The 222876-nt window shown below is 66.5% G+C and carries 207 protein-coding genes, 1 tRNA gene and 1 other RNA gene (2 of these 209 running past the window's edge); 126 read left to right on the forward strand and 83 right to left on the reverse strand.

Annotated elements, in window-relative coordinates; genetic code table 11:
* A protein-coding gene (gene panD, locus AC5P56_RS11810) for an aspartate 1-decarboxylase (protein WP_014646751.1) crosses the window boundary here: on the forward strand, positions 1-196 show its 3' portion. Its footprint begins 185 nt before the window's first position; only the last 196 of its 381 coding nucleotides appear in the window; its start codon lies off the left edge, out of view; it ends in the stop codon at positions 194-196.
* Entirely contained in the window at positions 193-1707 is a 1515-nt protein-coding gene (gene pgi / locus AC5P56_RS11815) for a glucose-6-phosphate isomerase (RefSeq protein WP_049442316.1), read from the forward strand. Before panD ends, pgi begins: the two co-directional genes overlap by 4 nt.
* Before the next feature lie 198 nt (positions 1708-1905).
* Here the strand turns inward: pgi and AC5P56_RS11820 are convergent, their stop codons facing one another.
* Both AC5P56_RS11820 and AC5P56_RS11825 read right to left on the reverse strand, forming a co-directional pair.
* Complete coding sequence (locus AC5P56_RS11820) at positions 1906-2475, reverse strand: response regulator transcription factor (protein ID WP_012510702.1); 570 nt, start codon at positions 2473-2475, stop codon at positions 1906-1908.
* On the reverse strand, positions 2472-3698 hold the full coding sequence (locus AC5P56_RS11825; protein WP_032960817.1) for an ATP-binding protein: 1227 nt from the start codon (positions 3696-3698) through the stop codon (positions 2472-2474). Before AC5P56_RS11825 ends, AC5P56_RS11820 begins: the two co-directional genes overlap by 4 nt.
* A 114-nt stretch (positions 3699-3812) precedes the next feature.
* Between AC5P56_RS11825 and ispG the strand changes: the two genes are divergently transcribed.
* The 3 genes from ispG (at position 3813) to AC5P56_RS11840 (ending at position 6657) form a co-directional block, all read left to right on the forward strand.
* Entirely contained in the window at positions 3813-5078 is a 1266-nt protein-coding gene (gene ispG, locus AC5P56_RS11830; protein WP_041863307.1) for a flavodoxin-dependent (E)-4-hydroxy-3-methylbut-2-enyl-diphosphate synthase, read from the forward strand.
* A complete protein-coding gene (locus AC5P56_RS11835) occupies positions 5059-5808 on the forward strand; it encodes a phosphatase PAP2 family protein (protein WP_495231670.1) in 750 nt (249 codons plus the stop codon). The genes ispG and AC5P56_RS11835 overlap by 20 nt, the downstream gene beginning before the upstream one ends.
* Before the next feature lie 201 nt (positions 5809-6009).
* The gene (locus AC5P56_RS11840; RefSeq protein WP_005416124.1) at positions 6010-6657 is read left to right on the forward strand and encodes a response regulator; all 648 of its coding nucleotides are present in this window, start codon (positions 6010-6012) and stop codon (positions 6655-6657) included.
* A 159-nt stretch (positions 6658-6816) separates the two neighbouring features.
* Here the strand turns inward: AC5P56_RS11840 and AC5P56_RS11845 are convergent, their stop codons facing one another.
* From AC5P56_RS11845 to zwf, 5 genes are all read right to left on the reverse strand, one after another.
* Positions 6817-7476 carry a bifunctional 4-hydroxy-2-oxoglutarate aldolase/2-dehydro-3-deoxy-phosphogluconate aldolase gene (locus tag AC5P56_RS11845; protein WP_014646757.1) on the reverse strand — a complete coding sequence of 220 codons (660 nt, stop codon included), beginning with the start codon at positions 7474-7476 and terminating at the stop codon, positions 6817-6819.
* A gap of 116 nt (positions 7477-7592) precedes the next feature.
* On the reverse strand, positions 7593-9509 hold the full coding sequence (gene edd, locus AC5P56_RS11850) for a phosphogluconate dehydratase (protein WP_495231671.1): 1917 nt from the start codon (positions 9507-9509) through the stop codon (positions 7593-7595).
* A 58-nt stretch (positions 9510-9567) separates the two neighbouring features.
* Entirely contained in the window at positions 9568-10293 is a 726-nt protein-coding gene (pgl, locus tag AC5P56_RS11855; RefSeq protein ID WP_014646759.1) for a 6-phosphogluconolactonase, read from the reverse strand.
* On the reverse strand, positions 10290-11297 hold the full coding sequence (gene glk / locus AC5P56_RS11860; RefSeq protein ID WP_014646760.1) for a glucokinase: 1008 nt from the start codon (positions 11295-11297) through the stop codon (positions 10290-10292). Before glk ends, pgl begins: the two co-directional genes overlap by 4 nt.
* On the reverse strand, positions 11294-12730 hold the full coding sequence (zwf, locus tag AC5P56_RS11865; RefSeq protein ID WP_495231672.1) for a glucose-6-phosphate dehydrogenase: 1437 nt from the start codon (positions 12728-12730) through the stop codon (positions 11294-11296). Before zwf ends, glk begins: the two co-directional genes overlap by 4 nt.
* A 352-nt stretch (positions 12731-13082) precedes the next feature.
* On the opposite strand from zwf, the gene AC5P56_RS11870 reads away from it, so the two are divergent.
* On the forward strand, positions 13083-14165 hold the full coding sequence (locus AC5P56_RS11870; RefSeq protein WP_014646762.1) for an ABC transporter ATP-binding protein: 1083 nt from the start codon (positions 13083-13085) through the stop codon (positions 14163-14165).
* 103 nt (positions 14166-14268) lie between these two features.
* Here the strand turns inward: AC5P56_RS11870 and ygfZ are convergent, their stop codons facing one another.
* Positions 14269-15144, reverse strand: a complete 876-nt coding sequence (gene ygfZ, locus AC5P56_RS11875) for a CAF17-like 4Fe-4S cluster assembly/insertion protein YgfZ (RefSeq protein ID WP_046429944.1) — start codon at positions 15142-15144, stop codon at positions 14269-14271.
* Positions 15145-15183: 39 nt separating this feature from the next.
* On the opposite strand from ygfZ, the gene AC5P56_RS11880 reads away from it, so the two are divergent.
* The 10 genes from AC5P56_RS11880 (at position 15184) to AC5P56_RS11925 (ending at position 22135) form a co-directional block, all read left to right on the forward strand.
* The gene (locus AC5P56_RS11880) at positions 15184-15354 is read left to right on the forward strand and encodes a DUF1674 domain-containing protein (protein ID WP_005409075.1); all 171 of its coding nucleotides are present in this window, start codon (positions 15184-15186) and stop codon (positions 15352-15354) included.
* Between the two features lie 56 nt (positions 15355-15410).
* Entirely contained in the window at positions 15411-15803 is a 393-nt protein-coding gene (sdhC, locus tag AC5P56_RS11885; protein WP_024958620.1) for a succinate dehydrogenase, cytochrome b556 subunit, read from the forward strand.
* Positions 15800-16186, forward strand: a complete 387-nt coding sequence (gene sdhD, locus AC5P56_RS11890; protein WP_005409077.1) for a succinate dehydrogenase, hydrophobic membrane anchor protein — start codon at positions 15800-15802, stop codon at positions 16184-16186. The genes sdhC and sdhD overlap by 4 nt, the downstream gene beginning before the upstream one ends.
* A gap of 31 nt (positions 16187-16217) precedes the next feature.
* Positions 16218-18008 (forward strand): succinate dehydrogenase flavoprotein subunit, encoded by a 1791-nt coding sequence (gene sdhA / locus AC5P56_RS11895; RefSeq protein WP_014646765.1) that lies wholly within the window; start codon positions 16218-16220, stop codon positions 18006-18008.
* A gap of 66 nt (positions 18009-18074) precedes the next feature.
* Positions 18075-18860, forward strand: a complete 786-nt coding sequence (locus AC5P56_RS11900) for a succinate dehydrogenase iron-sulfur subunit (RefSeq protein ID WP_005409079.1) — start codon at positions 18075-18077, stop codon at positions 18858-18860.
* 98 nt (positions 18861-18958) lie between these two features.
* Positions 18959-19207 carry an FAD assembly factor SdhE gene (locus AC5P56_RS11905; RefSeq protein WP_005409080.1) on the forward strand — a complete coding sequence of 83 codons (249 nt, stop codon included), beginning with the start codon at positions 18959-18961 and terminating at the stop codon, positions 19205-19207.
* Positions 19158-19607 carry a hypothetical protein gene (locus tag AC5P56_RS11910; RefSeq protein ID WP_495231673.1) on the forward strand — a complete coding sequence of 150 codons (450 nt, stop codon included), beginning with the start codon at positions 19158-19160 and terminating at the stop codon, positions 19605-19607. The genes AC5P56_RS11905 and AC5P56_RS11910 overlap by 50 nt, the downstream gene beginning before the upstream one ends.
* Positions 19608-19630: 23 nt before the next feature.
* Positions 19631-20872: a lipoprotein-releasing ABC transporter permease subunit gene (locus AC5P56_RS11915; protein WP_032958619.1), complete on the forward strand. Its 1242-nt coding sequence runs from the start codon at positions 19631-19633 to the stop codon at positions 20870-20872.
* Positions 20865-21578, forward strand: a complete 714-nt coding sequence (lolD, locus tag AC5P56_RS11920; protein ID WP_014036806.1) for a lipoprotein-releasing ABC transporter ATP-binding protein LolD — start codon at positions 20865-20867, stop codon at positions 21576-21578. Before AC5P56_RS11915 ends, lolD begins: the two co-directional genes overlap by 8 nt.
* 107 nt (positions 21579-21685) lie before the next feature.
* On the forward strand, positions 21686-22135 hold the full coding sequence (locus AC5P56_RS11925; RefSeq protein ID WP_495228226.1) for a DUF6491 family protein: 450 nt from the start codon (positions 21686-21688) through the stop codon (positions 22133-22135).
* A 74-nt stretch (positions 22136-22209) separates the two neighbouring features.
* On the opposite strand, the gene AC5P56_RS11930 is transcribed toward AC5P56_RS11925, so the two are convergent.
* The 3 genes from AC5P56_RS11930 to ftsY form a co-directional block, all read right to left on the reverse strand.
* Positions 22210-22479: an oxidative damage protection protein gene (locus AC5P56_RS11930; protein WP_004153160.1), complete on the reverse strand. Its 270-nt coding sequence runs from the start codon at positions 22477-22479 to the stop codon at positions 22210-22212.
* Between the two features lie 5 nt (positions 22480-22484).
* Positions 22485-23609 (reverse strand): A/G-specific adenine glycosylase, encoded by a 1125-nt coding sequence (mutY, locus tag AC5P56_RS11935; protein WP_495228224.1) that lies wholly within the window; start codon positions 23607-23609, stop codon positions 22485-22487.
* Between the two features lie 82 nt (positions 23610-23691).
* Positions 23692-25023 (reverse strand): signal recognition particle-docking protein FtsY, encoded by a 1332-nt coding sequence (gene ftsY / locus AC5P56_RS11940; protein ID WP_495231674.1) that lies wholly within the window; start codon positions 25021-25023, stop codon positions 23692-23694.
* Between the two features lie 129 nt (positions 25024-25152).
* On the opposite strand from ftsY, the gene AC5P56_RS11945 reads away from it, so the two are divergent.
* Entirely contained in the window at positions 25153-25452 is a 300-nt protein-coding gene (locus tag AC5P56_RS11945; RefSeq protein WP_014646771.1) for a hypothetical protein, read from the forward strand.
* Between the two features lie 216 nt (positions 25453-25668).
* On the opposite strand, the gene htpG is transcribed toward AC5P56_RS11945, so the two are convergent.
* On the reverse strand, positions 25669-27558 hold the full coding sequence (htpG, locus tag AC5P56_RS11950; RefSeq protein WP_046429950.1) for a molecular chaperone HtpG: 1890 nt from the start codon (positions 27556-27558) through the stop codon (positions 25669-25671).
* 730 nt (positions 27559-28288) lie between these two features.
* Here htpG and rsmD point away from each other — a divergent pair.
* From rsmD to AC5P56_RS11980, 6 genes are all read left to right on the forward strand, one after another.
* A complete protein-coding gene (gene rsmD, locus AC5P56_RS11955; RefSeq protein WP_014646773.1) occupies positions 28289-28867 on the forward strand; it encodes a 16S rRNA (guanine(966)-N(2))-methyltransferase RsmD in 579 nt (192 codons plus the stop codon).
* Positions 28868-28893: 26 nt separating this feature from the next.
* Positions 28894-29403: a pantetheine-phosphate adenylyltransferase gene (coaD, locus tag AC5P56_RS11960; protein WP_014036814.1), complete on the forward strand. Its 510-nt coding sequence runs from the start codon at positions 28894-28896 to the stop codon at positions 29401-29403.
* A gap of 60 nt (positions 29404-29463) precedes the next feature.
* Positions 29464-29955, forward strand: coding sequence for a hypothetical protein (locus AC5P56_RS11965; protein ID WP_005409092.1), 492 nt, complete (start codon positions 29464-29466; stop codon positions 29953-29955).
* Positions 29956-30087: 132 nt separating this feature from the next.
* Positions 30088-30369 (forward strand): YfhL family 4Fe-4S dicluster ferredoxin, encoded by a 282-nt coding sequence (locus tag AC5P56_RS11970; RefSeq protein WP_004153175.1) that lies wholly within the window; start codon positions 30088-30090, stop codon positions 30367-30369.
* Positions 30366-32096 (forward strand): gamma-glutamyltransferase, encoded by a 1731-nt coding sequence (gene ggt / locus AC5P56_RS11975; protein WP_014646774.1) that lies wholly within the window; start codon positions 30366-30368, stop codon positions 32094-32096. The genes AC5P56_RS11970 and ggt overlap by 4 nt, the downstream gene beginning before the upstream one ends.
* A 120-nt stretch (positions 32097-32216) precedes the next feature.
* Positions 32217-33104, forward strand: a complete 888-nt coding sequence (locus AC5P56_RS11980) for an MBL fold metallo-hydrolase (protein WP_019338337.1) — start codon at positions 32217-32219, stop codon at positions 33102-33104.
* Positions 33105-33189: 85 nt separating this feature from the next.
* Here AC5P56_RS11980 and AC5P56_RS11985 read toward each other — a convergent pair whose 3' ends face one another.
* Complete coding sequence (locus tag AC5P56_RS11985; RefSeq protein ID WP_046430010.1) at positions 33190-33483, reverse strand: PsiF family protein; 294 nt, start codon at positions 33481-33483, stop codon at positions 33190-33192.
* Between the two features lie 57 nt (positions 33484-33540).
* On the opposite strand from AC5P56_RS11985, the gene AC5P56_RS11990 reads away from it, so the two are divergent.
* Positions 33541-33966, forward strand: coding sequence for an ArsR/SmtB family transcription factor (locus tag AC5P56_RS11990; RefSeq protein WP_229653747.1), 426 nt, complete (start codon positions 33541-33543; stop codon positions 33964-33966).
* Positions 33947-34426, forward strand: a complete 480-nt coding sequence (locus AC5P56_RS11995; protein WP_014646778.1) for an SRPBCC family protein — start codon at positions 33947-33949, stop codon at positions 34424-34426. The genes AC5P56_RS11990 and AC5P56_RS11995 overlap by 20 nt, the downstream gene beginning before the upstream one ends.
* Positions 34427-34540: 114 nt before the next feature.
* On the opposite strand, the gene upp is transcribed toward AC5P56_RS11995, so the two are convergent.
* Entirely contained in the window at positions 34541-35173 is a 633-nt protein-coding gene (upp, locus tag AC5P56_RS12000; protein WP_005409099.1) for a uracil phosphoribosyltransferase, read from the reverse strand.
* A 217-nt stretch (positions 35174-35390) separates the two neighbouring features.
* On the opposite strand from upp, the gene AC5P56_RS12005 reads away from it, so the two are divergent.
* The 6 genes from AC5P56_RS12005 (at position 35391) to AC5P56_RS12030 (ending at position 43349) form a co-directional block, all read left to right on the forward strand.
* Entirely contained in the window at positions 35391-37904 is a 2514-nt protein-coding gene (locus tag AC5P56_RS12005; RefSeq protein ID WP_495231728.1) for a TonB-dependent receptor, read from the forward strand.
* A complete protein-coding gene (locus tag AC5P56_RS12010) occupies positions 37904-39019 on the forward strand; it encodes an NHL repeat-containing protein (protein WP_049439193.1) in 1116 nt (371 codons plus the stop codon). The genes AC5P56_RS12005 and AC5P56_RS12010 overlap by 1 nt, the downstream gene beginning before the upstream one ends.
* On the forward strand, positions 39016-40383 hold the full coding sequence (locus AC5P56_RS12015; RefSeq protein WP_053496001.1) for a purple acid phosphatase family protein: 1368 nt from the start codon (positions 39016-39018) through the stop codon (positions 40381-40383). Before AC5P56_RS12010 ends, AC5P56_RS12015 begins: the two co-directional genes overlap by 4 nt.
* A gap of 10 nt (positions 40384-40393) precedes the next feature.
* Positions 40394-41008, forward strand: coding sequence for an inorganic diphosphatase (locus AC5P56_RS12020; RefSeq protein ID WP_014646782.1), 615 nt, complete (start codon positions 40394-40396; stop codon positions 41006-41008).
* 89 nt (positions 41009-41097) lie between these two features.
* On the forward strand, positions 41098-42513 hold the full coding sequence (locus tag AC5P56_RS12025; protein ID WP_032959146.1) for a cryptochrome/photolyase family protein: 1416 nt from the start codon (positions 41098-41100) through the stop codon (positions 42511-42513).
* Between the two features lie 140 nt (positions 42514-42653).
* On the forward strand, positions 42654-43349 hold the full coding sequence (locus AC5P56_RS12030; protein ID WP_014646784.1) for a YiaD family glycine zipper/OmpA-like lipoprotein: 696 nt from the start codon (positions 42654-42656) through the stop codon (positions 43347-43349).
* Positions 43350-43747: 398 nt separating this feature from the next.
* Here the strand turns inward: AC5P56_RS12030 and AC5P56_RS12035 are convergent, their stop codons facing one another.
* Positions 43748-44779 (reverse strand): LysR family transcriptional regulator, encoded by a 1032-nt coding sequence (locus AC5P56_RS12035; protein ID WP_032959145.1) that lies wholly within the window; start codon positions 44777-44779, stop codon positions 43748-43750.
* Between the two features lie 147 nt (positions 44780-44926).
* Here AC5P56_RS12035 and AC5P56_RS12040 point away from each other — a divergent pair, with 147 nt between their 5' ends.
* The 6 genes from AC5P56_RS12040 to AC5P56_RS12065 all read left to right on the forward strand — a co-directional run bounded on the left by AC5P56_RS12040 (position 44927) and on the right by AC5P56_RS12065 (position 52751).
* A complete protein-coding gene (locus AC5P56_RS12040) occupies positions 44927-45154 on the forward strand; it encodes a hypothetical protein (RefSeq protein ID WP_041863314.1) in 228 nt (75 codons plus the stop codon).
* Positions 45151-45921 carry an SDR family NAD(P)-dependent oxidoreductase gene (locus tag AC5P56_RS12045; protein WP_014646786.1) on the forward strand — a complete coding sequence of 257 codons (771 nt, stop codon included), beginning with the start codon at positions 45151-45153 and terminating at the stop codon, positions 45919-45921. The genes AC5P56_RS12040 and AC5P56_RS12045 overlap by 4 nt, the downstream gene beginning before the upstream one ends.
* A gap of 91 nt (positions 45922-46012) precedes the next feature.
* A complete protein-coding gene (locus AC5P56_RS12050; RefSeq protein WP_014646787.1) occupies positions 46013-47236 on the forward strand; it encodes an efflux RND transporter periplasmic adaptor subunit in 1224 nt (407 codons plus the stop codon).
* A 127-nt stretch (positions 47237-47363) separates the two neighbouring features.
* Positions 47364-50534, forward strand: coding sequence for an efflux RND transporter permease subunit (locus tag AC5P56_RS12055; RefSeq protein WP_014646788.1), 3171 nt, complete (start codon positions 47364-47366; stop codon positions 50532-50534).
* 64 nt (positions 50535-50598) lie between these two features.
* Positions 50599-51336, forward strand: a complete 738-nt coding sequence (locus tag AC5P56_RS12060; protein WP_049439198.1) for an SDR family oxidoreductase — start codon at positions 50599-50601, stop codon at positions 51334-51336.
* A complete protein-coding gene (locus AC5P56_RS12065; protein ID WP_014646790.1) occupies positions 51330-52751 on the forward strand; it encodes an efflux transporter outer membrane subunit in 1422 nt (473 codons plus the stop codon). Before AC5P56_RS12060 ends, AC5P56_RS12065 begins: the two co-directional genes overlap by 7 nt.
* Positions 52752-52792: 41 nt before the next feature.
* Here the strand turns inward: AC5P56_RS12065 and AC5P56_RS12070 are convergent, their stop codons facing one another.
* A complete protein-coding gene (locus AC5P56_RS12070; RefSeq protein WP_014646791.1) occupies positions 52793-53170 on the reverse strand; it encodes a VOC family protein in 378 nt (125 codons plus the stop codon).
* A 140-nt stretch (positions 53171-53310) separates the two neighbouring features.
* On the opposite strand from AC5P56_RS12070, the gene AC5P56_RS12075 reads away from it, so the two are divergent.
* The gene (locus tag AC5P56_RS12075) at positions 53311-53574 is read left to right on the forward strand and encodes a hypothetical protein (RefSeq protein WP_032959134.1); all 264 of its coding nucleotides are present in this window, start codon (positions 53311-53313) and stop codon (positions 53572-53574) included.
* 19 nt (positions 53575-53593) lie between these two features.
* Here the strand turns inward: AC5P56_RS12075 and AC5P56_RS12080 are convergent, their stop codons facing one another.
* On the reverse strand, positions 53594-54451 hold the full coding sequence (locus AC5P56_RS12080) for an endonuclease/exonuclease/phosphatase family protein (protein WP_032959133.1): 858 nt from the start codon (positions 54449-54451) through the stop codon (positions 53594-53596).
* A 401-nt stretch (positions 54452-54852) separates the two neighbouring features.
* Here AC5P56_RS12080 and AC5P56_RS12085 point away from each other — a divergent pair, with 401 nt between their 5' ends.
* Positions 54853-56079: a cytochrome P450 gene (locus tag AC5P56_RS12085; protein WP_495231675.1), complete on the forward strand. Its 1227-nt coding sequence runs from the start codon at positions 54853-54855 to the stop codon at positions 56077-56079.
* 20 nt (positions 56080-56099) lie between these two features.
* On the opposite strand, the gene AC5P56_RS12090 is transcribed toward AC5P56_RS12085, so the two are convergent.
* Together AC5P56_RS12090 and hchA are read right to left on the reverse strand one after the other, a co-directional pair.
* Entirely contained in the window at positions 56100-56804 is a 705-nt protein-coding gene (locus AC5P56_RS12090; protein WP_134967005.1) for a PA1136 family autoinducer-binding transcriptional regulator, read from the reverse strand.
* 4 nt (positions 56805-56808) lie between these two features.
* Positions 56809-57681, reverse strand: coding sequence for a glyoxalase III HchA (gene hchA / locus AC5P56_RS12095; protein WP_495231676.1), 873 nt, complete (start codon positions 57679-57681; stop codon positions 56809-56811).
* 379 nt (positions 57682-58060) lie between these two features.
* On the opposite strand from hchA, the gene AC5P56_RS12100 reads away from it, so the two are divergent.
* A complete protein-coding gene (locus AC5P56_RS12100; RefSeq protein ID WP_495231677.1) occupies positions 58061-59284 on the forward strand; it encodes a cytochrome P450 in 1224 nt (407 codons plus the stop codon).
* An 18-nt stretch (positions 59285-59302) separates the two neighbouring features.
* On the opposite strand, the gene AC5P56_RS12105 is transcribed toward AC5P56_RS12100, so the two are convergent.
* Positions 59303-61324 carry an esterase/lipase family protein gene (locus tag AC5P56_RS12105; protein WP_346601466.1) on the reverse strand — a complete coding sequence of 674 codons (2022 nt, stop codon included), beginning with the start codon at positions 61322-61324 and terminating at the stop codon, positions 59303-59305.
* 146 nt (positions 61325-61470) lie between these two features.
* Here AC5P56_RS12105 and AC5P56_RS12110 point away from each other — a divergent pair, with 146 nt between their 5' ends.
* Positions 61471-61932 carry a methyltransferase family protein gene (locus AC5P56_RS12110; protein WP_049420521.1) on the forward strand — a complete coding sequence of 154 codons (462 nt, stop codon included), beginning with the start codon at positions 61471-61473 and terminating at the stop codon, positions 61930-61932.
* A gap of 14 nt (positions 61933-61946) precedes the next feature.
* On the opposite strand, the gene AC5P56_RS12115 is transcribed toward AC5P56_RS12110, so the two are convergent.
* Positions 61947-62432 carry a hypothetical protein gene (locus tag AC5P56_RS12115; RefSeq protein ID WP_069117187.1) on the reverse strand — a complete coding sequence of 162 codons (486 nt, stop codon included), beginning with the start codon at positions 62430-62432 and terminating at the stop codon, positions 61947-61949.
* Positions 62433-62594: 162 nt separating this feature from the next.
* Positions 62595-62948: a transfer-messenger RNA gene (gene ssrA, locus AC5P56_RS12120) on the reverse strand.
* Between the two features lie 220 nt (positions 62949-63168).
* Between ssrA and AC5P56_RS12125 the strand changes: the two genes are divergently transcribed.
* Positions 63169-63741: a hypothetical protein gene (locus AC5P56_RS12125; RefSeq protein ID WP_180835871.1), complete on the forward strand. Its 573-nt coding sequence runs from the start codon at positions 63169-63171 to the stop codon at positions 63739-63741.
* A gap of 26 nt (positions 63742-63767) precedes the next feature.
* Here AC5P56_RS12125 and AC5P56_RS12130 read toward each other — a convergent pair whose 3' ends face one another.
* Positions 63768-64199 (reverse strand): GNAT family N-acetyltransferase, encoded by a 432-nt coding sequence (locus tag AC5P56_RS12130; protein WP_495231678.1) that lies wholly within the window; start codon positions 64197-64199, stop codon positions 63768-63770.
* Positions 64196-64699 carry an SsrA-binding protein SmpB gene (smpB, locus tag AC5P56_RS12135; RefSeq protein WP_005409231.1) on the reverse strand — a complete coding sequence of 168 codons (504 nt, stop codon included), beginning with the start codon at positions 64697-64699 and terminating at the stop codon, positions 64196-64198. The genes AC5P56_RS12130 and smpB overlap by 4 nt, the downstream gene beginning before the upstream one ends.
* Positions 64700-64756: 57 nt before the next feature.
* On the opposite strand from smpB, the gene AC5P56_RS12140 reads away from it, so the two are divergent.
* The gene (locus tag AC5P56_RS12140) at positions 64757-65182 is read left to right on the forward strand and encodes a type II toxin-antitoxin system RatA family toxin (RefSeq protein WP_032959119.1); all 426 of its coding nucleotides are present in this window, start codon (positions 64757-64759) and stop codon (positions 65180-65182) included.
* A gap of 3 nt (positions 65183-65185) precedes the next feature.
* Positions 65186-65443: an RnfH family protein gene (locus tag AC5P56_RS12145; protein ID WP_014646806.1), complete on the forward strand. Its 258-nt coding sequence runs from the start codon at positions 65186-65188 to the stop codon at positions 65441-65443.
* A gap of 33 nt (positions 65444-65476) precedes the next feature.
* Here AC5P56_RS12145 and AC5P56_RS12150 read toward each other — a convergent pair whose 3' ends face one another.
* Positions 65477-65869: an outer membrane protein assembly factor BamE gene (locus AC5P56_RS12150; RefSeq protein ID WP_014036847.1), complete on the reverse strand. Its 393-nt coding sequence runs from the start codon at positions 65867-65869 to the stop codon at positions 65477-65479.
* Between the two features lie 103 nt (positions 65870-65972).
* On the opposite strand from AC5P56_RS12150, the gene fur reads away from it, so the two are divergent.
* Entirely contained in the window at positions 65973-66389 is a 417-nt protein-coding gene (gene fur, locus AC5P56_RS12155; protein ID WP_014646807.1) for a ferric iron uptake transcriptional regulator, read from the forward strand.
* A gap of 63 nt (positions 66390-66452) precedes the next feature.
* Here fur and AC5P56_RS12160 read toward each other — a convergent pair whose 3' ends face one another.
* Positions 66453-67760, reverse strand: coding sequence for an SGNH/GDSL hydrolase family protein (locus tag AC5P56_RS12160; RefSeq protein ID WP_495231679.1), 1308 nt, complete (start codon positions 67758-67760; stop codon positions 66453-66455).
* Positions 67761-67857: 97 nt separating this feature from the next.
* On the opposite strand from AC5P56_RS12160, the gene AC5P56_RS12165 reads away from it, so the two are divergent.
* Positions 67858-68775: a LysR family transcriptional regulator gene (locus tag AC5P56_RS12165; protein ID WP_032959114.1), complete on the forward strand. Its 918-nt coding sequence runs from the start codon at positions 67858-67860 to the stop codon at positions 68773-68775.
* Between the two features lie 110 nt (positions 68776-68885).
* Here the strand turns inward: AC5P56_RS12165 and recN are convergent, their stop codons facing one another.
* The gene (gene recN / locus AC5P56_RS12170; RefSeq protein WP_111206254.1) at positions 68886-70547 is read right to left on the reverse strand and encodes a DNA repair protein RecN; all 1662 of its coding nucleotides are present in this window, start codon (positions 70545-70547) and stop codon (positions 68886-68888) included.
* Between the two features lie 115 nt (positions 70548-70662).
* Between recN and hrcA the strand changes: the two genes are divergently transcribed.
* The 4 genes from hrcA (at position 70663) to dnaJ (ending at position 75690) form a co-directional block, all read left to right on the forward strand.
* The gene (gene hrcA, locus AC5P56_RS12175) at positions 70663-71727 is read left to right on the forward strand and encodes a heat-inducible transcriptional repressor HrcA (protein ID WP_053495149.1); all 1065 of its coding nucleotides are present in this window, start codon (positions 70663-70665) and stop codon (positions 71725-71727) included.
* Positions 71728-71790: 63 nt separating this feature from the next.
* Positions 71791-72306 (forward strand): nucleotide exchange factor GrpE, encoded by a 516-nt coding sequence (gene grpE, locus AC5P56_RS12180; protein WP_014646812.1) that lies wholly within the window; start codon positions 71791-71793, stop codon positions 72304-72306.
* Positions 72307-72488: 182 nt separating this feature from the next.
* On the forward strand, positions 72489-74411 hold the full coding sequence (gene dnaK / locus AC5P56_RS12185) for a molecular chaperone DnaK (RefSeq protein WP_032959111.1): 1923 nt from the start codon (positions 72489-72491) through the stop codon (positions 74409-74411).
* Positions 74412-74565: 154 nt separating this feature from the next.
* Complete coding sequence (gene dnaJ / locus AC5P56_RS12190; RefSeq protein ID WP_014036853.1) at positions 74566-75690, forward strand: molecular chaperone DnaJ; 1125 nt, start codon at positions 74566-74568, stop codon at positions 75688-75690.
* Between the two features lie 60 nt (positions 75691-75750).
* On the opposite strand, the gene AC5P56_RS12195 is transcribed toward dnaJ, so the two are convergent.
* Positions 75751-76548, reverse strand: a complete 798-nt coding sequence (locus tag AC5P56_RS12195; RefSeq protein WP_014646814.1) for an AraC family transcriptional regulator — start codon at positions 76546-76548, stop codon at positions 75751-75753.
* 72 nt (positions 76549-76620) lie between these two features.
* On the opposite strand from AC5P56_RS12195, the gene AC5P56_RS12200 reads away from it, so the two are divergent.
* The 3 genes from AC5P56_RS12200 (at position 76621) to AC5P56_RS12210 (ending at position 80458) form a co-directional block, all read left to right on the forward strand.
* Positions 76621-77820: an MFS transporter gene (locus AC5P56_RS12200; protein ID WP_495231680.1), complete on the forward strand. Its 1200-nt coding sequence runs from the start codon at positions 76621-76623 to the stop codon at positions 77818-77820.
* A 608-nt stretch (positions 77821-78428) separates the two neighbouring features.
* On the forward strand, positions 78429-79337 hold the full coding sequence (gene pdxY / locus AC5P56_RS12205; protein ID WP_495231681.1) for a pyridoxal kinase: 909 nt from the start codon (positions 78429-78431) through the stop codon (positions 79335-79337).
* A complete protein-coding gene (locus tag AC5P56_RS12210) occupies positions 79334-80458 on the forward strand; it encodes a prephenate dehydrogenase (RefSeq protein ID WP_032960565.1) in 1125 nt (374 codons plus the stop codon). Before pdxY ends, AC5P56_RS12210 begins: the two co-directional genes overlap by 4 nt.
* Positions 80459-80677: 219 nt before the next feature.
* Here the strand turns inward: AC5P56_RS12210 and AC5P56_RS12215 are convergent, their stop codons facing one another.
* The 5 genes from AC5P56_RS12215 to AC5P56_RS12235 form a co-directional block, all read right to left on the reverse strand.
* Entirely contained in the window at positions 80678-80872 is a 195-nt protein-coding gene (locus AC5P56_RS12215; protein WP_014646818.1) for a hypothetical protein, read from the reverse strand.
* Positions 80873-80942: 70 nt separating this feature from the next.
* Positions 80943-82715 carry an ABC transporter transmembrane domain-containing protein gene (locus AC5P56_RS12220; protein WP_032960563.1) on the reverse strand — a complete coding sequence of 591 codons (1773 nt, stop codon included), beginning with the start codon at positions 82713-82715 and terminating at the stop codon, positions 80943-80945.
* Complete coding sequence (locus tag AC5P56_RS12225; protein WP_032960562.1) at positions 82708-83304, reverse strand: IMPACT family protein; 597 nt, start codon at positions 83302-83304, stop codon at positions 82708-82710. The genes AC5P56_RS12220 and AC5P56_RS12225 overlap by 8 nt, the downstream gene beginning before the upstream one ends.
* A 40-nt stretch (positions 83305-83344) precedes the next feature.
* Positions 83345-84343 carry a hypothetical protein gene (locus AC5P56_RS12230; RefSeq protein ID WP_414612145.1) on the reverse strand — a complete coding sequence of 333 codons (999 nt, stop codon included), beginning with the start codon at positions 84341-84343 and terminating at the stop codon, positions 83345-83347.
* The gene (locus AC5P56_RS12235) at positions 84340-84858 is read right to left on the reverse strand and encodes an RNA polymerase sigma factor (protein WP_229653773.1); all 519 of its coding nucleotides are present in this window, start codon (positions 84856-84858) and stop codon (positions 84340-84342) included. The genes AC5P56_RS12230 and AC5P56_RS12235 overlap by 4 nt, the downstream gene beginning before the upstream one ends.
* A gap of 244 nt (positions 84859-85102) precedes the next feature.
* Here AC5P56_RS12235 and AC5P56_RS12240 point away from each other — a divergent pair, with 244 nt between their 5' ends.
* Positions 85103-87943 (forward strand): bifunctional diguanylate cyclase/phosphodiesterase, encoded by a 2841-nt coding sequence (locus AC5P56_RS12240; protein WP_495231682.1) that lies wholly within the window; start codon positions 85103-85105, stop codon positions 87941-87943.
* A gap of 19 nt (positions 87944-87962) precedes the next feature.
* On the opposite strand, the gene AC5P56_RS12245 is transcribed toward AC5P56_RS12240, so the two are convergent.
* Together AC5P56_RS12245 and AC5P56_RS12250 are read right to left on the reverse strand one after the other, a co-directional pair.
* A complete protein-coding gene (locus AC5P56_RS12245) occupies positions 87963-88556 on the reverse strand; it encodes an LOG family protein (protein WP_014036864.1) in 594 nt (197 codons plus the stop codon).
* Between the two features lie 193 nt (positions 88557-88749).
* The gene (locus AC5P56_RS12250) at positions 88750-90246 is read right to left on the reverse strand and encodes an aminotransferase class III-fold pyridoxal phosphate-dependent enzyme (protein ID WP_049408221.1); all 1497 of its coding nucleotides are present in this window, start codon (positions 90244-90246) and stop codon (positions 88750-88752) included.
* Between the two features lie 209 nt (positions 90247-90455).
* Here AC5P56_RS12250 and queA point away from each other — a divergent pair, with 209 nt between their 5' ends.
* The 6 genes from queA (at position 90456) to fabV (ending at position 98115) form a co-directional block, all read left to right on the forward strand.
* Positions 90456-91523 (forward strand): tRNA preQ1(34) S-adenosylmethionine ribosyltransferase-isomerase QueA, encoded by a 1068-nt coding sequence (gene queA, locus AC5P56_RS12255; protein ID WP_495231683.1) that lies wholly within the window; start codon positions 90456-90458, stop codon positions 91521-91523.
* A gap of 98 nt (positions 91524-91621) precedes the next feature.
* Positions 91622-92752 (forward strand): tRNA guanosine(34) transglycosylase Tgt, encoded by a 1131-nt coding sequence (tgt, locus tag AC5P56_RS12260; protein ID WP_014646826.1) that lies wholly within the window; start codon positions 91622-91624, stop codon positions 92750-92752.
* Between the two features lie 133 nt (positions 92753-92885).
* Positions 92886-93230, forward strand: coding sequence for a preprotein translocase subunit YajC (gene yajC / locus AC5P56_RS12265; RefSeq protein ID WP_014036867.1), 345 nt, complete (start codon positions 92886-92888; stop codon positions 93228-93230).
* A 61-nt stretch (positions 93231-93291) separates the two neighbouring features.
* Entirely contained in the window at positions 93292-95148 is a 1857-nt protein-coding gene (secD, locus tag AC5P56_RS12270; protein ID WP_014646827.1) for a protein translocase subunit SecD, read from the forward strand.
* Positions 95149-95164: 16 nt separating this feature from the next.
* Positions 95165-96145: a protein translocase subunit SecF gene (gene secF, locus AC5P56_RS12275; protein ID WP_014646828.1), complete on the forward strand. Its 981-nt coding sequence runs from the start codon at positions 95165-95167 to the stop codon at positions 96143-96145.
* 710 nt (positions 96146-96855) lie between these two features.
* Positions 96856-98115: an enoyl-ACP reductase FabV gene (gene fabV, locus AC5P56_RS12280; protein ID WP_041863324.1), complete on the forward strand. Its 1260-nt coding sequence runs from the start codon at positions 96856-96858 to the stop codon at positions 98113-98115.
* Between the two features lie 114 nt (positions 98116-98229).
* Here fabV and AC5P56_RS12285 read toward each other — a convergent pair whose 3' ends face one another.
* The 3 genes from AC5P56_RS12285 to AC5P56_RS12295 all read right to left on the reverse strand — a co-directional run bounded on the left by AC5P56_RS12285 (position 98230) and on the right by AC5P56_RS12295 (position 102120).
* Positions 98230-100299, reverse strand: a complete 2070-nt coding sequence (locus AC5P56_RS12285; protein WP_111205985.1) for an EAL domain-containing response regulator — start codon at positions 100297-100299, stop codon at positions 98230-98232.
* Between the two features lie 91 nt (positions 100300-100390).
* Entirely contained in the window at positions 100391-101575 is a 1185-nt protein-coding gene (locus tag AC5P56_RS12290) for a BaiN/RdsA family NAD(P)/FAD-dependent oxidoreductase (RefSeq protein ID WP_032960467.1), read from the reverse strand.
* A complete protein-coding gene (locus AC5P56_RS12295) occupies positions 101572-102120 on the reverse strand; it encodes a YaeQ family protein (protein ID WP_049441891.1) in 549 nt (182 codons plus the stop codon). The genes AC5P56_RS12290 and AC5P56_RS12295 overlap by 4 nt, the downstream gene beginning before the upstream one ends.
* Before the next feature lie 124 nt (positions 102121-102244).
* On the opposite strand from AC5P56_RS12295, the gene AC5P56_RS12300 reads away from it, so the two are divergent.
* A complete protein-coding gene (locus AC5P56_RS12300) occupies positions 102245-103114 on the forward strand; it encodes a pseudouridine synthase (RefSeq protein WP_014646833.1) in 870 nt (289 codons plus the stop codon).
* Positions 103115-103127: 13 nt separating this feature from the next.
* On the opposite strand, the gene AC5P56_RS12305 is transcribed toward AC5P56_RS12300, so the two are convergent.
* Positions 103128-103616 carry a YaiI/YqxD family protein gene (locus tag AC5P56_RS12305; protein WP_111205979.1) on the reverse strand — a complete coding sequence of 163 codons (489 nt, stop codon included), beginning with the start codon at positions 103614-103616 and terminating at the stop codon, positions 103128-103130.
* 303 nt (positions 103617-103919) lie between these two features.
* On the opposite strand from AC5P56_RS12305, the gene AC5P56_RS12310 reads away from it, so the two are divergent.
* From AC5P56_RS12310 to AC5P56_RS12325, 4 genes are all read left to right on the forward strand, one after another.
* On the forward strand, positions 103920-104129 hold the full coding sequence (locus AC5P56_RS12310; RefSeq protein WP_005416210.1) for a cold-shock protein: 210 nt from the start codon (positions 103920-103922) through the stop codon (positions 104127-104129).
* Between the two features lie 188 nt (positions 104130-104317).
* Positions 104318-105007, forward strand: coding sequence for a glutathione S-transferase family protein (locus AC5P56_RS12315; protein WP_111205980.1), 690 nt, complete (start codon positions 104318-104320; stop codon positions 105005-105007).
* Between the two features lie 32 nt (positions 105008-105039).
* A complete protein-coding gene (locus AC5P56_RS12320) occupies positions 105040-106605 on the forward strand; it encodes a protein adenylyltransferase SelO (RefSeq protein WP_495231684.1) in 1566 nt (521 codons plus the stop codon).
* Between the two features lie 596 nt (positions 106606-107201).
* Entirely contained in the window at positions 107202-107738 is a 537-nt protein-coding gene (locus AC5P56_RS12325; protein WP_014646837.1) for an adenine phosphoribosyltransferase, read from the forward strand.
* Positions 107739-107912: 174 nt separating this feature from the next.
* Here AC5P56_RS12325 and dbpA read toward each other — a convergent pair whose 3' ends face one another.
* Positions 107913-109289: an ATP-dependent RNA helicase DbpA gene (gene dbpA, locus AC5P56_RS12330; protein ID WP_014646838.1), complete on the reverse strand. Its 1377-nt coding sequence runs from the start codon at positions 109287-109289 to the stop codon at positions 107913-107915.
* Between the two features lie 184 nt (positions 109290-109473).
* A complete protein-coding gene (locus AC5P56_RS12335; RefSeq protein ID WP_032960449.1) occupies positions 109474-110553 on the reverse strand; it encodes a YeiH family protein in 1080 nt (359 codons plus the stop codon).
* Between the two features lie 101 nt (positions 110554-110654).
* Here AC5P56_RS12335 and AC5P56_RS12340 point away from each other — a divergent pair, with 101 nt between their 5' ends.
* Both AC5P56_RS12340 and AC5P56_RS12345 read left to right on the forward strand, forming a co-directional pair.
* On the forward strand, positions 110655-111530 hold the full coding sequence (locus AC5P56_RS12340; protein WP_014646840.1) for a LysR substrate-binding domain-containing protein: 876 nt from the start codon (positions 110655-110657) through the stop codon (positions 111528-111530).
* Positions 111531-111886: 356 nt separating this feature from the next.
* Positions 111887-113770 carry an ATP-binding cassette domain-containing protein gene (locus AC5P56_RS12345; protein ID WP_014646841.1) on the forward strand — a complete coding sequence of 628 codons (1884 nt, stop codon included), beginning with the start codon at positions 111887-111889 and terminating at the stop codon, positions 113768-113770.
* 154 nt (positions 113771-113924) lie between these two features.
* Here the strand turns inward: AC5P56_RS12345 and AC5P56_RS12350 are convergent, their stop codons facing one another.
* Positions 113925-114386 carry a c-type cytochrome gene (locus tag AC5P56_RS12350; protein WP_005416218.1) on the reverse strand — a complete coding sequence of 154 codons (462 nt, stop codon included), beginning with the start codon at positions 114384-114386 and terminating at the stop codon, positions 113925-113927.
* Positions 114387-114395: 9 nt separating this feature from the next.
* A complete protein-coding gene (locus tag AC5P56_RS12355; RefSeq protein ID WP_014646842.1) occupies positions 114396-114785 on the reverse strand; it encodes a c-type cytochrome in 390 nt (129 codons plus the stop codon).
* A gap of 205 nt (positions 114786-114990) precedes the next feature.
* Between AC5P56_RS12355 and AC5P56_RS12360 the strand changes: the two genes are divergently transcribed.
* The 3 genes from AC5P56_RS12360 to AC5P56_RS12370 are packed head-to-tail and all read left to right on the forward strand — an operon-like array spanning position 114991 to position 122737.
* Positions 114991-116136, forward strand: a complete 1146-nt coding sequence (locus tag AC5P56_RS12360; RefSeq protein ID WP_014036886.1) for an efflux RND transporter periplasmic adaptor subunit — start codon at positions 114991-114993, stop codon at positions 116134-116136.
* Positions 116133-119654 (forward strand): efflux RND transporter permease subunit, encoded by a 3522-nt coding sequence (locus AC5P56_RS12365; RefSeq protein WP_495202515.1) that lies wholly within the window; start codon positions 116133-116135, stop codon positions 119652-119654. The genes AC5P56_RS12360 and AC5P56_RS12365 overlap by 4 nt, the downstream gene beginning before the upstream one ends.
* Complete coding sequence (locus AC5P56_RS12370; RefSeq protein WP_134808770.1) at positions 119651-122737, forward strand: efflux RND transporter permease subunit; 3087 nt, start codon at positions 119651-119653, stop codon at positions 122735-122737. The genes AC5P56_RS12365 and AC5P56_RS12370 overlap by 4 nt, the downstream gene beginning before the upstream one ends.
* Before the next feature lie 135 nt (positions 122738-122872).
* Here AC5P56_RS12370 and AC5P56_RS12375 read toward each other — a convergent pair whose 3' ends face one another.
* The 6 genes from AC5P56_RS12375 to ykgO all read right to left on the reverse strand — a co-directional run bounded on the left by AC5P56_RS12375 (position 122873) and on the right by ykgO (position 127368).
* On the reverse strand, positions 122873-124093 hold the full coding sequence (locus AC5P56_RS12375) for a TraB/GumN family protein (protein ID WP_495231685.1): 1221 nt from the start codon (positions 124091-124093) through the stop codon (positions 122873-122875).
* 4 nt (positions 124094-124097) lie between these two features.
* Positions 124098-124628, reverse strand: coding sequence for a GNAT family N-acetyltransferase (locus AC5P56_RS12380; protein WP_049404550.1), 531 nt, complete (start codon positions 124626-124628; stop codon positions 124098-124100).
* A gap of 14 nt (positions 124629-124642) precedes the next feature.
* On the reverse strand, positions 124643-125530 hold the full coding sequence (locus tag AC5P56_RS12385) for a carbon-nitrogen hydrolase (protein WP_008267821.1): 888 nt from the start codon (positions 125528-125530) through the stop codon (positions 124643-124645).
* Between the two features lie 160 nt (positions 125531-125690).
* Positions 125691-126728 carry an agmatine deiminase family protein gene (locus AC5P56_RS12390; RefSeq protein ID WP_032960746.1) on the reverse strand — a complete coding sequence of 346 codons (1038 nt, stop codon included), beginning with the start codon at positions 126726-126728 and terminating at the stop codon, positions 125691-125693.
* Between the two features lie 39 nt (positions 126729-126767).
* Positions 126768-127067: a hypothetical protein gene (locus AC5P56_RS12395; RefSeq protein ID WP_227837998.1), complete on the reverse strand. Its 300-nt coding sequence runs from the start codon at positions 127065-127067 to the stop codon at positions 126768-126770.
* Between the two features lie 175 nt (positions 127068-127242).
* Complete coding sequence (ykgO, locus tag AC5P56_RS12400; RefSeq protein WP_005409283.1) at positions 127243-127368, reverse strand: type B 50S ribosomal protein L36; 126 nt, start codon at positions 127366-127368, stop codon at positions 127243-127245.
* Positions 127369-127565: 197 nt separating this feature from the next.
* Between ykgO and cmk the strand changes: the two genes are divergently transcribed.
* The 8 genes from cmk to galU all read left to right on the forward strand — a co-directional run bounded on the left by cmk (position 127566) and on the right by galU (position 135852).
* Positions 127566-128243, forward strand: coding sequence for a (d)CMP kinase (gene cmk, locus AC5P56_RS12405; protein WP_014036894.1), 678 nt, complete (start codon positions 127566-127568; stop codon positions 128241-128243).
* 198 nt (positions 128244-128441) lie between these two features.
* Positions 128442-130127 carry a 30S ribosomal protein S1 gene (gene rpsA, locus AC5P56_RS12410; RefSeq protein ID WP_005416230.1) on the forward strand — a complete coding sequence of 562 codons (1686 nt, stop codon included), beginning with the start codon at positions 128442-128444 and terminating at the stop codon, positions 130125-130127.
* 87 nt (positions 130128-130214) lie between these two features.
* Positions 130215-130520, forward strand: a complete 306-nt coding sequence (locus tag AC5P56_RS12415; protein WP_005409286.1) for an integration host factor subunit beta — start codon at positions 130215-130217, stop codon at positions 130518-130520.
* A 77-nt stretch (positions 130521-130597) separates the two neighbouring features.
* Complete coding sequence (locus tag AC5P56_RS12420; protein ID WP_014646849.1) at positions 130598-130882, forward strand: LapA family protein; 285 nt, start codon at positions 130598-130600, stop codon at positions 130880-130882.
* Between the two features lie 6 nt (positions 130883-130888).
* The gene (lapB, locus tag AC5P56_RS12425) at positions 130889-132067 is read left to right on the forward strand and encodes a lipopolysaccharide assembly protein LapB (RefSeq protein ID WP_014646850.1); all 1179 of its coding nucleotides are present in this window, start codon (positions 130889-130891) and stop codon (positions 132065-132067) included.
* Positions 132068-132070: 3 nt separating this feature from the next.
* Positions 132071-133060, forward strand: a complete 990-nt coding sequence (locus AC5P56_RS12430) for an MraY family glycosyltransferase (protein WP_126411976.1) — start codon at positions 132071-132073, stop codon at positions 133058-133060.
* A gap of 3 nt (positions 133061-133063) precedes the next feature.
* Positions 133064-134977 carry a polysaccharide biosynthesis protein gene (locus tag AC5P56_RS12435; protein ID WP_014646852.1) on the forward strand — a complete coding sequence of 638 codons (1914 nt, stop codon included), beginning with the start codon at positions 133064-133066 and terminating at the stop codon, positions 134975-134977.
* Entirely contained in the window at positions 134974-135852 is an 879-nt protein-coding gene (gene galU, locus AC5P56_RS12440) for a UTP--glucose-1-phosphate uridylyltransferase GalU (RefSeq protein WP_032960751.1), read from the forward strand. Before AC5P56_RS12435 ends, galU begins: the two co-directional genes overlap by 4 nt.
* Positions 135853-136327: 475 nt before the next feature.
* On the opposite strand, the gene AC5P56_RS12445 is transcribed toward galU, so the two are convergent.
* From AC5P56_RS12445 to AC5P56_RS12455, 3 genes are all read right to left on the reverse strand, one after another.
* Positions 136328-137536 carry an acetyl-CoA C-acyltransferase gene (locus tag AC5P56_RS12445; protein WP_019661304.1) on the reverse strand — a complete coding sequence of 403 codons (1209 nt, stop codon included), beginning with the start codon at positions 137534-137536 and terminating at the stop codon, positions 136328-136330.
* Positions 137537-137610: 74 nt separating this feature from the next.
* Positions 137611-139983: a 3-hydroxyacyl-CoA dehydrogenase/enoyl-CoA hydratase family protein gene (locus AC5P56_RS12450; RefSeq protein ID WP_133934445.1), complete on the reverse strand. Its 2373-nt coding sequence runs from the start codon at positions 139981-139983 to the stop codon at positions 137611-137613.
* Positions 139984-140022: 39 nt separating this feature from the next.
* Positions 140023-140676 (reverse strand): TetR/AcrR family transcriptional regulator, encoded by a 654-nt coding sequence (locus tag AC5P56_RS12455; protein ID WP_014646856.1) that lies wholly within the window; start codon positions 140674-140676, stop codon positions 140023-140025.
* A gap of 361 nt (positions 140677-141037) precedes the next feature.
* On the opposite strand from AC5P56_RS12455, the gene ndk reads away from it, so the two are divergent.
* From ndk to AC5P56_RS12540, 17 genes are all read left to right on the forward strand, one after another.
* Positions 141038-141463: a nucleoside-diphosphate kinase gene (gene ndk, locus AC5P56_RS12460; protein ID WP_005409295.1), complete on the forward strand. Its 426-nt coding sequence runs from the start codon at positions 141038-141040 to the stop codon at positions 141461-141463.
* A 10-nt stretch (positions 141464-141473) separates the two neighbouring features.
* Positions 141474-142679, forward strand: coding sequence for a dual-specificity RNA methyltransferase RlmN (gene rlmN / locus AC5P56_RS12465; RefSeq protein WP_005409296.1), 1206 nt, complete (start codon positions 141474-141476; stop codon positions 142677-142679).
* Positions 142666-143451, forward strand: a complete 786-nt coding sequence (gene pilW, locus AC5P56_RS12470; protein ID WP_049440715.1) for a type IV pilus biogenesis/stability protein PilW — start codon at positions 142666-142668, stop codon at positions 143449-143451. The genes rlmN and pilW overlap by 14 nt, the downstream gene beginning before the upstream one ends.
* An 18-nt stretch (positions 143452-143469) precedes the next feature.
* Entirely contained in the window at positions 143470-144342 is an 873-nt protein-coding gene (locus AC5P56_RS12475) for a RodZ domain-containing protein (protein ID WP_227864447.1), read from the forward strand.
* Between the two features lie 64 nt (positions 144343-144406).
* Positions 144407-145045 carry a YfgM family protein gene (locus AC5P56_RS12480; protein WP_014646859.1) on the forward strand — a complete coding sequence of 213 codons (639 nt, stop codon included), beginning with the start codon at positions 144407-144409 and terminating at the stop codon, positions 145043-145045.
* Positions 145045-146253: an outer membrane protein assembly factor BamB gene (gene bamB, locus AC5P56_RS12485; RefSeq protein WP_126411981.1), complete on the forward strand. Its 1209-nt coding sequence runs from the start codon at positions 145045-145047 to the stop codon at positions 146251-146253. Before AC5P56_RS12480 ends, bamB begins: the two co-directional genes overlap by 1 nt.
* Positions 146254-146270: 17 nt before the next feature.
* Entirely contained in the window at positions 146271-147668 is a 1398-nt protein-coding gene (der, locus tag AC5P56_RS12490; RefSeq protein ID WP_014646861.1) for a ribosome biogenesis GTPase Der, read from the forward strand.
* Between the two features lie 202 nt (positions 147669-147870).
* Positions 147871-149007 carry a molybdopterin-synthase adenylyltransferase MoeB gene (moeB, locus tag AC5P56_RS12495; RefSeq protein WP_495231686.1) on the forward strand — a complete coding sequence of 379 codons (1137 nt, stop codon included), beginning with the start codon at positions 147871-147873 and terminating at the stop codon, positions 149005-149007.
* A 297-nt stretch (positions 149008-149304) separates the two neighbouring features.
* On the forward strand, positions 149305-151137 hold the full coding sequence (locus tag AC5P56_RS12500; RefSeq protein WP_069117135.1) for a monovalent cation:proton antiporter-2 (CPA2) family protein: 1833 nt from the start codon (positions 149305-149307) through the stop codon (positions 151135-151137).
* A 177-nt stretch (positions 151138-151314) separates the two neighbouring features.
* Positions 151315-152193 carry a bifunctional methylenetetrahydrofolate dehydrogenase/methenyltetrahydrofolate cyclohydrolase FolD gene (folD, locus tag AC5P56_RS12505; protein WP_049402332.1) on the forward strand — a complete coding sequence of 293 codons (879 nt, stop codon included), beginning with the start codon at positions 151315-151317 and terminating at the stop codon, positions 152191-152193.
* A gap of 233 nt (positions 152194-152426) precedes the next feature.
* Positions 152427-153884 carry an IMP dehydrogenase gene (gene guaB, locus AC5P56_RS12510; RefSeq protein WP_005416248.1) on the forward strand — a complete coding sequence of 486 codons (1458 nt, stop codon included), beginning with the start codon at positions 152427-152429 and terminating at the stop codon, positions 153882-153884.
* 107 nt (positions 153885-153991) lie between these two features.
* On the forward strand, positions 153992-154471 hold the full coding sequence (locus AC5P56_RS12515) for a hypothetical protein (protein WP_099487872.1): 480 nt from the start codon (positions 153992-153994) through the stop codon (positions 154469-154471).
* Positions 154468-156033, forward strand: a complete 1566-nt coding sequence (guaA, locus tag AC5P56_RS12520) for a glutamine-hydrolyzing GMP synthase (protein ID WP_142234605.1) — start codon at positions 154468-154470, stop codon at positions 156031-156033. Before AC5P56_RS12515 ends, guaA begins: the two co-directional genes overlap by 4 nt.
* A 214-nt stretch (positions 156034-156247) precedes the next feature.
* A complete protein-coding gene (locus AC5P56_RS12525) occupies positions 156248-156724 on the forward strand; it encodes a hypothetical protein (RefSeq protein ID WP_180886837.1) in 477 nt (158 codons plus the stop codon).
* A gap of 131 nt (positions 156725-156855) precedes the next feature.
* The gene (locus tag AC5P56_RS12530; protein WP_032958139.1) at positions 156856-157287 is read left to right on the forward strand and encodes a hypothetical protein; all 432 of its coding nucleotides are present in this window, start codon (positions 156856-156858) and stop codon (positions 157285-157287) included.
* Positions 157288-157362: 75 nt separating this feature from the next.
* On the forward strand, positions 157363-158226 hold the full coding sequence (locus tag AC5P56_RS12535) for a hypothetical protein (protein ID WP_050483506.1): 864 nt from the start codon (positions 157363-157365) through the stop codon (positions 158224-158226).
* A gap of 824 nt (positions 158227-159050) precedes the next feature.
* A complete protein-coding gene (locus tag AC5P56_RS12540; RefSeq protein WP_262217214.1) occupies positions 159051-159800 on the forward strand; it encodes a hypothetical protein in 750 nt (249 codons plus the stop codon).
* A 225-nt stretch (positions 159801-160025) separates the two neighbouring features.
* On the opposite strand, the gene AC5P56_RS12545 is transcribed toward AC5P56_RS12540, so the two are convergent.
* The 3 genes from AC5P56_RS12545 to AC5P56_RS12555 form a co-directional block, all read right to left on the reverse strand.
* The gene (locus tag AC5P56_RS12545; RefSeq protein WP_180886835.1) at positions 160026-161198 is read right to left on the reverse strand and encodes a PIN domain-containing protein; all 1173 of its coding nucleotides are present in this window, start codon (positions 161196-161198) and stop codon (positions 160026-160028) included.
* 262 nt (positions 161199-161460) lie between these two features.
* On the reverse strand, positions 161461-161817 hold the full coding sequence (locus AC5P56_RS12550; RefSeq protein ID WP_495231687.1) for a hypothetical protein: 357 nt from the start codon (positions 161815-161817) through the stop codon (positions 161461-161463).
* A gap of 541 nt (positions 161818-162358) precedes the next feature.
* Entirely contained in the window at positions 162359-163276 is a 918-nt protein-coding gene (locus AC5P56_RS12555) for a LysR family transcriptional regulator (protein WP_495231688.1), read from the reverse strand.
* 97 nt (positions 163277-163373) lie between these two features.
* On the opposite strand from AC5P56_RS12555, the gene AC5P56_RS12560 reads away from it, so the two are divergent.
* Entirely contained in the window at positions 163374-164213 is an 840-nt protein-coding gene (locus tag AC5P56_RS12560; RefSeq protein WP_495231689.1) for a type 1 glutamine amidotransferase domain-containing protein, read from the forward strand.
* Between the two features lie 97 nt (positions 164214-164310).
* Here the strand turns inward: AC5P56_RS12560 and AC5P56_RS12565 are convergent, their stop codons facing one another.
* Positions 164311-164886 (reverse strand): 5' nucleotidase, NT5C type, encoded by a 576-nt coding sequence (locus AC5P56_RS12565; RefSeq protein WP_495231690.1) that lies wholly within the window; start codon positions 164884-164886, stop codon positions 164311-164313.
* Positions 164887-165493: 607 nt separating this feature from the next.
* On the opposite strand from AC5P56_RS12565, the gene AC5P56_RS12570 reads away from it, so the two are divergent.
* From AC5P56_RS12570 to AC5P56_RS12585, 4 genes are all read left to right on the forward strand, one after another.
* On the forward strand, positions 165494-166225 hold the full coding sequence (locus AC5P56_RS12570; RefSeq protein WP_495231691.1) for a hypothetical protein: 732 nt from the start codon (positions 165494-165496) through the stop codon (positions 166223-166225).
* A 79-nt stretch (positions 166226-166304) separates the two neighbouring features.
* Positions 166305-166784 (forward strand): hypothetical protein, encoded by a 480-nt coding sequence (locus AC5P56_RS12575; RefSeq protein ID WP_239510519.1) that lies wholly within the window; start codon positions 166305-166307, stop codon positions 166782-166784.
* Between the two features lie 310 nt (positions 166785-167094).
* The gene (locus tag AC5P56_RS12580; protein ID WP_041863344.1) at positions 167095-167640 is read left to right on the forward strand and encodes a hypothetical protein; all 546 of its coding nucleotides are present in this window, start codon (positions 167095-167097) and stop codon (positions 167638-167640) included.
* A gap of 501 nt (positions 167641-168141) precedes the next feature.
* Positions 168142-168924, forward strand: coding sequence for a 3-hydroxybutyrate dehydrogenase (locus AC5P56_RS12585; protein WP_495231692.1), 783 nt, complete (start codon positions 168142-168144; stop codon positions 168922-168924).
* Here AC5P56_RS12585 and AC5P56_RS12590 read toward each other — a convergent pair.
* Both AC5P56_RS12590 and AC5P56_RS12595 read right to left on the reverse strand, forming a co-directional pair.
* Positions 168921-169685, reverse strand: coding sequence for a COG4705 family protein (locus AC5P56_RS12590; protein WP_032958119.1), 765 nt, complete (start codon positions 169683-169685; stop codon positions 168921-168923). The genes AC5P56_RS12585 and AC5P56_RS12590 overlap by 4 nt on opposite strands.
* 97 nt (positions 169686-169782) lie before the next feature.
* Positions 169783-170160, reverse strand: coding sequence for a DUF4180 domain-containing protein (locus AC5P56_RS12595; protein WP_262224669.1), 378 nt, complete (start codon positions 170158-170160; stop codon positions 169783-169785).
* Between the two features lie 180 nt (positions 170161-170340).
* Between AC5P56_RS12595 and AC5P56_RS12600 the strand changes: the two genes are divergently transcribed.
* The gene (locus tag AC5P56_RS12600) at positions 170341-171591 is read left to right on the forward strand and encodes an alpha/beta hydrolase family protein (RefSeq protein WP_495231729.1); all 1251 of its coding nucleotides are present in this window, start codon (positions 170341-170343) and stop codon (positions 171589-171591) included.
* Between the two features lie 54 nt (positions 171592-171645).
* Here the strand turns inward: AC5P56_RS12600 and AC5P56_RS12605 are convergent, their stop codons facing one another.
* The 4 genes from AC5P56_RS12605 to AC5P56_RS12620 form a co-directional block, all read right to left on the reverse strand.
* Entirely contained in the window at positions 171646-172104 is a 459-nt protein-coding gene (locus AC5P56_RS12605) for an SRPBCC family protein (RefSeq protein WP_495231693.1), read from the reverse strand.
* Between the two features lie 2 nt (positions 172105-172106).
* Positions 172107-172439, reverse strand: coding sequence for an ArsR/SmtB family transcription factor (locus AC5P56_RS12610; RefSeq protein ID WP_495231694.1), 333 nt, complete (start codon positions 172437-172439; stop codon positions 172107-172109).
* A 10-nt stretch (positions 172440-172449) separates the two neighbouring features.
* Positions 172450-172905, reverse strand: a complete 456-nt coding sequence (locus tag AC5P56_RS12615; protein ID WP_445391581.1) for an SRPBCC family protein — start codon at positions 172903-172905, stop codon at positions 172450-172452.
* A 184-nt stretch (positions 172906-173089) separates the two neighbouring features.
* Positions 173090-173545: a MarR family winged helix-turn-helix transcriptional regulator gene (locus AC5P56_RS12620; RefSeq protein WP_069117088.1), complete on the reverse strand. Its 456-nt coding sequence runs from the start codon at positions 173543-173545 to the stop codon at positions 173090-173092.
* Between the two features lie 80 nt (positions 173546-173625).
* Here AC5P56_RS12620 and AC5P56_RS12625 point away from each other — a divergent pair, with 80 nt between their 5' ends.
* From AC5P56_RS12625 to AC5P56_RS12635, 3 genes are all read left to right on the forward strand, one after another.
* On the forward strand, positions 173626-174720 hold the full coding sequence (locus AC5P56_RS12625) for an FAD-dependent oxidoreductase (RefSeq protein ID WP_495231695.1): 1095 nt from the start codon (positions 173626-173628) through the stop codon (positions 174718-174720).
* 200 nt (positions 174721-174920) lie between these two features.
* Positions 174921-175445: a GNAT family N-acetyltransferase gene (locus AC5P56_RS12630; protein WP_495231696.1), complete on the forward strand. Its 525-nt coding sequence runs from the start codon at positions 174921-174923 to the stop codon at positions 175443-175445.
* A 141-nt stretch (positions 175446-175586) separates the two neighbouring features.
* Entirely contained in the window at positions 175587-177356 is a 1770-nt protein-coding gene (locus tag AC5P56_RS12635; protein ID WP_495231697.1) for an oleate hydratase, read from the forward strand.
* A 47-nt stretch (positions 177357-177403) separates the two neighbouring features.
* Here AC5P56_RS12635 and AC5P56_RS12640 read toward each other — a convergent pair whose 3' ends face one another.
* A complete protein-coding gene (locus AC5P56_RS12640; RefSeq protein ID WP_495231698.1) occupies positions 177404-178243 on the reverse strand; it encodes an oxidoreductase in 840 nt (279 codons plus the stop codon).
* A 108-nt stretch (positions 178244-178351) separates the two neighbouring features.
* Here AC5P56_RS12640 and AC5P56_RS12645 point away from each other — a divergent pair, with 108 nt between their 5' ends.
* The 3 genes from AC5P56_RS12645 (at position 178352) to AC5P56_RS12655 (ending at position 180600) form a co-directional block, all read left to right on the forward strand.
* Positions 178352-179296 (forward strand): AraC family transcriptional regulator N-terminal domain-containing protein, encoded by a 945-nt coding sequence (locus tag AC5P56_RS12645; RefSeq protein ID WP_164110218.1) that lies wholly within the window; start codon positions 178352-178354, stop codon positions 179294-179296.
* Between the two features lie 123 nt (positions 179297-179419).
* The gene (locus AC5P56_RS12650; RefSeq protein WP_046430255.1) at positions 179420-180007 is read left to right on the forward strand and encodes a TetR/AcrR family transcriptional regulator; all 588 of its coding nucleotides are present in this window, start codon (positions 179420-179422) and stop codon (positions 180005-180007) included.
* Between the two features lie 92 nt (positions 180008-180099).
* Positions 180100-180600: a hypothetical protein gene (locus AC5P56_RS12655; protein WP_401734001.1), complete on the forward strand. Its 501-nt coding sequence runs from the start codon at positions 180100-180102 to the stop codon at positions 180598-180600.
* Positions 180601-180611: 11 nt separating this feature from the next.
* Here AC5P56_RS12655 and AC5P56_RS12660 read toward each other — a convergent pair whose 3' ends face one another.
* From AC5P56_RS12660 to ftrA, 3 genes are all read right to left on the reverse strand, one after another.
* Entirely contained in the window at positions 180612-181079 is a 468-nt protein-coding gene (locus AC5P56_RS12660) for a chemotaxis protein CheW (RefSeq protein ID WP_053494833.1), read from the reverse strand.
* Positions 181080-181186: 107 nt separating this feature from the next.
* Complete coding sequence (locus tag AC5P56_RS12665; protein WP_197601515.1) at positions 181187-181621, reverse strand: BLUF domain-containing protein; 435 nt, start codon at positions 181619-181621, stop codon at positions 181187-181189.
* Between the two features lie 94 nt (positions 181622-181715).
* Positions 181716-182717 carry a transcriptional regulator FtrA gene (gene ftrA, locus AC5P56_RS12670; RefSeq protein WP_142234625.1) on the reverse strand — a complete coding sequence of 334 codons (1002 nt, stop codon included), beginning with the start codon at positions 182715-182717 and terminating at the stop codon, positions 181716-181718.
* A 330-nt stretch (positions 182718-183047) separates the two neighbouring features.
* On the opposite strand from ftrA, the gene AC5P56_RS12675 reads away from it, so the two are divergent.
* The 9 genes from AC5P56_RS12675 (at position 183048) to AC5P56_RS12715 (ending at position 193697) form a co-directional block, all read left to right on the forward strand.
* The gene (locus AC5P56_RS12675) at positions 183048-185615 is read left to right on the forward strand and encodes a TonB-dependent receptor plug domain-containing protein (RefSeq protein WP_495231699.1); all 2568 of its coding nucleotides are present in this window, start codon (positions 183048-183050) and stop codon (positions 185613-185615) included.
* Positions 185616-185732: 117 nt separating this feature from the next.
* Complete coding sequence (msuE, locus tag AC5P56_RS12680; protein ID WP_032960012.1) at positions 185733-186314, forward strand: FMN reductase; 582 nt, start codon at positions 185733-185735, stop codon at positions 186312-186314.
* A 157-nt stretch (positions 186315-186471) separates the two neighbouring features.
* Positions 186472-186834: a DUF3088 family protein gene (locus AC5P56_RS12685; RefSeq protein ID WP_032960011.1), complete on the forward strand. Its 363-nt coding sequence runs from the start codon at positions 186472-186474 to the stop codon at positions 186832-186834.
* Positions 186835-186848: 14 nt separating this feature from the next.
* Positions 186849-187826 (forward strand): MsnO8 family LLM class oxidoreductase, encoded by a 978-nt coding sequence (locus AC5P56_RS12690; protein ID WP_495231700.1) that lies wholly within the window; start codon positions 186849-186851, stop codon positions 187824-187826.
* 18 nt (positions 187827-187844) lie between these two features.
* Entirely contained in the window at positions 187845-189188 is a 1344-nt protein-coding gene (locus AC5P56_RS12695; RefSeq protein WP_241886727.1) for an LLM class flavin-dependent oxidoreductase, read from the forward strand.
* Positions 189189-189192: 4 nt separating this feature from the next.
* Positions 189193-190413: a M20 aminoacylase family protein gene (locus AC5P56_RS12700; RefSeq protein ID WP_495231701.1), complete on the forward strand. Its 1221-nt coding sequence runs from the start codon at positions 189193-189195 to the stop codon at positions 190411-190413.
* Positions 190410-190961 carry a GNAT family N-acetyltransferase gene (locus AC5P56_RS12705; protein ID WP_046430282.1) on the forward strand — a complete coding sequence of 184 codons (552 nt, stop codon included), beginning with the start codon at positions 190410-190412 and terminating at the stop codon, positions 190959-190961. Before AC5P56_RS12700 ends, AC5P56_RS12705 begins: the two co-directional genes overlap by 4 nt.
* On the forward strand, positions 190958-192703 hold the full coding sequence (locus AC5P56_RS12710) for an amino acid ABC transporter permease/ATP-binding protein (RefSeq protein ID WP_288496650.1): 1746 nt from the start codon (positions 190958-190960) through the stop codon (positions 192701-192703). Before AC5P56_RS12705 ends, AC5P56_RS12710 begins: the two co-directional genes overlap by 4 nt.
* Before the next feature lie 16 nt (positions 192704-192719).
* Positions 192720-193697: an ABC transporter substrate-binding protein gene (locus tag AC5P56_RS12715; RefSeq protein WP_111206783.1), complete on the forward strand. Its 978-nt coding sequence runs from the start codon at positions 192720-192722 to the stop codon at positions 193695-193697.
* A gap of 81 nt (positions 193698-193778) precedes the next feature.
* On the opposite strand, the gene AC5P56_RS12720 is transcribed toward AC5P56_RS12715, so the two are convergent.
* Both AC5P56_RS12720 and AC5P56_RS12725 read right to left on the reverse strand, forming a co-directional pair.
* Positions 193779-196898 carry a galactose-binding domain-containing protein gene (locus AC5P56_RS12720; protein ID WP_495231702.1) on the reverse strand — a complete coding sequence of 1040 codons (3120 nt, stop codon included), beginning with the start codon at positions 196896-196898 and terminating at the stop codon, positions 193779-193781.
* Positions 196899-197064: 166 nt separating this feature from the next.
* Positions 197065-198141: an MBL fold metallo-hydrolase gene (locus AC5P56_RS12725; RefSeq protein ID WP_495231703.1), complete on the reverse strand. Its 1077-nt coding sequence runs from the start codon at positions 198139-198141 to the stop codon at positions 197065-197067.
* A 104-nt stretch (positions 198142-198245) separates the two neighbouring features.
* On the opposite strand from AC5P56_RS12725, the gene AC5P56_RS12730 reads away from it, so the two are divergent.
* Positions 198246-198857, forward strand: coding sequence for a TetR/AcrR family transcriptional regulator (locus tag AC5P56_RS12730; RefSeq protein ID WP_014646907.1), 612 nt, complete (start codon positions 198246-198248; stop codon positions 198855-198857).
* Here AC5P56_RS12730 and AC5P56_RS12735 read toward each other — a convergent pair.
* From AC5P56_RS12735 to AC5P56_RS12750, 4 genes are all read right to left on the reverse strand, one after another.
* Positions 198854-200800, reverse strand: a complete 1947-nt coding sequence (locus tag AC5P56_RS12735; RefSeq protein ID WP_495231704.1) for an EAL domain-containing protein — start codon at positions 200798-200800, stop codon at positions 198854-198856. The genes AC5P56_RS12730 and AC5P56_RS12735 overlap by 4 nt on opposite strands.
* A 94-nt stretch (positions 200801-200894) precedes the next feature.
* On the reverse strand, positions 200895-201611 hold the full coding sequence (locus AC5P56_RS12740; RefSeq protein ID WP_495231705.1) for an SDR family NAD(P)-dependent oxidoreductase: 717 nt from the start codon (positions 201609-201611) through the stop codon (positions 200895-200897).
* A 28-nt stretch (positions 201612-201639) separates the two neighbouring features.
* Positions 201640-202368 (reverse strand): GNAT family N-acetyltransferase, encoded by a 729-nt coding sequence (locus AC5P56_RS12745; protein ID WP_495231706.1) that lies wholly within the window; start codon positions 202366-202368, stop codon positions 201640-201642.
* A gap of 14 nt (positions 202369-202382) precedes the next feature.
* Positions 202383-203048 carry a metalloregulator ArsR/SmtB family transcription factor gene (locus tag AC5P56_RS12750; RefSeq protein WP_241886730.1) on the reverse strand — a complete coding sequence of 222 codons (666 nt, stop codon included), beginning with the start codon at positions 203046-203048 and terminating at the stop codon, positions 202383-202385.
* 55 nt (positions 203049-203103) lie between these two features.
* On the opposite strand from AC5P56_RS12750, the gene AC5P56_RS12755 reads away from it, so the two are divergent.
* The 5 genes from AC5P56_RS12755 (at position 203104) to AC5P56_RS12775 (ending at position 207276) form a co-directional block, all read left to right on the forward strand.
* Entirely contained in the window at positions 203104-203610 is a 507-nt protein-coding gene (locus tag AC5P56_RS12755) for a DUF2938 domain-containing protein (protein ID WP_495231707.1), read from the forward strand.
* Between the two features lie 40 nt (positions 203611-203650).
* Positions 203651-204454 (forward strand): APH(3')-II family aminoglycoside O-phosphotransferase, encoded by an 804-nt coding sequence (locus AC5P56_RS12760; protein ID WP_197561182.1) that lies wholly within the window; start codon positions 203651-203653, stop codon positions 204452-204454.
* A gap of 96 nt (positions 204455-204550) precedes the next feature.
* Complete coding sequence (locus tag AC5P56_RS12765) at positions 204551-205141, forward strand: TetR/AcrR family transcriptional regulator (RefSeq protein WP_049440788.1); 591 nt, start codon at positions 204551-204553, stop codon at positions 205139-205141.
* Complete coding sequence (locus AC5P56_RS12770) at positions 205138-206172, forward strand: DUF418 domain-containing protein (protein ID WP_495231708.1); 1035 nt, start codon at positions 205138-205140, stop codon at positions 206170-206172. The genes AC5P56_RS12765 and AC5P56_RS12770 overlap by 4 nt, the downstream gene beginning before the upstream one ends.
* 99 nt (positions 206173-206271) lie before the next feature.
* Positions 206272-207276: a phosphotransferase gene (locus AC5P56_RS12775; protein WP_495231709.1), complete on the forward strand. Its 1005-nt coding sequence runs from the start codon at positions 206272-206274 to the stop codon at positions 207274-207276.
* Positions 207277-207385: 109 nt separating this feature from the next.
* Here AC5P56_RS12775 and AC5P56_RS12780 read toward each other — a convergent pair whose 3' ends face one another.
* The 7 genes from AC5P56_RS12780 to amaB all read right to left on the reverse strand — a co-directional run bounded on the left by AC5P56_RS12780 (position 207386) and on the right by amaB (position 214050).
* A complete protein-coding gene (locus AC5P56_RS12780; RefSeq protein WP_049406338.1) occupies positions 207386-208273 on the reverse strand; it encodes a DMT family transporter in 888 nt (295 codons plus the stop codon).
* A gap of 32 nt (positions 208274-208305) precedes the next feature.
* On the reverse strand, positions 208306-209367 hold the full coding sequence (gene murB, locus AC5P56_RS12785; RefSeq protein WP_069117045.1) for a UDP-N-acetylmuramate dehydrogenase: 1062 nt from the start codon (positions 209365-209367) through the stop codon (positions 208306-208308).
* Between the two features lie 8 nt (positions 209368-209375).
* Entirely contained in the window at positions 209376-210431 is a 1056-nt protein-coding gene (locus tag AC5P56_RS12790; RefSeq protein ID WP_014646919.1) for a quinone-dependent dihydroorotate dehydrogenase, read from the reverse strand.
* 8 nt (positions 210432-210439) lie between these two features.
* Positions 210440-211210, reverse strand: a complete 771-nt coding sequence (locus AC5P56_RS12795; RefSeq protein WP_014646920.1) for a class I SAM-dependent methyltransferase — start codon at positions 211208-211210, stop codon at positions 210440-210442.
* 4 nt (positions 211211-211214) lie between these two features.
* A complete protein-coding gene (locus tag AC5P56_RS12800) occupies positions 211215-211499 on the reverse strand; it encodes a DUF4190 domain-containing protein (protein ID WP_014646921.1) in 285 nt (94 codons plus the stop codon).
* 179 nt (positions 211500-211678) lie between these two features.
* Positions 211679-212518: an SDR family NAD(P)-dependent oxidoreductase gene (locus tag AC5P56_RS12805; protein ID WP_041863358.1), complete on the reverse strand. Its 840-nt coding sequence runs from the start codon at positions 212516-212518 to the stop codon at positions 211679-211681.
* Positions 212518-214050, reverse strand: coding sequence for an L-piperidine-6-carboxylate dehydrogenase (gene amaB / locus AC5P56_RS12810; protein ID WP_014646923.1), 1533 nt, complete (start codon positions 214048-214050; stop codon positions 212518-212520). Before amaB ends, AC5P56_RS12805 begins: the two co-directional genes overlap by 1 nt.
* Positions 214051-214233: 183 nt before the next feature.
* Between amaB and AC5P56_RS12815 the strand changes: the two genes are divergently transcribed.
* A tRNA-Arg gene (locus tag AC5P56_RS12815) sits at positions 214234-214310 on the forward strand.
* A 550-nt stretch (positions 214311-214860) separates the two neighbouring features.
* On the opposite strand, the gene AC5P56_RS12820 is transcribed toward AC5P56_RS12815, so the two are convergent.
* Entirely contained in the window at positions 214861-215760 is a 900-nt protein-coding gene (locus tag AC5P56_RS12820; RefSeq protein ID WP_495231710.1) for a hypothetical protein, read from the reverse strand.
* A 662-nt stretch (positions 215761-216422) separates the two neighbouring features.
* Here AC5P56_RS12820 and AC5P56_RS12825 point away from each other — a divergent pair.
* Complete coding sequence (locus AC5P56_RS12825) at positions 216423-216887, forward strand: GNAT family N-acetyltransferase (protein ID WP_197561178.1); 465 nt, start codon at positions 216423-216425, stop codon at positions 216885-216887.
* A 7-nt stretch (positions 216888-216894) separates the two neighbouring features.
* Here AC5P56_RS12825 and AC5P56_RS12830 read toward each other — a convergent pair whose 3' ends face one another.
* On the reverse strand, positions 216895-217455 hold the full coding sequence (locus tag AC5P56_RS12830; RefSeq protein ID WP_478406460.1) for a GNAT family N-acetyltransferase: 561 nt from the start codon (positions 217453-217455) through the stop codon (positions 216895-216897).
* Positions 217456-217602: 147 nt separating this feature from the next.
* On the opposite strand from AC5P56_RS12830, the gene AC5P56_RS12835 reads away from it, so the two are divergent.
* Complete coding sequence (locus AC5P56_RS12835) at positions 217603-218496, forward strand: helix-turn-helix domain-containing protein (protein ID WP_495231711.1); 894 nt, start codon at positions 217603-217605, stop codon at positions 218494-218496.
* 85 nt (positions 218497-218581) lie between these two features.
* Here the strand turns inward: AC5P56_RS12835 and AC5P56_RS12840 are convergent, their stop codons facing one another.
* Both AC5P56_RS12840 and AC5P56_RS12845 read right to left on the reverse strand, forming a co-directional pair.
* Positions 218582-218941 (reverse strand): response regulator, encoded by a 360-nt coding sequence (locus AC5P56_RS12840; protein ID WP_014646927.1) that lies wholly within the window; start codon positions 218939-218941, stop codon positions 218582-218584.
* Positions 218931-220094 (reverse strand): two-component system sensor histidine kinase NtrB, encoded by a 1164-nt coding sequence (locus AC5P56_RS12845; RefSeq protein ID WP_401730139.1) that lies wholly within the window; start codon positions 220092-220094, stop codon positions 218931-218933. The genes AC5P56_RS12840 and AC5P56_RS12845 overlap by 11 nt, the downstream gene beginning before the upstream one ends.
* Before the next feature lie 151 nt (positions 220095-220245).
* On the opposite strand from AC5P56_RS12845, the gene AC5P56_RS12850 reads away from it, so the two are divergent.
* On the forward strand, positions 220246-222876 hold the 5' portion of the coding sequence (locus tag AC5P56_RS12850) for a response regulator (protein ID WP_049440809.1). It continues 483 nt past the right edge of the window; 2631 of the gene's 3114 nt are visible here — the first part of the coding sequence; its start codon is at positions 220246-220248; the stop codon falls past the right edge of the window.

The following is a 222876-nucleotide window of genomic DNA, read 5'->3' on the forward strand; positions in this document are numbered from 1 at the left end:
CGAAGCCGGCAGCGGCGTTGTCTCGCTCAACGGTGGCGCCGCGCGCCACGTGCAGGTCGGTGACATCATCATCATCGCCGCGTTCGCCAGCATGACCGAGCAGGAAGCTGACAGCTTCAGGCCGAAGCTGGTGTACGTTGATGGCAACAACCAGATCACCCACACCAACGACACGATCCCGACCCAGGCCGCATGACAACGAACAACGGATTCGACTCGCTGCATTCCCACGCCCAGCGCCTGAAGGGCGCAAGCATTCCCAGCCTGCTCGCCGCCGAACCCGGCCGTGTACAGGAGCTGGCGCTGCGGGTCGGTCCGTTGTACGTCAATTTCGCCCGGCAGAAATACGATGCCGCGGCGTTGCAGGCGCTGTTGGCGCTGGCTGCCGAGCGTGATGTCGGTGGTGCCATCACGCGCCTGTTCCGCGGCGAACAGGTCAACCTGACCGAAGGGCGCGCCGCGCTGCATACCGCGCTGCGCGGCGATGTGGTCGATGCGCCGGTGGCGGCCGAGGCCTATGCCACCGCGCGCGCGATCCGCCAGCGCATGGGCGTGCTGGTGCGCGCGCTGGAAGACAGTGGCGTGACCGATGTGGTCAGCGTCGGCATCGGTGGTTCCGACCTTGGCCCGCGCCTGGTCGCCGACGCGCTGCGTCCGGTCAGCGGTGCGCGCCTGCGCGTGCATTTCGTTTCGAACGTGGACGGCGCCGCCATGCAGCGCACGCTGGCCACGCTGGATCCGGCCAAGACCGCCGGCATCCTCATCTCCAAGACCTTCGGTACGCAGGAAACGCTGCTCAACGGCCAGATCCTGCACGACTGGCTGGGCGGCAGCGAGCGCCTGTATGCAGTCAGCGCCAATCCGGATCGCGCCGCCAAGGCCTTCGCGATCGCCGCCGATCGCGTACTGCCGATGTGGGACTGGGTGGGTGGCCGCTATTCGCTGTGGTCGGCGGTCGGTTTCCCGATCGCGTTGGCGATCGGCTTCGAGCGCTTTGAGCAGCTGCTGGAAGGCGCCGCACAGATGGATGCGCATGCGCTGGATGCACCGCTGGAGCGCAACCTGCCGGTGCTGCATGGCCTGACCGACATCTGGAACCGCAACCTGCTGGGCCATGCCACGCATGCGGTGATGACCTACGACCAGCGTCTGGCGCTGCTGCCGGCCTACCTGCAGCAGCTGGTGATGGAAAGCCTGGGCAAGCGCGTGCAGCGTGATGGTGCGCCGGTCACCACCGACACCGTGCCGGTGTGGTGGGGTGGGGCAGGCACCGATGTGCAGCACAGCTTCTTCCAGGCGCTGCACCAGGGCACCAGCGTCGTTCCGGCCGACTTCATCGGCTGTGTGCACAACGATGATCCCTACACGATCAATCACCAGGCCCTGCTGGCCAACCTGTTGGCACAGACCGAGGCGCTGGCCAATGGCCAGAGCAGCGACGATCCGCACCGTGATTACCCGGGCGGGCGGCCGAGCACGCTGATCCTGCTCGACGCGCTCACGCCGCAGGCACTGGGTGCGCTGATCGCCATGTACGAACACGCCGTGTACGTGCAGTCGGTGATCTGGAACATCAACGCGTTCGACCAGTTCGGTGTCGAGCTCGGCAAGCAACTGGCCAGTGGCCTGCTGCCGGCGCTGCAGGGCGAGGATGTGGCGGTTGCCGATCCGATGACCCGCGAGATCCTGGCGCAGCTGAAGCGCTGATGCTCTGGTAGTGCCGGCCGCTGGCCGGCATCCAGGTGATGCTTCAATCGTTCATGAGGTTGCCGGCCAGCGGCCGGCACTACCGCAGCAGATGGGTTGCCGGCCAGCGGCCGGCACTACCGCAGCGGATGGGTTGCCGGCCAGCGGCCGGCACTACCGCAGCGGATGGGTTGCCGGCCACCGGCCGGCACTACCGCGTCACCGGCTCGGGTCGCGCTCCGGGCTTGGCCGCTTGGCCAGTTTGCGCTGCAGCGAGCGCCGGTGCATGCCGAGCAGGCGCGCGGCCGCTGACACATTGCCGCCGGTCTCGTGCATCGCCTGCTGGATGTGTTCCCACTGCAGGCGGCTGATCGGCGTCATCGCATCGGGCACTTCCATTTCGCCATCGTCGGCCGGGCCGTCGTCTTCCTCGCCGAGGGCGCGCAGGATCATCGGCACCGTGGCCGGCTTGGGCAGGTAATCGTCTGCACCTAGCTTGATCGCCTCCACCGCGGTGGCGATGCTGGCGTAGCCGGTCACCAGCAGGATCCGCATGTCCGCGCGCAGCGCGCGCAGCGGCTGGATCAGTGCCAGGCCGGAATCGCTGCCCAGCTTCAGGTCGATCAGCGCGAACGCCGGTGGATGCTGCCGGGCCAGCGCCAGCGCACTGGCGGCATCCTGTGCGGTCTGCGTTTCAAGCCCCTTGCGGGCCAGGCTGCGTTGCAGGGTACGCAGGTACAGCTCGTCGTCGTCGACCAGCAGGCCCAGGGTGGAATGGTGAAGGCTCATGGGGTGTCCTCGCGTGGGGCCAGCGGCAGGCGGAAGCCGACGCGGCTGCCGGCCCCCTGGGCCGGGCGCATCCACATCTCGCCGTCGAGGCGTTCGATGGTGGCATGGGACAGGGCCAGGCCGACGCCCATGCCCTCGCTCTTGCTGCTGCCGAACAGCTTGCCCGGCAGCACGGCGGCACGGGCGTCGAAGCCATGGCCGTAGTCGCGGACTTCGCCGATCAGGTCGTCGCCTTCGATGCGCAGGTCCAGGTCCACGCGTGGCCGGCCGGCTTTCTCGCCGGCATCGGCGGCGTTGTTGAGCAGGACCATCAGCAGATGGCCTACGCCCGGGTCCAGCGGCAGCCGCAGCGGCGCATCATCGTTGCGGTGCAGGTCGATGGTCGGCCGCACCAGGCGCCATTGCTCAAGCACCTGCTGTGCGCTGGAATGGCTGCGGCCCGGTGCGTCGGCCGAGGCCGGAGCAGCCAGCGCCAGCACGCGCTCCCGGCACTGCACCAGCAGCTCGCGCAGGGTTTCCATGTCCTCGCGCACTTCCGGCTCTTCGCTGCGCTCGGCCACATCGTCGGCGAGCAGGGTCATGGTCGCCAGCGGCGTGTTCAGTTCATGCGCCACCGAGGCGGCATGCGTGGCCAGCGCGACGATGCCCTCGTTGCGGGCGAAGCGCTCGCGCAGTGCCGACAGTTCCAGTTCGCGCTCCCGCAGGGCCAGCGCCAGCCGGGTGGAGAAGGCCAGTACCACCGCGGCGGAGATCAGGAAGTTGGCGACCACGCCCCAGCGATTCAGGTCCTGCGCGCGGAAATAACCGTCCGGCAATGGCTGGCCGAAGATGCCGCTGGCGGCGTAGCCGAGCAGGCAGGCCAGTGCGACCGCCAGTGCCCAGCGCAGGGGCAGGGCGAACGCGGCCAGCGCGATCAGGATCAGGAACAGCGAGCTGAACGGGTTGGCCATGCCGCCGCTCCAGCCGACCATCCAGGTCAGGATGATCACGTCCACCAGGATGTGGCCGAACGCGGTCAGCGGTGCGGTGTCAGCCGCGTCCGGACGCAACTGGGTATAGATGTTGAACAGGGCCAGCACCGCCACGCCGGCCCATAGCGGCAGCTGCGGCAACGGCAGGCCCAGCACCCAGGTGGCAACCAGGATGGTGGCGGCCTGGCCGCCTACGGCAAGCCAGCGCAGGCTGCACAGGGTACGGAGAAACGGGGCGTCGGGACCGGTCATTCACGCTCATCGTATGCGTTCACGGGCGGCTGTGCCTGCGACAATCGGCCGCAGCCGTGCCACCGGCTGAATGCGAGTCACCCGGAATGCGGGGGCGGGCGGTAGAATGCGCCCATGCACGACGCCGTCACCCGCCCGACTCCTCCCTCCGATGCCACCTCCTGGCCCCGCCGCCAGACCCATGCCGTGCAGATCGGCGGGGTCACCGTAGGCGGAGGCAAGCCGGTCGTGGTGCAGTCGATGACCAACACCGACACGTCCGACGTGGCCTCCAGCGTGAAGCAGGTGGCCGAGCTGTGGCGGGCCGGTTCGGAAATGGTGCGTTTGACCGTCAATACCGTGGAAGCCGCTGCGGCGATCCCGCGCATCGTCGACAAGCTGGCGATGATGGGCATCGACGTGCCGCTGATCGGTGATTTCCACTACAACGGCCACCAGCTGCTGACCGCCGAGCCGGCATGTGCCGAAGCGCTGGCCAAGTACCGCATCAATCCGGGCAACGTCGGCTTCGGCAAGAAGAAGGATCTGCAGTTCGCTCAGTTGATCGAGTTCGCGATCCGCTACAACAAGCCGGTGCGCATCGGTGCCAACTGGGGCTCGCTGGACCAGGCCCTGGCGGCGAAGTTGATGGACGAGAACAACCTGCGCGAGCAGCCCTGGGATGCCGGTCGCGTGCTGCGCGAGGCGCTGATCCGTTCGGCGCTGGATTCGGCCGAGCAGGCGGTGGAGCTCGGCCTGCCGCGCGATCGCATCGTGCTGTCGGCCAAGGTCAGTGGCGTGCAGGAGCTGATCGCGGTGTACCGCGACCTGGCCCAGCGCTCCGATTTTGCCCTGCACCTGGGCCTGACCGAGGCCGGTATCGGCAGCAAGGGCATCGTCGCCTCGTCGGCGGCGTTGGGCGTGCTGCTGCAGGAAGGCATCGGTGACACCATCCGCATCTCGCTGACCCCGGAACCGGGCCAGTCGCGCACGCAGGAAGTGATCGTCGCCCAGGAACTGCTGCAGACCACCGGCCAGCGTGCCTTCACGCCGCTGGTCACGGCTTGTCCGGGCTGCGGCCGCACCACCTCCGAGTTCTTCCAGGAACTGGCCAAGGTGGTGCAGAACCACGTGCGCGAGAAGATGCCGCTGTGGAAGATCCACCATCCGGGTGCGGAGAACATGACCCTGGCGGTGATGGGCTGCATCGTCAATGGGCCGGGTGAGTCGCGGCACGCCAACATCGGTATTTCCCTGCCGGGCACCGGTGAAACCCCGGCCGCGCCCGTGTTCGTCGATGGCGAGAAGAAGGTGACCCTGCGTGGCGAGAACATCGCCCAGGAGTTCGTCGCCCTGATCGACGATTACGTCGAACACAAATATGTCCGAAGCGCCGGATAAGCCTGCGATCCTCGCTGCGCCGGAGTCCGCCTCCGGTTTCCGCCACTGGATGGCCCGCAATGCCTGGCGCCTGGTGCTGCTGTTCGGTGGCGTGCTGCTGCCGTTGGCGGGTTTCGTCGCGCTGGCCGACGAAGTGCACGAGTTTGAATCGTTCCATTTCGATGCGCCGCTGCTGTGGCAGATGCATGGCCTGCACTCACCGCTGCTGGACCGCTTCTTCGTGCTCATTTCCAGGCTGGGCTACGAATGGTTCCTGATTCCCGCCGACGTGCTGATCATCGGCGTGCTGCTGGGCTACCGGCGTTGGCGTGAGGCCACGTTCGTGGCGGTCAGCTTCGTCGGCTCGGCGCTGCTGAACATGGGCAGCAAGCATTTCTTCCAGCGCCAGCGCCCCAGCCTGTGGGAATCGATCGCGCCGGAATCGACGTTCAGCTTTCCCAGCGGCCACGCGATGGGCTCGATGACCCTGGCCGTGACCCTGGTGCTGCTGGCCTGGAACACCCGCTGGCGCTGGCCGGTGCTGCTGCTGGCGCCCTCGTTCAGCCTGCTGGTCAGCGTCTCCCGGGTCTATCTGGGCGTGCATTACCCCTCCGATATCCTGGCCGGATGGTGTGCCGCGCTGGTTTGGGTGGTAGGGTGCTATCTGGTCATGTTCAGTCGCCGGCATCCTTGGCGACGTCAGGATTCGCCGCCAGCGACGGCCAGCGAAGCATCATCACAGGGGGATTGACGTGGATGGCCCCTCCGGGGCGTCTACGTAATAGATCAGTTGTTTCGTTGCAGCAGGTTCTGCAAGACAGGGGGCAAGCACAACGCGCGGTACTGTGATGCGCAAGGCAGAATGCCCGGGTCGCATCTCGAACGCGCTTGCAGGGGTATCGGCGCCCTGCCTAGCTTGACCTGCAATGGCCGCATTCGAAGAGGTACGTGAATGACGATTCGAGTCTACCTGGTGGATGACCACGCACTGGTCCGCACCGGGATGAAGATGATCCTGTCGGGGGAGACCGACATCGAGGTGGTGGGCGAAGCCGAGACCGGCGAAGATGCGCTGCGCGACGTCCGCCAGCTGCTGCCGGACGTGGTGCTGTGCGACCTGCACCTGCCCGGCGTGAGTGGCATGGAGGTGACCGAGCGCATCGTCCGCAGCCATCGCAACACCCGCGTGGTGATCGTGTCGGTGCTGGAAGACGGTCCGCTGCCGAAGCGCTTGCTGGAAGCCGGGGCTGCGGGCTATATCGGCAAGGGCTGCGATGCACAGGAGCTGCTGCGTGCGGTGCGCGATGTGGCCATGGGCCGTCGCTACCTGGGCACCAGCATCGCGCAGAACCTGGCCTTGTCGACCGTTGAAGGCAACGGCTCTCCATTCGACAGCCTGTCGCCGCGCGAGCTGGAAGTGGCGTTGCTGCTGACCCAGGGCCTGCGCCAGGAAGACATCGCGCGGCGCCTGAGCCTGAGTGCGAAGACGGTGAACACGCACAAGGCGCGGCTGTTCGAGAAGATGGGGATCCACGACAACATCGCGCTGGCGCGCATGGCCAGCCAGTACGGGCTGGTGGATCCGGCACGGCCGCTGTAAGGGATTCGGCCAACGGCTGAGCCCTCCGCAGGGCCACCGACAGGTTCCGTGCGCCGTCACTGCCGATAGAGGAAATGTAGAGCCGAGCCTATGCTCGGCTGCTTTCCGGCCTGCGGGCGCGGAGCCGAGCATGGGCTCGGCTCTACAGCTGTGTCGGGCTCAGTGGCCGCGTACGCGCTTGATGATCTTCGCGGCGTCGGCGGCGCTGGCGCGCACCTTGTCCCACTGACCGTCGGCGATCCAGCTGCCCGGCACCATCCACGAACCGCCGATGCAGACCACGTTCTTCTGCTCGAGGTACTCGGCGGCGGTGTTTTCGGTGATGCCGCCGGTCGGGCACAGCTTGAGGTCGGCAACCGGGCCGGCCAGACCCTTGATCATCGCCAGCCCCCCCACGGCGGTGGCAGGGAACAGCTTGCACACGCGGAAGCCGCGCGCATACAGCGACAGCAGTTCGGTCGGCGTGGCCGCACCCGGCACTACCGGCAGCGGTGCCGCCGCCAGCGCATCGGCCAGCGCCGGTGGCGTACCCGGGGTCACCAGGAAGTCCGCGCCCGCATCGATCGACTGCTGCATCTGCTCCACGGTCAGCACCGTGCCGGCGCCCACCACCACGTCCGGCAGCTCGCGCTTGAGCATCGCCAATGCTTCCATCGCCACTGGCGTACGCAGCGTCAACTCGATCGCCGGCAGGCCACCTTCCAGCAACGCCGCACTGACCGCACGCGCCTGGTCCAGCGTATGAATCGTCACCACCGGCAGGATGCCCGCCGCACGCAACAGCTCCGCCGCCTTCACCTGATGTTGTTCGATACCCATGCTTTTGCCCTTGCCTTTGCTCTTCTTGATTCAGTGGCCGCAGCGCAAATGACGCGCCGGGAATTGTCCAGGGCGCTCTACTGCCCAGGCCGGGAAGCCTGCCGCGGCTTTTCGCTTCAGGCGTCTTTTGCCTCATGCGGCGCCGCCGCCGCTGCGGCATCGTGCCCCAGCTCGTACTCCGCGTCGTATTCCCACGGCCCGCCATCGGCCGCCGCCGGCCCGCACGAAATCGAAATCGCACCCTGATCGGCCGGCCCCACCACGCGTCGGTTGATCGCGAACAGGTTGCGGCCCAGGTCATGCGCGGCAGGCGCCGTGTTCGGGGCCAGCGGACGCGCGGCCCACTCGGCCGCGTCCACCAGCACTTCCAGCGTGCCGGCCTCACCATCGAGGCGGATCATGTCGCCTTCGCGGACCTTGGCCAGCGGACCACCGCGTGCCGCTTCCGGCGTCACATGGATCGCCGCCGGAATCTTGCCCGAGGCACCGGACAGGCGGCCGTCGGTGACCAGTGCCACGCGCCGGCCCTGGTTCTGCAGCAGCCCCAGCAGCGGCGCCAGCGAATGCAGTTCCGGCATGCCGTTGGCACGCGGGCCCTGGTAACGCACCACCGCCACGAAGTGCTCGGGCAGCAGGCCGCCGGCATGCAGCTTGTTCAGCACCTGCGGCGCATCGACAACCACGGCCGGTGCTTCGATCGTGCGGTACTGCGGCTTCACCGCCGACAGCTTGATCAGCGACTTGCCCAGGTTGCCGCGCAGCAGGCGCAGGCCGCCCTGGTGCTCGAACGGATTGTCGACGCCACGCACCACTTCGTCATCGGCGCTGTGTTGCAGGCCCGGCAGGTAGACCAGCTGGCCGTCGCGCAGCTGCGGTTCGCGCGCGTAGTCGGCCATGCCGCCGCGCGCCACGCTGACCAGATCGCCGTGCATCAGGCCCGCCTTGATCAGCTCGCCGAACACGAACGCCGGGCCGCCAGCGGCCGCGAAGCGGTTCACGTCGGCCTCGCCGTTCGGATAGACGCGGGCCAGCAGCGGAATCAGCTGCGACAGTTCGTCGAAGTCGTCCCAGGTCAGCACGATGCCGGCCGCACGCGCCACCGCGATCCAGTGGATGGTGTGGTTGGTCGAACCGCCGGTGGCCATCAGCGCGATGACCGCGTTGATGATCGCGCGCTCGTCGATGATCCGGCCCAGCGGACGGAAGTCGTCGCCCAGTGCGGTGATGTCCAGTGCACGTCCGGTCGCTTCGCGGGTCAGCGCGTCGCGCAGCGGCGTGCCCGGATTGACGAACGACGCGCCCGGCAGCTGCACGCCCATCGCTTCCAGCAGCACCTGGTTGGAATTGGCGGTGCCGTAGAAGGTGCAGGTGCCGGCGCCGTGGTATGAGGCGGACTCGGCTTCCAGCAGCTCTTCGCGGGTGGCTTCGCCGGCGGCGTAGCGCTCGCGCACTTCCGCCTTCTGCTTGTTGGGGATGCCCGGGGTCATCGGGCCGGCCGGCACGAACACCGCCGGCAGGTGGCCGAAGGCCAGCGCGCCGATCAGCAGGCCCGGCACGATCTTGTCGCACACGCCGAGGTAGACGGTGGTATCGAACATGTCATGGCTGAGGCCGATCGCAGTGGCCTGGGCGATCACATCGCGCGAGAACAGCGACAGTTCCATGCCGCCGCGGCCCTGGGTGACGCCGTCGCACATCGCCGGCACGCCGCCGGCCACCTGTGCCGTAGCACCCAGCTCGCGGGCGATCTCGCGGATCTGCTCGGGGTAGGTCTCGAACGGCTGGTGCGCCGAGAGCATGTCGTTGTAGGCGGTGATGATGCCCAGGTTCGGCGTCACGCCGCCGCGCAGGCGGCTCTTGTCGGTACCGCCACAGGCGGCGAATCCATGGGCGAGGTTGCCGCAGCTCAGGCGGCTGCGGAACGGGCCTTCGCGCAGGGAGGCGTCGATCGCGGCCAGGTAGGCGGCACGCGAGGCGGCGCTGCGGCGGATGACACGCTCAGTGATGGCTTGCAGTTGCGGATGGAGGCTCATTGGCTACCGGCGTTCAAGGTGGCGAGAGGCAAGCGGCGGCAGGGCGCCGCCGCCGACATCAATCAGCCCAGTGGACGCGCAGGCGCGCGCCTTCCAGGTTGATCGCGTTGAGGATCGGATACTGCTGGGCGTCGTTGCTGTCCAACGCTTGGCGCAGCACCTGCAGCTTCTGCTTGCCGCGCAGCAGCAGCAGGCGCTGTCGGCATTGGCGCAGCCCATGCGGGGTCAGCGTGATGCGCAGCGGCCACTGGTTCGCGCCCGGGCAGCCGGTGGCATCCAGCGCGGCATAGGGCAGGGTGCTTTCCAGTGCGCGGGCGAGGTCCTTCGAGCCCGGGAACAGCGAGGCGGTGTGGCCGTCGTTGCCCATGCCCAGTGCAACCAGGCTCGGCGGCTGGCTGTGCTGTGCCTGCAGGTTGGCGGTGTACACGCATTCGGGCAGGGGCTTGCCGATCCGCACCAGTGGATCGAAATGCGCACCCTCGGCGCGTTTCAGCAGGTGCTCGCGCACCAGCCAGGCATTGCTGTCGCGATCCTGCGGCGACAGCCAGCGCTCGTCGGCCAGGCTCACTTCCACCCGGTCCCAGTGCACGTCCAACTCGGCCAGCGCCTGGTAGACCGGCGCCGGTGTGGTGCCGCCAGACAGCAGGATGCGGGCGCGGCCCACTTCGTTGATGTCGTGGTTGAGGGTGTGCGCCATCTCGGCGGCAACGGCTTCGATCCAGCCATCGGCATCGCCATGGTTGATGAACTCGATGCGGTCGTCGTGGAAGGTGGTGGGGCTCATGCGGCAACTCCAGGTGCGTCACGTTCGGCGTCGGCGGCATAGGCGGCGGCGCCCAGCAGTCCTGCGTGGGGATGCATCACCGCCAACGAGGGCACGCGCGCCATGATGGAAGAGAACCGGCCCTTGTGCTCGAAGCGCTGGCGGAAACCGGAGTGCTGCAGCGAATCGAGCATCTTCGGGGTCAGCCCGCCGGTCAGGAACACGCCGTCCCAGGCGCCCTGGGTCAGCACCAGATCGCCAGCAATGGCGCCGAACACGGCGCAGAACACATCCACGGTGCGCATCGCCTGCGGATCGCCGTGCAGGGCGCGGGCGGTCACGTCCACCGGCTGCAGCTGGCCCGGATCGATGCCGGCCATCTCGCACACGGCGCGATGGATGTTGACCAGGCCGGGGCCGCAGATCAGGCGCTCGTTGGAGACGCGGCCGAACTGCTCGGACAGGATCTCCAGGATGCGGATCTCTTCCGGGGTTCCCGGCGGGAAGCTGACATGGCCGCCTTCGGTTTCCAGCGGATAGCAACGGCCGTGGCGCATGATCAGGCCGCCGACGCCGAGACCGGTACCGGGCCCGATCACCGCGTAGTTGCGTGGCTGGCCGGGCTTGCCCGGTACCCAGGCAGCCCCGCCGACCTGGACCACGTCATCGGGCTGAAGCAGCGAAATCGCCATCGCCTGCGCGGCGAAGTCGTTGATCAGGTGCAGTTCGTCGAACCCGAGCATGGCAGCGGTGCGGCTGCGCGAGATCACCCATGGATGGTTGGTGATGCGTGCTTCATCACCATCCACGCGACCGGCCACGGCGAACACGCCGCGGCTTGCCGTGGCGCCGATCTGTTCGAGATGGTGGCGCGCGGCATCACCCAGCGACGGGAACTCCGCCACCGCGTACTCGCGGATGCTGTCCTTCTGCAGCGGTGCGTCCAGCGAGGTGTCGGCCAGGGCGAAGCGCGCGTTGGTGCCACCGATGTCGGCGACCAGCACTGGCTGCGAGCTGGCACTCATGCCGACGCTCCGCTGTCGGGCGCGTCCAGGTCCTGCGGCAGGAACCCGCCCGCATTGCCCGGGCCCCATTGGCCGGCGGGGTAGGGCTCCAGCGGCAGCTTGGCGTCCTTCCAGGCGTCGGCGACGCTGTCGATCCAGGCCCAGGCCGCACGCACTTCGTCATCGCGCACGAACAGCGTGTGGTTGCCGTTGAAGGCATCCAGGAACAAGCGTTCGTAAGCGATACGGCGGTGCAGGCCGGTCGGCACCGACAGTTCCAGCTCCAGCGGATGCAGCTCCAGCGCGCCCCATTCCGGGCCTGCCAGGCTGCTCATCAGGCCCAGTTCGATGTTTTCCTGCGGCTGCAGCTGGAACACCAGGCGGTTCGGTGCGGCCTGCGCGCGCTGCGGGCGCTCGAACAGCCAGTGGGTGACCGGCTTCAGCGTTACCACCACGCGGGTGGTGCGCTCGGGCAGGCGCTTGCCGGTGACCAGGTGGAACGGCACGCCGCTCCAGCGCCAGTTGTCGATATGCGCGGTGACACCGGCGAAGGTTTCCACGTCGCTGCCTTCCGGCGGCTGGTAGGCCTGTGCCGGCTGGCCATTGATGGTGCCGAAGGTGTAGCGGCCACGGATGCTGTCACGCGCGGCGTGCTTGGCATCGAGCGGGCGCAGGGCGCGCAGCACCTTGACCTTCTCGTCGCGGATGCGATCGGCTTCCAGCGATGCCGGCGGTTCCATCGCCACCATGCACAGCAGCTGCAGGATGTGGCTCTGCACCATGTCGCGCAGCGCGCCGGAGCGGGCGTAATAGGCATCGCGGCCATCCACGCCTTCGCTTTCGGCCACCAGGATGTGCACCGATTCGATGTAGTTGCGGTTCCACACCGCTTCCAGCAGCGTGTTGCCGAAGCGCAGTGCGATCAGGTTCTGCACCGCGGCCTTGCCCAGGTAGTGGTCGAGGCGGAACACGCGGTCCTCGTCGATCCACTGGCCGATGGTGCTGATGATTTCCTCGGCGCTCTCGCTGTCGCTGCCGATCGGCTTTTCCAGCATCAGGCGTGCCGGCGCGGCGAGGGCGCCGCCCTTGGCCAGGCCTTCGCAGGTGGAGATGTACAGGCCCGGCGGGATGGCGAGGTAGCTGACGCACTTGCGGTGCACGAGGTCGGCGACCGCGGCGGCAACCGAGTCGACGTCGCGCAGGTCCACAGAGCGGTAGTCGATGCGGCGCAGCAGGGCGCTGATGTCGTCCTGCGTGGCCATCGGCATGGCCTGCTGCAGGCGCGGCCGCAGGATGTCATGGAAGGCTTCGGTGTCATGCCCGGACAGGGCCAGCGCACGGATGCGGAAGTCCTCCGGCAGCAGGCCGTCGCCAAGCAGGCGAAGCAGCGAAGGGAACAGGTAGCGCTGGGCCAGATCACCTGTGGCACCGAACAGGAAGAGGGTGTCGTGCATCGCTCGAGTTTCAGATCCGGGTGACATCGTTGTCAATCGCTTCATGGCTGGGTTCGGGGGACATCCGCGCAACTGCCTGTCCGAGGTTCGTCAGGGGCGTTCTCCGGGGTGCCGGAAGACCGTTCCATTCGAAACCACTGCCTCGGCGGAACCTTCGTTCAACCGCCGACGCAGATCGGTGCGCACCGATCATCGGATAGTGCCACGTGAAAACGTTTACATGGCAGAATGGGCAACTGTATTCGATTGCAGTGCTCGCCGTCATGCGGCAAGCGCGCAATCATCACTGCCATCGGGAGGGCCGAGGCAGTCCCAAAAGACAGCCCGGCTTCGGGCGGACCGGATAGGTGATATGGCAAAAGTGCAGTTGCAGGGTGTGCGCAAGGTCTATGACAACGGCCAGGTCGCGGTGAAGGACGCCAGCTTCGAGGTCGCCGATGGCGAGCTGATGGTGCTGGTCGGCCCGTCCGGCTGTGGCAAGTCGACCCTGCTGCGGATGGTGGCTGGCCTGGAGGAGATCAGCGGCGGCACGCTGACCATCGGTGATCGCGTGGTCAACGACGTGGCGCCGAAGGATCGCGACATCGCGATGGTGTTCCAGAGTTATGCGCTGTACCCGCACATGACCGTGGCCGAGAACCTGGCCTTTGGCCTGAAGCTGCGCGGTCACGACAAGGCGACCATCGACAAGCGCATCGCCGAGGCGGCGCAGACGCTGGGCCTGACCGAGATGATGGACAAGCTGCCCAAGGCGATGTCCGGTGGCCAGCGCCAGCGTGTCGCGCTGGGCCGTGCGCTGGTGCGCGAGCCGGCGGTGTTCCTGCTCGACGAACCGCTGTCCAACCTGGATGCCAAGCTGCGCCACAGCGTGCGTACCGAGATCGCGCAGCTGCACCGCAAGCTGGGCACCACCATGATCTACGTGACGCACGACCAGGTCGAAGCGATGACCCTGGGCCAGCGCATCGTGGTGCTGAAGGATGGCGTCATCCAGCAGATCGATACGCCGATGGCGCTGTACGATCGCCCCGCCAACCTGTTCGTGGCCGGCTTCCTCGGCAGCCCGGCGATGAACGTGCTGCGCGGTACGCTGCAGGGCGATGCCGGTGGCGTGACCGTGGTCGATGGTGAGTGGCGTGCACCGCTGGGCCAGGCCACCATCGATCCGGCCTGGCTGCAGAAGCCGATCGCGGTGGGCGTGCGTCCGGAGCACCTGCAGCCGGCGGCCGCCGACGATGCGCATGCGTTCGTCGCACGCATTGAAGGCATCGAACCGGTCGGTAACGAGATCTTCGTCAACCTGAGCAGTGGCCAGCACGCGCTGACCATGCGCGTGGCGCCGCAGGCGCTGCCCGAGGTGGGCGAGCAGATCCGCGTGGCGATCCATCCGCAGGGCCTGCATTTCTTCAACCCGGAAACCGGCGCGCGCCTGTAAGGAGTAGTGCCGGCCGCTGGCCGGCAACCTCAACCCTGCATGGTTGCCGGCCAGCGGCCGGCACTACCATTCCTGCACCCACCCGTGCAGGTCCCCGCCTGCTTCAGCGGGCCAGGCCATCCAGCAACGGCACGCGCTGCGCAATGGCATCGCCCACCTGCAGATCAGCGTCGCTGGCCTCCAGTGGCAGTACCGCCAGTGCCAGGTCGCCGGCCACGCTGGCAATCGTGCCCAGCCCCGCGCCATCCTGCTGCACGCCATCGCCGGCCTGTGCCGGTGCTGCGGTATGCAGCAACTGCACCGCACGCTTGGCCTTGCCGAGGAAGTGGGTGCGGGCGACGATTTCCTGGCCGGGATAGCAGCCCTTCTTCACGCTGTAGCCGTTCAGGCGGTCCAGGCCCAGCTGTTGGGGGGTCCACACTTCGCGCTGGCCTTCTTCCAGCCGCGGCAGGCCGTAGCGCAGGTCGGCCTGGCGCCAGGCCAGGGCGAAAGCGGCCTCATCGGCTTCATTGCCGGCAGCGAACGCGTCGGCGCTGCCAATGCGCAGGGTGCGCGGCAGGGCATCGCTGCCCAGGTCCAGCTCCCAGCCGTCGCCTGCGGTCTGCGCAATCGCCGCGCCGCTGGCGGCCTCGGGCGCGGTGAACGCGCCAGCCGCCGCCAGATCGCTGCGCACCTGCACCTTCACCTTGCGGCGGAACACGAAGCGCTGCAGTTGCGACGCAATCGCATCGGCATCGCCGTCAGCCAGCACCAGCATCACGTGGTCGTCGGCCAGCCGAAGCAGCTGGAACACCGCCAGGGTACGGCCCTTGGCGCTCAGCCAGGCACTCCACTGCCAGTGCTGCAGGGGCAGGGCGGTGACATCGCTGCTGAACTGGGCGTGGGCAAAGACAGCCGCATCCGGGCCCTGCAGGCTCAGCAGCTGGTGGCCGGGCAGGCGCGGATATCCGACGAAAGCAGGGGGCAGGTTGTCAGGCACGTGAACGAGGTCTAAAATTTGTGCGTTGCGAGACCGAACATGATAGGCCAAACAACCCCCACTCCCGACGACGAATCTGAAGCCCCGCTGGTCCCCGCGGCACCCGTGCCCGTGGAACAGGAAAAAGCGGAAGAATTCGGCGGCCGCGGCGGACTTGATCCGGTGCGGTATGGCGATTGGGAGAAAAACGGACGCTGCATCGATTTCTGATCAGCATTGAGCCAACGCGGCCGTGTGCCGCCCAGCCGAGACAACGAGCCCAGCGAATGGCGACCAGACAACGCCCACTTTCCCCGCACCTTCAGGTGTATCGCTGGCAGATTCAGATGGCCACCTCGATCCTGCATCGAGCCACTGGCGTCTTTCTGTCTGTTGGTGCCCTCATCATCGCCGCCGGCCTGCTGGCCCTGATGATGGGGCCCGAGTCCTGGAACTGCTTCACCGGCCATGCCGGGGCCTGGTATGGCCGCGTGTTCCTGTTCGCGTGGACATGGTCGTTCGCCTATCACCTGTGCAATGGCATCCGCCACGTCGTGCAGGACTTCGCCATCGGCTTCAGCATCCCCGCCTTCATCCGCAGCAGCTGGCTGTCGGTCATCGGCAGCCTGGTGATCACCCTGCTGGTGTGGGCCTATGTGATGTTCGGAGGTGCCGCGTGAGCAAGTTCCGTACCCCGTTGAAGAACGTGCGCGGCCTTGGCTCGGCCAAGACCGGCACCGAGCACTTCGTGCACCAGCGCCTGACCGCCGCCGCACTGGTGGTGCTGGGCATCTGGTTCCTGGTCTTCGTGCTGGGCCTGCTGGGCTCGGACTACGCCACCGCCGCCGCCGCCGTGGCCAAGCCGTGGAACGCGGTGCCGCTGATCGGCCTGCTGATCGCCATGTTCTGGCACGCGCAGCTCGGCATGCAGGTCGTGCTGGAAGACTACATCCACGAATCGCTGCTGGCCCTGGTGCTGCAGACCGCGGTGAAGTTCGTCGCCGTGCTCGGCATGATCGTCAGTGTGTTTGCGGTGGGCCGCATCGCCCTCGGCGTTGCCTGAGCCCAGGCACCTACACAGGAATCCAGATTAGATGTCCGCTTACAAGATCACCGAACACAAGTACGACATGGTCGTGGTCGGCGCCGGCGGTGCCGGCCTGCGCGCCACGTTCGGCCTGGCCGCCAAGGGCCTGCAGACCGTGTGCCTGACCAAGGTCTTCCCGACCCGTTCTCACACCGTTGCCGCCCAGGGCGGTATCTCGGCCGCGCTCGGCAACATGGGCGAGGACGACTGGCGCTACCACTTCTTCGACACCATCAAGGGGTCGGACTGGCTGGGCGACCAGGACGCCATCGAGTACATGTGCCGTGAGGCCATCCCGGCCATCATCGAGCTCGAACATTACGGCGTGCCGTTCTCGCGCACCGCCGAAGGCAAGATCTACCAGCGTCCGTTCGGTGGCATGACCACCAAGTATGGCGAAGGCCCGGCGGCGCAGCGTACCTGCGCGGCGGCCGACCGTACCGGCCACGCGATGCTGCACACGCTGTACCAGCAGTCGCTGAAGCACGACGCGCGCTTCATGATCGAGTACTTCGCGCTCGACCTGATCTTCGACGAGGAAGGCGCCTGCCGCGGCGTGCTGGCCCTGGACATGTCCGACGGCACCCTGCACCTGTTCCGCGCCCAGGGCGTGGTACTGGCCACCGGCGGCTACGGCCGTGCCTACTTCAGCGCCACCTCGGCGCACACCTGCACCGGCGACGGTGGCGGCCTGGCCATGCGTGCCGGCATCGCCATGCAGGACATGGAGTTCGTGCAGTTCCACCCGACCGGCATCTACGGCGCCGGCTGCCTGATCACCGAGGGTGTCCGCGGTGAAGGTGGCATCCTGCGCAACAGCAGCGGCGAGCGCTTCATGGAGCGTTACGCGCCGCACTACAAGGACCTGGCCTCGCGCGACGTGGTCAGCCGTTCGATGACCATCGAGATCCGCGAAGGCCGCGGCGTCGGCGAGCACAAGGACCACATCCTGCTCGACCTGACCCACCTCGGCCCGGGCGTGATCGACGAGAAGCTGCCGGGCATCGCCGAGAGCGCCCGCATCTTCGCCGGCGTCGACGTACACAAGCAGCCGATTCCGGTCATCCCGACCGTGCACTACAACATGGGCGGCATCCCGACCAATTACCACGGCGAAGTGGTGCAGAAGGTCGGCGACAACGACAACGCGGTAGTGCCGGGCCTGTACGCCATCGGCGAAGCGGCCTGCGTGTCCGTGCACGGCGCCAACCGCCTGGGCTCGAACTCGCTGCTGGACCTGGTGGTGTTCGGCCGTGCCGTGGCCAACCGCTGTGCCGAGACCATCAAGCCGGGCGCTGCGCACAAGCCGCTGCCGGCCGATGCCTGCGACAAGGCGCTGGGCCTGCTGGACAAGCTGCGCCACGCCAACGGCGATACCCCGACCTCGGTCATCCGCGATCGCATGCAGCGCACCATGCAGGCCGACGCGGCGGTCTTCCGCACCAGCCAGACGCTGAAGGAAGGCTGCGAGAAGATGGACAAGATCTTCGACTCGTTCCAGGACGTGAAGGTCTCCGACCGTTCGCTGGTGTGGAACTCGGACCTGATCGAGACCTACGAGCTGAACAACCTGCTGCTCAATGCGGTGGCGACGATCAACTCGGCCGAACAGCGCAAGGAAAGCCGCGGCGCGCATGCGCACGAGGACTTCCCGGACCGCGACGACGTCAACTGGCAGAAGCACACCCTGGTCAGCGTCGACGAGAAGGGCAAGTGCAGCTTCGACTACCGTCCGGTGCACATGTACACGTTGACCGACGACGTGTCCGTGGTGCCGCCGAAGCCGCGCGTGTACTGATCCGACCCCGCCTACCATGCAATCCGCGCCCACGGGCGCGGGCCGCCTGAGCCAACGAGAGCAGCCATGGCCGAGTTTTCACTCCCCAAGAATTCCAAGATCACGAAGGGCAAGCACTTCCCCGTCAAGAACGGCGGCAAGAACGTGCGCACCTTCAAGATCTACCGCTGGAGTCCGGACGACGACAGCAACCCGCGCACCGATACCTATGAAGTCGATCTGGACGCTTGTGGCCCGATGGTCCTGGACGCCCTGATCAAGATCAAGAACGAGATCGACCCGACCCTGACCTTCCGCCGCTCGTGCCGCGAAGGTATCTGTGGTTCGTGCGCCATGAACATCGACGGCACCAACACCCTGGCCTGCACCCGAGCCATCTCGGACTGCGGCAAGAAGGAAGTGCCGATCTACCCGCTGCCGCACATGAACGTGGTCAAGGACCTGGTTCCGGACCTGACCCACTTCTACGCGCAGTACGCGTCGATCAAGCCGTGGATCCGTACCCAGACCCCGGCACCGCCGGACCGCGAGCGCCTGCAGTCGCCGGAAGACCGCAAGAAGCTGGACGGCCTGTACGAGTGCATCCTGTGCGCCTGCTGCTCGACCAGTTGCCCGAGCTACTGGTGGAACGGCGAGCGTTACCTGGGCCCGGCGATCCTGCTGCAGGCTTACCGCTGGATCATCGACTCGCGCGATGAGGACACCGGTGCGCGCCTGGATGATCTGGAAGATCCGTTCAAGCTGTACCGCTGCCACACCATCATGAACTGCGCCCGGACCTGCCCGAAGGGCCTGAACCCGGCGCTGGCGATCGCCGAGATCAAGAAGCTGATGATGGAACGCCGCGCCTGATCAGGCCCGGCTGTACCGGGTAGAGCCACGCCACGCGTGGCTGTGCCACCCCAGTAGAGCCACGCCATGCGTGGCTTTGCTGTATCTGGAGAAGCACGATGGAAGAAGATGTTCTGCTGAAGAAGCTGCGCTGGCGCTGCCGCCGCGGCATGCGTGAGCTGGACCAGCTGTTCGGCCGCTACCTGGACCACGAGTGGAGCACTGCGCCGACCGAAGAGCGCGAGGTTTTCCTGTTCCTGCTCGACTGCGAGGACGATAAGTTGTGGCGCTGGTTCATGGGCTACGAGGCCTGCCCGCATGCGCACGCGATCCCCCTCATGCAGAAGATCCTCGCCCTCAAGCCTTGAGTGGCGCCCCTCGCGGCTGCAGGCCGCCGCCCAACTGGCGGTGCTGCTGGCTGCGCCGTGGCTGCTGCGCGCATCGGATCTGCCTTCACGGCTGCTGATGCCCGCAGTGGTGCTGGCCTGGTGCGTGGGCCTGGCCGAGCTGGCCTGGTGCCAGCGCAGGCCGCGCGTGCAGGTGCTTCTGCCGCCGCTTCCCGAGCCGATTCGGGTGGCCGGGCAGGACGTCGAGGCACCCCGGCTGGTGGTGCGCGGGCCGTGGCTGCTGTTGCGTTGGCATCAGGACCGGCGCCGCCAGCGCCTGCTGTTCTGGCCGGATGTGCTCGATTCCGGGCAGCGACGTGAACTGCGACTGGCCGTGGCCGCACGCGCCGTTTCCCGTCAGCCCCGGACGATGGCACCATAAGCTGAATTGACCGGCGTGCCTGCATGTTCAAACCCATTCCCGTGGCCATTGGCCTGCGCTACCTGCGCGCCAAGCGCCGCAACGGCTTCATCTCCTTCATCTCGATGGCATCGATCCTGGGCATCGCGCTCGGCGTTACGGTGCTGATCACCACGTTGGCGGTGATGAGCGGATTCCAGAAGGAAATCCGCAGCCGCCTGCTGCAGATGACCGCGCACACCACCATCAGCCGCGACGGCGAGCCGATGCCGGACTGGATGCGCGTGGTCGACGTGGCCCGCAAGGATCCGCGCGTGGCCGGTGCCGCGCCGTACATCGAGATCCAGTCGATGATCAGCGGCCCGCGCGTGCAGGGTGCGATCATCCAGGGCATCGATCCGGCGCTGGAGCCGAAGGTATCGGTGATCGACAAGAAGGTCACCAAGGGCAGCTATGCCAGCCTGACGCCGGGCAGCTTCAACCTGCTGCTGGGCAAGGAACTGGCGATCTGGCTCGGCGTCGACGTCGGTGACCAGGTGCTGGTGACCTTCGCCGAAGTGCAGGGCACGCCTGCCGGTGCCGTGCCGCGGATGAAACGCTTCACCGTCAGTGGCATCTTCGAGGCCGGCTACAACGAGGTCGACCGGGGTGTCGGCTTCGCCAACATGCAGGACCTGGAGCGCGTGCTGCGCAGCGACGGTGCCACCGGCGTGCGGTTGAAACTGCACGACATGGATCGCTCGCTGGAAGTGGGCGTGGACCTGGCGCAGAGCCTGGGTGGTGCCTACCGCGTGAGTGACTGGACCCAGCAGAACGCCAACCTCTACCACTCGCTGCGCATGGAGAAGGTGGTGATGGGCATCCTGCTGTCGCTGATCATCGCCATGGGTGCGTTCAACCTGGTGTCCTCGCAGGTGATGCTGGTGACCGACAAGCAGGCCGACATCGCCATCCTGCGCACCCTCGGCCTGACCCCGGGCGGGGTGATGCAGGTGTTCATGGTGCAGGGTTCGCTGATCGGCATCTTCGGCACGCTGGCCGGCCTGATCGGCGGCATCACCCTGACCCTCAACCTGGAACGCATCCTGGGCGCCATCGAAAGCGTGTTCAACGTCAAGCTGCTGCCGGAGGATGTCTACTACATCACCGGCCTGCCGACCGACATGCAGACCGGCGACGTGGTGGCGATCACCGTGGTCGCGCTGCTGATGAGCTTCCTGGCCACCCTGTATCCCGCCTGGCGGGCAGCACGCACCCAGCCGGCGGAGGCCCTGCGTTATGAATAAGGTCTTCAACCGCGGCGATGAAGTGATCCGCGCCGAAGCACTGGGCAAGACCTACGCCGAAGGGCGCATGCAGACCCCGGTGTTCGATGGACTGGACCTGACCGTGACCGCCGGCGAAACCGTGGCGATCATCGGTGCCTCCGGTGCCGGCAAGAGCACGCTGCTGCACCTGCTGGGCGGGTTGGATATTCCGACCGCAGGCGAGGTCTACGTGACCGGCCAGCGCATGTCCGCGCTGTCGGACACCGCGCGTGGCCTGCTGCGCAACCAGGCGCTGGGCTTCGTCTACCAGTTCCACCACCTGTTGCCTGAGTTCACCGCGCTGGAAAACGTGATGATGCCGGTGCTGCTGGCCGGCACTGCCGTGGCCGAAGCGAGCAGCCGGGCCACCACGCTGCTGGAAGCGGTCGGCCTCGGACATCGCCTGGACCACAAGCCGGGCGAGCTGTCCGGCGGCGAACGCCAACGTGCCGCGGTGGCACGTGCGCTGGTCAATCATCCGGCCTGCGTGCTCGGTGACGAGCCGACCGGCAACCTGGATGACCGCACCGCGGGCACCGTGTTCGAGCTGATGCTGGAACTCAACCGCGCGCGTCATACCAGCCTGGTGCTGGTTACCCACGACCGCAGCCTGGCGCGGCGCCTGGACCGGGTGCTGGAGCTGCGCGAAGGGCGCCTGCACGCACTGGCCCACGCCGACGTCTGAGCGGCCGGCAACGGCCGCCTCCCGGCGCCTGAACGGGTTTACCTGCCCTCGCGCCGGTCGCACATCGGCCGGCGCATGATCGCAGCAGGTTCCCCGAGGAGATCGCCATGAAGACCCCGATCCTGATCGCCGGACTCTGCCTGGCGCTGGCCGCCTGCGCGACCAGCGGCCGGCTCAGCAGTACCGAGAAACTGGATCTGTACCGCGCCCACGCCGGCGCGCCGCAGAACGACATGCAGTTCTTCGGCAGCCTCAATGGCTGGACCGAACTGGGTGACAGCGCGCTGGCGGTGTGGACCCGGCCGAGCGAGGCTTACCTGCTGGAACTGAGTGGTCCGTGCCCGGACCTGTCGTACGCCACCGCCATCGGGTTGACCAGCAGCATGGGCCGCGTGTCATCGCGTTTCGACAAGGTGCTGGTGCGCGACCCGACCGGTGGCCCGCGCATGCCGTGCTTCATCAACAGCATCCGCAAGCTGGACGTGAAGGCACTGCGTGCCTCCGAGCAGGAGCTGCGCCAGGCGCAGGTGCAGGAGCGCGAGGAAAATACGAAATAGCGCGGTAGTGCCGGCCGCTGGCCGGCAACCTGGCATCTGCGCGATGCCGGCCAGCGGCCGGCACTACCTTTGGGTCAGGCTTCCGGGGTGAAGCCGGCAGGCTTTTCCGCGTCCTTCTCGAACAGGAACTTGACCAGTTCGCCCTCAAGGAATGCGCGATGCTCCGGGGTGCGCGGCGACAGGCGGTTTTCGTTGATCAGCATGGTCTGGTGCGCGAGCCACGCGGCCCAGGCCTGCTTGCCGATGTTGTTGAAGATGCGCTGGCCCAGTTCGCCGGGGTAGGGCACGAAGTCCAGGCCCTCGGCATCGCGTTGTTCGTACTGGCAGAAGACGGTTCGGGACATGGCACTCACTCGTGGTTGCGGGGTTTCTTGGAATTTCGTTTCGGCGCCTTGGTCGTGGCGCCGTCGAGCAGCTTGCGGATCGGCGCTGGCAGGCCCAGCGCGGGCAGCTCGTCGTTGGCGACCCAGCGCAGCGTGGGTTCTTCCACGCGCAGGCCGTGCACCTGCCGCGACAGTACCTGCAGGTGCAGCTTGTAGTGGCTGAAGGTGTGCTTCAACACCGGCAGTTCCTCGGCGTCTTCCAGCGAACCTTCGACGTGCGCGTCGAACCAGTCCTGCAGTACGCTGCCGGCATCGGCCTGCGGCAGCGTCCACAGCTGCGCCCAGATGCCGGTGTCCGGCCGCTTCTGCAGCAGCACGCGCTGCTGGGCATCGCGCAGCAGCAGGGCCACGGCTTCGCGCTCGGGCAGGGTCCTGCTGGGCTTGGGCGTGGGCAGTTCGGCGGTACGGCCTTCGCGGCGCGCCGCGCACGCGTCCTGCAGCGGGCAGATCACGCAGGCTGGCTTGGCGCGGCTGCACACCGTCGCACCCAGGTCCATCTGTGCCTGGGTGTAATCAGCCATTCGCCCGGCCGGCACCTGCGCCACGTGCGCCTCGGCAATCGACCACAACTGTTTCTCGATGGCCGGCAGGCCGGGAAAGCCGTCGATGCCGTGGTAACGGCTGAGCACGCGCTTGACGTTGCCATCGAGGATCGCGAACGGATCGTTCCAGGCCTGGCTGAGGATCGCACCTGCGGTGCTGCGGCCGATGCCGGGCAGGGCATGCAAGGGATCGAAATCGCGCGGCAGGTCGCCGTCGTGCAGTTCCACGCAGCGCTTCGCGGCGGCATGCAGGTTGCGTGCGCGGGCGTAGTAGCCGAGCCCGGCCCACTGCGCCATCACCGCGTCATTGCTGGCGGCGGCGAGGTCGGGCAGCGTCGGGAAATGCTGCAGGAACCGCTGGAAGTACGGGATGACCGTGGCTACCTGGGTCTGCTGCAGCATGATTTCCGACAGCCAGACCCGATAGGGGCTGCGTGGGTGCTGCCAGGGCAGGTCGTGGCGACCATGGTCGTCGAACCAGTGCAGCAGGCGGGCGACGAAACCGTCCCGTTCTGCAGTTTCGGCGCTGGCGTGCGGCTGGCGGGGCATTGGAGTTCCAGAGAGGCAGCCACCCGTGGGGTGGCTCTACCAGGCTGCGGTAGAGCCACGCCATGCGTGGCTGCGCGGTGTATCAGGCGCCCAGCGCTTCGGGCAGCAGGGCGTCGACGAACGCTTCCGGATCGAACACGCGCAGGTCTTCCGGGCGCTCGCCGATACCGGCAAAGCGGATCGGGATGCCGAACTCGCGGGCCAGCGCGAACACCACGCCGCCCTTGGCAGTGCCGTCCAGCTTGGTCACCACCAGGCCGGTCACGTTCACTGCGGCATTGAACTGGCGCAACTGCGACAGCGCGTTCTGGCCGGTGGTGCCGTCGATCACCATCAGCACTTCGTGCGGGGCGGTGGGGTCGATCTTGCCGAGCACGCGGCGGATCTTGCCCAGCTCGTTCATCAGGCCGGACTGGGTGTGCAGGCGGCCGGCGGTATCGGCGATCAGCACCGAGATGCCGCGGGCCTTGCCGGCCTGCAGCGCGTCGAATGCCACGGAAGCGGCATCGGCGTTCTGCCCCTGCGCGACCACGGCTACGCCGTTGCGCTCGCCCCAGGCCTGCAACTGGGCCACGGCGGCGGCGCGGAAGGTATCGCCGGCAGCCAGCATCAGGCTGTGGCCGTCGTCCTTGAAGCGCTTGGCCAGCTTGCCGATGGTGGTGGTCTTGCCGACGCCGTTGACGCCGACGGTGAGCACCACGAAGGGCTTGGCGTTGCGATCGATCACCAGCGGCTTGGCCACCGGCTGCAGGATCGCGATCAGCTCGGCGCGCAACGCGGCCAGCAGCGCATTGGCGTCGGCGAACTCGCGCGACTTCATGCGCTTGCGCAGGCCCTCGACCAGATCGGTGGTGGCGCCCACGCCGACGTCGGCGGTGATCAGTGCGGTTTCCAGCTCGTCCAGCAGATCGTCGTCGAGCTTGGGGTTGCGCGAGAACAGTCCACCGAAGCTGCGCGCGATGACGCTGTTGCGCAGGCGTTCGCGCCAGCCGGGCTTGCCGGCAGGCGCCGGAACGGCATCGATCGAGGCGGCGGCAGGCAGGTCGTCGGTGACCGGTGCCGGGGTGGGCTGAGGCAGTGGTGCGGGTGCCGGTTCGATGGCCGGGGCCGCCACCGGGGCGACGTCGATCCGGGCGGCCGATTGCGGAGCGCTCGGAGCGGGAACGACCGGAGCCGGAACCACCGGAGCCGGAACCACCGGGGTGGGCTCGAAAGCGACCGGAACGACGGCTGCCGGCGGCGGCTCGGCCGGCGCAGGCGCGGCCGGTACGGCTACCGGTGCTGGCTCTTTGTCCTCGACCGGCGCGGCCGACGGGAACGCCGCCGCCAGCTCTTCAGCCGAGTAGTGCTGGGTCTTGGGTGCCTCCGCTGCGGGGGCATCCTGGGGCTTCTTGCGGCGGAAAAAACTGAGCATTGGCAAAAGGCGCTGAAATCAGGGGGATATGCTACCACTCGGGCCTGTCGGGCCGATGTGGACTCAAGGTCGCGGCCCGCCGGCCGTTAACCGGTCCGGAGGGCTGCGTCGTGCGGCCCGGAGACCGCCATGGACAACGTGATGGGAATTGCCCTCGGCGGGATGCGTGCGTCCCAGCAGGGCGTGCAGGTGGCTGCGCACAACGTGGCCAACCTGGCGACCCCGGATGCCCAGCGCCTGCAGCTGCAGCGCAGTGCTGCCGGGCAGGGTGGGGTGCAGGCCGCGGTGATTCCCGTCGGCGCCGATGCCGGCGCGCCGCTGGGTGACCTGCTGGCCGCGAAAGCCGAGGTGGTGGCCTTCGCCGCCAATGCCGCGGTGATCCGCCGCCAGGACCAGATGCTGGGTTCGCTGCTGGATCGCGACGCCTGAACCCCTTCGGCAGGCGCCAACCGCCGCCCCTGGTGGGTGCCAACCTTGGTTGGCACTCTCCACCCGCGCCGGTAGGTGCCAACCTTGGCTGGCACGCTCGATCCGCCCCGGTAGGTGCCAACCTTGGTTGGCACGCTTTTGGGGCGCCAACCAAGGTCGGCCTCTACCAGAGCACCGCCGGGTAAGCCGGGCCATGCCCGGCGACCACCCTGTCGATCAGGCCGACAGCTCCAGCAGCAGCTTGTTCAGCCTCGCCACGTAGGCACCCGGGTCCTTCAGGCTGTCACCGGCGGCCAGCGCGGCCTGGTCGAACAGCACCCGGCCGAGGTCGTCGAAACGCGCGCCATCGGCTTCGGCATCCAGCTTGGCAATCAGTGGGTGGCCCGGGTTGATTTCCAGCACCGGCTTGCTGTCCGGCACCTTCTGCCCGCTGGCTTCCAGGATCTGGCGCATCTGCAGGCCCAGGTCCTGTTCGCCGATGGCCAGTACCGCCGGCGAATCGGTCAGGCGGTGTGACACGCGCACTTCGGCCACGTCATCGCCCAGCACGGTCTTCAGGCGCTCGACCAGGCCCTGCTTGTCCTTCGCCGCGGCTTCCTGTTCCTGCTTGTCCGCTTCGGTTTCCAGCGCGCCCAGGTCGAGATCGCCACGAGCGATGTCGACGAAGCCCTTGCCGTCGAAATCGGTCAGGTAGCCCATCAGCCACTCGTCGATGCGGTCGGTCAGCAGCAGCACTTCCACGCCCTTCTTGCGGAACACTTCCAGGTGGGGGCTGTTGCGCACCTGGCTGTAGCTCTCGCCGGTCAGGTAGTAGATCTTGTCCTGGCCTTCGGTCATGCGGCCGAGGTAATCGGCCAGCGACACCGTCTGCGCATCGCTGTCGCCGCGGGTGGAGGCGAAGCGCAGCAGCCCGGCCACCTTCTCGCGGTTGTTGTAGTCCTCGGCCGGGCCTTCCTTCAGCACTTGGCCGAATTCCTTCCAGAACGTGGCGTATTGCTCCGGCTTGTCGGCGGCCAGCTTGTCCAGCATGTCCAGCGAGCGTTTGGTCAGCGCCGCCTTCATCGAATCGATGACCGGGCCGGACTGCAGGATCTCGCGCGAGACGTTCAGCGACAGGTCGTTGGAGTCGACCACGCCCTTGATGAAGCGCAGGTACAGCGGCAGGAACTGCTCGGCCTGGTCCATCACGAACACGCGCTGCACATAGAGCTTCAGGCCCTTGGGCGCATCGCGGTGGTACAGGTCGAACGGCGCGCGGCCGGGCACGTAAAGCAGCGAGGTGTACTCCAGCTTGCCTTCGACCTTGTTGTGGCTCCACGCCAGCGGATCGCTGTGGTCGTGCGCCACGTGCTTGTAGAACTCGGTGTACTCGGCGTCGCCGATCTCGGTGCGCGGACGGGTCCACAGCGCGCTGGCGCGGTTGACGGTCTCCCACTCGACGGTGGCGCCTTCCTCGCCTTCCTTCGGCATCTGGATCGGCAGGCCGATGTGGTCCGAATACTTCTTGAGGATGCTGCGCAGGCGCCAGCCGTCGGCGAAATCATGCTCGCCATCCTTCAGATGCAGGACGATGCGGGTGCCGCGCTCGGCCTTGTCGACAGTGGCGACGTTGAAATCGCCTTCGCCGCGCGAGGTCCAGCGCACGCCTTCACCTGCGGCCAGGCCGGCGCGGCGCGAGGTCACTTCGACCTCGTCGGCAACGATGAAGGCGCTGTAGAAGCCGACGCCGAACTGGCCGATCAGCTGCGAATCCTTCTTCTGGTCGCCGGACAGCTGGCGCAGGAAATCGCCGGTGCCGGACTTGGCGATCGTGCCGAGATGGGCAATCGCCTCGGCGCGACTCATGCCGATGCCGTTGTCTTCGATGGTGATGGTGTGGGCGGCGGGGTCGAAGCTGACGCGCACGCGCAGTTCGCTGTCGCCTTCCAGCAGGGCCGGCTGGGTCAGGGCCTCGAAGCGCAGCTTGTCGGCGGCGTCGGCGGCGTTGGAGACCAGCTCGCGCAGGAAGATCTCCTTGTTCGAGTACAGCGAGTGGATCATCAGCTGCAGCAGCTGCTTGACTTCGGTCTGGAAGCCAAGGGTTTCGGTCTGGGTGGTCTCGGTCATCGATAGGGCTCCATGTGCAATGCCGCGCCAGCGCGTGCGGCCTCGCCAAGGGGTATGGCTGATTGTCCCGAAATCAAGGGGTTGGTCGGCCGGGCGGCGCCCGGCACCTGCAGAGGCCGAAGCAACAGCAACAGCAACAGCAACAGCAACAGCGGGCTATCTGTGGGATGGCGGGGCGGTGTGGGTTGGGTTGGCAGGACACGCCGTAAACCCCCCTCCGGCGGCCGGCCCAGCCGCTGGCGGCTGTGCGTTCGGGCGCTTGCGAAGCAGTGCTTCGCAAGCAAAGCGCCCTCACCCATGGGGGCTCGATGGCGCCATCCATGGCGCCAACGGTCCTGCCACCCCACACCGCCCCGCCTCTGACAGGTTCACTCGGCTGTTGGTGGGTGTCGACCTTGGTCGACACATCTGTCAGACATCGAAATAAATCTGGGGTCAGATCCGTTTTCTGCAGGAAAACGGATCTGACCCCAAGAGCCGTTCCGACAGATCGCAGGAAACTGTCGAAGGCGGGGTGGGTCCGGTTGAGGGGGCGTGAGCCGCATGGATGCGGCGACCGAGCTTACATGGACGTACTTGCAGCGTCCCCCTCAACCGGACCCACCCCGCCATCCCACGGGGATGCCCGCTGTTGCTGTTGCTTCGGCTTCTGCGGGTGCCGGGCGCCGCCCGGCCGAACTACAATCCCGCTCATGCTGAATTTCTCGAATTCCTCCCGCCGGGGGCGCCGATGAGCGGCCGCGGTGGCAATGACGGCCAGGTCCGCATCATCGGCGGGCGCTGGCGCAATACCCGGCTGCCGGTGCCGACCCTGCCGGGCCTTCGCCCCAGCAGCGACCGCGTGCGCGAGACCCTGTTCAACTGGCTGATGCCCAAGCTCGGCGGGGCCCGCGTGCTGGACCTGTTCGCTGGCAGTGGCGCGCTGGGCCTGGAGGCGGTCTCGCGTGGCGCTGCCCACGCCACCCTGGTCGAGCGCGATGCGCAGCTGGGACGCAACCTGACCGCCGCCGTCGCCAGGCTGCAGGCCAGCGACCAGATCACCGTCGTGCAGGCCGATGCCCTGCGCTGGCTGCAAGGGGCGCAGGCGCAGCAGGCCGACCTGGTCTTCATCGACCCGCCGTTTGCCGATGGCCTGTGGCAGGACGTGCTGGCCCAGCTGCCGCGGCACCTGGCCGCCGACGCCTGGCTGTACCTGGAATCGCCGGCCGGCCACGTGCCGGTGCTGCCGCCGGACTGGCTGCTGCACCGCGAGGGTGGCACCCGCGAGGTGCGCTTTGCCCTGTACCGCCGTGCCACTGCTACACTTTGACCTCATCTGAACATCTGCATCCGCCCATGACCGTGGCCAATCGCCGCATTGCCGTCTACCCCGGCACGTTCGACCCCATCACCAACGGTCATATCGACCTTGTGAGCCGGGCCGCGCCGCTGTTCGAAAAGGTCGTGGTCGGCGTGGCGCAGAGCCCGTCCAAGGGCCCGGCGCTGCCGCTGGAGCAGCGCGTGCAGCTGGCGCGTGGCGCGCTGGCCCACCACGGCAACGTCGAGGTCATCGGCTTCGATACCCTGCTGGCCCATTTCGTACGTTCGGTGCAGGGCGGGGTGCTGCTGCGCGGCCTGCGCGCGGTGTCCGACTTCGAGTACGAATTCCAGATGGCCAGCATGAACCGCCACCTGATCCCCGAGGTCGAGACCCTGTTCCTGACCCCGGCCGAGCAGCACAGCTTCATTTCGTCCTCGCTGGTCCGCGAGATCGCGCGCCTGGGCGGCGACGTGTCCGGTTTCGTGCCGGCCGCGGTGCTCGAAGCCCTGCGCAAGGTCCGCGAAGCGAAGTCGGCACAGTCGTAAGCCCCGCTGTACCCGCACCCCATTACGTACACCACCACGCACCATTCCGGGAGGAAACCCATGAACACCACCATGCGCGCGATGCTGATCGCTTCGTTGGCTCTGGCATTCACCGCCTGCAAGAAGGAAGAGGCCGCTCCGGTCGACGAGGCCAAGCAGGCCCTGGTCGCCCCGGCCAAGGACGACGATGCAGGCTGGAAGAAGTACCTGCAGGAAGTGGCGATCCAGAACATGGGCAACATCACCAACAGCCCGTTCCTGTACTACCTCTCGCCGGAATCGGACCCGGACTTCCAGGCCAAGTACGAGCGCCAGACCGAAAGCGCGACCCAGGCCGTGGCCCGTGGCGTGCAGCCGGGCAACATGCTGGCCTTCGGTTCGTCGGCCTCGGGCAAGATGGCGGACATGATCCAGGCCGTGTTCAAGGACGTGTCGCCGGATTCGATGAAGGGCGTGCGCGTCGTCTTCATCGGCCAGTCGGCCGACAACGCCCGCGTGCAGGCTGCGATCCAGCCGACCGGTGCCGAGTACATTTTCGTCGAAGCCAAGTAATACCGAGCCATGGCGGCCATGCTCCGGCATGGCCCGGGCGGCATCCTGCAAGGGCGCCGCTGATGACCTGACCGGCCCGCGCGCCCGCGCTGGCCGGTCCTTTGTCCCAGGGCGCGGGCGAGGAGTATCGCCGTGTCGCTGAAAATCAACGAGCTCTGCGTCAACTGCGACGTATGCGAGCCGGCCTGCCCCAACCAGGCCATTGCGATGGGTGAAACCATCTACGTGATCGACCCTGCGCGCTGCACCGAATGCGTGGGTCATTTCGACGAGCCACAGTGCGTGGTCGTCTGCCCGGTCGAGTGCATCGACCCGGACCCGGAGATCGTGGAAACGGAAGACCAGCTGCTGGCCAAGCTGCGCCAGCTGCAGCACGATCACCCCGAACTCTACGCGGAGCCCCCATCCGAATGAAGACGCTGATCGTCCGCCCCCTGTTGCTGCTCGGCCTGCTGCTGAGCCCCATGGCCTGGGCTGACAGCCCGGCCCGTGCCGATCGCCCTGATGGCGCGGCCATTGCCAGCGGCCACGCACTGGCCACCCAGGCCGGCATCGACATCCTGGCGCAGGGCGGCAACGCCTTCGACGCTGCAGTGGCGGTGTCGTCCACGCTGGCGGTGGTCGAGCCGATCAGTTCCGGGTTGGGCGGCGGCGGCTTCTTCCTGCTGCACGACGCGGCCACCGGCAAGGATGTGATGCTGGATGCGCGCGAGACCGCCCCGGCTGCGGCGACCCCGCAGGCCTTCCTCGACAAGCAGGGCAACCTGGACCGTGATCGTTCGGTCAACGGTGCCTGGTCGGCGGGTATTCCCGGCCTGCCCGCAGCGCTGGTCGAGCTGTCGGCCAAGCACGGCAAGCTGCCGTTGTCGGCCTCGCTGCAGCCGGCGATCCGCATCGCGCGCGAAGGTTTCCCGGTGTACGACCGCATGGCCAAGGGCTACGCGTCGCGGCGTGAAGTGATGGAGCGCTATCCCGGCACGCGCGAGGTCTACCTGCGCAATGGCAAGCCGATCGCCAGCGGCGACCTGTTCAAGCAGCCGGAACTGGCGCAGACGCTGGAGCGCCTGGCCGCGGGTGGCTTTGATGGCTTCTACAAGGGCCAGACCGGAAAGCTGTTGCTGGCGGGCGTGAAGCAGGCTGGCGGCAAGTGGACCGCTGAAGAACTGGCCGGTTACCGCGTCAAGCAGCGCGAGCCGATCGTGTTCAACTACAACGGCTGGAAGATCACCACCGCGCCGCCGCCGTCGTCCGGTGGCATCGCGCTGGCGAGCATGCTGCAGATCCTGGAAGGCTGGGACATCAGGAAGATGGACCCGGCCCACCGCACCCACCTGGTGGTGGAGTCGATGCGCCGCGCCTACCGCGACCGCACCTTCTTCCTCGGCGATCCGGACTTCGTGCAGATCCCGCAGAAAGTGCTGACCAGCAAGGATTACGCGCAGGGCCTGCGGGCGACCATCCATCCGGAGAAGGCCACGCCCAGCGACCTGCTGTCGGGCAATCCGACGCCGCTGGAAGACGACGAGACCACGCACTTCTCGATCATCGACCGCGACGGCAACCGCGTCGGCGCCACCCAGACCGTCAACCTGCTGTATGGCTCGGGGCTGATTCCCAAGGGCACCGGCGTGCTGCTGAACAACGAGATGGACGACTTCGCGCTGAAGCCGGGCACGCCCAATGCGTTCGGCGTGATGGGCTATGAGGCCAATGCGCCGAAGGCCGGCAAGCGCATGCTCAGCTCGATGACGCCGACCTTCATGGAGAACGCCGACAAGGTCGTGGTGCTGGGCACCCCGGGTGGCAGCCGCATCATCACCATGGTGCTGCTGGGCATCCTCGGCTACGACGACGGCCTGGATGCACAGCAGGTTGCCGCGCTGCCGCGCTACCACCACCAGTGGCTGCCGGACCTGATCGAAGCCGAGGACGATGCGTTCGACGCGGCGACGGTGAAGCAGTTGCAGGCGATGGGCCACAAGATCGACCTGCCGGGTGACGTCGCCGCAGGCGGCCGCGGTTCCAGTCACGTGTGGGGCAACCTGCAGACCGTGGAATGGGACCGCAAGGCGAACAAGCTGTTCGGCGGCAGCGACCCCCGCAACCCGGTGGGCAGCGCCCAGGTCGTGCCGGCACGCTGATCCGGTAGCGCCGGCTGCTGGCCGGCAATCCGGCAGATTACCGAAACCCCGCCTTTGCCGGCGGGGTTTTCTGTTTCCTTTCTAGCGATTATTTAACGGGCTGGCGCCGATAATCGACGCATGAAACTCTGGTCTATTCGTGGAAACTCGCAGCGCCTCGATGGCGGTGCGATGTTCGGCAACGCACCGCGTGCGTTGTGGGAAAAATGGGCGGCACCGGACGAGCTCAATCGCATCGAGCTGGCCTGCCGCGCACTGCTTGCCAGTCCGCTGGAAGGCAAGACCGTGCTGTTTGAAACCGGTATCGGGGCGTTCTTCGATCCGCGCATGCGCGAGCGCTACGGCGTGCAGGAAAGCCAGCACGTACTGATCGATTCGTTGCGCGAAGCCGGCTTCGAGCACGAGGATATCGATGTGGTGGTGCTCAGCCACCTGCATTTCGATCATGCTGGCGGCCTGCTGGCGGCATGGAGCGAAGGGCGTGAACCCGAGTTGCTGTTCCCCAACGCGACCTACGTGGTCGGTGCGCAGCATTGGCAGCGCGCCGTGCAGCCGCATCCGCGCGACCGTGCCAGCTTCATTCCGGAACTGCCGGGCCTGCTGCAGGCCAGTGGCCGGCTGGAAGTGGTGGACGGGGAGTACTCGAAGGCACTTGGCCGCAGCGTGCGCTTCAGCTACAGCGACGGGCATACGCCGGGACTGATGCTGGCCGAGATCGTCGGTCACGCGCATGCCGGCGAAAGTGCGCATGGTGGCGTGGTGTTCTGTGCCGACCTGATCCCGGGGCGCTCATGGGTACACGTGCCGATCACCATGGGCTACGACCGCAACGCCGAGCTGCTGATCGACGAGAAGCGGCAGTTCCTTGAAGACAAGCTGGCGCGCAACGTGCGGCTGTTCTTCACCCACGACCCGCAGGTGGCGCTGGCGCAGCTGGGCCGTGATGACAAGGGACGTTTCGTGACCCTGCACGAACAGGGCGAGCTGAAGGCGCGCGCCCTGGGGTAATGAAAAGGCCGGGCAATGCCCGGCCTTTCACTGACGGTGGCAGATCCACGCCATGCGTGGATGGCGTTCGATCCGGACGCGACGATTACGACGACTTCAGGCAGCTGCTCATGAAGGTCTTGCGCGCATCACCGGCCAGCTTCTTCGCGCCCGCGTCAGCGTTGCACTTGCGCATCCGTTCCTGCTGCGGATTGACCGCCTTGGTCTCGGCGGCGTGGCCGCTGAGGCAGGAGCTCTGCGCGGTCTTGTAGGCATCACCCTTCAAGCCCTTGTTCTTGGCCGAGCATTCGGCCATGCGCTGCTGCTGCGGGGTGGTGGCGTTGGCAGCCAGGGGCAGGCCGACCAGCAGGACGGCGGCCAGCAGGAAAGAGGCTTTCATCGGGAGCTCCAAGGGTGGCGGGTGCGCGGAGCATTCGCTTCAGGCCGGCAAGGCCACGTGAAGAATCACGCCAGTGCCGCGCCTGCTTGCGGCAACGTTCAGACCGGCGTATTACTTAGCTATATGGGTAAGTATTATCCTGCCATTGAAGATGTCTTCCAGGCACTGGCCGACCCGACCCGTTGCGCGATCGTAGCGGCGCTGGGGCAGGGGCCGCGCACGGTGTCGATGCTGGCCGAACCCTTCGAGATGGCCTTGCCCTCGCTGATGAAACACCTGGCCGTGCTGGAGCGCAGCGGCGTGGTGCGCAGCCACAAGCAGGGGCGCACACGCACCTGCGAACTGGTGCCGGCGCGGCTGGGCCAGGCCGAACAATGGCTCGCAGAACAGCGTGCGGCTTGGGAAGCGCGTTCCGACCGCATGGTCGATTTCGTCGAAACCCTTCACCGACAGGAGCAGGCCCATGGCCGTAGACGCAGGTAACAACCCCGACACCGATCTGGTGATCTGCCGTGTGCTGAACGCACCGCGCGCCGCCTTGTGGCGGGCGTGGACCGACCCGGAACTGCTGCGCCAGTGGTGGTGCCCGAAGCCGTGGACCACCGAGGTACGCGCATTCGACCTGCGCCCCGGCGGGGCCTTCCACACCTTCATGCAGGGTCCCGATGGCGGCAGCAGTGACAATCCGGGCAGTTTCCTGGAGATCGTGCCGCAGCAGCGCCTGGTGTTCACCTCGATGCTGGGTGCGGGCTGGCGACCGCAGTCACCCTGGCTGGGCTTTACCGCCGTGATCACGATGGAGGACGAGGGGCAGGGCTGCCGCTACACCGCGCGGGTGATGCACCCGGACAAGGCGCTGCGTGACCAGCATGAGCAGCTGGGCTTCTTCGACGGCTGGAACACCGCCATCGACCAGCTGGAAGCCTTCGCCGCCGGGCTGTAGGCCGGAATGCGGGGTGGTGGGGTCAGGGCCCTTTCTGCGAAAGGGGTCCGACCCCCGCGATGTTGGGGTCGGATCCCTTTCGCTGTGAAAGGGCTCTGACCCCGGTTCACCGGATCAACCGACGCGGGTACCGAAGATGCGGTCGCCGGCGTCGCCCAGGCCCGGCAGGATGTAGCCCTTGTCGTTGAGCTGGGCATCGATGGCTGCGGTGTAGATCTCCACGTCCGGGTGCACGGCCTTGACCGCTTCGATGCCTTCCGGCGCGGCCACCAGGAAGATGCCCTTGATGCGGCGGGCACCGGCACGCTTGAGCATGTCGATGGTGGCGATCAGGGTGCCGCCGGTGGCCAGCATCGGGTCCAGGATCAGCGCGTCGCGCTCTTCCAGGCGGCCGGTCAGGCGCTCGAAGTAGGGCACCGGCTGCAGGGTTTCCTCGTCGCGCTGCAGGCCGACCACGCTGACACGGGCCGCCGGGATCAGCGACAGCACGCCGCTGAGCATGCCCAGGCCGGCACGCAGGATCGGCACCACGGTGATCTTGGCGCCGGCAATACGCTGCACCGTCACCGGGCCGGCCCAGCCGGGCAGGGTGTGCGGCTCGGTGTCCAGGTCGGCGGTGGCCTCGTAGGCCAGCAGCGTACCCAGCTCGTTGGCCAGTTCGCGGAAATCCTTGGTGCTGAGCGCAGCGTTGCGCATCAGGCCGATCTTGTGCTGCACCAGCGGGTGGCGCACTTCGACGATCTTCATGGTCGGGAAGGGGGAAAAGGAGAGAGGAGGCCATTTTGCCGGATTGGCGTGTCGAACCCCAAACCGGGCCTGGATCTGATGTACATGAAATGTGCAGGCGCATGTCACGGCCATGCAACCTTGCGGACATACCGTGCAGACCCATTCTTAACAGGAGTGGGGATTCCCAGTGCATATCAAGACTCCGTTGGCCGTTGCCATCACCCTGACCCTGGCGATGGGGGCCGCGGCACCGCTGCAGGCTGCCGGGCAACAGGCGGTAGCCGCTACCGGCGCCGTGGCGGCCGACGCGGTCGACCTGGACCGTATCGAAGTGCGCGCCCAGCTCGAATCGCAGATCCGCGCGGTCGACCTCAAGCGCAGCAGCGACGCCATCGAGGACGCGGTGTCCTCCGATGCCCTGGGCCAGTATCCGGACAAGAACGTGGCCGAATCACTGCAGCGCCTGCCGGGCGTCAGCGTGACCCGCGACCAGGGCGAAGGCCGCTTCGTGGTCATTCGCGGCCTGGATGCCAATCTCAACAGCGTCAGCGTGGATGGCATCGCCATCGGTACGCCGGAAGATTCCAGCCGCGCCGCGCCGCTGGACGTGATCCCATCGGACTCCACCGAGCGCCTGCGCGTGGTCAAGTCGCCGACCCCGGACATGCCCGGTGATGCCATCGGCGGCGCCGTGCTGGTGGAATCGGCGTCGGCCTTCGACCGCGACGGCCGCAGCCTGCGCGGCAAGATCGAGGGCAGCCACCAGCAGCTGTCCGGCGAGACCAGCCCCAAGGCCGCCTTCAACTACAGCGAAGTGTTCAACGACACGTTCGGCGTGGCGCTGGGCGTGAACTACCAGAAGCGGAAGTTCGAGTCGGACAACACCGAAGTGGAATATGACGGCGAGGACGATGTCGCCCCCGGTGACGTGACCGCGATCAACCTGCAGCACCGCAAGTACGAGATCGAGCGCAAGCGCATCGGTGCCAACCTCAACCTCGACTGGCGCCCCAACGAAGACAGCACGTACTACCTGCGCACGCTGTACAGCCAGTTCGACGATGCGGAGACCCGCCAGCGCGTGATCTTCAACTTCGACGACGCGAAGATGGTCAAGACCGGCACCGACCAGTACCGGCTCGATGGCATGCCGAAGGACTCGATCGACAAGCGCATGCGCTACCGCACCAAGAAGGAGAACACCTTTGCGGCCAGTCTTGGTGGCGAGAACAAGCTGACCAACGCCGTGGTCGATTACCGGATCGGCTACACCCGTACCGAAGAGCGCGTGAACGACGAGATGGAGGCGCGCTTCAAGCTCAACGGCAAGGCCTTCAATGGCACCCTGGACCAGAGCAGCCGCCTGCCCAGCTACAGCTTCGATAACCCGCAGTGGCTGGACAACGGCAACTACGCGTTCGACCGCGTCGTGCTTTCGCCCAAGCAGGTGAACGACAAGGAACACAGCGCGCAGGTCAACGTGCGCTTCGACGGCGACAGCAGCAGCATCAAGTTCGGCCTGCTCGGCCGCTGGCGCGACCGCGACGTGAATGTCGATGAGCGCGAACTGCGCGTCGGCCCGAAGGTGGTGCTGTCGAGCTGGACCACCTCTTCGCCGGAGCATCGCCACGGCAACATGGGGGATGGCATGGACTCGGCTGCGATGCGCGCGTTCTGGGCCGCCAATGGTGGCCAGTACAGCGCCCGCCCGCAGGATGTCGGCGGCAATGCGATGACGTCGCTGGAAGAGGATTACGTGGCCAGCGAGGACATCTTCGCCAGCTATGCCATGGGTACCTGGGATGTGGGCGCGCTGCGCATCATCGGCGGCGTGCGCGTGGAGAACACCCGCTTCAAGGCAGTCGGCAACCAGGTGGACGTGGCCGCCAACGGCCGCAGCTTCACCGTCACCCCGCGCGTGGCCAACAGCAGCTACACCAACGTGCTGCCGGGCCTGCATCTGCGCTATGACGCGGCCGATGACTGGGTGCTGCGCGCCTCGGCCAACAAGACCGTATCGCGCCCGTCCTTCGGCGACGTCTCGCCGCGCGTGGGTTACAGCCGCGGTGACGAGGAAGTGCGCCTGGGCAACCCGGAACTGGATCCGTACGAGTCGAAGAACATCGACCTGTCGGTGGAGAAGTACATCGGCAGCAGCGGCATCGTTTCGCTGGGCCTGTTCCACAAGTCGATCGATGGCTACATCGTGGAGACCGTGCGGACCAATGATCCGGCCTACGGCGGATTCGACGTGACCCAGCCGATCAATGGTCGCAAGGCCACCGTGCGTGGCGCGGAATTCAACTGGCAGCAGCAGCTGGCCTTCCTGCCGGAGGGCCTGGATGGCCTGCTGGTCGGTGCCAGTGGCACCTGGCTGGACACCACGTTCGATGCCGGCATCAAGGGACGTGAGGGCGAGGACTTCACCCTGCCGCGCGCTTCCAAGCATGTCTACAGCGCACACATCGGCTATGAAAAGTACGGTGTAAGCACGCGTCTGGCGGCCGTGTACCGCAGCGAGTATCTGGACAGCATCGGCAAGGGACGTGCATTCGACATCTACGTGGCACCCAACACCCAGCTCGATTTCTCGCTGGACTACAAGTTCACCCCGCGCGTGAGCATGTACTTCGAAGCGCAGAACCTGCTGGACAAGCCGCTGGAGCTGTACCAGGGCACCCGCTCGCGCACCCTGCAGATGGAAGAGTACGGCCGCACCTATGCGCTGGGCCTGAAGGTGGCGCTGTGATGGGGCGTGGCGTCACTGTCCTGGCCGCCGCGCTGGCGGCTACGCTGGTCGCCGGCTGCACGCCGGCCACCGGCAACGATCCGGTTGCGGGAGCGGCCGCGCCGGCCGCCAGTGGCGAGCGCGTGGTGAGCACCATCGCCGAAGCGTTCCTGTCACCGATGACCCCGGCCGACAACATCGACTCGCCGGCGGCCTGGCGCGCGCCGGACGGCGCGCTGTGGCTGATCGCCACCGCCAAGGCCACCGACAAGCTGGTGGTCTACGACGGCAGCACCGGCCAGCACCTGCGTGACGTCGGCAGCAGCGGCACCGCACCGGGGCAGTTCGACCGCCCAAACGGCATCGCGGTGACCGACGACCTGCTGTGGATCGTCGAGCGCGACAATCACCGCGTGCAGGTGCTGAGCCTGCCGGACTTCGCGCCGCTGGCGACCTTCGCTGCGGACGACCTGCGCAAGCCGTACGGTCTGTGGGTCGACCGCCGTGCCGATGGCTACAGCGTCTACGTCACCGATTCCTGGGACAACGGCGAGGATGCGCAGGGGCGTGACATCCTGCCGCCGCTGGCCGAGCTGGACAAGCGCGTGCGCCAGTACCATGTGACCCGCGACGGCGCGAAGGTCGAGGCGAAGCTGGTGGCCAGCATCGGCGATACCACCGAGGCCGGTGCACTGCGCGTGGTCGAGTCGATCTGGGGCGACCCCGAGAACGACCGGCTGCTGATTGCCGAAGAGGACGAGCGCTACGCCAGCGAGTTCAAGGTCTACACCCTGGCGGGCCGCTTCACTGGCACCACCTTTGGCCGCGACGTGTTCAAGGCCCAGGCCGAAGGCGTGACCCTGCGCACCTGCGGCAAGGACGGCTGGTGGATCACCACCGAACAGGGCAAGCAGCGCAGCGTGTTCCACCTGTTCGACCGGCACACGCTGAAGCCGGTCGGCGCGTTCCAGGGCAATACCGTGGCCAACACCGATGGCATCTGGATGATGCAGCAGCCCAGCGCGCGCTTCCCACACGGTGCGCTGTATGCAGTACATGACGACCAGGGCGTGGTGGCCTTCGACTGGGAGAGCATCGCCAAGCAGCTGGCGTTGCCGCTGGAGTGTGGCGCATGAGCGGGCAGTGCGTAATGCGCGCGCTGGCGCTGGGCCTGCTGCTGGCGCTGCCGTCGCTGTCGTTCGCGGCGGCCGAACCGAATACCCAGGTGCCGGCAGGTAGCCGCCACTACGCGGCGACGACGGTGCCGGACCGCATCGTCGCCTCGCCGGCGGTTGATTCCAGCCATGGGTTCGCCGTGGCCTGGCGTACCGACGACAGCGTGCAGGCGCCGCTGCTGGAAATCGCGCTGGCCGCAGATTCGCCGGCCATTGAAGGCATCCGCCAGGTGCGTGCGACGACCCGCGCGCTGCAGACCGAGAACGGTCTGTCGCACCACCATCGGGCAGATATCGATGGCCTGCAGCCGGATACCCAGTACGTCTACCGTGTGCAGGGCAATGGCAGCTGGAGCGCCTGGAACCAGCTGCGCACGCTGGCCAGCGCCGATCAGCCGCTGACCCTGCTGTACTTCGGCGATACCCAGAACAAGAACGTCAGCCATGTCAGCCGCGTGGTGCGTGCCGCGCAGAAGGCTGCGCCGCAGGCGCGCATGAGTCTGTTTGCCGGTGACCTGGTCAGCGGAGGCGACAACATGGATGACAGCGAGTGGGGTGAGTGGTTCGCTGCGACCAGTTGGCTGGCGCAGGAAACGCTGGTGGCGCCGGCCATCGGCAACCACGAGTACTTCGAGGAATTCGAGGACACCCCGCAGGAGCGCCGCGTGCTGGGCCGCCACTGGCCGGTGACGTTCGCGCTGCCGGGCAATGGTGCCACCGCCGCGCAGCAGACCAGCTACTGGTTCGATGCGCAGGGCGTGCGCGTGGCCGTGGTCGATGGCACATCGGCACTCGACCTCGGCACCGCCAAGGCGCAGGCACAGTGGCTGGACAAGGTGCTGACCGGCAATCGGCAGGCGTGGACCATCGTGCTGCTGCACCAGCCGTTCTACTCGCCGCGCGAAGGGCGCGAGAACGCCGCGTTGCGTGACGTGCTGCTGCCGGTGGTACGCCGCCACAACGTAGATCTGGTGCTGCAGGGCCATGACCACACCTATGGCCGCCGTGGCGAAGGGCAGGCCGCGACGCCGCAGTATGTGGTGACCGTGGCCGGACCGAAGCAGTACCGCCTTTCCGACGAAGCGCGCAGGACGATGGACCCGGTGGCCGAGGACACCCAGCTGTTCCAGGTGCTGAACATCGACCCGCAGCACCTGCGCTATGAAGCACGCACCGTGACCGGCCGTCTTTACGATGCCTTCGAATTGCGTCGTGATGCCAAGGGTGGAAAGCAGCGCACGGAGTTGACCGAAGGCCGCATCACGCCACGCGACTGCCCGCGTGCGCAGACCGCCAAGGGTCGCGCCGACCGCTGCTGGGAATGAGGAGACGCCGATGACCACACCCCGCCGCATCATTCCATTGGCTGCCATCGGCGCGTCCCTGCTGTTGCTGGCCAGTGCGGTAACCGCCGCCGATACCGTGCTGCATCCCTTCCTGGTCGCCCAGCCGGCGCAGGCCCCGCAGGAAGTGAACTTGGCGGTGGAGATCCCGGCCGGCAGCTTCACCAAGTACGAGATCAAGGAAGACGGGCTGGTGCACGTGGACCGCTTCCAGTCGATGCCGGTCGCCTATCCGGCCAACTACGGCTCGATGCCGCGCACCCTGGCCGGCGACAACGATCCGCTGGATGCGCTGGTGTTGACCCGCGAACCGCTGCATCCGGGCGTGATCGTGCGTTTCCGGCCGATCGGTTACCTGAAGATGATCGATGGCGGCGAGCACGACGAGAAGATCATCGGGGTGCCGACCGACAAGGTCGACCCGACCTACGCCAGTATCCGCGACCTGGCGGACCTGCCGGAGGCCGAACGGCAGCGGATCGAAGCATTCTTCCGCGTCTACAAGGACCTGCCGGCCGGGCGCAACCCGGTGCAGCTAAATGGCTGGGGCAACGCCGCCGAGGCACGGTCAGTGATCCGCGAGGCCATGCAGCGGTTCAAGCGCTAGAACCCCGCCGTGGGTGGGTGGCCGGACGCGCGCATCACCTTCACCGCCCCTGGCTATCATGTCCGCCTTCCACAACGAAGGCGGTGCATGTGTCGGTAGCGTTGGTATGGTTCCGCCGTGATCTGCGGCTGCAGGACAATCCGGCCCTGCAGGCCGCGCTGGATGCGGGTCACGACGTGGTGCCGGTCTATCTCCACGCGCCGCACGAGGAAGGCGAGTGGGTGCCTGGCGCGGCCTCCGATGCGTGGCGCCACCGTTCACTGGGTGCCTTGGACGCCGACCTGCGCACGCGCGGTTCATCGCTGGTGCTGCGTAGTGGTGACAGCCTGCCGGCCCTGCAGTTGCTGATCGGGCAGACCGGCGCCGAGGCGGTGTACTGGAACCGCAAGTACGAGCCGGCCACCCAGGCACGCGACGCCACCATCAAACGCACGCTGCGCGAGCAGGGCATCGACGCACAGAGCTGCAATGGCAGCCTGTTGTTCGAGCCCTGGGACATCGCGACACAGCAGGGTCAGCCGTACAAGGTGTTCACTCCGTACTGGCGCAACGTACTCAGTCATTGGCGCCTGCCGACGCTGAGTGCCGCGCCGAAGGCACTGACCGCGCACTCGGTCGACGGCCTCGCATTGGACGAGCTGCGGCTGGCGCCCACGCTGGACTGGGATTCCGGCTTCTGGGAGCACTGGCAGCCGGGCGAGGCCGGCGCGCTGGAGGCGTTGTCCGTGTTCGAGGACGGCGCGTTGCGCGGTTACCGCGAGCAGCGTGACCTGCCGGACCGGGTCGGCACCTCGCGGCTGTCGCCGCATCTGCATTTCGGCGAGATCGCACCGTGGCGCATCGCGCATGCGCTGGAGAGATTGCGCAGTGCCGGCACTGATGCCGACATCGACGGCTATCTGCGCCAACTGGGTTGGCGCGATTTCGCCTACCACCTGTTGCATCACTTCCCGAAGACGCCGACCGACAACCTCAATCCGCGTTTCGACCGCTTCCCTTGGGCCACGCCCACTGCAGCGCAACTGCATGACTGGCAGCGCGGCAACACCGGCGTGCCGATCGTCGATGCGGGCCTGCGCGAGCTGTGGCACACCGGTTACATGCACAACCGGGTACGGATGATTGTTGCCAGCTACCTGTGCAAGCACCTGCGTGCGCACTGGCTGCAGGGCGCGCGCTGGTTCTGGGACACCCTGGTCGATGCCGACCTGGCCAACAACACGATGGGCTGGCAGTGGGTGGCAGGCACCGGCGCCGACGCGGCCCCGTACTTCCGGGTGTTCAACCCGGTCACCCAGGCGGAGAAGTTCGACCCGCAGGCGCGCTACATCAGCCGCTGGGTGCCCGAACTGGCGGCGCTGCCGGTGAAAGCGCGCTTCGCGCCGTGGCAGCATCCGCTGCTGCTGGCGGCGCATGCCCCGGGCTATCCGCGTACGCCGCTGGTGGATCTGGCCGCCGGCCGCGATGCTGCGCTGGCCGCCTACCGGCAGACGGGGGCTGGGTAAAGCGCGGGCTGAGCGTTCCAGTCAGTTAGCTGAACGCGGCCCTGTTGCCGCGACCGATCATCATCCCGACATCGCATCGGGCTGTTTATTCTCTCTGCGCCCGTAAGCCGCCGACCCGACCGGAAAACAAGGAGAACCACATGATCCGCAACACCACCCGCAACGTCGCACTGGCCCTGATGAGTGCGGCCGTCCTGTCGGCCTGCGCCACCGGCGGCTCCTATGTGCAGAGCGACCAGTACGGCAACCCGACCGAACAGCAGAACCGTACCGGCCGCAACGCGCTGATCGGTACCGCCATCGGTGTGGCTGCCGGCCTGCTGACCGGTGACAGCGCCACCGAGCGGCGCCAGCACGCGCTGATCGGTGCCGGTATCGGTGCGCTCAGCGGCGCCGCCGTCGGCCAGTACCAGGATCGCCAGGAACGCGCGCTGCGCGAGCGCACCGCCAACACCGGCATCGATGTGCAGCGCCAGGGCGACAACATCATGCTGAACCTGCCGGATGGCATCACCTTCGACTTCGGCAAGGCCACCCTGAAGCCGCAGTTCTACGGCTCGCTCAACGGTGTGGCCGGTACGCTGCGCGAGTACAACCAGACCATGATCGAAGTGGTGGGCCACACCGACAGCATCGGCAGCGACGCGGTCAACAACCGCCTGTCGAAGGAACGCGCCGATTCGGTGGCGCAGTACCTGATCGGCCAAGGCGTGCAGAGCGTGCGCATCGAAACGCTGGGGGCCGGCAAGTCGTATCCGATTGCCGACAACAGCACCGATGCCGGCCGTGCCAAGAACCGCCGCGTCGAGATCCGCGTGATTCCGCTCAAGCAATAACGCGTAGCGTTGTTGCTGTTCCGGCCTGGCCGGAACGAAAATGCCGCCCTTGCAGGCGGCATTTTCTGTAGGTGCCGAGCTTGCTCGGCACGCCGATAGCGCTTCCGGTTGCGGCTTCTCCGAACGGCGCCGACCAAGGTCGGCATCTACCGAGAGCCACGCAGCCGGAACGAAAATGCCGCCCTTGCAGGCGGCATTTTTGTGGGTGCCGAGCTTGCTCGGCACACCGACAGCGTTCCCGTTCGCGGCTTCTCCGAACGGCCCCGACCAAGGTCGGCATCTACCGGACGCCCGGCGCAGCCGGAAGGAAATGCCGCAACTCATCTCCTGGTAGATGCCGACCTTGGTCGGCGCCGTTCCAACCGCAGTCGAGCATGGCTCGACTCTACAGAAGCCGGTTACACCGCCGAGGCGGCGACCTTCTCCAGGATGCGCTTGCCGCTGCTCTCCAACGCCGCGTCTTCCTGGGCCTTCTGCTGCTGTGCCAGCTTCGCACCCGGGCACTGCGCCAGCATGTAGTTGGCGTCGAAGTTGAGCTTTTCCACCAGGAAATCGACGAACGCCCGCACCTTCGGCGAGACCAGGCGGCCACCGGCGAACACGGCGTTGAAGTCCACTTCCGGGCCGGTCCAGCCGGCCAGCACGCGCCGTACCATGCCGGACTCGACGAACGGCTTGGCCATCACATCACCGGTCAGCAGCAGGCCTTCGCCACACACCAGTGCACCATTAAGCGCAGACATGTCGTTGGCGGTCATCAGCGGGGTGACCGGGAAGTCACGCAGCTCGCCGCCGTTCTCGCCCAGCTGCCAGGTGAAGCGCGGTGAATTGCCAGTGTGATACGGCTTGCGCATCGCCAGGATGCGATGGAACTGCAGTTCTTCCGGATGCAGCGGCTCACCATAGCGCTCGATGTAGGCCGGGCTGGCGAACACCTGCGTGCGCAGGCTGCCCAGCTTGCGCGCGACCAGGTTGGAATCGGGCAGGGCGCCCACACGCAGCGCCAGATCCGCTTCGCCGGCAATCAGGTCCAGCTTCTCGTTGCCCATGTGCATGTCCAGGCGGATTTCCGGATACTGCGCATGGAACTGGCCCAGCAGCGGGGCGATCCAGGTGATGCCGATCGAATAGGGCACGGTGAAGCGCAGCCAGCCGCGCGGGCCGGACTGCAACTGGCTCACCGCGCTTTCGGCTTCTTCCAGCTCGCGCGCGATGCGCTGGCAATGCTCGTGGTAGATCGAGCCGGCTTCGGTCAGGCCGAGGCGGCGGGTGGTCCGGTGCAGCAGCCGCGCGCCCAGGCGCGTTTCCAGCTCCTGCACTTTGCGGCTGACCGTGGTCTTGGGCAGGCCGAGCGATTTGGCAGCGGCAATGAAACTGCCTTGCTCGACCACCTTGACGAAGATCAGCGTCTCGTTGAGATCGTGGGACATGGTCGGGGATCCTGGACGTCGGGGATGGGCCAATCGTGACAGAACGATTGGACCGGGAGCGGGATGATTATTCCCCTTAATCAGGACTAATCAAGTAAAGGTTTGAGGTCTATCGTGGCGCCATTCGTGAAATGGAGCCCCCTCGCCATGAGCCTGCGCAACATTCTTGCCCGCTTCCGGCATGTCGGCCAGAACACCCTGGACCTGGCGATGACCGTCGAAGCCCGTCCGAGTTCCTTGGTACACAAGGACTTTCGTGAGTTTACCGCGCCCATGCGTCAGCAGCGTGGCGGTGCCATCCGCCTGGCCCCGCACAAGGGTGACCGGCTGCGCCGGATCGGGACTATCCCGGATTTGGGAGGAAATGTCCCGTGAATGGGATACTGACGCCCGAAGTCCTGGTCCTCGGCGGCACCGGTGCCGTCGGCCAGGGCGTGGTCGGCGCATTGCTGGAAGCCGGCAGCCCGGTGCTGGTGGTTGGCCGCGACCCGGGTCGGCTGGCGGCGCTGCATGAGCAGTTCGCCGACGAGCCCGGCCTGGAGACGCTGCTGGGCTCGCTCAGCGATGACGGCTCGGCACGTGCCTTGGCCGAACGCATCGCGCAGCGCCCGCGTCCGCTGGCGGCGGTCATCGCCGCAATGGGTGGCCCCTACCGTCGCGGCCGGGTGACCGACCGCAATGGCGATGAGCTGTTGGGGGCGATGCAGGCCGACCTGATGCCGCACGTGCACGCGGTGCGTCACCTGCTGCCACTGCTGCAGGACAACGTGCATGCACGCCGCTACGTGATGATCGGCAGCCCCGCCAACGCCAAGCCCTGGGCGGGCTACGGCGAGACCTCGATCACCACCGCCGCGCTGCGCATGTACGCGCAGGTGGTGCACCAGGAAGCGCAGGCACTGGGTGTGCGCGCGCAGATGCTGGAAGTCTGCAGTCCGGTGTGCACCCCGGCCAACGCGGCCAATGCGTGCATCGAGTGGCCAAGCTCGTTGCTGGTCGGTCGTCGTGTGGTCTCCCTGCTGGACGGCTGCCGCGACAACCGCGCCATCGTCCGCTGCGACAGCAGCGATGCCGAACTGCCGCGCGGCCTGCTGCACCTGGATGTCCCTCCACTGTGGCGCGATACCGCGGGCATCGCTTGACCTCGACCATGGTTGAGGTCGCAGTATGCGCCGCCGATTTTTGCAACACGTTCTCATATAGCTGTACCACCCCTCCGTACGGATGCATGCCATGACTTCCCCCAATACCACCCCACATCGTTTCGGCCATCGCATCGCGATGGTCGGCGTGTCGATCCTCGCCGCGGCCGTGCTTGCGGCCTGCAGCGGCGGCCATGCCGAAGAGGCCGGTGCTCCGCCGCCGCCGCAGGTCAGCGCCGCGCCGGTGCTGGTCAAGCAGGTCAGCCAGTGGGACGAGTTCAGCGGCCGCGTCGAAGCGGTGCAGAGCGTTGAACTGCGCCCGCGCGTGTCCGGCTACATCGACAAGGTCAACTACGTCGAAGGCCAGGAAGTGAAGAAGGGCGAAGTGCTCTTCACCATCGACGCGCGCAGCTACCAGGCCGAGTACGATCGCGCGGCCGCCGAGCTGGCCCGCGCCCGCACCCAGGCCACGCTGGCCCGCAGCGAGTCCGAGCGTGCCAAGCGGCTGTCCGAGCAGCAGGCGATCTCCACCGAGACCGCCGAGCAGCGCCGCGCGGCTGCCGACCAGTCCGGCGCCGCCGTGCAGGCCGCGCAGGCGGCGCTGGATGCAGCCCGCCTCAACCTGGAGTTCACCAAGGTGCGTGCACCGATCGATGGCCGTGCCGGCCGCGCGATGGTCACCGCCGGCAACCTGGTCACCGCAGGCGACAGCGCCAGCGTGCTGACCACGCTGGTCTCGCTGGATACCGTGTTCGTCTACTTCGATGCCGACGAAAGCACCTTCCTGCGCTATGCACAGATGGCACGCAAGGGCGAGCGCCCCAGCGAGCGTGACAGCGCGCTGCCGGTGAAGGTCGGCCTGTCCGGCGAAGAGGGCTACCCGCATGCGGGCAAGGTCGACTTCCTCGACAACCAGGTGGCCCGCAGCACCGGCACCATCCGCGTCCGTGCGCTGCTGGACAACGCCGACCGCCAGTTCACGCCGGGCCTGTTCGCCCGCGTGCAGCTGCTTGGCAGCGGCCAGTTCCAGGCCATGCTGATCGATGACAAGGCCGTGCTGACCGACCAGGACCGCAAGTACGTCTACGTGGTAGACAAGGATGGCAAGGCCCAGCGCCGCGACATCCAGCTCGGCCGCACCGCCGACGGCCTGCGCATTGTCGAGCACGGCCTTGCCGCCGGCGACAAGGTGATCATCGACGGCGTGCAGAAGGTCTTCATGCCGGGCATGCCGGTGCAGGCCAAGGCCGTGGCGATGCAGCCGCAGGCTGCGCCGGCACCGGGCCGCGATGCCACCGCCGCCCTGAACCACTGATCCGCCGGCTCCTGATCCGCGTCCCCGCTTAGCTGCCGGCGCCAGCGGCAGCCTTCCCTGCCTTCGTCATCCCGGCGAGGGGCAGGGTGGCTGTTGCCCGCCGGACGCCTTTCCCAGGAATTCCTCCATGGACTTTTCCCGTTTCTTCATCGACAGGCCGATCTTCGCGGCGGTGCTGTCGATCGTGATCTTCGCCGCAGGCCTGATCACGATTCCAATCCTGCCGATCAGCGAGTACCCCGAAGTGGTGCCGCCGTCGGTGGTCGTGCGCACGGTGTATCCGGGCGCCAACCCCAAGGTCATTGCCGAGACCGTCGCCACGCCGCTTGAAGAAGCGATCAACGGCGTCGAAGGCATGATGTACCTGAAGTCGGTTGCCGGCTCGGACGGCGTGCTGCAGATGACCGTCACCTTCCGCCCCGGTACCGATCCGGACGCGGCGGCGGTGAAGGTGCAGAACCGCGTGGCGCAGGCGCAGGCGCGCCTGCCCGAGGACGTGCGCCGGCAGGGCGTGACTACGCAGAAGCAGTCGCCAACCTTCCTGATGGTGGTGCACCTGACCTCGCCGCAAGGCAAGTACGACACCCTGTACCTGCGCAACTACGCCCGCCTGCACGTCAAGGATGCGCTGGCGCGTATTCCGGGCGTGGGTGACGCGCAGATCTTCGGTGGCGGCGACTACGCCATGCGTGCCTGGCTGGACCCGGACAAGGTGGCTTCGCGTGGCCTGACCGCCAGCGACGTGGTGCGTGCCATGCGCGAGCAGAACGTGCAGGTTTCGGCGGGCCAGCTCGGCGCCGAACCGTTGCCGAACAGCCAGTTCCTGACCCTGATCAACGCCCAGGGCCGCCTGAAGAGCGAAAAGGAATTCGGCGACATCGTGCTCAAGAGCGGCACCGATGGCGAGATCGTGCGCCTGGCCGACGTGGCCCGCCTTGAACTGGGTGCCGGTGACTACACCCTGCGCTCGCAGCTGGATGGCAAGAACGCGGTCGGTATCGGTATCTTCCAGTCGCCCGGTGCGAATGCGCTGGAGATTCGTGACCAGGTCATCTCGACGATGGACGAGATGCAGAAGACCATGCCGGCCGACGTGAAGTACGAAGCGGTGTATGACACCACCATCTTCGTGCGCGACTCGATCAAGGCCGTGGTCTCCACGCTGCTGGAAGCCATCGCCCTGGTGGTGCTGGTGGTGATCCTGTTCCTGCAGACCTGGCGTGCCTCGATCATCCCGTTGATCGCGGTGCCGGTGTCGGTGGTGGGTACCTTCGCCGCGCTGTACCTGCTGGGCTTCTCGATCAACACGCTGAGCCTGTTCGGCCTGGTGCTGGCGATCGGCATCGTGGTCGACGACGCGATCGTGGTGGTGGAGAACGTCGAGCGCAACATCGAGGAAGGCCTGTCACCCACCGCTGCGGCCCACCAGGCCATGCGTGAAGTGTCCGGCCCGATCGTGGCGATCGCGCTGGTGCTGTGTGCCGTGTTTGTGCCGATGGCCTTCCTGTCCGGCGTCACCGGCCAGTTCTACAAGCAGTTCGCAGTCACCATCGCCATCTCCACGGTGATCTCGGCGATCAACTCGCTGACCCTGTCGCCGGCCCTGGCCGCGCGTCTGCTGAAAGCCCATGGTGCTCCGAAGGATGCGCCGAGCCGCCTGATCGACCGCCTGTTCGGCTGGGTGTTCCGTCCGTTCAACCGCTTCTTCAAGTCCAGCTCGGAGAAGTACGAGCGTGGCGTGGCCCGCATCCTCGGCCGTCGTGGCGCGGTGTTCGTGGTCTACGCGATCCTGCTGGTCGGTACCGGCGTGATCTTCAAGCTGGTGCCGCCGGGCTTCATCCCGACCCAGGACAAGCTGTACCTGATCGCCGGTGTAAAGCTGCCGGAAGGTTCGTCGATCGCGCGCACCGATGAAATGCTGCGCAAGGTCGCCAAGATCGCCCAGGAAACCGATGGCGTGGCCCACACCATCTCGTTCCCGGGTCTGAACGCGCTGCAGTTCACCAACACGCCGAACACCGGTGTGGCGTTCATCCCGCTCAAGCCGTTCGCCGAGCGCCATGGCCGCACCGCCGCACAGATCAATGCCGAGATCAACCAGAAGATCGCCGGCCTGCAGGAAGGCTTCGCGTTCGCGATGATGCCGCCGCCGATCCTCGGCCTGGGCAACGGCAACGGCTACCAGATGTTCATCGAGGACCGTGGCAACCTGGGTTACGGCGCGCTGCAGAATGCGGTGCAGGCAATGCAGGGCACCGTTGCGCAGACGCCGGGCATGGCCTTCCCGATCAGCAGCTACCAGGCCAACGTGCCGCAGCTGGATGCCGAAGTGGACCGCGTCAAGGCCAAGGCGCAGGGCGTGCAGCTCACCGAGCTGTTCGACACCCTGCAGACCTACCTCGGTTCGGCCTACGTCAACGACTTCAACCAGTTCGGCCGTACCTGGCAGGTGATCGCCCAGGCCGACGGTCCGTTCCGCGAGACGGTCGAGGACATCGGCAAGCTGCGTACCCGCAACGACCGCGGCGAAATGGTGCCGATCGGTTCGATGGTCACCATCAAGCAGACCTTCGGCCCGGACCCGGTGCTGCGCTTCAATGGCTATCCGGCAGCAGACCTGGCCGGTGAGGCTGACCCGCGCCTGCTGTCGTCGGCCGAGGCGATGAACAAGCTGACCGAGATCGCCGGCAAGGTGCTGCCGGTGGGCATGACCACCGAATGGACCGACCTGAGCTACCAGCAGGCGACCCAGGGCAAGGCGGCCTTCATCGTGTTCCCGGTGGCGATCATGCTGGCCTTCCTGGTGTTGGCCGCGCTGTACGAGAGCTGGTCGCTGCCGCTGGCGGTGATCCTGATCGTGCCGATGACCCTGCTGTCCGCGCTGTTCGGCGTGTGGCTGACCGGTGGCGACAACAACGTGTTCGTGCAGGTCGGCCTGGTGGTGCTGATGGGCCTGGCGTGCAAGAACGCGATCCTGATCGTCGAATTCGCCAGAGAGCTGGAGATGGGCGGCAAGGGCATCGTTGAAGCCGCGCTGGAAGCCTGCCGCCTGCGTCTGCGCCCGATCGTGATGACCTCCATCGCCTTCATCGCCGGTACCGTGCCGCTGGTGCTGTCGCACGGCGCGGGTGCCGAGGTGCGCTCGGTGACCGGTATCACCGTGTTCGCCGGCATGCTGGGCGTGACCCTGTTCGGCCTGTTCCTCACCCCGGTGTTCTACGTGGCCCTGCGCAAGTTCGTCACCCGCAACGGCGGTGGCCAGCTGGTGCAGCACGGCGAGCCGACCATCCACCACTGACATGGAACCCCGTCGCCGCCGGTCACTGGCCGGCGGCGGCTTTCCACCCACAAGGCATGCATCCATGAATACCCATCAGAACAAGATCGCGCTGGTCACCGGCGCCACCCGTGGCATCGGCCTGGAAACCGTGCGCCAGCTGGCCCAGGCAGGTGTGCATACGCTGCTGGCCGGTCGCAAGCGCGATACGGCGGTGGAGCTGGCACTGAAGCTGCAGGCTGAAGGCCTGCCGGTCGAAGCCCTGCAACTGGACGTGACCGACGCGGCCAGCATCGCCGAAGCGGTCGAGCAGGTGCGCCAGCGTCACGGCCGCCTCGACATCCTGGTCAACAATGCCGGCATCATGATCGAGAACCCGGCGCAGGCGCCGTCGGAGCAGTCGCTCGACACCTGGAAGCGTACCTTCGACACCAACGTGTATGCGCTGGTCGCAGTAACCCAGGCATTCCTGCCGCTGGTCAAGCAGGCCAAGTCCGGGCGCATCGTCAACGTGTCGAGCATGCTCGGCTCGCAGACCCTGCACGCGGATCCCTCATCGGGCATCTACCACTTCAAGATTCCCGCCTACAACGCGTCCAAGGCCGCGGTGAACAGTTGGACCCTGAGCCTGGCCTACGAGCTGCGCAACACCCCGATCAAGGTCAATACCGTGCATCCGGGTTACGTGAAGACCGACATGAACGGCGGCAACGGCGAAATCGAAATCGCCGAAGGCGCGCGCTCCAGCGTGCAGATGGCGCTGATCGGCGAATCCGGTGCCAGCGGCAGCTTCACCTACCTGGGCGAGGTGCTGCCATGGTGATCCGCACGTTGGCGATGGCCGTCTCCAGCCTGGTGCTGGCAGGCTGTGTCAGCGTCGGCCCGAACTACAAGGCCCCGGTGCAGGAACCGGTGGTCCTGCAGAGCGCACAGCAGCCGGTCTTCAGCACCGTTTCGCCGGTGGCCAGCTGGTGGGCGCAGTTCGATGATCCGGTGCTGGAACAGCTGGTGCATGGCGCCCTGTCGGACAACCTGGACCTGCGCGTGGCCGTGGCCCGCGTCAGCCAGGCCCGCGCGGTGTTCGTCGAAAGCCGTTTCGACCAGGCGCCGCACATCACCGCTGGCGGCAGCTACGACCGCCGCAAGCAACCCGATCCGCAGCTGGGTGGGCAGCGGGTGTTCAGTGAAAGCTACCAGCTCGGCTTCGACGCCGGCTGGGAGCTGGATCTGTTCGGCCGCAAGCGCCGTGCCGCTGAGGCCGCACGCGCCGACCTCGGTGCCGAGCAGGCCAACCTGGCCGATGCGCAGGTACTGGTCGCCGCCGAAGTGGCACGCAATTACTTCGAGCTGCGCGGAACGCAGAAGCGCATCGCGGTGGCCCAGCACACGCTGGAAAACCTGCGCGATACGCAGAAGCTGACCGAGGCGCGCTGGGAACTGGGCGCGGGAAGCGAGCTGGATGTGCAGAGCAGCCGCGCCCGCCTGAAGGCGATCGAGGCCGACATCCCGTTGCTGGAAGTGGCCGAGGCGCAGTCGCGCAACCGGCTGGCCGTGCTGCTCGGCCAGCGCCCGGAAGTGCTGACCGACATGCTCGCGCCGCACGACGTGCCGGCCTTCGCCAAGGCGCTGCCGCTGGGCGATACCCGCGAACTGCTGCGCCAGCGCGCCGACGTGCGCGTGGCCGAGCGTCGCCTGGCCGCTGCGACCGCACGCGTGGGCGTGGCCACCGCGGACCTGTTCCCGCGGTTGTCGCTGTCCGGCTTCGTCGGGTTCCTCGGCGGCGATGCCAGTGGCCTGGTCAATGGCAACAACAAGGCCTGGTCGCTGACCCCGTCGCTGAGCTGGGCAGCATTCGACTTCGGTACCGTGCGTGCACGCCTGCGTGCCAGCAAGGCTGAAGCCGAAGGCGTGGCCGCGCAGTACGAGCAGGCCGTGCTGCTGGCGCTGGAAGATACCGAGAACGCGCTGACCCGCTATTCCAAGCAGCAGGCACGGCTGGCGATCGTGGTCGAGCAGGCACAGGCCGCACGGCGTGCCGAATCACTGGCACAGATCCGCTATCGCGAAGGCTCGGAAGACTTCCTGACCCTGCTGGATGCGCAGCGCACGCAGTTGGCGGCCGATGACGCCCTGGCGGCGGCCGAGTCCGAAGTCAATGTCAGCGTGGTGGGCGTGTACAAGGCGCTGGGCGGCTGGGGGCAATCACCGCAGCAACCGAGCGTGGCGCAGGTGCAGTAACCGCAGGGGACGGAGGCAGTGGCTTCCGTCCCCTCCTGCTTTCAGGGCCACTGATTGGCCGGCACCTCGCGCTCGCGCATGCGCACGATGCAGAAGCGATGGCCGGTCGGTGCTTCCATCACCCACCAGCGTTTGACGAAGCCTATCCGGCGCGCGCCGAGCTTCTCCAGGCGGTCGGCCTCGGCATCGATGTCGTCGCTCTCGATGTCCAGGTGCACCCGTGACGGGTGATCGACCCGCTGGACTTCCACGTTCAAGCCCGCCGGTGCACCCAGCAGGTCGGCATACTCGGCGCCCCCTTCGACACGCGCCGCCTGTGCCTGCAGGCCGAGCGCGGCGGCCCAGAAGCCGGCACCTGCGTCGGCGGGAAGGTCCTGGCAGTCGATGATGAATCCAGCCAGCCGGCTCTGGTGGGCCATGTCCTGCTCCGCAGTTCGGGGGAGGAGGCAGGGTAACGCGATGCGTTCCGCGTACATCTTCACCTTCGTGACGTTTCTGACTCTGCCGGAATGCCGGCCCGACGTGTAACAAGTGGGTCAGGCACTCGGGAGGACAGGCGATGGCGGATGGAAGGCGGGATACCCAACGGATGTTGTTCGGCGATCCGGGTCCACCCGGTGCGGGTCTGTCAGTGGCGGTCGTGGTGCTGCTGGTGCTGGCGACGATGGCGGCGGCGGTCGGTTTCCTGCGCCTGCAGGATTCGATGTTGGGGCTGGGCCTGATTGGCGTGGCCGTGTTCCTGGCGATCGGGGCCCGCATCTGCCAGGCGCGCGACCAGCATCAGGCGCTGTATCGCCTGCTGTCGCGGCAGCCACCGCCGTAGCGGCGGCTGCCGTGGCTGCTCAGTGCCTGGGCCAGTCCAGTTCGACCACCAGCGGGAAATGATCCGAAGGCAGCACGCCACCGATGCGGCGGTCATCGGTCAGGAAGCTGCGCGCATGGAAGCCGCGCACCAGGACCCAGTCCAGCTGCACGGTGGCCTTGCCGGTGAAATCGTGGAAGGTCAGCCGCGGGCCCTGCGGAGCCTTCACCTGGGTACGGGTGTCCTGCAGCACGCGGGTGAATGCCTTGTAGGTGTCGCCGCCGGGTTCGCTGTTGAAGTCGCCGGTCAGCACGACGGGCAGATCGGCCGGCAGGTTGGCTACGCGCTTGCCGATCAGTTCGGCACCCTTGACCCGCCGCGGCTCGTCTTCGTCGCGGTAGGGCAGGTGGGTGTTCATGAAGTAGAAGCGGCGGCCGTCGTCGATGCGGCGGAACAGCGCCCAGGTGACCATGCGTGGATACAGGTTGCCCCAGGTGATGCTGCCGGGCACATCGGGCGTATCGGACAACCAGAAGTTGCCTGATTCCTCGATCGCCAGCACCTTGCTGTCGTAGAACACGCCCATGTGCTCGTCGCCGCTGCCGCCGCGGCGGCCCTCGCCGAACCAGCGGTAGCCGGGGAGGTGTCCTGCCAGGTACTCGGCCTGCTCCTGCACCAGTTCCTGGGTGCCGATCACCGCCGGGTGCGCATCGAGGATGACCTTCACCATCGCGTCGCGACGGTCGGGCCAGCGCTTGCCCGGCTCGGTATCGGCCGGGGTGCGCACATTGAACGACATCACCTTCAACGGCGCGGGGGCTGCGGCCCAGGCGCTGGTCGCAGGCAGGGCAAGCGCCAGCAGCGCAGACAGTACAGGGCGACGGAAACGCGACAACATCGTGGAATCCCTCCATTCCATGAAAACGGTTTCTTGGAGCATCGCACGGATTGCCTGTTCATGGCTGTGCGCGCGCTGGCGGTATCCGCCGGTCGCCGCGGCGTATTCAGCAGGGCCTTTGACAGCGCATTGACCCGCCCGCGCGGGCCTGCGTGCTAGAACGGCGCTGCCGGCCACTGAACCCGGCACCGCAGCAACCATCAACGGAACCACAAGGAGCTGTGCCATGACACGATTGATTCGCGCCCTGCAGGTGTCGCTGAACCTGCGTTCGGACAATTCCACGCAGTGCATCCGTTCCAAGTATCGCTACTGGAATATCTTCTGACCGGAAGGACTCCACGTATACGATGACATCGCCAGGGAGGGTCGATGATCTTCCCTGGCATTGGAGGCAGGGCATGGATGAGCGTGCAGCGGATGCGGAAGTGGTTTCCATCGACGACCTGCTCGAACGCGTGCGTCGCGAAGGGCCGGTACTGCGCTTCAACAATGATGTCGTCGGCATCTTTGATCCGGCCCTGGCGGTCAGGATCGACAAGGCCAACACCGACCAGCACACCGTACCGGATTCACTGATTGATTTTCTCGGGCTGCGCAGTGGCAGGGACCCTGTTGCGTGGCGCGAGGTGCGGGCGTTGCTGAGCGAGCAGGCCGGGCGGCTGGCCAGTCCCGGCCACATGCGCGACCTCTACACGCGCATGCACGGCTTCCTTGCCCAGCGCGCGGACAGGCCGCATGACCTCAGCGAACTGAGCTGGTGGACGATCTCGCAGTCGCTGTTGCCGATGCTGATCGACGGCCTCAGTCGATCCGACGTCGATGCGCTCATCGGTGAGCAGAAGACCCGATACAACGCCATCGTGCTGCAGAACTTCTCGTTCTGGCGGCGGATCATCGACTTCCATCTTTCCCGCCGCGCGGCGCGCACGGTGTCGCGGCACATCCGGCGTCGTGCGCGCCAGACCGTGCCACGCGAGGACTTCCTGCAATCCCTGCTGCCGCTGGTGCAGCGGGTCGGGGTGGACCGCGTGGCCTATCTGGTGTCGATGGTGCTGGCCGGCATGTCGGGCCTGCCGGGCATCACGGCGGCCAGCCTGCTGTACGCGATGCATCGATTTCCGCACTGGCAGGCGCGCATCCGCGAGGAAACCTCGGCGCTGAGCCTGGAGCAGTTGTATGCGCTGCCGATCAAGTCGCTGCCGTGCACGTCGCGTTTCGTCAAGGAAACCCTGCGGCTGTGGCCGGGACTGTTCGCGCTGCATCGTCCGGCCTCGCATGATATCGACATCGAGGGCGTGTGCATCCGCAAGGGCGGGGCATACGAGTTGTCGTCCTACTTCCAGCATCATTCGCCGGAGTACTGGCAGAACCCGGACAGCTTCGATCCTGATCGCTGGTTGCCGGAGCGACGCCAGGCCAACAAGGGCGCCTACGTGCCCTTCGGATTTTCCTCGCGGGCCTGCATCGGCAGTGCGGTCGGCCACGCGCAGCTGCTGCTGTTCTGCGCATTGGTGACCCGCGATTTCGAGTTTACGGTACAGGATGAGCCCACACCGTGGATGCAGCTGGAAGGCTTTGCCATTCCGGTCGATTTCATCGGTACGCTGACGCCGCGGCACGCCTGACAGCATCTGTACTGCCTGGCTCAGTCTTCAATCTCGCCACGGCGGCCTGCCGCGCGCACCGCCTGCGCGGTGGTGGCCACGCCGAGCCGTTGTCGCGCTCGCCGCAGGTGGTTCTCCACCGTGCGTGCAGACAGCCCCAGCGTGGCCGCGATCTCCGCCTGGCGCCGTCCAGCAGCGACCCAGCGCAGCACCTCGCGTTCGCGTGCGCTCAACGCGCCTGCGCGAACATCCGCGGGCGCCTCGGCGAACTGGCGCGCCGCACGGAAGGCTGACGTTCCGACCATTTCCAGCAGCAGGCGCGCGCTGGCGGATGCATCAATCGAGGTGCCGGCGAAACTGACCGCACCCTCCAGGCCGGTCGGGCCGAACACCGGCACCTGCAACCCATGCAGGCCATCGCCGCGCGGCTGCTTCACCACCTGATAGCGTTCGCCGCGCACGCCCTGGCGCTTGCTCCAGAAGAACGGCGCATTGCCGTCCAGTACATGGCGGTTGACCGGGCAGGCATGCAGGTAGCGGGCAAGTCCGGTATCGCTGCCGTCGCCGAACCAGTCACCCTCGATCCAGTACACGCGCTGCGCGTCGCGTTCCAGCCCGGTCCCGGTGGCAAACACCAGCAGTCGATCGTAGCCCAGGGGTGAGGCGGCGGCGCGCAGCACGCCGCCCACCGCGGGCAGTGACCGCGCCTGTTCCAGTTCCAGCAGCGCGGGCACCAGCGCAGGCATTAGCTCAGCGCCCCGCCAGTGCATCGAGCAGCGTACGCGCGGCCAGCTTGCCCAACGCGTTGCCGGCCAGCGGACTGTCGCCGGTCAGCAGCAGGCGATCCTGCAGCACGCTGCCATCGATGCCCTCATTGACGATCTGCACGCCCTGCTGCGCCAGGCGTTCACCGAAGAACCAACGCAGCTGCCCCGGCATGTAGCCGATCTCCGGTGTCTGCCGGTCCATTGCGTCGGGGAAGGCGCAGATGCGGTAACCACGGAACAGCGAGCCACCGTCGGCTTCGTCGACGCCCGCCGCCAGCAGCGCCGCCGGGCCATGGCAGAGCGTGATGATGTGGCGCTGCCCGGCCATGGCCCACTGCAGCGTGGCCTTCACCGCCGCGCTCCCGGGCAGGCCGATCAGTGCGCCGTGGCCACCGGGAATGAAGATGGCGGCATAGTCCGAATCGGCTCCCAGGCCGGCCACCACCTCATCCAGCTGCAACGGCTGGCGGAAGCGCGCCTCATAGCGTTCGTACAGGGCACCGATCTCGCGGTCCTCGCGCGGGAAGGCCCACCACTCGAACTTCACGGCGTTGCCGGACAGCGTCGCCACGTCGATGTCGAAGCCGGCCTTGTCCAGGTGGTACATCGGCAGCAGGGTTTCCACCGGGTGGTTGCCGGTGGAGAACAGGTGGCCATTGGCGGTCGGCAGATAACGCTCGTCGGCGGCGATCATCAGCACCTTCCAGCGGCCATCGCGGCGTGCATCCGGATAGTCGGCCCCGGACAGGTCGCTCTGGGGCGAGGTGAACTGCGACAGCGAGTACGGCGACGGGAAGAAGGCATCGCGCTCGGCCGGATCGGGGGTGGGCTGGCGGCTGGGCTCTTGCGTGTTCATGCGGACCTCCGTTGGGGGAAAGTGAGCCCAGCATAGGAGGCCGCGTGCGCAGGCGCGATGAGGGATTCCCCTCAATGGACCACCACCCGGATGCTGCATCGCGCCACCGGCCCGGTTGGACAGCGGGATTATGTCGTGTTATCTAGCCGGTGCCGGGATAATCCCGGCATAACCACACAGCAAGCAAAGGAATGAAAATGAAAAGATTCGCCCGAGCATTGCGCGTCACTCTGAATATCCATCCGAACGAGAAGAGCAGTGTGTGGAATACCTGGCCGCTCTGGGTCGAGTTCTGATCCTGCGGGGCAACCCCGCGATTGAGCGGTAGCAAGACGAAGGGACTCGTCTTTCGAGTCCCTTCCTGCCGGAGACGCACTGCATGCAAGGGATGTCGAATGAAGGCAGCGCCATTGCTGCCGAGCGCCTGGCTGCGCGCGTGGAGCGCGAAGGACCGGTGCTGAAACTGGAAACCGGCGGTATCGGGGTGTTCTGCCCAGAACTGGCCGGCAAGGTCGACAAGGAGAATTCCGAGCACCTGTTCGTGGTCGAGTCGCTGGCCGACCTGTTCCGCCGGCACGAACGCGTGCGCTGGACCGAAGTGCGCAGCCTGATCGCGACCCGCAGTGCTGAGCTTACCGGAGCGCAGACCCTGGAGGCGCTGCAGTCGCGCATGCGGCAGGCGTTGGACGCACTGTGCGGGCGCGAGCTGGATGCCACGCCAGCCGTGTGGAAGGTGATGGCGCATCCGCTGGTGCCACTGGTGATCGACGGGCTCGACGCGCGCGGTACCGCGGCCATCGAACGCGCCCTGCATCTGCGCTACACCACCCAGGTCGAGCAGGTCATCCATCGGCGTCATCTGCTGCGCAACTTCCTCATCGGTCGTGGCGAATCGCGGGCGATCGCCGCCGAACTCAGGCGCCGGGTCCGCAGCGGACGTTCGCCGCTGGACTACGCGCAGTCATTGTTGACCCTTCGCGAGCGCATCGGCCTGGACAAGGTCACCTACCTGGTCACCGTGCAGCTGATCGCCATTTCCGGGGTGCCCGGCATGATGGCCGCCTGCCTGCTGCTGGCGATGCAGATGCATCCACACTGGCGCCAGCGCATCGAGGAGGAATTCGCGCCGCTCTCGGATGCGGAGATCCATGCGCTGCCGATGGCCAGGATTCCCTGCACGATGCGCTTCCTGAAGGAAGTGATGCGGCTGTATTCCACACCCTTCAACAACCGTCGGGTGGCCGCCTGCGATCTGCAGGTGGAAGGGCAGGCCATCGCCGAGGGCACGGTGTTCGAGCTGAGCTCGTTCATCCAGCATCGCTCGGCGAAATACTGGGATGACCCGCTGCTGTTCGATCCCGATCGCTGGCTGCCCGAAAGGCGCAAGCGCACCGCCGGCATCTATGTGCCTTATGGCTTCCCCACGCGCTCGTGCGTGGGATCGGCGGTGGGCAACGCGCAACTGGTACTGCTGTGTGCGCTGCTGGCGCGCGAATTCCGTTTCACCCCCAGCGCCGACTACCGGCCCGAGGTGCGCATGGAAGGCTTCGCGATTCCCGCGGCGCTGCACGGCACGTTCTCGCGCCATACGGCCGGTGCCTGATCTGCAGGGGCGGGCGGCTTACTTTGCCGTACGCCCGTGTTCCTGCATGTCCTCATGCAGGATCCGCCGCAGCTCGACGATGGCCGGCGTGGCTTCCTGCACGCTGTGACCGGACACGATCACCTTCTCCGAAACGGCGTGTGGCAGGTGCGAGCTCCAATAGGGCACCAGCCCGTCATCGGTTTTTTCCAGTGGGCCATCGGCCTTGGCGCGGGCGATGATCGAGTGGTAGTGCACCTTCGGTGACATCGGCAGGTCGGCCACGGCGCGGACGAACGGGTCGTCCTTGTCCAGGTTCTGGATGCTGTTCATCTGGTAGCCGTGCTTGCCATCGTTGCGATCGATCTGGCCGTCGTTGGCCAGCGTCGCCACGTCCTCCAGCACGGTCAGCGGCAGCCGTACCAGGCGGCCGATCCAGCGGCCGAGGCGGGTACCGGCCACGTCGGTGCCGCGATGCGGTGTGGCGATGAACACCACCCGCGATACTTCCGGTTCCGGCAGGAAGGTCAGTACCGGCGCGCCCTTGGTGCGCAGCAGCTCGCGCTGGGCGGGCGTCATCTGCGCGGTGGCCAGCAGGGTGTCGACCAGGTGGTCGCCGGAGGAAGAGACCATCAACCGCGCGATCACCCCGCCCATGCTGTGCCCGACCAGCACCATGTCATGCGAGGCCTGCGCCTTGCCGCTGGGGTCGAAGTGCTTGAGCACTTCGGCCAGCGTGTGGCGTATCGCATCGTGGCTCATCGCGATGGGCATGTTGGTCGGGTAGTAGAACTGCCAGACCTGGAAGTCCTGGCGGATCTCGTCGTCGCGCATCAGTTCGTTGGCCACGTTCACCCAGGCCTCGGGACTGCTGGCCAGGCCATGGATCATCAACAGCACGCGGCGGTTCGGGTCGTAGGGCTGCATCATGTACAGATGCGGCGCGTCGATGCCGCCCTTGCCACCAAACAGCGAGCGCAGCGACTGGTGGCTGAAGTTGGAGCGCGCCAGCCACAGTGCGTAGCCCGCAGTGAAGTTGGCCGCCAACGGCACCTGCTGGCCGTGCAGGGTTACTTCCGAGACCTGGTAGGGATCGTGGATCTCCAGTTCCGGCTCGTCGTCGTGCAGCACTTCCCACAGGTTCTTTCCCGAGAAGCGCAGCAGCACCGTCATCGAAGGCGAGGGCATCTCGCTCCAGCTCTGCGCGGCCGGGGTGCTTGCCTGCGCGGCGGGCGTCGCTGCCGAAGGCGGGGTGGCCGTGCTGCCAGCCGGATCGTCCATCACCGCCACCAGCTCGGCACCGAAGCCATCGCGGCGATGCACGCTGCGCAGCGTACCGGTGAACGACAGCGAGGCCGCCGGTACCAGCTCGGTGGGGGTGCGCGTGTCCAGCGGCGATGCTTCGCCCGAAGGGGCCAGCACGAAGGTCCAGCGGCCCAGCTGGAAATGGCTGGCCTGGCTGTGCACGCGCCCGGTGGCGTACGCGTTGTACAGCTGCACCGAGGCTTCCTGCACAGCCAGGTTGTAGTAGTCGCGCACCTGGGTCTGGCGGTCCTCGAAACCACGCTGGTTGGCGGTGCGCTCGGTGAAGAACAGATAGGCATAGGCCTGGCGCGCGACCTGCATCCACGCATCGAGGCGCGGCTGGAAGTCGGCATCCAGTTCGGTGATCGCGGTCTTGGCGCGGCCGGATGCCGAGTACTCGCGCTTCGGTGCCGGCAGGGTCATCGCATGCTGCAGCCACAACTCGGCCAGGCTGGAGCGCTTGTCTTCCTCGCGCACCACGATGCTGCTTTCCATGGCCTCGATGCAGGGCAGGCCGGGCTTGGCACAGACGCCCTCATCGAGCCCGGCCACGCGCAGGGTCTCGGTGGTCGCCGCGCTGAGCTTGCCGGAGGTGAGGATGTCACCGCGCTTGAGCGCGATGTACTGGCCGGGCGTGACCGAGGCGACCTGCACCGACGGTCCGAACTGGCGCAGCGTCGCGCAGCCCCCCAGGGTGAGCAGCACGGTGATGATGAGGGTCGTGCGGCCGATGAAGCCCATGCCCGTGGTAGCCATACGATGCTCCTGCGCGGTGGCGTCACTCTAGCGGCCGGCCTGTCAAAGCGGAATAGACCGAACGGTCGGTTTGGGCCTGGCCGCCGTGGGCGATTCAGCCATTCCCGTGTGACACTGCGGCGAATGGAAGGGACACGGTGATCGCGATGGCCTGGCTGGAAACCCGCATTCCCCCGCCCGTGGTGATGCTGCTGTGCGCCGCTGCGGGCTTTGCAGCACGCTGGCTGTGGCCCGGTTTCCACCTTCGGGTGCCGGTGCCGGTTCTGCTCGCAGGCGTGACGGTGACGCTGGGTGTCGTGCTCAATCTGCTGCCCAAGCTGTCTTTCCAGCGCGCCGGTACCACCGTCAATCCTCTGCGACCTTCGGCGTCGAGCGCGCTGGTTACCAGCGGAATCTACCGCCGCACGCGCAATCCGATGTATCTGGGCCAGGCGTTGGTCCTGCTTGGCGCCATGGTGTACCTGCAGAACCTGATCGCGCTGCTGGTGGTGCCGCTGTTCCTGGTGTACATCACCCGGCTGCAGATCCTGCCGGAGGAGCGGGCACTGATGGCCCGCTTTCCCGAGGCGTACGCGCAATACCGTCATCGCGTGCCGCGCTGGCTGTAGCGTCGGCTACGCCATCAGCGGCTGATCTGGCACTTCACCGCAGCCGAATAGCCCTCGTAGTCGTCGCCCGCGATCACGTGCAGGGTGTGGCGCTTGTCGATGCGCTTCACGTACGACGGCTCTTCGGTGTTGGCATGCTCGTTGACCTCGGTCACCGACCAGGCCTTGGCCAGGCGCTTGGAATCGACGCCGTTCAAGTACACGAAGAGGCTCTTCTCGCCTTCGGCCACGTTTACATCGGCACTGGTGACCGTGCCGCCAAACAGCGCGACCGGCTTGTCCTCCGGCTCGAAGGTGCCGCCCGGTTTCTTGGCCAGGCCGGCGGCCTGCAGCGCATCGATGGCGTCGGCCGCACTGAAGTTCGAGCCGGCCTTGCAGGCCAGCAGCGCTTCCAGCGTGGCGGTGCCGGGGGGCGCGATGGCCGGCGCCGCAGCGAGCGAGGCTGAGGCTGAGGCGAGGGTGGTGAGGAGCAGGACGAGCGTGGTTGTGGCGGTTTTCATTGCAGATCCTTCTGGCGGCAGCAGGCCGGGGCAATGCAGCGATGGAGCGAACGCTCCATCCCGATTATGCCCCACGCTTCCCGCACGACGAGCAGGCACAAAAAAGCCGGAACCCCCTCGACGGGAGATCCGGCTTCTTGCGGCCTCGACAGGCCATACAGATGGTGGAGGTGGGCGGAATTGAACCGCCGTCCGAAGGCACTCCATCCCCAGCACTACATGCTTAGCTCACCGTTGGATCTCGTCCCCGAACAGCACGGTGCGCAAAGCGCATCCGGGAACCAGCCTGTTGTGTTCTAGTGCCGGACTGACAGGCAGCCATCCAGCGCGATTCCATGATAGTGACTCTACACCGCGAGCATGGACACAAGCGGTTTCGAGGCTTAGGCCTTAAGCGGCCAGAGCGTAGTTGTCGTCGTTGGCAACTAGAGTTTTGCAGCTGGATTTACGAGGAAAGCTACCCCCTCGGCATGCGCCAGGCGACTTCACAACCCCCGTCGAAACCAATGCACCCCCGGTTTCTTCAAGTTCTGCAAGGTACAAGGCCTGTTTCGTGTCGCCACGGCCAGTGCCTGCCCAACGCTGCCAATGCTACGCCAAAACAGCTGAACAGTCACCGTGGCAATCCACAACATGTTGTAGAGCCAGCGGCATAGCGGATTGGTAACGTCACTGGCACGAATTTGCGACACACTGGCGGCGACCATCCGGGCCAGGACAGACACGGAGACTGTGGGTGACCGATGCAAGCCAACAACGCAGCCTGCGGCAGCTGATCGGGCCGGTCGGTGCCGACTACCAGCGGCGCGCCCTGCCGCCCGGCTGGGTCTGGGTGGTGCTGGCGGTGTTGCTTGCGGCCACCGCACTGACCGAGCTGCCGGCGACTGCGGCCGCGGCATTGGTGGCCAGTGCGGTGGTTGTGCACTGGTCGCAGCGCGGTCGCATCCATTGGCTGGGCTGGCGCCTGCCGGGCCTGGCCGTGTTGGCGGCCCTGCTGTGGGGGCCGGAAGTGCTGTCGCAATGGTTCGAGCACGGGCTGGCCGTGGTCCTGATGTCGCTGGCCAGCCTCAGCATCGGCGTGCATGTATGGCAGGCGCGACAGATGGCGCGGCAGCTCCAGGGCGCGGCCGATTCGCTGGATGACGCCCAGCTGCTGGCCCTGCTGCCGGCCGACGCGGCCCAGCTGGCGCAGCGGTGGCGCGCCGGCGATGACCGGCATGCGCCGGAACTGGCAGTGGTGATGCAGCTGGCCGTGATGCACGCAGCGCTGGCACCGCGCATGCGCGGGCAGGGCGTGCTGGCAGGGTGACCGGTCGGCGGTTTCCGCGGCCGCGGTCAGGAACCTGACAATGGCTTGCGCAGGTAGATCCGCTCGTGCCCGGGCGGGCAATCGGGCAGCCGCCCATAGACGGTGTAGCCCTGCCGCAGGTAGAAAGCTTCGGCCTGCCAGTCGAAGGTATCCAGCATCACGTTGCGGGCGCCAAGCTGGCGCGCGGCGGCTTCTGCTTCCGCCAGCAGGCGCTGGCCGATGCCTTGCCCGCGCAGTTCCGGATCCACCCACAGCACATGTACCTGCAGCCAGCCAGCACAGACGTCGGCCAGCACACCACCGCGCAGCGCGCCGCGCTCGTCATGCCAGGCCAGGCGGACTGGAGTCTCATCGAGTGAATCGCCGCCGTGGGCCTGGTTGAAGGCCAGCAGGCGCGCGCACAACGTGCGCGTTTCATCGGCGCTGGCAGTCACCATGGCGCCGATGGGGGCGGTCATGCGTCGCGGTTGCCGCGACGCATCACACGCTGCTTCTCGATCGCCCAGTCGCGGTCCTTGGCGGCATCGCGCTTGTCGTGGGTCTGCTTGCCCTTGGCCAGCGCGACTTCGAGCTTGATCTTGTTCTTGCTCCAGTACATCGCAGTGGGCACGATCGTGTAGCCATCGCGCTCGACCTTGCCGACCAGCTTGTCGATCTCGCTCCGGTGCAGCAGCAGCTTGCGCTCGCGCCGGTCATTGGCCACCACGTGGGTGGAGGCCTGGATCAACGGGGTGATCTGCGCGCCGATCAGGAAGATCTCGCCGTGCTTCACATAGGCGTAGGCGTCGATGATGTTGCCGCGGCCAGCGCGGATCGACTTCACCTCCCAGCCCTGCAGGGCCAGGCCGGCCTCGAAGCGCTCTTCGATGTGGTACTCGTGGCGGGCACGCTTGTTCAACGCGATGGTTTTGTTGGCCGTCGCGCTCTTTGCTTTATCCTTGCCGCTGTTCTTGCTCATTTCCGTATTGTCTCCGATTCGGGCCCGCCCGGTCGATTGCCGAAACGTCCTGTATTCATGCCTACTATCCGCCGCAGCGCCCTGGTCGAACATTCGGCCGCGCGCATGTTCGACCTGGTCAACGACGTCCAGGCCTATCCGCGCCGTTTCCGCTGGTGCTCGGCTGCCCAGATCCTGGAGCAGGGCGAGGACCGCCTGGTGGCGCGCCTGGACCTGGGCCTGGGGTCGTTCAGTACCTGGTTCCAGACTGAAAACACCCTGCAGCGCCCGCACAGCATCGACATGCAGCTGCGCGATGGCCCGTTCAAGCAGCTGCACGGCCGCTGGGAATTCCATGCGCTGGCCGAGGATGCGTGCAAGGTCACCCTGACCCTGGAGTTCGAACCCAGCTCGCGCCTGCTCGGTCCGGCCCTGGCGATCGGCTTCCAGGGACTGGCCGATCGCATGGTCAATGATTTCGTCCGCGTCGCCGACGAGGGCTGAGCGATGATCGAGGTCGAGGTGGTGCTGGCCTGGCCGGAGCGCGTGCTGTCGCGCCACCTGCAGCTGGAAGAGGGAGCGACCGTGGCCGACGCCATCGCCGCCGCTGCGCTGGAAGGTAGTGCCGACTGTCCGGCCGCCGCGGTGCATGGCGTGCTGGCCCGTCCACAGCAGGCGCTGCTGGACGGGGACCGCATCGAGCTGCTGCGCCCGCTGCTGGCTGACCCCAAGGACAACCGCCGGCGTCGCGCGCTCGGCGGTTGATCCCGGCAACCCGTCCCTGCGGAGGGGCAGGCCTCAGCGGCCCTTCTTCTTCTTGTCCTTCGGCAGGTTGCGGCCGAACTGGCGCACCGTCTGCTGGGCCAGGGCCTTGTCGTTGCCCGGGAAGTAGTCGCCTTCCCAGCGGGTCACGGCGTCATTCTCGAAGAACACCACGAAGTTCTTCACTTCGGTGCGGCCGAGGCGGTTCACGCGCTGGCTGGAGGTGTAGTCCCAGCGCTGGGCGTGGAACGGGTCGGGGATGGACGGGGTGCCCAGCAGCGCGGTGACCTGCTGCTTGCTCTGCCCGACCTGGAGCTTGGCCACGGCATCTTCCCGGATCAGGTTGCCCTGATAGATGGGTTGCTTGTAGATGATGCCGCACCCGGTGGTGGACAGGGCGACGGCGGCGACCAACAGGAGATTGCGCATCGGGACTGGCGGTTGGGGAAATCAAACCGATGATACACTCCCGGCGTGCCACCGCGACCCAATCCGAGGCAGCTGGCGCTAAATCGCCAATGAACGGAGACCTATGGAAACCCACGACCTGCGTAAAGTCGGCCTGAAGGTGACCCATCCGCGGATGCGGATCCTTGCGCTGCTCGAACAGCGCAATGCCCAGCACCACCAGCACCACATGACCGCCGAGGACATCTACCGCCAGCTGCTCGAGCATGGCGACGAGATCGGCCTGGCGACGGTCTACCGGGTGCTGACCCAGTTCGAGGCCGCCGGCCTCGTGCTCAAGCACAATTTCGAGGGTGGCCAGGCCGTTTACGAGCTGGACCGTGGTGGCCACCACGACCATATGGTCGACGTGGACAGCGGCAAGATCATCGAATTCGAAAGCCATGAGATCGAGGAGCTGCAGCGCAAGATCGCGGCCGATCACGGCTATGAGCTGGAAGAACACTCGCTGGTGCTCTACGTGCGCAAGAAGCGCAAGTAGGCCGTTCCGGCCAGCCGCTAGCGACGAAACCCCGGGCTTGCCCGGGGTTTTTCGTTGCCGGGGTCAGGGCCCTTTCCCTCCAGGAAAGGGGGCCGGCCCCGGGCGCTCTGCGGGGTCGGATCCCTTTGCGCCAGCAAAGGGCTCTGACCCCTTGCAACCGAGCAGGATCTCCAGGTCCACCGCCTCGGCCATCGCCCGGTTGCCGGCATCCCCCGGGTGGAGGTGGTCGCCGGAGTCGTAGGCGGCGGCCATCCGTGACGGATCGGCCGGGTCGCGTAGCGCCGCGTCCAGGTCGATCACCGCGTCGAACGGGCTGTTGCTGCGCAGCCATGCATTGAGCTGTTGGCGCAGGGCCTCCTTGTCCGGGTGGTAGTAGTCGTCCAGCGGCGTGCAGGGCAGGGCGCCCGCGAACGGCATCAGGGTGGCGCCGAATATGCGTAGACCCCGCCGGTGGGCCTGTTCGGCCAGGGCACGATAGCCGGCCTGCAGCTCGGGCAGGCTGGGCCGGGGCTGCGCGCGGGCGAAGGCAGTACCGGGCCAGCTGATGTCGTTGATGCCGATCAGCACGATGACGCTGGCGACGCCGGGCTGATCCAGTGCATCGCGCTGGAAGCGGGCCAGGGCGGACTTTCCCATGCCGTCGCTCAGCAGCCGATTGCCGGAAATGCCCGCGTTGACCACCGCGACGCCGCGCGGTGCCAGACGCGCGGCCAGATGGTCGGTCCAGCGCTGGTCCTGGTCGAGGCTGGCGGTGGCGCCGTCGGTGATCGAGTCGCCAATCACCACCACGCTACGCGCACTGGCGGCGGCCTCGACCTCGATCCCGGTGAGGAACAGGCGTGCGGTAGTGGAACTGGCACCCTGCAGGTCGCGCGCCCGGGCCTGATTGCCGCCGGCGATCCAGCTGGTCTGGCGGCCGTCCCAATGGAACGCCTGCACCGGCGTCGGCCCCGGCACGAAGACGCTGACCTGCAGCGCCTGGTGGTCTTCCGTGGCCACCGCCAGCGGATCGCTCAGCCGTTCCTGACCGGCACCGATCAACACCCCGGGCTGGCCGTCGAAGCTGAGCGGTTGCGGGGTGGCGCCCGCGCCCGCGGCCACGCTGGCCGCCCCGATCCGCAGCGACTGGGTGCCGTAGGCATTGCTCAGCCGCACCCGCAGCCGGGACCCGCCCAGGCTGATGCGCGCGGTCTGGCGGAAGGTCTGGTCCTGCAGCGTGGCCGGAACCAGGGTCGGGAACAGGAAATCCGCGTCCCAGACCGGTTGCGGGCTGGCCTGCCAGCTGGCGACCCAGTGCGGGGCGGATGCGGCACTGGCGACGCCGGACAGGGCGAGCAGGGCGGTGGCGGTGAGCTGGCTCAAGCGGTTCATCGGGCAATCCAGGTGGGAGGGAACGCCATGGTGATTCCGGGGTCATCTGTGAACTAGACTGAGTATGGACAATCATCTGTGAACTGGATTCATCGCCATGGCGCGACCCGACATCAACCGATCCGGCGAACTGGAAGTGTTCGTGCGGGTGATCGAGACCGGTGGCTTCTCCGCCGCCGCACGCACCCTGGACATGACGCCGTCAGCAGTGAGCAAGCTGGTGGCCCGGCTGGAGCAGCGGCTGGGTACGCGCCTGCTGCAACGCTCCACCCGCCAGCTGCAGCTGACCCCGGAAGGCTGCGCGTTCTACGAGCGCGGCCTGCGCGTGCTGGCCGACCTGGAGGAGGCCGAGCGCTGTGCCAGTGCCCATGCCGAGCCGCGCGGACGGCTGCGGGTAAACTCCAACGTGCCGTTCGGCCAGCATTTCCTGCTGCCGCTGCTGCCGGCATTCCTCGAACGCAACCCGCAGGTAGGCGTGGACCTGACCCTCAATGACGAGGTGATCGACCTGCTTGAGCAGCGCACCGACGTGGCGGTGCGGGCCGGTCCACTGAAGAGCTCCAGCCTGGTGGCGCGGCGGCTGGGTGCGACGCGGATGATGATCGTGGCTGCACCGGCCTACGCGCAGCGGCACGGGCTGCCACGCACTGCCGAGGAGCTGCAGTCGCACAACCGGCTGGATATCGGCCATGCGCGCGCGATGCAGGGCTGGCCGTTGCTGCAGGACGGGCGCGAACGCATGCTGCTGCCCAGTGGCAACGCGCGCGCCAGCAACGGCGATGCGCTGCGCCAGCTGGTGCTGGGTGGGCTGGGCATGGCGCGGCTGGCAGCATTCCAGGTGCAGCAGGACATTGCCGCCGGGCGCTTGCTGCCGGTGCTGGAGGACGCCAATCCCGGTGACCTGGAAGAGGTGCACGCGGTGTTCCTGGGGCAGGGCGGCTACCTGCCGCTGCGGGTGCGCGCGTTTCTTGATTTCCTGGTGGAGAACGTCGATCTGACGCAGCCACAGGGGTAGTGCCGGCCGCTGGCCGGCAACCTCATGATCTTCATCCACCCGCATCGGGGTGCCGGCCAGCGGCCGGCACTACCGTGCGGAAGCCGAGCCAATGCTCGGCTCGGCCGGCGTTACACCTGCAGCAGCTTGCGTGCGGCGGCGCGCGCTTCCTTGCTCACTTCCACGCCGCCGAGCATGCGCGCCAGTTCTTCCTCGCGCGCCTTGCTGTCCAGCTTTTCCACTGCGCTCTGGGTCATGCCTTCCACCGGGGCCTTGCTGACCCGGTAATGGGCATGGCCCTTGGAGGCGACCTGCGGCAGGTGGGTCACGCACAGCACCTGGCGCTTCTCGCCAAGGGCGCGCAGCTTCTGGCCGACGATGTCCGCCACCGCGCCACCGATGCCGGAGTCGACTTCGTCGAACACCATGGTCGGCACTGCATCCAGGTCCAGCGCGGCCACTTCGATGGCCAGCGAGATGCGCGACAGTTCGCCACCCGAGGCCACCTTGCGCAGGGCACGCGGTGGCTGCCCGGCATTGGCCGCCACCAGGAATTCCACGCGCTCGGCACCCTGCGGGTCGGGCTTGCCGGCGTCCTGCGGTTCCAGCTCGATCAGGAACTGGCCGCCGCCCATGCCCAGCTCGGCGATGATGCCGGTGGTGGTGGCCGACAGCTCGGCAGCGGCGGCGCGGCGGCTGGCGGTCAGCAGCCCGGCCTGCACGCGCCAGGCCGCAGCGGCCTTGTCGATCTCGCCGGCGAGGCGCTGCAGGCGTTCGTCAGCCCCACGCAGCTGTTCCACTTCGGCGTGCATGCGCTCGCGCTGCGCGCCCAGTTCGTCCATCGGCACGCGGTGTTTGCGGGCCAGGTCGTGCAGGCGGCCGAGGCGACGCTCGTTCTCCTCGAACTGTTCCGGGTCGGCGTCGAGGTCGTCATGCACGCGGTCCAGCAGCGACAGGGCTTCGTGCAGCTGGATCGAGGCGTTCTCGATCAGCCCGTCCACCTCGCCCAGGCGCGGGTCGTGCTCGATCAGGCGCGACAGCTCGTGGCGCACCTGCTGCAGCAGGTCCAGCGCGGAACTGCCGTCGTCGCCGTTGAGCTGGTTGCTGGCCGCCTGGCAGGCACTCAGCAGGGCGCTGGCGTGGGCCTGGCGACGGTGGCTGGCACCGAGTGCGGCAATCGATTCGGGTTCCAGATCCTCGCGGTCCAGTTCGCGCAGCTGGTGCTCCAGGAAGCCGATCCGGTCACTGACGTCGCCCTGCTGCGACAGCGCCAGTGATTCATCGACCAGGGCCTGCCAGGCCGCAGCGGCGCGGCGCACCTGGCGGCGCTCGTCCTCGTTGCCGGCATAGGCATCCAGCAGGGCCAGCTGTGATGGGCGTGCCAGCAGGGCCTGCTGCTCGTGCTGGCCGTGGATCTCCACCAGCAGCGAGGCCAGGTCGGCCAGCTGGGCCAGGGTCACCGGGCGGCCGTTGATCCAGGCCCGCGAGCCGCCATCGGCACGGATCACGCGGCGCAGCTGGCACTGCTCCTCGTCGTCCAGCTCGTTGTCGGCCAGCCACTGGCGCGCGGCCTGCAGCTGGTCCAGCGCGAACTCGGCCGACAGCTCGGCGCGCGCGGCGCCGTGGCGGACCACGCCGCTGTCGGCGCGCAGGCCGGACAGGAAGCCCAGCGCGTCGACCATCAGTGACTTGCCGGCGCCGGTCTCGCCTGAAACCACGGTCATGCCTGGCCCGAACTCCAGTTCGGTGGCGCGGACGACGGCGAAATCCTTGATCGAAAGATGTCTGAGCATGGGTAAGGGGGTGTCAGCAGCCGCGCAACGCTAGCACGCGGGCGCGGGAGGTCCAATGACTTGCCAAGGTGATCCGCCGCCATTATCTAGTGTCCGTGTCTCACAGGTTGATTCCATGCACGGTTCTCCCGACCAGCTTGCCCCGCGTGCGCGCCATCTGCTGCGCACGCTGATCGCGCGTTACATCCAGGACGGTGAGCCGGTCGGCTCGCAGACGCTGGCGCGCGTGGCCGGGCTGGAGGTCAGTCCGGCCACCATCCGCAACATCCTGGGTGACCTGGAAGACCTGGGGCTGCTGGCCTCGCCGCACACCTCGGCCGGGCGCGTCCCGACCGCACATGGCTACCGGGTGTTCGTCGACAGCCTGCTGCAGATGCAGCCGCCGGGCGAAGGCGAGCTGGCCCGGCTGCGCCAGGAACTGGCCAGCGGCGGCAGCACCCAGGCCCTGCTTGGCAGCGCCTCGGAGCTGCTGTCGGCGATGAGCCACTTCGTCGGCGTGGTCAGCGCCCCGCGGCGCGAGCAGTTCGCGTTCCGCCAGATCGATTTCGTGGCGCTGGACGGGCGCCGGGTGCTGGCGATCCTGGTGTTCGCCGACAACGAGGTGCAGAACCGGGTCATCGAGACCCGCCAGGAGTTCGCGCCGGGCCAGCTGGAACAGGTCGCCAACTACCTCAACGCGCATTTCGCCGGCCTGCCGATGGCCGAGATCCGCACCCGCCTGCTGCTGGAACTGCGTGATGCCCGTTCGGAGCTGGAGCAGCTGCTGGCGCACAGCATCGAGCTGGCCGAGCAGGCCCTGCAGCCGGCGGCCGATGACATGCTGGTGGCCGGGCAGACCCGCCTGATGGGGGTGCAGGACCTGTCCGACCTGGAGCGGCTGCGCGAGCTGTTCGAGCTGTTCTCCAGCAAGCGCGAGATCCTGCAGCTGCTGGAGCGCACCATCCAGGCCCCGGGGGTGCGCATCTTCATCGGTGAGGAGACCGGGATGATGCCGCTGCAGGGCGTCTCGCTGGTCACTGCCCCTTACACGGCCAATGGCCAGGTGCTGGGCGTGCTGGGCGTGATCGGCCCCAAGCGGATGGCCTACGACCGGATGATCCCGCTGGTCCAGGCCACTGCCGATGTACTCGGCGCGGCGTTTTCGCCAGCCGGGCGCACTCCCGGAACATCCGACGCTTGAAACGCAGCATCCCGCCCACACTAGGGTGGGTGGAGGCGGAGACTGACCGCCAGGGACCCAGACATGAACCACGAACATCCAGATATCGAATCCCAGCAGACTGCCGCCGATGCGGCCGCCGCCGCCGGCGTCAACGACGAAGTGGAGCGCCTGCGCGCCGAGGTCGAGCAGATCAAGGCCGATGCGCTGCGTGAGCGCGCCGACCTCGAGAACCAGCGCAAGCGCGTTGCCCGTGACATCGAGCAGGCCCGCAAGTTCGCCAACGAGAAGCTGCTGGGCGAGCTGCTGCCGGTGTTCGACAGCCTGGATGCCGGCTTGAAGGCGGCCGGCGATGACCCGCATCCGCTGCGCGAGGGCCTGGAGCTGACCTACAAGCAGCTGCTGAAGGTTGCCGCCGACAACGGCCTGGTCCTGCTGGACCCGATCGGCCAGCCGTTCAACCCGGAACACCACCAGGCCATCAGCCAGGTGCCGGCCCCAGACGCCGCCCCGGGCAGCGTGGTGACCGTGTTCCAGAAGGGTTACCTGCTCAACGAGCGCCTGCTGCGGCCGGCGCTGGTGGTGGTGGCCGCCGACTGACCCCTCCAGGGCCGGAAGGCGGGAATGTCCCGTCACCCGGCCCGACGCTGAACGCGCCGGGCGACCGGAAACACAGCGTTCGGGAGATGGCTTGAATGTTCCACGAGCCTCCCCCACATCGTATTCATCCACCGGCCGAACGGCTGGACTGACCCCAACAAGCATCCTCAGGAGTCTCCCCCATGGGCAAGATCATTGGTATCGACCTCGGCACCACCAACTCGTGCGTGGCGATCATGGACGGCGGCAAGGCCCGCGTCATCGAGAATTCGGAAGGCGATCGCACCACCCCGTCGATCGTCGCCTACACCAAGGACGGCGAAGTCCTGGTGGGCGCCTCGGCCAAGCGCCAGGCCGTCACCAACCCGAAGAACACCTTCTACGCGGTGAAGCGCCTGATCGGCCGCAAGTTCACCGACGCCGAAGTGCAGAAGGACATCGCCCACGTCCCGTACAGCATCCTGGCCCATGACAACGGCGATGCCTGGGTGGCCACCAGCGACGGCAAGAAGATGGCGCCGCAGGAAATCTCGGCCAAGGTGCTGGAAAAGATGAAGAAGACCGCCGAGGACTTCCTCGGTGAGAAGGTCACCGAAGCGGTCATCACCGTGCCGGCCTACTTCAACGACAGCCAGCGCCAGGCGACCAAGGACGCCGGCCGCATCGCCGGCCTGGACGTCAAGCGCATCATCAACGAGCCGACCGCGGCCGCGCTGGCGTATGGCCTGGACAAGGGCGACAACAAGGATCGCAAGATCGTGGTGTACGACCTGGGCGGCGGCACCTTCGACGTCTCGGTGATCGAGATCGCCAACGTTGACGGCGAGAAGCAGTTCGAAGTGCTGGCCACCAACGGCGACACCTTCCTGGGCGGCGAAGACTTCGACAACCGCGTCATCGAGTACCTGGTTGAAGAATTCAACAAGGATCAGGGCATCGACCTGCGCAAGGATCCGCTGGCCCTGCAGCGCCTGAAGGACGCTGCCGAGCGCGCCAAGATCGAGCTGTCCAGCGCCCAGCAGACCGAAGTGAACCTGCCGTACGTCACCGCTGACGCCTCGGGTCCGAAGCACCTGAACATCAAGCTGACCCGCGCCAAGCTGGAAGCGCTGGTGGAAGACCTGATCAAGAAGTCGATCGAGCCGTGCCGCGTCGCCCTGAACGATGCCGGCCTGCGTTCGAGCGACATCAGCGAAGTGATCCTGGTCGGTGGCCAGACCCGCATGCCGAAGGTGCAGCAGGCGGTGACCGAGTTCTTCGGCAAGGAACCGCGCAAGGACGTCAACCCGGACGAAGCCGTGGCACTGGGCGCTGCGATCCAGGGCGGCGTGCTGGGCGGCGACGTCAAGGACGTGCTGCTGCTGGACGTGACCCCGCTGTCGCTGGGTATCGAAACCATGGGCGGCGTGTTCACCAAGATCATCGAGAAGAACACCACCATCCCGACCAAGGCCTCGCAGGTGTTCTCCACCGCCGAGGACAACCAGTCGGCCGTGACCGTGCACGTGCTGCAGGGTGAGCGCGAGCAGGCCCGCTTCAACAAGTCGCTGGCCAAGTTCGACCTGTCCGGCATCGAGCCGGCCCCGCGTGGCCTGCCGCAGGTGGAAGTGTCCTTCGACATCGACGCCAACGGCATCCTGCACGTGTCGGCAAAGGACAAGAAGACCAACAAGGAACAGAAGGTCGAGATCAAGGCCGGTTCGGGCCTGTCCGAGGAAGAGATCGCACGCATGGTCGCCGACGCGGAAGCCAACCGCGAAGAAGACAAGAAGTTCCAGGAGCTGGTGCAGGCCCGCAACCAGGCCGATGCCCTGATCCACGGCACCCGCAGTGCCATCACCGAGCACGGCAGCAAGGTCGGCGGCGATGTCATCGGCAAGGTCGAGGCGGCCCTGGCCGACCTGGAAACCGCGATGAAGGGTGACGACAAGGCACAGATCGAAGCCAAGTCGAAGGTGCTGGAGGAAGCCGGCCAGTCGCTGTTCGCCGCTGCTTCGGCCGACCAGGGCGGTGCCCCGGGTGCCGACGCCGGCAACGCCGGCAAGGCGCAGGACGACGTGGTCGACGCCGAGTTCACCGAAGTCAAGGACGACAAGAAGTCCTGATCCGGACCGACACGGGACGCTGGCCATCAGCGTCCCGTTGTCGCATCAGGGTCCTGACCGCCCACCGGCGTGTCGGGGCGCCCGACGCAAGAGCGGACCTGGTTCCGCTCTTCCGCTTTGACGAATCCCGACTTTCCGGAACCAGATTCACCATATGAGCAAGCGCGATTACTACGAAGTGCTGGGCGTTGCCCGCACCGCCACCGACGACGAGCTGAAGAAGGCCTACCGTCGCTGTGCGATGAAGTTCCACCCGGACCGCAACCCGGGTGATGCGGCGGCCGAAGCCTCCTTCAAGGAGTGCAAGGAAGCCTACGAAGTGCTGTCCGATGGCAACAAGCGCCGCATGTACGACAGCCACGGCCACGCCGCGTTCGAGCACGGCATGGGCGGTGGTGGTCCGGGCGGCCCGGACATGAACGATATCTTCGGCGATATCTTCGGCAACATTTTTGGCGGGGGCGGCGGTGGGCCGCGCCAGGCCCGTCGCGGCGCCGACATCGGCTACGTGATGGAGCTGGACCTGGAAGAAGCGGTACGCGGCGTTGAGCGCCGCATCGAGATCCCGACCCTGGCCGAGTGCGGCGACTGCGATGGCAGTGGCTCCGAAGACGGCAAGGTCGAAACCTGCAATGTGTGCCATGGCCGCGGCCAGGTGCGCATCCAGCGCGGCATCTTCGCCATGCAGCAGGCCTGCCACAACTGCGGCGGCCGTGGCCAGATCATCGCCAAGCCCTGCAAGACCTGCCACGGCAACGGCCGTGTCGAGGAAGACAAGGTGCTGTCGGTGAAGGTGCCGGCGGGCGTCGATACCGGCGACCGCATCCGACTGCAGGGTGAAGGTGAGGCCGGTCCGGCCGGTACGCCGCCGGGTGACCTGTACGTGGAAGTGCGCGTGCGCGAGCATGCGATCTTCCAGCGCGATGGCGACGACCTGCACTGCGAAGTGCCGATCCGCATCTCGCAGGCAGCGCTGGGCGACACCGTACGCGTGGCGACCCTCGGCGGCGAAGCGGAAATCCGCATCCCGGCCGAGACCCAGACCGGCAAGCTGTTCCGCCTGCGCGGCAAGGGCGTGCGTTCGGTGCGCAGCCGCAGCGAGGGCGACCTGTACTGCCGCGTGGTGGTGGAGACCCCGGTCAACCTCACCAACGAACAGCGCAAGCTGCTGGAGCAGTTCGAAGCCACCTTTGTCGGCGAGGAAGCACGCAAGCATTCGCCGAAGTCGGCGACGTTCATGGATGGCGTGAAGGGCTTCTGGGACCGGATGACGTCCTGAGTTTTTCAACCGAAGCGTTGAGCGGTAGCGCCGGGCCATGCCCGGCGTTTTCGTTTGCGATCAGCGGAAAAACGCCGCGGGCGTCTGCCCCAGTTGGCGTTTGAACATGCTGGTGAACGCGCTGGGGCTGTCGTAGCCCATCGCCAGCGCCACATCGATGACCTTGTCGCCGACTGCCAGCCGCTCCAGGGCGGCCAGCAGGCGCGCCTGCTGCCGCCACTGCCCGAAGGTCATGCCCAGTTCGCCGGCGAAATGGCGCTGGATGGTCTTCACGTCCACCTGCAGGGCCTGGGCCCAGTCCTGCAGCGTGGCGTCGTCGGCGGGATGCTTCTGGATGTGCTGGCAGATCCTCTGCAGGCGCGGGTCGGTGGGCGAGGGCAGGTGCAGCGGCAGCACGTCCATGCGGTGCAGCTCGTCCAGCAGCAGGCGCACCACGCGACCGTCGCGGCTGTCGTCCACGTGCGCGGACTCGATCAGGCTGGCCGCCAGCAGTAGTTCGCGCAGCAGCGGCGCCACCTGTACTGCGAACGCCCCATCCGGCAGTTGCGGTGCAAAGTCCGGTTCCACGTACAGGCTGCGCATGTGCACCTCGGCGATGCAGTCCACCGCATGCACCATGCCGGCCGGAACCCAGATCGCGCGGGTGGAGGGCACGACCCAGCGGCCACCGTCCGCGCGCACCACCATCAGGCCGGACATGGCGAAGACCAGTTGGTGACGGCGATGCCGGTGTGGCGCGATGTGGGTACCGGGCGGGTAGTGCCGGGCGCGGCTGGTCACCGGGCGGTGTACAGGCACTTCGTTCCACGGCGCGGTCTCGCGGATTGGGCAGGGAGTGTCCTTTTTGCGATAGGCCATGACCCGAACGCGGCAGAAGGGAGTGGGGCCCCACCGTAGCATGCGTGGCTCGCCCCCAACCTGACTGTGTCCATGTCGACCCTGGCTTCTCCCGCAACGACCTCACGCCCGGTGGCTCCCGGCGTGCTGGCCGCCATCTCCACCTCGCATGTCGTCAACGACATGATGCAGTCGCTGATCCTGGCCATCTATCCGGTGATCAAGGGCGGCTTCAACCTCAGCTTCACCCAGATCGGCCTGATCACGCTGACCTACCAGCTCACCGCGTCGATCTTCCAGCCGTTGATCGGCATGGCCACCGACCGCCGCCTGGCACCGTACTCGCTGCCGATCGGCATGGCCTCGACCCTGTGCGGCATGCTGCTGCTCGGCTTTGCGCCGAACTACGCGGTGGTGCTGATGGCTGCGGCCATGGTCGGCATCGGTTCGGCGATCTTCCACCCGGAGGCCTCGCGCATCGCCCGGCTGGCCTCGGGCGGTCGCCATGGCTTCGCGCAGTCGGTGTTCCAGGTGGGTGGCAACTTCGGTACCGCGCTGGGGCCGTTGATCGCTGCGGCCGTGATCGTGCCGTATGGCCAGCGTGCCGCATCATGGTTTGCCGGCGCCGCGCTGATCGGCATCGCGCTGCTGACCTATGTTGGCCGCTGGTATGCACTGCACCTGGGCACACCGCGTCCGGCCAGCACCGCGTCTATGGCCCCGCGGCATTCGTCGCGCACCGTGGCCAAGGTGCTGGCGATCCTGCTGGTGCTGATCTTCAGCAAGTACTTCTACATGGCCAGCATCGGCAGCTACTTCACCTTCTACCTGATCCACCACTTCGGCATTCCGGTGGCACAGGCGCAACTGCATCTGTTCGCGTTCCTGGTGGCGTCTGCCGCCGGTGGTTTCCTCGGCGGCCCGCTGGGTGACCGCATCGGCCGCAAGCCGATCATCTGGACCTCGATCCTCGGCGTGGCCCCGTTCGCGCTGATGCTGCCGCACGCCGATCTGCTATGGACCACAGTGCTGGCAGTGCTGATCGGCTTCGTGCTCTCCTCGGCGTTCTCGGCCATCGTGGTGTACGCGCAGGAGATGATGCCGCACCGCATCGGCATGGTGTCCGGCCTGTTCTTCGGCTTTGCATTCGGCATGGGCGGGCTTGGCGCGGCCGTGCTGGGCATGCTGGCAGACAGGACCAGCATTGAATTCGTCTATCAGCTGACCGCGTTCCTGCCGCTGCTCGGTATCGTCGCAGCGTGGCTGCCACCGTCGCGGCCTGCTGCTCACTGAGGGGCTTGGGTTTGCAGGGCTTGCAGCCCTGCACCTGCAGAGGCAACAGCCGAAGCGCGCTATCCCTGGTGTGGCGGGGTGGGTCCGGTTGAGGGGGACGCTGCAAGTACGTCCATGTAAGCTCGGTCGCCGCATCCATGCGGCTCACGCCCCCTCAACCGGACCCACCCCGCCTTCGACAGTTTCCTGCGATCCGTCGGAACGGCTCTTGGGGTCAGATCCGTTTTCCGAAGGAAAACGGATCTGACCCCGATTTATTTCGGTATCCCACAGATGTGCCGACCAACGGTCGGCACCCACCAACAGTCGCGGGAATCTGTCAGAGGCGGGGCGGTGTGGGTGGGCAGGACCGTTGGCGCCATGGATGGCGCCATCGAGCCCCCATGGGTGAGGGCGCTTCGCTTGCGAAGCACTGCTTCGCAAGCGCCCGAACGCACAGCCGCCAGCGGCTGGGCCGGACCCCGGAGGGGGGTTTACGGCGTGTCCTGACCACCCACACCGCCCCGCCATCCCACGGAATGCGGCTCTTGATCTTGCTTCGGCTTCGCCTTCGGCAGGTGCAGGGCTGCAAGCCCTGCCGAAAACTCCCTTGGGCGTAGAATGCGGCCATGAGCGAATCCCTTGATAACCACCTGGTCCACGGCCGCCGCCAGCGGCCGGATGGGCCGTCGCCGATCGATGTCATCTCGGTCCAGTCGCAACTTGTGTACGGCCACGCCGGCAACAGTGCCGCCGTCCCGCCGATGCGCGCACTGGGCGTGCGCGTCGCCGAAATCCCGACCGTGCTGCTGAGCAATGCGCCGTTCTACGACACTACGCGGGGCCGCGTGCTGCCCGCCGACTGGTTTGCCGACCTGCTGCTGGGTACCCACGAGCGTGGCCTGCCGCAGCGGGCGAAGATGCTGGTGTCCGGTTACTTCGGCAGCACCGCCAACGGTGCGGCCTTCGCCGACTGGCTGGACAACATCCTGCCGGCCTGCCCACAGCTGCGTTACTGCCTGGACCCGGTGATCGGTGATACCCATACCGGACCCTACGTGGAACCGGGCCTGGAAGCGATCTTCGCCGAGCGCCTGCTGCCGCACGCCTGGCTGGTGACGCCCAATGCCTTCGAACTGAATCGCCTGACCGGCATGCCGGCACTGGCCGAGGCCGATGCCATCGCCGCCGCGCGCACGCTGCTGGAACGTGGCCCGCACTGGGTGATCGCGCACAGCGTAGGCGGCAACCCGGGTGAGCTGGTCACCCTGGCGGTCGGGCGCGAGGAAACCTGGCGCTGGACCTCACCGCTGCTGCCGGTGGACGTGGCCGGTACCGGTGACGTGCTGATGTCGCTGGTGGTGTCGTTCCTGCTGCGCGGTGAGTCGATGCAGCAGGCGATTTCGCGCGCGATTGCCGGCACCCATGCGGCGCTGGAGGCGACCCTGGACAACGGCTTCGAGGAGTTCGACGTGATCGCTGCCGCGCCGGCGGCGCTGGCCGGAGGAACGCGCTTCCGCGCTGAACGCGTGGCATGAGCGGCCTGGATCCACGCACGCCGCGCACGGTCGGCATCGTCGGCAGTGCTGGTGCCTATGGGCGCTGGCTGTGCCGCTTCTTCCAGCAGCACCTGCAGCTGCAGGTGATCGGCCATGACCCGGCCGACCCGGACTCGCACACGCCGGAACACCTGCTGGCGCAGGCCGATGTACTGGTGTTCTCGGCACCGATCCGGCACACGCCGGCGTTGATCGCCGAGTACGTGCGGCAATCGGCGGGCCGCGAGCAGGGCAGGCTGTGGCTGGATGTGACCTCGGTAAAGGAGGCACCGGTGCAGGCGATGCTGGCCTCGCAGGCCGAAGTGGTCGGACTGCACCCGATGACCGCGCCACCCAAGGCGCCGACCCTGAAGGGGCGGGTGATGGTGGTCTGCGAAGCGCGGCTGCAGCACTGGCGGGCATGGGTCGATACGCTGTGCACCGCGCTGCAGGCCGAGTGCGTGCGCGCGACGCCGCAGCACCACGACCAGATGATGGCGCTGGTGCAGGCGATGGTGCATGCCACCCACCTGGCGCAGGCAGGCGTGCTGCGCCAGTACCAGCCGCAGCTGGGCGATCTGGCCGCGATGATGCCGTACCGTTCGGCGTCGTTCGAGCTGGACACGGCGATCATCTCGCGCATCCTGTCGCTGAATCCGGCGATCTACGAAGACATCCAGTTCGGCAACCCGTACGTGGCGCCGATGCTGGAGCGGCTGGTGGGGCAGCTGCAGGCCCTGCAGGTGCAGGTCGGACAGGGCGACGACGGCGCACGGGCTGCATTCCGTGAGCAGCTGCTGTCAGCCAATCGCAGTGCCTTCGGCGAGCAGGCCCTGGCGGATGGCAACTACACGTTCGAACGCGTGGGGTATCTGCTGGCCGATCTGACCGAGCGCAACGCGCTGTCGGTGCACCTGCCGGAGGACCGGCCTGGCTCGCTGCGCGAGCTGTTGAACGTGTTCGAGCAGCATGGCATCAGCCTGGCTTCGATCCATTCCTCGCGCACGCCCGGCGGTGAAGTGCACTTCCGCATCGGATTTGTGGCCGGCAGCGATCCGGCGGCGATCACCCGGGCCGCGGCCGACGTGGACGCCAGCGGCATCGGACGGGTGCTGGGCTGAATTCATCCACAGGCGGTGTGGATGGTTTCTGAGCAAACGTGTGGATAACCCTGCGCAGCCCTTGTCAGGCAAGGCTGTCAAGATGCTTGGTGAAAAATTGATCACGCCTTCTTGTGGAGTCCAGCCGTGCTCGACTGCCCTTGGCAAAGCGCGTGTCGACCGAGGTCGACGCCTACCAGAGCAGGGCGACACGGCCAGTGCCCACCAAGGTGGGCAGCGCTAGATCATCAACCGCAGTTCGCCACCGCTGGTGGTGAATTCGCGGCCATTGCGAACCAGATGACGCCCGTCATCCAGCTCGTAACGCGGCGTGGATTCAGAGTGATGCCCGCTGCCATTCGCCTCGGGCTTGAACTCGATGATGATGTGGCTTTCGCCATTGCTGTCGACTGCAGGGAACTGACGGAACGACATCGCGTACCTCCTTCAGCGGATGCTGCTGATGCGAGGCCAGCTTGGTCCGGCCGATGTTAGCCGGCCGTCATCAATCGATGAACTGCAGTCGTGCCAGTTCAGCGTACAGTCCGCCTTCGGCCAGAAGCTGGGCATGGGTACCTTCGGCCACGATGCGGCCCTGGTCCATCACCACGATGCGGTCGGCCTTGAGCACGGTGGCCAGGCGGTGGGCGATGACCAGCGTGGTGCGACCGGCCATCAGCCGCTCCAGCGCCTGCTGCACGCTGTGCTCGCTCTGTGCGTCCAGCGCGCTGGTGGCTTCATCGAGCAGCAGGATCGGCGCGTCCTTCAGCAGTGCGCGGGCAATCGCCACGCGCTGCTGCTGGCCACCGGACAGGCGCGCACCGCGTTCGCCCAACTCACTGTCGTAGCCCTGCGGCAACGCGCGCAGGAAGCCATCGGCCTCGGCCGCACGCGCGGCAGCTTCGACCTCGGCGTCACTGGCCTGCAGGCGGCCATAGCGGATGTTGTCGCGCGCACTGGCCGCGAACAGCGTCGGCTGCTGCGGCACCAGCGCCAGCTGCGCGCGCAGCTCGGCCGGATCGACCTGGCGAACGTCGATGCCATCCACGCAGATGCGGCCGCTGGCCGGATCGTGGAAGCGCAGCAGCATCGACAGCACCGTGCTCTTGCCCGCGCCCGACGGGCCGACCAGGGCCACCGTCTCGCCCGGGCGGACATGCAGGTTGAAGTGGTCCAGCGCGGCCTGGTCCGGACGTTGCGGATAGTGGAACACCACGTCGTCGAACTGGATTTCGCCGCGCAATGGTTGCGGCAGAACGTGCGGCTGCGCCGGCGCACGGATCTCGATGTCTTCCTGCAGCAGCTCGCCAATGCGGCCCATGCCACCGGCTGCACGCTGCAGTTCGTTCCACACTTCGGCCAGCGCGCCCACCGAGCCGCCGCCGATCAGCGCGTACAGCACGAACTGCCCCAGCGTGCCGGCACTGAGGCGCCCGTCGATGACATCGTGCGCGCCCAGCCACAGCACGCCAACGATGGCGCCGAACACCAGCAGGATGGCGCTGGCGGTGACCAGCGACTGCGCACCGATGCGTCGGCGCGCGGCGCCGATGGCATCGCCCAGTGCCTTGTCGAAGCGTCCGCGCTCGTAAGGCTCGCGTGCATGTGCCTGCACCGTGCGCACGGCGCCCAGCGTCTCGCTGGCCAGGCTGTTGGCATCGGCGATGCGGTCCTGGCTGCTGCGTGCAACCGTGCGCAGCTTCCGCGCGCCGATGATGATCGGCAGTACCGCCAGTGGGATGCCGAGCAGCGACCATGCCGCCAGCCTGGGGCTGGTGACGAACAGCATGGCCAGGCTGCCGACCACGGTGACGCTGCTGCGCAGGGCGACCGACATGGTCGAGCCGACCACGCTGCGCAGCAGTTCGCTGTCAGCGGTCAGGCGCGAGACCAGTTCGCCGCTGCGGCTGCGGTCATGGAAACCGGCACCGAGCTGGATCAGGTGTGCGTACAGGCGGCTGCGCAGGTCGGCCACGACTTTTTCGCCAAGTAGCGACACGAAGAAGAACCGTGCGGCCGTTGCCAGTGCCAGCACCACCGCCACCAGCATCAGCAGGGCGAAGGCACGGTTGATCTGGCCACCGCTGGTGAAGCCGTGGTCGATCATCTGCTTCACGGCGGGGGGCAGGCTCAGCGTGGCGGCCGAAGAGACCGCCAGCGCCAGCAGCCAGGCGGTGAACAGCCCGCTGTGGCGGCGCACGAACGGCCACAGCGTCCTCAGGCTGCCGAGGCGGCGCAGCGGTGGGGCCGAGGCGGGGGCGTCGTCCTTGTCAGTCATCCTGGTCGTCGTCTTGTATGCGGATACGGTCACGGGTGGCGTCGCGCAGGCGGATTTTCAATGCATCGACCTGATCGGCCGGCAATTCGACCCGCAGGCACACGCCGTTGGCATCGAACTGTTCATCGCGCTTCACGGCGCCGAAGCTGGGAAGGGTGGCATGTAGGGTGCCCAGATCCTCGAAGCCGGCCAACAGCTGCAGCCGGGCCATCGCCACCAGCGGCAAGCGCGGGGCGGTACGCAGGCATTCGGCGGCCGCGCCACCGTAGGCGCGCACCAGTCCACCGGCGCCCAGCTTGATGCCGCCGAACCAGCGCGTCACCACCACCATCACCCGGTCGAAGCCCTGGCCGTCGATCGCAGCCAGGATCGGCCGCCCAGCGGTGCCGGCGGGCTCGCCATCGTCACTGGAGCGGTAGTCCTGGCCGTGCCGGTAGGCCCAGCAGTTGTGGGTTGCGTCGGCTACGGCCACCTGTTGCAGGAACGCCAATGCTGCCGCGGCGCCATCGATCGGCGCGGCATGGGCAATGAAGCGGCTGTGTTTGACTTCCAGCGTGTGGCTTACCGGCTGGGCGAGGGTATCGGGCATTCCCGCCATTCTACGGGGTCGCCGGAGGTCACTGCCCGCTTCAGTCGTCCAGCAGCGGGCGCAGGTCGCGCGGCAGGCGTGCTTCCGGATACTGCTGCACATAGCGCTCCAGGCTGGCGCGGGCCAGGTCGCGCTGGCCGTCATCGCGGCGCGCGCGGATCTTCTGCAGCCACTGCCGTCGCGGCAGCTGTGCATCGGCGTCCACCTCGGCCTGCACGGCATCCGCACTGAGCCGCGCGTCGGCGCCGCGGCGCATGACGCCGGGCGCGGAGCGGCTCGGGGCCTGCCGCTTCATCGAGGTGATCTCTACCCGATCCAGTGCCTGCGCCCGTTCTGCATCGGCAGCGTTGGCCACTGGCGCCTCGGCGGTGCGTGCTTTCAGCGCCCCTGCCGGGGCCGGCGCCAATGCCGGTGCAGGTGCCGAATAGGCAGCCGGTGCGGGAGGCGCGGGCGGTGCCGCTGCCGGTGCGGTGGCCGGACCAGGCGGGAGCGCCGCAAAGGACGTATCGGCGGCCGCATCCGCCGCCATCGATCGTGCAGCCTGGGCCGGAGCTTCAGCAGTCTCGGTCGGCGCAGGCTTGGCTACCCGCGCGACGGACGGCGCCGGGGGAGCGGCAACAGGGGCCGCCTCGGGTGCTGCAGGTTCGGTGGCCGTTTCCGATGCGGCAACCGCGCTGTCGGCTGGACTGCTCCCCGCGGCCTGATCGGCGGCCGCGACGTCTGCCGCAGCGGGCGCCGCGGCAACAGCGGCCTCGCCTGCCGGAATCGGCGGCGGTTCCGGGCGCAGCTGCCAGGCGATGCCGATGGCGAACACCATCGAGGCGGCGATGCCGAACACCGCCGGCCAACGCGGACGTGTGCGCTGCCTGCGCGGCGCCTCGGCGGGGACAGCAGCATCGGCCGCCGGTGCGTGCACGGCAGCGCGCGCCGCGGCCAGGATGGTGGCGTCCAGCGCGGCCGGCGGGGCCTGTTCGACGCGACGGCCGAGCAGGCGCGCCAGCTCGCGTTCTTCCGGCGTCAGCGGTTCGTCTCGGTTCATGCGTTCAATCCCGCACGCAGCTTGTCCATCGCATAGCGCAGCCGCGATTTCACGGTTTCCCGGCCTACGCCGGTGATCTGGCCGATCTCCTCCAGGCTCAGTTCCTGATCCAGCCGCAGCTGCAGCACTTCGCGCTGCTCGGGCGGCAGTTGCTCCATCGCCAGCTGGATGCGGCGACGTTGTTCGAATTCGGAAAGCTCGGCTTCCGGGGTCTGCCCGTCCTCGATCGCGGCCAGGCGCAGGTCGGCGTCGGCCGGTGCGGCAGGGCGATGGCGAGCGGCCCGCCAGTGGTCGTTCAGGCGGTTGTGGGCGATGCGGAACAGCCAGGTGCTGAATGCAGCGTCAGGCTGCCAGCCCGCGCGCGCGCTGATCACCCGCTGCCAGACATCCTGGAAGATCTCCTCGGCCAGCGCGTTGTCGCGCAGTTGCCGCAGCAGGAAGCCGAACAGGCGCTTGCGATGGCGTGCATACAGGCTTTCGAACGCGCGCAGATCGCCACCGGCCCAGGCCAGCATCAAGGCTTCATCGGTTGGTGCGCTGGCTTCCACGGCGTACAGGGTAAGGCCTGCAGGCGGTGGCGCATAGCCGGTGACGGGGGCGGGCAGGGCGAGGTTCATGGCGTGGAAGCGGCTACGGGCAGGAGGAAAAACGTACGGGCGCACGATTCGGGGTTTACGGGCTTCCATTGCCCCCCGGGTGGCGCGCTATGCTCGGCGGCTCAGGGGAGGCGACGCACAGACGGCGCCGAGAGATTGTCATTTGTCCACGCACGTTGAACCGGCGGAAGAGCCACCACACGAGGCCGTGCTGAGCGCGGCGCTGGTGCGCGCATTGCATGCGCTGCTGCCGGACTCGGCCGTGGTCCGCGTTGGCTGGGATGACCCGCAGCTGGGCCGCGGACAGGGCGGCTGGCCGGCTGTCGCGGCGGCCGACGCGTTGACGGTGCCCGGCGTGGGCAACGGTTGCCATGGCTGGGAATATGACGGTGCCCGCCTGCAGTTGTCGGTCGAAGGTGCCGTGCCTTCAGCGGCGTGGTGGGGGCTGGCCCGGCAGGCCATGGAGCTGGCGCTGCAGCGCGGTCGCCAGGCCGGGCAGATCAAGGCGCTGGAAGAAGCTGAACGGCTGCAGCAGGCGCTGTTCCAGATCGCCGATCTGGCTGGCGCCGACCTCGAGATGTCGGAGATGCTGCGTCACGTGCACGGCGTGCTTGGTACGCTGATGTACGCGGAAAACTGCTACATCGTCGAGTACGACGATGTCCGCGACCAGATCCGCTTCCTGTACTTCGCCGACCAGGTCGATGACTTCGTCGCCGATCCGTCGCAGAGCCATGACGCCGATGAGATGCCGCGCAGCCTGACCGTGGCGTTGCTGCGCCACGGCAAGCCGCTCAGCGGCCCCTCGCGCGAGTTGCTGGCGCGCGTGGTCGAGCAGGAGCACGACCCGCAGCGTGGACCGGAGAGCCTGGACTGGCTGGGCGTGCCGATGCTGCGCGATGGCCGGGTATGCGGCGCCATCGTGGTGCAGAGCTATGAGCTGGCGGCCCGTTATGGCGAGGCCGAGCGGGCGCTGCTGGGTTTTGTCGCGCAGCACGTGCAGACCGCGATGGACCGGCGCCAGGCGCAGGTCCGGCTGGAACAGCAGGTGGAGCGGCGCACGCTGGAGCTGCAGCGTGCCAACCACAGCCTGCAGGATGAAGTGGCCGAGCGCCGCCGCGCAGAGCAGCTGCAGACCGCGCTGTACAACATCGCCGAGATGGCGATGTCGGCCGACAGCCTGGCCCAGTTCTACGGGCAGGTGCATGGCGTGGTCGGGCGCCTGCTTGACGCGCGCAATTTCTATATCGCGCTGGTGAACGGGGCCGGCAGCGGCCTGGACTTCGTCTACTCGGTGGACGAGCACAACGCCAGCCGCGCGCCACGCCCGTTCAGCCGCGGCCTGACCGAGTACGTGGTGCGCAACCGGCGTCCGTTGCTGGCTTCGCGGCAGCAGATCGACGCACTGCTGGCCAGCGGCGAAGTGCGCGAATCGGGCGCACGTTCGCATTGCTGGCTGGGTGTGCCGCTGCTGCGCGATGACGAGGTGGTCGGCGCGATCGTGGTGCAGAGCTACAGCGAGAACAGCACGTTCAGCGTGCACGATCAGCGCTTGTTGACCTTCGTTGCACAGAACATCGGAACCGGGCTGGCGCGCCAGCGCGACCAGCAGCAGCTGCGTTCGGCGCATGCCGAGCTGGAAAAGCGCGTGGAGGAACGTACCCGCGAGCTGGCCGAGGTCAACGAGAAGCTGCTCGGGCAGATCGGCGAGCGCCTGCGTGCCGAGCAGCGCCTGACCCATCAGGCCATGCACGATGCGCTGACCGGCCTGCCCAACCGCCTGCACCTGCTCGATCGCCTGCAGGATGCGCTGGCGCTGGCCAAGCGCGAGGGTGGGCCGGTGTTCGCCGTGCTGTTCCTCGACCTGGACCGCTTCAAGCTGGTCAACGACAGCATCGGCCACGCTGCCGGCGATCGCATGCTGGTGGAGGTGGCCAAGCGCATCGTATCGATGGCCGGCACCGATGACGTGGTGGCGCGGCTGGGCGGCGATGAGTTCGCGGTGCTGCTGCAGTGTCCGCAGGGGCTGGCACAGGCGCTGGAGTTCGGCCAGCGGCTGTTGCTGGCACTGCAGGAATCGATGTGGATCGCCGGGCGCGAACTGTTCCCGTCCGGCAGCCTGGGCATCGCCTTGTGGAACCCGCGCTACCGGACCGGTGAAGAACTGCTGCGCGACGCAGACGCGGCGATGTACCGGGCCAAGGCGCAGGGTCATGACCGCTGCGCGATCTTCGACGAAGACATGCGCGAAGAAGCGATGCGCAGCCTGGACCTGGAAGCGGATCTGCGGCGTGCGATCAACAACCGCGACTTCGTGCCGTTCTACCAGCCGATCGTGCGCCTGTCCGATGGCGAGGTGGTGGGGCACGAGGCCTTGCTGCGCTGGCAGCACGAGCGTCGTGGCCTGTTGCTGCCCGGGGCGTTCCTGGAGCTGGGCGAGGAAAGCGGCCTGATCGAGCAGGTCGACTGGCTGATCTACGAACAGGTCATCGCGGGACTGGCCGAAGGCGGCCGCGGCTATGTCTCGGTGAACGTATCGCCACGCCATTTCCGCTCGGCCGAGTTCAGTGGCCGCCTGTTCGGCCTGCTCGATGCATGCGGTGCCGACCCGCGCCGGCTGCGCCTGGAGATTACCGAGGTGGCGCTGCTGGACGATGGCCCGCACACGCTGCGCATCCTGCAGGGCCTGCGCGAGCGTGGCATCCAGGTGCAGCTGGACGATTTCGGTACCGGCTTCTCGGCGCTGTCCTACCTGCACCGCTTCCCGATCAGCACGTTGAAGATCGACCAGAGCTTCATCGCCGGCCTGCATGGGCCGGAAGTGCAGAGCACGCGCGCGCTGGTCGAGGGCGTGCTGTCACTGGCCCGCACCTTGGGCATCGAAACCATCGGCGAAGGCATCGAGACCGAAGCGCAGCGGCAGACGCTGCGCGAACTTGGTTGCGACTACGGCCAGGGCTACCTGCTGGGCCGTCCGGCGCCGTGGGAGGGCGCGGTGGCCTGAGCCACCGCGCCGGGTCGCCTCAGCGCAGGGCGGAGCGACGCTTCTCGTCGATCCACTTGGAAGCCTGGGCAGGCTGGTAGTTCTGCATCCACTCCAGCATTTCCTCGATGTCCGAGCCGTACCACAGGTCCTGGCGCTGGTCCGGATGCAGGAAGCGCTCTTCCACCATGCGATCGATCATGCCGATCAGCGGGGCGTAGAAGCCTTCCACGTCGAGGAAGGCGCATGGCTTGTTGCCGATGCCCAGCTGGCGCCAGGTCAGCATCTCGAAGATCTCTTCCATGGTGCCGAAGCCGCCGGGCAGGGCGACGAAGCCATCGGCGAGGTCGAACATGCGCGACTTGCGCTCATGCATCGAACCGACGATCTCCAGTTCGGTCAGGCCGCGGTGGGCCACTTCCCAGTCGGCCAGCTGGCGCGGGATCACGCCGGTCACCTCGCCGCCGGCGGCGAGCACGGCATTGGCCACGGTTCCCATCAGGCCGACGTTGCCGCCGCCATACACCAGGCGCAGGCCGTCACGGGCGATGCGATCACCCAGGGCAATGGCGCGTTCGGTGTAGGCCGGCTTGCTGCCAGCGTTGGAACCACAGTACACACAGATCGATTTCATGGATCTTCCTGTCTCTTGGCCGGAAACGAAAACGCCCCGTCGCCAACCGCAGGGCGGTCAGGGACGGGGTGTCGGTGGATTATGAGGCCTTGACAGGCCTTCTGTAGAGCCGAGCCACGCTCGGCTGCGCTTCGTTCAGATCGCGGCAAAGGCTGAGTCGAGCATGGCTCGACTCTACAAACGCCAAGCAGGCTTACGCGGCAGCCGCCTGTTCGCGACGCGGGCCTTCACGCAGGGCGCGGCCCACCATGCCGACCAGCAGGTCCAGCTCATCGCTGTCCATGCCGAAGTGCGGGGTGAAGCGCAGCGAATTCTCGCCGCCGTGGATCACGTTGATGCCGTGCTGGCGCAGCCATTCCTCGGTGGAATTGGCGCCGTAGCACTTGAACTGCGGGGCCAGCTCGCAGGAGAACAGCAGGCCGGTGCCCTGCACCTTGGTGATCAGGCCACCCAGTTCGCTCTTGAGCTGTTCCAGCTTGCGCACGGCCTCGGCACCGCGTTCGGCGATGTTGGCACGCACCTGCGGGGTCAGCTGCGCCAGGGTGGCACAGGCCACGTCCAGTGCGCGTGGGTTGCTGGTCATGGTGTTGCCGTAGATGCCCTTGCGGTACAGCTGCGCGGCGTGCTCGGTCACCGCCAGCACCGACAGCGGGTACTGCGCGGCGTTGAGCGCCTTGGAGTAGGTCTCCATGTCCGGCGGATCCAGGCCTTCGAAGCCCGGGTAATCGACCACCGACAGCACGCCATGCGCGCGCAGACCAGCCTGGATCGAGTCCAGCAGCAGCAGGCTGCCGTGCGCACGGGTCAGCTCACGGGCCACGGCATAGAACGCCGGCGGCACCGAACGGCCCGGGTCGCCTTCGCCCATTACCGGTTCCAGGAACACCGCCTCGATGAACCACTGGTTGCGTGCGGCGTCCTCGAACACCTTGCGCAGGCCGGTCTCGTCGTACGGCGCCACGGTGATCACCGAATCCTCGCCGCGGTAGCTGGCAAGGTGCTGCATGTAGCTCTTGCGGCTGGAATCGGAATACAGGGCAGGGCGGTCGGTACGGCCATGGAAGCTGCCCTTGACCACCACGCGCTTGATCGTGGCGCCGGCGTGGCGCGCGCCCGGGTCGGTCTGCAGCTTGGCGTTGACGTCGGCGATGCGCGCGGCCAGGCCAACCGCCTCGGAGCCGGAATTCAGGCACATGAAGCGCGCGAACGGGCAGCCGCCACGGCGGTGGCCGATCTCGGCGCGCAGGGCCGTGATGAAGCGCTGCTGCGACAGGCTGGGGGTCATGATGTTGGCCATCACCTGTGGGCGTGCCATCGCCTCCAGCACGGCATCCGGGGTGTGCCCGAAGCCGAGCATGCCGTAGCCGCCGGCGTCGTACAGCACCGCGCCCTTCAGGGTGACCACCCAGGGGCCACGCGCGGCCAGCGCCACGTACGGGGTCACTGCATCATCGGCGTAGAAATTGACGAAGCCGTCCTGCATCGCGTCGATCTGCGCCTGTTCGTCCTGCGCCAGCAGCGGCCCCAGGTCGGCCTGCACGCGCGCGAACTCCTCGGCGGCGGCATCCACTGCGGCGATCAGCTGCGGGTGGCGGACGGACAGGGCGGTCAGGGTGGCGTCGTCCAGGCCGGTGGTGAGGCGGGTGCCGGGCTGGGTGCGCAGGGGGGCGAGGCGTTCGATGAAGCTCATTGCAGATCTCCTGAAACGATGGGTCGCACGGGCCTTCAAAAGCAAAACGCGCGTCAACGCGCGCTTGGGGGCAGGCTCGTGCAGCGGACTTCCGACTCGATGCTAGCACTTGTTTTTTTGCGCGATAACCCCGCAAAAACCTGCTGCATAGCAGCATTTTGCGCGACGTTCGCCGCGAAGCGCGCCGGCTCGCAGACGCTGGACGTACAATGCGCGCCATTGTCGACCTGTTGCCGCCCACTGCCTTGAAGAAGTCCGATTTCAACTACGACCTGCCGGCCGAACTGATCGCGCAGGCGCCCCTGGCCGAGCGTTCCGCCAGCCGCCTGCTGCTGGTGCCGCAAGCCCCCACCGCGTTCACCGACCTGCAGGTGCGTGACCTTCCGTCGCTGCTGCAGCCGGGCGACCTGCTGGTGTTCAACGACACCCGGGTGATCCCGGCGCGCCTGTTCGGGCAGAAGGCCAGCGGCGGCCGCGTGGAGATCCTGATCGAGCGCTTGCTCGGCGGCCAGCAGGCCCGTGCCCAGGTGGGCGCCAGCAAGTCGCCGAAGGCCGGCAGCCGCATCGCGCTGGATGCCGGTGGCGAAGCCGAGGTGCTGGGCCGCGATGGCGAGTTCTACGTGCTGCAGTTCCACGTGCCCGAGTCGCTGGAGCAGTGGCTGCTGCATGCCGGCCGCCTGCCGCTGCCGCCGTACATCCAGCGCGAGCCGGGCGTGGACGACCGCGAGCGCTACCAGACCGTGTTCGCGCGTGAAGTGGGCGCGGTGGCGGCACCGACCGCGGGCCTGCATTTCGACGAACCGTTGCTGGCCGCACTGAAGGAAAAGGGCGTGGAGTTCGGCCACGTCACCCTGCACGTGGGCGCGGGCACCTTCCAGCCGGTGCGTGCCGAAGACCTGAAGGACCACGTGATGCACCGCGAGTGGCTGAATGTCGGTGCCGAACTGGTGCAGCAGGTGCGGCGCACGCGCGCCGCTGGCGGCCGCGTGATCGGCGTCGGCACCACCGTGGTGCGCGCGCTGGAAAGCGCGATGCGCGATGGCGAGCTGCTGCCGTTCGCCGGCGAGACGCAGATCTTCATCACCCCCGGCTACCGCATCCGCAGCGTGGACGCGATGGTGACCAACTTCCACCTGCCGGAAAGCACGCTGCTGATGATGATCTCCGCGTTTGCCGGCAAGGAGCGCGTGTTCGAGGCCTACCAGCACGCGATCGAGCAGCGCTACCGCTTCTTCAGCTACGGCGACGCGATGCTGCTGTTCCCGCAGGCGGGGTAGCGCGCCCCGGGAGGGCAGGAGCCCCCTGTGGGTGCGCACCTTGGTGCGCACGCCTTCTTGGGAGACAATAGGCAACTATTTGCCCCAATGACCGCTCCATGTCCCGACTGCAGTTCCAGCTCCAGACCCGCGACGGCCGTGCCCGCCGTGGCCGCCTGACCTTCCCGCGTGGCACGGTGGAAACGCCGGCCTTCATGCCGGTGGGGACCTATGGCTCGGTCAAGGGCATCCTGCCGGACCAGGTGCGCGCGCTGGGCGCCGAGATCATCCTCGGCAATACCTTCCACCTGTACCTGCGCCCGGGCCTGGACATCATCGCCGACCACGGCGGCCTGCACGGCTTCTGCCGCTGGGATGGCCCGATCCTGACCGACTCCGGCGGCTTCCAGGTGTTCTCGCTGGCGCACCGCCGCAAGATCACCGAGCAGGGCGTGACCTTCGCCTCGCCGACCGACGGCGCACGGGTCTTCCTCGGTCCCGAGGAGAGCATGAAGATCCAGAAGGTGCTCGATTCGGACATCGTGATGATCTTCGACGAATGCACCCCGTACCCGGCCACCGAGGACGTTGCCCGCCGTTCGATGGAGTTGAGCCTGCGCTGGGCGCAGCGCAGCCGCAACGCGCATGACGAACTGGGCAACGACGCGGCCCTGTTCGGCATCGTCCAGGGCGGCGTGCATACCGACCTGCGCAGCCGCTCGGCCGATGCCCTGCAGGCGATCGGCTTCGACGGCTACGCCATCGGCGGCCTGGCCGTGGGCGAGCCGGAGCACGAGCGCAACGCCATGCTCGACCACCTGGACCCGGAGCTGCCGGGCGACCGCCCACGCTACCTGATGGGCGTGGGCCGGCCGGAGGACCTGGTCGAGGGTGTCGCACGTGGCGTGGACATGTTCGATTGCGTGATGCCGACCCGCAACGCCCGCAACGGCCACTATTTCACCTCGTTCGGCACCGTCCGCATCCGCAACTCCCAGTACGCGCGCGACATGGACCCGATCGAGCCGGGTTGTGGCTGCGTGGCCTGCACCGGCGGCTACACCCGTTCCTACCTGCGCCACCTGGACCGCTGCAACGAGATGCTGGCGCCGATGCTGGGCACCCTGCACAACCTGTTCTACTACGAAAAGCTGATGGCCGACATCCGCGCGGCGATCGAGGCGGGAACCTTCCTGGCCTTCCGTGAGTCCTTCTACGCGGCACGCGGGGCGGTGGCCCCGCCGCTGTAACCCGAACGCCCCCTGCCAAACGGCCCAAGGACGAACGCCCGGGGCCGTGGCATACTTCAAGGCTGACCCAGATCCGCGGTCGACACCCCCGTCCCTGAAGGGACGGGAGCGCCGCCCAACCAAAGGACCAACGATGAACCTGCTTGCTTTCCTGATTCCCGCCGCCCACGCCCAGGCCGCCGGCGGCCAACCGCAGGGCATGGGCCTGACCACGCTGCTGTTCCCGATCATCCTGATCGCCATCATGTACTTCCTGATGATCCGCCCGCAGATGAAGCGGCAGAAGGAACACAAGTCCATGCTGGAGAAGATCAAGCGTGGCGACGAAGTGCTGACCAACGGTGGCATCGCCGGCAAGGTCACCGACATCGGCGACAACTTCATCACCATCGAAGTGGCCGAGAACGTGCGCATCCGCGTGCAGAAGGGCGCTGTCGGCAGCGTACTGCCGACCGGCACCCTGGATTCGGCCAAGTAAGCCACTCCCTTTCCGAAGCACAACCGCGGCGCCGGGGATGGCGCCGCGCGGGACCCAAGCAATGCTCGAATTTCCACGCTGGAAGTACGTCGTCATCCTGATCGTACTGGCGCTCAGTGCGCTGTACGCGCTGCCCAACATCTACCAGAAGGACCCGGCCATCCAGATCACCGCCAACCGTGGCGGGCAGATCGACGATGCGCTGCGCGACCGTGTGCTGGCCGACCTGAAGAAGGCCGGGGTCACTGCCATCGGTGCCGAAAAGGAAGGGGAAAGCCTGATCGTCCGTCTGCCGGACCTGAAGTCGCAGTCTGCGGCCAGCGATGCCCTGCGCGACACCGTCGGCGAGAAGTACACGGTGGCCCTGAACCTGGCCTCGACCGTGCCGGACTGGCTGGCCCGGCTGGGCGGTCGCCCGATGGTGCTCGGCCTGGACCTTCAGGGTGGCGTGCACTTCGTGCTGCAGGTCGACCAGAAGGCCGCCCTCGACAAGCGCCTGGATGCCTACACCGAAGACGTGCGCAGCACCCTGCGTGACGCCCGCATCGCCTACCAGTCGGTGGAGCGCCGTGCGGACAACAGCATCGTGGCCAACCTGAGCCCGTCCGCCGGTGACGACGCCGCGCAGCGTGCCCGTGCCGCCCTGGTCAAGGCACAGCCGACGCTCGGCTATGACGTCAGCGGCAACCGCATCACGGTCACCGTGCCGGAGACCGAGATCACGCAGATCGCCAACGGCGCCATCGAGCAGAACATCAACACCCTGCGCAACCGCGTGAACCAGCTCGGCGTGGCCGAGCCGATCATCCAGCGCCAGGGTGCCGACCGTGTGGTCGTGCAGCTGCCGGGCGTGCAGGACACCGCCGAAGCCAAGCGCATGATCGGCGCCACCGCCACCCTGGAGTACCGCGCGGTGGTCGAGGGCAATGCGCAGGACGCCATCAATTCCGGCCGCATCCCGCCGGAAGCGAAGGTCTACCAGCAGCGTGATGGCCGCGGCCCGATCCTGCTGAACAAGCGCGTGATCGTCACCGGTGACCAGATGGTCGGCGCGCAGGCGGTGACCGATTCGAACAGTGGCTCCCCGGCCGTCAGCGTGACGCTGAACAATGTCGGCGGCCAGCGCATGTTCGACTTCACCAGCGCCAACGTGAACAAGCCGATGGCGGTGGTCTACACCGAACGCGTGCCGACCGTGACCGTCGTCGACGGCCAGGAAGTGCGTGGCTTCAAGGTCAACGAGGAAGTGATCTCGGTGGCCAACATCAACGGCGTGTTCGGCAAGAACTTCCAGACCACCGGCCTGCAGAAGAAGGAAGCCGAGGACCTGGCCAAGCTGCTGAAGTCCGGCTCGCTGGCCGCGCCGATGGACTTCGTCGAAGAGCGCGTGGTCGGCCCGAGCCTGGGCGCCGAGAACGTCAAGAACGGCATGCGCGCGGTGGTGTTCGCGTTCCTGTTCACCCTGGTGTTCTTCAGCATCTACTACCGCATGTTCGGTGTGATCACCTCGGCGGCGATGCTGTTCAACCTGCTGATCGTGGTGGCGGTGATGTCGCTGTTCGGCGCCACCATGACCCTGCCGGGCTTCGCCGGCCTGGCGTTGTCGGTGGGCCTGTCGGTGGACGCCAACGTGCTGATCAACGAGCGTATCCGTGAAGAACTGCGCGCCGGCGTGCCGGGCAAGACCGCGATCGTGACCGGTTACGAGCGTGCCTCGGGCACCATCCTCGACGCCAACCTGACCGGCCTGATCGTCGGCGTGGCGCTGTTCGCATTCGGTACCGGTCCGCTGAAGGGCTTCGCGCTGACCATGATCATCGGTATTTTCGCCTCCATGTTCACTGCGATCACCGTGTCGCGTGCGCTGGCGACGCTGATCTACGGCCGTCGCAAGAAGCTCCAGAACGTGGCCATCTGACGGGACGACACGCACAATGAAACTGTTTCCGCTGCACATCCTCCCGAACGACACCAAGATCGACTTCATGCGCTGGCGCCATGTCGCCATGGCAGTCACCATCGTGGTGTTCCTGGCCTCGGTCGCCATCATCGGCATCAAGGGCTTCAACTACGCACTGGACTTCACCGGCGGCACCCTGATCGAAACGCGTTTCGAGAAGGCCGTGGACGTCGAGCAGGTCCGCGCCAAGCTGGAGCAGAACGGCTTCGACGGTGCCCAGGTGCAGAGCGTCGGTGGCAATACCGACCTGCTGATCCGCCTGGCGCCGCACGGCGAGCATGCGCCGGGCACCGGTGATGCCGCTGCCGAGGACAAGGCCACCGCCGCGGCCGTGGTGAAGGTGCTGTCCAGCGCCGACAACCAGGCCACGGTGATGAGTACCGCATTCGTCGGCCCGCAGATCGGCAAGGACCTGGCGAAGAACGGCCTGTACGCCACCATCTTCATGCTGGCCGGCTTCCTGATCTACATCGCGGTGCGCTTCGAATGGAAGTTCGCGGTCACCGCCAGCATCGTGGCGATGTTCGACCTGATCGTGACGGTCGCCTACGTGTCCCTGCTGGGCCGTGAGTTCGACCTGACCGTGCTGGCCGGCCTGCTGTCGGTGATGGGCTTTGCGATCAACGACATCATCGTGGTGTTCGACCGCGTCCGCGAGAACTTCCGCAGCCTGCGCGTGGACTCGATGGAGGTGCTGAACCGTTCGATCAACCAGACGCTGTCGCGTACGGTGATCACCGCGGTGATGTTCTTCCTGTCGGCGCTTGCCCTGTACCTGTACGGCGGTGCGTCGATGGAAGGCCTGGCCGAGACGCACATGATCGGTGCGGTGATCGTGGTGCTGTCCTCGATCCTGGTCGCGGTGCCGATGCTGACGATCGGCTTCCTGCGCGTCAGCAAGCAGGACCTGCTGCCGAAGGCGAAGGACGTCGAGGCCCTGGCCCGTCGCCCGTAAGCATCTGCTGCATGCGGCACACAGAGAACCCCGCGCAAGCGGGGTTTTTTGTGTGCAGGGCTTGCAGCCCTGCACCCACGGTAGTGCCGGCCGCTGGCCGGCAACAGCAACAGCAACAGGGTGCATTCCGTGGTTGGGCGGGACGGTGTCGGAGTGCGGGGACGCCGCAAGTACGTCCGTGTAGGCTTGGCAGCCGCATCCATGCGGCTGACACCCCGCACTCCGACACCGCCCCGCCTCTGACAGATTCCTGCGGCTGTTGGTAGGTGTCGACCTTGGTCGACACATCTGTCAGATATCGATAATCAAACTGGAATCAGATCTACCGTGTCGACCAAGATCGACACCCACCAGAGAAGAATGCTGTCCCGACAGGTCGCGGAAATCTGTCGAAGGCGGGGTGGGTCCGGTTGCGGGGGTGTCCGCGGCATGGATGCCGCGGCCAAGCCCCCAGGGACGGGTTTACGGCGTCCCCCGCAACCGGACCCGCCCCGCCAACCCACGGATAGCCCGCCGTTGCTGTTGCCGGCCAGCGGCCGGCACTACCGCGGGTGCAGGGTGCAGCCCTGCAAAGAGAAACCCCACCCTACGCCAGCGTCGGTTGTGCAATCGTCCCCCGCGCACTACGATCCTGCGGTTCGCGCGCGCAGGCGCGCGCCCGTATTCCTGCTGAGCGCCCCGTGCGCCGCATCTGCCAACCCGAGGTATCCATGGTCATCAAACCGCGCGTCCGCGGCTTCATCTGCGTCACCACCCACCCGACCGGCTGCGAGGCCGCGGTCAAGCAGCAGATCGACTACATCCGCGCGCGCCCACCGATCCAGAACGGTCCCAAGCGGGTGCTGGTGATCGGTGCCTCGACCGGCTACGGCCTGGCCGCGCGCATCACCGCTGCCTTTGGCAGTGGCGCCGCCACCCTCGGCATCTTCTTCGAACGGCCGGGCAGCGAGACCAAGCCGGGCACGGCGGGCTGGTACAACTCGGCTGCGTTCCACAAGTACGCCGACGAAGCCGGCCTGTATGCCAAGAGCATCAACGGCGATGCCTTCTCCGATGAAGTGAAGGCGAAGACCATCGAAATGATCAAGGCCGATCTCGGCCAGGTCGACCAGGTTGTCTACAGCCTGGCGGCGCCGCGCCGCAAGCATCCGAAGACCGGCGAGATCATCAGCTCCTCGCTGAAGCCGATCGGCGAGCCGATCACCCTGCGTGGCCTGGATACCGACAAGGAAGTGCTGACCGAGACCCACCTGCAGCCGGCTACCCCGGAAGAGATCGCCGGTACCGTCGCGGTGATGGGCGGTGAAGACTGGCAGATGTGGATCGACGCGCTCGCCGATGCCGGCGTGCTGGCCAACGGCTGCACCACCACCGCCTTCACCTACGTGGGCGAAGAGATCACCCAGGCGATCTACTGGAATGGCTCGATCGGTGCGGCCAAGAAGGACCTGGACACCAAGGTGCTGGGCCTGCGCGAGAAGCTGGCCAAGATCGGTGGCGATGCACGCGTATCGGTGCTGAAGGCGGTGGTGACCCAGGCCAGCTCGGCCATTCCGACCATGCCGCTGTACCTGTCGCTGCTGTTCAAGGTGATGAAGGAAAAGGGCACCCACGAAGGCTGCATCGAACAGCTGGACGTGCTGTACGACATCCTCTACGGCGGCAAGGCCGACGGCGTGGCGATCGATCGCCTGCGCCACGACCTGGTCGATGGCGATGGCCGCACCGTTGCGCTGATCGATGAGGAAGGCCGCCTGCGCGCCGATTACAAGGAAATGGCCGCAGATGTGCAGGGCAGGGTGGTCGCGCTGTGGCCGCAGGTGACCAACGAGAACCTGTACGAGATCAGCGATCTGGCCGGCTACAAGGCCGACTTCCTGCGCCTGTTCGGCTTCGGCGTGGAGGGCGTGGACTACGAGGCCGACGTCAATCCGGACGTGAAGATCGAAAATCTGGTCGACATGACCTGATCAACGAAAAGGCCGGCGAACGCCGGCCTTCTCGTTTGTGTAGAGCCGAGCCATGCTCGGCTGCTCTTCGCTTGAGTCCCGCAGCCGAGCGTGGCTCGGCTCTACAGAGAGGCGTCACCCGAACTCGAAGCCCATCTCCGGCAGCGCCGGGCCGACGAAGTCGCCCTGCACGTAATCCACGCCGGCACTGAACAGCAGCGTCATCGAGTTGGCATCGCTGACGAACTCGGCAATGGTGCGGATACCCGCTTCCTGTGCGCGCGCGGTGATCTGGCTGATGCGGTCGATGTTCTCGCGCGTGGCGGCCAGATCGCTGGTGAAGCCCCGGTCCAGCTTGAGGAACTGCGGCTGGAAGTGGGCCAGCAGCTGGAATGAATCCAGCCCCGAACCGAACTGCTCCAGGCCGATGCGGCAGCCCAGCGGCGCCACTTCGGCTAGGAACTGCTGCGCACTGCGCAGGTGGGTGAAAACCTTCGCTTCCGGCGCATGCAGCCACAGCCGTTCGCCGGGCACGCCCTGTGCCTGCAGTTCGCGGCGCAGCGTGGCGATCATCTGCGGGTCGTCGAACGATTCCGGCGTCACCTTCACCAGCACCTGGGTGGCGTTGCCCTCGCGTGCCCGCTGGCCGAGCACCGCGATGGCCTGCGAGACCACCCAGCGGTTGATGTCGGCCAACAGGCCGTGTTCCTCGGCGATGCCCAGGAACGCGGTCGGGCTCAGCAGCTCGCCATTGTTCTCCAGGCGCAGGTAGGCCTCGTACAGCTCCAGTGGCTCGCCCTGCAGGTTCAGCACCGGCTGGTAGTGCAGCTGGAAGCCGTCGCCGGCCAGCGCCTCGCGGATGCGCGCAACCCAGCGCTGTACGCGTTCTTCCTCGACACGGTCGGCGGCAGCCGGGTCGAAGATGCGGCAGGTGTTGCCCAGTTCGGCGGCGGCCTGGGTGCAGTCGCTGGCGCGCGCCAGCACCTGGCCGATGCTGGCGATCTTCTCGCCCACCTGCACGCCACCGATGCTGACCGTCACCGTGGCCGAGCGTGCGCCGATGCTGAAGACATGTGCGGCATAGGCTTCGCGGATGCGCTCGGCCAGCGCCACGGTCTGCGCGTAGGGCCCGGCCTGCAGCACGGCGAAATTGTGTTCGCCGAAGCGGGCCAGTTGCGCGTCCTCGCCGACCACCTCGGCCAGCAGGGCGGCGAGAGCGCCGATCAGGATGTCGGCCGACGCCAGGCCGATATCCGGCAGCAGGCGCGCGTAGTGGTCAGGCTCGATCAGCAGCAGGCCGAACTGACCCTCGCTGCGCCCGGCCTGGGCCACCGCGCTTTCCAGCTGCAGCATGAAGGTCGGGCGATTGAGCAGGCCGGTGACCTGGTCGCGCTGGCGCAGGTCCTCGACCTCGCGTGCCAGCTCGGGGTCGAACTCCATGCGGCGGCGGAGCACCACCTGCAGGCAGGACTCGCCCTCGTAGGTGGCCGCGGCAAATTCCATCGTCGCCGGGAAGGAACTGCCGTCCTCGTGGCGCGCGTCGAGCTGGTACTGCGGCGGCGGCGCCTCGCCACGGCTGAGGCCTTTGAGCAGCTGTTTGAAGCCCTCCACGTGCTGGGCGGCGACCATGTCCAGCAGCGAAATGCCTTCGATGTCCTCGAAATGATCGTAGCCGAACATCTCCAGATAGGCGTCGTTGGCGCGGATGTGCATGCCTTCATGCACATAGGCGATGGGGTCGCGCGAGGAGGCGATCAGCGCGTCGCAGCGGCGCTCGGTCTCGCGCATCTGCGCCTCGATCCGGCGCAGGCCGCGACGCGCCTGCAGGTCGACCCACTGGTCACGGACCACGGCGAGCAGATGCTCGGGGCGCTGGCGCAGGGCGAGGGCGCGGATGCCATGGCTGCTGGCCTGCACCAGTTCGTCCTCGTCGATGCGCTCGGCCAGCAGCACCAGCGGGATGTCCTTGCCGCTGGCGGCGATGTGCTGGGCCGCCAGCTGCAGCGGGATGCCCTGCGAAGGCGAGGCCAGCACCAGGTCGATGGCCTGGCTGGCCAGCACCTGGGCCAGCTCGGCCGCATCCTGCGGACGCCACGGGCGTACCGCGATGCCGCTGTTGCGCAGGGTGCTGACGATGGCTTCGGCATTCTCGCCGCTGTCATCGACGATCAGCAGGCGGATGGTGATGTCGTTCGCGTTCTGCATGCACTGCTCCCCAATCTGCGAATCTAGATACACGATGCGCGGCGAACCGTCCATGCGCGCACCCCTGGCGCGCGTCGAACGGCGAAGTGGTTCACACCACGCCGCCCGCTGCGTGGCCGCTGGCCCAGGCCCATTGGAAGTTGTAGCCGCCCAGCCAGCCGGTCACGTCCAGCACCTCGCCAACGAAGTGCAGGCCGGGCACGCGCTTGGATTCCATCGTCGAGGATGACACTTCGGCGGTGTCCACGCCGCCCAGGGTGACCTCGGCGGTGCGGTAGCCTTCGGTGCCGCTGGCCACCAGCGGGAATGCGCCCAGCAGCTGCGCGGCCTGGCGCAGCACCGGCTCGTCCAGCTGGCGCACGGGCCGGTCGGGCAGCCAGTGCTCGCACAGGCGTTGCGCCAGCCGCTTCGGCAGTACCTCGCCCAGCACCGTGCGCAGCTCGGCGGCCGGGCGGTCGCGCTTCATCTGGCGCAACCACTCGCCGGCATCCTGGCCCGGCAACAGGTCCAGCTCCAGCGCATCGCCGGGCTGCCAGAACGACGAAATCTGCAGGATGGCCGGGCCGCTTACGCCACGGTGGGTCAGCAGCATGAAGTTCTGGAAACTCTTTCCGTTGCAGCGCGCCTCGATCGGCAGTGCGACGCCGCTGAGGTCGGCCAGCCGCTCCTGGTGCTTGCCGCTGAGGGTCAGCGGCACCAGCCCGGCGCGGGTCGGCAGTACCTGGTGGCCGAACTGGCGGGCCACCTCATAGCCAAAGCCGCTGGCCCCCATGCTGGGAATCGACAGGCCACCGGTGGCAACCACCAGCGAGGCGCAATGGAACAGGCCCTGGGTGGTGTGCACGCGGAAACCATCGCTGCCGTGCTCGATGCGCTGCACGCTGCACTCGGTACGGATCTGTACGCCGGCCGCCTGGCACTCGTCCACCAGCATCTTCACGATCTGCTTGGACGAGATATCGCAGAACAGCTGCCCCAGTTCCTTTTCGTGATAGGCGATGCCGTGCTTGTGCACCAGCTCGATGAAATGCCAGGGCGTGTAGCGGGCCAGCGCCGACTTGCAGAAGTGCGGGTTGGCCGACAGGAAGTTGGCCGGGGTGGTGCCGGTGTTGGTGAAGTTGCAGCGGCCACCGCCGGACATCAGGATCTTCTTGCCGACCTTGTTGGCATGGTCGATCACCTGCACCTGGCGGCCGCGCTGGCCGGCAGTGATCGCGGTCATCAGCCCGGCTGCGCCGGCACCGATGACCACCACATCGCAACGGATGGTGCTCATGCCTTGGCGCGCTTGCGCCAGTCCGGGATCACGTCGAGCTGGATCTGGTCGTTGAGCAGCTGCACTTCGCCGTCCTGGATCAGCACGCTCCAACGCATGGCACGCTGGATCTGCTGGCCCCAGCGCTCGACGAATTCGCCGTCCAGATCAACCACCGAAAGATTGTCGAAGCGCGCCAGACCCTTGCCTTGCTTGCCCCACCAGATCTCCGAGGCGTTGCCGCCGTAGTTGACCACCTGCACCTGGCGGCTGCGATTGCTGGCCTTGCGGATGCGCGATTCGTCCGGATGGCCCAGGTCGATCCACTGCAGGATGTCGCCGGTGTAGTCGTGTTCCCACAGATCGGGCTCGTCATCGGTACTCAGGCCGCGGCCGAACTCCAGGCGATCGCCGGCGTTCAGCGCGAAGGCGAGCAGGCGCACCATCAGGCGCTCGTCGGTCTCGGACGGATGCTGGGCCAGGGTCAGGTTGTGGGTCGCGTAGTAGCCGCGATCCATGTCGCTGATCTGCAGTTCGGCCTTGCGGATGGTGGCGGTAAGAGCCATGGGGGATCCGTGGACTAAAGAGGACAATGATAGAGGTTTGCTCCGGGGGTGTCCGTGGCCGGACTGTCTGCGCACCGTCAACGGTGGCACTCTTGCGCTCTTTCCCGTGGCCGGAGTGGACGCCATGAGCTTGCCCAGCCGGTTGCAGCTGCCGCCCGGCCCCTGGGCCACCCTGCTGGATGGCCTGTGTGCACGTTTTCCGCGCATCGCGCGCGCGCAATGGCAGGATCGCTTCGCGCGCGGCCGCGTGCTGGACGCACAGGGCAGGGCGCTCACTGCGGACATGCCCTGGCAGGTCGGGCTGGACATCCAGTACTTCCGCGAGGTGGCCGACGAACCGGTGATCCCCTTCACCGAAACCATCGTCCATCTGGATGCGCACCTGCTGGTGGCCGACAAGCCGCATTTCCTGCCGGTGACACCGGCGGGCGGGCATGTACGCGAGACGCTGCTGGCGCGGCTGGTCGCCCGCACCGGCAATGCCGATCTGGTGCCGCTGCACCGGCTGGATCGGCTGACGGCCGGGTTGGTGCTGTTCTCGACCCAGCGTGCGTCGCGCGATGCTTACCAGCGCCTGTTCCGTGAGCGGCGCATCGAAAAGACCTATGAGGCCTTGGCACCGGCGCTGCCGGGGCGGGAGTTTCCGCTGCAGCGGTACAGCCGCCTGGTGCCGGGCGAGCCGTTCTTCCGCATGGCCGAAGTGCCCGGCGAGGCCAATGCGCGCAGCCGGATCGAGCTGATCGAGGCCGAAGGGCCGATCTGGCGCTACCGGCTGCTGCCGGAAACCGGCCGCAAGCATCAGCTGCGCGTGCACATGGCCATGCTGGGGGCGCCGATCATGGGTGACGACCTGTACCCGCAGCTTCGGCAACGGGCACCGGACGTAGCCGAGGCGCCGCTGCAGCTGCTGGCGCGGGCCCTGGCTTTCGATGACCCGTTGAGTGGTGCACGACGGATGTTCAGCAGCGGCCGCAGCCTGAGCCTTCCGGCTTAGGGCGGCCAGGCGCTCAGCGGGCCGGGCGTCGCGCCAGCCAGCGGTCCAGCTCGGCGGCGAACAGCTGCCGGTCGCGGGGGGCCAGGGGCGGCGGTCCGCCGGTCTGGACCCCGGCGCCGCGCAGTTCCTCCATGAAATTGCGCATCGACAGTCGCTCGGCCATGTTGTTCGGTGTGTACAACTGGCCGCGCGGGTTCAGCGCGACGGCCTGCTTCTCCAGCACCAGCGCGGCCAGCGGGATGTCCTGGGTGACCACCAGGTCCCCCGCGGCGACCCGCTCGACGATGGCGCTGTCGGCCACGTCCAGCCCCTGCGGCACCTGGATCGAGCGCAGCCAGCGCGAGGGCGGGGTGCGGATCCACTGGTTGGCGACCAGGGTCAGTTCGATCCCGACCCGTTCAGCCGCACGGAACAGGATGTCGCGGATGACGGTGGGACAGGCGTCCGCATCCACCCAGATGCGGGGAGAGGCGTGTTCAGCGGGGGTTTCAGCTTCAGTCATTTACCCAGTGTAGGGTAGGAAAAACCTGAATGGGGACTCGGAGTTAGCCGCGAGAGGCTGCCAACCCTTGTCACGCCTAGCGGGTGACGTATTCCCATGAACGTCGGGGCTATCGCTTTTTGCAGAAAACACGCGTATCGTGCGACCCACTGTGTTTGCTAGGGTCACCGTGAATCGTGGCCTGGTGCAGTTGATCTCACGATCCGCTCATCGATCCGCTTTACCAACGCCTGCAACTCAGTCTCGGCCCCGATACCCGGTGGCTGCGATTTTTTTCAACATGTGTTTCAGGAGTTAGTAAAAATGTCTGAACGTCAGACCGGTACCGTCAAGTGGTTCAACGACGCCAAGGGCTTCGGCTTCATCACCCCGGAAAGCGGCCCGGACCTGTTCGTGCACTTCCGCGCGATCCAGGGCACCGGCTTCAAGACCCTGCAGGAAGGCCAGAAGGTTACCTTCATCGCCGTCCAGGGTCAGAAGGGCATGCAGGCTGACCAGGTGCAGGCGGTCTAATCCGTCTGCTACCGTTGGGTAGCCAGAACGCCGGAAGCGAAAGCTTCCGGCGTTTTTTATTGCCCGCCGTTTTTTTGTAGAGTCGAGCCATGCTGGACTGCGCCCAAAGACAGTCGAGCATGGCTCGACTCTACAAAGGACATGCAGCCGGCGCGGTACGATGCGCGTCTCCCCAAGGGATCACCCCCATGCGCATCGTCCACCACCTGGAAAACTCCCGTTCTCTGCGCGTGCTGTGGATGCTGGAGGAGCTGGGGTTGGACTACGAACTGCGCCGCTATCCGCGCGATCCGAAGACGCTGCTGGCGCCGCCGGAACTGCGCAGCGTGCATCCGCTCGGCAAGTCTCCGGTACTGCAGGATGGTGAGCTGGTACTGGCCGAGTCCGGCGCGATCCTCGACTACCTCGCTGACCGTTACGACACGCAACGCCAGCTGTCGCCGTCACCGATGCCGGCAGACGGGGCCGAACGCATCGCTTACCGCTACTGGCTGCACTACGCCGAAGGCTCGGCGATGCCACCGTTGCTGCTGACCCTGGTGATGGGCCGCATACGCAACGCGCCGATGCCGTTCTTCGCGCGCCCGATCGCACGCAGCATTGCCGACAAGGCCGAGCGCGGCTTCATCGGCCCGCAGCGGCGCCTGCACCTGGACTGGATGGAGCGCCGTCTGGCCGAAAGCCCGTGGTTTGCCGGCGAGCGTTTCAGTGCGGCCGACATCCAGATGAGCTTCCCGATCCAGGCCGCTGCCGCGCGCGGTGGTGGCCTGGACGACAAACCGGCACTGCGTGGCTTCCTCAAGCGTATCGGTGAACGCCCGGCCTACCAGCGTGCCGAGGCCCACGGCGGCCACCTGCAGGCGCTCGGCGGCAATTGAGGAGGGCGGCCGTCGCCCTCATCTCCAGCACCATGGATACCGACACTCCCCGTTTCGACAACCGCCTGCTGCACACCCTGCCGGGCGACCCCGAATCCGGCCCGCGCAGGCGCGAAGTGCTGGGCGCCGCCTGGTCGCCCGTGATGCCGACCCCGGTGACGGCGCCCACGCTGTTGGCCTGGGCGCCGGACGTCGCCGAAATGCTTGGCTTCGATACCGCTGAAGTCGAAAGCGAAGGTTTCGCGCAGGTATTCGGCGGCAATGCGCTGTACGCCGGCATGCAACCGTGGGCAGCCAACTACGGTGGCCATCAGTTTGGCCACTGGGCCGGCCAGCTCGGCGACGGGCGTGCGATTTCGCTGGGTGAGCTGGTTGCGCCGGATGGCCAGCACTGGGAGCTGCAGTTGAAGGGGGCCGGCCCAACGCCGTACTCGCGGGGGGCCGATGGACGGGCAGTGCTGCGCTCATCGATCCGCGAATTCCTGTGCAGCGAGGCGATGCATCACCTTGGCGTGCCGACTACGCGCGCGTTGTCACTGGTCGGCACCGGTGAGGACGTGGTGCGCGACATGTTCTATGACGGCCATCCGCGTGCCGAGCCAGGCGCCATCGTATGCCGGGTCTCGCCGTCGTTCCTGCGCTTCGGTTCGTTCGAACTGCCGGCCTCGCGCGGTGAAACCGCCCTGCTGCAGCAGCTGGTGGATGCCTGCATCGCCCGCGACTTCCCCGAACTGCAGGGGCAGGGCGAGGCGCTGTACGGCGACTGGTTCGCGCAGATCGCGGTGCGCACCGCCGAGATGATCGCGCACTGGATGCGTGTCGGCTTCGTGCACGGCGTGATGAACACCGACAACCTGTCCGTGCTCGGTGTGACGCTGGATTACGGCCCCTATGGCTGGGTCGAGGACTTCGATCCGGACTGGACGCCGAACACCACCGACGCCCAGGGGCGCCGCTACCGCTTCGGCACCCAGCCGCAGGTGGCGTACTGGAACCTGAGCCGATTGGCGCAGGCGCTGTCGCCGCTGTTCGCCGATGTCGAACCGCTGCAGGCAGGCCTGGCGGCTTACCAGTCCACGTTCGTGGCCTGCACGCGTCGCGATGCTGCAGCGAAGCTGGGGCTGGCTGCTGCCGACGATGATGACCTGCAGCTCTACCAGCGCTGGCAACAGCTGATGCAGGAGGGCGCAATGGACATGACCCTGGCTTGGCGCGCACTGATGCGCATCGACCCGGCGGCAGCAGATGCGACGGTTCTGGACGCGGTGTACTACGACGAGGCGCGGCGACAGGCAGTGCAGGCACCGCTGCGGCACTGGCTGCAGGACTACGCAGCGCGCCTGCGCCGCGATCCGCTGGCGGCCAGCGAACGCCAGGCGAAGATGGCAGCGGCCAACCCGCTGTACGTGCTGCGCAACTGGCTGGCCCAGGAAGCGATCGACCGCGCAGAGCAGGGGGATCTCGGCGGCGTCCATGCACTGCAGGACGTGCTGCGCGACCCGTACACCGAGCGTGCCGGCCTGGAACACTTCGCTGGCAAGCGCCCGGCGTGGGCCGACAATCGCGCCGGTTGCTCGATGCTGTCCTGCAGTTCCTGAGGGTGGGTTTCGGCAGGGCTGAGCCCTGCACCTGCAGAGGCCAGATCAACAGCCAGAGCAAAAGCGGATTCCGTGGTTTGGCGGGGCGGTGTCGGAGTGCGGGGACGCTGCAAGTACGTCCCTGTAAGCTTGGCAGCCGCATCCATGCGGCTGACACCCCGCACTCCGACACCGCCCCACCTCCGACAGATTCCCGCGGCTGTGGGTAGGTGTCGACCTTGGTCGACACATCTGTCAGATATCGAATGAAATTCCGGGGTCAGATCCGTTTTCCTTCGTAAAACGGATCTGACCCCATGAGCAATTCCGACAGATCGCAGGAAACTGTCGAAGGCGGGGTGGGTCCGGTTGCGGGGGCGTGAACGCCATGGATGGCGCGACCGAGCCTACGCGGACGTATCTACGGCGTCCCCCGCAACCGGGCCCGCCCCGCCATCCCCCGCGATGCAGGCAGTTGCAGTTGCAGTTGCTGTTGAGGTTGCCGGCCAGCGGCCGGCACTACGGCAGGTGCCGGGCGCAGCCCGGCCGGACACCACCAGCAGGCAGGCGGCGCCCGGAACAGGTACCCTATGCCGCCATCAGATAGCCAATGTGACATGACCGACGCCATCGTCGCTCCGCAGTGGGCCTCCCGCCTGCGCGACATCGCCGACTTCCCCAAGCCCGGCATCCTGTTCAAGGACATCATGCCGCTGCTCGCCCATGGCGAGGATTTCCGCGGCGCGATCACCGCGATGGCCGACCGTTGGCGCGACCAGAAGCTGGACGCAGTGGTCGGCATCGAATCGCGTGGGTTCATCCTCGGTGCCGCGATGGCGCTGGAGCTGGGCGTCGGCTTCGTGCCGGTGCGCAAGCCGGGCAAGCTGCCGGGCCAGGTCCTGCGCGAGGAATACACGCTGGAATACCGCAGCGACTGCATCGAAGTGCATGCCGATGCGCTGCCGGCCGGCGCCCGCGTGGTGATCATCGACGACGTGCTGGCCACCGGCGGCACGCTGGTCGCTGCGCTGTCGCTGGTGCGCCGCCTGGGCGTTGAAGTGGTCGGCGCCGGTGTACTGGTCGAGCTGGACGGCCTCGGTGGCCGTGCGCGCTGGGAAACGGACCTGCCGCTGCACACCGAACTGGTGTTCTGATCGAAGGGCAGGTGCCAACCAGGGTTGGCATCTACCAGAGCGAATGGCCGGGAGCCGGTCGTTGCCAACCTTGGTTGGCAGCACTTTTCGCGACGGGTGCCATGGACGGGCCAACCAAGGTTGGCCGCTACCAGGCCAGATCGTTACCAACCGTAGTTGGCAACGCTGCTTCAATCACATCATCCGCACGCGGAAACGACGGCCCTTGATCTTGCCGGCTTCCAGCTTGGCCACGGCCTTGTTGGCCTGCTCACGCGCGATCGCCACATAGGAGCGGGTCGGGAAGATCGCGATCTTGCCGATGAACTTGCTCGACAGGCCGGCATCACCGGTCAGCGCACCGAGGATGTCGCCCGGGCGCAGCTTGTCGGTCTTGCCACCGTCGATGCGCAGCGTGCGCATCGCGGCCTGCGGCAGTTCGGCCGGGCGCGAGGTTGCCAGCGGCGTCTTCTGCCAGTCCAGCGGCTGCCCCATCTGCGCTTCGATGGCGTCGGCGCGGGTCTTCTCGCGGCCGGCCACCAGGCTGATCGCCAGGCCGCTGGCACCGGCGCGCCCGGTACGGCCTACGCGGTGCTGGTAGCTCTCCACGTCGGTCGGCAGTTCGTAGTTGATCACCGCCGCCAGCTCTTCCACGTCCAGGCCGCGCGCGGCGACGTCGCTGGCGACCAGCACGTTGCAGCTGCGGTTGGCCAGCAGCAACAGCACTTCCTCGCGGTCGCGCTGTTCCATGTCGCCATGCAGGGCCAGTGCGGAGAAGCCGAACTGCTGCAGCGAGTTGGCCACTTCGTCAACATCCTTGCGGGTGTTGCAGAACACGACCGCCGATTCCGGCGTGTACTTCAGCAGCAGGCCGGCCAGCGCCTTCTGGCGATGCGCCGGTTCCACCTCGCAGAACAGGTGGCGGATGGCCGGTGCCTGGTCGGCGCCTTCCACGGTCACTTCCACCGCGTCGCGCAGCAGGTCACGCGCCATGGCGCGGATGCTGTCGGGGAAGGTGGCGGAGAACAGCAGGCTCTGGCGGTCCCTATGGGTGCGGCCGGCGATCTCGCGGATCGGCTCCTCGAAGCCCATGTCGAGCATGCGGTCGGCCTCGTCCAGCACCAGCGTGCGCACCGCGCCCAGGTTCAGCGCGCGCTTGCGTGCCAGCTCCTGCACGCGGCCGGGCGTGCCGACCACCACATGCGGATCGTGGCCTTCAAGCGAGGCCAGCTGCGGGCCCAGCGGCACGCCGCCCACCAGCAGCAACAGCTTCAGGTTGGGGATGCCGGTGGCCAGCTTGCGGATCTGCTTGCCGACCTGGTCGGCCAGTTCGCGGGTCGGGCACAGCACCAGCGCCTGCACGCGGATCAGGCTGGGGTCGATGGCCTGCAGCAGGCCCAGGCCGAAGGCGGCGGTCTTGCCGCTGCCGGTGGGTGCCTGTGCGATCACATCACGGCCATCGAGGATGGCCGGCAGGCTCTGCGCCTGCACGGGGGTGAGGGTGGTGTAGCCGAGGGCATCCAGGCCGGGCTGCAGGGCCGGGCTCAGCGGCAGGGTCGAGAAGTCAGTCATGGCGCATTGTACCTGCCTGCGCGGCCGGTCCCGCCTGATCGGATGGGGTCGAATCCCTTTCCGCAGGAAAGGGCTCCGACCCCATCGGAGTCGTCATCCACGCAGGGCGTGAATATACCCGGGGGGCGTCCACGCATGGCGTGGATCTACGGGTGGATGCCGACCTGGGTCGGCACGCTCCTGCTCAGCCAAGCACCGCCAGTACACCCTGATGGATCGCCAGGCCACCGAACAGCAGCCAGGCGAACAGGATCAGCGCCAGCAGCAGCGGCTTCAGCCCGGCCTGGCGCAGCGCCGAGACGTGGGTGGTCAGGCCCAGCGCGGCCATCGCCATCGCCAGCAGCACGGTATCCAGCTGCACCAGCCCCGCCTGCAGGCCCGCCGGCAGCAGATGCAGCGAGTTGAACCCGGCCACCGCCACGAAACCAAAAGCGAACCACGGCACCACGATGCGCGCCTTGCTGCCGTCGGCGCTGGCCTTGCCGCCACGCGCCAGCCACAGCGACAGCGCGACCAGGAACGGCGCCAGCAGCATCACCCGCACCATCTTGGTGATCACCGCCGTGTCGGCCGCTGCTTCGTTGACCGCGCGGCCTGCCGCCACCACCTGTGCCACTTCATGCACCGTCGCACCGGTGAACAGGCCGTACTGCCGCGCGTCCATTGCCAGCCAGCCGTGCGACTGCACCAGTGCATACAACGCCGGGTAAAGGAACATCGCCAGCGTGCCGAACACCACCACCGTAGAGACCGCGACGGTGACCTGCGCAGCGCGGCCGCGCACCACCGGCTCGGCGGCCATCACCGCCGCCGCGCCGCAGATCGCGCTGCCGGCGCCGATCAGCATCGCCGCTTCGCGCTCCATCTTGAACACGCGCATGCCCAGCCAGCAGGCCAGCCCGAAGGTGCTGGCGACCACCAGCACGTCCATCAGCACGCCGGCCACGCCGACGTGGCCGATGTCCTGGAAGGTCAAGCGCAGGCCGTACAGCACGATGCCGGCGCGCAACAGCCAGTGCTTGGAGAAGCCGACACCGGCCGCGCTGCTCGGCGCCAGCCGCGGGTAAAGGGTGTTGCCGACCACGATGCCGGCGACGATGGCCACGGTCAGCGCGCTCAGGCCATGCGCCTGGAGCCAGGGAAGCTGGGCCAGGTACAGCGACGCCGCCGCGATCAGGCCCACCAGCAGCAGGCCGGGCAGGCGAGGCTGCCAGCGTTGGCGCAGGGCGGGCAGGGACCAGGAGGAGAGAGCGGTGGCGTTCATGGCGCGACAGGACTGGAGTGATGGGCCAAGCGTGCGCCTGTGTCACTGACCTGTAAAACGAATAATATGGGTGCAACCTACCTATAAAGCGGGTACATTCGATGCGCCTGACCTTGCGCCAGCTGCAGGTCTTCGTCGCCATCGCCGACCATGGCACCACCACTGCCGCCGGCCAAGCCGTCGCGCTCTCGCAGTCGGCCAGCAGCGCCGCCCTGCAGGAGCTGGAGGCGCACTTCGGCACCCCGCTGTTCGACCGCATCGGCCGCCGCCTGGCGCTGAACGGGCACGGCCGCGCGCTGCTGGAGCCGGCGCGCACCTTGCTGGTCAACGCCGCCGATCTGGAGCGGCAGCTGGCCGCCGGCGGCGACCCGTCGCAGGGCGCACCGCTACGGCTGGTGCTGGCCGCCAGTACCACCATCGGCAACTACCTGCTGCCGCCACGCATCGCCGAACTGCTGCGGCAGGCGCCGCAGGCCGAGGTCGATCTGCGCATCGACAACAGTGCCGGCGTGGTCGCCGCGGTACAGCGCCTGGACGTCGACGCCGGCCTGATCGAAGGCCCGTGCCATGAGCGTGGCCTGCAGGTGACCGCCTGGCAGCAGGACCCACTGGTGATCGTGGCTGCCGCCGATGCCCGCGCACGCTGGTCGCTGGATGAACTGCGCCGCGCACGCTGGCTGCTGCGTGAGCCTGGCTCCGGCACCCGCGAAGCCGTGGAACAGGCCCTGCTGCCGCACCTGCGTGGCTTCGCGCAGACCCTGCAGCTGGGCAATACCGAAGCGATCAAGCAGGCCGCCATCGCCGGCCTCGGCCTGGCCTGCCTGTCGCGCCACGCGCTGGAAGAGCCGCTGGCCCTGGGCCGCCTGCGCGTGCTCGAGACTCCGCTGCCGGCCCTGCAGCGCACCCTGTGGCTGGTGCGCCACCCCGGCAAGCAATGGCTGCCGGGGTTGCAGGCGTTGCTGGGGGAGGTGGGGTAGCCATCAGATTTCCAGTCGACTCCATCCATCGACCCTTCTTGTAGCGCTCATCCACGCATGGCGTGGATCTACCGAGTCGACCAAGGTCGGCACCCACCAGAGCAGAATGTAGTTCCGACAGATTGCAGGAATCTGTCGAAGGCGGGATGGGTCCGGTTGCGGGGGTGTCCGCGGCATGGATGCCGCGGCCAAGCCCCCAGGGACGGGTTTACGGCGTCCCCCGCGACCGGACCCATCCCGCCATCCCACAGGAAACCAGCTTTTGACGTTGCCGTTGAGGTTGCCGGCCAGCGGCCGGCACTACCGCGGGTGCCGGGTGCAACCCGGCCGACGCCCCCAACCCGTACAATATCCGGATGCCTCTGATTACTCTGCAGAACGTCGACTTCAGCGTCGGCGGCCCGTTGTTGCTGGAAAAGGCCGAACTGTCGATCGAGCCGGGCGAACGCATCGCCCTGATCGGCCGCAACGGCGCCGGCAAATCCACCCTGCTCAAGCTGCTGTCGGGCGACCACAAGCCCGATGACGGCGAAGTCCGCGTGCAGCAGGGCGTGCGCGTCACCCGCCTGGAGCAGGAAGTGCCACACGGCGCAGCCGGCTCGGTGTTCGACGTCGTTGCCGATGGCCTCGGTGAACTGGGCCAGTGGCTGGCCGAGTTCCACCATCTCAGCCATGCCGAGGTCTTCGATGGTGAAGCCCTCGGCAATGTGCAGGCCAAGATCGATGCCGCCAACGGCTGGGGCCTGGACCAGCGTGTCAGCGAAACGCTGACCAAGCTCGACCTGGACGGCGATGCCGAATTCGGCCGCCTGTCCGGCGGCATGAAGCGCCGCGTGCTGCTGGCCCGTGCACTGGTCTCCAGCCCGGACGTGCTGCTGCTGGACGAACCGACCAACCACCTGGACATCGAAGCCATCGACTGGCTCGAAGCGTTCCTGAAGGGCTGGAGCGGCAGCGTGGTGTTCGTCACCCATGACCGCCGCTTCCTGCGTGCGCTGGCCACCCGCATCGTCGAGATCGACCGCGGCCAGGTGACCAGCTGGCCGGGCGACTGGGCCAACTACGAGCGCCGCCGCGAGGAACGCCTCAACGCGCAGGCGCAGGAAAATGCCCGCTTCGACAAGCTGCTGGCGCAGGAAGAAGTCTGGATCCGCCAAGGCATCAAGGCGCGCCGTACCCGCGACGAAGGCCGCGTGCGCCGCCTCAAGGCGATGCGCACCGAACGCTCGCAGCGCCGCGACCTCAGCGGTAACGTCAAGATGGAAGCTGCGCAGGGCGTCAGCTCTGGCAAGAAGGTCATCGACGTCAAGGACATTTCGTTCGCCTTCGGCGAGCGCACCATGGTCCGCGATTTCACCACCACCATCCTGCGTGGCGACCGCATCGGCCTGATCGGCCCCAACGGCAGCGGCAAGACCACGCTGCTGAAGCTGCTGCTGGGTGAACTGCAGCCGGCCAAGGGAGAGGTCAATGCGGGCACCAACCTGCAGATCGCCTATTTCGACCAGTACCGCGCGGTGCTGCGCGAAGACTGGAGCGCGATCGAGAACGTGGCCGAAGGCCGCGATTTCCTCGAGTTCAACGGAAAGCGCAAGCACGTGCATGCCTACCTGCAGGACTTCATGTTCACCCCCGAGCGCGCGCGTGCGCCGATCACCCGCCTGTCCGGTGGCGAGCGCAACCGCCTGCTGCTGGCCAAGCTTTTCGCGCAGCCGTCCAACCTGCTGGTGATGGACGAACCGACCAACGACCTCGACGTGGAAACCCTGGAGCTGCTGGAAGAGCTGCTGGGCGAGTACACCGGTACGCTGCTGCTGGTCAGCCACGACCGTGACTTCATCGACAACGTGGTGACCTCCACGCTGGTGATGGAAGGCGACGGCGTGATCGGCGAGTACGTCGGTGGCTACAGCGACTGGCAGCGCTATGCGGCCAGCGTGGCTGCGCCTGCCGCGGCCCCGGCTGCCAAGCCGGCGACTGCTGCACCGGCCGCTGCTGCGGCCGCGACTCCCGCAGCCCCCAAGCGCAAGCTGGCGTACAAGGAAGCGCGCGAGCTGGAGCAGCTGCCAAAGACCATCGAGAAGCTGGAAGGCGATGTCGAAGGGCTGACCTCGGCGATGAACGACCCATCGTTCTACACCCGCAGCAGTGCTGAAGTGACGGCGCACACCCAGCAGCTGGCCAAGGTGCAGGCCGAACTGGATGCCGCTTACGCGCGCTGGGAAGAGCTGGAAGGCTGAGCGTTGACCGGCGCCAGCGATCGCGCCGATTGATGTAGAGCCGAGCCCACGCTCGGCTCAGCAGATCCACGCCATGCGTGGATATCCGGAATCTGTGCGGACCAACGGTCCGCACCTACCAACCGACGGTCCGCACCGACCGGGGGGCCGGCCGTCATTTGACCCCGTGCAGATCCCGCAGCTGGCTCGGCCGGCTGCCGAAGTACGCCGCCAGATCGGCGATGTCCTGATCACTCAGGTCCTTCGCCTGCGGCGTCATCAGCGCATGCTGGCGGTCACCGGCGCGGTAGGCCTGCAGCGCGTGCGCCAGGTAGTCACCGTACTGCCCACCCAGCTTCGGATAGGTCGGATCGATCGGCGCATTGCCGTCGGCCCCATGGCAGTCGATGCAGCTCTGGTTGGTGGCCTTGCCCTTCACCTTGGCGCGGGCTTCACCGGCGGCCTCGCGGCCAGCGGGCAGGCCGGCGGAGGACGATGAACCGTGCTCGCCGCTGGCATGGCCCGGGTCGGCGGCCGATTTTTCGCTGTTTTCCACCTGCGACTGTGAGCAGGCGGCCAGCAGCAGGGCAACGGACAGGGCGATGGCGTGACGCATCGGATGCGCGGCTTTCGACATGGGCGGGCCTTACTTGACGGTGGACAGGTAAACAGAGAGATCGGCGATCTCCTGTTCGCTGAAACTCATCGACTGCGCCTGCATCGTCGGATGCCGGCGCTTGCCCTGGCGGTACTCGGTCAGGGCCTGGGCCAGATACTGCTGGGTCTGGCCGCCGATCTTCGGCACCCGGTAACTGGGGTAGGCGTTCTTGTAGCCGGTGATCCCGTGGCAGCCTTGGCAGGTGTAGGCCAGGACGCGGCCATTGTCGAAGTTGCCGGTGGGTGCGGCAGGCGCTGGCGCAACGGCGGGAGCCGGGGCCGGGGCGGGTGTGGCAGGAGCAGGAGCGGGCTGTGCGGCGGCCCCAAGGGGCAGGAGGACGGCCAGAGCGAGACAAGCGGCGAGCGGCTGCGGGCGCATGGTGTCGTTTCCGGGGATTCGGGTCTGGTCGTTCCGGCGTGGGGTACGGAACGACCCGAGTATAGCCTCAGGTTTCATCTAGCTGAAATGGGGTCGGGCCGACCGGCGGCGTGAAGGCACCATGACCTTTGGGATATGGTGTTGCCGTGAAGTGGTGCATTACTTTGCTACCACACCTGTCCACGCATCCTTCAGGGACCCGACGATGTCGCACCCAACCTTCCTGTCCGGCCGTCGCAGCGGAATCTGCGCTGCCGCACTGCTGATCTCCACCTCCCTGCTGCTGGGCGGTTGCGCCGCAGGGCCCAATTCCGAAGCCAAGGCTGCCGAAACCAAGGAGGAGAAGAAGGTAGACGCAGTCCCGGTCGAAGTGGCGGTGGCCAGCCATCGTGCCGTCGCGGCCAGCTACACCGGCACGGCCGCGCTGGAACCACGCGCCGAGTCGCAGGTGGTCGCCAAGACCTCCGGCGTGGCGCTGGCGGTGCTGGTCGAGGAAGGGCAGCGGGTCACCGCCGGCCAACCGCTGGTGCGGCTGGACCCGGATCGTGCACGGCTGGCCGTTGCGCAGAGCGAAGCGCAGATGCGCAAGCTGGAAAACAATTACCAGCGCGCACAGAAGCTGGTCGGCCAGCAGATGGTCAGCGCCGCCGATGTCGACCAGCTGCGCTACGACCTGGAAAACGTCCGTGCGCAGTACCGGCTGGCCACGCTGGAGCTGTCCTACACCACGGTGGTGGCGCCGATCTCCGGCGTGATCGCATCGCGCTCGATCAAGACCGGCAACTTCGTGCAGATCAACACGCCGATCTTCCGCATCGTCGACAACTCGCGGCTGGAAGCGACCCTCAACGTGCCCGAGCGTGAACTGGCCACCCTGCGCGCCGGCCAGCCGGTGACGCTGGCGGCCGACGCGCTGCCGGGGCAGAGCTTCACCGGCACCGTTGATCGCATCGCGCCGGTGGTGGATTCGGGCAGCGGCACGTTTCGCGTGGTCAGCGCCTTCGACGGCGCCGCACACGCGCTGCAGCCCGGCATGTTCGGTCGCATCCGCATCGACTACGACCAGCGTGCCGATGCGCTGGTCGTACCGCGCCTGGCGTTGCTCGACGACGGTGAGCCGGCGGTGTTCCGCGTGCGCGAAGGCAAGGTCGCACGCGTTCCGGTCAAGCTGGGTTACGCCGAGGGCCCGTGGGTGGAGATCCGTGATGGCCTGGCGGCCGGTGATCAGGTGGTCACCGCCGGCAAGGTCGCCCTGCGCGACGGCACCACGGTGCAGGTGATTGCCGATCCGAAGGCGAAGACGGTCGCTGCGGCCGCCAAGCCCGCAGACAAGGCCGGGAGCAAGCAATGACCGCCCCGGGCCACGACCACGGTGCCTCGCCGGCGAGCGACGGCGCCGCCGCCGGCATGCGCGGCGGCCTGGTGGAGTTTGCCACCCGCCGCCGCGTGACCATCGCCATGTGCACGGTCACGCTGCTGCTGTTCGGCCTGATCGCGCTGGGCAATCTCAAGGTCAACCTGCTGCCCGACCTGAGCTACCCGACGCTGACCGTGCGCACCGAATACACCGGTGCAGCGCCGACTGAAATCGAAACCCTGATCACCCAGCCGGTCGAAGAAGCGGTCGGCGTGGTCAAGAACCTGCGCAAGCTGAAGTCGGTCTCGCGCACCGGCCAGAGCGACGTGGTGCTGGAATTCGCCTGGGGCACCAACATGGACCAGGCCAGCCTGGAGGTGCGCGACAAGATGGAAGCGCTGAACCTGCCGCTGGAGGCCAAGGCCCCGGTGCTGCTGCGCTTCAATCCGTCAACCGAGCCGATCATGCGCCTGGTGCTGTCGAACAAGACGGCGCCGACCAGCGATGCCGATGCGGTGCGCGAGCTGACCGGCCTGCGCCGCTATGCCGATGAAGACCTCAAGAAGAAGCTGGAGCCGGTCACCGGTGTGGCGGCAGTGAAGGTGGGCGGCGGCCTGGAGGACGAGATCCAGGTCGACATCGACCAGCAGAAGCTTGCCCAGCTGAACCTGCCGATCGACACCGTCATCAAGCGCCTGAAGGACGAGAACATCAACATTTCCGGCGGCCGCCTGGAGGAGGGCTCGCAGCGCTTCCTGGTGCGTACCGTCAACCAGTTCGCCGACCTGGAGGAGATCCGCAACCTGCTGGTGACCACCCAGGCCGCCAATGGCAGCGCGGCGGACTCGGCGCTGCAGCAGATGTTCAACATCGCCGCGTCGACCGGTTCGGCGGCCGCCATCGCGGCGGCGTCGGCGGCACAGAGCGCATCGTCCGGCGGTGGCTCCAGCGTGGTTGCCAACGGCGTGCCGGTGCGCCTGAAGGACGTGGCCACCGTGCGCCAGGGCTACAAGGAGCGCGAAGCGATCATCCGCCTGGGCGGCAAGGAGTCGGTCGAGCTGGCCATCTACAAGGAAGGCGACGCCAACACCGTGGCCACCGCTGAAGCGCTGCGCAAGCGCCTGGAGCAGATCAAGGGCACGTTCCCGTCCGATGTCCAGCTGACCACCATCGAGGACCAGTCGCGCTTCATCGAGCACGCCATCGCCGACGTCAAGAAGGATGCCGTGATCGGCGGCCTGCTGGCGATCCTGATCATCTTCCTGTTCCTGCGCGATGGCTGGAGTACGTTCGTGATCAGCCTGTCGTTGCCGGTCTCGATCATCGCCACATTCTTCTTCATGGGCCAGCTCGGCCTGAGCTTGAACGTGATGTCGCTGGGTGGCCTGGCATTGGCCACCGGCCTGGTGGTGGATGACTCGATCGTGGTGTTGGAGAGCATCGCCAAGGCCCGTGAGCGTGGCCTGGGCATCCTGCAGGCGGCGATCGCCGGCACCCGTGAAGTGAGCATGGCCGTGGTCGCCTCGACCCTGACCACCATCGCGGTGTTCCTGCCGCTGGTGTTCGTCGATGGCATCGCCGGGCAGCTGTTCCGCGACCAGGCGCTGACCGTGGCGATCGCCATCGCGATCTCGCTGCTGGTGTCGATGACCCTGATCCCGATGCTGAGCTCGCTGAAGGGGCGGCCGCCGCTGGCGTTCCCGGAAGAGGCGCCGAACGCAGCATGGCAGCCGCAGAAGCGTTGGCAGAAGCCGGTTGCACTGGGCCGCCGTGGCCTGCTCGCCAGCGTGCGCTGGAGCTTCTATGCGCTGGCCTGGCTCGTGGTGCGCCTGTGGCGCGGCGTGGTGGCGGTGGTCGGCCCGGTGATGCGCAAGGCCAGCGACCTGGCGATGAAGCCCTATGCAGGCGCCGAGCGAGGCTATCTGCGCCTGCTGCCGAGTGCGCTGGCGCATCCCGGCAAGGTGCTGGGCGTGGCAGCCATCATTTTCGTGGCGACCATGGCGCTGGTGCCGATGCTTGGCGCCGACCTGATCCCGCAGCTGGCGCAGGACCGTTTCGAAATGACGGTGAAGCTGCCGGCCGGCACGCCGCTGAAGCAGACCGATGCGCTGGTGCGCGAGCTGCAGCTGGCGCATGGCAAGGGCGAAGGCGTGGCCTCGCTGTATGGCGTCAGTGGCAGCGGCACCCGGCTGGATGCCAGCCCGACCGAAAGTGGCGAGAACATCGGCAAGCTGACCGTGGTGATGGAAGGTGGCGGCAATGCGCACACTGAAGCGGCGATCACCGAGCGCCTGCGCGGCACCATGAGCCAGCACCCGGGTGCCCAGGTCGACTTCGCGCGGCCGGCGTTGTTCAGCTTTTCCACGCCGCTGGAAATCGAACTGCGCGGGCAGGACATGGCGACCCTGGAAGTGGCCGGCCAGCGCCTGGCGGCGATGCTGCGCGGCAACGCCCACTACGCCGACGTGAAGTCGACGGTGGAAGAGGGCTTCCCGGAAATCCAGATCCGCTTCGACCAGGAGCGCGCCGGTGCGCTGGGCCTGACCACCCGCCAGATCGCCGACGTGGTGGTGAAGAAGGTGCGTGGCGACGTCGCCACCCGCTACAGCTTCCGTGACCGCAAGATCGACGTGCTGGTGCGCGCCCAGGAAGGTGACCGCGCCAGCGTGGAGAGCATCCGCCGGCTGATCGTCAATCCGGGCAGCACCCGCCCGGTGACCCTGGACGCGGTGGCCGACGTGGTCGCCACCACCGGCCCCAGCGAGATCCATCGTGCCGACCAGACCCGGGTCGCGGTGGTATCGGCCAACCTGCGCGACATCGACCTCGGCGCCGCCATGCGCGAAGTGCAGCAGATGGTGGCCGAGCAGCCGCTGGGCGCGGGCGTCGGCCTGCACATCGGCGGCCAGGGCGAGGAACTGGCGCAGGCGGCGAAGTCGCTGATCTTCGCCTTCGGCCTGGCGATCTTCCTGGTCTACCTGGTGATGGCCTCGCAGTTCGAATCCCTGCTGCACCCGTTCGTGATCCTGTTCACCATCCCGCTGGCGCTGGTCGGCGCGATCCTGGCGCTGATGCTGACCGGAAAGCCCATCTCGGTGGTGGTGTTCATCGGCCTGATCCTGCTGGTCGGCCTGGTCACCAAGAACGCGATCATCCTGATCGACAAGGTCAACCAGCTGCGCGAGGCCGGCGTGGCCAAGCATGAGGCGCTGGTGGAGGGTGCGCGTTCCCGCCTGCGCCCGATCATCATGACCACGCTGTGCACGCTGTTCGGCTTCCTGCCGCTGGCGGTGGCGATGGGCGAGGGCGCCGAAGTGCGTGCACCGATGGCGATCACCGTGATCGGTGGCCTGCTGGTGTCGACGCTGCTGACGCTGCTGGTGATCCCGGTGGTGTACGACCTGATGGATCGTCGCGGCGACGCCTACTACCGTGAGCGCGGCCGCAAGCACGCCGGTGAGGGCCTGCATGGCGACGAGGGCGGCACAGCGGGTGTGGAGGAACCGGCATGAGTGTTGCCGAGTTCTCCATCCGCCGTCCGGTCACCACCATCATGTGTTTCGTGTCGCTGGTGGTGATCGGCCTGATCGCTTCGTTCCGGCTGCCGTTGGAGGCGCTGCCGGACATCTCCGCGCCGTTCCTGTTCGTGCAGATTCCCTACACCGGCTCGACCCCGGAAGAAGTGGAACGGACCATCATCCGTCCGGTCGAGGAATCGCTGGCGACGATGACCGGCATCAAGCGCATGCGCTCGTCGGCCACCTCCGAGGCGGCGCTGATCTACATCGAGTTCAGCGACTGGGACCGCGACATCGCCATTGCCGCGTCGGACGCGCGCGAGCGTATCGACGCGATCCGCAGCGACCTGCCCGACGACCTGCAGCGCTACAACGTGTTCAAGTGGTCCAGCAGCGACCAGCCCGTGCTGAAGGTGCGGCTGGCCAGCACCACCGACCTGACCACCGCCTATGACATGCTCGATCGTGAGTTCAAGCGGCGCATCGAGCGTATTCCCGGTGTGGCCCGCGTCGATATCACCGGTGCGCCGCCGAACGAGGTGGAGATCGCCATCGATCCGAACCGGCTCAACGCGCATGGGTTGAGCATCAACGAGCTGAGCGAGCGCCTGCGCACGCTGAACTTCTCGATCTCGGCCGGGCAGATCGATGACAACGGCCAACGCGTGCGCGTGCAGCCGGTAGGCGAGATCACCGACCTTCAGGAGATGCGCGACCTGGTGATCAACGCCAAGGGCCTGCGCCTGGGCGACATCGCCGACGTGCGCCTGAAGCCGGCGCGGATGAACTACGGGCGCCGCCTGGACGGCAACCCGGCGGTGGGCCTGGACATCTTCAAGGAACGCAGCGCCAACCTGGTGGACGTTTCGCGTGCGGCACTGGCCGAGGTCGAGGCGATCCGCGCGCAGCCGTCGATGCGCGACGTGCAGATCAAGGTGATCGACAACCAGGGCAAGGCAGTGACGTCCTCGCTGCTGGAGCTGGCCGAGGCCGGCGCGGTCGGCCTGATCCTGTCGGTCACCGTGCTGTTCTTCTTCCTGCGCCATTGGCCGTCGACGCTGATGGTGACCCTGGCCATTCCGATCTGCTTCACCATCACCCTCGGCTTCATGTACTTCGTCGGGGTGACACTCAACATCCTGACCATGATGGGCCTGCTGCTGGCCGTCGGCATGCTGGTCGACAACGCGGTGGTGGTGGTGGAGAGCATCTACCAGGAGCGCGAGCGCATGCCGGGGCAGCCACGGCTGGCCTCGATCATCGGCACCCGCAACGTGGCCATCGCGCTCAGCGCCGGCACGCTGTGCCACTGCATCGTGTTCGTGCCGAACCTGTTCGGCGAGACCAACAACATCAGCATCTTCATGGCGCAGATCGCGATCACCATCTCGGTCTCGCTGCTGGCCTCGTGGCTGGTGGCGGTCAGCCTGATCCCGATGCTGTCCGCGCGCATGGCCACGCCCAAGCTGGTGCACTCGCAGACCGGCCTGATCGCGCGCCTGCAGCGACGCTATGCGCAGCTGCTGGACTGGTCACTGCATCACCGCGGTTGGAGCCTGCTCGGCATCCTGCTCGTGGTGCTGGTCAGCCTGGTGCCGATGAAGCTGACCAAGGTCGACATGTTCGGTGGTGAGGGGGGCAAGGACATCTTCATCGGCTACATGTGGAAGGGCGCCTACACCTACCGCCAGATGTCCGAGGAAGTGGCGCGGGTGGAGAACTGGATCGACCAGAACCGCGAACGCCTGCACGTGAAGCAGGTGTATTCCTGGTACAGCGAGCAGGAAGGCAGCTCCACGGTGGTCACCCTGGACGAAAAGTACGCCAAGGACATCAAGTCGCTGCAGGAGGAACTGCGCAAGGGCCTACCGAAGTCGGCCCGCACCGATTACTTCGTCGGCAACCAGGGCGGCGATGGCGGTGGCGGCAGCAACCAGGGCGTGCAGGTGCAGCTGGTGGGCGACTCCAGCTCGATGCTGCAGGAGATCGGCCAGGAAGTGGTGCCGTTGCTGGCGCAGCGTGCCGAGCTGCGTGACGTGCGCATCGACAACGGCGAGAAGGGCGGCGAGCTGAAGGTGCGCGTCGACCGCGAGCGTGCCGCAGCGTTCGGCTTCAATGCCGAGCAGGTGGCCAGCTTCGTCGGCCTGGCGCTGCGCGGCGCGCCGATGCGCGAGTTCCGCCGCGGTGACAACGAAGTGCCGGTGTGGGTGCGCTTTGCCGGCGCCGAGCAGAGCAGCCCGGAAGACCTGGCCGGTTTCAGCGTGCGCACCGGCGATGGCCGCAGCGTGCCGCTGCTGAGCCTGGTCACCGTGGACGTTGGTTCGTCGGCCACCCAGATCGGCCGCACCAACCGCCAGACCACGTTGACCATCAAGGCCAACCTGGCCGAGAAGGTCACCGCGCCGGACGGGCGCAAGGCGATCGAAGCCGTGCTCAAGCCGATGAACTTCCCGGCCGGCTATGGCTTCACCTTCGACGGCGGCGACTACGGCAACGACGACGAGGCCATGCAGCAGATGGTGTTCAACCTGCTGATCGCACTGGTGATGATCTACGTGGTGATGGCGGCGGTGTTCGAGTCGCTGCTGTTCCCGGCGGCGATCATGAGCGGCGTGCTGTTCTCGATCTTCGGCGTGTTCTGGCTGTTCTGGATCACCGGCACCTCGTTCGGGATCATGTCCTTCATCGGCATCCTGGTGCTGATGGGCGTGGTGGTGAACAACGGCATCGTGATGATCGAGCACATCAACAACCTGCGGCGCAGCGGCATGGGCCGCACCCAGGCGCTGGTGGAAGGCTCACGCGAACGCCTGCGCCCGATCATGATGACCATGGGCACGGCGATCCTGGCGATGATCCCGATCTCGCTGACCGATACGCAGATGTTCGGCAATGGCCCGGAGTATTCGCCGATGGCGCGTGCAATTGCGGGCGGGCTGGCGTTCTCGACGGTGGTCAGCCTGCTGTTCCTGCCGACCATCTACGCGGTGCTCGATGACCTGCGCTCGGCCGTGACGCGGCTGATCCGCCGTGCACGCGGGCTGGAGAGGATGGAGCCGGGCGCTGCCCGGCTGTAATGCGCGCCAACGTGTTGTGGTGTGGGGGAGGCCGGTCGTAGTGGGGCGGTCTCCCCCTTTTTTTCTGCTCGCCGCGTCGCGGCATCGCCCGAGCATGGGCTCGGGCGCTACAGATTCTGTGGCCGGTTGAGAGGCTTACCCCGCCACCTTGCCCCACACCTTGAAGGTGGTCAGCCACAGGCCGAGCATGCTGCCGATGTTGGTCAGCATGAAGGTCAGCACCACGCGGGTAACGCGATTGCGGTACCAGCCCTTCAGGCTCTGCGCATCGTCGCGCAGCTTCAGGAAGTCCTCATAGGCCGGCTTGCGCAGGCGCGCTTCCACCAGCGCCGAGAATGCGCCGGTCGGGATGCTCAGGCGGAACGGCTTGAACGGGGCCACCGCGATCGCGGTGAGGATGCTCAGCGGGTGACCGCCTGCCAGCAGGCAGCCCAGGCCCGCCAGGCCGCCGGTATACATTGCCCAGGTCGCCAGCAGCTCGGTACCCACGCCCAGGCCGCCGCGGTAGAAGCCCACGCCGATGCCGGTCGCCACGATCGCCAGGATGCCGAGCGTGAACCACGGGATGTTGCGCTTCTTCGGCACCGCCTCCAGCTCGTCGCGCAGCGGCGCCGGGGCCTCGGTGTCGGTTTCCAGGTAGCGCGCGAGACCTGCAAGATGGCCGGCACCGACCACCGCCAGCACTTCACGCTGCTGCGGGGTCTGCTCCTCGCGCAGGCGCGTGGCCATGTAACGGTCGCGCTCACCGATGATCGTCTCGTACAGCGCCGGGCTCTCGCTGGCGAACTCACCAAAGCTCGATTCCAGCATGTCGCCCTGCTTGAGCTTTTCGATCTCGTTCTCGCCCACTTCCTCGGACGAGAACAGGCCGGCGCCCAGCCCGGCAACCAGCTTCAGCTTGCCGAAGAACCCAAGCCGCTGCGACGCCCGGCGGAAGGTCAGGCCGACCTCGCGGTCGATCAGGTGCACCGGCAGGTCGCGTTCGCGCGCCAGTTCCACCGCGCGTTTCAGTTCCGCGCCCGGCTCGATGTCGAGCTGTTCGGCCAGGCGGCGCTGGTAGGCGGACAGGGCCAGGTTGGCGGCGAACAGGGCGACGCGGCCCTTGCGGATCACCTCGACCAGGTCGAGCTTGGCCAGCGTGTCCGGGTCGCTCAGTGCCTGCAGGCGCTGCGGGTCCAGTTCAACGGCCACGGCGTCGAAGCGACCGCTGTCGATGGCTTTCTCCACCGCCTCGACGCTGGCGCGTGAGACATGGGCGGTGCCCAGCAGGGTGTAGCGCACGCCGTCGCGTTCGACGACGCGTACCGGCTGGCCGGCGAACAGGTCGTCGCCGGTCTCGGGAAGGGTTTCGGTCATGGGTTCATTCATTGGAAGGTGCGGTGTCGGCGCCATCGCCGAGCGCGCGCTGCATCTGCACGGTATCCAGCCAGCGGCCATGCTTGCGGCCGAGGCCACGGAACACGCCGACCAGCTCGAAGCCGAAGCGTTCGTGCAGCTTGATTGAAGCGGTATTGGTCGGTTCGCCGATCACCGCCACCATCTGCCGGTAGCCACGCGCCACGCAGGCGTCGATCAACGCCTGCAGCAGGCCGGTGCCGACGCCCTTGCCCTGGAACGCGGCATCGACGTAGACCGAGTTTTCCACGGTCCACTGGTAGGCAACGCGGGTGCGGTAGGTGTTGGCGTAGGCATAGCCGGCCACCTGGCCGTCGATCTCGGCGACCAGGTAGGGGAAGCCGCGATCGACGATGTCACGCATGCGGCGCAGCATCTCGGTCGCGTCCGGAATGTCGTACTCGTAGGTGTTGACGAAGTCAGTCACTTCCACCGCGTAGATCGCGGTGATCGCGTCGATGTCGGCCGGGCCGGCATCACGGATGAGGACGGCCATGCGCGGGCTCCGGCTCAGTCGATGTAGCGCTTGAGCAGGTCGCCGTAGGCATCGATGCGGCGATCACGCAGGAACGGCCAGATGCGGCGCACATGCTCGCTGCGCTGCAGGTCGACGTCGCACAGCAGCACGGTGGCCTCGGTGCCGGCCTCGGCCAGGAACTCGCCCTGCGGGCCCAGCACGTGGCTGTTGCCCCAGAACTGGATGCCCGACGCGCCCAGCGGCGAGGCCTCGTGGCCGACGCGGTTGCAGCTCAGCACCGGCAGGCCGTTGGCCACCGCATGGCCGCGATGGCTCAGCACCCAGGCGTCGCGCTGGCGGGTCTTCTCGTCCTGCACGTCGTCCGGATCCCAGCCGATCGCAGTCGGATACAGCAACAGCTCGGCGCCGGCCAGCGCCATCAGGCGCGCCGCTTCCGGGTACCACTGGTCCCAGCACACCAGCACGCCCAGGCGGCCCACCGAGGTATCGATCGGCGTGAAGCCGATGTCGCCCGGGGTGAAGTAGAACTTCTCGTAGAAGCCCGGGTCGTCCGGGATATGCATCTTGCGGTACTTGCCGAGCAGCGTACCGTCCTTCTCGAACACCACGGCGGTGTTGTGGTACAGCCCGGCAGCGCGGCGCTCGAACAGCGAGCCGACCAGCACCACGCCATGCTTCTTCGCCAGCGCGCCAAGGCGCTCGGTGCTCGGGCCCGGAATCGGCTCGGCCAGGTCGAACTCGTCCACCGATTCGTGCTGGCAGAAGTACGGGCCGTTATGCAGTTCCTGCAGCAGCACCAGCTTGGCACCCTGCGCAGCCGCCTCGGCCACGCGTGCTTCGATCACCGCCAGGTTGGCGGCGGCATCACCGTGGTTGCGCTCCTGGATCAGGGCGACGGTAAGGGGGCTGCGCGAGTTCATGCGGGGCGTTCCTGCGGGGGAAAACCAGCATGTTAGCGCGGATGGGCGGCGACGGCGTGTCGCGCGCTGAATGGCGCAGCGGGTAGTGCCGGCCGCTGGCCGGCAATCCCGTGGATCCATCAGGCATTGCAGGGTTGCCGGCCAGCGGCCGGCACGACCGTTACGCCTTCAACAGCCCAGCCGGCAGCTGCATGGTGATGCAGTGCAGGCTGCCGTTCTGCCAGATCAGCGAGCGGCAGGGCACCTGCACGATCTCTCGGCCCGGGTGCGCCTGTGCCAGCACGTCGCGGGCCAGGTCATCGGCCGGGTCGCCATAGGCCGGCATCAGCACCGCGCCATTGACGATCAGGTAGTTGGCGTACGAGGCAGCCAGGCGACGGCCTTCGTCGATCACCGGCCGGGCCCACGGCAGCGGGAACAGGCGGTACGGCTGGCCATCCTTGGTGCGTAGCGCGGCCAGCTCATTGCCCATCGCCTGCAGTTCGGCGTAATGCGAGTCGCTCTCGTCGTCGCAGGCCTGGTAGACGATGCTGTCAGCGGAGGCGAAGCGGGCGAGGGTATCGATGTGCGCGTCGGTGTCGTCGCCTTCCAGGTAGCCGTGGTCCAGCCACAGCACGCGGTCCTGCTGCAGCCAGTCGGCCAGGTCGGCGCTCAGGCTGGCGCGGTCGCGGTCCGGGTGGCGCTCGTGCAGGCACTTCCAGGTGGTCAGCAGGGTGCCTTCACCGTCGGTCTCGATGCCGCCGCCTTCCAGCGCGAACGGAATGCTGCGGACCGGCGCATCGTTGAATACGCCGGCCTGGTCGAGCACGCCCACCAGCTGGTCATCCAGGGTGGCGTCGAACTTGCCGCCCCAGCCGGTGAAGCGGAAATCCAGCAGCTGGAAGCCGCCGTCGGCACGGCGCAGGGTGATCGGGCCGGAGTCGCGCAGCCAGGTATCGTCGTAGGCCGCCGTGGTGAAGTGGACCTTGTCCATGTCGATGCGGTTGGAGCGCAGTCGCATCTCGGCGTAGGTCTCCACATCGTCGTCGGCCACGCAGATCAGCACCGGCTGGAAGCGGGTGATGGCCGCGACCAGGGCGATGTAGGTCTCTTCCACCTGGCCCAGGCGGTCAGCCCAGTCGGTATCGGCGGTGGGCCAGGCAATCAGGACGCCGCTCTGGGCTTCCCACTCGGCAGGAAAACGAAGGGTCTGGTTCATGGTCTCGCTACACAGGCCCGCCCACGGCGGGTAATGGGATCAACGGATCGGCGGTTTCGGGCCGATTTCGTTCGGGTCCGCCTGGTTGGCCACCACGTCGATCACCTTCTGCTTCTCGAAGTAGACGGTGAACTGCGGGTACACCCAGCGGTTGATGGTCGGCCATTGCCGTTTCTGCCCGCCACGCGGCTGCAGCTGCTCGCTGGGCGCGCCGAACTGCGCCTGCACCTGCTGCATGCTCTGGCCGCGCACGGGCAGGGCACCGGCCGGCTTCTCGCGGGCGCGGTCGACAAGCAGGGTATCGGCCAGTGCCGGTGTGGCGGCGGCCAGGGTGGCCATCACGGCCAGGGCGGACAGGTAACGCTTCATCTCGATCTACTCCCCAGTGGTCAAGAAAGGCGATTACAGCAAAAACGGCAGGAAAAAGCCGCATAAACAAAAAACCGCCCGAAGGCGGTTTCTTGCATCGGGTCGGCCCCGCGTAGGGCCAGCCGCAGCCGGAAGGCTGTGAGGCTTAGCGCTGACGCGCCTTGAAACGCGGGTTCGACTTGCAGATGACGAAGATCTTGCCACGACGACGCACGACCTTGCAGTCACGGTGACGGGCCTTCGCCGACTTCAGGGAGGACAGGACTTTCATGGCATACCTCGGCGTAAACAGTAGTTGTTCGGGTGGAGCGTGGCCGCGATATGCGAAAGACAATCGGCAGTTGACGCTCGTTCAAGCCCGCCATTCTACCGGGCTTTTCCTCGTGGTTTCAAGTGGTTGCACAAAAGATCCCGCTGGGGGCGTCTGGCAGGGGCTAGAATGGCCTCTTCACACGCTCTGGGACCCCCATGAATCCACTCGCTCCCGTCCTGACCATCGACGGCCCATCCGGGGCCGGCAAGGGTACCATCAGCCGCATCATCGCGCGCCGGATGGGCTGGCATTACCTGGATTCGGGCGCGCTGTACCGGGCGGTGGGCGTGGCCGCAAGCTGGGCCGACATCGATACCTCCGACGCCTCGGCGCTGGTGCGTTGCACCTTCGACACCCACGTTCAGTTTGTCGAGCAGGGCGATGCCATGCGGGTCATGGTCAACGGCACCGATGCCACCGACGAGCTGCGCCTGGAGACCACCGGTGCGCTGGCCTCGGCCATTGCCGCCATTCCCGAGGTACGCGCTGCCCTGAAGGAGCGCCAGCGCGCATTCAGGGAGCTGCCGGGCCTGGTCGCCGACGGCCGCGACATGGGCACGGTGATCTTCCCGGACGCCTCCTACAAGGTCTTCCTGACCGCCAGTGCCGAGGAGCGCGCCGAGCGCCGGCATAAGCAGTTGAAAGACAAGGGGGTTTCTGTTAACTTTGATGACCTCCTGCGCGAGATCATGGCCCGCGACGCCCGTGATGCCCAGCGTACCGTGGCGCCCCTGAAGCCGGCAGACGATGCTGTCCTCATCGACACCACAGGCATCGGCATCGATGATGTCGTTGCCAGAGTGATGGATCTGCTTCCGGTTCCGGCTGCCTGATCCGTTCGCGCGGGAGCGCTGCCAGCAGCATCGGCGGCGGTCGCGCATAGCAGTGCTGTACCAGCTCCGCCGCGCAATGATGCGTGGCGGTTTTCCTACTACACACGACCTGCGTTTCCGGGGTCGACCAACAGGCGGGCGGTCGCCATTCCCCTGAAGGGGACGCCACCGACCCATGTGTCCAACAGAGTAAATCTAATGACCGAATCATTTGCCGAACTGTTTGAAGCCAGCCAGGCCAATCTGGCCAAGCTGAAGCCGGGCGCCATCGTCAGCGGTACCGTTGTTGAAGTCCGCGGCGACGTCGTGGTGATCAACGCTGGCCTGAAGTCCGAAGGCATCGTGCCGATCGAACAGTTCCGTAACGACGCTGGCGAAATCGACGTCGCCGAAGGCGACATCGTCAAGGTCGCCCTCGACTCGATCGAGAACGGCTTCGGCGAAACCGTCCTGTCGCGCGAGAAGGCCAAGCGCGCGATGGTGTGGGACGAGCTGGAAGAAGCGTTGGAAAAGAACGAAACCATCACCGGCCGCATCAGCGGCAAGGTCAAGGGTGGTTTCACCGTGGACATCAAGGATGTCCGCGCCTTCCTGCCGGGTTCCCTGGTCGATGTGCGCCCGGTGCGCGATCCGGCCTACCTGGAAGGCAAGGAACTCGAGTTCAAGCTCATCAAGCTGGACCGCAAGCGTAACAACGTCGTGGTCTCGCGCCGCGCTGTCGTCGAAAGCGAGCACTCGGAAGAGCGCGAGCAGCTGATGGACAAGCTGCAGGAAGGCGCGATCCTGAAGGGTGTCGTCAAGAACCTGACCGATTACGGCGCGTTCGTGGACCTGGGCGGTATCGACGGCCTGCTGCACATCACCGACATGGCGTGGAAGCGCGTGCGTCACCCGTCGGAAGTCGTGAACGTCGGCGACGAGCTGGACGTCCGCGTGCTGAAGTTCGACCGCGAGCGCAACCGCGTTTCGCTGGGCCTGAAGCAGCTGGGCGAGGATCCGTGGGACAACATCGGCCGTCGTTACCCGGCCAACAGCCGCGTCTTCGGCAAGGTCTCCAACGTCACCGATTACGGTGCGTTCGTTGAGATCGAGCCGGGCGTCGAAGGCCTGGTGCACGTCTCGGAGATGGATTGGACCAACAAGAACGTCAACCCGTCCAAGGTTGTCCAGGTTGGTGATGAAGTCGAAGTGATGGTGCTGGACGTCGATGAAGAGCGTCGCCGTATCTCGCTGGGCATGAAGCAGGTTGCCGCCAATCCGTGGGAAACCTTCGCTGCCACCCACAAGAAGGGTGACAAGGTGTCGGGCCAGATCAAGTCGATCACCGACTTCGGCATCTTCATCGGCCTGGACGGCGGCATCGACGGCCTGGTCCACCTGTCCGACATCAGCTGGAACACCACCGGCGAAGACGTCGTTCGCAACTTCAAGAAGGGCGATACCCTGGACGCCGTCGTCCTGGCTGTCGATCCGGAGCGCGAGCGCATCTCCCTGGGCGTGAAGCAGCTGGAGCAGGATCCGTTCGGCCAGTACATGGCTGCCAATCCGAAGGGCTCCAAGGTTGAAGGTGTGGTGAAGGAAGTCGACGCCAAGGGCGCGATCATCGAGCTGGCTGACGGCATCGAAGGTTACGTCTCGGCCCGCGACATCGCCAACGAGCGCGTTGACGACGCCACCCAGCACCTGAAGGTCGGCGACAAGGTCGAAGCCAAGTTCGTGGGCATGGACCGCAAGGGCCGTACCCTGCAGCTGTCGATCAAGGCCAAGGACGACGCGGAAATGCGCGAAGTGCTGGAGGAATACCAGTCCTCTTCGGCTTCCAGCGGCACCACCCAGCTGGGCGCGCTGCTGCGTGCACAGCTGAACGGCAACAAGTCCGAGTAATCGGCCTTACGCTGTTCGTTGTTTCCTGGACGGCCCGGGCATTGCCCGGGCCGTTTCAGGCTGAGATGCCCCTGATGTGAGCCGGTAATGACCAAATCCGAACTGATCGAAATCCTTGCGCGCCGCCAGGCGCACCTGAAGGCCGATGATGTCGATCTGGCGGTGAAGTCGTTGCTGGAAATGATGGGCGGATCGCTGTCCGCCGGGGATCGCATCGAAATCCGTGGATTTGGCAGCTTCTCGCTGCACTATCGTCCGCCGCGCCTGGGTCGCAACCCGAAGACCGGCGAATCGGTTGCCCTGCCGGGCAAGCATGTCCCCCATTTCAAGCCGGGCAAGGAACTGCGCGAGCGGGTCAGCAGTGTACTGCCGCTGGACGCCGATCCGGCCTGAGCCTTCCGTCGCGCCACCGCGTGCGAATCCAGCCGCGAGTCGGATAAGCTACGGACTCCTGCCACTGGAGCTGTCGCATGAAGGTTTTTCGTCTGCTGGTCCTGCTGGCGGTACTCATTCTTGGGTTGATCATCGGTGCCATGAACATGGACGAGATGACCATCAACCTGCTGTTCACCCAGCTTAAGACCTCGGTCGGCGTGGCCATCATTGCCGCGTTGCTGATCGGCGTCATCGTTGGCGCTGGCCTGGTGCTGGTGAGCGTGGTCATTCCGCTCTACAGCCAGCTGCGCCGCGCCAACAAGTCCGCTGCCGCCACGCCGGCACCGGTTGCTTCCCCTCAATCTTTTGATGGACGCTGATCGAAGATGGATTTCGTCACCGAGTGGTTCTGGTTCTTCCTGTTCGTTCCGCTGGCCGCCCTGGCTGGGTGGGTGATCGGGCGGCGCGGTGGTCAACGCCACGGTGACAGCCAGGTCAGCCGCCTGTCGAGCACCTATTTCCGTGGCCTGAACTACCTGCTCAACGAGCAGCCGGACAAGGCCATCGAGCTGTTCCTGCACATCGCCGAGCTGGACAAGGAAACCTTCGAGACCCAGGTCGCGCTGGGCCACCTGTTCCGCCGCCGCGGCGAAGTCGACCGCGCCATCCGCCTGCACCAGGGCCTGGTCAACCGCCACGACCTCAGTGATGCACAGCGCGTGCAGGCCCTGCTGGCGCTGGGCGAGGACTACATGAAGTCCGGCCTGCTGGACCGTGCCGAGACCGTGTTCACCGAGCTGGCGCAGCTGGATCAGCGTGCACCGCAGGCACTCAAGCACCTGATCGGCATCTACCAGGCCGAGCGCGACTGGGAAAAGGCGATCGACAACGCGACCCGTTTCGAGGACGTCACCGGCGAGCCGATGGGCAAGCTGATCGGACAGTTCGAATGCGAACTGGCCGAACGTTTCCGTGGCGCCGGCAAGCTGGAAGAGGCGAGGGCAGCGATCGCCCGCGCCTACCAGGCCGACGCGATGTCGGTGCGCGCCGGCATCATCGAGGGCCGGCTGGAAACCGACGCGGGCAATCCAGAGGCCGCTGTGCGCGCCTTCGAGCGCGCCGCGCGCAACGACCCCGAATACCTGCCGGAACTGCTGCCGGCACTGATGCAGAACTATCGCAGGGTCGGCGATCTGGCAGGTGCACGCGCGTTCCTGTCGGAGATGACCGAGCACTACCGCGGCATCGCCCCGGTATTGGCGCTGACCCGGTTGATGGAAGAGCAGGAAGGTGTGGCGCCGGCCCGTGCCTACCTCGGTCGCCAGCTCAAGGATCGCCCGTCGGTACGTGGCGAATCCGCGCTGATCGATCTGACCCTCGCCGAGGGAGCCGATTCCACCGCCACCCTGCATGACCTCAAGCACATCACCGACCAGCTGCTGGTGCGCAACCCGGCCTATCGCTGCACGCGCTGCGGCTTCGGTGCGCGTACCCACCACTGGCAGTGCCCGAGCTGCAAGGAGTGGGGGACGGTCAAGCCGCTGCTGAACTACGCGGTGCTCTGATCCATGCCCTGGCTTGTGATGGGCGCGCTGCTGGGGCTCGCCCTGCTCAGTGCGTTGCTGACCTGGGCTGCGCGGGGCTATGCACTGCACCAGCAGTTGATGGACCAGCCGGGCGAGCGTCGCAGCCATAGCGTTGCCACCCCGCGCGGTGGCGGCATCGCCATCGTCATCAGCCTGCTGGTGACCGCCGGCGTGGCCATCTGGGCCTGGCCCGAAAGCACGCCGACGGTGCTGGTGGCCAGCCTTGGGCTGGTGCTGGTGGCCGGTATCGGCTGGTGGGACGACCACAAGCCCCTGCCGGCGATGCGTCGCCTGCTGGTGCATTTCATCGCCGCAGCGCTGTTGGCCGGCCTGGTCAAGGTGAATGGTGGCAGCTGGCTGTTGTCGGTGCTGGTGCTGCTGTTCACCGCGTCGCTGATCAACATCTGGAACTTCATGGACGGCATCAATGGCATCGCCGCCAGCCAGGCCGTCGTGGCGATGCTGGGGCTGGCGCCGGTGCTGCCGTGGCCCTATTCACTGGCCGCCGTGGCGCTGGGCCTGGCCTGTCTTGGATTCCTGCCGTTCAACTTCCCTCGCGCCCGGATCTTCATGGGCGATGTCGGAAGCGGTGCGCTGGGGTATGCGGTCGCAGTGGTGCTGGCGATCGCCAGTGTGCGTACCGATATCAACTGGATCCTGCTGCTGGTACCGGTTTCGCCGTTCCTCGTGGACGCGGGCTTCACACTGCTGGCGCGCATCATTTCCGGACAACGCTGGATGGAACCCCATACCCAGCATGTCTACCAGCGCGCGGTGCAGGCAGGAGCCAGTCACCCGCAGGTGACAGGGATGTACTTTGCTTTGGGTCTGTTCAGTATTACAGTGTTCAATGTCTGCTCCAATTTGCAGCCGAGGTGGGAGGCTGTCGTGGCGATCGCGTGGTTCATCGCGCTGAGCGTCCTCTGGCTCCTCCTGCGCAATGGAATGCGCCACCGACAAGGAATTACCTGAATTATGGCTTCACCCTGGCGGGACAGAATCCTCGGCCTGATGCCGCGTTCGGCCATCGTCTGCCACGACCTCTTCATGGTCTGGGCATGCTGGCAGCTGCTCCATGCAGGGCGTTACTCGATCCTGCCCAACGCCCCGGCGCTGCCCCTGTGGAACGTCGATACCACCCTGGTCCTGCTGCTGCAGGGCCTGGTGTTCTGGCGCGTGGGCCTGTACCGCGGCCTGTGGCGGTTTGCCAGCGTCAGCGACCTGCTGAACATCTTCAAGGCCAGCTTCATCGGCATGGTGGCCATCATCCTGGTGCTGATGTGGAAGCGCTTCGACGGCGTACCCATGTCGGTGCTGGTGATCTACCCGTTCGCGCTGTCGGCACTGCTCGGCGCGCCGCGCCTGCTGTACCGCGCCTGGAAGGACTACCAGGCACTGCAGTCCGATTCCAGCGCCCGCCGCGTGCTGATCCTCGGCGCCGGCCAGGCGGCCGAGACCCTGGTGCGCGACCTGCGCCGCTCCGGCAACTTCGAGCCGGTCGGCCTGCTCGACGATGCACCGCACCTGCGGGGTGCCAAGCTGCAGGGCCTGCCGATCCTGGGTACGCTGGATGACGCGCCAACGGTGGTCCGCGAGACCGCTGCCAAGCTGCTGGTCATTGCCATGCCGTCGCTGGACGCCGCAGGCATGCAGCGCGTCGTCGCGATCTGCGAAAGCACCGGCGTGCCGTTCCGTACCGTGCCCAAGCTCAGTGACATCCTGCAGGGCCAGTCGCTGCCGGGCCAGCTGAAGGAAGTGGCGATCGAGGACCTGCTGGGGCGCAAGCCGATCATGCCGGACTGGAACCTGATCCGCGGCTGGTTGGGTGGGCGCACCGTGATGGTTACCGGCGCCGGTGGTTCGATCGGCTCGGAGCTGTGCCGCCAGTGCGCGCGGCATGGTGCCGGTCGCATCATCCTGCTGGAGATCAGCGAGCTGCTGCTGCTGACCATCGAGGGCGAGCTGCGTCGCAGCTTCCCCGATGTCGAGATCGAGGCGGTGCTGGGCGACTGCGGTGACCCGGCGGTGATCCGCCACGCGCTGTCGCTGCACCCGGTCGATACCGCTTTCCATGCGGCCGCCTACAAGCATGTACCGGTGCTGGAACGCCAGCTGCGTGAAGCAGTGCGCAACAACATCCTGGCGACCGAGAACGTCGCGCGCGCCTGCCTGGAAGCCCGCGTGGAGCATTTCGTGTTCATCTCCACCGACAAGGCGGTCGACCCGGTCAATGCGCTGGGCGCAAGCAAGCGCTACGCCGAGATGATCTGCCAGAGCCTGGACCAGAAGTCCACGCATACCCGTTTCGTCACGGTGCGCTTCGGCAACGTGCTGGCGTCGGCCGGCAGCGTGGTGCCGCTGTTCCGCGAGCAGATCCTGCGCGGTGGCCCGGTCACGGTCACCGACCCGGAAGTCAGCCGCTACTTCATGACCATTCCCGAGGCCTGCCAGCTGATCCTGCAGGCGGCCGCATCGGCGTCGCATGGTGCGATCTATACCCTCGACATGGGCGAGCCGGTGCCGATCCGCGTGCTGGCCGAACAGATGATCCGCCTGACCGGCAAGCAGCCGTACAAGGACATCCAGATCATCTATACCGGCCTGCGTCCGGGCGAGAAGCTGCACGAGACGCTGTTCTATTCGGACGAAGATTACCGCTCCACCGCGCACCCGAAGATTCTTGAAGCCGGCGTGCGTACGTTCTCGCGCGACCTGGTGCTGGGCAACGTTCCGCGCCTGCGCGAGGCGATTGCCAGCTACGACACCGCCCGCATCCAGGAAATCCTGTTTGCGACGATGCCGGAATTCTCGCCAATCGAACAGGATGCTTACATTTCATCCGCTAAAGTCGTGCCTTTTCCGGCACGTGAGGCCAACAGGCACCAATGAGCAAGCGAATTCGCAAAGCAGTTTTCCCGGTGGCAGGATTGGGGACGCGTTTTTTGCCAGCAACCAAGACTGTGCCGAAGGAGATGCTGCCGATCATTGATCGGCCGCTGATCCAGTACGCGGTGGATGAGGCGATCGAAGCCGGCTGTGACACGCTGGTGTTCATCACCAACCGCTACAAGCACGCCGTTGCCGACTATTTCGACAAGGCGTACGAGCTGGAGCAGAAGCTTGAGCGCGCTGGCAAGCAGGAGCAGCTGGAACTGATCCGGCACGTGCTCCCCAATGGTGTGCGCGCGATCTTCGTGACCCAGGCCGAGGCGCTGGGCCTCGGGCACGCGGTGCTGTGTGCCAGGTCGGTGATCGGTGACGAGCCGTTTGCCGTACTGCTGCCCGACGACCTGATCTGGAACCGCGGTGCGGGCGCGCTGAAGCAGATGGCCGACCTCAACGAAGCCAGTGGCGCCAGCGTGATCGCGGTCGAAGACGTGCCGCACGATAAGACCGCCAGTTACGGCATCGTCGCCACCGACGCGTTCGATGGCCGCAAGGGCCGTATTTCGCAGATCGTCGAGAAGCCGAAGCCGGAGGACGCGCCGAGCGACCTGGCGGTGGTGGGTCGTTACGTGCTCAGCCCGAAGATCTTCGAGCTGCTGGAACAGACCCAGACCGGTGCCGGCGGCGAGATCCAGCTGACCGATGCGATTGCCGAGCTGCTGAAGACCGAAGAAGTCGATGCCTATCGTTTCGAGGGCACCCGCTTCGACTGCGGCACGCACCTGGGTCTGGTGGAGGCGACGATCCGCTTCGCGCTGGACAACCCGAAGCTGGCTGGCCCGGCGCGGGAGAAGCTGGCGGCGATGCTGGCGGAATAAGGGTTTTATCAAGCGCTCCGTGCGGCGCCTTGATTGATACGTGGGGGAGGGGGCGGATGGCCCTCTCCAAAACACGCCAAAGCCCTTCCATGGTGCTCGATGGCGCCATCCATGGCGCCAACGGTTTTGGAGAGGGCCATCCGCCCCCTCTCGACAGTTTCCGTGCGGCGCGGACGGGAAGGGCGGAATCAAAGGCAGAAGCACAAGCAAAAAAGGCAGCCATAGGCTGCCTTTTCTGCTTGTTGGGGTCAGATCCCTTTGCGCAGCAAAGGGATCTGACCCCAGCCTTTGACCCTGCATTTGCTCATCCCTCCGCCGCGGGGAGGCTGGAAGGGCCGGGTTGGCAGGGCTGCCCGGGACCGTTGGCGCCATGGATGGCGCCATCGAGCCCCCATGGAAGGGTTCACGGCGTGTCCCGGGCAGCCCTGCCAACCCGACCCGCGCCATGAAGCCCAACGAGGCAACGCCTTGAACCTTACAGCGCCTCGAAAATACCCGCCGCACCCATGCCGGTGCCGATGCACATCGTCACCATGCCGTACTTCTGCTGGCGACGACGCAGGCCGTGCAGCAGGGTTGCGGTACGGATCGCGCCGGTCGCACCCAGCGGGTGGCCCAAGGCAATCGCGCCGCCCAGCGGGTTGACCTTGGCCGGGTCCAGGCCGCAATCGCGGATCACCGCCAGCGACTGCGCGGCGAAGGCTTCGTTGAGCTCGATCCAGTCCAGCTGATCCTGGGTCAGGCCGGCCTGCTTCAGTGCCTTCGGGATCGCGGCGATCGGGCCGATGCCCATCACTTCCGGGCGCACGCCGGCCACCGAGAAGCTGACGAAACGGGCCAGCGGGGTCAGGCCGTAATCCTTGATCGCCTGCTCCGAGGCCAGCAGCACGGCGCCGGCGCCGTCGCTCATCTGCGACGAGTTGCCGGCGGTGACGGTGCCGCCGAACTGGCCGTTGCGGAACACCGGGCGCAGCTTGGCCAGGCCTTCGGCCGAGGAGTCCGGGCGGGGGCCTTCGTCGGTGTCGGCGATCTTGTTGCGGGTGATGATGCGCTGGCCGTCGGCCAGGTCCGGCAGGTGCGAGACGATCTCGTACGGGCTGATCTCGTCCTTGAACTCGCCGTTCTGGATCGCGGCCATGGCCTTCTGGTGCGAGGCCAGGGCAAAGGCGTCCTGGTCTTCGCGCGAGACCTTCCACTCTTCGGCGACCTTCTCGGCGGTGATGCCCATGCCGTAGGCGATGGCAACGTGGTCGTTGTCGAACACGCTCGGCGCCATGGCGATCTTGTTGCCCATCATCGGCACCATCGACATCGACTCGGTGCCGCCGGCCAGCATCAGGTCGGCGTTGCCCAGGCGGATCGCGTCGGCGGCCTGCGCCACGGCCTGCAGGCCGGAGGAGCAGAAGCGGTTCACGGTCTGTGCGGCGATGGTGTTCGGCAGGCCGGCCAGCAGCACGCCGATGCGGGCCACGTTCATGCCCTGCTCGGCTTCCGGCATGGCGCAACCGATGATGGCGTCATCGATGCGGTTGACGTCCACGCCCGGGGCCTGGGCGACGACGCTGCGCAGCACGTGCGCAAGCATGTCGTCGGGGCGGGTGTTGCGGAACATGCCCTTGGGCGCCTTGCCAACCGGGGTACGGGTGGCGGCGACGATGTAGGCGTCCTGGATTTGCTTGGTCATTGCAGTGATCTCTTGAATTTTTTAGCCGGAGTGCCGACCAACGGCCGGCACCCACCGGAAGCAGGGATGGGCGATCAGTTACGCAGCGGCTTGCCGGTCTTCAGCATGTGCGCGATGCGGGCCTGGGTCTTTTCCTGCTGGGCCAGTTCGACGAAGTGCTTGCGCTCCAGGGTCAGCAGCCACTCTTCGTCGACCAGGGTGCCGCGGTCGACCTTGCCACCGCACAGCACGGTAGCGATGCGCTCGGCGATCTCGTAGTCGTACGGGCTGATGAAGCGGCCTTCCAGCATGTTGACCAGCATCATCTTGAAGGTGGCGATACCCACGTCACCGGCCACCTGGATGCGGCGTGCCGGCAGCGGCGGGCGGTAACCCGCTTCGGCCAGGGCGCGTGCTTCGGCCTTGGCGATGTGCAGGGCCTCGTAGCTGTTGAACACCACCTTGTCGGTGCTGCGCAGCAGGCCCAGTTCCTTGGCGTTGACCGCCGAGTTGGACACCTTGGCCATCGCCACGGTCTCGAAGGTCTTCTTCAGTTCGGCGAACACGTCGCCGCCCGGGCCCGCGGCCTGCGAGGCGCGCACGGCCAGTTCCTTCAGGCCACCACCGGCCGGCAGCAGGCCGACGCCGGCCTCGACCAGGCCGATGTAGCTTTCCAGGAAGGCCACGGTCTTGGCGCTGTGCATCTGGAACTCGCAGCCGCCACCCAGGGCCAGGCCGCGCACGGCAGCCACCACTGGCACCAGCGAGTACTTGATGCGCTGGCTGGTGCGCTGGAAGTTGGCAACCATTTCTTCGAACTGGTCGACCTTGCCGGCCTGCAGCAGGCCCAGCGCGCCGGCCAAGTCGGCACCGGCGGAGAAGGGTTCCTTCTGCTGCCAGATCACCAGGCCCTGGAAGTCCTTCTCGGCGCGGCTCACGCATTCCTGCAGGCCGTCCAGCACCTGGTCGGACACGGTGTTCATCTTGGTCTTGAAGCTGACCACGGCGATGCCATCACCGTCGTGCCACATGCGCAGGCCGTCGTTCTCGAACACGGTCTCGCCCGGCGCGAACGTCTCGCCCAGCAGCGGATCGGGGAAGCGCTGGCGCTGGTACACCGGCAGCGACGAGCGCGGCAGCTTGGCGTTGCGCGACGGGCTGTAGCTGCCTTCGGCGGCATGCACGCCGTCGCGGCCATCGAACACCCAATCCGGCAGCGGCGCGTTGCTCATGCTCTTGCCGGCGACGATGTCATCGGCGATCCACTGCGCCACCTGCTTCCAGCCGGCGGCCTGCCAGGTCTCGAACGGGCCCAGCGACCAGCCGTAGCCCCAGCGGATGGCCAGGTCGACGTCGCGCGCGGTCTCGGCGATGTCGGCCAGGTGGTAGGCGCTGTAGTGGAACAGGTCGCGGAAGGTCGCCCACAGGAACTGCGCCTGCGGGTGCTGGCTCTCGCGCAGCTTGGCGAACTTCTCGGCCGGGTTCCTGATCTTCAGGATCTCGACCACTTCCGGCGCGGCAGCGCGATCGGCCGGACGGTAGTCCTGCTTCTCCAGGTCCAGCACCACGATGTCCTTGCCGACCTTGCGGAAGATGCCGGCACCGGTCTTCTGGCCCAGCGCGCCCTTGGCGATCAGCGCGTCCAGCCACTTCGGCGACTTGAAGAATTCATGCCACGGGTCATTCGGCAGGGTGTCCCCCATGGTCTTGATGACGTGGGCCATGGTGTCCAGGCCGACCACGTCGGAGGTGCGGTAGGTGGCCGACTTCGGGCGGCCGACCAGCGGACCGGTCAGGCCGTCCACTTCATCGAAGCCCAGGCCGAACTGCTGGGTGTGGTGGATGGTGGACAGGATCGAGAACACGCCGATGCGGTTGCCGATGAAGTTCGGGGTGTCCTTGGCGTACACCACGCCCTTGCCCAGGGTGGTGACCAGGAACTCTTCCAGGCCTTCCAGCACGGCGGCGTCGGTGGTGGTGGCCGGGATCAGCTCGGCCAGGTGCATGTAGCGCGGCGGGTTGAAGAAGTGCACGCCGCAGAAGCGGTGGCGCAGCTGCTCGGGCAGCACGTCGGCCAGCTTGTTGATGCCCAGGCCCGAGGTGTTGGAGGCCAGCACCGCGTGGTCGGCCACGAACGGCGCGATCTTCTTGTACAGGTCCTGCTTCCAGTCCATGCGCTCGGCGATGGCCTCGATGATCAGGTCGCAGTCCTTCAGCTGCTCCAGGCCGGACTCGTAGTTGGCCGGAGTGATGGCTTCGGCCAGCGACTTGCTGGCCAGCGGTGCCGGGCTCAGCTTGCCCAGGTTGGCGATCGCCTTCAGCACGATGCCGTCGGCCGGACCCTCCTTGGCGGGCAGGTCGAACAGCACGGTGTCGACGCCAGCGTTGGTGAGGTGGGCAGCGATCTGGGCACCCATGACGCCGGCACCCAGCACGGCGGCGCGGCGGACTAGCAGGGAATTGGACATGGTGTAGGGCCTTTGTTGGTCAGCAGTTACTGGGTGGAATCAAAGGGAAGCGGGCAGGGCGCTGGCGCGAGCGGCGGCGCGGAACCCGGCTTCGGCGAAATGGATCAGTTCGTGGGCGGCATGGGCACGATGCGCCGCTTCAGTGACACCGGCGGGACGCTTGATCAGCCCGAAGTCGGCCATGGCATAGGTGAGCGAGCCGGCCAGGAAATCCAGGCGCCAGTACAGCTCTTCCTTGCTCAGGTCGGGTACGCACTCGCCGATGGCCTTGCCGAACGCACGCAGCACGTGGCCGTAGTGGTCGGACAGGAACTTGCGCAGGTTGTCGTTCTTCTCGGCGTAGGCGCGGGCGATCACGCGCACGAAGGCACCGCCGTTCTGGCGGTCCTGGGCCAGCGCCAATGCCGGCTCGACGAACGCGGCCAGCACCGGGCGCAGCTGCCCGGGATGTTCGCTGCGGGCGCGTTCGAGCTGCGACAGGCGGGCGCCGGTCATCTCGTCCATGCGGCGGCGGAACACCTCGTTGACCAGGTTCTCCTTGGAGCCGAAGTGGTAGTTGACCGCTGCGATGTTGACGTCGGCCTGGCTGGTCACCTGGCGCAGCGAAGTGCCGGCGAAGCCGTGCTGTGCGAACAGCTCCTCGGCCGCGCCCAGAATGCGGTCCTTGGTCGAGAAGTGGGCGGGTTTGGCCATCGGCGGGCGGACCTTAATCAAACGATTGTTTGATACTAGGACCAGACGGTAGCGTATGGCATTTTGCAGTGCAGCAAAAATGGCCCGGACGGTCAGAATCCACTCAGCTGGGTGAATGGGGTAGGGGTCGGATCCCCGCAGGGGCTCCGACCCCGACACTGGGCGCGGAATGGGGTCAGAGCCCCTGTGGGGATCTGACCCCTGCCATGAGGGTTTGCCGGCCGGCGACCGGCACTACCATGCCGCCGCTTTATCTTTTACAATTCGCCTACGTTTATCAGGCTAAGCCCGCGTCCCGACGCGGGTTTTTTTCATGTTACCCTTCGGGCCATCAGCGGCCCGATTCCATTGGAGACATCCCATGGCGCTGGAGCGCACCCTTTCGATCATCAAGCCGGACGCCGTTGCCAAGAACGTCATCGGCGAAATCTACGCCCGCTTCGAGAAGGCCGGCCTGAAGGTCGTGGCCGCCAAGTACAAGCAGCTGTCGCGCCGTGAAGCCGAAGGCTTCTACGCCGTGCACCGCGAGCGTCCGTTCTTCAACGCGCTGGTCGAGTTCATGATCTCCGGCCCGGTGATGATCCAGGCCCTGGAAGGCGAGAACGCCGTCCTGGCCCACCGCGACCTGCTGGGCGCCACCAACCCGAAGGAAGCCGCGCCGGGCACCATCCGCGCCGACTTCGCCGAATCCATCGATGCCAACGCCGCCCACGGCTCGGACTCGGTCGAGAATGCCGCGATTGAAATCGCCTACTTCTTCGCCGCCACCGAAGTCGTTTCGCGCTGAGAGTAATGCCGTGAACGAGGTCGTACAGTCCCCCGCCATCCAGCCGCTGCCGAAGTCGGCACCCACGGCTGGCAAGCAGAACCTGCTCGACCTCGATCGCGCGGGCCTGGAGAAGTTCTTCGTCGAGGTTCTCGGCGAGAAGAAGTTCCGTGCCCATCAGGTGATGAAGTGGATCCACCATCGCTACGTCACCGATTTCGATGAAATGACCGACCTCGGCAAGGTCCTGCGCGCCAAGCTGCAGGCCCATGCCGAGGTGCTGGTTCCGAACATCGTGTTCGACAAGCCCTCCGCCGACGGCACCCACAAGTGGCTGCTGGCGATGGGCGTGGATGGCAAGAACGCCATCGAGACCGTGTACATCCCGGACAAGACCCGCGGCACGCTGTGCGTGTCCTCGCAGGTCGGTTGCGGCCTGAACTGCACGTTCTGCTCCACCGCCACCCAGGGCTTCAACCGCAACCTGACCACTGCCGAGATCATCGGCCAGGTGTGGGTTGCCGCGCGCCACCTGGGCAACGTGCCGCACCAGATGCGCCGCCTCACCAATGTGGTGATGATGGGTATGGGCGAGCCGCTGATGAATTTCGACAACGTCGTGCGCGCCATGAGCGTGATGCGCGACGACCTGGGCTACGGCCTGGCCAACAAGCGCGTGACCCTGTCGACCTCCGGCCTGGTGCCGCAGATCGACCGCTTGTCCGCCGAGAGCGACGTGTCGCTGGCGGTGTCGCTGCATGCGCCGAACGATGCGCTGCGCGAAACCCTGGTGCCGCTCAACAAGAAGTACCCGATCGCCGAGCTGATGGCCTCGTGCGCACGCTACCTGCGCGCCAACAAGCGCCGCGAATCGGTCACCTTCGAATACACCCTGATGAAGGGCATCAACGACAAGCCCGAGCATGCCCGCGAATTGGCCCGCCTGATGCGCCAGTTCGACAACGCGGTGCAGGCCAAGGATTCGGGCAAGGTCAACCTGATTCCCTTCAATCCGTTCCCGGGCACCCGCTACGAGCGTTCGGAAGAAGCGCACATCCGCGCCTTCCAGAAGATCCTGCTCGACAGCAACGTGCTGACCATGGTCCGCCGCACCCGTGGCGACGACATCGACGCCGCCTGTGGCCAGCTCAAGGGCCAGGTGATGGACCGCACCCGCCGCCAGGCGGAGTTCAACAAGACGCTGCAGGCGGGGAAGGGGAGCGATGCCGCGGCCTGACCGCCTCTGGCTGGCGCTTCTCGCAGGCGTGCTGGCCGTTGCGGTCGGCGGCTGCAAATCCCATCCCAAGGCCAAGCTCGGTCCGAGCCAGGCGCCGGTCTATTCGGTGGGTGACCCGGAAAGCGTGCGGCGCGAAGTGCGCTGGCGCGACCTGTTGACGCTGGCGACCCGCGACATGCAGGTCGGCAATCTCGATGCCGCCGAGCGCAAGGTGCGCGAAGCACTGAAGCTGGCGCCCGAGGCGCCCGATGCGCTGGTGCTGCAGGCCGGCATCGATGATCGTCGTGGCCGCACCCGCCAGGCCGGTGAGAACTTCCGCAAGGCCGCCGAACTGGCGCCGCAGCGCGGCGACGTGCTCAACAATTACGGTGCCTGGCTGTGCCAGCAGGGCCAGCCGGTCGAATCGCTGGTCTGGTTCGACCGCGCGTTGCAGGCGCCGGGTTATGCCACCCCGGGCGAAGCCCAGGCCAATGCCGGCAGCTGCGCACTGGACGCGGGCCAGCTTGAACGTGCCGAACGCGACCTGCGTGCGGCGCTCGTGGCGGCCCCGGCCAACCCGGTCGCGCTGGAGTCGATGGCCCAGCTGAGCTACCGCCAGGGCCGCTACATGGAGGCCCGGGCCTTCGCCGAACGTAGGATTGCGGCTGCACCCGCAACGCGTTCCGTGTTACAACTTGCGTCTCAAATCGAAGTGAAGCTGGGCGATCGGGCGGCATCTGATCGTTATCTGCAGCGGATTCGACAGGAATTTCCGCAGGACGCGGGCTCCTAACTCCAGGGTTGATGCATTGTGATTGATGACCAGACTGTGAGCGCTCTCGAGACTGCGGCCGGCTGCGGCACCCGCCTGCGCCAGGCCCGCGAAGCGGCCGGACTGACCCTCGAAGATGTCGGCTCGCGCCTGCGCATGCCGGTCCAGGTGGTCAAGTCGCTGGAAGAGGAACAATGGCAGAAGCTGGGGGCGCCGGTGTTCGTGCGTGGCCAGCTGCGCAGCTATGCGCGCCTGCTCGACGTGGATGTCGGCCAGCTGCTGGAACAGGCCCAGGTCGGCCCGGTGGTTCCGCCCACCCTGGTCAGCCATACCCATACCCCGCGTGCGCGCCGCATCGCCGAGAACCTCGGCCGGCGCGTGCTGTATGTCGGCATCACCGCGGTGCTGGCGGTGCCGGTGTGGTTCGCCACCCGTGGCCACTTCGACGGCAGCGCGACCCCGTCGCCGAGCACCGCCTCGCTGGATGTGATCCCGGCCGCTGTGCCGGTCACCCCGTCCACGGCCGGTGCCGAGGCTGTCGCGCCGGCCGAAACGACCACCGCCCCGGCCAGCAAGCCGGCGGCCACCCCGTACGTGGCCTCGCTGGCCCCGGTGCCGCGCCCGGCGCCGGCTCCGGCGGCTGCCGGCAACGCGCTGGAAATGCAGTTCAGCGGCGACAGCTGGGTCGACATCGGCGGCCCGGACGGCAGCACCGTCGAGAAGGCGCTGATCAGGTCCGGCGAGACCCGCAGCTTCACGCCGGGCCAGGTGACCCGGGTGACCCTGGGCAACGCCTCGGCGGTCCAGGTTCAGCAGAACGGCGCTATCGTCGATCTGACCCCCTACCAGCGAGCCAACGTGGCACGCTTTCAGGTATCCTCTGAAGGCTCCGTTGTCCCGGTTTCGCACTGAGGCGCGGTTTCACCACCTTCGATAATCCCAATGGTCCCTCCCGACGGGCGGGGCGAGAGTACGCATGGCGATCGACGATCTGCTCGACGAGCACGAACAAAGTGAACGCGTCCGCAGCTGGCTGCGGAAGAATGGCGCCAGCATCCTCGGTGGCGTAGTCATCGCCATCGGTGCCATTGCCGGCTGGCAGTGGTACCAGAAGGATCAGGGCGGCAAGCTGGCCTCGGCCAATGTCGAGTACCAGAAGGCTCTGCAGGGCCTGCAGCAGAACAAGCTTGACGACGCCGCCAAGGCGGTCAAGGCGCTCGAAGCCGGCCCGTCCAGCATCTACGGCGACCTCGCGGCGCTGCAGCTGGCCAAGGCCCAGGTCGACGCCGGCAAGAATGAAGAGGCACTGGCAACCCTGCGCAATGTGAAGGTCGAAGGTGACCTGCAGCGCGTGGTCGACCAGCGTGTGGCCCGCCTGCTGGTGGCCACCGGCAAGAGCGACGAGGCCATCAAGCTGCTGGGCAGCGCGACCGACAGCAGCAGCCTGGAAATCCATGGCGATGCGCTGATGGCGCAGGGCAAGCGTGATGAGGCCCGTGCACAGTACGAGAAGGCGCTGAAGACGCTGGACGTGGCAGCGCCGCAGCGGCGCCTGCTGGAAACCAAGGTTATGGACGCCGGCGGCACCGTCGCCGCCCCTGCGGAGTCGGTTTGATGAGTCAGAAGGTCATGATCACCCGCGTCGCCACCGTGCTCCTGATGGGCATGGCCCTGACCGGCTGCAGCACCATGAAGGGCTGGTTCGCCGGCAAGGACGCGGCCGCGAAGAAGGCACAGGAACCGGCTGAGCTGGTCAAGTTCGAGCCGACCCTGAAGGTCAGCAAGGCCTGGTCGGTCAACCTCGGCAAGGGCGAGCGCCGCATCGGCGTGCGCCAGGGCCCGGCGGTCGCCAACGGCCACGTGTTTGCTGCCGCGATCACCGGTGGCGTGCACGCCATCGACCTGCAGACCGGCAAGAAGGTCTGGACCTGGGAGCCGAAGAAGGAAAAGAAGAAGGCGAAGCTGCGCCTGTCCGGCGGCCCGGGTGTCGGTGAGAACCTGGTCGTGATCGGCACGCTGGATGGCCAGGTCATCGCGCTGGATATCAACGATGGCAGCGAGAAGTGGCGCGCCCGTGTTCCGGGTGAAGTCATCGCCGCGCCGGCCGTTGCCCAGGGCATGGTCTACGTGCGCAGCAACGACGGCCGCGTTACCGGCTTCGATGCCGGCAACGGCACCCAGAAGTGGTTCAACCCGAGCGAGCTGCCGGCGCTGACCGTGCGTGGCAACGCGCCGGTGGTGACCGGCCCGGGCGTGCTGTTCATCGGCAAGGACGAGGGTTCGGTTGCCGCCCTGGCCCAGCAGGATGGGCGTACCCTGTGGGAGCAGAACCTGGGCAACGGCGAAGGCCGTACCGAACTGGAGCGCATGGCCGATGTCGACGGCGCACCGGTGCTCGAGGGCAACACCCTGTATGTGAGCAGCTTCAAGAACCAGACCATGGCCATCGAAGGCCCGACCGGTCGCCCGCTGTGGGCGCGCGACCATGGCGGTGCCGGTGGTGTGGCGGTGTCGTCGGGCAACGTGTTCGTCACCGACAACAAGGGCGGCGTGTTCGGCCTGGACAAGGCCAGCGGCGCGGCCATGTGGTCGCAGACCGCGCTGGCCCGTCGTTCGCTGACCGGCCCGGCGCTGCACGGCGACTACGTGGTGGTCGGCGACTACAAGGGATACGTGCACTGGTTGCAGGCGTCCGATGGTGCGATGGCGGCACGGGCAAAAAGTGGCGGCGACGCCCTGCTGGCCCAGCCGGTCGTCGCAGACGGGGTGCTGCTGGTGCAGAACGTTGATGGCAAGCTGACCGCCTTCCGGTTGGCAAATTAAAAATTGGAGTAATCGCGATGCTGCCTTTGGTCGCCCTGGTTGGACGGCCGAATGTCGGCAAGTCGACTATTTTCAATGCGCTTACCCGCACCCGTGACGCGCTGGTCCATGACCAGCCCGGCGTCACCCGCGACCGCAACTACGGTGTCTGCCGGCTGGACGAGGACAATCATTTCCTCGTCGTGGACACCGGCGGTATCGCGGAAGAGGAAGAGGGTCTGGCAGGGGCTACCACCCGCCAGGCCCGCGCCGCTGCGGCGGAAGCCGACCTGATCCTGTTCGTGGTCGACGCCCGTGAGGGTACCTCGGCGATGGACGACGAGATCCTGGCCTGGCTGCGCAAGCTGTCGCGCCCGACGCTGCTGCTGATCAACAAGATCGACGGCACCGACGAGGACACCGTGCGTTCGGAGTTCGCCCGTTACGGCTTCGGCGAGATGCTGACCGTGTCGGCCGCGCATCGCCAGGGCTTGGACGACCTGCTGGACGAAGTGATCCAGCGCCTGCCGGAAGAAGGCAGCGGCGAAGAGCTGGACAACGATCCGAACCGCATCCGCATCGCCTTCGTCGGCCGCCCGAACGTGGGCAAATCGACCCTGGTCAACCGCATCCTCGGCGAGGAGCGCATGATCGCCTCCGACGTGCCGGGCACCACCCGCGACTCGATCGCGGTGGACCTGGAGCGTGACGGCCGCGAATACCGCCTGATCGATACCGCCGGCCTGCGCCGTCGCTCGCGCGTGGACGAGGTCGTCGAGAAGTTCTCGGTGGTCAAGACCATGCAGTCGATCGAGCAGTGCCAGGTGGCCGTGCTGATGCTCGACGCCACCGAAGGCGTGACCGACCAGGACGCCACCGTGCTCGGTGCCGTGCTCGATGCCGGCCGTGCGCTGGTGATCGCCATCAACAAGTGGGATGGCCTGACCGAGTACCAGCGCGAGCAGGCTGAAACCATGCTGTCGCTGAAGCTGGGCTTCGTGCCGTGGGCCGAGTCGGTGCGCATCTCGGCCAAGCATGGTTCCGGCCTGCGTGAGCTGTTCCGCGCGGTGCACCGCGCGCACGAATCGGCGAACAAGACCTTCACCACCAGCGAAGTGAACAAGGCGCTGGAAGTGGCCTACGAGACCAATCCGCCGCCGACCATCCGCGGCCATGTCTCCAAGCTGCGTTACGTGCACCCGGCCGGTTCCAACCCGCCGACCTTCATCGTGCACGGCACCCGCCTGAAGGAGCTGCAGGAGTCATACAAGCGCTACCTGGAGAACTTCTTCCGCAAGCGCTTCAAGCTGATCGGCACGCCGGTGAGCTTCATCTTCCGCGAGGGTACCAACCCGTACGAGGGCAAGAAGAACGTCCTCACCGAGCGGCAGGTCAAGGCCAAGCGGCGCTTGATGAAGCACGTCAAGGGCAAGTGATTCACGAGAAGGCGGCCGCAGGGCCGCCTTTTTCGTTGCGGAGAATGGGGTCAGATCCCATTTCCTCCGGAAAAGGGATCTGACCCCGGGTGCAGGGCGGGCGCTACCGCAGGCCTGCGGTGGACCCGTAGAGCCGAGCATAGGCTCGGCTCTACAGATGCTGGTCAACGCGGCCTGCCGCCACGTGCGCGATAATGCCGCCATGAGCATCCAAGAGCTTTCCCCCGCGCAGGCGCGCGAGCGCCTGGCCCATGGCGCGGTGCTGATCGACGTGCGCGAGGCGCACGAGCGGGCCGGCGGCATGGCCGAGGGCGCGCGCGGCGTGGCCAAGGGCGAGCTGCAGGCCGACCCGGCCGCGCATCTGCCGCGGCATGACCAGGAGATCCTGCTGATCTGCCAGAGCGGCAAGCGCTCGGCCGATGCCGCGCAGTTCCTGCTGGAGGCCGGCTACACCCACGTGGCTTCCGTGACGGGCGGCACCGTGGCCTGGCGCGAGCAGTCGCTGCCGCTGGTGCACCCGCTGGCCAGCGCCGCCGACCGCGACTTCTACGATCGCTATTCGCGCCACCTGCTGCTGCCACAGGTGGGCGAGGCCGGCCAGCGCCGGCTGCAGCAGTCGCGCGTGCTGGTGCTGGGCGCGGGTGGGCTGGGCGCACCGGCTGGGTTCTACCTGGCCGCCGCCGGTGTAGGGCACCTGCGCTTCGCCGACCACGACCGCGTGGAGCGCAGCAACCTGCACCGCCAGATCGTGCATACCGAAGCCAGCGTCGGCCAGTTCAAGGTCGATTCGGCGCGCGAGCGGCTGCTGGCGTTGAACCCGTCGATCGACGTCGAGGCGGTGCCTGAGCGGGTCACGTCCGAGAACGTGGATGCGCTGCTGGCCGGGGTGGATGTGGTGCTGGATGGCTCGGACAACTTCCCGCTGCGCTACCTGCTCAACGACGCCTGCATCAAGCACGCCACGCCGCTGGTGTATGCCGCCATCGAGCGCTTTTACGGCCAGGTAAGCGTGTTTGACGCTGGCCGCCAGCGTGGCGTGGCGCCGTGCTACCGCTGCCTGTTCCCCGAGCCGCCGCCGCCGGAGTTCGCGCCGAACTGTTCCGAGGCGGGTGTGCTGGGCGTGCTGCCCGGCCTGGCCGGCGTGCTGCAGGCGACCGAGGTGCTGAAGCTGCTGCTGGGCATCGGTGAGCCGCTGGTTGGCCGCCTGCTGCGCTTCGACGCGCTGGGCATGCGCTTCCGTGAGACCGGCATTCGGCCGGACCCGCATTGCCCGGTGTGCGCGCCGGGCGTGCGGTTCCCGGGGTATATCGATTACGCCGCGTTCTGCCGGGGTGGGTGAGGCTGGCCGGGGCGTCATCCGCGCATGGCGTGGATCTACTGTAGAGCCGAGCCCGTGCTCGGCTGCTTCTGGCCTCGGCACGAAGAGCAGCCGAGCGTGGGCTCGGCTCTATAGGTTGTGGTTGTGCCAACCAAGCTTGGCACCCACCGACGCGGATGCATGGTTTCGGGATGATGCTGGGGGTCACTCCCGGTATCGTTCCATCTCCAAGACAATCCGGCGCAACATGCGTGCTATTGCCGTCATCGGCATTGCTCTATTGTTGAACGCGATTCTGGATCTTGGGGAAAGCACCGCATGGCGGTAGAAGCAGCGACCAGCGAGCTGGTCAAGGTCGTCGCCCTGTTGGGCGCGGCGGTGGTGATGGTGCCTTTGTTCCGTCGGGCCGGCCTGGGCTCGGTGCTGGGCTACTTCGCCGCCGGCCTGGCGATCGGGCCGTTCGGGCTGGGCTGGTTCTCCGACCCGCAGGCCATCCTGCATACCGCCGAACTCGGCGTGGTGATGTTCCTGTTCGTGATCGGCCTGGAAATGCGGCCCTCGCACCTGTGGAGCCTGCGCAAGGAAATCTTCGGGCTGGGCACGCTGCAGATCGTCACCTGTGCGCTGGTGCTGACCAGCATCGCCAAGCTGTTCGGGTTGCCGTGGCAGGTGGCCTTCATCGGTGCCACCGGCTTTGTGCTCACATCCACCGCAGTGGTGATGCAGCTGCTGGCCGAGCGCGGCGACATCGCACTGCCGTCGGGGCAGAAGATCGTTTCGATCCTGCTGTTCGAAGACCTGCTGATCGTGCCGTTGCTGGCGCTGGTGGCCTGGATGGGCCCCAGCGCGGGCAGCGCCGATGGTGAAGGCTCGCGCTGGCTGTCGGTGGCGATCGGCGTCGGCGCCATCGTCGGCCTGGTGCTGGTTGGCCGCTTCCTGCTCAACCCGCTGTTCCGCGTGCTGGCCGAATCGAAGGCGCGCGAGGTGATGACCGCCGCCGCGCTGCTGGTGGTGCTGGGTGCAGCGCTGCTGATGCAGCTGTCCGGCCTGTCGATGGCGATGGGCGCGTTCCTGGCCGGCGTGCTGCTGAGCGAATCGACCTTCCGCCACCAGATCGAGGCGGACATCGAGCCGTTCCGCGGCATCCTGCTGGGCCTGTTCTTCCTCAGCGTCGGCATGGCGCTGGACCTGGGCGTGGTGGCTGGCAACTGGCAGCTGATCCTCGGCCTGGTGCTGGCGCTGATGGTGGCCAAGGCGCTGTGCATCTACGTGGTCGCGCGCATCATGGGCAGCGACCACGCGCAGGCGCTGGACCGGGGCGTGCTGATGGCGCAGGGCGGCGAGTTCGCCTTCGTGCTGTTCTCCGCTGCCGCATCGGCCGGCGTGATCAACCTGGAGATCAATGCCAACTTCACCGCGGTGGTGGTGTTGTCGATGGCGTTGACCCCGCTGGTGGTGCTGGTCTACAAGCGCATCGCGCCGAAGCCGACGGTGAACATGGACGGCGTGGACGAGGCCGAGGGTCTGTCCGGCAGTGTGCTGCTGATCGGCTTCGGCCGCTTCGGCCAGGTCGCCAGCCAGTCGCTGCTGGCGCGCGACGTGGACGTGACCATCATCGACAACGACGTGGAGATGATCCAGAGCGCCGCGCGTTTCGGTTTCAAGATCTATTACGGCGACGGTACGCGACTGGACGTGCTTCATGCCTCGGGCGCGGCCACCGCGCGTGCGATTGCGGTGTGCGTGGACAAGGCCGAGGCCGCCGACCGCATTGTTGAACTGGTGTCGCACGAGTTCCCGCAGGCCAAGCTGATGGTGCGCTCGTTCGACCGCGAACATTCGCTGCGGCTGATCCATGCCGGCGTCGATTTCCAGATCCGCGAGACGTTTGAATCGGCGGTGTTGTTCGGCCAGGCCGCGCTGGTGGAACTGGGTGCGGATGAAGACGACGCGGTGGAGATTGCCGAGCAGATCCGTCGCCGCGATGCCGAGCGTTTCGAGCTGGAGATTGCCGGTGGTGGCTTGAATGCCGGCGCCAAGATGGTGTTCGGCAATTCAGCCCAGGGCGTGCCGACGCCGACGCCGTTCACCGCGCCGAAGCGGGCAAGCAAGACGTTGAACCCGCAGGACGTGCCGGAAGAGGAAGAATAACGTTTGCGGGTCGGATCCCTTTCCAGCGGAAAGGGCTCTGACCCGCTACGTCGTGCTGGGGTCAGAGCCCTTTGCCTGTGGCAAAGGGATCCGACCCCGTCAGGACCCCATCCTGCGGTGGGCGAGGGGGCCTGAATCAGGGACAATAGCGTCCCCGCCGCCCCACGCCTGCTCCCGATGACCGATTCCGCCCCCCAGCACCCTGCCCGCATCCTTGATGGCCGCCGCATCGCCGAGGACCTGCTCGACAGCCTGAAGGTGCGCGTCGACGCCCGCGTGGCGGCCGGTGGCAGCCGCCCGGGCCTGGCCGTGGTGCTGGTCGGTGGCGACCCGGCCTCGACCGTATACGTGCGCAACAAGCGCCGTGCCGCCGAGAAGGTCGGCATCGAGGCACACGACTACGATCTGCCGGCCGGTACCACCGAAGCCGAGCTGCTCGACCTGATCGACCAGCTCAACGCCGACCCGAAGATCAACGGCATCCTGATCCAGCTGCCGCTGCCGGGCATCCCCGACGCGCGCCGGCTGATCCAGCGCATCGACCCGCGCAAGGACGTGGACGGTTTCCACCCGGAAAACGTCGGCCACCTGGCCCTGCGCGAGTTCGGCCTGCGCCCGTGCACCCCGCGCGGCATCACCACGCTGCTGGGCCACACCGACCAGCCGGTGCGCGGCCGCAACGCCACCATCGTGGGCGTGAGCAACCATGTCGGCCGCCCGATGGGCCTGGAGCTGCTGATTGCCGGCTGCACCGTGACCAGCTGCCACAAGTTCACCCCCAAGGACGTGCTGGAACAGGCCGTGCGCAACGCCGACATCCTGGTGGTGGCGGTGGGCCGCCCGGGCATCGTGCCGGGCGAGTGGGTGAAGCCGGGCGCGGTGGTGATCGACGTCGGCATCAACCGGTTGGACGACGGCCGCCTGGTGGGCGACGTCGGGTTTGAGGCCGCCGCCCAGCGGGCGAGCTGGATCACCCCGGTGCCGGGTGGCGTGGGCCCGATGACCGTGGCCACGTTGATGCAGAACACGCTGGAAGCGGCGGAAGCGCTGAGCTGACCTGCTGTTGGCACCCTCCAAGGGCGGCGCCGGGCCTTGGGCCTGCTGTAGAGCCGAGCCTATGCTCGGCTCATCGCGGTCTGGCGGAAAGCAGCCGAGCGTGGGCTCGGCTCTACAGGTGAGCGGGTGCGACACTGTGTCGCGCGAAGTTCCAGTTCTGGTCAGCAAAACTGCTGTTCTTGGCTCCTAAAAAGGGGTAAAATGTCGCGCTTCCCCACATCTCGGGTATGCCGATGCTGCGCATCCAGGCTGAAGCACTCACTTACGACGACGTCTCGCTCGTCCCCGCCCACTCGACCATCCTGCCCAAGGACGTCAACCTCGAAACGCGGTTGACCCGAGACCTGAAGCTGAAGCTTCCGATCCTGTCCGCCGCGATGGACACCGTCACCGAAGCCCGCCTGGCCATCGCCATGGCCCAGCTCGGCGGCATGGGCATCATCCACAAGAATCTCAGCCTGGAACAGCAGGCCGCGGAAGTGGCCAAGGTCAAGAAGTTCGAGGCCGGTGTCATCCGCGACCCGATCACCGTCGGCCCGGAAACCACCATCCGCGACGTGCTGGCCCTGACCCAGGCGCACAACATCTCCGGCGTGCCGGTGGTGGGCAGCGACGGCCAGCTGGCCGGCATCGTGACCCACCGCGACATGCGCTTCGAGACCGAGCTGGATGATCCGGTCCGCCACATCATGACCAAGAAGGATCGCCTGATCACGGTCAAGGAAGGCGCCGCGTCTGACGAAGTGCTGCAGCTGCTGCACCGCAACCGCATCGAAAAGGTGCTGGTGGTCAATGATTCGTTCGAACTGCGTGGCCTGATCACCGTCAAGGACATCCAGAAGAACACCGACTTCCCGAACGCTGCCAAGGATCTGTCGACCCGCCTGCTGGTCGGCGCTGCCGTCGGCGTGGGTGGCGATACCGATCGCCGCGTGGAAGCGCTGGTCGCCGCCGGCGTGGACGTGATCGTGGTCGATACCGCGCACGGCCACTCGCAGGGCGTGCTGGACCGCGTCAGCTGGGTCAAGAAGAACTTCCCGAACGTGCAGGTCATCGGTGGCAACATCTGCACCGGCGAAGCCGCACTGGCGCTGCTGGACAGCGGCGCGGACGCGGTCAAGGTCGGCATCGGCCCGGGCTCGATCTGCACCACCCGCGTCGTCGCCGGCGTCGGCGTGCCGCAGGTCACCGCGATCGATCTGGTGGCTGAAGCCCTGCAGGACCGCATCCCGCTGATCGCCGACGGTGGCATCCGCTACTCGGGCGACATCGGCAAGGCGCTGGCCGCCGGTGCCTCGACCATCATGGTCGGCGGCCTGCTGGCCGGTACCGAGGAATCGCCGGGCGAGACCGAGCTGTACCAGGGCCGTTCGTACAAGAGCTACCGCGGCATGGGTTCGCTGGCTGCCATGGAGAAGGGGTCGAAGGACCGCTACTTCCAAGACGCCGCCACCGCCGACAAGCTGGTGCCGGAAGGCATCGAAGGCCGCGTGCCGTACCGCGGCCCGGTGGGCGGCATCATCCACCAGCTGATGGGCGGCCTGCGCGCCACCATGGGCTACGTGGGCTGCGCCACCATCGAAGACATGCGCAGCAAGCCCAAGTTCGTGAAGATCAGCGGCGCCGGCCAGCGTGAGAGCCACGTCCACGACGTGACGATCACCAAAGAGCCGCCGAACTACCGCGCCTGATGCGCTTGCGAACTGCTCTTGCGATTACGGGCAGCCTGCTGATGGCAGGCTGTTCGTTGTCCGAACCGCCGCCGCGCTCCGGGTCTCCGGGCGCGGCGGTTTCGCAATTGCAGGACGTGCAGGCCTGCCAGAACGCGTTCTCGCTGCCGAAGGGCTGGCAGGTGCAGCCCGCAGGCGAACAGCGCTGGCTGCTGAAAGGTACCGGCGAGCGCCCGCTGCAGGTCATCCTGCGGTGCGTTACCGATCTGGGTGACAGGCTTGAAGATCCCGTGGTCATCGCCGAGCTGGGGCCGCTGGAGCCGAAACGGATGAGCGCGCAGTCCGCGTTCTGGGGCAACGCCGTGGATTCCGGTTACCCGATGCACGCCATGCAACGGCGCATCGTGCCCGGCACCGAAGTGCAGGAAATCGCCGAACTGCCGCGCGCCGACCGGGCCAACCCCAACGCGCCGCACAGCCTGCTGATGCTGCGCTGGGACGAGGAAGACCCCTCACATATTCAACAACGCGAGGCGTTCATCGCCACGCTGACGCAGAGCCTTGAAGCGCCGGGCGCTGCGAAAAACACCACTGGAACGGCACCATGACCAACATCCATAACGACAAGATCCTCATCCTCGATTTCGGCGCGCAGTACACGCAGCTGATCGCCCGCCGCATCCGCGAGCTGGGCGTCTACTGCGAAATCTGGGCGTGGGACCACAACCCGGCCGAGATCGCCGCGTTCGGCGCCAAGGGCATCATCCTGTCCGGTGGCCCGGAATCGACCACGCTGCCGGGTGCGCCGGCCGCACCGCAGGAAGTGTTCGACAGTGGCCTGCCGATCTTCGGCATCTGCTACGGCATGCAGACCCTGGCCGCGCAGCTGGGCGGCGCGACCGAAGCGGCGGATCAGCGCGAATTCGGCCATGCCGAAGTGAACGTGATCAACCCGGATGCGCTGTTCAAGGGCCTGAGCGACCACGGCGGCGAGCCGAAGCTGAATGTCTGGATGAGCCACGGCGACCACGTCTCCGTTGCACCGCCGGGCTTCACCATCACCGCCACCACTGACCGCATTCCGGTGGCCGCCATGGCCAACGAAGAAAAGCGCTGGTACGGCGTGCAGTTCCACCCGGAAGTGACCCACACCCTGCAGGGCCAGGCGCTGCTGCGCCGCTTCGTGGTGGACGTGTGCGGTTGCCAGACCCTGTGGACCGCCGCCAACATCATCGACGACCAGATCGCCCGTGTGCGCGAACAGGTGGGCGATGACGAAGTGATCCTGGGCCTGTCCGGCGGCGTTGACTCGTCCGTGGTGGCCGCGCTGCTGCACAAGGCCATCGGCGAGAAGCTGACCTGTGTGTTCGTGGATACCGGCCTGCTGCGCTGGCAGGAAGGCGACCAGGTGATGGCGATGTTCGCCGAGCACATGGGCGTGAAGGTGGTGCGCGTGAACGCCGCCGACCGTTACTTCAAGGCGCTGGAAGGCGTGAGCGACCCGGAAGCCAAGCGCAAGATCATCGGCAACCTGTTCGTTGAGATCTTCGACGAAGAGTCGAACAAGCTGAAGAACGCGAAGTGGCTGGCGCAGGGCACCATCTACCCGGACGTGATCGAGTCGGCCGGCAGCAAGACCGGCAAGGCGCATGTGATCAAGAGCCACCACAACGTGGGCGGCCTGCCGGAGCACATGAAGCTGGGCCTGGTGGAGCCGCTGCGCGAGCTGTTCAAGGACGAAGTGCGCCGCCTGGGCGTTGAACTGGGCCTGCCTCGCACCATGGTCTACCGCCATCCGTTCCCGGGCCCGGGCCTGGGCGTGCGTATCCTGGGCGAAGTGAAGCGCGAGTACGCCGAGCTGCTGGCCAAGGCCGATGCCATCTTCATTGATGAGCTGCGCAAGGCGGATCTGTACGACAAGACCAGCCAGGCGTTTGCCGTGTTCCTGCCGGTGAAGTCGGTGGGCGTGGTGGGCGACGCGCGTGCTTATGAGTGGGTGATTGCGCTGCGGGCCGTGGAGACGATCGACTTCATGACGGCCCATTGGGCGCATCTGCCGTATGAGTTCCTGGGGACGGTGAGCAATCGGATCATCAATGAGTTGCGGGGGGTTTCAAGGGTTGTTTACGACATCTCGGGGAAGCCGCCGGCTACTATTGAGTGGGAGTGAGTTGGAAGAACGAGGGCGCCTAGAGGCGCCCTTGTTGTTTGTGGTGTCCGCTAGTGCTTGGTCCAGTTCTACGCCAGCTTGTTAGCCGGGCCCTCCCGCCCTAAGATCGAGGTAAGTCAACGGGAAAGCCCACCATACGGTGCTTTGTGGATGAGTCGTATTGCCGGGCCCGCAGGTCCGTCTATTGGGGGGTTAGGCATCAACGGAGAGATTCGTGTTCATTCCTTCAGGCAGAAATCCACGCGTCGCTCCCTCGATTAACCCATTTGTTGCAAGCTCGATAAATCCGCGGGTCGCGAGCAATCTCAATCCGCGAATTGCCTCAAGCAAGAATCCGTTTATTGCTTCAAGCCTGAACCCGCGCGTCGCCAGCAGCATCAACCCAAAGGTAGCAAGCAGCCTCAACTACCGCGTGGCGAGCGGCATAAATCCGGGTGTAAGCTCCAGCCTAAATCCTCGGGTAGCTTCATCAATCAACCCCAACATCAGCTCAAACATTCCGGGCCTATTTGCGTTCAACCTCGACCTTGACCCGACTGGCTTCACTGTTCAGGCAAATGATCGAGTGAGCCTACTGTTTACCCCTGGGTGTGATTTCACTGGCGTTCTTGTCACGGCTAGAAATGACTTCCGCAATGTGTTCGATCTCTCCAGCGAGTGGATAGGACTACTGGGTCCATGCGCGCGATGACATTTGGTTGCGTTATGACCTCTCCAACGAGTGGGTAGGCTTCACGAGCTGATGCCCAACAATTAATTCAAGCCGAGCCGACCTCACGGGTCGGCTTAAAATTCAGAGTTTAAGAAGGGATTCTTAAAAACATGAGCGATCATTCCCAAATTCTTGTTATCTCTTCCGAGCATACGCTTCTCGGCACGCATCGCGGCACTGTCCGGGTAACTTCGGGCGGCACCCTGTGTCTGGATGGGACATTACAGGGAACGCTCGATATTCAGATCGGAGCCACAGTACGCATCAACGGGCAGCAGCAGGGAACCGTTGCGATTGCTGCGCGTGCTTCGGTCACTGTCTTTGGCGCCATTCAAGGCACCACCAGTCTAGAGCGTGGCGCGTCTTTGACCATCGAGCCTTCCGGCAAGCTCGCGGGAACGCTTGTTAACTATGGGCTGGTCGTAGTCCGTGGTGTTTTCGGTGGCGCACAATCCGGCAATGGCACTATTCACCTAGAGGGCGATGGCTACATTAAGAAGCCCACCTCGATCAAAGATGGCACTCACTACTACGAGTGGTAGGCAGCGGTGCAACCTAACAATTCACTCAAGCCGACGCCGCTTCGCTGGCGTTAGCTCTTCTATCGAGAGTTCATTGTGTCCGAGCAGAAGATTGAAGAACCGCGTACCCCAGTGACTCTGGCTGAGTTTCTAGAGTCTTCGCCACCGGCAACGCTGGCCGTTATTAGTGATCTGATCTCCATGGAGTGGCGTGGTGGTGCGCACTGGTACTTCATTGCCGCGCCGGAGTTGCATCTGCACTGCGGAAATGAACGGTGCAACGGAATGCGCGTGTTCCGGGCGGTTCAACCGCCGCGCTCCAAGGATGTGCCAACGAGCGACTATCAATTTCTCTTCGTTGACTACTGTTGCTCCAATTGTGCTGCGACGACGAAGACATTCTCATTGGCCGTCAAACGAGATGGCGACGGCCTGGCCGGGCATGCATATAAGTTCGGTGAGCTTCCCAATTTCGGGCCTCCCACGCCCGCCCGCCTTCTCAAGCTGATCGGACCTGACCGCGAGCTTTTCTTGCGGGGTCGTCGCTGTGAGAATCAGGGGCTCGGTATTGGAGCGTTTGTCTACTATCGGCGCGTGATTGAAGGACAAAAGAACAGGATCATTGATGAGATATTGAAGGTTTCACAAAAGATTGGTGCGCCTCCTGAGGTGCTGGCGGCTCTCGAAGCCGCGAAAGCCGAAACGCAGTTCAGTAAAGCCATCGACACCATCAAGCCCGCGGTTCCACAAGCACTCCTCGTAAACGGTCATAATCCGCTCACGCTTTTGCATTCCGCGCTTAGTGAAGGCCTGCACCAACAATCGGATGAGGTCTGCTTGGAACTTGCGATAAGCGTCCGCGTTGTCCTTGCGGAGCTTTCAGAGCGCTTGGCGCAGGCACTGAAGGATGAGGCGGAACTCAACAAAGCCATCTCGCGACTGATGCAGGCGAAGGGCTGACAATTCGTTCAATCCGAAGCCGCTTCGCGGCTCGGCTTAACTCGGGCGCCGAACGTCCGCCACTGGCCGAAAGCGGACGCTGGTGAGCCAATCGGTGGCTAAGGCGACTCACGAGCTCTGAACGGTCAGGGCGGTGTGGTCACGGCTCTCTGGCCGCCATACGGTGCGTTCTGGATGGTACAAGCGGAACCAAGGAGCCCGCTATTAAATGGTCAGGACTAATAAAATTATGCGTCGGCTCATTCTTACGCCTGCTCTCCTTCTGTCACTAGTTGGCTGTAATCAAGCTCGCGTCGACGATCTTGAGAGTCAAGTTGCAGATCTTCAGGCAGAGCTTTCTGGCTCCCACGATAGAGTGGCGCAGTTGGAGGATGAGCTACAGGACGCCCGGGACACAATTGAAGCAAGCCAATCAGCATTCGCAGATGTAGCTCTACAGTCTCGCAAGGTCCAATCAGCATCGTCCGAGCTATTGTCGATCACTAGCCGCTTCGGCTTCGATAACTGGCAGGATGTTGTGCCAGAAATCCAGGCCGCAGCCTACAGCGTCGACTCAGCGGCAAGTGACCTAGATTCGAGTGTGAGCAATGCGAAGATCGCGCTGGACTAACCCCCTGACGGCTAATTCGAGCCGAACTGGCTTTTCGGGTCGGTTTAAATAAGGCGTTGGTTGATCCGCTTCTGGCCGAAGGCCGACACTTGAGTGGTGAATCAAACCGTGCTGAGATGAGTTCAGTTGATCCATAGAGCCGGGTAGCACGCCTGACAGTCGAGCCATCCGGAACCCACGTCGCACCGCCCAACGAATTCTGGACTCAGTACTAATGCCTCAATTCCTAGATCCTGATATCGAGAAGCTCCAAATGCTCGAGCCAGAGAAGGCTGGTCTGCAGGTCTTTAGGAACTACAGCAAAGCCTTCGAACAACATCGAGCGCGAAAGTTCGCCGAGGAGGCTGATCAGGTTGATTTCCCTCTCTTGGAATTTAAGGCGCTGTGTAAGTTGATCGTGTCAGAACAAGAGCGGTTTGTTCCGGTGATTGCATGCGCGTATGGGGACGATCTGTTGAAGGCTATGTATCAAAGGGAGATACCACTGTCCGTTCCAGGCGGACGAGGTGAGATGCTCTCCGGTCTTGGCCCTCTCTCGGCGTTAGCTCAACGGATTCAGGTCGCGTACGCGTTCTCCTGGCTTAGTGAGGACGTTCTTGAGGAGCTAAATCACCTTAGGAAGCTTCGCAACGATATCTCACACAGGTGGGATGTCGCGGTCCTGAAAGAAAGGCTGGATGCGCTGATCCGTGAGAGACAGCGGCCGATCGAAGAAACCTTGGCAGATGGCGTTCGGCTTCCGAAGGATTTTCACAAAGCACTAGACCCTGTGCAGAGATTTCGAGTGCGGATTTTGTGGGTAATGGGACGGCTAACGTATGAAACACGCTGGTGGGTTCCTGCGGTGAAAGCGAAGTTGGATCCGGTCACAGCATTGTATGGTTCATCCAAGCCCTCACTTCTCGGGAAAGTCGCTGATGTGTGCGTTGAAGCGACCAAGGAAGTGTGCGCGAGTCAGAAGTAGGAGGGTAGCGGCGGCACTATAGAGGCACTTGTCCTGTGCCGCATCACTCCACCCTGACGGCCGTCCGCTTTTGGCCGCAGGGCGACATGCAACCCCTTTTGGACTGCCGCTTTCCCCGAAAGCGGCCTGCCTTGCCAAATAGTCCATCCGCCAAACGCTGGGATGAAGTTCATTATCGTCAACAAATACATCGCGGAACGACGAAGCGTACATCCTAAGCACCTATTAGGCATGAGCCCAAGGATCATCGTCTTCGGGGTCAGGGGTCAATCCAAGTGCGTCAACCAGTGCATCAAACAGCCCAGGATCTAACGTCTGTGTAAACGACTCCAACAGCCATAGATAAAAGTCGCGTACATCTGAGTCGGTGAGAATCCACTCGATTTGTTTGTTATCGAGTGCTGCGTTCGCGAGCTTGTGCGCGTCATCAATGGTCAAAGAAGCGCGAATCTTCATCAGCTCAGCAATCGCGACATGGGTCTGCTGGAAGTTAGAACTGGTCACTAGGGCGCCAACCGCCGCAATTCGCGCCTGCTCCTCCTCCCCTGCGTCCTCTATCGGAGGAGCGACGGGTGTTGCTACCGCGGGTTCCGCTTCTGCTGTCGGTGGTGCTACTACCGCTGACGATACCGAACCAGTCGGGGTTGAGGTGTCGGGCGATTGAACTGAAGCACCGATTCCTTCCACGGCAGCGGGGACCGCGACTGCGTTCTCATAAAATTTCAGCAAAGTAGCGATAGTTTGAAAGACATACAGATTTTTCTTGCTCTTCCTTTCGGACCACTCGCGCTTGAGGAAATCGTGGGCAGAAATCGCGCCGTTCTTGTCGGGCTTCGCAAGCGCTGACGCAAAATCCGAATCCTTTGAAACCACATAAAGGTCTTCGTCCGGGACCTTCTGAAGCAGGATTTCCCAATTGTATTGGTCCCCGTAGCTATCTCGCTTTCCCGGCGGATTCCCTTTGTCTGCTCGGCTTTTCGCCATCTCGAATATCGCATTGTCATCGGCGTAGAGGGTTGCCGACGAAAACACCCGGTTGAGGCTCTTATCGACCGCCAGATCAAATTGCAATGCCTTGCTGTTTGCCTCAATCATTAGCTGATCGCGAGCCGTCATCAATGCCGTTACCGCTTCCAGATATTTTAATGTTGAATCTAGCCCATCTAGGTGCCTAGGCAAACCTGGCGGTACGACTCTGCGAAAGGACTCGTTGGACTCATGCAAACCGCGCTCTCGATTACGAATCCACTCGTCCCGGACCTGCAAAGGGAGATGAAGCGCGATATCGCCAGCTTCGACGTGTTTACAAAGTTGATCCAAAGCCTTCGTGTCGTCGGCTGTGTGCCGGTAGTAGTTAAGAAACACATTTGTATCAATGAACAGATGCATCTGTGGCATGAATGGCTCCTTCTCCTGTTCTGCCGCGTCTTCACAACAAGACCAGCTGCACAAATGCTCTCATGTGCTTCAAATATCGTCGGGACGAGGCGTTCTTGCTTTGGCGCAGCCAATGGTATCAATTGTCACGAGTGAGACGGCACTCTAGCCAGTCTGTCGACGATCTCTGTACGCGATACGACCGACCGCTGTTGGCCGGAAGCGGACGTTGTTCTATGTGACGCTAGACGAAGTTTGCCGTGAGTATGCTCCGGGAGGCAGATCACTCCGGTCTCACCTCGTGGCACGCCCACTCAACCAGCCCCCGGCAGGCCAGAAACAATCCATCCACCACCCCCTCATCCAAATGCCGCTCCGGCTCCGCTGCCACCCGGCAGCGGTCCGCTGCGTGCAGCACCTCCAGCACCGTCAGCGCGCCCACCATCGCGCGTTCGCTCTTCGCCAGGCTCACGCGGCGGCCGGGTGACACGTCGGTTTCTGGCCAGGGATGCCCATCGGCCCCCTCGCAGCCGCGCATGCGCTTGAGGATGCCCAGAAGGGAGTTCAGATCGGGCAGGGGCGTGTCGTCGTTGATGGGCTCAACAACGGTGTACGAGGAGAAGGTGTCGGATTCGTTCATGGCGTCGGCTTCCGTGGCTGTGCTTAACAGCGCCACCGCGAAGAGGTGGCGGACGGTGCGGGTTCCAAACCGGGACAGACAGTTGACAATAACCGGCGGGTCCGAAGACCCCCACGCACCGCCCGCCATAAAGGCCGACGGATTGCCCGCCGGCACCGGTTAAGGACGGTGCCGACGGGCAAGCGTAAACAACTCTCTGTCTCGGGTTTGGACGCCCGGCCACCCGTTGTCGGTGGCGCGCCATGGTGTTTACGTCGTCGCTTCGAATGCAAATTGAATTTCGCGAAGAAATCGCGGAATCCGAGAGCGAAGAACTATTGTTGCACGCACCATTCGTGCAACACGCGACGCCATCAGACGCATTCGTGCAGATGCTCTGTCGATTGCGAATCAAAGTGCCGCAATCGCCCATGCCACAAGCGAATAGCGCGATAGCCTTCTTTGCAACAGTTCTTAATCCGCCTCGCCAAACAACGGCACGCGATCAGCCGCACATCCCAAAAATCGGTTCAAATCCGACACCGTTAGCAAGCCCCCGGCCTCAAGCGACGCCAGCCTCACCCGCATTCCCTACCAGCAACTCAATCATCGCCCGCGCCGCTGCCGACTGCCGCCGATGCGGCGCATAGATCACCGAGAACGGCCGCGATCTTCCCCGCAGCTGCGGCAGCACCTCCACCAGCTGCCCACGCTGCAACCGCTCGCGCACGATGAACTCGTAGCTCTGGCAGATGCCGATGCCCTGTTCGGCCAGCGACACCACGCCCAGCACATCGTCGGAGGTCTCGATGGACGAACGCGGCAGCCAGTCCACGTCGCGCCCGTCGTCGCGGAAGATCCACGGCGCCAGCCGCCCGGTGCGCGGCATCACGAAGGGCAGGCACAGGTGCTGCTGCAGGTCGTCCAGCGTCTGCGGCGCGCCCCGGCGTTGCAGGTACTCCGGCGAAGCCACCAGCACCAAAGGCGCATCCTCCAGCTTCCGCCCCACCAGCCCGCTGTCCGGCAGCTGGCCCAGGCGGATGGCCAGGTCGAAGCCCTCGGCCACCAGGTCCACGTTGCGGTTGGTGATGTTCAGTTCCACCTGCACCTGTGGGTACTGCTGCGCAAAGCGCGCCAGCACGGGCGGCAGCCGGTAGTGGCCATAGGTGGTGGGCACGCTCAGGCGCACGCGGCCGGCCAGCGCACCGTCCTGGGCCAGTACGTCGCGCTCGGCGTCGTCCAGCAGGCCGAAGGCGGTGCGCACCTGTTCCAGATAGAGCCGCCCGGCGTCGGTCAGGCCCACGCGGCGGGTGGTCCGCTGCAGCAGTTGCCGGCCCAGCCGCGCTTCCAGGCGGGTGACCGCGCGGCTCAGCACCGAGGGCGTGGTGGACAGCGCCACCGCGCCGGCCGTGAACGAGCCGTGCTCGACCACCGCCAGGAACACCTCTACATCGCCCAGGTAGTCGAACTTGCGGCTCATTTGGCTCTCCGGGGAACAGATGTTTTGCGATGGGGCCAATTTATCGCCGCTGGGGCGATGAATAAAGTGGTCGCCATTCCCCGATAGGAGCTCCCCCATGAACCTGATGACCCGGCTGGCCGCAGCGCTGGCCCTGACCCTGGCCGCCAGCGGCGCGCATGCAGCCAACGTGCTGGTAGTGCTGTCCGACGAAAACCACCTGGACCTGAAGGACGGCAAGGTGCTGTCCACCGGCTTCTATCTCAACGAGTTGATGCAGCCGGTCAAGCTGCTGCTGGACGCGGGCCACGAGGTGACCTTCGCCACGCCGCAGGGGCGGGCGCCCACGGTGGATGCGTCTTCGGTGACGGCGGCGTACTTCGGCAACGATGCCGCGCAGCTGAGGCTGCACAAGGAGCTGCTGGAGAAACTGGCGCTGACCTCGCCCACCGCCTCGCCGGTGGTCAGCCTGGCGCGCGTCGAGCAGCAGGGCTACGGGCGTTTCGATGCGGTCTACATTCCCGGTGGCCACGCGCCGATGCAGGACCTGCTGAAGAGCCCGGCGCTGGGCCGGCTGCTGGCCGACTTCCACCAGCGCAACAAGACCACCGCGCTGGTCTGCCACGGGCCGATCGCGCTGCTGTCCACGTTGCCGGATGCGGCGGGTTTCGTGGCAAAGCTGGAAGCCGGTGCGATGCCGGCCACGCCGAAGTGGATCTACAGCGGTTACCAGATCACGGTGATCAGCAACCAGGAAGAAGCGCAGGCCAAGCCGCTGCTGGGCGGTGGTGAGATGAAGTTCTACCCGCAGACCGCGCTGCAGCGGGCGGGAGCGAAGTTCAGCAGCAATGCCACGCCGTGGACCGGGCATGTGGTGGTGGACCGCGAGCTGATTACCGGGCAGAACCCGGCTTCTGCGCTGGAGGTGGGGCAGCGGTTGGTGGAGCGGTTGAAGTAGGGCGGGGCCTGCACAGCAGGCTGCCAGCCTTGGGGGCCGAGGGGGCCAGCGCCTCGGCCTGTCTATGGAAGTGCCAACGTGGGCGGCAGAGAGGGCATCAGCCCTTCGCGAGCGCTGCCCCTGACAGATCTTCAATCTGGGACAGCGCATGACGCGTCGCGGCCCAATCGCCGGCGTGCCTGATCGCTACGCCTCCGGCCGCTGTCCAGGCATCACAGTTCGCTTCGAAATCGTCGATCAGAACATCGCCCGGCTGGTGCATGAAAAGAGGCTTGTGCCTGCCGCCGAGCACAGGCAACACCAGGCAGGTTGCTGACAGGTGTTCGCGGACCCACTGTCGCTTCTGCATCGCGGCGAGCGGATAGTTCGCTTTCGGGCAGGCAGTGAGAATCACCGGGTTCAAGTGGTGGATGCTGTGGAAGAACTCCACTGCACCGTGCATCGGCGGTAGGTCGCGAAAGAACGACGGGTGGTTGTTGATGTGCCCCCACATTTCATCGTCGGCAAGCAAGCGATGGTCCAGGCCAAACAGGGCGGGAAATGCCGCGTCGAAGTCGGCCATTACGCCATCAAGATCTACGTAGATGGTGCGTCTGGACGCACTCGATCCACCGGTGTGCTGGTTCGCGAGCGGGTCCATCATCGGTATTGACTTCACATCATCAGCGTTCATTTACGCGCTCTCCTTTCAAGAGTGGGCTTTCTTCTTCATCGGTTCCCCAGTAGCGGGGCAAAGTGTTTGGCGATTGCGACAGACATGGCGGCAATCGCGATGCCGACTGCGCCGGCACGGCTGAAGGGGGCGGCGACCCACGGATGCCGTAATCGGCATGCTGGAAATGCGGCTTATGTCGCGGCGCTTCTTCAAAGGCCTGCCGGGTGGCTGACCTGGCCTTGGCCAAGACGCACGGCCCGTAGCGCTGGCCAACTTCGCCAACCAAGGATCAATCTGGCGCGCTGGTGAGTGGATAATCCCCAGTGCTACGGATAGGCCGAACGGGGATATACCTGTCGCGCTCGGTCCTGGCTCAATCCAAGGACGTCACAGAAAATGGATGCTCAGGCCGACTCAATATAGCACGCGGGACCCGCGCGATCATCCTGCCGGAGCGCGCGCGTGCTGTACGCGGCCCTGGTCGCGGCTGATCAGCGCGAGCCGCCCGAAGGCGTTCGATCTCCAGTCGTTCGATTGGGCAGGGCGGGGCTGCCATGGCACCATGACGGGCTTGCCTCGTCCCTCCGGGCGGGGCCGTTTTCCCAAGCAAGCCCTCGAACACGATATGCGAACGCCCTTCTTCATTTTCTCCGCCCTGTGCCTTGGCCTGCTGTCCGGCTGTGCCAGTGGCCCGGAGGAGCACGCCTCAAGCCGCGAGATCACCAGTGCGTTCGTGGCCGACGACGGCCAGCTGTACCTGTTGCCGCGCTATGACGAGCCCATGCGCTTCAATGCCGCGCCGTTCCGCGAGTACCGCGCGCTGATGGACAGCCCGCTGCGCGAGGCGGTGGCCTGCGCGCAGATGTACTTCCATGAGGATTGGCGCGACCCGGCCAACAAGTCCAAGGTGCACGGCAGCTATGCGCTGCTGCTGCGGCCTGAGCAGGTAACGGCGGAGCAGGCCGCGCAGTTCAAGCTGGAGCGGATTGAGGTCCCCCCGCGCGAGGCCAAGGCCGTGGAGGAGCGGGCGCGCTACTACCTGCCGATGGACCGGACCCGCTACGCGCTGGCGTTTGACCGGGCCTGCAATCTTTCAAGGAAGGGCGGCAGCTATTACAGCGCACTGTTCGAGGGCGATGGCGAGCAGGTGCAGTTGCCGGATGCTGCGGCACTGGCGGAGAAGGGGAAGCTGGCACAGCCGATCAATGCGCGCGCGCAACGGATCCTGCCGGAGAGGGAGGACAAGCCGGGTGTGGGTTCGGCGGCGGGCAAGGTGCTCGGCGCGGCGCTGATTCCAGTGGCCGTTCCGGTGTTTGTGTTGAGCCTGCCGTTCCTGGGGCCGGATCATTGGAAGTGAAAAGGCGTTGAGGGAGAGTCATCCACGCGTGGCGTGGATCTACTTGGGTATCGCCTGAAAGTTCATCCTGGAGATCTGTGTGCCTAGCACGCTGGAAACTGTTTTGAAGACTGTAGGTTTCATTGTCCTCGCGGCCCTTCCGTTGGTGATCCTCTGGTTCACCCTTCGGCGGATGTCAGCAACTGCTCGCTCGTCCGTGAAATCGGGGCTGCATTTGCATGCCCCGCGCCGGATTTCCGGCAGGTCCATGACCTTGGTGATGGTGGATGGAAAAGAGGATCGGGAGCACTACTTCTTTGATGCGGCGTCCTTTTACCTACGGCGTGGGCCGGTGCCCACGGCGGTTCCGCTTTCGCAGATCAACTCAGTCACTCGCACCTCCGACAAGATCTACGGACGTTATGTCTGGCAGGTGTGCTTCAGCAAAGCATCGGGCAGAAAGTGCGTGACGTTCACCAACAACCTGACGCTGTTCAATCGGGATTTCCTGCTGTTCCTTGAGGCGGTGCGGAAGGCCAATCCACTGGCGACCGTTGATCGGGTGGGCATCCTCTTCTAGAGCGTGTTTGAAGTTCGGTATGAACAGTGTCACTGCAATGGCATCACAGCGCGCAGCCCCTGTGTGACCGATGTAATCGATGAGAAATGGGCGTTTGTTGCGCGGTATCTGATACCGAAGCATTCTCATGCGTGGCAGTGCAAGCATGATCTGCGATGAACACGCAAAGCCCGTAACATGGAACGAGGTCCGCTCGTTCCTGCGCGCGACGCAAAGCGTGGGCCTTGGTACCTGTGACGAAGACGCATTTGAGATAATTGTCGAGACGACTTACGTTTACGGCATGCGGTCAATCTCTGCGGAGTAGTTCATGATGATGTGCCGATCCACGCTGGACGTCTCCCTGATTCATGCCTATGCGCTTCCTCTCGGCATATGCGTGGCAGCAGCCGTGGTTCTGATCGCAGTATGGCTGGCACCCCGCTCTGGCGGGGTGCCAGCCAGGAATATTGCGCTCGGCTCGGCGCTGGCCGTTGTTGTCGTAGTTGCCTTTGGCCTCGTATATCAAGCGCGGACAGCGTACATCGCCATTACAGATGGCCAGCTGATTGGGTCAGCAGCGTTTGTCCGACTGCAGCTCCCGCTTTCCAGTGTCGCGTGGCAGGACGCTTCCGATGCTTCAAGGATCACGCTGCCTCACCGGCAACTTGGGACCAGCACCGGGGGCGTTGAACTTGGCAAGTTCGGCATGCAGAACGGTCGCAACGTCTTCGTGCTGCGCACGGATCGTAGCTCTGTTCTCGTCACAGCCAGAGGGGATATTGACTTGATTCTGGACCGGCGTCTTTACGAACAGCTCAAAGCATGCTTGGATCAGGTGAGTGAGACCGGCGGCCATCGAGGAACACTGCAATGATCAGCAGGAAGTACTGGTTTACCAGGAAGAAGTACGGATGGGGCTGGGGGATGCCGTGCGCGTGGCAAGGCTGGCTTGTGTACGCAGTCGCATTCGGCTTGCTACTGGCGGGTCCGTTTCTGTTCTCTCCATTTCGCGAGCCCATCGCGTTTCAGCTCTACACGTGGGCCGTGGTGTTGGTGCTTGTCCTTATCTGCTGGATGAAAGGCGCCCCGCCCGGTTGGCGGTGGGGGGAGTAGAACGGCCGCAGAAGCTATTTTCGGACGTGTTCGATCCGCCGGGCAAAGCATGGATGCATTGCCCTTGTGGGAGTCGGACAGCATCGCCAGCGGGCCACGGATGCGTCCCCTCTGAGGCGTACCGTCCGTTTTGAAAGAACGCTGGACACTTCCCTCGGCGGCTACCCAACGCGTTCTAACCGTTAATTGACCAATGTAGCGTCGCTGAAGCGGGGCGCCGGCAAAGCTACACTGACCACCTACGCCCAATGGAAACTCACCCATGTTCAGTGGAAAGGTTGCGGTGGTCACCGGCTCCACCAGCGGTATCGGTCTTGGCATTGCCACCGCGCTGGCCCGGCAAGGCGCCGATATCGTGCTGAACGGCTTCGGCGATGCGGCGGAAATCGAACGCATCCGTTCCAAACTGGAAGCCGAGTTCGGCGTGCGCGTGGCGCATGACGGCGCCGACCTTTCCCATGGCGAGGCGGTGCGCGGGATGATCGATCGCGCCGTTGCAACGATGGGCCGCATCGACATCCTGGTAAACAACGCCGGCATCCAGCACACGGCGTCGATCGAGGAATTCCCCGTCGAGAAGTGGGACGCGATCTTGGCGCTGAATCTCTCGGCGGTGTTCCATGCGACGGCGGCGGCCTTGCCCCACATGAAGCAGCAGGGCGCCGGCCGCATCATCAACATTGCGTCGGTGCACGGGTTGGTGGGCTCGGTGAACAAGTCGGCCTACGTGGCGGCCAAGCATGGCGTGGTGGGCTTCACCAAGGTGACCGCGCTGGAGAATGCGGGCACGGGCATCACCGCCAATGCGATCTGCCCGGGCTGGGTGCGGACGGCGCTGGTCGAGCAGCAGATCACCGCGTTGGCCGAGCGCGAAGGCACGGATCAGGAGACCGCCGCGCGTGAGCTGTTGGCTGAGAAGCAGCCGTCGTTGCAGTTCGTGACGCCCGATCAGCTGGGCGGGATGGTGGTGTTCCTGGCCTCGGACGCTGCGGCGCAGATCACCGGAACGGCGCTGCCGGTGGATGGGGGCTGGACGGCGCGCTAGCTGGCTGGCTGCGCCTTGCGCTGCAGCATCGGCAGCGCCACCAGCGTGGCGAGGAGGGTGAACAGCACCAGCGACGAGCCTACTGTGCCGAAGCCCAGGCCGCCCTTTTCCAGCGGTTTGGTGAGCAGGTCGCCGAAGGTGGCGCCGAACGGGCGGGTGAGCACGAAGGCGATCCAGAACAGGATGACCCGGTTGATGCCCTTGATGCGGCTGGCCAGCGCGGTAAGCGCGATGAGGCTGCCGATCAGCAGGGCGCCGCCGGTGAAGCCCAGCCCGGAATCGTCGGCGAGGAAATCACCCAGCGCGGTGCCGAGCGTGTTGGAGAACAGCACGGCGGTCCAGTAGAAGCCTTCGGCGCGGCGCGATGCGATGTTGCTGACCGAGATCGACTTTTCCGACACCCGCCAGGCCAGCAGCACCAGCGCCAGGCAGCCGGCCAGCAGACTGGCGCCGGTGGCGTAGCCCAGGCCGAGCGTGCGGTCGATCAGGTCGGACAGGGTGGTGCCGGCGGTGCTGGTCGCCAGCACCACCGACCAGAACAGCACTGGGTGGAAGCGCCGCGCCGACAACTGCATGCCCAGCAGGCCGGCAAAGATCGCCAGCAGGATGGCCGAGCTGGCCACGTAACCGAGGTTGAGCGTCATCGACAGCAGATCGCCAGCAGTCTCGCCGAGGGTGGTGGCGGCGATCTTCATCACCCAGAAACCGAGGGTGACCGCCGCCACTTTGCTGTGCAGGGAATCTGCGTCTGAAGCGCGCATCGAACGTCGCCTGGGGAGCCCGCGGGTGATGCTGTGGCGGGCGGCGTCGGAGTGCAGTCGGAACCAGGTTTGGCGAGGGTGAGCGTGGGGGCGGCGTTCAGCCGGCGCTGGCGGGGGCCGAAAGGCGCGCCAGCAGGGCGCCCCAGTCGGCCACGAAGCAGCCGTCGCGGCCGCGGTTGCATTCGGTGATCCACGCGTCCAGCGATTCGCTCTGTGCGCGGTAGCCGCTGACATCGCCCAGGACGGCGAAGTGCAGGCGGTAGTTCACCAGCATCTGCAGCCATTGCCCGGCCATGCCGGAGCGCAGCTCGAAGAAGTCTGCCGAAAGGCGCTGCACCGGCACGGCGATCCACTCGGCCTGGTGTCCAAGGGCATCGCCGACCAGGTCGCGTAGGGCGCCGGCATCGAGCATCGGGCCCTGCGGGTCGACGCGCAGGATACGGGTGGTGCCGATGTGTTCCAAGTGTGGGTGCATGACGCTCTGAAGTCCGTATCGTCCTTCCAGTATGGCCGTGGAAGGGGAGCGACGGCGAGCGGTTGCAGCATGAATCTGGCGAACGAACGCGCTAGGCTGCGCCCGGCACCTGCACGACGCAGGTTCATCGAAACGGGGAAGGGCATGGCAGGGTGGAGGAGTCGTTCGTTGTTGAGCGCGGTGCTGGTGTGTTCGGGGCTGCCGGTTGCAGCCGCCGAGCTGTGCACGGTCAGTGCCTACGGTGACGGCCAAGGCAGCATCGTGGTGCTGGGCGCACCCGCTGCGGCGCCGGCCACAGGCCAGCGCTATCTGATGCTGGACGGGCGACGTGGCGCCACCGGTGATGCCAACGCGCCGGTGAGCTGCAGCGACGATGTGGTCAGCTTCAGGTCGCCTGCCGGAGCGACGCAGCGCTGGCAGCGACTGCCGACCCGCGATACCGAGACGACCTTCAGCAGTGCTGGAACAAAACTGGTCGGGCAGCTGATCGAACCAGCCGGTCCGGCCGACCCTAAACGGCCGTTGGTGGTGCTGGTGCACGGCTCGGAACGCACGATGGCAGTGGCGGCGATCTACCAGCGCATGCTGGTGGCGCAGGGTATTTCGGTCTTCGCTTACCAGAAGCGTGGCACCGGCGATTCGGAAGGCGAGTACACACAGAACTTCGAGCTGCTGGCCGACGACGCGGCGGCGGCGCTTGCCAAGGCGCGCGAACTGGCGAGAGGCCGGTTCGGCCGCGCCGGCTACTTTGGTGGCAGCCAGGGCGGCTGGATCGCGCCGCTGGCGGCGACCCGCTCGCAGGCGGATTTCGTGGCGATCGGCTTCGGGCTGGTGGTGTCGCCCATCGAGGAGGACCGCGAGCAGTTGTTCGATGAGGCACGGCGCATGCAGCTGGATGCGGCGGCGTTGGCGCAGGTCGGGCAGCTTTCAGACGCAACCGCGCAGTTGATGCGCACGCATTTCACTGAAGGGTTCGAGGCGCTGGCGAAGGTGCGTACGCAGATCGGTGCCGCGCCGTGGGCAAAGACGATCAACGGCGAGTACAGCGGCGACATGCTGCGCATGAGTGACGCCGACCTGCGCCGGATCGGCCGAGCGCGCTTCGACAACCTGGAGCTGATCTGGGACTACGACGCCGAGGCCGCGCTGCGTCGCCTGAAGCTGCCGTTGCTGTGGGTGCTGGCCGAGCAGGACCGGGCCGCGCCGATTGCAGCCACCCGCAGCATCCTGGGGCGCCTGCACGCATCGGGGCAGCCGATTGATACGTACCTGTTCCCGGATACCGACCACGGCATGGTCGAGTTCCGCACCGATGCCGAGGGCAACCGCGTGTCGACGCGGATCACCGACGGCTACCTGCGCCTGTTGGCCGATTGGATCAAGCAGGATGTGCACGGGGGCTATGGGCGTTCGCGCAGATTGAGCGATTGACCGGATGGGGAGCGCTGGCGGCGGATGGCGCTCCGCCGCCGATTGCGGCACGACTCAGTTCGGCTTCGCAAACACATCCAGCCCCTTGCCCGTCTCCAGCAGCGACTTCAGGCTGGACAGCACGATCGGCCAGCCCTGGCGGATGCCGGTATCCATGCCGCTGCCGGGTTCCAGTTCCTCATGGGTAACCGTCAGCCGCACCATGTCCTGGTAGGGCACGATGTCGAAGGTGACGCGGCTGTAGGCAGCGGGATTGTCGGCCTGCGAGGCGGCTGCCCAGGTGATGACCAGGCGCGAGGGCGGGGTGCTTTCCACCACTTCGCCGACCAGCTCGACCGAGCGCGTTTCATTTGCACGCACGTGCTGCCAGCGCGAGCCCGGTTTCCAGTCCGAGACGTTCTCGTGGCCCCAGTAGCGACTGGCGATCTCGGGGCGGGTGATGGCCTCGAACACCTTCTGTGGCGTGGACGCGATGTAGGTCACGTGGATGAAGCGGGTTGACTCTGCGGACATCGTCATTCTCCTTCCAGCTCGCGTTTCAGGTCATGCAGCAGGCTCAGGCGCTGCTGCTCGAACTTGCGTACCCAGCGTTCGTAGACTTCATGCAGCGGCACCGGGTTGATGAAGTGCAGCTTCTCGCGGCCACGGCGCACGGTGCTGATCAGGTTGGCGTCTTCCAGCAGGCCCAGGTGCTGGGTGACCGATTGCCGGGCCATGTCCAGGTGTTCGCACAGCTGGCCCAGCGTCTGCCCGTTGTCCTTGCAGAGCAGATCCAGCAGCGTCCGGCGCGTGGGATCGGCCAGTGCCTTGAACACCTTGTCTGCGTCGCGCAGGTGGTCTAACGCCATGGGGAGGTCTTCAATTCCAGTTGTCGATCCTGACGTCGTGTGGGTTGGGCTGGCCCTTGCCGGTTTCCAGCAGTGCCTTCAGGCTCATCAGGAACACCGCCCACTTGGTGCTGCAGTGGGAGGTGAACTCGACACGTTCCTTCCAGCCTTCGTGGGTGAACAGCACGATGCAGTAGTCGCCTTCCTGCTTCAGCGCGAAGCGCGCGTGGGTGCCGATCCATTCGGCGGGGCCGGCGAGGAACCGCCACAGCACGAGCTCGCCTGGAACAAGCTGCTCAAGCTTCATCTCCATGGCACCGATTTCCTGGCCGTTGTTGGTGAAACGGACCTTGACCGTGCCGCCGGCTTCGCGGTCGCCGTGCGCGTCTTCGGCCCACCAGGCGGCCACGCCTTCGGGGGTGGCCAGCGCCTGGTACACCTGGCTTGAGGGGGCCTTGATGCCGACCCTGTGTGCGATATCCACCATTGCAGATTCCTCGCGATGGGCTGGCAGGCGCCGCCCTTGAGTGGACTATATGCAGGTAAATGCCTGCATGTCAAACCCCGCCACGAACGCCCGGGCGTGGTAGTGCCGGCCGCTGGCCGGCATCCCGGTGGCGTTGGGTGACTGCAGTTGCCGGCCAGCGGCCGGCACTACCGGGGGCGATGCTTCAGTTCTCGCCGTCCTGAAGGGCGGCATGCAGTTTGTCGGTGATCTGCTGCAGTGCGGCACGATCATCCGCGGAGAGATGGTCGAGAAAATACCGGCGGACACCGGCGGCGTGTACCGGCCGTGCCGCGCGCAGCTGCGCGTGACCTTCTGTGGTCATGCGGATCACTACGACGTTTTCGCTGTCGGTATCGCGTTCGATCAGGCCACGGCCCGCCATGCGGGTCAGCTGGTGCGAGAGGCGCGTCTTGTCCCATTCCAGGTAGTCCAGCAGTTCGCGCTGGCGGCGGCAGCGATCCTTGGACTGGTTCAGCTCCATCAGCACGATGAAGTCGGCCCTTGAGAGCCCGGTGCTGCGGGTGATGTCCTGGACGATGCGGCCGGAGGTGATTTCTGCCATGCGCCGGAAGCCGCGCCAGGTGGCCCATTCGTCGGGTGTGATGCTGGGGGAGGTCATGGCCGAACGTTGCCGGGCAATGGTTGACATGTCAACCCTCGCGGCATACGGTTGACGTATCAACCAACCTGGATCGCGCCATGCAGCACCCTCCCCGTATTGCCGTCATCGGCGCAGGCCCCGCTGGCCTCACCGCTGCGCTCATCCTGCATCGGGGCGGTCACCCCGTGAGCGTGTACGAGGGCGAAGCATCCGGGCAGCAGCGCACACAGGGCGGCACGCTGGATCTGCACGACGATTCCGGGCAGGTGGCGCTGCAGCGCGCGGGCCTGCTGGAGGCCTTCCGTGCGGTGGCGCGGCATGAGGGGCAGGAGGCGCGGATGGGCGACCCGTGGTCCGGGGGGATCACCACCGGCGGGTTCGGGCCGGAAGGGAGCAAGGACAAGCCGGAGATCGACCGCGGCGACCTGCGCCAGCTGCTGCTGGACGCGCTGCCGGCGGACACGGTGCAGTGGGGCCACAGCCTGACCGCGCTGGTATCTGCACAGGCGAACGGCCACGGCCTGCGATTCGCCAACGGCGTGCAGCGCGAGGCGGACATCGTGATCGGTGCCGATGGTGCGTGGTCGAAAGTGCGCGCGGCCTTGAGTACGTGCCAGCCGCTGCCCACCGGCATTACCTTCTTCGAAGGTTGGATCGCACAGCCTGCTGCGGACATCGCAGCGATGGTCGGGCAGGGCAGCCTGTTCTGCTTTGGCGGCGAGGAGGCCCTGTTCGTGCAACGCAACAGCCGCGATCGGCTCTGCGTGTATGCGGCGCTGAAGCGCTCTTCCGAATGGCTTGATGCACAGATCGCGCAGCACGGCATACGGACGCTGGTGACAGGCTGCTATACCGGGTGGGCCACGAACCTTCGGCGCCTGCTGGAGGCCTGCACGGACTTCGTGCGGCGGCCGATCTACAGCCTGCCAGCGGATTTTTGCTGGGCCCCGCGCGATGGCGTGACCTTGATCGGCGATGCGGCGCATCTGATGCCGCCGGTGGGCGTGGGCGTGAACCTGGCGATGCTGGACGCGTCGGATGTGGCGATGGCGTTGTGCGCGCGGCCGGATGCGATCAGCGCGATGCGCGACGCCGAAGTGCTGGTGCGTGAACGCGCCCGCGCCCTGATGCCGGATGCGATCGAGGGGTTCCAGCGCTGGTTCACTACCGGAGGGGATGCTCCACGCGGTTGATGAAGCATCGAGTCTGTACGCACCTGCGACACTGGGAACAGCAGCAGATTCCTGGCGGCGCGCTGGAAGTCACATGGACTTCCGACCGCTTTGGTCCGGTACAGGTGGCCACGCTGGGGCACGCGCTAGACTGGTTGAACCGGCCGACGCTCCCCCTGTTTTCCAGGGTTGGGGAGCGTGGTATGACAGGAGCGGAACGCATGACTGAAACCGGAAAGGACGCCTTGAACATCCGCCGCGCCAGCGCGGCCGATGCCCCCGCAGTGTTGGGGCTCTTTGACGAGGTGATCGAGTGGTTCGTGTCGATCGGCAATGTGCAGCAATGGGGCAGCGAACCGTGGTCGACGATGCCGCGCCGGATTGCCCAGGTCACCGAGGCGTGTGCACTGCCAGGCGCATGGGTGGCGCAGAACGAGCAGGGCGACGTGCGGGCGTTCCTGGCACTGGGCGAGTCGATGCCCTATATGCCGGCCCCCACCGGGCCGGAGCTGTATGTGCGGGTTCTGGTGGCCTCGCGTGATGTGCGCGTGCGTGGCATCGGCCGCCGACTGATGGCGTTTGCCGACGAGCAGGCGCGCGCTGCCGGTGTCGACCATCTGCGTGTCGACTGCTACGCCGGAGGCAGCGGCGACCTGGTGCGCTTCTATGAATCCTGCGGGTATACGCGCATCGCGCCGTTCAACGTGGACGGCTGGCCAGGCATGCTGCTGGGAAGGACGCTCTGACGCGGCTGCGTCATTCCGTCGCAGCCTGCGTGCAGGAAACGATACACCGGTTCGGCGCTAGAGTAGGGTCATGACCTGCATCGGATGGCTGTGTCATTCCGCTGCCGGTTCCTGATGACCCCCTCCAGGAAGGTGCAACGCATGTATTACAGCAGTGGCAACTACGAAGCCTTCGCGCGCCCGCGCAAGCCGGCCGGTGTGGATGGCAAGCGCGCCTGGTTTGTGGGCTCGGGCCTGGCCTCGCTGGCCGGCGCCGCGTTCCTGGTGCGTGACGGCCGCATGGCCGGTGAGCGCATCACCATTCTCGAGCAGCAGCAGATTCCCGGCGGCGCGCTGGATGGCCTGAAGGTGCCGGAGAAGGGCTTCGTGATCCGCGGCGGCCGCGAGATGGAAGACCACTTCGAGTGCCTGTGGGACCTGTTCCGCTCGATTCCGTCGCTGGAAATCGAGGATGCCAGTGTGCTGGACGAGTTCTACTGGTTGAACAAGGACGACCCGAACTATTCGCTGCAGCGCGCCACCATCAATCGCGGCGAAGATGCGCACACCGATGGCCTGTTCACGCTGACCGAGCAGGCCCAGAAGGACATCATCGCACTGTTCCTGGCCACCCGGAAGGAGATGGAGAACAAGCGGATCGACGAGGTGCTGGGCCGCGACTTCCTGGACAGCAACTTCTGGCTGTACTGGCGCACCATGTTCGCGTTCGAGGAATGGCATTCGGCGCTGGAGATGAAGCTGTACCTGCATCGCTTCATCCACCACATCGGCGGCCTGCCGGATTTCTCGGCGTTGAAGTTCACCCGGTACAACCAGTATGAATCGCTGGTGCTGCCGCTGGTGAAGTGGTTGCAGGACCAAGGCGTGGTGTTCCAGTACGGCACCGAGGTGACCGACGTCGACTTCGATCTGCAGCCGGGCCGCAAGCAGGCCACGCGTATCCACTGGACGCGCGAAGGCGTGGCCGGCGGCGTGGACCTGGGGGTGGATGACCTTGTTTTCATGACGATCGGTTCGTTGACCGAAAACTCGGATAATGGCGATCACCACACCGCGGCGCGTTTGAACGAAGGACCGGCGCCGGCCTGGGACCTGTGGCGTCGCATCGCCGCGAAGGATGCGGCGTTCGGTCGCCCGGACGTGTTCGGCGCGCATATCCCGCAGACCAAGTGGGAATCGGCGACAGTGACGACGCTGGATGCGCGCATTCCGGCCTACATCCAGAAGATCGCCAAGCGCGACCCGTTCAGTGGCAAGGTAGTGACCGGCGGCATCGTCAGCGTGCGCGACTCGCGCTGGCTGATGAGCTGGACGGTGAACCGCCAGCCGCATTTCAAGAACCAGCCCAAGGACCAGATCGTGGTCTGGGTGTACTCGCTGTTTGTGGATACGCCGGGCGACTACGTGAAAAAGCCGATGCAGGAGTGCACCGGCGAGGAGATCACCCGCGAGTGGCTGTACCACCTGGGCGTGCCGGTGGAAGAGATTGATGCGCTGGCCGCGACCGGTGCGAAGACGGTGCCGGTGATGATGCCGTACATCACGGCGTTCTTCATGCCACGCCAGGCCGGTGACCGCCCGGACGTGGTGCCGGACGGCGCGGTGAACTTCGCCTTCATCGGCCAGTTTGCCGAATCGAAGCAGCGCGACTGCATCTTCACCACCGAATATTCAGTGCGCACGCCGATGGAAGCGGTGTACACCCTGCTGGGGATCGAGCGCGGCGTGCCGGAGGTGTTCAATTCCACGTATGACGTGCGCTCGCTGCTGGCCGCCACCGGTCGCCTGCGCGATGGCAAGGAACTGGATATTCCCGGGCCTGCGTTCCTGCGCAATCTGCTGATGAACAAGCTGGACAAGACCCAGATCGGTGGCCTGCTGCGCGAGTTCAAGCTGGTGCAGGAAGACTGAGCGGGCAGGGGGGCGCCGCCGGTGAGGGCATCGGCGGCCTCAAGATCTCACGCTACGCCGTCGGTCGAACGGCTCAGCTGTTCCCACGCGTCGATGCTACCGGCCATCGATGCCAGCTTTGCCCTCACCAGCTGCAGCGCATCACTGCCCAGCAGCAAGTGGCGGGGAGGAGCGTCGCTGTCGATGACCTGCAGCACGGCCTGCGCAGCCTTCACTGGATCACCGGGCTGGTGGCCACTCTTCGCCTCACGCGCGCTGCGGATGGGATCGAACAATGCGTCGTAGTCGTCAATGCTGCGCGGTGCCCGCACCATCGAGCGGCCTGCCCAGTCGGTGCGGAAGGAACCCGGCGCGACGGCCGTGACGTGGATACCAAACGGCGCGACTTCCTTGCCAAGCACTTCACTGATGCCCTCCAGCGCGAACTTGCTGCCGCAGTACCACGCGATGCCCGGCATCGTGATGAAACCGCCCATGGAGGTGATGTTGAGGATATGGCCGCGGCGCCGGGCGCGCATGTGCGGCAGCACGGCCTTGATCAGCGCGGCCGGAGCGAACACGTTCACCTCGAATTGCTGCCGCAGCTCGGCGAGCGTGGATTCTTCGAGGATGCCTTCGTGGCCGTAGCCAGCGTTGTTGACCAGCACGTCGATGCTTCCGATGTTGGTTTCGATATCGGCGACGAGCGCATTGATGGCGGCGGTATCGGTTACGTCCAGCAGGCGACCGAATGCGCGGCCGGGAGCGAGCGCTTCGAGTACCTGGCGGTCGGTTTCGTTGCGCACGGTGCCGACCACGCGGTGGCCGGCCAGCAGGGCCTGCTGGGCAAGGGCGCGGCCGAATCCACTGCTGACACCGGTGATGAGGAGAAAGCGGGAAGGGGGCATGAGGGGGCGTTCGTGGTGGGCAGGGCTTGCACGTTAGTTCTTGAACGACCGGGGTCACAGGCCTAGGATTCGGCCATTCTTGCCTATTCCTCTGGAGTGCCTGTGCCTGTGGTCGATTCCCTGCAACGGCAGGTGCAGGCGCGCATGGTCGGCCTGCTGAAGACGCTGGCGGTGGAGGAGGGCTATACGCTCACGCGCCTGCCGGGGGTGCGGTTGCTGCGATCGGACCGGCCACTGGCGCGCACGCCGGTGTTGTACGACCCCGGCATCGTGATCGTCTGCCAGGGCGTGAAGCGTGGCTATCTGGGCGGGCAGGTCTACCAGTACGACGCGCAGCACTATCTGGCAGTGTCGGTGCCGGTGCCGTTCACGATGGAAACCGATGCGTCGGCCCAGGCGCCGCTGCTGGCGATCTACCTGCATCTGGATCTGCAGCTGGCGGCGGATCTGCTGATCGAACTGGGTGAACAGGAGGGCACCCCGGAGACACCGGCGCAGGGCATGATGTCCAGCCCGATGCAGGCGCCGATGCAGGCCACGGTGCTGCGCCTGCTGGAGGCACTGGCTGAACCGTTGGAGGCTGCCGTGCTCGGCCCTGCGTTGGTGCGTGAGGTGTACTTCCGCGTGCTGACGGGTGCACAGGGCGGCGCAATGCGCGAGGCGCTGGCCATGCGCGGGCGCTTCGGCAGCATCGGCAGAGTGCTGCGGACGATCCATGCCGGATATGCCACCACCCTGGACGTGGGGCAACTGGCCACCGAAGCGGGCATGAGTGTGGCGACCTTCCACGACCACTTCCGCGCGATTACCGGCACGTCGCCGATGCAGTACGTGAAGTCGACCCGCCTGCACCAGGCACGGTTGCTGATGCTGCGGCAGGGGATGACTGCCGAAGCGGCATCGCTGGCGGTGGGGTATGCCAGCCCGTCGCAGTTCAACCGTGAGTTCAAGCGCCTGTTCGCGTTGCCGCCGGCGGCCGAGGTCGCGCGGATGCGGCGCAGTTTCGCGCTGCCACCTCCGCCAGCCGATGCGGTGTACGTATCTTCGCATTGAGGGGCAATCAAAGGTCACGTTGCCAGCAAGCCGGCCAGCGGCCGGCTCTGCCGGGAATGATGCCTGGCGGGTGCAGCAGAGAGGGGTTGACAGGGTGTCTACCTACTAGTAGGTTTAAATGCCATGAAAGAGTCGCTCTCGCCCAAGGCCCAGGAAATCCTGGCCCATGCCCGTGCGCTGCTGGAAGCCGGTGGCTACAACGGCTTCAGCTACGCCGACGTGTCGGCGCGGGTGAACATCAGCAAGGCCAGCATCCATCACCACTTCCCCAGCAAGGCGGATCTGGTGCGCACGGTGGTCGAGCTGTACCGGGCCGAAGCGCGCGAAGGCCTGGCGCTGCTGGACCGGCAGTTGGCCGACCCGCTGCAGGAGCTCAACGCCTATGTGGAGTACTGGTCCAGCTGCATTGCAGGGGGTACGTCCTCGTTCTGCATCTGCGCGATGCTGGCCGCCGAAGCGCCGATGATTCCGGCAGAGATCGCTGAGGAAGTGCGCGGCCATTTCGAGGACCTGAGCGGCTGGCTGGCAGTGACGCTGGAGAAGGGCGTTTCGATGGGCCAACTGCAGTTGCAGGGCTCGGCGGCCGATGAGGCCAAGGCGTTCATGTCATCGGTGCACGGCGCGATGCTGGCCGCGCGCGGTTTCGGTGATGCGGCGACCTTCGCGGCACTGGCGCGGTTGGCGATTGCGCGGGTGAGCGCGGCGTCCTGAGAGATGTGTGGTGGGCCTGCGGCGACGCGGGCCTTCTTTTTGAACCCAATGCCTACCTACTAGTAGGTTCATCTTGTCCCTGGAGATGTCCCATGTCCCACCCTCTGTCCACACTTGGCGTGATCCATACCGCTGTCAGCCTGATCCCGGTGTTGAGTGGCCTGTATGCCTTCATTCGCCATCGCGCAATCGATCCCGCCACGCGCGCGGGCAAGCTGTACCTGGTGGGGCTGGTGCTGTCGGTGGCCACCTCGTTCACCGTGTCCAGCACGGGCGGGATCAACCCCGGCCACGCATTCGGGGTGATCGTGCTGCTGGTGGCATTCGGCGGCATGCTGGCCGCGCGGCTGCGCTGGCTGGGGCGCGCCGCGCGTTACCTGTCGACCTTCGCACTGTCGTTCAGCTTCCTGCTCTCGTTGGTGCCCGGCGTCAACGAAACGCTGACCCGCCTGCCGGCAGCGCATCCGATTGCGGCGGCACCGATGGCCCCGGTGGTGCTGCACACGCTGCTGGCCTGCCTGGTGGTGTTCGTGATCGGCTTTGCCGCGCAGTGCTGGAGGCTGCGAAACCGTGCCTTGGCAGGACGATCCTGAGACGCCGCCGGTCACCCCGGCGCGGCAAGTGCGCCCAGTAGTGCCGCCGGTTCGATCAGTGCAGCCGAGCGCGCCGGATCGAGTTGAATGTGCCGGCTGCAGAAGCAGAACGATTGGCCCGCTGCAGGCTCGGGGGTGTTCGCGCTCGCGTCCGGCGTCTCGATCTCCAGCACTTCGTCCACGGCCAGCGCCAGGGTTGCGGTGCCGGCGTTGATCAGCAGCATGGCCGGGCTGCCACCCTCGAATGCCGGTTGGCCGCTCATGCGGCGCAGGTCGACGACGGGTAACGGTTGCCCACGGACCTCCAGGGTCGGCCTGCCGTTGCGGTCTGCAGGGCCGAATGCCTCCGGACCGCGGATTTCGACCGCCGCCTGGATGTCGATGGCGAACAGGACGGTGCCTGCACGCACGACGACGATCTCGAACAGGTCGGCAGGCGATGCGCGTGTTTCCGTTGCAGGGTGAGCGGGTACGGGCATGCGATGGGCGTGGCGAAGACGATGGGAAAGAAGATCTGGATGATGACGCCTGGACGCAACGCGCGGCCACGTCGGCGTGCGCGTGCAAGGCGATGGTTCAGTGTCTATCAGGCGGCTGCGCGTGGCGCGCCGACGGTGCCGACGCGTGGAAAATGCGGACGCAGCAGGCCGACGAGCTGGTCCATGCCCGGAATGGAGTGGCCGAACTCGTCCCAGCGCGCATTCACCAGGCCGGACACCACGATCTGCCCGGTCTCGATATGGGTCATTGCCCAGTACGGAACGGCACGCGCGCTGATGGCCATGTCCAGTACCGGCACGACGGCAGAATGCGAGCGGCTGTCATGGATGCGGCGCTTGACTGCTTCCAAGGCGTCGGGCGGGCCTTCGATGTACTGGAAAAACCGCTGCCCGTCGACGATCAGCGCACCGGTAACGTCCACCCGGCGATTGAACGTGGCAGATTGCGAGACGATCTGGTGGAGGGCTTGATTGGACAGCCCAGCCGACATGCGGCTGGAGTAAGCAAATGCATGGAGCATGGAAGGGGCTTCTTGTGACGCACGTCACTATACGCACGCAAGCCCGGACCGTCGTGAGGCTTTGCTCACGCCACGCCTGGCTCCGCGCACTGGATCAACAGCCCACCAACCGGTCGGCACCGAGACCGCCGCGATGCTGGCTGCGGTACTCGGTAGGGCTCGCGTCAACCTGACCGCGGAAGTGCCGACGGAACGATTCCTGCGAACCAAAGCCGGCCTGTTCTGCAATCCACTGCAGCGGCCGGTCGGTGGTTTCCAGCAGCTCGCGCGCGAAAGCCACGCGTTCGCGGATCAGCCAGTCGATGGGTGACAGGCCGGTGGCCTCCAGGAACTGCCGCTGCAGCGTGCGTTGGCTGAGCGCGGCCTGCTCGGCGAGGCTGCCCAGTGAGTGGGGCTCGCGCAGGTTGCGGCGCATCCATTCCATCAGCTTTGCCAAGCGGGTGGGCTCGCCGTGGGGAATGGCGCGGCTGACGCGCTGGCTGCGCCCGGCATCACGCCACGGTGCCAGGACCAGCCGTTCGGCCACCAGGTTGGCCACGCGCGCGCCGTAATCCTTGCGCACCATGTGCAGCATCATGTCCATGCCGGTGGCCGAGCCGGCCGAAGTGATGATGCTGCCGGTATCCACGTACAGCGCATCCTCGCGCACATCGATGCGTGGGAACTCGCGTGCCAGCGCTTCGGTGAGGCGCCAGTGGGTGGTGGCCTGGCGGCCATCGAGCAGCCCGGCCCAGGCCAGCACGAAGGCACCGGAGCAGATCGAGGCGATGCGCGCGCCACGTGCGTGGGCACGGATCAGTGCATCGAGCAGTGCCTGCGGTGGGCGCTCGCTGGGTTCGCGCCAACCGGGGATGACGATGATGTCGGCGTCATCAACCGCGCTGAGATCGTAGGGAAGCTGCACCTGCGCATTGCCGAGCATGCGCAGCGCACCGGGTTCGCCCGCGCACAGCTGGGTGCGGTACCAGGCCACGCCGAGTTCCGGCCGCACCGGCGCGAACAGGCCGACCGCGCAGCCGAATTCGAACAGCCCCTGGCCGTGGCAGGCGACGATGGCAACGAGCGGCGCGGTGGGATCGGCGGGTGGGCTGGGCATGGCCTGATGCTACGGGTGGCGGTGCGTGGCGTTGCGTGATGCGCGGGCATGAGGTGATGCCGGGCGGGCATATGGGAACCGGGGTCGGATCCCTTCCGCAGGAAGGGCTCTGACCCCGTGGTGGGGAGGCGTGCGTGGGGTCAGAGCCCTTTCCTATGGAAAGGGATCCGACTCCGTGGGGGACCCCGTGCGTGTGCGCCGCCTAACGTCATTACCAGCGGTCATGTGGGTGGCCGGATGTTACGGCTGGGTGACGCGATCGCGCCTGTCGCACCAGGTGAACAGGCCCTTGAATGGAAGCGTGTTTCCGGCCCACCCCCACGAGCCCCCATGCCTGCCGCCCACGCCCCTGTCCTGAGCACTCTCGCTGTTCTGATCACAGCCATCCTTGCCGCCTCGCCCAGCCATGCGGCTGAAGCAGACGCAGATCCTGCTGCCACCGCCGCGGTGGCCGCGTCCACGCTGGATGCGGTGGTGGTCACCGGCTCACGCACCAGCACGCGCACGGTGAAGAACAGTTCCACGCCCATCGATGTGATCTCTGCAGAGGACCTCGCCGCCACCGGGCAGGGCAACCTGCTGGAAGCGCTGCAGCGCAGCCTGCCGTCGCTGAGCCAGATCGGCGGCTACCAGAGCGACCAGGAGAGCCTGATCCGTGGCTACCAGCTGCGCAACCTGTCACCGGGCTACACGCTGGTGCTGGTGAACGGCAAGCGCCGCAATGCCAGCGCTTACGTGAGTGGCGCAAACGGTGGTGGCTTTCCGGGCCACGCCTGGGCAGACCTGGCGTTGATTCCGGTCTCGGCCATCGACCACGTGGAAGTGCTGCGTGATGGTGCGTCGGCCATCTATGGCTCGGACGCGATCACCGGCGTGGTCAACGTGATCCTGAAATCGCAGGCGCACGGTGGCGATGTGTCGGTGGAGAGCGGGCAGAGCATCGATGGTGATGGTTCGCGTACCAGCGTGCGCGCCAATGTCGGCCTGCCGTGGGGCCAGGATGGCTTCGTCAACCTGTCCGGCGAGAACACGCGGCAGCACCACGCGATCCGCACCCGTCGCTACATCGATGGCTACCTGAGCTATCCGGCAGTAGATGCCAACGGCAACCGGGTCGCACTGCGCCCGAACAATCGCTTGCCGACGGGTGCATCGCCGAACCCGGCCGAGGCCAACCGCGATGCCGAGGCCAACACCATCCTCAGTTCGCCGTCGTACGCGTTGAGGGCTTTCGCAGTGAATGCAGGCCATGGCCTGGGCGAGAGCGCGCAGTTCTACGCCAACGCCACGGCCAGTGACCGCACCGCGCAGGCGATCCAGAACTTCCGCCTGCCGGCGACCATCTTCACCACCTACAAGGCACCCGGCGTGCTGAGCGTGTTTCCCGATGGCTTCCTGCCGGTGCTGGAGACCAAGGAAAAGCAGTACACCGGCACTGCGGGCGTGAAGGGGCAGATCGCGGGCTGGGATTACGACGCCAGCCTGACCGGCAACCGCAGCACGGTGCGCACCTATACCCGCAATTCGGTGAACTACTCGCTGCCGTATCCCGGTTCGCCCACTGACTTCTATGACGGCAAGCTGGACTACCAGCAGGGGATCGCCAACCTCGACCTGCGCCGTGGCTTCGAGGTGGCGGCCTTTGCGTCGCCGCTGGAAGTGAGCGCAGGCGCCGAGTACCAGCACGAACAGTACGAACGCGGGGCCGGGCAGTGGGAGTCGTACACCGGCTTCGGTGCCGCGGCGTTCGTGGGCTACTCCACAGCCGATGCGGCGAAGGCGACGCGCAACAGCAAGGCGGTCTATGTGGGCGCGGCCAGCAACATCACCTCGCGCTGGTATCTGGATGCGGCGGCGCGCTGGGAAGATCATTCCGACTTCGGCAGCGTGTCCACTGGCCGCCTGACCACGCGCTTCGACTTCACCGACGCGTTGGGTGTACGCGCGACGGTCAGCAACGGCTTCCATGCGCCCAGCCTGGGCGCACAGTTCTACCAGGCCACGGGCAGCTGCCCGTGCGGGACCACGCTGGTGGCGCAGGTGTCTTCACCGGCGGCGGTTGCGCTGGGTGCTACGCCGCTGAAGCCCGAGAAAGCCACCAACTACAGCCTGGGCGTGACCTGGGACCCGAGCCCTGCATTCCATCTGGCCGTGGATGCGTACCAGATCGACATCCGTGGCCAGCTGGGCCAGTCCAGCCAGATCGGCTACAACGCGCAGGATCCGGCGCGCATCACCGACAACAGCGGTACGGTGTTGAGCGCGGCGCAGAAGAACACCATCGATGCGCTGCTGGGTTCGGCCGGCATCAGCATCCTGCCGGGTGATGCGTTCTACGCCAGCTACTTCACCAATGTGGGCAATACCCGCACGCGCGGTGTCGAGCTGACCCTGGAAGCCAACCAGGACACTGCGTGGGGCAAGCTGCGCTGGAGCTACGCGGCCAACGTCGGCCGTACCACCATCCAGAAGGTGAGCGACATTCCGGCGGCGCTGCAGGGGCTGCCGAACATCAACCTGCTGACCAAGAGCAGCGAATACGCGCTGCGCTTCCGCACGCCCAGCTACACCCAGGTAGCCGGGCTGGGCTGGCAGAACGGGCGCTGGCGCTCGAACGTCGATTTCACCTACTACGGCCCGATCAAGCGCCTGAACAACGGCGTGGAGTACAAACAGCCGCCGGTGCTGGTGACCAACCTGTCCGGCGGCGTGGAGCTGGGGGCGGGCTGGAGCGCGGCGCTGGGGATCAACAATGTGTTCGACAAGCGCACGCGCAAGGTGCCGGAGTACGCGCGCAGTGCTACCGATGTGGCCAGCATCGAGACGACCTGGGACAACGGCGACGTGTTGGGCAACGTCGGGGCGTATTGGTATGGGCGGATCAGTTACCGGTTCTGATCTGGGGCAGCCGAGCATGGCTCGGCTCTACAAAGGCGGGAAGCAGCCGAGCATGGCTCGGCTCTACAAAAGACGAAGTGCGGCCGGAGGTAGTTCGGCATTATCGAGGAGCAGTTCATGTCTTCTGCATTGAAGGTGGTTGCATTGGTGGGGTCACCGACCAGTTCGGCGACATCGCGCACGTTGCTGCTGGTGCGGCATCTGCTGGCGTCGCTGCAGCAACGCGTGCATGCCAGCGTGGAGCTGGTGGAGCTGGCGCCGATCGCGCGCTCGCTGGGCCAGTCGTTGTCGCGCGATGAGGCGGGGCCGGAGGTGGAGCAGGCGCTGCAGAGCATCGAGGCCGCAGAGCTGCTGGTGGTGGCCGCGCCGGTCTATCGCGGCTCGTATCCCGGGTTGTTCAAGCACCTGGTCGACTTCGTCGGGCTGGAGGCGCTGGTGGATACGCCGGTGCTGCTGGCGGCGACCGGTGGCAGCGAGCGCCATGCGCTGGTGATCGACCACCAGTTGCGGCCGTTGTTCAGTTTCCTGCAGGCGCACACGCTGCCGATCGGGGTGTATGCCACGCCTGCCGACTTCGACGGCGAGCACATCAACAGTGCTGCCTTGCAGGCACGCATCGCGCTGGCAGCCGAGCGTGCGGCCGGCCACCTGGCGACGCAGGCGCTGGCGGTAGCGGCGCCGCTGCGACGCATCGCCTGACGCCATAACCGGCGGCGCTTTGCTTATGGCCACGCCGCATCTGCATGGCCGGATCTGACCGGCGATTGTCGCCAGGCGTCGCTGCCGCAGCCGCCGGCATCTCTAGCATCGATATCGAAGCGGCATCGCATTGCCGGCCCAGATGAGGACCCCCCCAGTGACGCTCGACGCAGCAAGCAAACCCATCCTGTTCCTGCTCGATCGCGAGTTCGAGGACGGCCAGATTCCCGGCCAGCGCTTCTTCTGCCGGCACAGCCTGTTGCTGGAAGGTGCACTGTCGAGCATCGACGGCCTTGATGCGCAGCTGGACGTACGTCGCATCGGCTTCGCGCGGCCGCGCCGCGAGGTGATCGCCGAGATCGGCGAGCAGGACCAGTCGTTGCCCAAGCTGGTGCTGCCGCAGGGCGTACGCAGCGACCTGGCCAGTGGCGCGCACCAGGACCGGCAGTACATCTCCGGCGCCGAACCGATCCTGGCCGCACTGAACGGATTGCTCGGCATTCCCGTGGCCCACCCCTGAGCGAGGACGCGACCGTGAGCTATCAGATCAGCGTGCTGGACAAGAGCCCGGTAGCCGAGGGCGCTTCGCCGGAGCAGGCGCTGCGCAACAGCCTGCAGCTGGCGCAGCGCGCCGAACAGCTGGGCTATCACCGCTACTGGTTTGCCGAGCACCATGCCGCACCGACGTTGGCCAGCCCTGCACCGGAAGTGCTGGCGGCCTGGGTGCTGGCGCAGACCCGGCGCATCCGCATCGGCAGTGGCGGGGTGATGCTGCGCCACTACGCGCCGTACAAGGTGGCGGAGAACTTCAACCTGCTGGCGGCACTGGCGCCGGGGCGCGTCGATCTGGGCGTGGGCAAGGCCCCCGGCGGCCTGCCGGCCTCGACTGCCGCGCTGGCAGCCGGGCGTCCGCCGTTCGCCGACTTCGACCAGCAACTGCGCGACCTGGAGGGTTATCTGGCCGGCGCCGAAAGCGAGGCGCTGGCGCGGCCGGTTCCGCAGCAGGCGCCGGAGCGTTTCCTGCTCGGCGCAAGTCCACAGAGCGCAAAGCAGGCGGCCGAACTGGGCTGGCGCTTCGTCTACGCCGCGCACTTCGATGGTGACCCGAAGCACATCGAGGCCGCGTTCGACGCCTATCGCAGCGTCGCCTCGCAGCCACCGCTGCTGGCCACGGTCGCCTTCGCCGCACCGACTGCGGAAGCCGCTTCGCGTCATATCGGTGCGCTGCGCGTCTACAAGCTGCACCTCGGTCCCGGGCAGGCGGTGAACCTGCCCAGCGCCGAGGCAGCTGTCGAGTACGCGCGCCAGGTGGGCGTGGCCGACTTCCGCATCGAGGAAACGCGCCCCAGCGTGCTGTCCGGCGATGCGCAGCACGTGCGCGGCGAACTGGATGCGCTGCACCGGCGCTTCGGCGTGGGCGAGTTCATCCTCGATGCGCCGGTGGCCGACCTCGATGCACGCCTGACATCCCTTGAACTGCTGTCGCCCTCGCCGCGCGCGGCGGTGGCCTGACCTGCAGGAGCGATTCCCATGAGCACGACCCCGCGCCACATTCCGTTCGGCATCATGCTGCAGGGCCCCGGCAGCCACATGCATGCCTGGAAGCATCCATCCAACCCGGCCGATGCCAGCGTCAACCTGCAGTTCTACATCGACATCGCGCGCACCGCCGAAGACAATGGCATCGCCTTCGGCTTCGTGGCCGACGGCCTGTACATCAACGAGAAGTCGATCCCGCATTTCCTCAACCGTTTCGAGCCGATCTCGCTGCTGTCGGCGCTGGCCACGGCCACGAAGAAGATCGGCCTGGCCGGCACGCTGTCGACGTCCTACAGCGACCCATTCACCGTCGCCCGTCAATTCGCCTCGCTGGATCTGCTCAGCGGCGGCCGCGCCGGCTGGAACGTGGTGACGTCGCCGTTGGAGGGCTCGGGTCGCAATTATGGCCGCCCACATCCCGAGCATGCACTGCGCTACCAGATCGCCGACGAGTACCTGGAGGTGGTGCAGGGGCTGTGGGATTCCTGGGATGACGATGCCTTCGTGCGCGAGCGCGACAGCGGTACGTTCTTCGCGCCGGAAAAGTTCCGCCGCCTCGACCACAAGGGCCGCTTCTTCCAGGTGGAAGGCCCGCTCAACATCCAGCGTTCGCCACAGGGCCAGCCGGTGATCTTCCAGGCCGGTTCGTCCGACGATGGCATCGCGCTGGCCGGCAAGTACGCCGATGCGGTGTTCACCCATTCGCCGTCGCTGGAAGAAACCCGCGCGTTCACCCAGAAGGTGAAGAACTCGGCGATCGCGCATGGCCGTAGCGGCAACGACGTGAAGATCTTCCCGGGCATCGGCCCCATCGTTGGTCGTACCGCAGAGGAGGCTGAAGCCAAGTACCAGGCGATCGCCGCACTGGCCACGCTGGAGGATGCACTGGCCTACCTCGGTCGCTTCTTCGATCACCATGATTTCAGCCAGTACGATCCGGATGCGCCGTTCCCGGAGCTGGGTGAGATCGGCAGCAACTCGTTCCGTTCCACCACCGATCGCATCAAGCAGGATGCGCGGGAGAAGGGGCTGAGCCTGCGCCAGGTGGCACTGGAAGCCGTGAGTCCACGACCGAACTTCATCGGCACGCCGGAGCACGTGGCCGATGAGTTGATCCGCTGGTTCGATGCCGGTGCCAGCGACGGCTTCATCCTCGGTTTTGCGGCACAGCGCGAAGGCCTGGACGATTTCGTGACCCAGGTGCTGCCGATCCTGCAGGCGCGCGGCTACCACCAGCGCGAGCTGGAAGGGCAGACCCTGCGCGAGCATCTGGGCCTGCCGTACAAGGCCAGCCGCCATTCGACCGATGCAGAGCCGGCGCGGAAGGCGGGGTAGGGCAATGCGCGGAGACACTGCGGCAGCACCGGGCCATACCCGGCGGGATTCCCAAAGGACGGGCGTATTACCCGAGATCGCGGCACGCGCCGAGGCCACCATCGCGATCCGCCATGACCTGCACCGCCACCCGGAGCTGGCCTTCGAGGAGCACCGCACCAGTGCCCGTGTGGCCGAGTTGCTGCAGCAGTGGGGCTATGAGGTGACCACCGGTCTCGGCGGCACCGGCGTGGTCGGCACATTGCAGCGTGGGCAGGGGGGCCGTCGGCTGGGGCTGCGTGCGGACATCGATGCCTTGCCGATCCACGAAGACTCGGGGCTGGCCTACGCCAGCCAGACCGACGGCCTGATGCATGCCTGCGGCCATGATGGTCACACCGCCATCCTGTTGTCCGCCGCGCATTACCTGGCCCATCACGGCACTATCGACGGCACCTTGCAGCTGGTGTTCCAGCCAGCCGAGGAAACCGGCTCGGGTGCATCGAAGATGATTGCCGACGGCCTGTTCGAGCGCTTCCCGGTGGATGCGATCTATGGGCTGCACAACTGGCCGGGCGTGCCGGTGGGCCACTTTGGCTTCGTCGACGGCCCGGCGATGGCGTCGGTCGACTGGGCGCGGCTGAAGGTGATCGGCAAGGGCGGCCACGGTGCCGAGCCGCAGGGCAGCGTGGACCCGATCCTGGTCGCCGCGCACATCATCACTGCATTGCAGAGTGTGGTGTCGCGCAATGTCGACCCGCGGCAGATGGGCGTGGTCACCGTCGGTTCGATCCATGGTGGGCAGGCCGCCAATGTGATTCCGGACGTGGTCGAGCTGAAGCTGACCGTGCGCGCCTACCTGCCCGAGGTGCGCGACACGCTGCGCCGCCGGGTGACCGGAATTGCCGAGCAGACCGCCGCCGCTTTCGGGGCACGCGCCGAAATCGAGTTCCCGCGTGGCTTCCCCAGCGTGATCAACCACCCGCAGCAGACCGCCTACATCCGCAACGTGGCCATACAGGGCTTCGGCCACGAACAGGTGGTGCCGGAGTTCGCGCCGCGCACCGCCAGCGAGGACTTCGCTTTCCTGTTGCAGGCGCGGCCCGGGAGTTTCGTGTTCGTCGGCAACGGCGACAGCGCGCCGTTGCACAGCCCGCGCTATGTGTTCAACGACGCGGCCATCGCACCGGCCGCCAGCCTGTGGGCGCGACTGGCCGAAGACTATCTGGTGAAGGACGTGGCATGAGCAGCAACGAACGCTTCCTCTATACGTCGGTGGATGATCCATTGGCGCGGCCGCTGTTCGATGGCCTGGAGCAGGAGTACGACAGCCGTTACGCCGACGTGCGCCGACGCATCGGCGGCAGCGCCCGCGAGGAGCTGCAACGCTATCCGGCGCAGGCCTTCGCGGCGCCGGTAGGGGCGTTCGTGCTGCTGCTGCGCGATGGTGTGGCGATCTCCGGCGGCGCCTTCATGCCGCACCGCGATCCGGACACCGCCGAATTCAAACGCATCTGGACGCTGCCCGGGCTGCGCAGGCAGGGCATCGCGCGTCGCGTGCTTCAGGAACTGGAAGACCAGGCGGCGCGGCAAGGGTACCGGCGGGTGTTCCTGACCACCGGCTTCCGCCAGCCTGAAGCCGTCGGCCTGTACCTCAGCCACGGCTATACCGCGCTGTTCGACTTGCAGGCCGATCCGGAAACCATCGCGCATCTGCCGTTCGAGAAGCACCTGAGCGTATCGGCGCCGGTCGTTGTGCCATCACAGGCCATGCTGCACGGAGCCCACGCATGAGCACGCCTTCGACTGCGCTGGATGGCATTGCCGCACCCCCCGCGCCAGCACCGGCGCTGAAGATCGTGCCGGCCCGGCATCCGCTGCAGGTCTTCGGCACGGTGCTGGCACTGGCGCTGATCCTGATCGGGCTGCAATCCGTGCTGGGCAATCCGCGCTGGGGCTGGGGCACGTTCGCCGAGTGGTTCTTCGCGCGCCCGGTGCTGGAAGGCCTGGGTCGCACGCTGCTGCTGACCGCACTCGGTACTGGCCTCGGTTTCGCGCTGGGCACCTTGCTGGCGTTGGCCCGCGTGTCCGGCTCGCCGCTGCTGTCGGCGGTGTCGTGGGGCTATGTATGGCTGTTCCGTTCGATCCCGCTGCTGGTGCTGTTGCTGCTGCTGAACAACTTGGGCTACCTGTACAGCACCATCGAGCTGGGCGTGCCGTTCACCGGCATCAGCCTGTTCTCGTACCCGACCACGCAGCTGATCGGCGTGTTCACCGCCGCAGTGCTGGGCCTCACCTTGAATCAGGCCGCGTTCTCGGCCGAAGTGATCCGTGGTGGCATCCTCTCGGTCGACCATGGCCAGTACGAGGCGGCAGCGGCACTTGGCCTGCCGCGTGGCCGCCAGGTGCGCCGCATCATCCTGCCGCAGGCGATGCGTTCGATCCTGCCGGCCGCGTTCAACGATGTGATCGGCCTGGCCAAGAGCACCTCGGTGGTCTACGTGCTGGCGCTGCCGGAGCTGTTCTACACCGTGCAGGTGATCTACCGCCGCAATCTGGAAGTGGTGCCGCTGCTGATGGTGGCCACGGTCTGGTACCTGGTGATCCTTACCGTGCTGTCGCTGTTGCAGCGGCGCGTGGAGCAACGCTTCGCGCGCGGCCAGCTGCAGCGCGAGCGCTCGGTGTCGCGGGTGTCATCGCCCCCGCGTGTGCAGGGCGAAGCCGCACCGCGCGTAGCAAGCCGCCCGCGTATCGCCACCCAGGTTGAAGCGGGCGAGGGCGCGGCGGTGTCGCTGCATGGCGTAGGCAAGGTGTTTGGCGACCAGCCGGTGCTGGAAGACGTGAACCTGGACCTGCGCGCCGGCAGCGTGACCGTGCTGATCGGCCCTTCGGGCGCCGGCAAGTCCACGCTGCTGCGGCTGATCAACCACCTGGAACGCGCCGACGGCGGTTACGTGACTGTCGGCGGCCAGCTGATCGGCTACCGCCGCGAGGGCGACACCCTGTACGAGCTGCCCGAGCGCGAGATCCGACGCCGCCGTGCAGAAGTGGGCATGGTGTTCCAGGGCTTCAACCTGTTCCCGCACCTGACCGCGCTGGAGAACATCATCGAGGCACCGATCGCGGTGCGTGGCGTGCCGCGCGCGCAGGCCGAGCAGCAGGCGCGCACGCTGCTGGAACGGGTCGGCCTGGCCGACAAGGCCGATGCCTTCCCGCGCCAGCTGTCCGGTGGCCAGCAGCAGCGCATCGCGATTGCCCGCGCGCTGGCCCTGCAGCCGAAGGTGCTGCTGTTCGACGAACCGACGTCGGCGCTGGACCCGGAACTGGTGGCCGAGGTGCTGAGCGTGATCGAGGAGCTGGCCCGCTCCGGCACCACGCTGGTGATCGTCACCCATGAGCTGAGCTTCGCCCGCCGCGTGGCCGACCACGTGGTGATGATGGACCAGGGCCGGGTGATCGAGCAGGGCACGCCCGAGGTGCTGTTCGAACGCCCGCGCCAGCAGCGCACCGCCGATTTCCTGGCCAAGACCCTGTAACCGAGAGAGGAACACCATGAGCCCTGCAGCACCGCGTCGTCCCTCGCGCAGCACCCTGTTGATCGTGGGCGTGCTGGTCATCGGCATCACCGGCATCGTCTATTCGCGCGTGCGGCAGGCACCGGATGCCGGCGCCGTGGCCGCGACCAGCCTGGCCGGTGCGAACACGGCGGTGTTGAAAGGCACGTTCGATCCAGAGGCGCAGGCATTGATCCCCTCGGGGTATCGCTTCGTCACGCCCGGGTCGTTCACCGTGGCCACCCATCCAGGGCAGCTGCCGCTGGCCGACTACGGGGCCGACAGCAAGGACGTTGTGGGCATCGAGCCCGACATCGCGCGCCTGATCGCCGATGCGCTGGGCCTGAAGCTGGTGATCGTGCCGGTGGCCTGGGCCGACTGGCCGCTGGGTCTGGAATCAGGCAAGTACGATGCGGTGCTGTCGAACGTGACGGTTACCGAAGAGCGCAAGAAGAAGTTCGATTTCTCCAGCTACCGTTTCGACCTGCTGGGCATCTACACGCGCGCAGACGGGCCGATCCAGAAGATCGAGAAGCCGGCCGATGTGGCCGGGCTGAAGGTGGTGGTGGGTGCCAGCACCAACCAGGACCAGATCCTGCGGCAGTGGGACCAGCAGAACATCGCGGCGGGATTGAAACCGGTGGAGTACCAGTACTTCGATGACGCCGTGGTCGGGCGGCTGGCGGTGATCACCGGCCGTGCCGATGTGTCGTTCGAGCCCAACGCCACCGGCGCCTATTCCGCACGCGACGGTAAGGTGCGGCGCGTCGGCCTGTTCCCCGGTGGCTGGCCGAACGCTGCGGCGATCTCGGTGACCACGCGCAAGGGCAGCGGCCTGGCTGATGCAGTGACGCAGGCGCTGAACACCCAGATCGCCAGTGGCACCTACGCACAGGCGCTGAAACGGTGGAATGTGGCCGAGGAAGCCGTGCCGCAGTCGCAGACCAACCCGCCGGGATTGCCGACGTTGCAATGACACCGGGCGTGCGTTGCAATGACACCGGGCGTGGCCCGGCGCGACCTCCGCTTTTGTAGAGCCGAGCCATGCTCGGCTGCTTTACCAACGCGCCTCCAGCGTTCTGAACGGTTTCGCCAAGCGCACGCCCTCGGCGTCGAAGTCGGAAACGCTGCGTCCGTCCACACGCACCGTCTTCGGCATCGTGCGCGCCGGCCACCAGACCTTCACCGCCGTTCCGCCGCGCAGCCCTTTGCCAAGCCCCACCCTCAGCACTCCGTCGCGCTGCCGCGCCTGCATCTGCAACGTGCCATACGCCGTCGGCAGGCGTTCCACCGCCAATCCATTCCCCGCCACCCACGAGGGCGGTGTGCCCGGCAGCAGCGAGAGCGCATCATCGTCTTCGCGCATCAGCATGCCGAACAGGGTGCGGCCGTATTCGGCGCCGATCCAGGTATGCGGCATGTCGCCGAGGTAGCGCGGGAAGCGCAGCCGTGAATGCACTACTTCGGCCAGCACCTGCCATTCAAGCGGGCGCCGGTCATGAAGCAGGCCCTGCAGCAGCTCGTCAGCCACGTCTGGCTGGCCCAGGTGCACATAGCTCAGCACGTTGCGGATCTCGTACGGCGTGTAGGCATACAGCGCACCGGGCTGGCTGCGCTTGCGCACGTCTTCCAGGTAGCGGGCGAAGGTGGTCCGCAACGCATCTGCCGGCAACACGCTCTGCGCGCCGGTCGGGTCCAGGGCGATCGACACGCCGGTGGGGTCACCATCGCCAAGATCGGCCGATGACGGAATGAAGTCGATGCCCTTCCACGCCATCGTTGCGCGGATCGAGGCACGCAATGCGTCGTACAGCGCTTTGTACTGCTCGCGCGCCCAACGGGCGGTTTCGTGGTCGCCCAGCGCCTCGGCCAGCCACGCGCCGTCGTGCCACCCCTTCAGGCCCCAGTAGTCATCCCAATAGCTGTGGGTGGGTGATGGATAGCCCTCATGGCTGATCGATGGTGCAAGGATGCCCGCAAAGCGTTCCGGGGCAGGCTGGTCAGCCTTGTATCCGGGCACCAGCGTGCGCTCGCGCAGTTCCTGCAGGAAGTGCAGCGCGGCCTTCACCTTCGGTAGGTAGTCACGCACCGACTCGGGTCCGCCGTCCAGCCGTGCAACGTCGGCGACGAGCGCCACGTACTGGCCCTGGCTGTCGTACTCGATGTCCGAACCGAAGCCGGTGTTGACGCTGCCATCGTCATTGAGGATCGGCGAGACCAGGCCGTTGGCATGTACGCCGTGTTCGCTGTACCAGGCCAGGTAGTCGCGCGCGACCTTGGCCTCGCCCATGCGCAGCAGCACGGCCGAGGTGGCCATGCCGTCGCGGATGAAGGAGCGGTTGTAGTTGCGCGGGCCGGGCTGCATCGCCGGGCCGGTCTGGTTGATCAGCATGTAGGCGGCCTGCGCGCGCAGCATGTCCACCAGTGATGGGTCGGGCAGGCGCAGGCCGACCTGGCCCAGCCGTGCCTGCCAGTCCGCGGACGCCTGCGTGGCCAGTGAATCGAACGCCGCATTGGCATCGCGGGGAAGCGTGGCCAGATCCAGCGCAGGCGCTTCGGGCAGCACGCCATTGGCATCCGCGGCGGCGGTGCCCAACGGGAACGCGACCACGATGGCATCGCTGGTTCCCGGCGCCAACGAGACGCGGTAGTCCAACGCAGCCGAGGCAAGACCCTGGTCATCATGCGCCTGTTGCGCGGAAGGCAGTTGGCCGGCAGCGATGTCCGCGGTGATTTCCGTGGCGCCATCCCTGCCGAACGGCGCCGCGCCGGACGCAGCCACTGGCGTGAGCGACTGCAGCAGCGTGCGGCCATTGATGCGCACGGATTGCCTGTCGATGGCCACATCGCGGATCGGCGACAGCCCGCCGTTCTGCCATGGCGGGTTCATCTGCATCGGGCGCACGACCAGGCTGAGCGTGCCGTCGATCCGGGTTTTTCCGGTGTTGTGCAGGCGATGACGCAGGAACGTTACCGGCTGGCCGTTGCGCTCGATGGCGAATACCTCGCTGCGCAACTCCAGCCCGGGCTGCGGTGACCACGTAGCGGAGGGCATCGGCTTCCAGCCATCCCGCAGCGCGTGCTGTATCGGCTGTCCTGCCGCGCCAGCGGCGCGGCCGTCAGCACTTCGCCAGATCGGCTGCACCAGTGGCGCGCCCTTGAAGGCTTCCAGATTGCCGTATTCGTCGAAGATCGACTTCTGCCGGCCTGCATGCACGCCCACTGCGGTCCAATAGGTCTGCTGCATCTGCAACGACGCCGGGAACAACGCGCGCTGCGCGCCGCTGGCAGTGATCTGGTAGCGCTTCATCGGCGTCATCACGGCTTTCGGGCCGAGCAGGCGCAGGCGCGCGATCTGCGGTGCAGCGCCGTCCACGCTCAGGCGGAATGTACGTAACGGTTGTGCTGCAGTGGCGGCCAGCCAGCTTTGTCGATGATTGGCCGCTTGTGCATCGTGTGCGAGGTCCTGCCAACGGCCCTGTGCATCCTGCACCTGCAGTCGCGCGGCGCCGCGCGCGCCATCGGCCCAGTCGACGACCAGGCCAGCCGTTGATTGGGCCCGCGGCAGCGTGATCTCGAACGTATGGGATCCATTTGCCCCGGCCGGCATCGCGACGGTGCCGCCGCCTTGCCAGAGCGCCGCTGCCTGCGTTGCATCGATACCGCTGATGCGTGCGCTGAGCGTGCTGTCCAGTGGCTCCATCTCGAAGATCGACACGCCCCAATCGGAGGTGCGCTGCGGGCTGGCCAGCCGCAGGTAGCGTGCCTGCCGCGGCGCGAAGTACAGCGTTTCCACGTCGCCCAGCGAATCGGCCATCGTGTACGCGGTCTGCCACTGCGTGCCGTCCAGCGAGGCCTGCAGTGAATAGCCTTCCGGATTGGAGACATCCCAGGTAAGGCGCGCACCGGCCAGCAGGGTGGGCGCGCCCAGATCGATCTGGAACCAGTGGCCGGGGCTGAAGGCGCCGCCGGTCACGGTCTTCGGGTCGCCGTCGATCAGGTGGCCGATCGCCATCGCCGGTACCTGCTGCGAGGAACTGCTGGCCTGCCATTGGCTGCGCGGGGGGAGGGTCTGTGCCTGTGCGCTGGAGGCCAGGGCGGCCAACAGCAGGGCGGCGGCAGATCGCCATGGGATAGCTGAGCGGGAGACCTTGGAGCGTTCGGCGCGCAACGTCATTACGGACTGCCTCGCAGGTTCGACCGGAATCGGGCGAGCGCTACGCTAGCAAGGGATGTAATCGGTTACATGACGCACTGCAGCGCCGCAGGCCGCTTCCGTGGTTGACGCAGCCGAGCATGGCTCGGCTCTACATGGCTTCCGGCAGGTCAAACGGCATCCCCCGCTAAAGCTCCACCGTCTCCCACCATCGCGTACCCGCCTGCGGCGCCTGCATGTCCAGTGCTTCGCCCATCATCGGCGTGGCCACCGGCACATTCTTTGCGGCGGCCAATGCAGTGATGCGCTCGAACGGCTGCTGCCATGCGTGCAGGGCCAGATCGAAGGTGCCGTTGTGGATCGGCAGCAGCCACTTTCCGCGCAGGTCCAGGTGCGCCTGCAGGGTCTGTTCCGGTTGCATGTGCACGAACGCCCAGCGCGGATCGTAGGCGCCGGTCTCGATCATGGTCAGGTCGAACGGTCCGTACTTCTCGCCGATGGCCTTGAAGCCATCGAAGTAGCCGGTGTCGCCGCTGAAGAAGATGCGGAAGTCGCCGTCCTGGATCACCCATGACGCCCACAGGCTGCGGTCGCTGTCACCCAGCCCGCGGCCGGAGAAGTGCTGGCCCGGGGTCGCGGTCAAGCGCAGGCCACTGGCTTCAGTCGACTGCCACCAGTCCAGCTGTTCCACCTTGCTGGCGTCCACACCCCATGCAATCAGCTGGTCGCCGACGCCGAGCGGTGCGATGAAGCGCGCGGTCTTGCCGGCCAGCTGCATTACCGCGGCACGGTCGAGATGGTCATAGTGGTTGTGCGAGAGGATCACGCCGGCGATGGGCGGCAGTTCGTCGATGCTGATCGGCGGTGCGTGGAAGCGCGCCGGCCCCATCCACTGCACCGGTGAGGCGCGCTCGGAGAACACCGGGTCGGTCAGCCAGTACTGGCCAAGCAGCTTCAGCAGGATCGTGGAGTGCCCAAGCCGGAACAGGCTGCGATCCGGCGCAGCATCCAGGGAGGCGCGGTCCAGCGGCTGCACCGGAATCGGGTGGGCGGGCACGGTCCCCTTGGGCTTGTTGAACAGGAACGTCCACCAGATCTCCGCACCGTCGCGCAGGCCCATCGCCGGACGGGGCAGGGCATTGCGGAACTTGCCGTCGCGGTACTGCGGCGAATCGGGGAAGTCGGGGAGGGACCAGGACTTGCAGAAGGTGTAGGCGGTCACGGCGAGGATTCCAAGCAGGAGGACAAGGAGCAGGCGCTTCATGGGTGACGTCCGCTGGGTACACTGCACAGTGTAGTTTCACATTTTTCAAAAGTACACTACTGGGTGTAAAATGGTGGCGTCCGTTCAGCTATCCGGTTTCCGCCATGCCCCGTGCCCCACAACGCCTGACCGACCGCAAACGCGAGGCCATCGTGCGCGCGGCGGTGGAGGAGTTCCGTGCATCGGGCTACGAGGCGACCAGCATGGACCGCATCGCCGAGGTGGCCGGGGTCTCCAAGCGCACCGTCTACAACCACTTCCCGAGCAAGGAAGCGCTGTTTTCGATGATCCTGGAGGAGCTGTGGGAACGCAGCGTGGCCAGCGACGCACTGCCGTATCGCGCGGACCAGCCGTTGCAGGCGCAGCTGCTGCAGTTGCTGGGCCAGAAGCTGGAACTGCTCAGCGATGCCAACTTCATCGACCTGGCACGGGTGGCGATGGCCGAGGTCATCCACTCACCGGAGCGGGCGCAGGCCATCGTCTGCCGCATGGGCGAGAAGGAAAGTGGCGAGAGTGCGTGGATCCGCGCAGCGATCGCCGATGGCCGGTTGCGAGAGGTTGATCCGGAATTCGCCGGCCACCAGCTGCATGGGCTGGTGAAGAGCTTCGCGTTCTGGCCGCAGGTCACGATGGGGCAGCCACCATTGACCGCGCAGGAACGCGCACGCGTCGCCGAATCGGCGGTGGCCATGTTCCTGGGTTTCTACGCGGTCTAGCTGGCGGCGAAGCGACGGAACTCGTCGGCCGGCAGTGCGGCCGAGTACAGATAGCCCTGGCCGACATCCACGCCCAGCGCGCGCAGGTGCTGTTCCTGCGCCAGGGTTTCGGTCCCCTCGGCCACCACGATCGCGCCGCAGCGGTGCGCGACTTCGACGATGAAGCGAACGATCGACTGCGACTTGGCGTCGGACAGCGTGGCGATCAACGCCTGCTCGATCTTGACCTCGGCGATGGCCAGCTGCGAAAGCAGGATCAGGGTCGAATAGCCCGCGCCGAAATCATCCAGCGACAGGGTGACTCCGGAGGCCATCAGCTGTGCGATGTTGGCATCGACCACATCGCGCTCGACGATTTCGGTCCACTCGACGATTTCCAGGCGCAGCATCGCGCCGGGGATGTCGCGCAGCTGCAGCAGTTCCTGCAGGCGCAGGCCGAAGTCGGGCAGGCGCAGGGATTCGGCTGACACATTGACTGCGATGGTCAGCGCCGCGCCGTCCTGCCGGCAGTGCTGCAGGAAGTGCACCGCCGACTGCAGCGTGGCCCATTCCAGGTCTGCCAGCCGGCCCTGCCGGCGCAGCAGCGAGATCACCCGCATCGGTGCAATCGGCCGGCCTTCGCCATCGCGCATGCGCAGCAGCGCTTCGGCGCCGACCAGCTGGCGGTCCTGCAGGCGATGCTTGGGCTGGTAGCACAGCGGTGCGTCGCCCTGCTGCAGCCAGCGTTCGAGGGCGACTTCGATCAGGGCGTCGATCTCGCCGTCGCGCTGGATCGGGTCGTCGAAGAACACGACGCCGGATTCGATCGCGCTCAGTGCCACGGTGATCGCGCGGAACGGAAGATGTCCTTCGTCGGCATCAACGGGGGGCTTCAATTCAACCACCGCACAACGGAACAGTGGCCGGAAGCCAGGCCAATCGCGGCCGACCCGATCGGCCAGGTTGCTGGCCAGCTCGGTGATCTGCGGTTGTATGCGCAGTTCGGACAAGGTCATGCCGCGCACCAGGATCGCCAGCGCGGCATCACCGAACTGGTAGACCTCCACGTCGTCCACCGCCAGCGATGGCAGCAACCGGTGGACGTCGGCCGGTGTATCGCGCTGCCACAGGCCGTTGTCCTGCAATGGCCCGTAGCGCAGGCGCAGATCGCGCAGGTTGCCCATCTCGGCCACGATCAGGCAGGCCTTGCCGATGCCGTCGTTGTCGCGCCAGTACCGCTGCAGGCGTTCACCGAGCGCACGCATGTTGGGCAGGCCGCTGATCGGATCGATGCGCAGCCACGCCTGTTCGCGCTGGCGCTGCGCATCGATCTGGGCATCGTTGTAGACCAGCGCGAACACTGCGCCGAGTACCAGCAGCGAGACCGGCAGTGCCAGCACGCGCTGGATTGCCAGTTCGGCCACCGGTAGTTGATCGGCCCCAATGATCGCCACACCCAGCGCCAGGCCCAGAGCGGTCATCCCGATACGCACGGACCACGCCTGCAGGATCATGCGTGGCGAGAGTTCGTTGAGCATGCGCGGGTGCAGGCGCCTGCGCAGCCAGACGCCGGCCACCATCTGCAACACGGCCTCGAGGCTGGCAGGCAGGAAGAACTGGGTGCCGACGAACTGGTAGCGGGCGAGCAGGGCGGCGGCCAGGCAGGCCAAGCCGCCGCGCCAGCCACCGAGCAGGCCACTGACCAGCAGGATGTCGAAGCCGAGGTGCAGCTTGACCACACCCTGGGTGTAACGGGCCACGAACCAGGAATTGAACAGGTAGATCAGGCCCAGCGCTACGCCGACATACAGGCGCCGTCCTTCAATGGCGTGCCCGGCGCGACGGGTGGCGATCAGCAGCACGCCGATCATGCCGATCACCGCCGTGGCCTGCAGCAGGTACAGCGGCAGGCTGGGCAGGGCGCTGTCCAGGACCTGGGCCGAGACCCGTGAAAGCGCATCCATAGCAGGTTCCCGCCTGTGACCGACGGCCAGTGACGAGCAGGGTAAACCACAGGCGCCTGTGCGGCCACCAAGGGCCAGGCCAAGGTCCCTGCGGTCAGTAGCGCGGGTCGGCGATGGCGGGCAGCACCAGTTCGCGCACGAAGGAGGACGGTGACAGCTGCAGCAGGGTGCGTACCATCGCCACGACATCATGGACCGGAACCAGTGCGCCGTCGCCGCGCGCTGCGGCGCCCGCTACCGGCACTGACAGTGCATCGTCGGTGTTGAGGTAGCCCAGCTGCAGGCTGGTTACCGCCAGGCGCCGATCCCGGAAGCCTTCGCGCAGCGCATCGGCGATGCCGTTGAGCGCGAACTTGGATGCGCCGAACGCCACTTCCGGGCGGCCGCTGCGCGGCAGCGCCGAGGTCGAGCCGGTCAGCACCAGCTGTGGACGTGCTGCGCCCAGTACCCTCGGCAGCAGGCGCCGCAGCAGCACCAGGGTGGCGGTGATGTTGACGTCGACCAGCTGGGCAAGCGCGGCATCGCTTTCGTCGAGGAAGGCGTACTCGTCGCTGAAGGCCGTCTCTTCCCAGATGCCCAGGTTGTGGATGAGCACATCCAGATCGGCCGGCGCCTGCGCTGCGATGTGATTGGCAGCAAGTGTGGGCTGGGACAGATCCGCTTCGATCCACTGCAGGGTGACGCCCTCGGGGCATTCGAGGTCGTGCGGGCGGCTGCGCGAAACGCCGATGACGGTGTCGCCCGCACTGCACAGGCCTTCGACGAACGCTCGACCGAGGCCCCTGCTGGCGCCGATGACCATCAATTTCATGTGGCTTCCTTGTTGTGCTGCGGCGGCCTCAGTCGGCCGCCAGAATGGTGTCCCAATCGGCGAACGCGCGCAGGCCGCTGCGTCCGGCGGTGATGATCGAGGAGGTGTTGTCGAGCTGGCAACGGTATTGCGGCTGCAGCCCGGACGCCCGCGCGGACACGGCCATGGCGTGTACCAGCTGTCGCGCGTGACCGCGACCGCGGGCCTCGGGCAGGGTCAGTACGCCCATATCGGCGAAGGCTGGATCCAGGCTCCAGGGGTACATGCTTCCCGCAGCGACCAGGCGCTCGCCGTCGAAGGCACCGAACACCTGCCAGTGATCCAGCTCGACCCATGCGGCATCGAGATCGTCCTCGCTGGCGGTGGCCTGGAACGCGTTGAACGCTGCCGCGTCGGTCGCGCCGAGGCGGCGGATATGTGGTGGGGCAGGGTGTTCGGCGAGGGCGGCGAGTGTTGCGGTGGGGAAGTAGAAGACACGATCCGCGCCGTGCGTATGCTGGCCGAGCTGCTGCAAGCGCTGTTGCAGCTGCGCCAGTGTCCAGTGCGGTTGCGCACGCAGTTGCAGGCGAGCGGCCAGGGCAGGACGCAACAGCGCTCGGGCGGGGCCCGCGACCGGCTGTAACAGCATGCCGTCCTCACCCTCATCGACATCATCGCTGCACGCCAGGTGCAGCTGCGGCCCCTGCTGCAACGTGCGCTGGCCGGCGAACACGCGCTGCCAGGCAGCATCGATCAACGGGGAAATCGCATCATCCATGACAAACGGTTCGCTCAGTGTCGGGGCAGTTCAACCTGCAGGCCTGCGGCCTTCCATTCGGGATAGCCGGCGGCCAGTCGCTGCGCGCTGAGGCCGGCTTCGCGCAGCATCATCACTGCATCGTTGGACAGCACGCAGTAGGGCCCGCGGCAGTACGCGACAATGTGGACGGCGCGCGGCAGTTCGTCCATCCGCGCGTGCAGTTCAGTTGCGGGAATGTTCAGCGCGCCGGGCAGGTGGCCCAGATCGAATTCCTCGCGCGGCCGCACGTCCAGCAGTACCACGCTGTCGCGTTGCTCCAGCAGCTGCTCGACGGTCAGCCCTTCCAGTGCATCGCGGCGCTGCAGGCTGTCGGTGAGGACGCCCTGCATTTCGCTGCGCTGGTGGTCGGCATAGTCGCGCAGCGCGGCCAGCAGGTTGGCCAGTGGGCCGTCAGCGCTGCGGTAGAGGATGCGCTTGCCGTCACGGCGGGTCTGCACCAGGCCGGCACGACGCAGCTGCTGCAGGTGCTGGGAGGTATTGGCCACCGACAGGCCGCTCAGTTCGGCCAGGCGCTCGACCGCACGCTCGCCTTGGGCGATGTGCTCCAGCAGGGCCAGGCGGTGCGGGTGGCCCAGGCTGCGGGCGATCTCGGCCAGCGCTTCCAGCGGGGACGGCGGCAGCTCGGTTGCAGCGTTCATGCCGGGCACGCTAGCATCGATCTATCATTCAAGCAAATAATTGAAGGTTGGCGGAATGAGTGGCTGGGCGACGACATTGGTGATCGACGCGGTAGTGATCGGCGTGGGCGCGACCGCGCTGATGGATCTGTGGGCGTTGCTGCAGTGCAGGCTGCTCGGCATTCCGTCGCTGGATTTTGCGATGGTCGGCCGCTGGCTCGGCCACCTGCGGCGTGGGCGCTTCCGCCATGAGGGCATTGGTCGTTCGCTGCCGGTGGCCGGCGAGCGCGCGCTGGGGTGGACCGCGCATTACGTGATCGGTGTGGTCTTCGCCGCGGTGTTGCTGGCCGTGGTCGGGAACGGTTGGGTGCAGGCACCGACCCTGTGGCCGGCGCTGGCCTTCGGCATTCTCAGCGTTGCCGCGCCGTTCTTCATCCTGCAGCCGGGCATGGGCGCCGGCATTGCCGCTTCGAAGACCCCGGTGCCTGGCAAGGCGCGGCTGCGCAGCCTGGTGGCACACAGCGTGTTCGGCGCAGGCATGTACCTTTCCGCGCTGCTGTGGGCCGGGGTCCGTGCAGGATGAGCGAGAATCCGTGGGTCACCGGCAGCAGGAGCATCCCGCCATGGAAGCACCCGATCCCTTCACTGATGGCATGCCGCTGCCGTGGGCGTGGCGGGAAACATTGGCCGATGCGCGCATCGAGCGACAGTCGATCGGCGTATCGCGCGCAGACGTCGCCCGTGTGCATCGCCCGGGACAGGCTGATGCCTTCCTGAAATCGGAAGTGATCGACGCCTTCAGTGAGCTGGGCGATGAAATTGCCCGCCTGCGTTGGCTGCAAGGCCAGGGGCAGCCGGCGCCTGCAGTGATTGCCACTGCCGAAGAAGCGGGCCGGCGCTGGTTGCTGATGAGCGCGCTGCCCGGCCGCGACCTGGCCTCGTCGCCTGAGCTTCCGCCCCAGCGCCTGGTGGAACTGCTGGCCGATGCGCTGCGGGGCCTGCATGCCATACCTGTGGCGGCCTGTCCGTTCGACCAGCGGCTGGCCTCGCGCCTGCAGGCCGCGCAGGCACGGGTCGAGGCGGGCCTGGTCGACGCCGATGACTTCGATGACGAGCGCCTGGGGCAGAGCGCACAGCAGGTGTTCGCCGAACTGCGCGCTACCCGGCCCGATCACGAGGATCTGGTGGTCAGCCACGGCGACGCCTGCCTGCCGAACCTTTTGGCAGCCGAAGGCCGTTTCAGCGGCTTCATCGACTGTGGCCGGCTGGGTGTGGCCGATCGCTACCAGGATCTGGCGCTCGCCGCGCGCAGCCTGGTCCACAACTTCGGCGACACGCGCTGGGTCGCGCCGCTGTTCCGGCGCTATGGCGTTGTGCCCGACGAACGGCGGCTGGCGTTCTACCGTCTTCTCGACGAGTTCTTCTGAAACCTCGGAGGGCAGCGTAGGCAGGGCTGAACGGTGCCCTGCCGGCGGATCCGGGCGCCCTTAAAAGTGGACGAACGTTCGTTCACTATTTGTGGCATGAACCGAACCGACCGCAACGGGCAACGCATCGCGCAGATCCTGCAGGCCGCCCTGCAGTGTTTCCTCGTGAAGGGCTTCCACCAGACCAGCATGCGTGACATCGCGCAGGCGGCCGGCGTCAGCCTCGGCAATCTCTACAACCACTTCCCGGGCAAGGAGGCGATCATCCTTGCGGTGGCCGTGGCCGAAGGCGAGGAACTGGCACCGTTGCTGCAGCGACTGGCCGCGTCCGATGGCGAGCGCGCACGGGTGCTGGTTTTCCTTCAGGACTTCCACGCACTGTGCCGGCAACCGGAGTGGGCAACGCTCGCCGTCGAAGTGCTGGCCGAGAGCGCACGCAATCCGGCCGTGGCCGAGGCATTTGCGGCCAATCGCAGGCAATTGCAGGCGACGCTGGCCGAAGCCCTGCAGCAGGTGGCACGGCGCGAACGTCGGCGCCCCGTGCTGGCCCCGGCACTGCAGGCACAGGTGCTGCTGGATGCCATCGAAAGCGATGCCCTGCGCCGAGGGCTGGGCGAAGCCGGGGGCACCGATGAGGCATCGCTGGATCTCGGCCTGCTTGCGCTGCTGCTGGGCGCACGCGCATGAGCGCCGTCGACCGGCGACTGCACGGCGTTGATCTGGCGCGTTACCTGGCCTTGGCCGGCATGGTGCTGGTCAACTTCCGCCTGGCGATGGCCGTGCCGGCAGAGGGCGCCGGATGGTTGGCAGGCGTCTTCCACTTTCTGGAAGGCAAGGCTTCGGCGACGTTCGTTACGCTGGCCGGGTTGGGCCTGGTACTGGGCACGCATCGGCAGGGTTGGTGGCCGGCCAGTGTGCAGACCTGGCGGCGCGCACTGTTCCTGCTGGTGCTGGGCCTGCTCAACCTGACGCTGTTCCCGGCCGATATCCTGCATTACTACGCGGTGTATTTCGCGCTGGCCGTGCTGTGGATGCGGGCCTCGCCGCGGGTGTTGCTGGCCAGCATCGTGGGGATCGCGGCCTGTTCGTTCTGGGCGTTGCTGCACTGGGACTACAGCCAGGGATGGAACTGGCAGACGCTGGAATACGCCGGTCTGTGGCAATGGCCGGGCGCGGCCCGCAACCTGCTGTTCAACGGGTTCCATCCGCTGCTGCCGTGGCTGTGCTTCTTCCTGCTGGGCATGCTGCTGGCGCGGCTGCAACTGTCGCAACCGCGGGTCCAGCGCGCGCTGCTGGTGCTGGGCCTGATGCTGATCGTGGCTGGACATGGCGTGCAGCAGCTTGCGCAGGGAACGCCCTGGCAGGCGTGGCTGGGAACGCAGCCGATGCCACCGGGACCGGCCTACGTACTCACAGGCGCGGGCGCGGCCTGCAGTGTCATTGCAGCCTGCCTGTGGCTGACGCGTGTACGACCGGGTGACTGGCTGGAACCGCTCACCGCGGCCGGGCGCATGACCCTGACCCTGTACGTCGGCCATATCCTGCTGGGCATGGGCACGCTGGAAGGCCTGGGCCTGCTTGATGGCAGCGCGTCGCTCGCGTCGGTGCTGCTGTGGGCATTGTTGTTCCTGATGCTGGCCACGAGCGCAGCGTGGCTGTGGTCCTGGCGGTTCGCGCGGGGCCCATTGGAAGCGGTGATGCGACGCGTCGCCGGCTAGCACTTTGGTCGCGCAGGCACGATGTTGTGACGGACATGTCTGTGTCGCGGCCCGCGCATCTGCGATAGTGGCGGCAGGTAATACTCTCCGCTTGCATCCATGTCATTCGCTTCGGCGCAGCATCTCGGCGAAGTCCTTCAGCAGTCCTATGGCATCACCGCCAATGCCGTGGTGCCACGCCCGGTTGGCGCCGATGCCAACGCCAGTGTGTATCGCATCGATGCACGGCGCGGGCAATGGTGGTTGAAGTGCCGCAGTTACCAGGTTGCCCCTGCCGTCTGGGACACCCTGCATTGGCTGCGCGGCACGCTGGGCATCGAGGAAATCGTCGCGCCCTGGCCGGCCCTGACCGGTGGAGCGTCAGTGCAGCGCTGGGGCCTGCAGTTCACCCTGTTCCCGTATGTGGAAGGCCAGTCCGGCTTCGAGGCGGCGTTGAGCCGCACGCAGTGGCAACGATTGGGCGAGGTGCTGCGGCGCCTGCACGAGGCGTGCCCGCCACCGGCGCTGCAGGAGGCGCTGCCGAGCCTGCGGATGGAAACCGCGGCGCTTGATACGGTCGGGCAATGGCTGGCCGGCGAGGGCTTGGCGGCCGCCAGGGATGGGCTGGGCCGCGCCTTCGTATCCGTCTGGGACCAGCAGCATGCGCGCATCGCGGCGCTGCATGCGCAGGCACTGCAGCTGCACGCGGCGTTGCAGAATGTCCCGGTGCGGCTGCACCTGTGCCACACCGACCTGCATGCCGGCAATCTGCTGATGGGCAATGACGGCAGCCTGCACCTGATCGATTGGGATGGCCTGTCGCTGGCCCCGCGCGAGCGCGACCTGATGTTCATCGGTGGCGCGGTCGGTGGGCGCTGGGGGCGCGAGAACCCGTTGGGGTTCGAGGAAGGCTATGGCAGTGACCGCGGCGATCCACGCTGGATCGCCTGGTACCGGCACTGGCGCATCCTGCAGGACCTGATCGAGTTCCAGCAGGTCCTGCTGGGCAGTGATGGAGAGGACCGTTCGCCGCAGCTGCGCCGGCAGTCGCTGCATTTCCTCAGCGAACAGTTCGCACCGGGCAATGTATTCGACGCGGCAGAGCGGGTGTATCGCGCGCTGTAGATCCACGCCATGCGTGGATGGCATTTCCACGATGAACCCTCACGCTGCGCGATGAGTCGAGCATGGCTCGGCTCTACAGGGGGCCGCGGTGTCTGCGCGGGGTGTGGATCTACTCTGCGGGCTTGGCCGCTGCAGAGGCCGCCGCGCTTGCAGCGCGGCGTGACAGCACGGCTTCGCGGTGGGCGATGTAGGCGTTGGCGGCGAGGATGATGCCGGCACCGATGATCGTCCAGCGGTCCACCGTTTCGTTGAACAGCAGCCAGCCGAACAGCGTTACCAGCGGCAGCTGCAGGAAGCTGATCGGGGTCAGGGCGGAGACTTCGCCCAGCCGTAGCGCGCGGGTCCACAACAGCTGGCCGACGGTGCCGAGCACGCCGGTGGCCAGCAGCCACAGCCAGGCCGACCCGGTTGGCCAGGCCCAGACGAACAGCGCCGGCACCAGCGACAGCGGCACCCAGAACACGTAGGTATAGAGCACCACGGTATCGGCACTGTCGACGCGGGTCAGCTGCTTGATCTGGATCGCCACCAGCGAGCTGAGTACCGCCGCACCCACCGCGACCAAGCTGCCGGCGGTGAAGCCGGCGGTGCCGGGACGCACGATCACCAGCACGCCGATGAAGCCGACCACGACCGCGGCCCAGCGGCGCACGCGCACGGTTTCACCCAGCCACAGCACGGCGGCAATCGTGACGAACAGCGGCGTGGAGTACGACAGCGACACCGCCTGCGCCAACGGCAGGTGGCCCAGTGCCCAGAACGCGCACAGCATCGAGCCCAGGCCAATCGCACTACGCACGAAATAGCGCGGCAGCTGCTGCGTCTTCAGCGGCGCACGGCCCGGCCGCAGCAGCATCGGCAGCAACGCCAGCAGGCCGAAGGCATTGCGGAAGAACGCCACTTCCTGGGTCGGAACGTAGCGTGTGGCATAGCGGATCGCTACCGCCATCAGGCCGAACGCCATCGTACTGCCGAGCATCAACAGCGCCGCCCGCATCGGAGTGGCGCCGGGGGAGAGGGCGAGAGTGTTCACCACTGTGCGCCGAGCAGGCGGGGCTCCGGTTCGATCGGCACGCCGAACTTCTCCAGCACCGAGGCCGAGATGCGGCGCGCCAGCGCCAGCAGTTCAGCGCCGCTGGCATTGCCGTGGTTGACCAGCACCAGCGCGTGGCTGGGAGCCACGCCGGCATCGCCGTCGCGGAAGCCCTTCCAGCCGCAGGATTCGATCATCCAGGCCGCCGAGACCTTGCGCTTGTCGTCCTGCTCGGCCGGGAACACCGGCAGGTCGGGGAAATGCTGCAGCAGCACGTCGACCTGCTCCAGCGGCAGCACCGGGTTCTTGAAGAAGCTGCCGGCATTGCCGAGTACCTCCGGGTCGGGCAGCTTGCGGCGGCGGATCGCGATCACCGCATTGGCCACGTCCACCGCGCCCGGCAGCTCCACGCCCTGCGCCTGCAGCTCTTCGCGGATGCCGGCGTAGTCCATGCGCAGATCGTGCAGCAGTGGCAGTTTCAGTTCGATGGCGGTGATCAGGTAGCGATCGGGCTGTTGCTTGAACACGCTGTCGCGGTAGGCGAAACCACACTGTTCGTTATCCAGGCGCACCCAGGCCTGCTCCTGGCAGTCCCAGGCTTCGACCGCCTGGATGAACTCGCCGACCTGCGCGCCATAGGCGCCGATGTTCTGGATCGGTGCGGCACCGGCGGTGCCGGGAATCAGCGCCAGGTTTTCCAGGCCGGACAGGCCTTCCTGCAGCGACCACATCACCAGGCCATGCCAGGGCACGCCGGCGCCGGCGCGGATCACGGCATGGTCGGCGCGGTGTTCAAGGAAACTGATGTCGCGGTTGCCGAACACCAGCACGGTACCGGGCAGGTCCTCGGCGATCAGGACGTTGCTGCCGGCACCCAGCACCAGCAGTGGGCCGTTGGCCACCTCGGGCAGTGCCAGCACCTCCGGCAGCAGCGCGGCATCGTGCAGTTCCAGCAGCTGTTCCGCATTGGCCTGCACGTGGAAGGTGTTCAGTCCCTGCAGCGGCGCATTTTGGGTGAGCGTCCAGCGCAGCGGGGCGTTGCCGTCGATGGTGTCCATGGGCGCGCTCACAGTGGGGCCACCGCGCCGCGGCTGGGCGCTTCGCGGCGGCGACGGATCGCCTCCACGCATTCGGAAACCAGCGCCGGTCCACGGAAGATCAGGCCGCTGTAGCACTGCACCAGCGCGGCACCGGCCGCCATCTTGGCCACCGCATCGGCACCGGACAGGATGCCGCCGACGCCGACCAAGGGCACCGACTCGGGCAGGCGCGAGCGCAGGCGGCGCAGCACCAGCGTGGACTGCTCCAGCACCGGCGCACCGGACAGGCCACCGGCCTCGTTGGCCAGCGGATCGCCGGCCACCTTGCTGTGGTCGATGGTGGTGTTGGTGGCGATCACGCCGTCCACCTGCAGCTCGCCCAGCACGCGGGCGGCGGCATCGATGTCGCGCTCGCTGAGGTCCGGCGCCACCTTCACCAGCATCGGTACGCGGCGGCCGTGGCGGGCCGCGAGCTCTTCCTGGCGGTCACGCAGCAGGCTGACCAGCTGGCGCAGCGCGGTTTCTTCCTGCAGTTCACGCAGGCCGGCGGTGTTGGGCGAGGAAATGTTGACAGTGATGTAGTCGGCCAGCGCGTACACCTTGTCCAGGCAGGCGATGTAATCGTCCACGGCCTGTTCGTTGGGGGTGTCCTTGTTCTTGCCGATGTTGATGCCGAGCAGGCCGCGGCGGTTGCGCGCGCGCTCGACGTTGCGCACCAGTGCGTCCACGCCTGCATTGTTGAAGCCCATGCGGTTGATGATCGCGTTGTGTTCCGGCAGGCGGAACAGGCGCGGCTGCGGATTGCCGGCCTGCGGGCGCGGGGTGATCGTGCCGATTTCGACGAAGCCGAAGCCGAGCGCGAACAATGCATCAATGTGCTCCCCGTTCTTGTCCAGGCCGGCGGCCAGGCCGACCGGGTTGGGGAACGTCAGCCCGAACACCGTGCTGGGCATCGGCGCGATGCGTGCGGCCAGCAGCGGCGTGGTGCCGGTGCGATAGGCCAGGTCCAGTGCGGACAGGCCGAGGCCGTGGGCGCGCTCGGCGTCGAGCGAGAACAGGAAGGGGCGGGCAAGCGAATACATGCGTCGGTTCAGTCCAGCGTGCCGAGGAAGGCTCGGGTTCGATATTCAAAAGCGACCTGGCCGTCGACCGCGTGGGCGGCGAACAGGTGCTGCAGAGCGTCGATCATCGGTGCGTGGCGCGGATGACCGGGTTGAGGGGCGTAGGAGGAGGACAGCAGGCGCCCGCGCAGGGCGTCGAAGTCCAGGTGCTGCACGTTCGGCAGCTCCACCCTGCCGCGCAGGCCAGCGCCGAACCAGGCCTGCATGGTGGCGTCGTCCTGGTAGCGCTCGGCCACGGCGGTGTAGTCGGTGCCGTAGTCCAGCAGCAGCTGTTCGTATCCGATCAGGAACGGGCTCGCATCGAGCAGGCGAGAATTCCAGTAGATGAGGGCCTGGCCGCCGGGGCGCAGGATGCGCTGCCACTCGGCGCGTACCGCCACGGTGTCGAACCAATGGAAGGCCTGCGCGACGCTGACCAGATCGATGCTGGCATCGTCCAGTGCGGTGGCCTCGGCGCGGCCGTCCACCGCACGGAACTGCGGGTACTGCGGTGCCAGCCATTCTTCGGCCGCGCCCCGCATGGCCGCATTGGGCTCAACCGCGACAACAGGATGGCCGCTGGCCAGGAACAGGCGGCTGGAAATGCCGGTACCGGCGCCGATGTCAGCCACACGCGCCTGCTGGCTGACACCCATCGGGCCATGCAGCCACTCCAGCAGCGCGGGTGGGTAGTCGGGCCGGTAGCGGACGTAGTCGGCGACGCGGCTGCTGAAGCGTTCAGTGCTGTCGGAGGCGGTCATGGCGTCAGTTCGACACCGCCGCCAGCCACGCCAGGCCGCCGAAGAACAGGATGAAGACCACGATGGCGGCAAGTGCCGCGCCGACCATGACCCAGCCCAGCACCAGTCCGGTGACGGCCAGGCCATCGCCTTCCAGTTCGTGCGGGCGGCGGCGGATTTCGGCGCGGGCCATGTGGCCGGTGATGATGGCGACGATGCTGGCCACGAAGGGCAGGACGGTCCAGCTGGCGATGCCCATGACCAGGCTGACCACGGCCAGGGCGCTTGTCTGTCGGGGTGCCACGCTCATCGGGGTCCTCCTTGGCAGTGTGCACATGATAGTGCCTCTGCCCCGGCAATCCCATGCCCGGCGGATGCGATGGCAGGCGTCGACCCTGGCCGGCGAAAGGGATTTCAGCCCTGGTAGGCGTCGACCTTGGTCGACGAAAGGCATGCCAACCAGGGTTGACGGCTACCGAAGTGCCGGTATCAGCCCATCAACACCTGGCCGCCATCCACATTGAGCACGCTACCGGTGACCCAGCGCGCCAGCGGCGAGCACAGGAACAGGGCGGCGTCGGCGATCTCGCGCGGGTGGCCGAAGCGGCCGAACGGAATCTTCGCCAGGGTGCCGTGGTACAGCGCAGGGTCCTCGACGCGGCGACGGTCCCAGAGGCCGTCATCGAACTCGATCGAGCCCGGGGCGATGGCATTGACCCGGATCCGGTCCTTGGCCAGCGCCAGCGCCTGTGACGTGGTGTAGTGCGAAAGCGCCGCTTTGGCCGCAGCATACGGCGCGCCACCGGGGCGCGGCTGCTGCGCGGCAATCGACGACAGATTCAGGATGCAGGCGTCGCTGGAGGCACGCAGCCATGGCAGTGCCAGGCGCGAGGCACGCACGGCCGCCATCAGGTCGATCTGCAGGCTGGCCGCCCAGCCGTCCTCGTCGTCGGCCATGCCGTAGCCGGTGGCATTGTTGACCAGTACATCGATACCGCCGAGGGCATCGGCAGCGGCCTGCAGCCAGGCCTGGATCTGGCCGGGATCGGCCAGATCGGTGGAAAACGCGTGCAGTTCGAAGCCCTGCGCCCGTGCATCGGCACGCAGGGCATCCAGGCCGGCCTGGCCGCGGGCGCAGACCGAGACCTGTGCGCCGGCGCCGGCAAAGGCCAGCGCCATTTCACGGCCAATGCCCTTGCTGCCGCCGGCGATGAGCACGCGGCGGCCGCTGAAATCGAGGGTCGGAGCCCCTGCGGGGATCCGACCCCTCGCTGGGGCCAGATCCCCGGAGGGGCTCTGGCCCACGGACGTGTCCGCGTCGTTCGCCATCACAGGTCGAACTTGATGCCCTGGGCCAGCGGCAGCGAATCCGAATAGTTGATGGTGTTGGTCTGGCGGCGCATGTAGACCTTCCACGCATCCGAACCGGACTCGCGGCCACCGCCGGTGTCCTTCTCGCCACCGAAGGCGCCGCCGATCTCCGCACCGGACGTGCCGATGTTGATGTTGGCGATGCCGCAGTCGCTGCCGGCGGCCGACAGGAACTTCTCGGCAGTCTTCAGGTTCTGGGTGAAGATCGAGGACGACAGGCCCTGCGGCACGCCGTTCTGCATGTCGATGGCTTCATCGAGGGTGTCGTACGGCATCACGTACAGGATCGGCGCGAAGGTCTCGTGCTGGACCACGGCGTCGCTGTTCTTCAGGCCGGAGACGATGGCCGGCAACACGAAGTTGCCCGGGCGGTCGATGCGGCTGCCACCGGTCTCGATGGTGCCGCCGGCCGCCTTGGCCTGGGCGATCGCATCGAGGAACTGCTGCACGGCGCCTTCGCTGTTCAGCGGGCCCATCAGGTTGGCCGCATCGGTCGGGTCGCCGATCTTGCCTTCCACCTGCTTGTAGGCCTTGACCAGGGTGGCCAGCACGTCGGCGTAGATCGAGCGGTGCACGATCAGGCGGCGGGTGGTGGTGCAGCGCTGGCCGGCGGTGCCGACGGCGCCGAACACGATGCCCGGCACGGCCAGCTTCAGGTCGGCGGTTTCGTCCAGGATGATGGCGTTGTTGCCGCCGAGTTCCAGCAGGCAGCGGCCGAGGCGGCGCGCGACCTTCTCGTTGACGGTGCGACCGACCTGGGTCGAGCCGGTGAAGCTGATCAGCGGCACGCGGCGGTCATCGACCATCTTTTCCGACAGCGCGGTGCCGGCATCGTTGATCAGGAAGAAGATGTCCGGGAAGCCGGCTTCGCGCAGGGCGTCGTTGCAGATCTTCAGCGAGGCGATGGCGGTCAGCGGTGTCTTGTTGGACGGCTTCCAGATGCATACGTCGCCACAGATGGCGGCCAGGAACGAGTTCCAGCTCCACACCGCGACCGGGAAGTTGAAGGCCGAGATGATGCCGACCAGGCCCAGCGGGTGGTACTGCTCGTACATGCGGTGGCCGGGGCGCTCGGAATGCATGGTGTAGCCGTACAGCATGCGGCTCTGGCCCACGGCGAAATCGGCGATGTCGATCATCTCCTGCACTTCGCCATCGCCTTCCGGCTTGCTCTTGCCCATTTCCAGCGCAACCAGCGAACCCAGGGCGTCCTTGTGCCTGCGCAGTGCTTCACCGCACAGGCGCACGGCTTCACCGCGGCGCGGGGCCGGCGTGGTGCGCCAGACCTTGAAGGCTTCCTGGGCGCGGGCCACGACGGTCTCGTACTCGGCCTCGGTGGTCGCGCGGACCTGCGCGATCGGCTCGCCGGTGGTCGGATTGACCGGGGTGATCAGCTCACCGCTGGTCGCGCTCGACCACTCCCCGTTGCCCAGGTACGTGCCAGCGTTGATCGCGTCCAGGCCAAGGGACTTGAGCAGCTCGGAAGACATGCAGACTCCTGTATTTCGTTACGTTGTTTGGTGCCATCGCGGGCAGGTGGGGGACGCGATGAACTGAATCGCCGATGGTAGCAGAGCGCCCCGGCCGGCCATGGTGCAACGCGCCAGTCAGGCCTGGCCGAACATGAATGCTTGGAGGGCAGGGCACGTTGCCTGTAAACTTCCCGGCTGCATGGCCCCGTAGCTCAGCTGGATAGAGCGTCCCCCTCCTAAGGGGAAGGTCGCCCGTTCGAATCGGGCCGGGGTCACCAGAATCAATGGAACAGGGCGAGCGGCGTCGTCGGGCTTGAATGGGTCTACTTCGGACGGACCGGGATGATGGGTTTCACCGTGACAACCCCGCTGCCACCTCCTCCGCAGCTTCCATAGCAGCCTCCGCCAGGGTTAAATCCGCCGGTTCCACCAGCACCTCCGCCGCTGCCACCGCCGGCACCTCCACCGCCACGGCTGGGAGGCTGCTGAGTTCCCGGCAGGGGCTGGACGCAAGGGCTTCCAGTGAGGCAAGTAACAGCGGCTTCTTCGACGGACCCGTCACCCCAGGTCACCTTGATCCTGCTGCCGACAGGCAAAGACGCAATGCCATGCGTGATTCGGTACATGCCCGCCAAACCGACAAGGCCGGCGCGTCGCAGCTCCACCATTTCGTAGGCGGACAAATTCTGCGCAACTGCAACCTGGTTATACGGATACGAACTGGCGTTGATCGATACTGTTGCAGCAACGGCGGCAAAGGCCGTGAAAACCAGCCCAGCGATACTCCACTTCGTTCTTCCGGAGATTCGATTCACTGCGGCGTCCTTTTCAAGATGGCTTCTTCCCAATTGCTCTGTTTACTTCTCCTATTGCTCTATCAAGCGACTCTTGCTGTCCAGCAGGAACCACCCTGCTCCTGATGGCGTCTTCAAAATTCTCTGATCCGCACACGCCCGAATTGACACATAGTGAATCCATGCGGAATGAGCGGGCTCCGCAATCTGCCCCCATTCGGCAGGCGACGATGCCCCAGGCATAGTTGGCGTATGGACCCGTAGCGCTTGCATTGAAGGCACCGAGATCGGTTCCCTCTGGCGCGAGCGCTAGCAGATCTCCCAGTGCAAAAATTGCCTCCGGGTCTGCAGAATTGACCGCATCGCGTGCCAGTAGCTGATAGTCACCAGGTTTGAGGCCGGTCCACTTGCTGGATGCCATGTAAATCCTGGCGTAAGGATCGCCGTGATCTGCTGCGCGTTCAAACCATTTTGTATAGTGCTCTTCGAGTATCACGTCGCCGCCGTCAACGACCGAGCAGGTCGCTGCGAAGCGCTTCTTGATGTCATCGTATGCGCCTTGCGTTTTCCCGCTGAGGCGCGCGTATGCGTCCAACGTCGCATACATGTTCGAATGGGAAATGCTGAAAACGGAGCAATGCTGATAAATCTGCCCCAGCTTGCGCTGTGCTGCTACGTCCCCGGCTTCTGCACGTGAACGAAGTTCAAGAAATCCGGCTGCTGCATCCTGTGTGTTGGAACTCAACTCAGGACCTGTGAGGGATGAGGCGGTATGGCTAGAGTTGGCCTGATCCTTGGAGTTTGGCTGATTGGTTTGAGAATCAGGTTTGCGCTGTTGTGTGTCCGCTTTGGTTGGGACATACCAAAAACTGACTCCCGCCAAGACGATCAGTATCAATGCAGAGAAGCTCAGGACTTTGACTCGTGGAGACATGGCGTTCCTTCATGACCGATCAGCGCGGTACGCGTGCAGGGATTGTCACGGTGCCCAATCAGGGGCTGGGCTCCGACCGCCGCGCACTTTGGCAGGTCCCATGCCTACAAAACGGGATGGGGCGACGCTCCCCCCATCAGGCCATAGGTCTAGTTCAGTATTTGTTTATGTACTGGACGCTGAGTGGAAGCCTGGACACGCCTAATCCTGGTTCAGGCCGAGCCCCACCTTCGCTGGGGTGGATCTTTGACGATAGAGGGCACTTGTTCGAATCGGGCCGGGGGCGCTATTGCATGCACCGCGCGTGATGCCCCTTCGCGCAGGCTACAGAGCAACTCCAGGCCTCGCAGCACCTCCGCCACGTGCGCCTGCTCTTCGCCTCGCAACCCAAGCAGCGGCCGCGGCAGGCAGTCGTAACTGCACAGGCCCATCAGTGCCGCCGCGCATGCCATGACGCGGACGCCGCCGAAGCGGTTGTGCAGCGCCCAGAGCGGCGCCGCCGGATCCCGAGGGCAGAAGGAAAAGAGGGGTTGTCAGGTGTGGCGGCGGTGGACGATCGGCATTGCTTATTGCCCTGGGACAAAATTCAAGCGCTGCCGTGCAACGTGATTCGGCCACCGGGATCGCACACCATGGCGGCCATCCTTCCTTGCGGGCACGCCATGAGTGAGTACCTTCGCCCCGTGCAGCCTCCGCACTTCGCCGCCATCGGCGCGTGGCTGGATTCGGCCAGCGCAACCCGGCGCTGGGCCGGTCCCGGCGTGGCGTATCCGCTCGTGCCGGACGCATTCGCGCAGGCACTGCAACTGCAGCAGCGCCCGGGTTGGGTGCTGTTGGATGCGCATGGCCACTGCCTTGGTTTCGGCCAGTACTGGCCAACGACCTCCGGCACGCTGCACCTGGGCCGCATCATCGTTTCGCCGCGGGCACGCGGGCGTGGACTGGGACGTGTACTGATGCAGGCGCTGATGGCGCAGGCGTTGCAGTCGGCCGGGGCGGAGCGGCTGACCCTGCGTGTCTATCGTGACAACGTCGCGGCGGTGACCCTGTACCGCGACCTGGGCTTTCAGCCGATGGAAGACGCTTCGACACCGGAACTGCTGTTCATGCAGCACCGTGCCGGCTGAGCGGTGATCACGCGCGCAGCGCGGAAGCCTGTTGCGCCTGCCATTGATCGCGGTTGATGCGGCTGATGTGTTCGGTGCGGTAGTCGCCGAGGAAGCTGTTGAACTTGTTCACTTCGGTATGGTGATGCTGGAAACCGCATTTGCTCTGTACGCTCAGGGACTGCAGGTTGTCGGCGAAGTAGCCGCACCACAGTGCGTCCAGGCGCAGGCCGAGGAAGGCGTGCCGGATCACTTCGCGCACTGCTTCGGGCACCAGGCCGCGCCCCCAGTACGGTACGCCGATCCAGTAGGCGATCTCGCCTTCGCGTTCGCCGATCTCGAAGTTGCTGTCGGCACCGATCAGGATGCCGACACAGCCGATGGCGCGGCCATCTTCGCGGCTCTGCAGCGCATAGACCTCCGGACGGTTGAACACGGTGCGGATGATCTCGGTACTTTCCTCGATGCTGGTGTGGGCTGGCCATCCGGCGATGGGCCCGACGCGCAGGTCGCGGGCGTATTCGTACAGGTCGGCGGCGTCGGTGTCGCGCCAGGGGCGCAGGATCAAGCGTTCGGTATGCAGCGGCATGGCCGTTCCAGGGGGCAGGAAGAGAGCGCACAGGCTAGGCCGTGCCGCGTTACCGGCACAGGGCGGGACCTTGATGGTTTCGGTACTTTTCACAACTCCCCGGCGTTGCCCGGTATGCTGTGCCCCGGAATGCAGCCGGATCGGCCAATGGACCGCATACCCCAGCTTCTGGATCAGGACGAATCGATGCGCCTGGAGGTCAGTACGCTGGCCGAGGGGCAGGGGGTTCCGCTGTCGTTCGGGCACGCGTATCTGGCGGTACTGGTGTGCGTGTCCGGGCGTGCGCGCTTCGCACTGAACTTCCGTGAGGTGGCGGTGCAGCGGCACGACGTGCTGGTGCTGGCCGAGGACACGCTGGCGCTGCTGCGGAAGCGATCGCGTGGCTTCCTGGCGGTGGTCTGCCTGATGCCGAAGGCGCTGGCGTCGGAGGTGGCCTACGTACTGCCCAACGCGCTGTTCAAGTTCCTGCATGAGCATCCCCATTGCGTGCCGTCGCCGCTGGAGGTGCCGCTCCTGCGGGGCTGGCTGCAGCAGCTGATGGACGCGCAGCATACTGGGGGCCGCTATCGGCACGTGATGCTGCGCAATCTACTGCAGACCTTTTTCCTCAAATTCGCCACGCTGTTGCCGGCACAGAAGGGGGCCGCAGCGCCGGTCAGCCGGCGCGAGCGCCTGGCCTGGAATTTCTGGGAACTGGTCGGCCAGCGCAGTACCCGCCAGCGCGACGTGCAGTCTTATGCCGATGCGTTGTGCATCACGCCGTTCTATCTTTCACAGCTGACCCGCGAGTGCTTCGGTGAAACACCCAAGGCGTTGATCGACCGCCAGGTGGTGCTGGAGATCAAGGCGCTGCTGAGCTACAGCGAGCTGCCGATCGGGCGCATCGCCGAGCGATTGTGCTTCGAGGATGCGTCCTACCTGTGCCGCTACTTCCGGCGGCACACCGGGCAGTCGCTGACCGGCTACCGCCGTGCGGGGCAGGGCGGCCCTAGTGGGATACGAACAGCGGTGCCGGCACTTCGGACAGCAGATCCTCGGTAACCCCGCCGAGCATGCGTTCGACCACGCAGTCGCGGCGGTAGGGCCCCGGCACCCGTAGATCGGCTTCGCCAGGCCTGGGGAAAGGTCAATCCTGCTTCAACAGCTCGACCAGCTGGCGCAGGCGATAGGGCTTGGGCAGGAACTCCACCTGCTCTGGCAGCGGCGGCAGCTGCGAGCGCGCATAGCCGGAGGACAGGATCATGCGTGCCTGCGGCTGTTCGCGGGCGACGTGCTCGCTCAGTTCGATGCCGGACATGCCGTTGGGCATGCTGACATCGCTGAACACCACGTCAAAACGCGCCTCGCCCTTGAGCAGCTCCGCCGCCTCGTGGCCATCGGCGGTGGTGGCGACCTCGATGCCGAAATCGCGCAGGGCCAGGCCGATCATCTCGCGCAGATCGTTCTGGTCCTCCACCATCAGTACGCGGATGGGTTCATCGGTCATGGGTTGCTTCCTCTGATGCGGGTAACAGCAGGCTTACCGTCGTGCCGACACCGGGCGTGGTGGACACATCGACGAAGCCGCCGCTCTGGGTAGTGAATCCGAACACCTGGCTCAGGCCCAGGCCGCTGCCCTTGCCGATGTCCTTGGTGGTGAAGAAGGGCTCGCTGGCGCGCTCGGCGATGTCGGCCGCCATGCCATGGCCTTCGTCACAGACGCTGAGGGTGACATAGCCGCGTTGCAGCGTAGTGTCCGCATCCGGGTCGAGCCGATGTTCCAGCGCGGTGCCGATCAGGATGCGCCCGCCATCGATGGTGGCCTCCACGGCATTTGCCACCAGGTTGGCCAGGGCAGCCTGCAGCTGCATCGCGTCGGTGCACACCTGCGGCAGGCCCGGCGTGAGGCAGGCGTCCAGCGTCACCGTGGGTGGGCAGGCGCGCTGCAGGCCCGGCAGCCATTGCTGTACCAGCGTGTTGATGTCCAGCGGTTCGCGGATCAGGGTCTGGCCCGTGCTGAAGGCCAGCAGCTGGCGGGTCAGCAGGGCGCCGCGGTCGGTGGCTGCCTGCGCAGCGTCCAGCAGCTCGGCGGCGCGTGCATCGTCACCGCGGACGCGTAGCGACAGCAGGTCCAGTGCGTTGCCGATGGTGGTCAGCAGGTTGTTGAACTCGTGCGACAGGCCGCGGCTGAGCCGGCCGACCGTCTCGAACTGCTGGGTGTTGCGCAGCGCACGCTGGGCATCGCGCAGCAGTCGCTGTGCCTGCCATTGCTCGGTGATGTCGCGGGTGATCTTGACGAAGCCAAGCAGTTCGCCCGCTTCAACGACCGGCTCGATGACCACGCTGGCGCGGAACGAGGAGCCATCGCGGCGTACCCGCCAGCCCTCGCTGGCAACATGGCCCTGCTGCGCCGCGAGGCGGAGCAGGCGCTGCGGTTCGCCGGCCTCGCGCTCGGTGGCCAGGTAGAAGCGACCGAAGTGCGTACCCACCACTTCATCGGCTGAATAGCCCTTGATGCGCTCGGCGCCGGGGTTCCAGCTGCAGACGATGCCTTCAGGATCAAGCAGGTACAGCGCATGGTCGCGCACGCTGTCGATCAGCAATCGCAGTTGTCGGGAAGGGTCCGTCAGCACGGACGTCGTAGAGGCAGCTGCGTCCACGTGTAGATAAGTGTTACCCCTGTGAGGGACGTGAAGCTAGGCATTCAAGTGTGAAGGATGCGTGCACACCTGACACGTGCCATTTGTCCTGTGCGGCTGAATGCGACACGGAGTACCATCTTCCACCCTTTGCCTTCTGGAACCGACCTGCATGCGTCCTGGTGCGACTACGCGTGACCGCTGGATCTGGATGACCTCTGCCGTATTGCTGGCGGCGACCATCGCGCTGGAACTGGTGGTGCCGCTGGGATACGCGGTCTGGCTGGCCTATTTCCTGGCCGTGGGCGTCACGGTGTTCCAGCGCAGTGCGCGCGCGCCGTTCGTGGTCGCGATGATCGCCTGTGTCCTGCTGGTGATCGGCTTCAACGTGGCGCCCGCCAGCAACAACTCGTCGTTCTCGTTCGTCAACCGCACCATCGGTGGCTGCGCCTTCCTGATGATCGCGCTGATCGTCTCGCGCGCCATCCAGGCCCGCCGCCAGGCCATGCGCGCGCTCTGGCTGCAGGAGGCCGAGAACGCGGTGGCGTCGAGCCTGCGCGGCGACCTGGGGCCGGAGCAGATCGCCGAGGCGGCTGCGACGAGCCTGGCCGGGCAGCTGGACGCGGAGGTCGGTGCGGTCTATCGGCTGGAAGGCGGACGGCTGCAGCTGACCGGTGGCATGGCGCTGCCTTCGGGCGCGCCGGCCTCGCTGGCCCTGCACGAAGGGCTGGCCGGGCAGGTCGCTCGTGATGAACGGATCCGCCACCTGCATGGCGACGATGCCGCCGTGCTTGAACTGCAGACCAGCCTGGGCCGGCTGCCGGTGCGCGAGCGCATCCTGGCGCCGCTCAGCAGCGACGGCGCCGTGGTCGGCATCATCGAACTGGGCCGCGCCCGGGTCGGTGAACAGCGTGATCTGGATCGCGAGCTGCTGGAGCGCTGTGCCGAGACCATCGGCATGGCGCTGCGCGCATCGCTGTTGCGTGCGCAACTGGTGGTGCTGCTGGAAGAGTCGCAGCGCCAGGGCGAGGAGCTGCAGGCCCAGCAGGAAGAGCTGCGCGTGGCCAACGAGGAGCTGGAAGAGCAGAGCCGCAGCCTGCTGCAGTCGCAGAGCCACCTGGAAGAACAGCAGGCCGAGCTGGAACAGAGCAACGTGCAGCTGGAAGAGCGCACCCACGAGCTGGAGGCGCAGAAGCAGGCGCTGCTGGTCGCGCAGAGCCAGCTGGTGCGCAACAGCAACGAACTGGCCGCGACGTCGCGCTACAAGTCCGAGTTCCTGGCCAACATGTCGCACGAACTGCGCACGCCGCTGAACAGCTCGCTGATCCTGGCCAAGCTGCTGGCCGACAACAAGGACGGCACGCTCACCGAAGAACAGGTGAAGTACGCCCGTGCGATCCTTTCGTCCAACAACGATCTGTTGGCACTGATCAACGACATCCTCGACCTGTCGCGCATCGAGGCCGGCCATGTCGAACTGTCCGATGAAGTGGTGGTGGTCGACAGCGCGCTGCAGCGCCTGCGCGAGACCTTCGAGCCGATGGCGCGGCAGAAGGGCCTGGCCCTGCAGATCGAAGCCGATGCGCTGGCACCGAGCCAGCTGGTGGTCGACAGCCAGCGGCTGCAGCAGATCCTGAAGAACCTGCTGGCCAACGCGGTGAAGTTCACCGAGCACGGAAAGGTCAGCCTGCACGTGCGTGCGGCCGGCAATGGCCGCATCCGGTTCGAGGTCTGCGACACCGGCATCGGCATCGCCCGCGAGCAGCTGGACGTCATCTTTGAAGCCTTCCGCCAGGCCGACGGCAGCACCCGCCGTCGCTACGGCGGTACCGGCCTGGGCCTGTCGATCTCGCGCGATCTGGCCGAGCGCATGGGCGGCCAGATCCAGGTCGACAGCGAGCCCGGGCGCGGCAGCTGCTTCATCCTGGAGCTGCCATTGCAGGGCGCCCCCGCGGCGAGCGCAGCCGAGGCTGCCGAGGCCCCCGTGGCAGTGCCGGCGCCGGCACGGACACCGGCCGTGCTGCCGCCGGCGCCGGTGCGCGCTGCCACTGCGTCGGCGCCGGCCACTGCGTCGGCCGGCGTGGCCGACGACCGCGGCCGCCGCCAGCGCGCCGGGCGCCTGATCCTGGCGGTCGAGGACGATGCCACGTTCGCCGAGGCACTGGTGGCCCTGGCCCATGAACTGGACTTCGACTGCGTGGTGGCGGGTACGGCGGAAGAAGCGCTGACGCTCGCCAGTGAGCTGCGTCCGAACGGCATCCTGCTTGATATCGGCCTGCCGGACGTGTCGGGCCTGAGCGTGCTGGAGCGCCTGAAGCGCAACCCCGAAACCCGGCACATCCCGGTGCATGTGGTCTCGGCAACGGACCGCAGCCAGGTGGCGCGCGAGCTGGGCGCGATCGGCTTCGCGATCAAGCCGACCACGCGCGAGCGGCTGGTGACGGCCATCGAGCAGCTGGAACAGACCAGCCAGCGCGACGTGCGGCGCCTGCTGATCGTCGAGGACGACAGCGAGCTGCGCAGCAACCTGGAACTGCTGCTGGGCCGCGACCAGCTGCAGATCGTCGCGGTGGGCACCCTGGCCGGCGCACTGGAACAGCTCAGCACGGTCACGTTCGACTGCATGGTGATGGACCTGTCGCTGCCCGACGGCAGCGGCTACGACCTGCTTGAACACATGGCCGGCAACGATGAGGTCGGTTTCCCGCCGGTGATCGTCTATACCGGCCGCGCGCTCAGCCGCGAGGAAGAGCAGCGCCTGCGCCGCTATTCCAAGAGCATCATCATCAAGGGTGCGCGTTCG

Source organism: Stenotrophomonas sp. YJH_SMC_131 (assembly GCF_059367975.1).

Excerpts from the sequence above, each read along its gene's own strand:
- pgi (WP_049442316.1), top strand. The coding sequence starts at position 193 with ATGACAACGAACAACGGATTCGACTCGCTGCATTCCCACGCCCAGCGC.
- AC5P56_RS11820 (WP_012510702.1), bottom strand. The coding sequence starts at position 2,475 with ATGAGCCTTCACCATTCCACCCTGGGCCTGCTGGTCGACGACGACGAG.
- AC5P56_RS11825 (WP_032960817.1), bottom strand. The coding sequence starts at position 3,698 with ATGACCGGTCCCGACGCCCCGTTTCTCCGTACCCTGTGCAGCCTGCGC.
- ispG (WP_041863307.1), top strand. The coding sequence starts at position 3,813 with ATGCACGACGCCGTCACCCGCCCGACTCCTCCCTCCGATGCCACCTCC.
- AC5P56_RS11835 (WP_495231670.1), top strand. The coding sequence starts at position 5,059 with ATGTCCGAAGCGCCGGATAAGCCTGCGATCCTCGCTGCGCCGGAGTCC.
- AC5P56_RS11840 (WP_005416124.1), top strand. The coding sequence starts at position 6,010 with ATGACGATTCGAGTCTACCTGGTGGATGACCACGCACTGGTCCGCACC.
- AC5P56_RS11845 (WP_014646757.1), bottom strand. The coding sequence starts at position 7,476 with ATGGGTATCGAACAACATCAGGTGAAGGCGGCGGAGCTGTTGCGTGCG.
- edd (WP_495231671.1), bottom strand. The coding sequence starts at position 9,509 with ATGAGCCTCCATCCGCAACTGCAAGCCATCACTGAGCGTGTCATCCGC.
- pgl (WP_014646759.1), bottom strand. The coding sequence starts at position 10,293 with ATGAGCCCCACCACCTTCCACGACGACCGCATCGAGTTCATCAACCAT.
- glk (WP_014646760.1), bottom strand. The coding sequence starts at position 11,297 with ATGAGTGCCAGCTCGCAGCCAGTGCTGGTCGCCGACATCGGTGGCACC.
- zwf (WP_495231672.1), bottom strand. The coding sequence starts at position 12,730 with ATGCACGACACCCTCTTCCTGTTCGGTGCCACAGGTGATCTGGCCCAG.
- AC5P56_RS11870 (WP_014646762.1), top strand. The coding sequence starts at position 13,083 with ATGGCAAAAGTGCAGTTGCAGGGTGTGCGCAAGGTCTATGACAACGGC.
- AC5P56_RS11880 (WP_005409075.1), top strand. The coding sequence starts at position 15,184 with ATGATAGGCCAAACAACCCCCACTCCCGACGACGAATCTGAAGCCCCG.
- sdhC (WP_024958620.1), top strand. The coding sequence starts at position 15,411 with ATGGCGACCAGACAACGCCCACTTTCCCCGCACCTTCAGGTGTATCGC.
- sdhA (WP_014646765.1), top strand. The coding sequence starts at position 16,218 with ATGTCCGCTTACAAGATCACCGAACACAAGTACGACATGGTCGTGGTC.
- AC5P56_RS11900 (WP_005409079.1), top strand. The coding sequence starts at position 18,075 with ATGGCCGAGTTTTCACTCCCCAAGAATTCCAAGATCACGAAGGGCAAG.
- AC5P56_RS11905 (WP_005409080.1), top strand. The coding sequence starts at position 18,959 with ATGGAAGAAGATGTTCTGCTGAAGAAGCTGCGCTGGCGCTGCCGCCGC.
- AC5P56_RS11910 (WP_495231673.1), top strand. The coding sequence starts at position 19,158 with ATGCGCACGCGATCCCCCTCATGCAGAAGATCCTCGCCCTCAAGCCTT.
- AC5P56_RS11915 (WP_032958619.1), top strand. The coding sequence starts at position 19,631 with ATGTTCAAACCCATTCCCGTGGCCATTGGCCTGCGCTACCTGCGCGCC.
- lolD (WP_014036806.1), top strand. The coding sequence starts at position 20,865 with ATGAATAAGGTCTTCAACCGCGGCGATGAAGTGATCCGCGCCGAAGCA.
- AC5P56_RS11925 (WP_495228226.1), top strand. The coding sequence starts at position 21,686 with ATGAAGACCCCGATCCTGATCGCCGGACTCTGCCTGGCGCTGGCCGCC.
- AC5P56_RS11930 (WP_004153160.1), bottom strand. The coding sequence starts at position 22,479 with ATGTCCCGAACCGTCTTCTGCCAGTACGAACAACGCGATGCCGAGGGC.
- mutY (WP_495228224.1), bottom strand. The coding sequence starts at position 23,609 with ATGCCCCGCCAGCCGCACGCCAGCGCCGAAACTGCAGAACGGGACGGT.
- ftsY (WP_495231674.1), bottom strand. The coding sequence starts at position 25,023 with ATGCTCAGTTTTTTCCGCCGCAAGAAGCCCCAGGATGCCCCCGCAGCG.
- AC5P56_RS11945 (WP_014646771.1), top strand. The coding sequence starts at position 25,153 with ATGGACAACGTGATGGGAATTGCCCTCGGCGGGATGCGTGCGTCCCAG.
- htpG (WP_046429950.1), bottom strand. The coding sequence starts at position 27,558 with ATGACCGAGACCACCCAGACCGAAACCCTTGGCTTCCAGACCGAAGTC.
- rsmD (WP_014646773.1), top strand. The coding sequence starts at position 28,289 with ATGAGCGGCCGCGGTGGCAATGACGGCCAGGTCCGCATCATCGGCGGG.
- coaD (WP_014036814.1), top strand. The coding sequence starts at position 28,894 with ATGACCGTGGCCAATCGCCGCATTGCCGTCTACCCCGGCACGTTCGAC.
- AC5P56_RS11965 (WP_005409092.1), top strand. The coding sequence starts at position 29,464 with ATGAACACCACCATGCGCGCGATGCTGATCGCTTCGTTGGCTCTGGCA.
- ggt (WP_014646774.1), top strand. The coding sequence starts at position 30,366 with ATGAAGACGCTGATCGTCCGCCCCCTGTTGCTGCTCGGCCTGCTGCTG.
- AC5P56_RS11980 (WP_019338337.1), top strand. The coding sequence starts at position 32,217 with ATGAAACTCTGGTCTATTCGTGGAAACTCGCAGCGCCTCGATGGCGGT.
- AC5P56_RS11985 (WP_046430010.1), bottom strand. The coding sequence starts at position 33,483 with ATGAAAGCCTCTTTCCTGCTGGCCGCCGTCCTGCTGGTCGGCCTGCCC.
- AC5P56_RS11995 (WP_014646778.1), top strand. The coding sequence starts at position 33,947 with ATGGCCGTAGACGCAGGTAACAACCCCGACACCGATCTGGTGATCTGC.
- upp (WP_005409099.1), bottom strand. The coding sequence starts at position 35,173 with ATGAAGATCGTCGAAGTGCGCCACCCGCTGGTGCAGCACAAGATCGGC.
- AC5P56_RS12005 (WP_495231728.1), top strand. The coding sequence starts at position 35,391 with ATGGGGGCCGCGGCACCGCTGCAGGCTGCCGGGCAACAGGCGGTAGCC.
- AC5P56_RS12010 (WP_049439193.1), top strand. The coding sequence starts at position 37,904 with ATGGGGCGTGGCGTCACTGTCCTGGCCGCCGCGCTGGCGGCTACGCTG.
- AC5P56_RS12015 (WP_053496001.1), top strand. The coding sequence starts at position 39,016 with ATGAGCGGGCAGTGCGTAATGCGCGCGCTGGCGCTGGGCCTGCTGCTG.
- AC5P56_RS12020 (WP_014646782.1), top strand. The coding sequence starts at position 40,394 with ATGACCACACCCCGCCGCATCATTCCATTGGCTGCCATCGGCGCGTCC.
- AC5P56_RS12030 (WP_014646784.1), top strand. The coding sequence starts at position 42,654 with ATGATCCGCAACACCACCCGCAACGTCGCACTGGCCCTGATGAGTGCG.
- AC5P56_RS12035 (WP_032959145.1), bottom strand. The coding sequence starts at position 44,779 with ATGTCCCACGATCTCAACGAGACGCTGATCTTCGTCAAGGTGGTCGAG.
- AC5P56_RS12040 (WP_041863314.1), top strand. The coding sequence starts at position 44,927 with ATGAGCCTGCGCAACATTCTTGCCCGCTTCCGGCATGTCGGCCAGAAC.
- AC5P56_RS12050 (WP_014646787.1), top strand. The coding sequence starts at position 46,013 with ATGACTTCCCCCAATACCACCCCACATCGTTTCGGCCATCGCATCGCG.
- AC5P56_RS12055 (WP_014646788.1), top strand. The coding sequence starts at position 47,364 with ATGGACTTTTCCCGTTTCTTCATCGACAGGCCGATCTTCGCGGCGGTG.
- AC5P56_RS12060 (WP_049439198.1), top strand. The coding sequence starts at position 50,599 with ATGAATACCCATCAGAACAAGATCGCGCTGGTCACCGGCGCCACCCGT.
- AC5P56_RS12065 (WP_014646790.1), top strand. The coding sequence starts at position 51,330 with ATGGTGATCCGCACGTTGGCGATGGCCGTCTCCAGCCTGGTGCTGGCA.
- AC5P56_RS12070 (WP_014646791.1), bottom strand. The coding sequence starts at position 53,170 with ATGGCCCACCAGAGCCGGCTGGCTGGATTCATCATCGACTGCCAGGAC.
- AC5P56_RS12075 (WP_032959134.1), top strand. The coding sequence starts at position 53,311 with ATGGCGGATGGAAGGCGGGATACCCAACGGATGTTGTTCGGCGATCCG.
- AC5P56_RS12080 (WP_032959133.1), bottom strand. The coding sequence starts at position 54,451 with ATGTTGTCGCGTTTCCGTCGCCCTGTACTGTCTGCGCTGCTGGCGCTT.
- AC5P56_RS12085 (WP_495231675.1), top strand. The coding sequence starts at position 54,853 with ATGGATGAGCGTGCAGCGGATGCGGAAGTGGTTTCCATCGACGACCTG.
- AC5P56_RS12090 (WP_134967005.1), bottom strand. The coding sequence starts at position 56,804 with ATGCCTGCGCTGGTGCCCGCGCTGCTGGAACTGGAACAGGCGCGGTCA.
- hchA (WP_495231676.1), bottom strand. The coding sequence starts at position 57,681 with ATGAACACGCAAGAGCCCAGCCGCCAGCCCACCCCCGATCCGGCCGAG.
- AC5P56_RS12100 (WP_495231677.1), top strand. The coding sequence starts at position 58,061 with ATGCAAGGGATGTCGAATGAAGGCAGCGCCATTGCTGCCGAGCGCCTG.
- AC5P56_RS12105 (WP_346601466.1), bottom strand. The coding sequence starts at position 61,324 with ATGGCTACCACGGGCATGGGCTTCATCGGCCGCACGACCCTCATCATC.
- AC5P56_RS12110 (WP_049420521.1), top strand. The coding sequence starts at position 61,471 with ATGGCCTGGCTGGAAACCCGCATTCCCCCGCCCGTGGTGATGCTGCTG.
- AC5P56_RS12115 (WP_069117187.1), bottom strand. The coding sequence starts at position 62,432 with ATGAAAACCGCCACAACCACGCTCGTCCTGCTCCTCACCACCCTCGCC.
- AC5P56_RS12130 (WP_495231678.1), bottom strand. The coding sequence starts at position 64,199 with ATGACCGCCCCCATCGGCGCCATGGTGACTGCCAGCGCCGATGAAACG.
- smpB (WP_005409231.1), bottom strand. The coding sequence starts at position 64,699 with ATGAGCAAGAACAGCGGCAAGGATAAAGCAAAGAGCGCGACGGCCAAC.
- AC5P56_RS12140 (WP_032959119.1), top strand. The coding sequence starts at position 64,757 with ATGCCTACTATCCGCCGCAGCGCCCTGGTCGAACATTCGGCCGCGCGC.
- AC5P56_RS12145 (WP_014646806.1), top strand. The coding sequence starts at position 65,186 with ATGATCGAGGTCGAGGTGGTGCTGGCCTGGCCGGAGCGCGTGCTGTCG.
- AC5P56_RS12150 (WP_014036847.1), bottom strand. The coding sequence starts at position 65,869 with ATGCGCAATCTCCTGTTGGTCGCCGCCGTCGCCCTGTCCACCACCGGG.
- fur (WP_014646807.1), top strand. The coding sequence starts at position 65,973 with ATGGAAACCCACGACCTGCGTAAAGTCGGCCTGAAGGTGACCCATCCG.
- AC5P56_RS12160 (WP_495231679.1), bottom strand. The coding sequence starts at position 67,760 with ATGAACCGCTTGAGCCAGCTCACCGCCACCGCCCTGCTCGCCCTGTCC.
- AC5P56_RS12165 (WP_032959114.1), top strand. The coding sequence starts at position 67,858 with ATGGCGCGACCCGACATCAACCGATCCGGCGAACTGGAAGTGTTCGTG.
- recN (WP_111206254.1), bottom strand. The coding sequence starts at position 70,547 with ATGCTCAGACATCTTTCGATCAAGGATTTCGCCGTCGTCCGCGCCACC.
- hrcA (WP_053495149.1), top strand. The coding sequence starts at position 70,663 with ATGCACGGTTCTCCCGACCAGCTTGCCCCGCGTGCGCGCCATCTGCTG.
- grpE (WP_014646812.1), top strand. The coding sequence starts at position 71,791 with ATGAACCACGAACATCCAGATATCGAATCCCAGCAGACTGCCGCCGAT.
- dnaK (WP_032959111.1), top strand. The coding sequence starts at position 72,489 with ATGGGCAAGATCATTGGTATCGACCTCGGCACCACCAACTCGTGCGTG.
- dnaJ (WP_014036853.1), top strand. The coding sequence starts at position 74,566 with ATGAGCAAGCGCGATTACTACGAAGTGCTGGGCGTTGCCCGCACCGCC.
- AC5P56_RS12195 (WP_014646814.1), bottom strand. The coding sequence starts at position 76,548 with ATGGCCTATCGCAAAAAGGACACTCCCTGCCCAATCCGCGAGACCGCG.
- AC5P56_RS12200 (WP_495231680.1), top strand. The coding sequence starts at position 76,621 with ATGTCGACCCTGGCTTCTCCCGCAACGACCTCACGCCCGGTGGCTCCC.
- pdxY (WP_495231681.1), top strand. The coding sequence starts at position 78,429 with ATGAGCGAATCCCTTGATAACCACCTGGTCCACGGCCGCCGCCAGCGG.
- AC5P56_RS12210 (WP_032960565.1), top strand. The coding sequence starts at position 79,334 with ATGAGCGGCCTGGATCCACGCACGCCGCGCACGGTCGGCATCGTCGGC.
- AC5P56_RS12215 (WP_014646818.1), bottom strand. The coding sequence starts at position 80,872 with ATGTCGTTCCGTCAGTTCCCTGCAGTCGACAGCAATGGCGAAAGCCAC.
- AC5P56_RS12220 (WP_032960563.1), bottom strand. The coding sequence starts at position 82,715 with ATGACTGACAAGGACGACGCCCCCGCCTCGGCCCCACCGCTGCGCCGC.
- AC5P56_RS12225 (WP_032960562.1), bottom strand. The coding sequence starts at position 83,304 with ATGCCCGATACCCTCGCCCAGCCGGTAAGCCACACGCTGGAAGTCAAA.
- AC5P56_RS12230 (WP_414612145.1), bottom strand. The coding sequence starts at position 84,343 with ATGAACCGAGACGAACCGCTGACGCCGGAAGAACGCGAGCTGGCGCGC.
- AC5P56_RS12235 (WP_229653773.1), bottom strand. The coding sequence starts at position 84,858 with ATGCTGGCCTGGGCCGGTGGCGATCTGCGCGCGTTCGAAAGCCTGTAT.
- AC5P56_RS12245 (WP_014036864.1), bottom strand. The coding sequence starts at position 88,556 with ATGAAATCGATCTGTGTGTACTGTGGTTCCAACGCTGGCAGCAAGCCG.
- AC5P56_RS12250 (WP_049408221.1), bottom strand. The coding sequence starts at position 90,246 with ATGAGCTTCATCGAACGCCTCGCCCCCCTGCGCACCCAGCCCGGCACC.
- queA (WP_495231683.1), top strand. The coding sequence starts at position 90,456 with ATGCGCGCCATTGTCGACCTGTTGCCGCCCACTGCCTTGAAGAAGTCC.
- tgt (WP_014646826.1), top strand. The coding sequence starts at position 91,622 with ATGTCCCGACTGCAGTTCCAGCTCCAGACCCGCGACGGCCGTGCCCGC.
- yajC (WP_014036867.1), top strand. The coding sequence starts at position 92,886 with ATGAACCTGCTTGCTTTCCTGATTCCCGCCGCCCACGCCCAGGCCGCC.
- secD (WP_014646827.1), top strand. The coding sequence starts at position 93,292 with ATGCTCGAATTTCCACGCTGGAAGTACGTCGTCATCCTGATCGTACTG.
- secF (WP_014646828.1), top strand. The coding sequence starts at position 95,165 with ATGAAACTGTTTCCGCTGCACATCCTCCCGAACGACACCAAGATCGAC.
- fabV (WP_041863324.1), top strand. The coding sequence starts at position 96,856 with ATGGTCATCAAACCGCGCGTCCGCGGCTTCATCTGCGTCACCACCCAC.
- AC5P56_RS12285 (WP_111205985.1), bottom strand. The coding sequence starts at position 100,299 with ATGCAGAACGCGAACGACATCACCATCCGCCTGCTGATCGTCGATGAC.
- AC5P56_RS12290 (WP_032960467.1), bottom strand. The coding sequence starts at position 101,575 with ATGAGCACCATCCGTTGCGATGTGGTGGTCATCGGTGCCGGCGCAGCC.
- AC5P56_RS12295 (WP_049441891.1), bottom strand. The coding sequence starts at position 102,120 with ATGGCTCTTACCGCCACCATCCGCAAGGCCGAACTGCAGATCAGCGAC.
- AC5P56_RS12300 (WP_014646833.1), top strand. The coding sequence starts at position 102,245 with ATGAGCTTGCCCAGCCGGTTGCAGCTGCCGCCCGGCCCCTGGGCCACC.
- AC5P56_RS12305 (WP_111205979.1), bottom strand. The coding sequence starts at position 103,616 with ATGACTGAAGCTGAAACCCCCGCTGAACACGCCTCTCCCCGCATCTGG.
- AC5P56_RS12310 (WP_005416210.1), top strand. The coding sequence starts at position 103,920 with ATGTCTGAACGTCAGACCGGTACCGTCAAGTGGTTCAACGACGCCAAG.
- AC5P56_RS12315 (WP_111205980.1), top strand. The coding sequence starts at position 104,318 with ATGCGCATCGTCCACCACCTGGAAAACTCCCGTTCTCTGCGCGTGCTG.
- AC5P56_RS12320 (WP_495231684.1), top strand. The coding sequence starts at position 105,040 with ATGGATACCGACACTCCCCGTTTCGACAACCGCCTGCTGCACACCCTG.
- AC5P56_RS12325 (WP_014646837.1), top strand. The coding sequence starts at position 107,202 with ATGACCGACGCCATCGTCGCTCCGCAGTGGGCCTCCCGCCTGCGCGAC.
- dbpA (WP_014646838.1), bottom strand. The coding sequence starts at position 109,289 with ATGACTGACTTCTCGACCCTGCCGCTGAGCCCGGCCCTGCAGCCCGGC.
- AC5P56_RS12335 (WP_032960449.1), bottom strand. The coding sequence starts at position 110,553 with ATGAACGCCACCGCTCTCTCCTCCTGGTCCCTGCCCGCCCTGCGCCAA.
- AC5P56_RS12340 (WP_014646840.1), top strand. The coding sequence starts at position 110,655 with ATGCGCCTGACCTTGCGCCAGCTGCAGGTCTTCGTCGCCATCGCCGAC.
- AC5P56_RS12345 (WP_014646841.1), top strand. The coding sequence starts at position 111,887 with ATGCCTCTGATTACTCTGCAGAACGTCGACTTCAGCGTCGGCGGCCCG.
- AC5P56_RS12350 (WP_005416218.1), bottom strand. The coding sequence starts at position 114,386 with ATGTCGAAAGCCGCGCATCCGATGCGTCACGCCATCGCCCTGTCCGTT.
- AC5P56_RS12355 (WP_014646842.1), bottom strand. The coding sequence starts at position 114,785 with ATGCGCCCGCAGCCGCTCGCCGCTTGTCTCGCTCTGGCCGTCCTCCTG.
- AC5P56_RS12360 (WP_014036886.1), top strand. The coding sequence starts at position 114,991 with ATGTCGCACCCAACCTTCCTGTCCGGCCGTCGCAGCGGAATCTGCGCT.
- AC5P56_RS12365 (WP_495202515.1), top strand. The coding sequence starts at position 116,133 with ATGACCGCCCCGGGCCACGACCACGGTGCCTCGCCGGCGAGCGACGGC.
- AC5P56_RS12370 (WP_134808770.1), top strand. The coding sequence starts at position 119,651 with ATGAGTGTTGCCGAGTTCTCCATCCGCCGTCCGGTCACCACCATCATG.
- AC5P56_RS12375 (WP_495231685.1), bottom strand. The coding sequence starts at position 124,093 with ATGACCGAAACCCTTCCCGAGACCGGCGACGACCTGTTCGCCGGCCAG.
- AC5P56_RS12380 (WP_049404550.1), bottom strand. The coding sequence starts at position 124,628 with ATGGCCGTCCTCATCCGTGATGCCGGCCCGGCCGACATCGACGCGATC.
- AC5P56_RS12385 (WP_008267821.1), bottom strand. The coding sequence starts at position 125,530 with ATGAACTCGCGCAGCCCCCTTACCGTCGCCCTGATCCAGGAGCGCAAC.
- AC5P56_RS12390 (WP_032960746.1), bottom strand. The coding sequence starts at position 126,728 with ATGAACCAGACCCTTCGTTTTCCTGCCGAGTGGGAAGCCCAGAGCGGC.
- AC5P56_RS12395 (WP_227837998.1), bottom strand. The coding sequence starts at position 127,067 with ATGGCCACCCTGGCCGCCGCCACACCGGCACTGGCCGATACCCTGCTT.
- ykgO (WP_005409283.1), bottom strand. The coding sequence starts at position 127,368 with ATGAAAGTCCTGTCCTCCCTGAAGTCGGCGAAGGCCCGTCACCGTGAC.
- cmk (WP_014036894.1), top strand. The coding sequence starts at position 127,566 with ATGAATCCACTCGCTCCCGTCCTGACCATCGACGGCCCATCCGGGGCC.
- rpsA (WP_005416230.1), top strand. The coding sequence starts at position 128,442 with ATGACCGAATCATTTGCCGAACTGTTTGAAGCCAGCCAGGCCAATCTG.
- AC5P56_RS12415 (WP_005409286.1), top strand. The coding sequence starts at position 130,215 with ATGACCAAATCCGAACTGATCGAAATCCTTGCGCGCCGCCAGGCGCAC.
- AC5P56_RS12420 (WP_014646849.1), top strand. The coding sequence starts at position 130,598 with ATGAAGGTTTTTCGTCTGCTGGTCCTGCTGGCGGTACTCATTCTTGGG.
- lapB (WP_014646850.1), top strand. The coding sequence starts at position 130,889 with ATGGATTTCGTCACCGAGTGGTTCTGGTTCTTCCTGTTCGTTCCGCTG.
- AC5P56_RS12430 (WP_126411976.1), top strand. The coding sequence starts at position 132,071 with ATGCCCTGGCTTGTGATGGGCGCGCTGCTGGGGCTCGCCCTGCTCAGT.
- AC5P56_RS12435 (WP_014646852.1), top strand. The coding sequence starts at position 133,064 with ATGGCTTCACCCTGGCGGGACAGAATCCTCGGCCTGATGCCGCGTTCG.
- galU (WP_032960751.1), top strand. The coding sequence starts at position 134,974 with ATGAGCAAGCGAATTCGCAAAGCAGTTTTCCCGGTGGCAGGATTGGGG.
- AC5P56_RS12445 (WP_019661304.1), bottom strand. The coding sequence starts at position 137,536 with ATGACCAAGCAAATCCAGGACGCCTACATCGTCGCCGCCACCCGTACC.
- AC5P56_RS12450 (WP_133934445.1), bottom strand. The coding sequence starts at position 139,983 with ATGTCCAATTCCCTGCTAGTCCGCCGCGCCGCCGTGCTGGGTGCCGGC.
- AC5P56_RS12455 (WP_014646856.1), bottom strand. The coding sequence starts at position 140,676 with ATGGCCAAACCCGCCCACTTCTCGACCAAGGACCGCATTCTGGGCGCG.
- ndk (WP_005409295.1), top strand. The coding sequence starts at position 141,038 with ATGGCGCTGGAGCGCACCCTTTCGATCATCAAGCCGGACGCCGTTGCC.
- pilW (WP_049440715.1), top strand. The coding sequence starts at position 142,666 with ATGCCGCGGCCTGACCGCCTCTGGCTGGCGCTTCTCGCAGGCGTGCTG.
- AC5P56_RS12480 (WP_014646859.1), top strand. The coding sequence starts at position 144,407 with ATGGCGATCGACGATCTGCTCGACGAGCACGAACAAAGTGAACGCGTC.
- bamB (WP_126411981.1), top strand. The coding sequence starts at position 145,045 with ATGAGTCAGAAGGTCATGATCACCCGCGTCGCCACCGTGCTCCTGATG.
- der (WP_014646861.1), top strand. The coding sequence starts at position 146,271 with ATGCTGCCTTTGGTCGCCCTGGTTGGACGGCCGAATGTCGGCAAGTCG.
- moeB (WP_495231686.1), top strand. The coding sequence starts at position 147,871 with ATGAGCATCCAAGAGCTTTCCCCCGCGCAGGCGCGCGAGCGCCTGGCC.
- AC5P56_RS12500 (WP_069117135.1), top strand. The coding sequence starts at position 149,305 with ATGGCGGTAGAAGCAGCGACCAGCGAGCTGGTCAAGGTCGTCGCCCTG.
- folD (WP_049402332.1), top strand. The coding sequence starts at position 151,315 with ATGACCGATTCCGCCCCCCAGCACCCTGCCCGCATCCTTGATGGCCGC.
- guaB (WP_005416248.1), top strand. The coding sequence starts at position 152,427 with ATGCTGCGCATCCAGGCTGAAGCACTCACTTACGACGACGTCTCGCTC.
- guaA (WP_142234605.1), top strand. The coding sequence starts at position 154,468 with ATGACCAACATCCATAACGACAAGATCCTCATCCTCGATTTCGGCGCG.
- AC5P56_RS12530 (WP_032958139.1), top strand. The coding sequence starts at position 156,856 with ATGAGCGATCATTCCCAAATTCTTGTTATCTCTTCCGAGCATACGCTT.
- AC5P56_RS12540 (WP_262217214.1), top strand. The coding sequence starts at position 159,051 with ATGCCTCAATTCCTAGATCCTGATATCGAGAAGCTCCAAATGCTCGAG.
- AC5P56_RS12545 (WP_180886835.1), bottom strand. The coding sequence starts at position 161,198 with ATGCCACAGATGCATCTGTTCATTGATACAAATGTGTTTCTTAACTAC.
- AC5P56_RS12550 (WP_495231687.1), bottom strand. The coding sequence starts at position 161,817 with ATGAACGAATCCGACACCTTCTCCTCGTACACCGTTGTTGAGCCCATC.
- AC5P56_RS12555 (WP_495231688.1), bottom strand. The coding sequence starts at position 163,276 with ATGAGCCGCAAGTTCGACTACCTGGGCGATGTAGAGGTGTTCCTGGCG.
- AC5P56_RS12560 (WP_495231689.1), top strand. The coding sequence starts at position 163,374 with ATGAACCTGATGACCCGGCTGGCCGCAGCGCTGGCCCTGACCCTGGCC.
- AC5P56_RS12565 (WP_495231690.1), bottom strand. The coding sequence starts at position 164,886 with ATGAACGCTGATGATGTGAAGTCAATACCGATGATGGACCCGCTCGCG.
- AC5P56_RS12570 (WP_495231691.1), top strand. The coding sequence starts at position 165,494 with ATGCGAACGCCCTTCTTCATTTTCTCCGCCCTGTGCCTTGGCCTGCTG.
- AC5P56_RS12580 (WP_041863344.1), top strand. The coding sequence starts at position 167,095 with ATGATGATGTGCCGATCCACGCTGGACGTCTCCCTGATTCATGCCTAT.
- AC5P56_RS12585 (WP_495231692.1), top strand. The coding sequence starts at position 168,142 with ATGTTCAGTGGAAAGGTTGCGGTGGTCACCGGCTCCACCAGCGGTATC.
- AC5P56_RS12590 (WP_032958119.1), bottom strand. The coding sequence starts at position 169,685 with ATGCGCGCTTCAGACGCAGATTCCCTGCACAGCAAAGTGGCGGCGGTC.
- AC5P56_RS12595 (WP_262224669.1), bottom strand. The coding sequence starts at position 170,160 with ATGCACCCACACTTGGAACACATCGGCACCACCCGTATCCTGCGCGTC.
- AC5P56_RS12605 (WP_495231693.1), bottom strand. The coding sequence starts at position 172,104 with ATGTCCGCAGAGTCAACCCGCTTCATCCACGTGACCTACATCGCGTCC.
- AC5P56_RS12610 (WP_495231694.1), bottom strand. The coding sequence starts at position 172,439 with ATGGCGTTAGACCACCTGCGCGACGCAGACAAGGTGTTCAAGGCACTG.
- AC5P56_RS12615 (WP_445391581.1), bottom strand. The coding sequence starts at position 172,905 with ATGGTGGATATCGCACACAGGGTCGGCATCAAGGCCCCCTCAAGCCAG.
- AC5P56_RS12620 (WP_069117088.1), bottom strand. The coding sequence starts at position 173,545 with ATGACCTCCCCCAGCATCACACCCGACGAATGGGCCACCTGGCGCGGC.
- AC5P56_RS12625 (WP_495231695.1), top strand. The coding sequence starts at position 173,626 with ATGCAGCACCCTCCCCGTATTGCCGTCATCGGCGCAGGCCCCGCTGGC.
- AC5P56_RS12630 (WP_495231696.1), top strand. The coding sequence starts at position 174,921 with ATGACTGAAACCGGAAAGGACGCCTTGAACATCCGCCGCGCCAGCGCG.
- AC5P56_RS12635 (WP_495231697.1), top strand. The coding sequence starts at position 175,587 with ATGTATTACAGCAGTGGCAACTACGAAGCCTTCGCGCGCCCGCGCAAG.
- AC5P56_RS12640 (WP_495231698.1), bottom strand. The coding sequence starts at position 178,243 with ATGCCCCCTTCCCGCTTTCTCCTCATCACCGGTGTCAGCAGTGGATTC.
- AC5P56_RS12650 (WP_046430255.1), top strand. The coding sequence starts at position 179,420 with ATGAAAGAGTCGCTCTCGCCCAAGGCCCAGGAAATCCTGGCCCATGCC.
- AC5P56_RS12655 (WP_401734001.1), top strand. The coding sequence starts at position 180,100 with ATGTCCCACCCTCTGTCCACACTTGGCGTGATCCATACCGCTGTCAGC.
- AC5P56_RS12660 (WP_053494833.1), bottom strand. The coding sequence starts at position 181,079 with ATGCCCGTACCCGCTCACCCTGCAACGGAAACACGCGCATCGCCTGCC.
- AC5P56_RS12665 (WP_197601515.1), bottom strand. The coding sequence starts at position 181,621 with ATGCTCCATGCATTTGCTTACTCCAGCCGCATGTCGGCTGGGCTGTCC.
- ftrA (WP_142234625.1), bottom strand. The coding sequence starts at position 182,717 with ATGCCCAGCCCACCCGCCGATCCCACCGCGCCGCTCGTTGCCATCGTC.
- AC5P56_RS12675 (WP_495231699.1), top strand. The coding sequence starts at position 183,048 with ATGCCTGCCGCCCACGCCCCTGTCCTGAGCACTCTCGCTGTTCTGATC.
- msuE (WP_032960012.1), top strand. The coding sequence starts at position 185,733 with ATGTCTTCTGCATTGAAGGTGGTTGCATTGGTGGGGTCACCGACCAGT.
- AC5P56_RS12695 (WP_241886727.1), top strand. The coding sequence starts at position 187,845 with ATGAGCACGACCCCGCGCCACATTCCGTTCGGCATCATGCTGCAGGGC.
- AC5P56_RS12700 (WP_495231701.1), top strand. The coding sequence starts at position 189,193 with ATGCGCGGAGACACTGCGGCAGCACCGGGCCATACCCGGCGGGATTCC.
- AC5P56_RS12705 (WP_046430282.1), top strand. The coding sequence starts at position 190,410 with ATGAGCAGCAACGAACGCTTCCTCTATACGTCGGTGGATGATCCATTG.
- AC5P56_RS12710 (WP_288496650.1), top strand. The coding sequence starts at position 190,958 with ATGAGCACGCCTTCGACTGCGCTGGATGGCATTGCCGCACCCCCCGCG.
- AC5P56_RS12715 (WP_111206783.1), top strand. The coding sequence starts at position 192,720 with ATGAGCCCTGCAGCACCGCGTCGTCCCTCGCGCAGCACCCTGTTGATC.
- AC5P56_RS12720 (WP_495231702.1), bottom strand. The coding sequence starts at position 196,898 with ATGACGTTGCGCGCCGAACGCTCCAAGGTCTCCCGCTCAGCTATCCCA.
- AC5P56_RS12725 (WP_495231703.1), bottom strand. The coding sequence starts at position 198,141 with ATGAAGCGCCTGCTCCTTGTCCTCCTGCTTGGAATCCTCGCCGTGACC.
- AC5P56_RS12730 (WP_014646907.1), top strand. The coding sequence starts at position 198,246 with ATGCCCCGTGCCCCACAACGCCTGACCGACCGCAAACGCGAGGCCATC.
- AC5P56_RS12735 (WP_495231704.1), bottom strand. The coding sequence starts at position 200,800 with ATGGATGCGCTTTCACGGGTCTCGGCCCAGGTCCTGGACAGCGCCCTG.
- AC5P56_RS12740 (WP_495231705.1), bottom strand. The coding sequence starts at position 201,611 with ATGAAATTGATGGTCATCGGCGCCAGCAGGGGCCTCGGTCGAGCGTTC.
- AC5P56_RS12745 (WP_495231706.1), bottom strand. The coding sequence starts at position 202,368 with ATGGATGATGCGATTTCCCCGTTGATCGATGCTGCCTGGCAGCGCGTG.
- AC5P56_RS12750 (WP_241886730.1), bottom strand. The coding sequence starts at position 203,048 with ATGAACGCTGCAACCGAGCTGCCGCCGTCCCCGCTGGAAGCGCTGGCC.
- AC5P56_RS12755 (WP_495231707.1), top strand. The coding sequence starts at position 203,104 with ATGAGTGGCTGGGCGACGACATTGGTGATCGACGCGGTAGTGATCGGC.
- AC5P56_RS12760 (WP_197561182.1), top strand. The coding sequence starts at position 203,651 with ATGGAAGCACCCGATCCCTTCACTGATGGCATGCCGCTGCCGTGGGCG.
- AC5P56_RS12765 (WP_049440788.1), top strand. The coding sequence starts at position 204,551 with ATGAACCGAACCGACCGCAACGGGCAACGCATCGCGCAGATCCTGCAG.
- AC5P56_RS12770 (WP_495231708.1), top strand. The coding sequence starts at position 205,138 with ATGAGCGCCGTCGACCGGCGACTGCACGGCGTTGATCTGGCGCGTTAC.
- AC5P56_RS12775 (WP_495231709.1), top strand. The coding sequence starts at position 206,272 with ATGTCATTCGCTTCGGCGCAGCATCTCGGCGAAGTCCTTCAGCAGTCC.
- AC5P56_RS12780 (WP_049406338.1), bottom strand. The coding sequence starts at position 208,273 with ATGCGGGCGGCGCTGTTGATGCTCGGCAGTACGATGGCGTTCGGCCTG.
- murB (WP_069117045.1), bottom strand. The coding sequence starts at position 209,367 with ATGGACACCATCGACGGCAACGCCCCGCTGCGCTGGACGCTCACCCAA.
- AC5P56_RS12790 (WP_014646919.1), bottom strand. The coding sequence starts at position 210,431 with ATGTATTCGCTTGCCCGCCCCTTCCTGTTCTCGCTCGACGCCGAGCGC.
- AC5P56_RS12795 (WP_014646920.1), bottom strand. The coding sequence starts at position 211,210 with ATGACCGCCTCCGACAGCACTGAACGCTTCAGCAGCCGCGTCGCCGAC.
- AC5P56_RS12800 (WP_014646921.1), bottom strand. The coding sequence starts at position 211,499 with ATGAGCGTGGCACCCCGACAGACAAGCGCCCTGGCCGTGGTCAGCCTG.
- AC5P56_RS12805 (WP_041863358.1), bottom strand. The coding sequence starts at position 212,518 with ATGGCGAACGACGCGGACACGTCCGTGGGCCAGAGCCCCTCCGGGGAT.
- amaB (WP_014646923.1), bottom strand. The coding sequence starts at position 214,050 with ATGTCTTCCGAGCTGCTCAAGTCCCTTGGCCTGGACGCGATCAACGCT.
- AC5P56_RS12820 (WP_495231710.1), bottom strand. The coding sequence starts at position 215,760 with ATGTCTCCACGAGTCAAAGTCCTGAGCTTCTCTGCATTGATACTGATC.
- AC5P56_RS12825 (WP_197561178.1), top strand. The coding sequence starts at position 216,423 with ATGAGTGAGTACCTTCGCCCCGTGCAGCCTCCGCACTTCGCCGCCATC.
- AC5P56_RS12830 (WP_478406460.1), bottom strand. The coding sequence starts at position 217,455 with ATGCCGCTGCATACCGAACGCTTGATCCTGCGCCCCTGGCGCGACACC.
- AC5P56_RS12835 (WP_495231711.1), top strand. The coding sequence starts at position 217,603 with ATGGACCGCATACCCCAGCTTCTGGATCAGGACGAATCGATGCGCCTG.
- AC5P56_RS12840 (WP_014646927.1), bottom strand. The coding sequence starts at position 218,941 with ATGACCGATGAACCCATCCGCGTACTGATGGTGGAGGACCAGAACGAT.